The sequence below is a fragment of the Aeromicrobium senzhongii genome (assembly GCF_014334735.1).
GTDB classification, from domain to species: Bacteria; Actinomycetota; Actinomycetes; order Propionibacteriales; family Nocardioidaceae; genus Aeromicrobium; species Aeromicrobium senzhongii.
Map to the genome: position 1 here is coordinate 1,808,135 of NZ_CP060587.1, position 225,774 is coordinate 2,033,908.

Sequence of the window (225,774 nt, forward strand, 5' to 3'; positions counted from 1 at the left end):
GCTTCCCAGCGCTCGTGCGCCTCGGCGTACTGACGCTCCCACGTGGCGCGGGCCTCTTCGAAGCCCTCCTGCCATTCGCCCGTCTCGGGATCGAACCCGTCCGGGTAGATGTAGTTGCCCTGCTCGTCGTAGGACGAGGCCATGCCGTACAGCGTCGGATCGAAGCTGTCGTCGGTGGCGACCTCGGTCTCGTTGGCCTGCTTCAGCGACAGCGAGATGCGACGACGCTCGAGGTCGATGTCGATGATCTTGACCATGACCTGGTCGCCGATCTGGACGACCTGCTCGGGGATCTCGACGTGACGCTCGGCGAGCTCGGAGATGTGCACCAGGCCCTCGATGCCCTCCTCGACGCGAACGAACGCACCGAACGGGACGAGCTTGGTGACCTTGCCCGGGACGATCTGACCGATCTGGTGGGTCCGGGCGAAGTGCTGCCACGGATCCTCCTGGGTCGCCTTGAGCGACAGCGACACGCGCTCGCGCTCCAGGTCGACCTCGAGCACCTCGACGGTGACCTCGTCGCCGACCTGAACGACCTCGTTCGGGTGGTCGATGTGCTTCCAGGACAGCTCCGAGACGTGCACCAGGCCGTCGACGCCGCCGAGATCGACGAAGGCGCCGAAGTTGACGATCGAGCTGATGACGCCCTTGCGGACCTGGCCCTTCTTGAGCTCGTTGAGGAAGTTCTGGCGCACGGCGGACTGCGTCTGCTCGAGCCAGGCACGGCGCGACAGGACCACGTTGTTGCGGTTCTTGTCGAGCTCGATGATCTTCGCCTCGAGCTTCTGGCCGATGTACGGGTCCAGGTCGCGCACGCGGCGCATCTCGACCAGCGACGCGGGCAGGAAGCCACGCAGGCCGATGTCCATGATCAGGCCGCCCTTGACGACCTCGATGACGGTGCCCTCGACGACGCCGTCCTCTTCCTTGATCTTCTCGATGTCGCCCCAGGCGCGCTCGTACTGAGCACGCTTCTTGCTCAGGATCAGACGGCCTTCCTTGTCCTCCTTCTGGAGGACGAGGGCCTCGACCAAGTCGCCCACCTGGACGACCTCGTTCGGATCGACGTCGTGCTTGATGGACAGCTCACGCGAGGGGATGACGCCCTCGGTCTTGTAGCCGATGTCGAGCAGGACCTCGTCGCGGTCCACCTTGACGATGGTGCCGTCGACGATGTCGCCGTCGTTGAAGTACTTGATGGTCTTGTCGATCGCGGCGAGGAAGTCTTCTTCGCTGCCGATGTCGTTGACCGCAACCTGCGGGGCCGCAGAAGGAGTTGCGAGGCCAGAAGTCATGTAGAGGGGCTCCGATGGATGGATGGAATTGAAGTGCGGACAGGATTCGCGCCCGAGACCGGACACACCGGTCCCACAGCGCATCTCTCAGTCTAGGGCACATAGCCCACGGCGTAAAACCCGAGGCTCAACCTCCGGAGGCCCGAGCCGGGAGCGTTGGCGAACCGGATCAGGGCGGTCCACACGTCGTACTCCTGGTCCTGAGGGTGCGCCACTTCGCACCGGTGCGGTACTGCAGCAGCACCAAGGTGCGCGACGCGCTGACGGTCGCCTTCGTGCGGGCCTGTGCCTCAGTCCGAGGTCAGGAACGCGCGCAGGGCGGCGCCGTACGCATCGACGTCGGCGGCCGCCATCACCTCGCGGGCCGAGTGCATCGCCAACTGCGGGGCACCCACGTCGACTGTCAAGATGCCGGTCCGAGCGGCGCTGATGGGGCCGATCGTCGAACCACACGGGAGGTCCGCCCGGTGCACGTAGCGCTGCAGCGGCACCCCGGCGGACTCGCACGCCGAGGCGAACAGCGCGGCACCCACGCCATCGGTGGCGTAGCGCAGGTTCTGGTTGACCTTGAGCACCGGACCGCCGCCCAGGGCGATGCGGTGCAGGGGCTCGTGCTTGTCCGGCTGGTTCGGGTGCGTCGCGTGGGCCATGTCGCCCGAGACGCAGACCGAGGCCGCAACCGCCCGGAAGACGTCGTCGCGCGAGCCGCCGGCCGCCAGCACGATCCGCTCGAGCACGGACGAGAGCAGCGGGGAGTCCGCCCCACGCTCGGACGTGCTGCCGACCTCCTCGTGGTCGAACAGCACCATGACCTGCCGGGCCGCCGGGTCGGCCGCCTCGACCGCGCCGAGCAAGGCGTCGACCGCCGCGGAGCAGGTCGCCTGGTTGTCGAGCCGCGGCGCCGCGACGAGCTCGCCGGCGGCCCCGGTGCGCGCGGCGGGCCGCAGGTCGAAGGTCATGAGGTCGAACCCGGTGACGTCCGACGCGGCGAATCCCGCGCGCTCCCCCACCACCTCGAGGAAGGGCTGCGGCGTCAACCCGCTGATGGCGTCGAGGTGCCGCTGCCGGTCGACCTTGGAGCCGTCGCGGTCCAGGTGGATGGCCAGGCGCGGCACGCGCAGCAACGGCTCGTCGATCCGGACCAGGCGGGTGGTGCCGTCGCGCAGGACGACCCGGCCCGCGATCCCCAGGTCGAGGTCGAGCCACGACTCCAGCAACGGGCCGCCGTACGGCTCCAGCGCGACCGTCGCCTGCTCGCTGCGCCAACCGTCGTGATGCTGCTTCAGCCGCAGGTTCGGACTGTCGGTGTGGGCCCCGACGATGCGGAACCCCGCCGCGGCCGGCGCGTCGGGGCCGACCGACCAGGCGACGAGCGTGCCCCCGGTGACGATGAAGTGACGCCCGGCCTCGGTCGGCCAGGGGTCCCGCGGGTCCACCTCGCTGAAGCCCGCCGACCGCAGCCGTTCGGCTGCCGTCGCGCAGGCATGGAAGGGCGTCGGTGACGCGTCGACGAAGGAGATCAGGCGGTCCGCAGCGTCCATGGCGTCACCCTAACGACGATTGCGGAAGTCCTCGATGGTGGCCTTCAGACCGATCTCGGCGGTGGTCGACGGGGACCAGCCGAGCAGCTCGGCGGCGAGGGTGATGTCGGGACGGCGGATCTGGGGGTCGTCGATCGGGCGCGGTACGTGGACGATCTGCGAGTCGGACTCGGCCAGGTCGCGGATCCACGTGGCCAGGTCGAGCATCGAGATCTCTTCGGGGTTGCCGAGGTTGACCGGGCCGCTGGCGCCGGACTCCATCATCGCGACGAGTCCGGACACGAGGTCGTCGACGTAACAGATGGAGCGGGTCTGGTGGCCGTCGCCGGCGACCGTGATCTCGCGTCCCATCAGGGCCTGGTGCACGAAGTTCGGGATGGCGCGGCCGTCCTCGACCCGCATCCGCGGGCCGAAGGTGTTGAAGATGCGCACGATCTTGGTGTCGACGCCGAACTCGCGGCGGTACGCCGCGGTCATCGCCTCACCGAAGCGCTTGGCCTCGTCGTAGACCGACCGCGGACCGACCGGGTTGACGTGCCCCAGGTAGGTCTCGGGCTGCGGGTGCACCTGCGGGTCGCCGTAGACCTCCGAGGTGGAGGCCAGCAGGTAGCGCGCGCCGTGGGCGTGGGCCAGGTCGAGGGTGTGCTTGACGCCCGTCGAGCCCGTCATCAGGGTGTGGATCGGCAACCGGTGGTAGTCGACCGGGGAGGCGGGAGAGGCGAGGTTGAAGACCTGGTCGAAGGGACCTTCGATCGCTTCCATCGCGGAGGCGTCGGTGATGTTCACCTCGAGGATCGTGACCTCGTGCGCCACGGCGGCGAGGTTCTCGCGCCGTCCCGTGCTGAAGTCGTCGACCACGACCACGTCGTGTCCCATCGCGACGAGCCGCTCCACCAGGTGCGATCCGACGAAACCGGCGCCGCCGGCCACCAACGCGCGCATCAGTGCATCCCTTCGTCTGAGTCCGCCAATGTCTACTGGCGAGTAGGACTCACGTCACACCCTACCTCGGTGTTCGCGCCGATCGGGAGGACTTGGCGTCTTCGCGGCGCAACAGCAGCAGCAGGTTCCACGAGAGCACCTCGCGCACGACGGGCACCCGCACGAGCGGAGCGGCCCAGCGCGGCAGGTAGCGCGGGCGGGCGGCGAGGACGCGCACGTCGTCGCGGCGGCCGGACCACCGCATCCCCCACGCGACCGAGATCTTGAACAGGGTCTCGCCGACGCGGTTCTTGGGCGGGTGGCCCTCGCGACGGGTGTACCGCTCGATGGCCCGCCGGCCACCCAGCCAGTGCCACGGCGACGTCTCGTGACCGCCCCAGGGCGACCACCAGTTCGTGTACGACAAGAAGACCAGTCCCCCGGGCCGGGCGACCCGGACCAGCTCGGCGGCGACGACCTCGGGATCGCGGACGTGCTCGAGCAGGTTGGACGAGAACACCAGGTCGGCCGAGCCGGTCGCGAAGGGCAGCAGCGCGGCATCGGCGGCGACACCACCGTCGGCCAGCGCGGAGACCTCCGGGTCGAGGTCGACCGCGACGTACCGGGCGCCCCGGCCGCGGAACTCCTGCGCGAATTGCACCGGGCCGGCGCCGACGTCGATCACGAGCTTGCCGTCGAGCGGCATCTGCTGCTCGACCAGGTCGGCCGAGTCGCGCGCGAGCGTGCCGTAGAAGTGGTCGGGGTCGGTCTGCTCGACCAGGAAGGAACGGAACAGCCGGACCGAGCGCGCGAGTCCGTCAGGGTTCACGACGCGCCCCTGGTCGCGGTCACGACGAGCGTGGGCCGCCAGCGCGGACGGAGCAGTCGCAGCAGCGCGGCGGCCGGCGCCAGCGCCATCGCCAGCCAGCGGACCCGGCGCGAGGCCAGCACGCCGGCGGGGCGATCCTGCGGGCGCAGCCGGCGGACGAGGCTGGCCCCCTCCATCGTCAGGTTGTCGGTGAGCGAACGCGTGACGCGCACGTCGACGAAGCCGGCATCGCGCAACAGCCGCGTGATGGACTCTGCCGAGAAGAACCGCACGTGGGTGGGGTCCTCCAGCAGCCACCAGGCGTCCGAGAACGACCGCAGCGACGAGCTGTCGGCCGCCGGCGTGAGGAACAGGACCCGGCCGCCGGGTCGGAGCAACCGGTGCGCGGCGGCCGACAGGGCGTGGACGTCCTGGACGTGCTCGACGACGTGGACCCCGTAGACCAGGTCGGCGGGCTCGGTGGACGCCGGGACCTCCTCGATGCCGCAGGCGTGCAGCTCGGCGCGCGCGAGCACCTGCGGGTCGACCTCGACGTGGAGCTGGTCGGGGTCGCAGCCGGCGACGCGATGGCCGCGGTCGAGGAAGCCGCGCAGCATGGCTCCGGCGCCGAAACCGATCTCGAACACCCGCGATCCGGGCGCCAACGGCGCCGCACGGCCGAGCGTGCGGGTGGTCAGGGCCAGCCGCACACGGTCGAGCCCCGGATCGCCGCCGTAGGCGACGTCGCGATGATGTGCCGGAGCCGCCTTGGGATCCCGCTCGATGTGAGAGCATTTCGGACAGGTCCCGAGCACCGAACGCCCGTCCCGCAAGGTCACGGACGTCGTCGGTGTGGAACACACCTCACAGGACATCGGGACCCCCTCGGACGGACAGGAGAGAACGCTATCAGCGGATTGCGCATCGCCATCCTCAGTTGGCGTGACCTGGAGCATCCCGAGGCCGGCGGCGCGGAGGTGTTCGCCGAGCGGACGGCCGCGACCATGGCCCAGCGGGGCCACGACGTGGTTCTGTTCGCCTCCTCGTTCCCGGGTGGAGCCGCCCACGCGCGGCGGCACGGATTCGCGATCGCCCGCGCCGGAGGGCGCTTCACCGTCTACCCGCGCGGCCTGTGGCACGTGTGGCGACGCCGCCGGGACTACGACATCGTCCTCGACGTCCAGAACGGCGTGCCGTTCTGGACTCCCCTGATCTTCCCCCGGCCCGTGCTGGCCGTCGTCCACCACGTGCACCGCGAGCAGTGGTTCACCTTCTTCCCCCGGCCCATCTCCTCGATCGGCTGGTTCCTCGAGTCGCGGGTCGCGCCGTTCGTGTACCGCCGCCAGCGCTACGTCACCGTCTCCGAGGCCTCGCGACGCGAGCTCGCTGCCGTCGGCGTCGACCCCACGAGGGTCTCGGTCGTCTACAGCGGCAACGAGGCGCCGCAGCACGTGCTCGACGGCGAGCCCGATCCGGTCCGCGGCACACGGCTCGCGTGCCTGGGCCGCTTGGTCCCCCACAAGCGGGTCGAGCTGGCGATCGACGCCGTCGCGGCCCTACGCGACACGTTCGAGGACATCGGCCTCGACGTCATCGGCGGAGGCGACTGGATGGACCCCCTCGTCGAGCACGCACGCGCGCGCGGCGTCAGCGACCGGGTGGTGTTCCACGGCCACGTCTCCGACGAGCAGAAGCACGCGCTGCTGAGCCGGGCCGCCGTCCTGGCCATGCCCTCGATCAAGGAGGGATGGGGCCTGACCATCCTCGAGGCCGGCTACCACGCCGTGCCGACCGTGGCGTTCCGTTACGCCGGCGGCACGCAGGAGTCGGTGCAGGACGGTCACACCGGGCTTTTGGTGGACACCGACGAGGAGTTCATCGACGGGCTCCGCCACCTGCTGCTCAAGACGGACGAGCGGGCCAAGCTCGGAGCCGCCGCGCGCGAGTTCGCGCTCCGCTTCGACTGGCAGCGCACCGGCAACGAGCTGACCGACCTGGTCGAGCAGGTCGCCCGCCCCTGACCCGGTCGAACCGGACACGAGAGAGCCGCCGCCCCCCGAAGGGGACGGCGGCTCTTGTTCTCGGTGCGGTGGTCCGTCAGGCGTTCGCGTACGCGTCGTCGTCGGCGTCGGCGCCGTGACGACTCTTGAACCGGATGGCCAGAGCAGCACCGGCCAGCAGCGACAGGATCCCCAGGCCGCCGATGGCGAACGGGAGCCAGGTGCGCACGGCCTTGAGGGTCGTGGACTTGGAGCCGTACTCGTCGATGTTGGCCTGGATCGTCTCGGGCGAGGACGCGCTGACCGTGTCCATCGCGACGACGTCGTCGGCGCCGGGCTCATCGAGCTTCAGCCACTGCTTCTGGGCCTCTTCGATCTTGACCATGACGCCGGTCTCGGGCTCGACCCAGATGGTGCGGTCGTTCGCGTAGGTGCGGGTGGCCTCGACCGAGCCGGTGTCGGCCAGGCCGAACACGCCACGGGGAACCTCGCGGATGCCGAACTCGGTCTCGTCGATCGAGCCGCTGAAGCGGTAGGTGTTGATCGAGCCGTCGGTGCCCTCGACCTCTTCGGTGCCCTCGAACTCCATCTTCATCGGAGCCTTGACCGTCGCGTCCCAGTAGTCGTAGCTCTTCTTCTGGGTGTTGAACGGGAACTTGATCAGCTGACCCTCGAACTCGATCGGCTCGCCGTTCTGCGAGGCGCCGGACCACGGCACGGCCGCACCGGTGTACCGGTCGATCGCGAAGGTCTGCTCGAGGAAGTCGACCGGCGGGGCCTGGTCGTTGTTGTCGGTGCTCTGACCCTTGGTGAACACGGCGATGTCGCCGCCGTCGTTCTCGTCGGCGGCCTCCTTGGCCAGGTCGGGATCGCCGATGACGGTCGCGATGGTGGTGATCGGACCCGAACCCGGCGCCACGTTGTCGGCGTCGAAGAAGTTCGCGTTGTCGTCACTGAGGATCTGCTGGGTGTTCTGGTCCTTGGGGACCACAGCCAGGCGGTCGTACGCGTATACCTTCATCGCGACGCCCAGGGTGAGCAGGAACGCTCCGAGCGTCAGGAACGCCACGGCGCCACGAGAGAACTTCCGCACAAGTGCCTCCGAACTAGGGTCTTGCCATCGTATTTGTGAGTTACCTCTCGCGAGAGCGTAGCACCACGGATCATGTCAGGTGCGAAACCCTACCGATGAGTACGTCGGCGATCCGCGAGGGCTCCAGACCGGTCCGGCCGACATCCAACCAGGCGACTCCGGCGGCCCGCGCCGCCGCCTCGTCGCTGGGCTGGTCGCCGACCATCACGACCCGTTCAGGGCGGGCCCACGGCGCCCGCGTCATCGCGTGCAGCAGCATCCCGGGCAGCGGCTTGCGACAGTCGCACGTGCCGGTCTCGTGCGGGCAGACCTCGATGCCGTCCAGCCGCCCACCGGCGCGGCCCAGCCGCGACACGAGCGCGCGGTGCACCTGCACCAGCTGCTCGCGCGTGAGCCGGCCCGTGGCCAGACCTCGCTGGTTCGTCACCAGGACCGTCCGGATCCCGGCACCCGTCAGGTCCGCCACCGCGCGGGCCACACCGGGCCGCAACCGCAGCTCGGCCGCGGACGCGATGTACCCGGGGCGATGGACGTTGAGCGTCCCGTCACGGTCGAGCAGGACGAGGTCCCACGGGACGGGGCCCGAGGGAGGCGGGATCGGCGTGTCGTCGAGTCCCAGCAGCGCCTCGTCGGTCCACATCGTCAGGCGGAGCCGTTGGGCTGCGACAGGACGTCGACCGCCTCGCACCACGCGTGGGCCCACAGCATGTGGACCTCCTGGATCCGCGGCGTGAAGTCCGACGGCACGTGCAGCACGTGGTCCGCCCGGCCCGGCAGGTCGCCACCGGCCGCACCGGTGAGCGCGACGGTGCCGAGGCCGCGCTCGCGCGCGGCGTCGAGTGCGCGCAGGATGCTCTCGCTGCGGCCGCTGGTGGACATCGCGATCAGCAGGTCGCCGGGACGCCCGAGCGACTGGACGCCCCGGACGAACACGTCGTCGAACCCGTAGTCGTTGCCCACGGCGGTGATCGAGGTCAGCGAGTCCGCGAGGCAGACCGCCGGCAGCGGCGAGCGGTCGAGGATGCACTTGCCGACGAACTCGGCGGCGATGTGGCTGGCGATCGCGGCACTGCCGCCGTTGCCGGCGACCAGGATGGTGCCGCCCGCGCGCAGGGTGTCGACGACCGCACGACCGGCCGCGTCGACGGCCGCGACGAGCGCCGGCTCCTCGAGCGCACGGACCAGCGACGCCCAGGCCTCGATGCCGAGCGTCTGGCGTTGGGCGACGACCTGCTCGATCGCGTCATCGGACACGGCGTGCACCGGGTGCTCGAACGTCAACTCTGTCCCCTCCACGTGACCAGCCCTTCCCTCGAGAACGTGAACTCCGAGACACCCAACCCCATCCGGGTCAGCTCCTCGGCCACGACGTGACGACGCTCGAACTCGCAGATGAAGACCAGGTGGCCGCCACCACCGGCGCCGGTGACCTTGCCGCCGAGCGCGCCCAGCGACAGGGCCTTGGTGATGGCCTCGTCGATGAGCGGCGTCGCGATGCGGTCCGACATCTTGCGCTTCTCGTCCCAGGCCTGGCCCAGCAGGCGCCCGAGCGTGTCGACCTCGCCGCGGACGAGCGCCAGTTTCATCTCGGCGGCGAGCTCCTTTTGGGCGCGTAGGCCCTCGAGTGCCGTTTCCTCACCGCGCTCGTACCGCGAGACCTGGTCGTCGATGATGTGGTCGCTGACCCGGGTGTTGCCCGTGTAGGCCAGCAGCATGTTGTGCTCGAGCTCGTGGATCGTCGCATCGCGGATGCGCAGCGGGTTGACGACGACCTGGTCGGCGAACTCGATGTAGTTGAAGCCGCCGAACGACGCGGCGTACTGGTCCTGGGCGCCACCGGGGATCTGCAGGTCCTCGCGCTCGAGCCGGTACGCCAGCTCGGCGACCTCGTACTCGGTGAGGTCCAGTCCCAGGTGCTGGGCCACGACCCCGATGACGGCCACCATGACCGCGCTCGACGAACCGAGGCCGGAACCGGGCGGGGCGTTGGTGTGGATGAACAGGTCGAAGCCCGTGGCCGCCTGGGCGCCGGGGTACTGCCGCAGCCGCGCGATCGTGGCCTTCGGCAGGTCGAGCTGTCCGTCGAGCTCGAGGTCGTCCTCGACGTTGAAGCCGACCGAGTAGCCGTAGTCGAGGGACTTGATCGTGACCTGGCCGTCCGAGCGCGGGCGCAGGGTGCAGTAGGAGTAGGCCGAGATGGTGGCCGACAGGACGGCGCCGCCCTCGCGCTCGGGGAACGGCGCGACGTCCGTGCCGCCTCCGGCGAACGAGATGCGCAACGGCGCGCGGGCCCTCAACACGGGCCGGCGGACGTCGGCCGTGACCGGTTCGGGTGACACCAGATGGGACTGCTGTGTCATCCGTACTAGCCTCCAGACGTGATGCGGCGCCCGAACGGGCGCAATGCGACGACAACCTACCCGATTCTCACTGAACCCGGAGGCTTCATGGGTCACCTGCGCCTCGTGGACGGACTGCGTGCCGTCGCGGCCGGACTCGTGCTGGCCTCGCACGTCGGGTTCTGGAGCGGCGCCTCCCAGATCGACCTCGTCGGAGGACTCGTGGCGCGCGGCGACGCCGGGGTCGCGGTGTTCTTCGCGATCTCGGCGTTCCTGCTGCTCCGGCCCGCGATCAGCCGAGGTCTCGACGGCGCGCAGACCCCCCGCAGCTCGACCGGTGTGTACGCCGCCCACCGGGCCGCACGCATCCTGCCCGCCTACTGGCTCGCCCTCGTCGGCGTGCTCGCTGCGGCGGCACTGATCCCCTCGGCGGGCGGTCTCGGCGGTGGCGAGCGGGTGCTGGCCCACGTCCTGCTGCTGCAGGGCTACACCGGCGAGTACTACCAGTCGTTCACCCAGACCTGGAGCCTGACGACCGAGGTCACCTTCTACGTGCTGGTCCCGGTCCTGGGTGCGGTCCTGGCGCGCGTCCTGTCGCGCCGGGGTGGCGCGCGGGGGATCCGGTCGCTGCTCACCGCGACGATCGCCATCGGCCTGCTCGGGTTGGTCGTCCAGGCGGCCGCCACCGCATGGACCCGCGCCGGCTCCGACGGTGGCGCCGGGATCCTGGCCACGAGCGTCCTGGGCCACCTCGCCTGGTTCGGCGTCGGCGTGGTCGTCGCCCTGTTGACCGAGGCCCGCCGCCGTGGCCTCGGTCCGCTGGTCACCCGGCCCGCCCTCGTGGCCGTCTGGTCCTCGCGGCCCACGCTCGTCCTGTTGGCGGTCGTGACGTTCGTCGTGGCCTCCTCCCCCGTGGCCGGCCCGCGAGACCTGGCCGCGCCGACGGTCGCCCAGGCCGTCGCGAAGGAGGGGCTGTACGCCCTGTTCGCCCTGTTCCTGCTGGCGGCGGCCGTCCAGGAGCCGGCCGCGGACACGCCCGCCGGAGCGATCGCGCGCGCGGGCGTCACCCGGTGGCTCGGCGACATCTCCTACGGCGTCTTCCTGTGGCACGTGCTGGTGCTGCAGGTGCTGTTCGCCCTCACCGGCGCCACGCTCTTCGCCGCGGACTTCTGGTGGGTGCTCTACGCCACCGTCGGGTTCAGCGTGGCGCTGGCGTCGGCATCGTGGTGGCTGGTCGAGCGTCCGATCCTGACGGCAGTGCGCGCTCGAACGGCGCGCGACACACCAGCGCGAGCGTGAACAGCCCCGCCGCCTGACCCAGGATCGCCCCGGCCGAGGTGCGCTCGACGACCCCGAGGGCCGCCATCGCGACGCCACCGAACGTCATCGCGATGAGAGCCGCAGGCACGAGGAACCGGCGCGGCACACACCAGGCGACGACGGCCGCCGCCAGCCCGGCCGGACCGCCGCACAGGATCCCGACGACACCTGACAGTGCCCATCCGAGCCGCCGGTCCGGGCGCGACGCGGGGGCGGGCCACCGGTCCCACGGCAGCCGCGAGCGGCGCGTGACGAGTAGGACGGCGAGCAGCAGCAGGAGCGCGACCGGGCCGATTGCGAGTCCCCAGCGGTGCGCGTTCGTGGGCGCGAAGTCGATGACGACCTCGCCCGAGACCGCGGCGGGAAGCCGGAATCCCTGACGCCAGCCGTCGACGACGACGGGGTCGAGCTCGCGACCATCGGCTGTCGCTCTCCATCCGTCGTTGGCGCCCTGGGTGGTCAGGAGGACGGCGTCCTCCCCCGGGCCGACCTCGGCGACGATGCGGCCGGGCGCCGTCTCGCGCGACTCGACGGTCCGGCCCGACGCGGGCGTCGGGCCGAACGTGCCCAGGACGATGCGCTCGACCTCGAACGGGGCCGGCAGGTCGGCGCGCACATCCACGACACCGGCGTCGACCCGGGCCCGGGACGGGCCGCACGGCGACAGCTCCACTGGAGCGCCGGCGGCGACGTCCGCGCGATCGACGGTGCCGCCGAATCTCAGGACGGAGTCCCCCACCGAGATCGGTGAGCAGGGCACCTCGAGGGACTCCGACGGCTCGATCGCCGAGAAGTCCACCTCCGGAACCGCCCACTCCCCCTCGCCCGGCGCGCGGACGAAGGTGAGGGTGATCCGGTCCCCCGAGCGCTCGATCGACCCTCCGGTGGCCGGGAGCGTCGACACGCGGCCGCCGGCTGACGCCCGGATGGCCGCGAGTCCGGTGCCGGTCGACTCGAGGCGTCCGAACGACGTCCCTTCCGGCAACTGGACCTCCACCTCGGCGGCGTCACGGTCGGCCGGCACGCGCCAGGAGGTCGCGGGGTCGCCGTCGAACGCGGCTCCGGGGCGGTGAGCGGGATCGTCCCCCGTGCGGTCTTCCGAGGTGAACACGGTGGGCGCGTCCAGCAGGGTCTCCAGCGCGGACCCTCGCCGCGCGCGGGCAGTCACCGAGACCGGGACCGAAGCGGCGCCGGTGGATCGGATCGCCCAGCGTGGAGCGGCCGCGTCCTCGTCCAGCGGGCTGAGCACCACGCTGGTGTCGGCCAGGTCCACCGTGCCCGGCACGGCGATGCGCGAACCCCACGCGTGCGCGTCGCTGCTGACCTCGGCGATGCCGCGGACGACCGGTCGCGGCGACGTCGGCAGGACCACGTCGAGCCGGTCGAACCGCTCGGCGCCCAGATCCGCTGAGCCACTCCCCCCGTCGAGCGTGACGCGAACGCGGCGCGACGTGCCGTCCGGCCGGTGGGCGACCAGCGTGACGGCGTCGACAGCCGGGGTGGTCTCCGCGGCCCGCACCGTGACCGTGCCCAGCCGGGTCGGGCCCGGGAGCGTCAGGGTGAGAAGCCCGGCCGTCTCCTCGTCGGTGAGCCAAGCGGTGCCGGAGTCGCCGTCGAGCGCAGCGGCAGGACCGGTTCGGGTGCCCGACCACGATGACGCGAACGGGTCCGCCCCGCTGCTGCTGGCATGGACGTCCCGCAGGCCGACCCACTCTCGGACCGGCTGCGTGGCGGGGTCGCCCGCCGGTGGCAGGTCGCGAGCCCCGATGACGGTCGGCGCGTCGTCCTCGGCCGTGAGGGTCGGGCCGTGGGCCAGCTGTGCCGGCCGGCCGCTGTTGAACTGACGCCACCGCACGGAGTCGGTGACGACGTCGGGGTCCGCGGCACCGGGCTCGATCGTGGTCCACGTGCCCGGTGGCAGGCCGTGGGCGGTGAGGTCGACGAGAGCCTCAGGACCACCGGCGACGCGCACCCCGGCGTCGGCGTGGACCGCCTCGACGAGGTCACCGGACGCGCCGTCGACCGTCCAGACGGACAGGTCGCCGAAGCGACCCTGCTGCGTGAAGCCGGGCGAGGCGGCGAGCGTCTGCTCGACCCGGTCGGCCGATACCGCCTGGACGAGCGGCAGGACGCCGTGCCGGACGACGACGCGCGTGACACCCATGCGGGCCAGCACCTGGGCCAGACCCGGCCGGGCGGTGCCCGAGGACACCGCTTCGTCGATCCGGTCCAACAGCCGGGTCGCTCCGGGATGTCCCAGCGGCGCCGAGGCGCGGACGATGATCGGCGAATCCGCCAAGGCCACGAGCGGCTCGTCCGACGTCTTGCCCCAGGTGAACTCGGCCGTGCGTGCCGCCGGGAGGACGAGGGTGGATCCGCCGTCCTGCTCGGCGAGCGCGTCGATCTCCTCGGCGGCCTGCGACCAGGCGGCCGGGATCTCGGCGTAGGAGTTGGCGTCCCCACCGCGCCCCGACCACAGGGCCGTCGGCGAGACCATCGCGGCGACCACCACGGCCACGGTGACCGCCCGCGGGAGGCGACGCGACCGTCCGAGACCGCGTGCCACCAGCACGCCGACACCGAGAGCGAGAGGCAGGCGCACCAGCGGATCGGCCTTGTGGACGTTGCGCAGGGCGGCGCCGACTCCGTCGAGGAAGTCGCGCACGGGCCCGGCGACCGGCGAACCCAGCGCACCGGCATGACCGATCGCCATCGCCACGACGCCGACGAGGGCGGAGCCCACGAGGAAGCGCACGGCATGGCTGCGCTCACGATCGCGACCGAGCAACAGGAGCCCGGCCACGCCGGCACCCGCCACGACCATGCCGCTGACGATCGCCACCAGACCCTGCGCCTGGACCCAGCCGGACTGCCAGACGGGGTGCGACTCGGCATCCAGGATGTAGGCGATCCAGTGGTCGGCCCCGCGCAGGATGTTCGGGACCGACGTGACGGCCGTGGTGATCCGGGCGGTCTCGATGAAGTCCAGGAAGGGATAGCCGTACCGGCCCAGCACCAGCAGCGGCACGAGCCACCAGGCCGCGCCCACCACCACGCCGGTCCCCCACGCCAGCAGGGCCCGGCCGCGCCGCGCGGCCCGCGGCGCGGTGAGGATCACCAGGAGGGGCATCGCCAGGACGACGGCCGACGCCGTGGCGTTGACGCCGCCGAGGGCGAACGTGAGCAGTCCGGTCCAGGCCGCGGCGCGCACCAGCTGGCGGGTGGTCGTCCCCGGTCGGACCATCGTCCACGCCACGAGGACGAGCCACGGGGCCACGGCACCGGGCCAGGCCTCGATCGAGATCTCGGGAAGGACCGTGACGACCCGCGGGGCCAGCGTGTAGAGCGCCGCCGCGACCAGCGCCAGATCGGTGCTGAGCCCGACGATGCGGCGGGCGACCAGATGCGTGCCGAGGAACCCCACGACCAGCAGCAGGCTCCACCAGATCCGCTGCGCGGCCCAGTCGGGGAGCCCGGCCGCCTCGGACAGGCCCATGACGGGGCCGAGGGGGAAGAGATAGCCGTAGGCCTGGTTCTGCAGCTCACCGAGGCCGGCGTGCGAGTTCCACGCGTACAGGGCGCGGGAGAGGTAGTCCCACGGGGCGACCGTGAGATCGAGCTTGGTGTCGGGCTGGATCCGCCCGGGCGCGACGACCCACGGAAGAATCGCCACCAGCAAAGTGCTGGCGGCGATTCTGACCCGCTGGGCGACGTCTGGCGTCGCGCCGGGTTCGTCGGTGGTGGGGTGTCTCACCCCGGTTCGATCAGGACTCGTCGTACGCGATGACGGAGGAGTGCGTCTGATCCTGCTTGACGGCGGTCTGGCTCGCGACGAGACCGGTGACCGCGAGAACGCCGAGGACGCTGCCCGCGATGGTTCCGCCGATGATCATAACCAAGCTCTCGCTCATGTGCCCCAATTTTCCGTAGTCGTGGCGATACTGCTCAGCAGCCTAGCAGGGCTTCAGTGCCCTGTCCCGCACTCATCTCGGTTGCCAATACGGTGTCTGCTAGGCGCGGCGACGGCGCACGGCACCCGCCAGCGCGCCCCCGACAGCCAGGACCAGCCCGACCCCCGCGAGCACGAGCCCGGCGTGGTCCGCCGGTGCGGCGCTCGGCACGTCGGCCAGTCCTTCGTCGCCCAGATCCCACCACTGCAGGTTCTCGGTGCGCACGCGCAGCTCCGCACCCGCCAGCTGCAGCTCGTTGAGGGTCGGGCCGGGCTGGTCCGTCTGGATCAGGACGTGGCGGACCCCGGCCGCTCGCAGCGCCGCGAGCACGTCGCCGTCCGGCGCGCCCAGCGCACGGGTGACCTCGGCGGCCCGAGGATCCTCGCCGGCCACCCACGTGTCCTTGAGCGGCAACGCGTCGTTCACGCGCACGTCGCGGCTGAGCAGGCGTTGCCAGGGATCCAGCACGACGCGGTCGTCGTTCCAGTCGTAGCGCCGGTACTGCGTCCACGGCAGCACGGCGACGGCACCGGGCTCGGCCTCCTCGAGACGCTCGGCCACGAAGGTGAAGTCGACCGGGTAGTCGACCGAGCCCCACCGGCCGTTCGCGCCGAAGGCCAACCCCGGAAGCGTCACGACGGTCACCAGCCCGCAGGCCACGGCCACGGCTCCGGTGAACAGGCGGCCCGCGTGGCGGCGCGCGACAGCGGCACCCAGCCGCGCCACGGACAGCCCGACCGCGAGGGAGACCGCGACCATCCACAGCGCCGCGAACTTCTGCCCATCGCGCACCAGGCCCCCACCGGGCACCTGGAGCACGAGGAACGACACGAGCTCACGGCCCCCGGGCAACCCGGCGAGGATCGCGCCGACGAGACCGAGGACGCCGGCGACCGCGGCTCCCAGGTACTCGGGACGCGAGCGCACCCGGGCATCGGACCACGCGGCGACGACAGCAGCCAGCACACCGACCAGCGCCACCCCGGACAACACGAGGTTCTGCCGCTCGGCGAACCAACTGGCCTGGTTCCAGATGCCACCGCCGGTCAGCACCGAGCCGACCATCCCCCACGGCGTGTCGGCCCGGGCGGCGAAGGCGTCCACGCCGGCGGAGTCCGCCGCGGACGAGGCCTCGGAGCGCAGGTACGGGAACCACCACGACGCCGCCACCAGCACGGACACGAGCATCGCCCAACCCCACACACGCCAGGCGCGCGGCCACGCCGAACCGGCCAGCAGCACCGCCGTCGCGGTGACCACGGCCAGCACCGCGCCCGTCGAGCCCGACAGGCCGGCCAGCGCCATCACGATGCCCAGGGCCCCGGCCCCACCCTCGCCGCGACGGGCGCGACCCGCGGTGCGGATCACCCAGAACAGTGCCGCGTACCCGAGCAGATAGCCCCAGTGCCCGATCGCCAGCCGTTCGGCCACCCACGGGTTCCAGCACGCGACGAGGGCGCCGGCCACGGCGGCCCCGCGCCCGGGCAGCAGCGCGCCGGCCCCGGCACCCGCGGCGACGAACACCGTGAGCAGCAGGATCTTCTGCACCAGCCAGCCCGGGAGAACCGTCGACAGGGCGGCGACCACGAGGTCGTTGGGCACCGCGCGCGGCACCGCGCCGTCGACGCCGAGCGTGCGCTCGCCGAACCCGAGGTCGGGGACGAACACGAGGTCGTAGTTCAGCTGGAGCCCTGGCAACAGCGCCGGACCCAGGATCACGACGCCGGCCAGCAGGCCGACGAGTCCACCGACAGCGGTCGGCGTCGCGAACCGCCTCACCGGCGCACCCCGTGCAGCCGTTCCATCTCGGTGAACGCGTCGCCCATCCGCAGGCACTGCGTCCGCAGGTCGTGGTGCTCGGTGACCCAGGCGCGGTTCACGGCTCCCTGCCGGGCCCGACGCTGCGGGTCGGTCAGCCATGCGACGAGGTGCGCCGCGAGCGCCTCGACCTGGTCGGCTCCCTCGACGTCGAGCAGGTCGTTGCCCGGCGCCAGGGCCTCGTGGTTGCTGCCGCAGCGCGTCGTGACGACGGGCAGCCCGCACGCCTGCGCCTCGACGTAGGCGAGCCCGAACTGCTCCTCCCACTTCCAGGTGGGGCGCGGCGCGGTCGTGAACACCGCGGCACCCCGCAGCAGATCGGCGACGCCGGCGGCATCGAGCCCTCCGACCAGCGTCACGCCGCTCGTCGGGTCGTCGGCCGCCGCGCGCACGAGCGGCTCGAGCGGGCCACGCCCCGCGACGACCAGCTCGGCCTCGGGAACCTGCCGGCGCACCAGCGTCATCGCCTCGAGGAGCCGGTCGATGCCCTTGTTCTCGGCCAGCGGGCTGACGAAGGCGACGACGGGCCGCTCGACGGGCGCCGGCGCGGGCGTGAAGATCGCCGTGTCGACCCCGGGCTTGACGACCCGGATGACCGCGTCGTCGAAGCGGTTCGCGAGCAGGTGGTCGCGCGCCGCGTCGACCATGCAGAGCAGCAGCTCGGCGTCACGACACGACTCCAGCGCCTGGCGGTACGGCGGCACCTTGTAGATGGGCTGACGCGCGAGGTTCTCCCACGTGACGACGGCCTGCAGCGGCCGACGGCCGGTGGCGCGGCGCCGCCACCGGGACGCCTGACCCGTCACGAGCGAGCACAGCTCGAGCGAGGCCACCCAGTCGAACTCGGCCGGGTCCTGGTCGCGCAGCTCGTTGACCCAGGCCAGCGCGCCGGCCTCGATGAAGCGCTTGATCGGGCGCCGGTAGGTGCTGGGCACCCAGGTCAGATCGCCGACCGGCTCGTCGCGGGCGAGCGCCGTGACCTGCGTGTCACCCATGAGCGACATGTAGAAGAGCTCGCGGCGCGGCCGCTGGTCGGGCAGGGACACCCACAGCAGTTCTCGCGTCACTCCACGATCCTCACACCTGCACCTGACGGCGCCCCGCGCGAGCCCCCCACAGATAGCCCGCGGCCTCCATCGCGCGCATGCCGGCCATGCCGAGCGCGTGCCCGGGCCGCCCGAGCAGCCGGCGCCAGTTCCGGGCGTACGCCCGCAGCACCCCCGCGCCCTGGTCGGCCATCGCGCCGTCGTGCTGCTCGACGAGGGTGGGCAGGCTCAGGCCGTAGTAATAGCGCTTCTGCCAGATGTCGCGCAGGGTCAGCCGGCCCTCGTCGTGGTCGACGATGACGGGCGCCAGCTCGACCGTGCCGCCGGCCTGGCGGATCCGGAAGCGCAGGTCGGCGTCCTCGGGCCCGGACATCGACTCGTGGAAGCCGTCGGCCACCATGTCGGACCGGCGCAGCAGCCGCGGGTTGTGCAGCCACGGCGCGTCGAGGTAGCACTCGCGCTCGAGCGCACGGCACGCCGTCCAGAACCCCTGTCCGATCGTGCGCTCGGGCAGAGCGACACCCGTGGCACCGGTCGTCGCCGCCGTGCGCACGGCGGCGCTGACCGCGTCGGGCGGCAGGTACATGTCGCTGTCGAGCCACAGGATCCACACGCCCTCGGCGGCGCGGATGCCGCGATTGCGCTGGGCGCTGCGCTCGGGACCACCCGTGATCACCACGTCGGCGAGAGCGCGGGCGATCTCGTCGGTGCCGTCGGTGCTGTGGTTGTCGACCACGATCAACTCGACGTGCGGGTGGTCCTGGGCCTTGACCGAGCGCAGGCACGCCTCGATCGTGCGGCGGTTGTTGCGGGTCGGCACGATCACCGACACCAGGGGCTCAGTCATCGTCGTTCCTCCGGGCGAGCAGGATCAGGCTCCCGGCGACAGCCACCACGAGCCCGGCGGCCGCGACATGGTGGGGCACCAGGCTGGCCGAGATGATGTCGGCGGACAGCTCGCCGAGGGCGCCGCGTCGCCACTGGACGACCAGCAGCGCCAGGACGGAGACGAAGGTGAGCGCAGCACCCGTGTACACGAGGCGACGCGGGTCCACGGGACGCAGCCACATCAGGAGGGCCACCGCGACGGCACCGGCCAGACCGCCCCAGCCGAGCAGCAGCCCGGCTCCGGCCACGCCCACGACCGCCAACACCGGTCCTCGGGCCCAGGCCGGACGCAGGCCGGTGGGACCGGCCGGTCCCTCGGGCAGCGCGAACAACCGTCGGCGCACCAGGGCGCCGATCACCAGGGCGAACGCGGCGAGCAGCCCGAGGCCGCTGGCACCCAGGGCGACGTTGGACCAGCGCTGCGGGGCGTAACGGATGTCGATCGTGGCGGCGGCGCCGTCCTCGATGATCCATCCGGAGGAGAACCCGTCGAGAGTCACGGGCGCTCCGAGGTCCTCGCCGTCGGCCGTCGCCCGCCAGTCGGGGTTGTGGCTCTGGCCCGTGACGACGGCGTAGGGGCCGTCGGCGACCTCGACGTCGAGGGTCATGCGGGTGTCACCGTCGCGGGTGACCTCCGAGATGATCGGCGATCCGAAGCGTTCGAGCGACGCACGGGTGTCGGTCAGGCGCAGGGAGTCCAGGATGAACGCCGGATTGGCGTCGATCGTGTGCTCGCCCGAGCCCAGCCGGGTGCGCTCGCAGCCGACCCACCGCGTGCCCTGCTGGTCGGCGCGCGCCAGCAGTCCCGTGGCCGGACGCATCTCCAGCCCGGTCCCGTCCGCGAGAGCGACCGGCAGGCAGTGGTCGTCGTCGTCCGCCTCGTCCATGGCGACGCCGGTGTCGATCTCGGTGAAGGTCGAGGGAACACCCGTCGGGTCCCCGGTGATCCCGTCGATCGTGACGCGGACCGCGGAGCCGCGGACCGGCTCGTCGAGGTCGATGGTCGTCTCGCCCAGTCCGATCTCGGACTCGCCGACGTCCTCACCGTCGACGCTGATCGTCACGCGCGTCGCGCGGTGGCGCGACTGGCCCTCCTCGATGTCGGCGGCCCGCTGGACGATCCGCACCTGGTCGATCTCGCGCTCGTCGCCGCGGATCTCCCACCAGGCGCCGCGCGTCGTGCCTCCGGGCACCCACCCGGTGTCCTCGTCCCCGTCGGCGGCGCGCGAGGCGCGGTTGGCGGGGTTGTCGAAGTAGAAGCCGCTGGACTCGGACTCGACGTCCGTGCCGCGTCCCTCGACCCGGTCGTACATGACCTCGACCGGGCCGGCGACGCGCACGTTCGCGCTGGTCTCGAAGGTGCGTCGGTCCGGGAGGGTGACGATCCGGTTCAGGGCCCGCTCGGAGTCGTCGCTGGTGGACGTCGTGTTCTGGACCCGCGTCAGCAGGACGTCCAGAGGCGTGCGCGAGAAGCGCTCGCGGTTGGCCTCGTCCAGCTCCTCGTACACCTTCGAGAAGGTCAGCGGGGTGCGGGCGGCGACATGCGCCTGGCGTCCCAGGCCGATCTCGGCGATCCCGACGAAGTTGTAGCCCTCGCCGCGCGTGGAGTCGATCGAGACGGTCACCTTGTCGGCCCGCACTCCCCCGAGTCGCGCCGTCGCCAACCCGGACTCGGGAAGGGTGATCGTGTCGCTGCGTCCGCCGGCCGACACCGTCACCTCGTCGATCTCGACGTCACCGATGGGCAGCTGGGCGATCGGCACCTCGTCGAGCTCGACCGGCTCGTCGAAGGTGGCGACGAGACGCTGGCCCACGGCGGTGCCGAAGTCACCGAAGCGCCAGCCGGTGGTCAGGTCGCCGTCGACGGCGAAGTCGCCCGTGCCGAACGGCAGGTCGAAGAACGTGCCGCCCGACCGCGAGGTCGAGACCTTCACGACCGAGTCGACCCGCACGGTCTGGTCCGTCGGGTCGGTGCCGAGCGTACGGGTGGCACCGGGATCCTGGTCCTCGCGCAGCAGCGGCCCCTGCCCGACGGTCAGCCGGTTGGAGATGACACTGCGGCGAGCGTTCGTGTCGGTCAGCACCAGCCGCCCGGCGGTGTCCAGGGTCCGGGTGAATTCGTCCGTCGAGAGGTTCTGGGCGTACCGCACGAGCGGGGACGTGTCGAGCAGGCCGGCATCGGTCAGCGCCGGGAAGGCGAAGCCGTCGCCGGCCACGACGACCTGTCCGTCCAGGGGTACGGCCCGCAGCGGCTCGCGGGCGTTGCCGACGTCGTACACCTGGACCGGCGGCAGCAGGTGCTCGCCGTGGAAGAAGGGGTCCTCCATCGCCGGGGACAACGTGTTCTGGCCGGGCACGCCGAAGTTCTGACGGCCGAACAGGCCCGGGTCGGTCGAGATCCGCTGGTTCATCTCCGCCGGGCGGGCTCCACCGGTGTTCTCCCACACGACGTCGTTGCGCAGCAGCACCTGACCGGCGCCCAGGTAGCGCGCCATGGTGGAGACGACGGCGCCCGGCGCCGTGCCCGACTGCACCGAGCCGTCCAGCGCGGCGAGGAAGTTCACGCCCGCCGGCGAGGCGTTGGGGGTGGTCTCGGGCAGCACGGCCCGCCGGTCGAACAGGGCGTTGATGACGTCGTCGGGTCGTTCCTCGGTCCACCGGTAGAACGGCCGGACCTGGCCCGGGAGCACGAGCACGGAACCCGGCTGGGTGCTCTCGTCGACAGCAGTCGCGGCCTGGCTCCAGTAGTCGGGGATGTCGATGGGCGAGATGTAGAGGCGACCGGAGAGCGCCGGCAGCGACCACGCCGCGAAGACACTGGCGACCACCACGACGACGACGGCCCGGGCGGGCGCCCAGCGCCAGACCCGGGGCAGGAGATGCATCAGGGTCACGACCAACGCGATGGTCATCGCCACGACCAGCACGGCGCCGATCTTGTTCGTCGTGCGGAACGCCGACAGGGCGGGCACCTGGAGCACCTCGGCCAGCAGTCGGCCGAAGGGTGACGCCGGGCCCTTCTCGGTCGGGAACACACCGACCATCACGATGGCGGCACCGAACACGGCCGTCGTGATGAACACGCGGGCCCGCGTGCGCGCCCACGCCAGCGCCGTCAGCCCCAGCGCCGGCCACAGGGCCGTCAGGACGACGATCAGCGGACTGACGACGTACACGGCGTGCTCGGGCACCCACGGTCCGGCCGAGCTGGAGCCGTAGAGAGGCCACAGGCCCAGGCCGCGCAGCACCTCGGTGAGCGACGAGACCTTGGCGATGCCGGTCAGTGTCTCGGAGCCCTCGACGATCTGCGAACCGGTGGTCAGGGCGGCGAAGGCCGGGACGAGCCAGTACAGCGAGAGCACGACGACGAACAGCGCCGACTTCGCCAGGACCTTGACCGCGTCGAGCCAGCGCAGACCGTCGCTCGCGCGGATGGCCAGGACGACCGGGATGACGGCCAGCAGCTGCAGCAACGGGACGACCGCGACGTTCATGCCACTCATCGCGAAGAAGGTCAGGCCGAACAGGGCGGGCCACGCCCAGCTGCGAGGGCGGCGCAGCGCGTGGATCAGGCACAGCAGCTGCCACGGCAGCAGGGCCATCGGCAGGGCGATCGCCAGGGTCGCACCGGCGCTGATCGTGTACGGGTTGGCCAGGAACAGGACCGCGGCCAGCAGGCCGCCCCAGCGGCCGACGCGCGGGGCGACCACGCGGGTCAGACGCGCGGCGCCCCAGGCGGCGATCAGCCACAGGACGAGGTGGAAGACCTTGAACGTGATCTCCGGCGACAGGCCGATCCCCCGCAGCGCCGAGAGCACCAGAAGGACGGGCGCCAGACCGACGTTGAAGTTCGGCGACCCGAGGTAGGGCGAGGCCGTCCACGACGACATGTACTGGGCGAGCATCTCCCAGGGCCGGACGTACACCTCGGGCTTGATGTCGGTGTAGAAGGTGCCCCACCCGTTCAACCCGATGACCAGGGCGAGAGCGAGGATCGCCAAGCCCACCACGACGCGGTAGTGGGTGAACAGACGCACAGGGGACTCCCTCGGGGGTTCGGCCGGGTGGCCGTGGGCACAGCGCCGTCCAATATAGCGTCGGTCACACGTTCGGTTACCCGAGAGTCACCAAGCCGATACCCTGAGGTCGCCATGCCCCTCCCGTCACGCCTCAGCCGGTCCCGTCCGGGTTCGGGAGCCGCGCTCGGCGTCACGATGGCCGTGGCCAACGTCCTGAGCTACGTCTTCGTCCTGATCCTGTCGCGGGCCCTCGGTCCCTCGGACTTCGGCGGCTTCTCGGCGCTGTCGGCCTACGGCATCGTCCTGTCGGTCCCGGCCGGCGCCCTGCAGGTCATCGTGGCGCGTCACGTGGCGGGCGCCCCTCCCCACTCGCGGGGCCTGCGCACGGCACTGGTCGTCGGCGTCGCCCTGGCGGCCGCGACGATCATCGCCGCTCCCCTGCTCGCCGACGCCTTCCGGCTCGACACGACCTGGTCGGCGGTCTGGCTGGGTCTGACGCTCGTGCCGATGACCCTCACCGGCGCCTTCCAGGGCATCCTGCTGGGGCGCAACCGTCTGGCCGCACTGTCGGCCGTCTACGTCGCCACCGCCGCGGGCCGCCTGGCCGCCGGCGCCGGCGGGGCCGCGCTCGGACTGACGGTGGCGCAGGTCTTCCTGCTGCTGCTGCTCGTGGCGGTCGGTGTCGCCGCGCTCGGCGCGGCGCTGTGCCGCAGCGACCTGACCCTGGACGACGATCGGCGACTGGGCACCGAACTGGTCCGCGCGACGATGTCGCTGGGTGCCTTCATCGCCCTGACCAACGTCGACGTGACCCTGGCGCGTGCCTACCTCGACGACCACGACTCGGGCGGGTACGCGCTGGCGGCCACCTTCGGCCGCGCCATGGGATGGGGCACCCAGTTCGTCGCGCTGCTGCTCGTCCCCCGCATGCAGGGGGCCGGAGCCGCCCGGTCGTTCCGCCGCTCCCTGGGCCTGATCCTGGGGTTGGGAGTGGCAGGTGTCGCCGTCATCGCCGTCGCCCCGTCCTTCTGGATCCGCCTGGCCGGCGGCGCCGAGTACGCCGAGTTCGGGCCGCTGGCCATCGCGTGCGTCGCGCTGGGCGTCCTGTGGGCGCTCGTCCAGGTCTCGCTGTTCGCCGAGATGGGCCTGGACAGCCCCTGGCTCGGTCGCTTCACGTGGATCGTGCTGGCGCTGCAGTCCGCCGTGATCGTGCTGTGGTTCCACGACACCCCGTACGAGCTGGTCACGGTGTGTGCGATCGGCGCCGCCGTCATCGTCGCGGCGGCGCTGGTCCGGTCCCGGAACCTCGGCCGGGCCTGACCGGCCTCAGTCCTGCTTCTGCTCGATCGCGCGCGAGCGGCCCATGATGATGCGGGCGCCGAACTTCATGACACCGGGGAACTTGGTGGCGGCCTTCCAGGCGATCCGGTTGAGCCGGTTCTGCAGGTGCACCTGATAGCGGCGCAGCCACTCGTCGCGGCCCTTGAGCACGGTCGGGGCCGTGCGGCGGAACGTCAGGGCGTGCAGCCCGTTCGCCCAGCGCGGATCGTCGTCGGACTTCGCGTCCCACGTCGCGTCGATCGTCCACCCCGGGTGACGCTCGAGGAACAGACGGTGCGCGCGCTGCACGACGGGCCACGTGGCGTCGTCGACCAGCACGAGCGCCTCGTCGGCCAGCAGCGGCTCGACCACGGCGAGTGCGAGGTAGTGCGCCAGCAACGTGTGCTCGCCGTCGTAGAAGTACACGCCGACCGGGCGGTCGATGACGTTCGGACGCGCCATCAGGTCGAAGCAGTCACCCTCGAGCAGCCGCACGTCGGCACCGTGCCCGTACTTGGCGAGGTTCTCCATCAGCTCCGCGCGGGCCTCCTGGCCGGCCATGCCGAACTCCAGGAAGTTCTCCATCGCGTAGAACACCTTGTCGGCGTTGTCGCGGACCGTGCCGCACATCGAGCGGCCCTTGAACGTGCCGACCTCGAGGTAGGCCTCGTCCGCCGGCATGATCGCCGCGGCGAGGTTGAGCATCGCCAGCTCGTTGGAGGACGTGAAGCCCGCGACGTCGGCCTTGACCTGGTCCCAGTAGGGATCGATCGGGTCGGTGTCCTGCGGGTCCCCGGGGAAGAGCGTGGGGGCGCGGTCGAAGAATGCGGAGGTGTCCATGAGTGCCTTTCGTGCGGCGATCAGCCTAGCTGTCGGTTCGGGTTCCGGGGGCGGGTCACGCGAGTTGGTCCCACGCGTCCCGGATGGCAGGGGCGAGCCACGTCCAGAGCATCGGATTGGCCTCCTCCGAGAAGTGCAGCGCGTCCCGGAACAAGGTGATGCCGTTGATCTGCTTGCGGAAGCCATCGTCGCACCCGAGTGCGCCGTGCAGGTCCAACAGAGGCGTGTCGGTCCGGTCGGCCCACGAGGCGAACCAACGGTTCGCCCGGTCGGGCTCGGCCAGGTTGCGCGTGACCTCGGTGTGCTCGCGCATCCAGTCGCGGTCGAAGGGCGGCGACGGGAGCCGCTCGACCGACACGTCGCGGCACGGCAGGGTGACGAGCTGGACCTGCCGGACCCCGGCGGCATCGGCCGCCGCGCGCAGGTCGTCGAGCTGCTCGCGCACCAGCGGGCCCAGTCGTCGATCGTCCGGACCGATGAGGGAGCCGTCGGCCTGCTCGTGCAAGGTCCCCAGGTCCGTGCCGACCATGAGGACCAGGACGTCGATCTCGTTCTTCCTCAGCTCGTCGGCCATCTGCTCGCGACTGTCCCGGCACTGGGGCTTGACCGGCTCGCGATAGCCCGGCGACCAGAAGGTGGTGAGGGGCAGCAGTCCGCAGCCCTCGACGGCGAGATTCGTCAGGTGCAGGTCGGGGTAGCTCTGCGCCGGGAAGCCCTGCGCCAGGTAGTACGGGACGGAGTCGCCGTAGATCGCCACGCGCAGCGGCGTCTCGCGGGCCTCGTACGGCGCGGTCCCGGGGGTGAGCTCGGGGACGCGACCGGCAGCGATGTCCTCCTGGACCGTGGGCACGGCGCCGACCCGGAACGCCGTCACCAGGACCAGGACCGTGGCGCCGACGGCGAGGGCTCGGCCGGCGTTGACGCCGCGGGCCAGCTCGGCCAGTCCGCCGCGCATCACCGGGACCTCGATCAGGTGGAAGCTGAGCGCGGCGATCGCCAGTGTCGCCGTCGAGCCGATGAGCAGCTCGGCGACCACCGGCAGATCGGCCGCGTACCGGTCGAGCCACAGCTTCACGGGCCAGTGCCACAGGTACAGCCCGTACGTCAGGATCCCGAGGTAGACCAGCGGGCCCCACGTGAAGATCCGGCGGTACGGTCCCCGCCCGACCTGGACGATGCCGGCGATGCCGAGCGCCGTGAGCAGCGACAGGGCCAGCATGCCGCCGCGCTCGAACATCACCGGCGCCATCGGCCGCACCAGGAAGAACCCTGCGGTGGTGACGAGCGTGGCGGTCCACGCCAGGAGCCCGGCGGTCCGGGCGCTCATCGCGCGCGGCCGACGTCCCACGCGGTCGGGACCGACCGCGAACGCCATCGCCATGCCCGCGAGCAGCGCCTGGATGCGCGTGTCCGTGCCGTAGTAGGCGTGCGCCTGCGCCTCGGACGTGGCCAGGCCTATCTGGGCCGTCCAGACCGCCGAGGCGACCGCCACGGCCAGGACGATGGACACCCGCAGGGCCCGCGAGGCGACCAGGCGCACGAGCAGGACCGCGGCGATCGGCGCCACGATGTAGAACTGCTCCTCGACCGACAGCGTCCACACGTGCCGGAAGAACGAGGGGTTGCCGAACTCGGCGAAGTACTGGTCGCCCTGCGACACCAGGCGCCAGTTCATGACGAATCCGACGGTCGCCAGGATGTCGTCCTTCATCGGCCGACGAGTGGCGTTGTCGGCCTCCACGACGGCCCACGTGCCGACCACCACGATCAGCACGGCGAGCGCGGGAAGCAGACGCCGGGCGCGGCGCCGGTAGAAGTCCAGGATGCTCACCCGGCCGAACCGGGCGTGCTCCTTCAGCAAGATCATCACGATCACGTAGCCGGAGAAGACGAAGAACAGGTTGAGACCGACCCACGCACCCTGCAGGGACTCGACCCCGAAGTGATACGCCATGAGCACCAGCACGGCGTAGCCGCGGGCGCCGTCGAGCGCGGCGCTGCGCGCACCCTGGGTGGGTGTCAGCTGCTCGGCGAACCTCATCGCGTCCCCGCCCTCGAGGCGTGGTCGCGCACACGGGGCGCGAGCCACGTCCAGACCATCGCGGCGCCCTCGTCGGAGAAGTGCAGCTGATCGCCGTACAGGTTCACCCCGTTGACCTCGGGACGGAAGCCCTCCGAGCACTCGAGCACCTCGTAGAGGTCCAGGACCGCGACGTCCCGATCGCGCGCCCAGGCCCGGATCCAGGAGTTGACGACCTTCGGGTCGGAGGTCGCCTCGGCGACGTCCGGATGGGCCTCGAAGTAGGTGCGCAACGCCGGCGCCTGGCCCTGGCGGCCGTCGATCCGGCACGGCACGGTGGCGATCTGCGGCGTGACACCGGCACTCTCGGCCTGGGCGACCAGTCCGTCCAGGGCCTCCTCGACGGCTCGGCGGTAGGGCCGGTCCTGAAGCCACCACACCTCACCCTCGGGCGAGTAGTGCGGGATCGAGATCAAGGTGCCCAGCACCATCACCACGGTGTCGGCGTCCAGGTCGCGCAGCCGCTCCCCCAGGTTCGTCCAGCTGCGACGGCACTCGGCGTCCGGCGCACCGCCGAGCTCCTCGTTCCAGGCCGGCTTGAGGTCGACCACGTCGCACCCGGGCACCGCCAGGCCGCTCACGAGCAGATCGGGATAGTCCGCCGACGGGAAGTACGTGACGAGGTTGTCGGCGACGGAGTCGCCGTAGAACGCGATCCGCGTGGGCTTCTCGCGCGGGTCGTAGGCCGCGCTGCCCGCGACCAGCGGCGGCACGTCCACCGAGCGGCCACCGACCTGCGAAGCCGTGGCGCCCACCTGGCCCACGGCCAACGCGACCAGGACGACGCCGAGCGGCGCGGCGACGGCGACCCGCCCGGGTCGGCGCAGGCGCGGCAGCAGGCCACGGACACCGCGGCGCATGACCGGCTCCTCGATCCACCGGTAGCTGGCGGCGGCAGCGGCGATCGAGATCGCCAGGACGACCGGTGCCGCGACCCAGACCGGGGCGGTCGGGAAGGCCTGGCCGAACCACACGGTGAGCGGCCAGTGGAAGAGGTAGAGGCCGTAGCTGCGCACGCCGAGGTAGGCCAAGGGCGCCCAGGAGAGGACCCGACCGGCCGAGCCTCCGACGCCGTGCGCGAGAGGCAGGATGAGCAGACCGACCACGATCGCCTGCAGCAGCAACCCGCCGCTGAGGAACATGAACGGCTCCATCGGCTCCACGACGACCAACAGGGCCAGCGCCGTGGCGAGCATCGTCCAGGCCAGCACCGGACCGCAACGGCGCAGCACCGCCGGCGTGCGGTCCCGCCACCCGTCGTCGATGAACGCCACCAGCATGCCGATGAGCAGCGACTGCGCTCGCGTGTCGGTGCCGTAGTACGCATGGGCGATGGCCGACGCGTCTCCGAGGCCCACTTGGGCGGTCCACCAGGCCGACCCGACGGCGGCCAGGGCCAGGACGACCATCGCGACGCGGCGACGCATCAGCGCGAGGATCGCCAGCAACAGCGGGACGCACAGGTAGAACTGCTCCTCGACCGAGAGCGTCCAGGCGTGCCGCAACAGTGACGGGGAGCCGAATGTCGAGAAGTACTGATCGGCGTCGAGCACCAGTCGCCAGTTCATGACGAACCCCAGGCTGGCCAGCATGTCGCCGCGCAGCTGGCGGCGCGCGAACTCGTCCGCGACGAGGAGCCCACACACGCCCAGGGCCAGCAACAACAGGATCAGCGCGGGCATCAGTCGCCGGGCGCGCCGCCGGTAGAAGCCCGGGACGTCGACACCGCCGAACCGGCGCCGCTCGCGCAGGAGCAGCCGGGTGATGAGGTAGGCCGACAGGACGAAGAACAGGCTCAGCCCCGTCCACGCTCCGTCCAGCCCCGGCACCCCGAGGTGGTAGAGCATGAACAGCAGCATGAAACCGCCGCGGATCCCGTCCAGGGCGGTGACCCGGCCGCGCTGCGGCGGGGCGCTGGTCATCGCCACGCCTGACGGGCCCGCTCGAGGGCGTCGGGGGTGCCGACGTCGAGGAAGGGCGCGTCATCGCGGTGGGCGCGCACGTCCGAGTCGGCGGCCAGACCGGGGAAGACGTCGACCTCGAGGGAGAGCGGCACCGTGTCGGGCAGGTCCAGCAGGACCGAGCCGCGCATCACGTACGTGCCGGCGTTCACCAGACCCGGCGCGGCGATCCGCGGCTTCTCGCGGAACCCGCGGATCCGGGTCCCGGAGTCGTCGAGAGAGACCACGCCGTAGGGGCGGGCGTCGTCGACCTCGCGGACGTGGATCGAGACATCGGCGCCCGAGCGCTCGAAGGCGTCGATCTGGGCCGCGAGGTCGTGGGCCGACAGCAGGTCGCCGTTGACGACCACGACCGTGTCGCCGGGGGCGACGGCAGCGCGGGCCGCGAGGGCCAACGCACCGCCCGTGCCGAGCGGCTGCTGCTCGCGGCTGTAGGTCAGCCGCACGTCCCAGCGCGAGCCGTCGCCGAGCTCGTCCTGCACCTGCTGCGCGCCGAAGCCGGCGGCGATCACGATGTCGGGCACACCGGCAGCGGCCAGCCGTCGGAGTTGATGGGCCACGAGCGGCTCTCCCCCGACGTCGACCAGAGGCTTGGGCAGGTCGCCGACAGCGGGCCTCAGCCGGGTCCCCAGACCCCCCGCCAGGACGATCGCTCGTCGCACAGATCCCTGCCTTAACTCTTGGTTACCCGCGCGTACGCACGGCGCTGGTCATAGTAGTATGCGTCACATGCTCGACGACTCCGATGTGCGTTCTCGACCCCTGCCCAACCTGGGGACGAAGGTCGCGATCCTCGCCGCCATCCCCTTCCTGGCGTACGGGATCTACCTGCTGCTGACGCCGATCACGGACATCCAGACCAGCTCCGGAGCCATCTTCGAGTGCGGGTCCGCCCTGCAGCCGCCCTCGGACGACTTCCAGGCAGGCGTCTGCGGCCCGATCAACACGCAGTACCTGTACCGGAGCATCGCGGCGATCGCCGCGGCCGTGGGCATCGCCGGCGTCGGCGCCATGCTGTTCGGCTTCAGCCACCAGGTCGAGCGTGCCGTCAGCCGTTCCGAGACCGGCGCAGCCGGCACCGGTGACGAGGCGCAGCGTCTGTCCCGCGAGGACGACCAGCGCTTCTCCCGCGAGGACGACTACTACGCCGACGGCGGCGCCCGCCGGCGACTCCTCGACGACGGTCGCTGAGGACGGCGGTAGCCGCCCGCCCGTTCGATGACGCACCCCATCGCACCGCCGCGCGCGCGGCTGCCCTACCGCCCGGCCCTCGACGGCCTGCGAGCGGTGGCGATCGCCGGTGTCCTGGTGTTCCACCTGGACGAGAGCCTGCTGCCCGGCGGCTGGCTCGGGGTCGATCTGTTCTTCGTCCTGTCGGGCTTCCTGATCACCCACCTGCTCATGGCCGAGCAGGACCGCTGGGGCCGCATCAGCGTCGTGCGGTTCTGGGGCGCCCGCATGCGCCGGCTGCTTCCCTCGCTGCTGACCGTGCTGCTCGCGGTGGCGGCCGCGGCGTGGATCTGGACCGTGCCGGGTCGCCGATCCGCGGTCGCGTGGGACATCGTCTCCTCCTTGTTCTATGTGTCGAACTGGCGGTTCATGCTCGGCGACGAGCAGTACTTCGACCAGCTCTCGCTGCCCTCCCCGGTGCGGCACACGTGGTCCCTGTCCATCGAGGAGCAGTTCTACATCGTCTTCCCGCTGCTGCTGATCGCCGTGGGCGTCATCGCCCGGACGCGGTACCGACAGGCCGCGGTGTTCGTCGCCCTGGCCGTCGCCTCGGCCGGTGCCATGGCGTACGGCTACCTCCATGGCGCTGAGATCACGGACCTGTACTACAGCACCTTCACCCGCGCCTTCGAGCTGTTGATCGGGGTGTGCGCCGCGCTCGTCCTGGGCCGGTCCGCCTTCGCCGAGCGTCGGGCCTCCCCCGCACGCGACGTCCTGGCGTGGGGCGCGCTCGCGGCGGTCGTCGCTGCAATGCTCCTGCTCGATTCGAACTCCGGCGTGGTCTTCACCGGGGGTCTCGTCGTGGTGTGCCTGGCGGCCCTCGTCACGATCCTGGCGGCTGCGGGCGGGCGGCCCGGCACGTTCACGACGGTCCTGGGCAGCCCGGTCCCCCGCTTCATCGGACTCATCAGCTACCCGTTGTACCTGTGGCACTGGCCGATCATCGTGTTCCTGCGTCCCGGCACGACCGCCCTGGACGGTGTCGCGCTGGACCTCGTCCGGGTCGGCCTCGCGGTCCTGCTGGCCTGGCTCACCTACCGCTTCATCGAGGCGCCGATCCGCGGCCGCCGTCCGATGATCACGTCGCTGCGCGGTGTGTCCCGGGTCGTCACGGTCCTCGCCGCGCCGTTGGTGGTGGCCGGTGCGGTCGTCGTCGCCCACTCCGAGCCGCTCGACCGCGGCCTCGTCGCCCAGCACAGCGACTCCGATGCGCCACCGCTCGTGCTCACGCCCGAGCCCTACACCGCCGAGGCGCGGCGTTCGGCCATGTTGCTGGGCAACTCGATCCCGTTCAGCCTGTACCGGAACGTCGCGACGCACGAGTTCCGCCAGCTCTCCCTGAGCCAGAGCACGCATCTGGGGTGCGATCCGTTCGAGTTGCAGAAGGTCGTCGACGGCAAGCCCACCGAGCCGACCCGCAGCTGCCTGCAGTGGCGTGAGGAATGGCCCGAGACGGTCAAGGCGAACCGACCCGACGTACTGTTGTTCTTCGTGCCCCAGACCTTCGTTTCGGACCTCGTGCGCGACGGCGATGTCGCCGAGTTCGGCACCGTTGAGCACACCGAGCTGATCCGGGACGGGCTCGACCAGGTGGCCGCACGCGCGACGGGCGCCCGCAGCCTCGCGTTGTCGACGCTGGCGTGCCATGACATCCCCGCGTTCGACATCGTCGAGATGCAGCAGTTGAACGACGTCGACCGGGTCAAGCAGGTCAACGCGGTCGTGACGGACTGGGCACGCGAGAACGACGTGCCCGTCGTGGACTCCTTCGGCGCCCTGTGCTCCGACGGCTACCGCCCGATGCTGGGCGACGATCCCCTGTACGAGGACGGGCTGCACTTCACCACCGAGTCCGCTCCGCTCGTGTGGGCCTGGATGATGCCCCAGGTCCTGCGCTTCGCCGACGCGGCCCACGGGGAGGCGCCATGAACCGCTCGACCCGCGCCACCGTCTCCAGCGGCTCGATCGTCGCCGTCGCGATGATGGTGATGAACGTCGCCACCTACGGCTTCAACCTGCTCGCCGCCCGCCAGCTGGTTCCCGCCGAGTTCGGCGCCCTCACCGCCTTGTTGAGCCTCACCCTCATCGCCAACGTCGTCGCGCTGGGACTGCAGGCCTCCATCGCCCGCCGGATCTCGGTCCGTCCCGGGCAGACCATCCAGATCGTGCACACCGCGTCGCGGGTCGCCCTGGCGCTGTCCCTGCTGGTGGGCCTGGCCACCGCCCTGTCCAGCCCGATCCTGACCCCCGCATTCTCGTTCGACTCGGTGTGGGCCGTCATCTGGTGTGGGGCGATGCTCGTGCCGCTGACCCTGGCTGGCGCCCAACTGGGCGTCGCGCAGGGCACGGGACGCTGGGGGAAACTGGCCGCGCTCTACCTCGGCAACGGGTTCGGCCGCCTCTTCGGCGGCTTGGCCGGCCTGGCGATCGAACCGACCGCGACGAACGCGATGATGGGGCTGGCGATCGGATCGTGGCTGCCGGTCATCTTGGGCATGGGACTGCTCAAGGCCACCGGCGGCGGCGATGCCCACAGCCGCCGGCCGCTCGTCTTCGAGACCGTGACATCGGCGTCGACACTGCTGGCCTACTTCGCCTTCAGCAACGTCGACGCCCTGATCGCCCGCGGCGGCTTCGACGCCCACGACAGTGGCCTCTACGCGTCGGGCCTGATCCTGACCAAGTCCACGCTCTTCCTGCCGCAGTTCGTCAGCGTCGTGTTCTTCCCGAGCCTCGCGCGCGACTCCAGCCACCGCACACGCCTGCGCGCCGTGGGTCTCGTGGCCCTGCTGGGCGTGGCGGTCGTCGCGGGCGCCGCCGTTCTGCCGAAGCTGGCGCTCATCCTGGTCGGCGGCGACCAGTACGCGGAGATCACCGGCGACCTGTGGCTCTTCGCCGTCTCGGGCACCTTCCTGGCGATCGTCTACCTGCTGGTGTTCGACGCGCTGGCACGGCGCGAGGGCGGCGTGGCCGTGCTGGTGTGGATCGCAACGGCCACGGTCTTCTGCGTCGCGTACTTCAACCGGATCGGCATCGTCGGCCTGGTGACGACGATGGCCATCACTGCCGCCGCCCTCTCGGCCGTCCTGCTGGTGTGGCCGCTGATCCGCCGCACTCCCGAGCCGAAGCAGACCGAGGTGACCGAGCCACCCGTCCCCTGAGGACTAGTGGCCGGCCTCGTGCCAGGTCCGCCCCACGCCGACCGAGACGTCGAGCGGGACCGACAGGTCGGCCGCCGCAGCCATCTCGCGACGGACGAGAGCCGTGAGCTGCTCGAGCTCGCTGTCGGTCGTCTCGAGCACCAGTTCGTCGTGGACCTGCAGGAGCATCCGCGACGACAGCCCGGCTTCGTCGATGGCCCGCTCGACGTTGAGCATCGCGACCTTGATGATGTCGGCCGCCGATCCCTGGATCGGGGCGTTCAGGGCCATCCGCTCGGCCATCTCGCGGCGCTGGCGGTTGTCGCTCTGCAGATCCGGCAGGTAGCGGCGCCGGCCCATGATCGTCTCGGTGAAGCCCGTCTGCCGCGCCTCGTCGACCAGCCCGCGCAGGTAGTCGCGGACGCCGCCGAAACGCTGGAAGTAGTCGTCCATCAGGCCCTGCGCCTCGCCGGTCGAGATCGACAGCTGCTGGCTGAGCCCGTACGCCGACAAGCCGTAGGCCAGACCGTAGTTCATCGCCTTGATCCGGGCGCGCAGCTCGGTGTCGATGTCCTCGGGATCGCGTTCGAACACCTTGGCCGCCATCACGGTGTGGAAGTCCTCACCGGAGTTGAACGCCTCGATCAGGTCCGCGTCCTCGGACAGGTCGGCCATGATCCGCATCTCGATCTGGCTGTAGTCGGCCGTGAGCAGCGTGTCGTACCCCGCGCCGACGACGAACGCCTCGCGGATGCGCCGGCCCGAGGCCGTGCGGATCGGGATGTTCTGCAGGTTCGGATCGTTCGAGCTGAGCCGTCCGGTGGCCGCGATGGTCTGGGCGTAGGTCGTGTGGATCCGGCCGTCGTCGGAGATCGAACGGCGCAGGGTCTCGACCGTCTGACGCAGCTTCGTGACGTCCCGGTGCGCCAGCAGGTGCTCGAGGAACGGGTGCCCCGTCTTGGCGTACAGCTGCTGCAGCGAGTCGGCGTCGGTCGTGTAACCGGTCTTGGTGCGCTTGGTCTTGGGCATGCCGAGCTCGTCGAACAGCACGACCTGCAACTGCTTGGGCGAACCGAGGTTGATCTCCTTGCCGCCGATCGACGCGTAGGCCGCATCGGCGGCCTGCTGGGCGCGGGACGCGAACTCCGACTCGAGGGTGAGCAGTGCATCGTCGTCGACGGCGATCCCCGCCCGCTCCATCCGGGCCAACGTCGAGACCAGGGGCAGCTCGACGTCGGCCAGCAGCTTGGTGCCGCCGGACTGCTCGACCTCGGTGGCCAGGGCCACGGACAGGTCGAGTGTGGCGCGCGCCCGCAGCATCGCGATCTCGGCGTCGTCGTCGGTGTCGAGGGAGAGCTGGCCGCTGTCGGCGGCGTCGTCGCGCAGCTCGCGCTTGAGGTACCGGACCGACAGGTCGGCCAGGTCGTACGACCGCTGGTCGGGACGCACGAGATACGCCGAGAGCGCGGTGTCGGCGGCCAGGCCGCGCAGGGTCCACCCGCGATCGGCCAGCGCCAGCATCGGGCCCTTGGCGTCGTGCAGGACCTTGCCGCGGGTGGGATCGGCGAGCCACTCGCCCAGGGCGGACTCGTCCTGCGGCGTCAGCTCGGCCAGGTCGAGCCAGGCCGCCTCGTCCTGCGTGGCCAGTGCCATCGCGATCACGTCGCCCCCGCCGCGGCCCCACGATCCCTGGACGTGCAGGCCGATGTCGCCGACGGCGTGCTGCTCGAGCCACGCGGCGACCTCGCCCTGACCGAGCACCCGGCCCGCGAGGTCGAAGCCCGCCTCGGGCTCGACCTCGTCGGTGGTGCCCGGGAACGTGGTGAAGAGGCGATCGCGCAGTGCGGTGAACTCCAGCGAGTCGAAGACCGTGTGCACCTTCTCGCGGTCGAACGCGGTGTCGAGCGTGAGGTCGGCCGGCCCGAGCGGCAGGTCGAGGTCGCGCACGAGGGCGTTGAGCCGGCGGTTGCGCAGGACCGAGTCGAGGTGGTCGCGCAGCGACTGCCCCGCCTTGCCCGGGACCTCGTCGACGTGGCCGATCAGCGCGTCGAGGCTGCCGTAGCCGTTGATCCACTTGGCGGCGGTCTTGGGACCGACGCCGGGCACGCCCGGCAGGTTGTCGCTGGTCTCGCCCACGAGCGCGGCGATGTCGGGGTAGAACTCCGGCAGGACGCCGTACTTCTCCTGCACGGCCGTCGGCGTCATCCGGGCCAGGTCCGACACGCCCTTGCGCGGGTACAGCAGCGTCACCTGGTCGGTGACGAGCTGGATCGCGTCACGGTCGCCGGAGCAGACCAGGACCTCCATGCCGGCGGCCTCGGCGCGGGTCGCGAGGGTCGCGATGATGTCGTCCGCCTCGTAGCCGGCCTTGTCGACGTGGCGGATGTCCATCGCGTCGAGCACCTCCTTGACCAGGGCGACCTGGCCGGAGAACTCCTCGGGCGACTTCGACCGGTTGGCCTTGTACTCGGCGTACTCCTCGGTGCGGAACGACTGACGCGACAGATCGAAGGCGACGCAGACGTGGGTGGGTGCCTCGTCGCGCAGGACGTTGATGAGCATCGAGGTGAAGCCGAAGACGGCGTTCGTGCTCTGTCCCGTGGAGGTCGCGAAGTTCTCGACCGGGAGTGCGAAGAAGGCGCGATAGGCCACCGAATGGCCGTCGATCAGCAGGAGTCGGTCCACCCCACGACCCTAGTCGGCCGGTCCGACAGCGTCAGCCTCGGACGGCGGCACGCCGCCGCAGCGAGCGACGGACGGCGAGCAGACGCCCGGTCTCGCGCGAGCCGGAGGACTTGGTCGCCAGGCGGGCGTTGAGCTTGCCCAGGGGGATCGCCCGCAGCACGGCGATCTGGTTGAAGCCGAGCTTCGTCAGGTACCGGTTGGGCTCGCGGGCGTGGGCCGCGGAGTTGGCCAGGACCAGCTCGCAGTCCTGCTCCTCCGCGTACGCGGCGACCACCGAGAGCAGGCTCGACGCGATGGAGCGCCGGCGATGGCTCGGCTTGACCTGCAGATCGGTGACGATCATGACCTTGCACATCGTGATCGGGTTCAGTGTCGCGAGGTCGGCCGCCACGGCTCCGACCAGCTCGCCGCCCACGAGGGCCACGATCAGCCGGCGGCGGTGCTCGCGGGCGTTGAACTCGATCGCGGCACGGGCCTCGGCCTCGTCGGGGCAGCGCCACAGGGTCTGCTGGGTGTAGGCCTCGGATCCCTCGTCGCTGACCGCCTCGGCGCACGCGACCCAGAGCTCGATCAGCGAGGCGGCGTCGTCGAGCTCGACATCGCGGATCTCGATGGGCTGGCGCAATGCCATCGACGTGAACCTCCGGGCGGGGGGACGGGGACGTCGACAGCCTACGCCCCCACGCCGGTGCCTGGGAATGACCCGGCGCGACCCGAATCGAAACCGAACTGTTACCAAAGGGATCCTCGAGAGCCCGCCGCCGGGACGTTCACATGGCTATGCTCTTCGGGATCGACTCTGGCGTGCCCGACCGGTGCGCAGACACCGACAGGAGAATGTGTGCGACTGCGAACAGCGGCGCTGTTCTGGGTGATGACGGCCGGGCTCGTGCTTCTTGCGAACCCCGCGTCCGCCGAGACCACGTCCCCCTCCCCCCAGCCCAGTGCCTCGGCACCGGCCTCGGACGCTCCCGTGTCGGGAGCAGCGATCCGGGTACGGCTGCTCGACCAGAAGGGTGGCAAGGCCGGCGACAACCCGCCCCCGGTACCGAACGTCACGGTCACCGTGTCGGACGAATCCGACACCGAGATCGGACGGGGCGTCACCAACGACATGGGTGTGGCGGCCATCGCCATCCCCGGCAAGGGCAAGTACGCGGTCTCCATCGACGAGTCCACCCTGCCCGCCGAGGTGAAGCTCACCGGCAAGAAGACGCTCGACGTCACGGTCAACCTGGCTTCGGGACAGAACGTCGCGTTCCCGTTGAACGGTGAGGTCGTCGAGACCACCCCGTTCGCCGAGCGACTCGTCGACAGTCTCATCTCGGGCGTGAAGTACGGCCTCATCATCGCCCTGGCGGCTCTGGGCCTCTCGCTGATCTTCGGCACGACGGGCTTGACGAACTTCTCCCACGGTGAGCTGATCACCTTCGGCGGAGTCGCGGCGTACCTCTTCAATGTCACCCTCGGCCTACCGCTGCTCCTCGCCGGCGTCCTCGCGATACTCGCGGGCGGCGTGTTCGGCTGGGTCCAGGATCGCGGCCTGTGGCGTCCGCTGCGGAACCGCGGCACCGGCCTGATCGCCATGATGATCGTGTCGATCGGCCTGGGTCTGCTGCTGCGTAACCTCTACCAGTACTTCTTCGGCGCCGGAACGCGCTCCTACACCGAGTACACGTCGCAGCGGGCCCACGACTTCGGGCTGTTCGACCTGTCGGACAAGGAGATCGCGATCATGGTCATCGCGGCCGTGGCGATCGGCATCGTCACGACGATCATGGCGCGCACGCGCCTGGGCAAGGCGATGCGTGCGGTCTCGGACAACCCGGCGCTGTCGGCCTCGTCCGGCATGCGCGTCGACGGCGTCATCTCGAACGTCTGGATCCTGGGCACGGCCCTCACGGCCCTGGCCGGAGTCCTGCTCGGCGTCAACAGCCAGGTCAACTTCATGATGGGCTACCAGTTGCTGCTCATGGTCTTCGCAGCGAGCGTCCTGGGCGGGCTCGGCACCGTGTGGGGTGCCATCCTCGGCTCCCTGATCATCGGCATCATCACCGAGGTCGGGCCGTTGTTCGGCGTCCCCAGCTCGATCAAGGAGGTGGGCGCGCTCATCGTGCTCATCCTCATCCTGCTCATCAGGCCGCAGGGCATCTTGGGCCGCGCGGAGAGGATCGGCTGACCCATGGACATCGGCAACATCATCGACGCGGCGTTCTCGAACGCCTTCGGCCCGCAGGCGATCGTGTTCGCACTCGCCGCGATCGGCCTGAACATCCACTTCGGCTACACCGGCCTGCTGAACTTCGGCCAGGCGGGCTTCATGGCCGTCGGCGCCTACGGCCTGGCCGTGACCATGGTCCAGCTGGACCTGCCGCTGCCGGTCGGCATCGCGGCGGGCCTGTTCGCGGCACTGTTGCTCGCCCTCGTGCTCGGCGTTCCCACGCTGCGACTGCGAGCGGACTATCTCGCGATCGTCACGATCGCAGCGGCCGAGATCCTGCGCCTGGTCTTCGGCGCCGTCGAGACCAAGAAGGTCTTCGGTGGCTCCAACGGTCTCAACGGATTCACGCAGACCTGGAACGACCTCAACCCCTACAGCTCGGGCGTCGATCTGGGCTTCGCCTCCTGGGGACGCAACGACCTGTGGGCGATGACCGCCGGCTGGGTCGCCGTCGCGCTGTGCTGCCTGCTGACCTGGGCGCTCATGCGCAGCCCCTGGGGACGCGTCCTGCGCTCGATCCGTGAGGACGAGGACGCCGTGCGCTCGCTGGGCAAGAACGTGTTCCTGTACAAGATGCAGGCGCTCATGCTCGGTGGCGTCATCGGCGGCCTGGGCGGCATCTTCTTCGCCCTGAAGCAGGGCTCGGTCGTCCCGTCGGACTACAGCACCAACCTGACCTTCTTCGCCTACACGGCGTTGCTGATCGGTGGTGCGGCCCGCGTCCTGGGCCCCGTCGTGGGCTCCATGATCTTCTGGTTCCTCATCAGCGGCCTCGGCGAGTTCTTCAGCCAGGCCACGCGCGGCATCGACCCGTTGATCCCGGCCTCGGTCATGACCGACACGCAGGCCAGCCTCATCCGCTACATCCTCATGGGCCTCGGCCTCATGCTGCTGATGATCTACCGACCTCAGGGGATCTTCGGCGATCGAAGGGAGATCGCGCTCGATGACCGTTGACCTCAACAGTGCCCGCGCGGCACTGGCCGCCCTGCCCAACGATCCGGGAGTGCGCAAGCCCGACCCGATCGTCGTGGGCGACGACATCACCCGCACGTTCGGTGGCCTCAAGGCCGTCGACGTCCAGCACGTCGAGATCCAGCGTGGCGTCATCACGGCGCTCATCGGACCCAACGGCGCGGGCAAGACGACCCTGTTCAACCTGCTCACGGGATTCGACGTCCCCGACAGCGGGTCGTGGGCCTTCAACGATCAGCCCCTCGCCAAGGTGCCGGCCTACAAGGTCGCCCGACTGGGCATGGTGCGCACGTTCCAGCTGACCAAGGTGCTGTCCAAGCTCACGGTCATCGAGAACATGCGCCTGGGGGCCACCGGCCAACGCGGCGAGAAGTTCTTCCCGTCGATCTTCAAGTCGTTCTGGCGCAGCCAGGAGGACGAGATCACCGCTCGCGCGGACGATCTGCTCGCCCGGTTCAAGCTCGACGCCAAGCGCGAGGACTTCGCCGGATCGCTGTCCGGCGGTCAGCGCAAGCTGCTCGAGATGGCACGCGCCCTCATGGTCGACCCCGAGCTGATCATGCTCGACGAGCCCATGGCCGGCGTGAACCCGGCCCTCAAGCAGTCGCTGCTGGGGCACGTGAAGTCGTTGCGCGACGAGGGCCGCTCGGTCCTGTTCGTCGAGCACGACATGGACATGGTGCGCGACATCTCCGACTGGGTCATCGTCATGGCCCAGGGCCAGATCGTCGCCGAGGGCACACCCGAGGCCGTGATGGCCGACCAGCGTGTCATCGACGCCTACCTGGGCGCCCACCACGACACCGACCTCAGCGAGGTGGACGAGTCCGTCCTCGAGGCCGAGGTCGAGGCCGAGATCAAGGCCGAGGAGGCCGATTCATGAGCGACGCGATCCCCACCCCTCAGACGCCCGAGTCCGAGCGTCGCAAGCACCTCGACGGTGCCGACGGCGCCGTTGTCCGCGCCGACAACCTCATCGCGGGTTACCTGCCGGGCGTGAACATCCTCAACGGCGCCGACCTGTACTGCCAGCCCGGCGAACTGGTCGGCATCATCGGCCCCAACGGCGCCGGCAAGTCGACGCTGCTCAAGGCCCTGTTCGGCCTGGTCAAGATCCACTCGGGCACCGTGCTGCTGAAGGGTGATGAGATCACCAATCAGCGTGCCGACGTGCTGGTCAGCAAGGGCATCGGCTTCGTCCCCCAGACGAACAACGTGTTCCCGAGCCTGACGATCGAGGAGAACCTCGAGATGGGCTGTTACCAGGCCCCCTCGAAGTTCAAGGACCGCTTCGCCTTCGTGACCGACCTGTTCCCGACGCTGGGCCAGCGCGCCAAGCAGCGGGCCGGCTCGCTGTCAGGTGGCGAGCGCCAGATGGTCGCGATGGGCCGCGCCCTGATGATGGACCCGTCGGTGCTGCTGCTCGACGAGCCCTCGGCGGGCCTCTCCCCCGTCATGCAGGACGAGGTCTTCGTCCAGACCCGCAAGATCAACCAGGCCGGCGTCTCGATCATCATGGTCGAGCAGAACGCCAGTCGCTGCCTGCAGATCTGCGACCGCGCCTACGTCCTCGACCAGGGCACCACCGCCTACAGCGGCACGGGCCGTGAGCTGGCGAACGATCCCAAGGTCATCGAGCTCTACCTCGGCACCCTGGGCAAGAAGGCCGGCTGACTCCCCCAGCACCACCGAACGCCCCGTCTCCGTCAGGAGGCGGGGCGTTCGTCATGGGTGTCCGTCACGTGGCGGGCAAGACGAAGGGCCCGGGGCTGATGCCCCGGGCCCTTCTGCCTACCTCAACAGTGAGTCATCGACTCAGATGTCACCGGCGATGTACTTGACGGAGTCGTACGTGCCCTTGCCGTTGTACTGGTAGATGCCGATGGAGGCGGACGTCGGGCTGCCCGTCTCGCCCATCTCGATCGGGCCGGAGACACCGTCGTAGTCGATGTCCTTGCCGTCGGCCAGCAGATCAGCGCACTGCTTGAACGTCGTGCACTTCTCGCCACCCTTGGTGACCTCGACCAGCTCCGAGGCAACGGCCTCGCCCGAGTCGTTCTTGGCCGCGATGGCAGCCAGGGCGGACGTGACGACCGCGTCGTAGGACTCGGCCGCGTAGGAGTAGTCCTTCAGCTTCGGGTCGATGCTCAGCAGGCGCTTCTTGAAGTCGCCGGCCGCCTCGGCGCCGGGGACCGTGCCCTTGACGCCCTTGAGCTGCGCAGCGAAACCGTCACCCGAGTAGTCGGCCACGTTGCCGTCGACGAAGTACGTCGCGACGTCCTGCGGGCCGACACCCTTGCCGACGAGCTGCGGGATGATCTTCTTGGTCTCGTCGAACGCGATCAGCACGACGGCGTCGGGCTTGGCCGCGGCGACATCGTCGACCTGCGCGTCGTACGAGGGGGCCTTCTCGCCGTAGAACGACGTGACGGCGACCTTGGAGCCGGCGGCCTCGAGGCCCTTCTTGACCTCCTGGGCCAGCGTCTCGCCGTACGAGTCCTGGCGGGCCAGGATCGCGACGTTCTGGCGGTTGTCCTCGACCAGCAGGTTCGCCATGACGGCGCCCTGCAGGATGTCGGACGGAGCCGTACGGAAGTACAGGTCGGGCTTGTCGTACTTGCCGGTGTCGAAGTCGGTCGACGTGTTGGCGGGCGAGTACTGCACGACGCCGGCGCCGAGGATCTTGTCGATGACGGTCATGGAGACGCCGGACGAGGCGGCACCGACGATGACGTCGGAACCGGCCTTGATCAGCTTGTCGGTCTCGGTGGGCGCGATGCCCGAGTCGGTGTCACCGGAGTCGCCCTTGACGTGGCGGGCGGGCTTGCCCAGCACACCGCCGGCCTCGTTGATCTCCTTGACGGCGAGGTCGACGCCGGCGAACTCCGGCGGGCCGAGGAAGGCGAGGCTGCCGGTCTGCGGGAGCAGCGAGCCGACGACGAACTCGCCGTCACCCTTCGCAACTTCCTTGTCTTTGTCGTCAGAGCTGTCGTCGCCGCCGCCGCAGGCGGCGAGGACGAGCGCGCTGGCGCTGGCCAGGGCGGCCAGACGGAGCGTCGTGGTGGAGCGCTTCATCAATCCTCCGTGTTAGTCAATCCGAGCACGGGTCGGTTCGCCCGGCACGATGTGACATGAAACCTAGTGTGCGGAGGTTTCAAAAACTCTCATGTTGAGTAATTGGAACGTTTCGTAGCCAACTTGTAACCGTTGTCACACTGGGTCGTCAACCCTGCAACGACGGCCCATTCTCCATGACGGCCTCGGCCACCTGGCGCATCGAGAGGCGCACGTCCATGGCGGTCTTCTGGATCCAGCGGAACGCCTGCGCCTCGGTCAGTCCGAGCGTCTCCTGCAGGACCGACTTGGCCTGCTCCACGACCTTGCGCGTGGCCAGTTGCTCGTGCAGGTCGCCCACCTCGGCCTCGAGCGCCCGCAGCTCGGCGTAGCGGCTGCGCGCCATCTCGATCGCCGGGACCAGGTCCGAGGCCGTGAACGGCTTGACCAGGTAGGCCATCGCCCCGGCGTCACTGGCGCGCTCGACCAGCTCGCGCTGGCTGAAGGCGGTCAGCATCACGACGGGGGCGATGCGCTCGGCGGCGATCTGGGACGCGGCGGTGATGCCGTCCACGCCGGGCATCTGGATGTCCATCATCACCAACTCGGGGCGGTGCTCACGCGCGAGGTCGACGGCGGCCTGCCCGTCGGCGGCCTCGCCCACGACCTCGTAGCCCTGCTCGGCCAGCATCTCGGCGAGGTCCATCCGAATGAGGGCCTCGTCCTCCGCGATGACGACACGCGGCGTGGGGGGCGTCGACTGCACTGATTCGGTCACACCGTAAGGTTATCGGGCACGGCGGTGCGCCGAGATGGCGGAATGGTAGACGCGATGGTCTCAAAAACCATTGTCCGAAAGGGCGTGCGGGTTCGAGTCCCGCTCTCGGCACCGATGGCTCCCCGAGGGAGCCGATTCTCCGAGTTCGCCCCCGCCACCGCGCCTGTCCTGACACGGCGGCGTCCCCCGGATCGCCGAGCGTCAGCTGACCGGCGGGGGCAGCTCGTCGGGATCGTAGGCCGCAACGACGCGGTTGATCGCGTCACCCATCTTGTGCACGCGCAGCGCGTTGGTCGAGCCGGGGATTCCCGGAGGCGCCCCGGCCACGATCACCACGCGACGACCCTGCTCGCACCGCTGCTGGCCGAGCAGCTCGCGGTCGACCTGCAGCGCGATCTGGTCGGTGTGGCTGATCTCGGGGGTCAGGAACGTCTCGACGCCCCACGTGAGCGCCAGCTGGTTGCGCACGAGGACGTGCGGCGTGAACGCCAGGACGGGGATCGACGAGCGGTAGCGCGCCATGCGACGCGCGGAGTCGCCCGTCGTGGTGAAGGCGATCATCAGCTCGGCCTGGACCGACTCGGCGACCTGCGAGGCCGCCCGGCAGATGATGCCCGTCGTGGTGCGGGGCTCCCACGTGAACGAGGCCATGCGCGGCAGGCCGTGGTCCTCGGTGGACGCGACGATCCGCGACATGATCCGCACGGTCTGGATCGGGAAGCGCCCCACACTCGTCTCGCCCGAGAGCATGACCGCGTCGGCGCCGTCGAGCACGGCGTTGGCGACGTCGCTGGCCTCGGCGCGGGTGGGCCGCGGCGCCGAGATCATCGACTCGAGCATCTGCGTGGCCACGATCACCGGCTTGGCGTTGCGGCGGGCCTTCTCGATGATGAGCTTCTGGACGATCGGCACGTCCTCGAGCGGGAGCTCGACGCCCAGATCGCCGCGGGCGACCATGAAGCCGTCGAACGCGTCGACGATCTCGTCGAGGTTCTCGACCGCCTGGGGCTTCTCGATCTTGGCGATGATCGGGCGGTGGATGCCCTCCTCGTCCATGATCGCGCGAACCTCGGCCGCGTCCTCGGCGTTGCGCACGAACGACAGCGCGATGAAGTCGACGTCGGCACGCAGGGCCCAGCGCAGGTCGTCGATGTCCTTCTCGCTCATGGCGGGGACGCTGACGTTGACGCCGGGCAGGTTGATGCCCTTGTTGTTGCTCACCTCGCCGGGGACCTCGACGGTCGTCACGACGTCGGTGTCGGTCACCCCGACGGCGCGCAGACGCACCTTGCCGTCGTCGATGAGGATCTCGTCGCCGGCCCGGACGTCACCGGGCAGGCCCGAGTAGGTCGTGGAGCAGACTTCGCGGTCACCGGGGACATCACGCGTGGTGATGGTGAACTCGTCGCCGAAATTGAGCTCATGGGGTCCATCGGAGAACCGGCCGAGCCGGATCTTGGGGCCTTGCAGGTCGGCCAGCACCGCGATGGCCTTGCCGGTCGCCTCAGCGGCCTGGCGAACCCGGGTGAGCCGCTTGAGCTGCTCACTCTGCTCGCCATGGCTCATGTTGAGTCGGGCGACATCCATGCCGGCAATCGCCAGCTCGAGGATGCGTTCGGCGGTGTCGGTCGCAGGACCGAGGGTGCAGACGATCTTGGCTCTACGCACCTTCTCACCCTATCCCTGCCTCGAACCGAACCGCGAGTCACAGGACCCGCGGTTCGGTCCGGTCACACCGTCAGAGGACGTGCGGTCGGCGGAATCGGCGTGGGAAGCGTGGTCGAACCGGTCAGCCACGCGTCGACGCCGGCGGCGGCTCCACGGCCCTCGGCGATCGCCCACACGATGAGAGACTGGCCGCGACCGGCGTCACCGGCGACGAACACCCCCTCGACACTGGACATGTAGTTCAGGTCGCGCTTGATGTTGCCCCGCTCGTCGAGGTCGACGCCGAGCTGCTCGACGACGCCCTCGCGCTGCGGGCCGGTGAAGCCCATCGCGAACAGCACCAACTGCGCCGGGATCACCCGCTCGGTGCCGGCGACCTCCTCGAAGCGACCGTCCACCAGCTCGACCTCGGTGATCCGCAGACCGCTCACGTGGCCGTCGTCGCCCACGAACTCCTTCGTGTTGACGGCGTAGACCCGCTCGCCGCCCTCCTCGTGGGCCGAGGCGACGCGGTAGACCATCGGGTACGTCGGCCAGGGGTGGGCGTCCGCCCGCTCCTCGCTCGGACGCGGCATGATCTCCAGGCTGGTGACCGAGCGGGCACCCTGACGGATGGCCGTGCCCAGGCAGTCCGCGCCGGTGTCGCCGCCGCCGATGATGACGACGTCCTTGCCGGTCGCGAGGATCTGGTCCTCGACCGTCTCGCCGACCGCGACGCGGTTGGCCTGGGGCAGGTAGTCCATCGCCTGGTGGATGCCCTCGAACTCGCGCCCGGGCGCCGGCAGGTCACGACGCACGGTCGAGCCGATCGCCAGGACGACCGCGTCGTACCGCTCACGCAGCTGCTGACCGGTGATGGCCTCGCCGACGGCGACGCCGGTGCGGAAGACGGTGCCCTCGCGCTGCATCTGGTTGATGCGACGGTCGACGTGCGACTTCTCCATCTTGAACTCGGGGATGCCGTACCGCAGCAGTCCCCCGGCCTTGTCGTCACGCTCGTACACCGCGACCGTGTGGCCGGCGCGCGTGAGCTGCTGCGCGACCGCCAGTCCGGCCGGGCCGGAGCCGACGACCGCGATCGTCTTGCCGGTCAGCCACTCGGGCGTCTCGGGCTTGACGGCGTGCATGTCCCACGCCTTGTCGGCGATCGAGACCTCGACGTTCTTGATCGTCACCGGGTCGCGGTTGATGCCCACGACGCAGGCGGTCTCGCACGGCGCGGGGCACAGCCGCCCGGTGAACTCCGGGAAGTTGTTCGTCGCGTGCAGGCGATCGATCGCGTCCTCCCAGTCGTCGCGCCAGACCAGGTCGTTCCACTCGGGGATCAGGTTGCCCAACGGGCAGCCCTGGTGGCAGAACGGGATGCCGCAGTCCATGCAGCGCCCGGCCTGCTCCGAGATGATCGGCAGCAGGGCTCGCCCGGCACCGCCGGGATAGACCTCGTTCCAGTCCTTCACCCGCTCCTCGACGGGGCGGCGCTCGGCCACCTTGCGGGGCGTGGTCATGAAACCTCGGGGATCAGCCACGTGCGGCCACCTCCATCATCCGTGCAGTCGTCTCGTCCTCGGAGAGTCCCTCGGACTCCGCGGACGCCTTGGCTTCGAGAACGCGCCGGTAGTTGACCGGCATGATCTCGGTGATGCGGGCCAGGCTGGCCGGCCAGTCCCGGAGGAGCTGCTCGGCGACCGCCGAGCCCGTCTCCTCCAGGTGGCGGCGCACGATGGCCTCCAACTCGACTCCCGTGGTCTCCGGGACCGGTCGCAGCTCGACCATCTCGGGGTTGACCACGTCGGGGTCGAGATCCAGCACGTACGCCGAGCCACCGCTCATGCCGGCGGCGACGTTGCGCCCCGTCGGCCCGAGGATGACCACGCGGCCGCCGGTCATGTACTCGAGCGCGTGGTCGCCCACGCCTTCGACGACCGCGGTGGCACCCGAGTTGCGCACGCAGAACCGCTCGCCGACCTTGCCGCGCAGGAAGATCTCACCGCCGGTGGCACCGAAGCCGATGACGTTGCCGGCGACGATCTGCGCCTCGGCGGCGAACTGCGACTCGCGTGGCGGCCGCACGATGATGCGGCCCCCCGAGAGTCCCTTGCCGACGTAGTCGTTGCCGTCGCCCTCGAGGCGCAGCGTGATGCCGCGCGGGACGAACGCACCGAACGACTGGCCGGCCGACCCCAGGAACGTGATGTCGATGGTGTCGTCCGGCAGCCCTTCACCGCGGTATCGCTTGGTCACCTCGTGACCGAGCATCGTGCCGACGGTGCGGTTGACGTTGCGGATCTCGAGCTGCGCGCGGACCGGCTCGGCCTTCTCCAGCGCGTCGCCGGCCAGGGCGATCAGCTCGACGTCGAGGGCGCGGTCCAGGCCGTGCTCCTGCTTCGTCGTGCAGCGCAACGAGGCGCCCTCGGGCAGCTCGGGCACGTACAGGACGCGGGTCAGGTCCAGCGAGCTGGCCTTCCAGTGGTCGACGGCCTCGCGGACGTCGAGCACCTCGGCGTGGCCGACCGCCTCGTCGATGCTGCGGAAGCCCAGCTCGGCCAGGATCTCGCGCACCTCCTGGGCGATGAACTCGAAGAAGTTCACGACGTACTCGGCCTTGCCCGAGTACTTCTCGCGCAGCGACCGGTTCTGGGTCGCGACGCCGACAGGGCACGTGTCGAGGTGGCAGACGCGCATCATGATGCAGCCCGACACGACCAGCGGCGCGGTCGCGAAGCCGAACTCCTCGCCGCCGAGCAGCGCGGCGATGACGACGTCGCGGCCCGTCTTGAGCTGACCGTCGACCTGAACCACGATGCGGTCACGCAGGCCGTTCAGCAACAGCGTCTGCTGGGTCTCGGCCAGGCCGAGCTCCCAGGGACCGCCCGCGTGCTTGAGGCTCGTGAGCGGCGACGCGCCGGTTCCACCGTCGTGGCCGGAGATCAGCACGACGTCGGCCTTGGCCTTCGAGACGCCGGCCGCGACCGTGCCCACGCCGACCTCGGAGACGAGCTTGACGTGGACGCGGGCCGAGGGGTTCGCGTTCTTCAGGTCGTGGATCAGCTGCTTGAGATCCTCGATCGAGTAGATGTCGTGGTGCGGCGGCGGGCTGATCAGACCGACACCCGGCGTCGAGTGCCGCGTCTTGGCCACCCACGGGTAGACCTTCGGTCCGGGCAGCTGGCCGCCCTCGCCGGGCTTGGCACCCTGGGCCATCTTGATCTGGATGTCGTCCGCGTTCGTCAGGTACTCGCTGGTGACGCCGAAGCGACCGGAGGCGACCTGCTTGATCGCCGAGCGGCGCTCGGGATCGTAGAGGCGCTCGGGATCCTCGCCGCCCTCACCGGTGTTCGACTTGCCGCCGAGGCGGTTCATCGCGATCGCGAGGGTCTCGTGGGCCTCCTGGCTGATGGACCCGTAGGACATCGCGCCGGTCGAGAACCGCTTGACGATCTCGCTGACCGGCTCGACCTCGTCGATCGAGATCGGCTGGCGGTCGGAGTTGAACTTCATCAGTCCGCGCAGGGTCATGAGACGGCTGGACTGGTCGTCGATCCGCTGCGTGTACTGCTTGAAGACGTCGTACCGGCCCGTGCGCGTGGAGTGCTGCAGACGGAAGACGGTCTCCGGGTCGAACAGGTGCTCCGGGCCGAAGCGGCGCCACTGGTACTCGCCGCCGACCTCGAGGCGGCGACGCGGGCTGGCGATGCCCTTGGTCGGGTACGCCTTCAGGTGCCGCGCGTGGACCTCCTGGGCGATGACGTCCAGGCCGACGCCGCCGAGCTTGCTGGAGGTGCCCGTGAAGTACCGGTCGACGACCTCGTGGGACAGGCCGATGCACTCGAAGATCTGCGCGCCGGTGTACGACGAGACCGTCGAGACGCCGATCTTGCTCATGACCTTGAGAACGCCCTTGCCCAGGCCGTAGGCCACGTTGCGCGCAGCCTTCGTGGGGTCGACGCCCTCGACGTAGACGCCCTCGCGAGCGAGGTCCTCCGCCGTCTCGAGCGCCAGGTACGGGTTGACCGCGGTCGCGCCGAAGCCGATCAGCAGCGCGACGTGGTGCACCTCGCGCACGTCGCCGGCCTCGACCAGCAGGCCGGCCTGCGTGCGCAGCTTCTCGCGGACCATGTGGTGGTGGACCGCACCGGTCAGCAGCAGCGACGGGATCGGGGCCAGGTCGACGTTGGAGTGACGGTCCGACAGCACGATGATGCGCGCGCCGCGGTTGACGATCGCGTCCGACACCTCGGCGCAGATCTCGTCGAGGCGCTGGGCCAGGGCCTCTCCCCCACCCAGGACGTCGTACAGGCCGCGGACGACGTGCACGCTGAAGCCGGGCATGTCGCCGTCACGGTTCATGTGGCGGATCTTGGCCAGCTCGTCGCTGTCGATCACCGGGAACGGCAGCTGCAGCATCCGGCACGAGGCCGGCGTGGGGTCGAGCAGGTTGCGCTCGGGGCCGATCGTGCCGGCCAGCGACGTCACGACCTCCTCGCGGATGGCGTCCAGCGGCGGGTTCGTCACCTGGGCGAACAGCTGGCTGAAGTAGTCGAACAACAGGCGCGGACGGTCCGAGAGGGCCGCGATCGGGGTGTCGGTGCCCATCGAGCCGATCGTCTCGGCGCCGGTGCGCGCGATCGGCGCGACCAGCTTGCGCACCTCCTCGTCGGTGTAGCCGAAGACCTGCTGGCGACGCGCGACCGAGGCGTGGTTGTGCACGATGTGCTCGAGGTCGGGCAGGTCCTCGAAGCGCACGAGGCCCGAGTAGAGCCACTCCTCGTAGGGGTGCTCGTTCGCGAGCGACGCCTTGATCTCGTGGTCCTCGACGACGCGGTGCTCCTCGAGGTCGAGCAGGAACATCTTGCCCGGCTCGACCCGGCCCTTGCGGACGATCGTCTTCGGGTCGATGTCCAGGACGCCGGCCTCGGACGCGAGCACGACGAAGCCGTCCTCGGTGATGACGAAACGGCCCGGGCGCAGTCCGTTGCGGTCCAGGACCGCGCCGATCTGGGTGCCGTCGGTGAAGCACACCGCGGCCGGGCCGTCCCAGGCCTCCATGACCGTGGAGTGGAACTCGTAGAAGGCGCGGCGGGCCGGATCCATCTCGGCGTTGTTCTCCCACGCCTCGGGGATCATCATCATCACCGCGTGCGGCAGCGAGCGACCACCCAGGTGCAGCAGCTCGAGCACCTCGTCCAAGGACGCGGTGTCGGAGCCGTCGGGGCTGCAGATCGGGAACAGTCGCGAGAGGTCGCCGGGGATCAGGTCGCTCTCGAGCAGCGCCTCACGGGCGCGCATCCAGTTGCGGTTGCCGCGGGCGGTGTTGATCTCGCCGTTGTGCGCGACGTAGCGGAACGGGTGCGCCAGCGGCCAGCTCGGGAACGTGTTGGTCGAGAAGCGGCTGTGCACGATCGCCAGCGCCGACTCCATGCGCTCGTCGAGCAGGTCGGGGAAGAACACGTCGAGCTGCTCGGTGGTGAGCATGCCCTTGTAGACGAGCGTGCGCGACGACAGCGACGGGAAGTACACGCCGGCCTCGTGGTGCGAGCGCTTGTTGACGGCGTAGGTCAGCCGGTCCAGGCCGATCCCGGACACCTCGCGGTCGGCGGTGGTCACGAAGAACAGCTCGAAGGCCGGCATCGCGGCGTACGCCATCGAGCCGAGGATGTGCGGGACGACGGGCACCTCACGCCAGCCGAGGACCTCGAGGCCCTCCTCGACGGCGATGGCCTCGACCTGGGCCTTGGCCTCGTCGGCACGGTCGCGCGGCAGGAACGCCATGCCGGCGGCGTAGTGGCCGGACTCGGGCAGCTCGGTCGGGGCGACGCCGCGCAGGAAGCGGTCGGGCACCTGCATGAGGATGCCGGCACCGTCACCGGTGTTCGGCTCGCCGCCGACGGCGCCGCGGTGGTCGAGGTTGCGCAGCGCGGTCAGACCGTGCTGGACGATCTCGTTGCTGGGCACACCCGTGAGCGTCGCCACGAAGGCGACACCGCAGTTGTCGTGCTCGTTGGCGGGGTCGTAGAGGCCTTGCGCCTGGGGCGCGGCGGAGAAGAGCGGACGGTCCATGAAACAACCTGTCGTCGATGCCAAGGGGAAAGTCACTGGGCGAGGACGACATTGGCCTCATCAGCAGATTCAGATTACCTCAAGGTTTCGCGCGGAGCGGGTGAGGCACCCCTCATACGCGCGCTTCTCGCCGCTTCCGCCTCGTCGACGCGAGGTTCTCGGTGGGACGACGGGGTCAGGCGGGGGCGCAGGCCGGCGCGGGCGGCAGCGGCGCGGGCACGCCGATCGACGGCATGCCCAGTCCGACGGAGCCGGGCGTCACGGAGGTGCGTCCCTGGCGGGACTCCCATGCGTCGCCCGCGCGGGTGCGGCGCACCTCGAGGGGCTCGTCGTCGGCGACCAGGTGGTGCGGGGACGCCTTCGTGACGCGCGTGACGACGAGGTCGCCCGGGCGGACCTCGTGGTCGCCGGGGACGAAGTGCACGAGCCGGTTGTCGCGCGCGCGCCCGCTCATCCGGTGGGTCTCGGCGTCCTTGCGGCCGCCGGCGTGGGCCTGGTCGGCGACGAGCAGCTCGACGACCTGGCCCTCCAGTCGCTGGTTCTCGGACCACGAGATCTCGGACACGAGGGCCGAGAGTCGCTCGTAGCGCTCCTGCACGACGGCCTTCGGCAACTGGTCGGGCAGTTCCGCGGCCGGCGTGCCGGGGCGCTGGGAGTACTGGAACGTGAAGGCGCTGGAGAACCGCGCCTGGCGCACGACGTCCATCGTCTCGAGGAAGTCCTCCTCGGTCTCGCCGGGGAAGCCCACGATGATGTCGGTCGTGATCGACGCCTCGGGCATCGCCGCACGCACCCGGTCGAGGATCCCCAGGAAGCGATCACGGCGGTAGGAGCGGCGCATCGCCTTGAGGATGCGGTCCGAGCCCGACTGCAGCGGCATGTGCAGCTGGGGCATGACGTTGGGCGTCTCGGCCATCGCGGCGATGACGTCGTCGGAGAAGGCGGCCGGGTGCGGCGAGGTGAACCGCACGCGCTCGAGGCCCTCGATCTGCCCGCAGGCGCGCAGCAGCTTGGAGAACGCCTCGCGGTCGCCGAACTCGACGCCGTAGCTGTTGACGTTCTGGCCCAGCAGGGTCACCTCGACGACGCCCTCGGCCACGAGTGCCTCGATCTCGGCGAGGATGTCGCCGGGCCGGCGGTCGCGCTCCTTGCCGCGCAGGGCGGGCACGATGCAGAACGTGCAGGTGTTGTTGCAGCCGACGCTGATCGAGACCCACGCGGCGAAGACCGAGTCGCGCTTCGCGGGCAGGGTCGACGGGAAGACCTCGAGCGACTCGAGGATCTCGACCTGGGACTCCTCCGCGATCCTCGCGCGCTCCAGCAGGACCGGCAGCGAGCCGATGTTGTGGGTGCCGAAGACGACGTCCACCCACGGCGCCTTCCGGGTGATCGTGTCCTTGTCCTTCTGCGCGAGGCAGCCGCCCACGGCGACCTGCATGCCGGGGTTCTTGGCCTTGATGCTCGCGACGTGCCCGAGGTTGCCGTACAGCTTGTTGTCGGCGTTCTCGCGCACGGCGCAGGTGTTGAAGACGACGAGGTCCGGCGTCTGCCCCTGCTCGGCCGCCGCATAGCCCGCGGTCTCGAGCAGTCCCGACAGTCGTTCGCTGTCGTGCACGTTCATCTGGCAGCCGTAGGTACGGACTTCATAGGTCTTCGTCATGACCGTCCCATCGTACGTGGGCACCGACGCCGGCCCGGACCGAACCGGCGGGCCGCTGAGCGGCCGGGTCCGCCACCGCGATGGCGGACCCGGGCCGTCAGAGGGTCTTCTGGATCTGGCGCAGTCGCTCGATCTCGGCGGTCTGGGTCGCCGACACGTCGGCGGCGAAGGCACGGTTGATCGCCTCGGTGCCGTCGCTGAGCGCCCGGTCGGCCATCGCCACGGCTCCCTGGTGGTGGGCGATCATGCGCTCGACGAAGAGCTTGTCGAACGCCGTGCCCTTCACCGCGGCCAGCTCGTCGAGCTGTTCGGGCGTGAGCATGCCGTCCATGTGCGTGGCGTGCTCGCCGCTTGGCGTGAGCGGTGCCGTCGGCAGATCGCGGGCCTCGAGCCATGCCTGGAGCACGTCGATCTCGGCCTTCTGCGTGTCGCCGATCCGCTGCGCGAACCCGGCGACCTGCTCGTCCTTCGCCCGCGTCTTCGCCAGCTCGGCCATGAGGACCGCCTGGTGGTGGTGCGGGACCATCATCTCGACGAACTCACGGTCGATGTCGTTGAACTCGTCGGCGGGCGTCTCGACCTCGTCGGGGTCGACGCGCTTGTTGCCCTCCCCCGCCTCACCGGGCTGCAGGACGACCGGGCCGTCCTGACGGGGGGTGTCTTCCGAGCAGCCCGCCGCCGCGGTGAGCGCCAGAACGACGCTCACCGCGGCAGCAGCTCGACGAACCAAGGTCACTTGGTGACCCGGATCGTCGTCTTGGTGCTCTTGCCCGCCACCTTCGCGCTGCCCGCGTAGGTGACCTTGACCGTGTGCTTGCCGGCCTTGAGCTTCGGCAGGGTCACGGTGACCTTGCCCTTCTTCAGCGTGCCCTTGACGGACGTGCCGTTGACCTTCACGGTCACCTTGCCGGTCGGCGTGGTGCCCTTGGCGCTGACGGTCACCGTGACCTTGGCGCGAGCCGAGGCCTTGACCTTCTTGGCGGAGACCTTCACCTTCGCGGTCGCCTTGACGACCTTGAGGGTGACCGCCGAGGACGTCGAGCCCGTCGTCGCGGTGGACGACGGCACGAACTCGGCACGGATCGCGTACGTCTTGACCGCGAGGGTCTTCGGCAGCGTCAGCGTGGCCTTGCCGCCCTTGACCGGCACGCCGGCCTTCAGGACGGTGCTGCCCGCACGGAACGTCACGGTGCCCTGGGCGCCGGCGCCCGAGACCGTCGCGGTGACGGTCGCCGGGGTGGAGCCGAAGACCTGCGACGTACGGCTCAGCTTCACCGAGGTGGTGGTGCTGACGGCCGTCAGCTCGACCGACGCCGAGTACAGCGCGTCGTCGAGCTTGCTGTCGCCACGGACGACGAGCGACTTCGTGCCCGCCTTCTCGGTGGCGGCGACCGGGACGGTCAGCTCGACCGAGCCGTTCGCGGCGGCCTGGCCGCTGGCGACGACCTTGCTCCCACTCCACACGTCGACGTACTCACCGGAGGTGAACGTGTCGGCGGGCAGCGAGACGGTGACGTCCGTGGCGACCCCGGCGGGGACACTGGCGGGCGAGACCGACGCGGCGGGCAGCGTGCCCGAAGCCTTCGGCGCCTTCTTCCACGGCCAGGAGATGGTCTGCTGCGTCGCGGGGTTGCGGACGTCCTGGCGGTGCCGGACCGCGTCGGCGAACTCGTCACCCTGGAGCTTCATGACGTCGAAGCCACGGGCGATCTCGCTGCCGTAGAGGTAGCCGTTGTGCGAGTAGACGGCCCAGTAGCCGCCGGTCACCAAGCGCGTCGCGTCGATCGGCCCGCGATCGAAGTAGCCGATCTCCTTGGCTTTGGACGGGTTGGTGAAGTCGATCAGCGAGGCGCCGCCCTGGTACCAGGCCTGGACGAGGACGTCCCGGTCGGCGACCTGGACGATGTTGCCCTCGTGACCCACGCAGTTCTCGAACGTCGACTGACGACGCGGGATCTTGTAGTAGCTCTTCAGCTCCAGCTCCTGGCCCTTGATCGCGTAGACCGCGTTCGCACCGCGGTACTGCGGCGTGTTCGGGATGCAGGTCGCGCTGCTGCCGCCACCGAGTTCGTCCTGGAAGATCACCTTGCTGGCGTCGTCGCTGAACTGGGCGGTGTGCCAGAAGGCGTAGTTCTCGTCGCGGACACGCTCCGTCACGACCGGGTTCAGCGGGTCGGAGATGTCGAACATCACGCCGTCGCCCATGCACGCGCCGGCCATGATGCCCTTCTCCGGGTACGCGGTCAGGTCGTGGCAGCCGTTCGTCGCCGAGGTGGTGGCGCCGCCGTTGGGGCGGTCGTCAGCGGTGAACGCCGGGTTCTCGTCGTCCCAGGGCTTGTACTCCTTGACGATCGCCGCGCCGGCCGGGTTGTCGAGATCCACCTTGATGATCTCGAGCTGCTGGTGCGGGCGCTTGCAGTAGAACGCGGTGTCCGAGACGTCGTAGGCGGCGTTGTACAGGTACACCGAGCCCTCGTCCTCGGGGTTCGGCACCAGCGTGTGCGTGTGCGAGCCACAGCGCGCCTTCACGTTGCCGACGTACTGCGGCGCGGTCGGCTCGCTGATGTCGAAGATGCGAATGCCCTCCCACGCGTCGGCGCTCGAGGAGGCGATCGAGCCGGCGTCGCACGCCGACCCGTTGCGAGGCTGGTCGACGGAGAAGAACAGCAGGTCTCCGGCGATCGACATGTCGCCCTGGCCGCCGGCGCAGTTGACGTTCGCCGCGACCGTGGCGTCCTCCGGGTTGCTGATGTCGTAGACCACGAATCCGCCGTAGCTGCCCTGGAAGGCGTAGTCGCCCTTGAACGCCATGTTGGACATCGTCGTCTGCCCCGGCTGCAACCCGATGTTCTTCACCAGGTCGATCTTGACGGACTCCTGCTCGCCGGCGGCGAGCATCTTGGCCTTGGGATCCATTCCCAGGTACGGCACGCCGGTGCCGGGAGCGAGGTTCCCGACGCTCTCGTCCTCGGCGGTGACGTCGGCCGTGCGGCTGGCGTCACCGAGGATGCGCGACTGCTCGGGCGTCTCGGGGATGTTGGGGTCGGCGTTGGCGGGTACGGCCAGCAGGCCGACCCCCAACGCGACGAGGGCCGCCGCACTCAAGGTGCGGCGAAGGGCAACTGTTTTCAAGGGAAGTCCTCACGACGAAGGGAACTGACGTGACACACGTCTCATGCGTCACGCCCATGAGCGTAGAAGTCACGCGTTACGCATTCGCTACGGCGGCTGGACCAAGACGCGATAATCACACGTTTCACTGGTGAAAGTGGACCTTGAACGGCCGCCCAAAATATGGACACCTCGGCGCCGTCGCCAGTTCGGCCACCGCGCGCACATCAGGGTGCGAGCTTCGGTATTCCAGTCGAAAGTGTCCACTTACTTCCCCAGTGGAAGCCACCGCGCGGCGTTGACGCCGGGGCGGGTGCCCGGATTCGCCGGGACGACCGCCATCGCCGTGGGTTTCGATCTGATTGCGGTCGGCGACGCGCCGGTGCGAATTGTTGCGTCCGCCCGGACCCTACGGTTGGGTAAGTCGGCATGGGAGCAAGCACGACGCCGATGGTCCGCATGAGCGGCGTCCAGAAGTGGTTCGGTGACCTTCACGTCCTGCAGGACATCGACTTCGAGGTCGCCACCGGCGAGGTCGTCGTCGTGATCGGGCCGTCCGGATCAGGCAAGTCGACACTGTGCCGGGCGATCAACCGCCTCGAGCCGATCAACGAGGGCACCATCGAGATCGACGGTGTTCCGCTGCCCGAGGAGGGCAAGGCGCTGGCGAAGCTGCGCGCCGAGGTCGGCATGGTGTTCCAGTCGTTCAACCTCTTCAGCCACAAGACCGTCCTGGAGAACGTGACCCTCGGTCCGACCAAGGTCCTGGGGAAGCCCAAGGCCGAGGCCGAGCAGCGCGCACACGAGCTGCTCGAGCGCGTCGGGGTGGCCAACCAGGCCGGCAAGCTGCCGGCTCAGCTGTCGGGCGGCCAGCAGCAGCGCGTCGCGATCGCCCGCGCCCTGGCCATGGACCCGAAGGTCATGCTGTTCGACGAGCCGACGTCCGCGCTCGACCCCGAGATGATCTCGGAGGTCCTCGAGACCATGGTCGATCTCGCCCGACGCGGCATGACGATGGTCGTCGTCACCCACGAGATGGGCTTCGCGCGCACCGCCGCCGACCGCGTCGTCTTCATGGCCGACGGCAGGATCGTCGAGCAGAACACCCCCGACGAGTTCTTCACGAACCCCCAGAGCGATCGCGCCCAGGACTTCCTCGGCAAGATCCTCAAGCACTGACAGCCCGCACCCTCCTGATTTCCGCAACATCATGATCCCGAAGGGGAAGGACGACAGATGAGAGCACGAAGGACACAGTTCGCGGCCGTGATCGCCGCCGGGCTGCTGGCGCTGAGCGCCTGTGGCGACGCCGGCAACAGCGACGACGCCGGCGACGCACCCGAGGTCGAGGTCGAGGAGCAGGACTTCGAGGCCGGCACGCGCATGGCCGAGCTCCAGAAGGACGGCAAGGTCAAGATCGGCGTCAAGTTCGACCAGCCCGGCGTCGGCTTCAAGACCGCCACGGCGGACACCCCCTCCGGCTTCGACCCCGAGATCGGCAAGATCCTCGCGGCGAAGCTCGGCATCGAGACCGGCGACATCGAGTGGGTCGAGGCCGTCTCGGCGAACCGTGAGCCCTTCCTGCAGAACGGCACGGTCGACTTCGTCATCGCCTCCTACTCGATCACCGACGACCGCCGCAAGGTCGTCGGCCAGGCCGGTCCGTACTACGTCACGGGTCAGAGCCTGCTCGTGGCCAAGGACGACGACTCGATCAACGGCCCCGACGACCTGAAGGGCAAGAAGGTCTGCTCGGTCACCGGGTCCACCTCGATCAAGACCGTCGAGGAGCAGTTCGGCGCCACGCCGGCCGGCTTCGACACCTACTCCGAGTGCGTCCGTCAGCTCGAGAACGGCTCGGTCGACGCGGTCACCACCGACGCGGCCATCCTGCTGGGCTACGCCGCCGAGAACCCGGACAAGCTCAAGGTCGTGGGCGAGCCCTTCTCCGAGGAGCGCTACGGCATCGGCTACGGCAAGGACCACCCCGAGCTGTGCGAGTTCGTCAACGAGACGCTGACCAGCGCCTTCGAGGACGGCTCGTGGGAGAAGGCGTTCGACGCCACGCTCGGCAAGGGTGGCGCCGAGGCGGGCGACGCGCCGGCGCTGGACGAGTGCGCGTGACGCTGAACTGATGATCAACCGACGACGAGGGTGGTGAGACGTGGACTTCACGTTCTTGCAGGACAGCTGGGAACTGCTCCTCAAGGGCTTCTGGGTCACGCTGCGGGTCTTCTTGGCCAGCGGCCTCATCGCCCTCGTCGTCGGCACGTTCATCGCCGTGAGCCGGGTCAGCCCGGTCCCGGCGATGCGTGCCGTCGGCACCGCCTACGTCACGCTCTTTCGCAACACTCCCCTGCTGCTGCTGCTGTTCATCACCTACTACGGACTGCCGGCGATGGACATCGACTTCGGCTTCTTCTGGAACATCTCGCTGGCCGCGGGCCTCTACACCGCGGCGTTCGTGTGCGAGGCGCTGCGCTCGGGCATCAACGGCGTGCCCGTCGGGCAGGCTGAGGCGGCCCGCGCCGTGGGCATGCCCTTCAGCCTGACGATGACGCAGGTGATCCTGCCCCAGGCGTTCCGCCTCGTGGTGCCGCCGATGGCCAGCGTCTTCATCGCACTGGCGAAGAACACGTCCCTCGTCGCCGCGCTCGGCCTGGCCGACATCGCGTTCCGCCTCCAGGGCCTGATGCGCGACTACCCCAGCTCGCGTACGGCGGTATTCCTCACCATCGCGGCGATGTACATCGTCATCGTCGCGGCGATCTCGCTGCTGGCCTCGTGGGCCGAGCGTCGCTGGAAGGTGGTCGCCCGATGAGCACCCTGCTGTTCGACGTCCCCGGGCCGCGCGCCCGCCGCCGTCACCGGATCCTCTCGATCGTCACGGTCCTCGGCGTCATCGCGTTGCTCGGCGCGGCGCTCTGGCGCTTGGCCTCCACGGGCCAGTTCGACTACGGCCTGTGGGAGGTCTTCGTCACTCCCGCCTACGTCGAGATCATCCTGGAAGGGCTCTACTACACGCTGCTCGCGGCCGTCATGGCGATCGCCGGTGCGCTCGTTTTCGGCATGCTGTTCGGCATCGGCAAGCTGTCCGACCACGCCTGGGTGCGCTGGCCGTGCTGGGCCGTCGTCGAGTTCTTCCGGGCCGTTCCGCTCTTCATCCTGATCACGTACCTGTGGGCGCTGTACAAGTTCCCGATCGGGCTGCTCGCGCCACTGGTGATCGGCCTGATCCTCTACAACGGCTCGGTCCTGGCCGAGACGTTCCGCGCCGGCATCAACGCCGTTCCCAAGGGCCAGGTCGAGGCGGCGTACGCGCTCGGCATGCGCAAGAGCGCGGTGATGCGCATCGTGCAGCTGCCGCAGGCGATCAAGATCATGACCCCCGCGATCATCAGTCAGTGCATCGTCGCGCTGAAGGACACGTCGCTGGGCTACATCATCGTGGCCCCCGGTCTGACCTACGCCGGCCGCCAGATCTGGCGCGAGTTCGACAACCAGCTGCAGGTCGCGCTGGTCCTCGGGGCGATCTACATCATCCTCAACCTGATCCTCGAGCAGGTGGGTCGCTTCGCGCAGCGCCGGCTGACCGAATCGCGGTCCACCGACGCCCGGCCGCAGGCCGAGGTGCCGGTCCTCGTGGCACCCTGACCCGCAGGCGGAGCGGGCCGGCCCCCGGGCCACAATGTCTGCGTGAGCTCCCTGCTGCTGCGCCACGTCCGGCTCGTGCCGGTGCGTTCGGCGGCGCCGACCGAACCGGTGTCGCTGCGGATCCGTGACGGCGCGATCGTCGATCTCGCGCCCGAGCTGCGTGCCGAACGGGGCGACCGCGTGGTCGACGCCGACGGACGCTGGACCATCCCGGGCCTGTGGGACCAGCACGTCCATCTGACCCAGTGGGCCCAGACCCGCAGCCGCCTGGACGTCTCGGGTACGCGCGATCCCGCCGAGGTCATCCGGCTCGTCCGCGAGGAGCTGGCCGCCACGCCCGACGGCGACTGGGTGTTCGGCTACGGCTTCCGCCTCACCGACTGGGACCGGGTTCCCACGGTCGCCGAGCTCGACGCCGTCTCGGGCGTCCGCCCTGTCGTGCTGACCAGCGGGGATGCCCACACGGGCTGGCTGAACACGGCCGCCCTCTCCGCCCTCGGCGCTGATCCGACCGACGAGCCCGTCACCGAGGCACCCTGGTTCACGCTCATGACGCAGGTGGTCGAGCTCACCGCACAGCAGGACGGCGGCTCGGGCATCGCCGAGACCGTTCACGAGGCCGCCGCCCGCGGCGTGGTGGGCATCGTCGACTTCGAGTTCGCCGAGCCGCTGCTGACGTGGCCTGAGCGCGTCGCCCGCGGTGTCGACGCCCTGACGGTGCGGCGCGCGGTCTACCCCGAGTACCTGGAGTCCGTGATCTCCGCCGGGCTGAGGACCGGCTCGCCGCTGACGCCCGGCGGCGTCGTCACGATCGGCCCGCTCAAGATCATCTCCGACGGGTCGCTGAACACCCGCACGGCGTTCTGCCACGAGTCGTACCCCGGTGGGGGCGACCGCGGGGTCCAGAACCACGACCGGGCCGAGCTGGTCGCGCTGCTGCGACGTGCCGCGACCAACGGCCTCGAGGCAGCGGTCCACGCCATCGGCGACGCGGCCGCCCACGAGGCTCTGGCAGCCTTCTCCGCGTCCGGCGCGGTCGGCAGCATCGAGCACGCGCAACTGATGACCCCGGACGACATCGTCGCCATGGCGGCACTCGGCGTCCGGGCCAGCGTCCAGCCCGCGCACCTGCTCGACGATCGCGACGCCGCGGTGCAGCTGTGGCCGGGGCGCGAGCAGCACTGCTTCGCGCTGCGTTCCCTGCTCGACGCCGGCGTCGGCGTCGTTTTCGGCTCCGACGCGCCGGTCTCGCCGCTCGACCCGTGGGCCGCCATGGCTGCCGCCGTCCACCGCTCAGCTGATGACCGGGCGCCGTGGACTCCAGAGGAGGCGGTCACGGTGCGCGAGGCGCTCGCCGCCAGCGTCGACGGTCAGGACACGCCCCGGGTCGGGCAACGCGGCGATCTGGTCCTGCTCGACCGGGATCCGCTCGCGCACACCGACGACTCGGGGGCCGCGGCCACCCTGCTGCGCTCGGTCGGCGTCGAGGCCACGGTGCGCGCCGGACAGTTCACCCACACCGCGGCCGGCTTCGTACGCTGAGTCACTCGAAGCGTTCGCGCCTCGCCGTGCACACGATGTCGGCCCACGGTGCCCCCTCGGGCTGGATCCACAGTCCTGCCGTGAACCCGCACTTGGCCAACACCCGCAGCGAGCGATGGTTGCGCGCGTCGGGCGCCGCGAGGAACCGCGGAGCCCTCGGATACTGCGGCACGAGCACGTCGCGGCAGAACCGATCGATCATCTCGCTGCCGAGCCCGCGGTCGATCAACTCCGGCTCGCCGATGAGGTAGTCGAACGCCACCGCGTCCGGGTCCTGGCAGCGCACCGTCAGGTCGTCGTCGGCGGCCACCTCGAAGCTCTGGAGGTATCCGATCGGGGCTCCCCCGAGCTCGGCGATCCACAGCCGCACCGGGTCGCGACCCGCCAACCGCCCACCGAAGCGATCGCGCGCCGCGGCCAGGTCGGGCACCGGATCGGGAAACCACGTCAGGACGTGAGGACGGCTCCGCCACCGCACGAACAACGGCAGGTCCGCCTCGGTGGCGGCGCGGAAGGCGAACACGGCTCGATGCTAGGTCGACTCGAGCGGTTCGGTCTCGGCATCGAGCTCGGCCCGGACGACGTCGAACGCCACCTGCGGGGCGTAGCCCTTGCGCGCGAGCATCGCGGTCAGCCGCCGCACCTGGACCGACTGGTCGAGCCCCTGCACGGAGCGCAGCTTGCGCTGGACCAGCCGGTGCGCGGCCTGGCGCTCGGCGTCGGGATCGACGTCCTCCAGGACCGTGCCGATGATCTCAGCGGCGACGCCCTTGCGCTGCAACTCCATGCGCAGCACCGATCGGGCGAGCCCTTTGGCTCGGCCCCGCTGCTCGACCCACGTCCGGGCGAACCGCTCGTCGTCGACCAGCCCTTCGGACTGCAACTGGTCGACGACGACGATGGCGACGTCCTCGGGGAACCGCCGACGAGCGAGAGCATCGAGCAGCTCACCGCGACTGCGATCGCGCGCGGCCAGACGATCCATCGCGATCGTCCGGCCGGCGACGATGACCGCCCTCGGATCAGCGTCCGGGTCGGTGGGGTCCAGCATCAGAAATCGGCGGCCGAGAGGTCGCCCGCGGGGTCGTCGGCCACCGCGGCATCGGCGGGCTCGTCGAGCTTCGCCCCGATACCGAGGTGCTCCTTGATCCGCTTGTCGAGCTCGTCGGCCAGGTCCGGGTTGTCACGCAGGAAGGCGCGCGCGTTCTCCTTGCCCTGGCCCAGCTGGTCGCCCTCGTACGTGTACCAAGCACCGGCCTTGCGGACGAAGCCCGCCTCGACGCCCATGTCGATCAGGCTGCCCTCACGGCTGATCCCCTGGCCGTACATGATGTCGAACTCGGCCTGCTTGAACGGCGGGGCCATCTTGTTCTTGACGACCTTGACCCGGGTGCGGTTGCCGACCATGTCGGTGCCGTCCTTGAGGGTCTCGATGCGACGCACGTCGAGGCGCACCGAGGCGTAGAACTTCAGTGCCTTGCCGCCCGTGGTGGTCTCGGGGCTGCCGAACATCACGCCGATCTTCTCGCGCAGCTGGTTGATGAAGATCGCCGTCGTGCCCGAGCCGTTGATGGCACCGGTCATCTTGCGCAGCGCCTGGCTCATGAGGCGGGCCTGCAGGCCGACGTGGCTGTCGCCCATCTCGCCGTCGATCTCGGCGCGGGGCACCAGGGCCGCCACGGAGTCGATGACGATGATGTCGAGGGCGCCGGAGCGGATCAGCATGTCGGCGATCTCGAGCGCCTGCTCGCCGGAGTCGGGCTGCGACACCAGCAACGCGTCGGTGTCGACACCCAGCTTGCGGGCGTACTCGGGGTCGAGCGCGTGCTCGGCGTCGATGAACGCCGCGACGCCGCCGGCCTTCTGGGCGTTGGCCACCGCGTGCAGGGCGACCGTGGTCTTGCCCGAGGACTCCGGGCCGTAGATCTCAACGACACGACCGCGGGGCAGTCCGCCGATGCCCAGCGCGACGTCCAAGGAGATGGCACCGGTCGGGATGATCTCGATCGGCGCGCGGGCCTGGTCACCCAGCCGCATCACGGCACCCTTGCCGTAGGACCGGTCGATCTGGGCGAGGGCGTTCTCGATCGCCTTGTCCTTGTTGGCGCGGTCCTTGGGGATGTCGCGGTTCGAACCAGTGGTGCTGGTGTTCTTAGCCATGCTGCGTCCTTCGTTCGTCGACCGTCACGGTCGTGGTGGCGGGCCATCTTCGACGGTAGGCGGACCCACTGACATTACGTGAGCCTCGTCGACTCGTCTGTGGATGACGCCCGACCTGACCGTCGGCCTGTGGAACGAGCCTAGGCCGAACAGATGTTCGATGGAAGGTCGACACGCCGAACACGCGCACCTCCCCGAGATTTGCTCCGCATTCTCCCTTTCAAACCCTCTGAAAGGTCAGATGCGGAGCAAATCTCGGGGCGGGGCGGGACGGACGTGATTCAGGACACGAGGGCGTCGGCGATGGCGCCGACGAACGCGGGCAGGTCGTCGGGGTTGCGGCTCGTGATCAGGTTGCCGTCGACGACGACGGTCTCGTCGACCCAGTCGCCGCCGGCGTTCCTCACGTCCACCGCGAGGCTCGGGAAGCTGGTCAGGCGCTTGCCCTTGACCAGGTCGGCCGAGACCAGCAGCCAGGGCGCGTGGCAGATCGCCGCCACGGGCGCACCCGACTCGAGGGCGTTCGTGATGATCCGCTGGGCCTGCTCGTCGATGCGCAGGTGGTCGGCGTTCACGGTGCCGCCGGGGAAGACGAAGGCGTCGGGCCAGCCCTGGTCGAACTCGTCCAGGGTGCCGTCCACCCGCACCGAGATCGTCTTGTCGGTGTCGCCCTGCATCGCCTGCAGGGTGCCGGGGTGAGGGGCGAAGATGCGCACGTCCGCTCCCGCGTCCTCGAGACTGTCACGAGGGGTCGTGAGTTCGGATTCCTCGAAGTGGTCGGTCGCGATGATGGCGACACGCTTGCCGGTCAGGTCGGGGAGATCGCTCATGACCCGACGCTAACTCAACGTTCGCGCGCGGGCAGGTCGAGCGTCGCGTGCACCGCGCGCCACACCTGTTGGGGGTCGACACCGGCTTCGAGGGCCTCGACCGGGGTGCGACCGCCCAAGGCGCCGATCGCCTGCTGGCGGGCCCAGGAACTGGCATACGCCGCCCCGAGGGCAGCTTCCATGCGCTGCCAGAACTCGCTGTGCCTCACGCTGCGGAGGCCCGGGCCTCTTCGCGCGCGATCGACGACACGGTCGCCAGGTCGGCGGCTTCCTCGAGTTCGAGCAGCGAGCTGACGTCGAGCAGCACCTTGCTCAGCGGGACGTCGAGCGCCTGGGCCAGGGCGGCGAGCAGCTCGGAGCTGGCCTCCTTCTGGCCGCGCTCGACCTCGGAGATGTATCCCAAGCTGATCCGAGCCCGCTCGGAGACGTCGCGCAGGGTCAGGCCTTCGGCGAGCCGACGTGCCCGGAGCACGTCGCCGATGAGTTCACGCATCGCGGTCATCGCCACCACCTTCCCTGTCAGGCTCAACGTCCGCCGAGCCGTTGTTCTTCCCCAGCCTATAGTGCAGGTCCGCCAGGACGGCGCGGACCGCTGCTCGCCGCACCTCGTCGCGGTCCCCGTCCAGTTGCAGCCGGCGTGAGCGCACGCCATCGGGGCCCGCCACGGCGACGTGGACGGTGCCGGCGCGATGACCCTCGGCCGGGCCCGGACCGGCGACACCGGTCGTGCCCAGGCCCCAGGTGGCGCCCAGCCGTGCGCACGCACCGAGTGCCAGCTGCTCGGCCACCGCAGCGTCGACGGTGCCCTCACGGGCGATCAGGTCGGCGTCCACGCCCAGCAGGGCGGTCTTGAGATCGGGCTGGTAGGCGATGACTCCCCCGCGCACCACGACCGAGGCTCCCGGCACGTCGACGAGCGTCGCGCAGACCAGGCCGCCGGTGAGCGACTCAGCGGTCGCGACGGTCTGTCCCGCGGCGCGCAGGGCCGCCACCACGTCGGAGGCGGACGCCACGGTCACCGCGCGAGGTCGTCGGCCGGTGCCTCCGCGGCCAGTCGCCGGGCGTCGATGACGTACTGGACGCCGGTCACCAGCGCCAGCGCGAGCGCCGCGGCCATCACGACGTGGGTGATCCACAGCAGCACCGCCGGGACGAGACCGTCCCACAACTCGAGCGGCAGGCAGTACCCCGCGACGGCCACGGACTGCAGCACGGTCTTGAGCTTGCCCCCGCGACCGGCCGGCATGACGAAGCCGCGGCGGACCATCACCATCCGCATGACGGTGATCCCCCATTCACGCACCAGCATCGCGATGACCGCAGCCCAGAAGACCGGTCCCCACGTCTGGTCGTTGAAGATGATCGCCAGTCCGATGAAGGCCATGCCGGTGAGGGCCTTGTCGGCGATCGGGTCGGCCATCTTGCCGAAGTCGGTGATGAGGTTGTGCTTGCGGGCGATGTCGCCGTCGATCTTGTCGGTGGCCATCAGGACCACGAACGCTGCCCACGCGGCGATCCGGTACCCGACCGACTCGCCACCGTCGTGCAGCAACAGCCAACCGAAGACCGGAACACCGAGGATCCGGATGACCGTCAGGGCGTTCGGGACGTTCCAGTTGCTCGGCGTGGTTGCCGGGGGCGAGGAATCCATGATGTTCAGTATGGCTCAGGCCGGTGAGAGCCACGTCCAGCCGGGCACATTGCGCGCCACCCAGTACGTCAGGACGACCACCAGCAGCGCCCAGATCCACCCTGCCGGAATCCGGCTGGGATGCCACGCGCGCCGGCCGAGCAGGCGCAGGCCCCAGGCCGCCCAGGCCACCAGGACGGCGGGCAACAGCAGCACGGCGAGCGGGTTGCGATCCCACGCGGTCGCGAGATCGCCGTGAGCCAGCGCGTGCAGGGCACGCAGGCTGCCGCACCCCGGGCAGAACAGGCCCGTGACGGCGAGGAAGGGGCAGGTCGGGTAGTGCCCGGACTCCTCCGGGGAGCGGGCGGCGACGACAGCGATGGCGGCCAGGCCGGCGAGGGTGACCGCTGAGAACGCGAACGCCCCGCGCCGCCGGGAGATCCCGGCGGCCACGGGGCGCGCGCTGACGTCGCTCAGATCAGAGGCTCGTCGACGTGGAGTCGCCATTGCTGGCCACGATCACGATGAAGATGACGTACAGGACGATCGCCACGAGACCGACGACGGCGGACCAGATGGCCCACGTCTTGGCCTTGCGCGAGGAGTCCTGGGCCCCGGCGAGATCGCCGGCGGCGAACTTGCCGTTCACCTGCGCCGCGTAGACGATCGAGACCACGCCGAGCGGCAGGCAGCAGAACAGCGTCGTGAGGATGGCCCACACGAGGTTGTTCGGCGGCGGCGTCTGTCCGACCGGTCCCGAGGGGGGCGGCGGCGGAGCGTTGTAAGACATGCATTCCCTTTCGTGTCACCGGTACCCCCGAGAGGGCGACCACGGTGGTTTACATGAGGTGGTTGGTTCGCTGATCCTAGTGGTCAACCGACCTGGATGCTGGCCAACACGTCAGCGAGGTCATCAGGCTTCACGAGCACGTCGCGCGCCTTCGAGCCCTCACTGGGGCCCACGACGCCGCGGCTCTCGAGGATGTCCATCAGGCGGCCGGCCTTGGCGAATCCGACACGCAGCTTGCGCTGCAGCATCGACGTCGAGCCGAACTGCGTGTTGACCACGAGCTCGATCGCCTGGAGCACCAGGTCCATGTCGTCGCCGATGTCGTCGTCGAGCTCGCGCTTGGCCTGCTGCGGAGTCGTGACGTCCTCGCGGTACGACGGCTGCAGCTGCTCCTTGCAGTGGTTGACGATCGTCTGGATCTCGGCCTCGGTGATCCAGGCCCCCTGCATGCGCATGGTCTTGTTCGCGCCCATCGGCAGGAACAGACCGTCGCCCTGACCGACGAGCTTCTCGGCGCCGGGCTGGTCCAAGATGACGCGGCTGTCGGCCAGCGAGCTGGTCGCGAAGGCCAGGCGGCTGGGCACGTTGGCCTTGATCAGACCCGTGACGACGTCGACGCTGGGTCGCTGCGTCGCGAGCACGAGGTGGATGCCCGCCGCACGGGCCAGCTGGGTGATGCGGACGATCGAGTCCTCGACGTCGCGCGGGGCGACCATCATCAGGTCGGCGAGCTCGTCGACCACCACCAGCAGGTACGGGTAGGGCGTCAGGACACGCTCGCTGCCCGGAGGCGCCTGCACCTTGCCGGAGGCGACGGCCTTGTTGAAGTCGTCGATGTGACGGAAGCCGAAGTTCGCCAGGTCGTCGTAGCGCAGGTCCATCTCGCGCACGACCCAGGCCAGCGCCTCGGCGGCCTTCTTCGGGTTGGTGATGATCGGCGTGATGAGGTGCGGGATGCCCTCGTACGCGTTCAGCTCGACGCGCTTGGGGTCGACCAGGATCATCCGCACCTCGTCGGGCGTGGACCGCATGAGGATCGACGAGATCATCGAGTTCACGAAGCTGGACTTGCCCGATCCGGTCGCGCCGGCGACCAGCAGGTGCGGCATCTTGGCCAGGTTCGCCACGACGTAGCCGCCCTCGACGTCCTTGCCCAGGCCGATGACCATCGGATGGTGGTCGCTGCGCGCCTTGTTCGAGCGCAGGACGTCACCGAGGGACACCATCTCCTTGTCGACGTTCGGGATCTCGACGCCGATGGCGCTCTTGCCCGGGATCGGCGACAGGATGCGGACCTCGTTGGAGGCCACGGCGTAGGCGATGTTCTTGCTGAGTGCGGTGACCTTCTCGACCTTGACGGCGGGGCCGAGCTCGACCTCGTACCGGGTGACGGTCGGGCCGCGGGTGTAACCCGTGACGGTCGCGTCGATCTGGAACTGCTCGAGCACCTCGGTGAGCCGGCCGACGACTTCGTCGGAGGCTGCCGAGCGGGCCTTGGGCGGCGTGCCCTCCTTGAGGGCGCTCGGCTCGGGGAGCGTGTAGACGACGTCGCCGGACAGGGCCAGCTGCTCGGCGCGGACCGGCAGCGGCTCGAGCGGCTTGAGGTCGGGCTGCGGCTCGGGCTCGGACACCGCGGGCACGGGCGGCACGAAGCTGACCGGGACCTGGCGATCGTCGTCGGGGCCGTCGACGAGCGGGTTCTCGAACGGCTCGTCCACGATGGGGACCGTGCGCGGATGGCGCTTCTTGACCGGCTCGGGCTTGGGCTCGGCCTCGGCGGAGGGCGCCTTCTCACGGCCGAGCATCTTGTCGGCGGTCGTGCGCAGTCGGTCGGGAACGGCGTACAAGGGGGTGCCCGTGACGACCAGGACGCCGAAGATCACGACGATCACCAGGATCGGGGCGACGACCCAGCCGGTCTTGAGCAGGTCGACCAGGATCGCGGAGAACAGGAAGCCCACCGCTCCCCCGGCGTCGGCCATGTCCGGATCGCTGGGGCGCGGCGTGTCGTGGGCCAGGTGGACCAGGCCCAGGACGCCGCCGACGATGGCGCTCCAGCCGATCGCCTGACGGCCGGCGGGGCCGTTGCGGTCGGGATGGCGCAGCGTCCGCCACGCCAGGACGGCAAGCAGGATGGGGACCGCCCAGGCCAGGACGCCGACCGAGCCGGTGGTGACGCGGCGCACGGCGGCACCGACGCCGCCGGGGATGTCCCACCACACCGAGGCGGCGGTCACGAGCGACAGCGAGACCAGCGCGAGGCCGACCCCGTCGCGTCGCTGCTCGGCGTCGAGCTCACGGGCACTGTGGCCGATGCTGCGCGCGATGGCACCGACGACGCCTGCCAGTCCGAGCCAGAAGACCGTGGAGGCGCGCATCACCCCGCGAAGGGCAGCAGCGAGCGGACCAGGTCCCGTCCTCGGTGCCGGCGCCTTGCGTGCGGGTTGCTTGCGCGGCGCGGGCTTCTTGCGGGCCTGGCTGCCGGACGGCCGCTTGCGCGGCGGGGAAGACGTTCGGGTCGCCATGATGCCAAGGCTAAACCAGAACCTGAGAGTTCTCACGGTCCCACGCCGCCAGCAGCGCGGCGGTCATCGGGTGGCGGAGCCCACCTCTCCCGGGAACGACAGCACCTCGGCGCGCTCGAGGGCCAGCGTCACGAGGCGCGCGTCAGGCGCCCCGGCGCCCAGCAACGGCGCGGTCACGACGTCGGCGCCCAGCCGCCCGATCGCCGAGGCGCCCTGGCCCGAGGCGAGCGCGTACATCGAGACGACGACCCGCTGGTTGTGGGCCCGGGCCACGTCGAGGGCGTCCTCGACCGGCGTGCCGACGCCGTCGACCACACCGACGTGGACCGGGCCTCCCCACACCGCACTGAGCAATCGCGCGGCCTTGGAGATGTCGGCCAACGCCCGGGGGCCGTCGGCCTCCGGGGCGACCATCACGATCGTGTCGGACGGACGGGCGCCCGCCTCGATCAGCCGTCGCACACCGATCTCGGCCAGGACCCAGTCCGGTCCCATCGCCGGGGCGACGCGGACCAGCGGATCGTCGGCGGCCACCGCCGCCAGCCGCCCGGCGGTCGACACGTCGTGGTGCAACAGCAACGGGACGATGACCCGCGGCCCCGAGGTCTCCGCCACGACGTCCGCCAGCGAGGGCTGCTGGACGTCGAAGAAGGCATCGACGACCTCGGGTCCCCCGGCGTGGCGCCGAACGGCGTTGACCAGTGAGGCGATCGCGGACCGACCCGTGTGCGAGGTCGTCCCATGGCCGCACACGATGATCCGAGTTCTCACCCCTCCACACTGGGCAGACTCTGTTTCCCCCGGGTTACAACCCTTGCGAGGTTGGGTAACGAGTGACCCGAGGGATCAGGCCTCCAGCACGATCGGGATGATCAGCGGCCGGCGGCGCAGGCGACGACCCGCGAACGATCCGACGACGCGGCGCATGACCTGCTGCAGGGCCTCGGTGTCGCGCGCCCCGTCTGCGAGGGCCTCCTCGAGGGCGGACACGACCTTGGGCTGGATCGCGTCGAAGACCGAGTCGTCCTCGGCCAGGCCGCGGGCGTGGATCTCGGGTCCGCTGACGATCTTGCCGGTGGCCGAGTCGATGACGGCGATGACCGAGATGAAGCCCTCGGCCGCCAGCGTGCGCCGGTCCTTGAGGTCGGAGTCCGTGACGTCGCCGATCGACGAGCCGTCGACGTAGACGAAGCCCACGTCGTACGCGCCGACGATGCTGGCGTGGCCGTCGACCAGGTCGACCGCGTAGCCGTCCTCGGCGATGATCGTGTTCGGCACGCCGGTCTGGCGGGCCAGCTCCGCGTTGGAGTGCAGGTGGCGGATCTCGCCGTGCACCGGCATGACGTTCGAGGGCTGGACGATGTTGTAGCAGTACAGCAACTCACCGGCCGAGGCGTGACCGGACACGTGCACCAGCGCGTTGCCCTTGTGGACGACGTTCGCTCCCAGCTTGGTCAGGCCGTCGATGACGCGGTAGATCGCGTTCTCGTTGCCCGGGATCAGCGACGACGCGAGCAGCACGGTGTCGCCGGGCTCGAGGTGCACCTGGGGGTGCGTGCGGTTCGCGATGCGCGACAGGGCCGCCATCGGCTCGCCCTGCGAGCCGGTGGACATGAGGACCATCTGCTCCGGCGGCGCGGCGTCGATCTTGTCGACCACGACGCCGTCGGGCACGTTGAGGTAGCCCAGCTCGCGGGCGATCTGCATGTTGCGGACCATCGACCGGCCGACGTACGCGACCTTGCGGTTGTGCTTGACCGCGGCGTCCAGCACCTGCTGGACGCGGTGGATGTGCGAGGCGAAGGACGCGACGATGATGCGCTTCTTGCTGCGCGCGAACACCGCGTCGATCGCCGGGGTGATCGACTTCTCGGCCGTCGTGAAGCCGGGCACCTCGGCGTTCGTGGAGTCGGTCAGGAACAGGTCGACGCCGGCCTCGCCGAGGCGGGCGAACGCGCGCAGGTCGGTGATGCGGCCGTCGAGCGGCAGCTGGTCCATCTTGAAGTCGCCCGTGTGCAGGGCGACGCCGGCGGCGGTCTTGATGGCCACGGCCAGGGCGTCGGGGATGGAGTGGTTGACGGCCACGAACTCGCACTCGAACGGCCCGAAGGACTCGACGTCGTTCTCGCTGACGACGTGCATCGGCACGTCCTTCAGGCGGTGCTCCTTGAGCTTCGGCGCGAGGAGCGCCAGTGTCAGCTTGGAGCCGATGACGGGGATGTTGCCCCGTTCGCGCAGCAGGTACGGGACGCCGCCGATGTGGTCCTCGTGGCCGTGCGTCAGGACCAGGCCGACGACGTCGTCGAGGCGGTCCCGGATCGGGCCGAAGTCCGGCAGGATCAGGTCGACGCCGGGCTGGTGCTCCTCGGGGAAGAGCACGCCGCAGTCGACGATCAGCAGCTTCCCGTCGAACTCGAAGACGGTCATGTTGCGGCCGATCTCGCCCAGTCCTCCCAGGGGGACGACGCGCATGGCGCCCGGCGCGAGAGGTGCGGGGGTCGGAAGTTCTGTGTGCATATGGCTCATGCCAGTAGATCAGCGTCCTTGAGTGCCGCTCGAATGACCTGGACTTGTTCGTCCGTCGCGGGAGTGAGCGGCAGTCGCACGCCCGCGTGAGGGATGACGCCGAGCTCGACGAGCGCCGCCTTGGCGGCGATCGCACCCTGCGTCTGGCCCATGATCGCTGCGATCAGGGGCAGAAGTTCGTTGTCGATCTGGCGCGCACGCACCAGATCGCCGGCGTCGACCGCCGCGATGAGGTCCTTGATGGGGCTGGCGGCGACGTGGCTGACCACGCTGACGACACCGACCGCGCCGAGCGCGAGCCACGGCAGGGCCAGCGCGTCGTCGCCGGCGTACAGCGCCAGGCTCGAGTTGGCGCGCAGGCGGGCGCCGCGCGCCAGGTCGCCGGAGGCGTCCTTGACGGCGACGACGGTCGGGCGCGACTCCAGCTCGGCGTACGTCGCCTCGCTGATCTCGACCGCGGTCCGGCCGAGGATGTCGTAGAGCATGATCGGCGTGTCACCCGCCGCGGCCACGACCGCGTCGATGTTGGCGAGGATGCCGGCCTGCGGGGGCTTGCTGTAGTACGGCGAGACCAGCAGGAGGCCGTGGGCGCCCACGCGGACGGCCTGCTCGGCCAGCTCGACGGTGTGGCGCGTGTCGTTCGTGCCGACGCCGGCCACGATCGTGGCGCGGTCGCCGACGGCCTCGAGCACGGCGGCCAGCAGCCGGCCGTCCTCCTCGCCGGTCGTGGTGGGCGACTCGCCGGTGGTGCCGCTGACGACGATGCCGTCGCTGCCGCTCTCGACCAGGTGCTGCGCCAACGCCGCGGCGGCGTCGAGGTCGAGCTCACCGTCGGGGGTGAACGGAGTGGCCATCGCGGTGAGGAGACGGCCGAACGGCGCGGCCTCGGTGGCGAGCGGAGACGTCATGTACCGAGGTTACCGTCACCGCGGCGAGGCCTTCGGGCAGGATGAGCCGGTGACCGACCACTATCCACAGGACATCACCGCGACCCGCGCCGACGACGGCACGTTGAGCCTGGCGGTGACCGATCGCTGGAACACTCCCCTGGGCAAGCCGAACGGCGGTTGGGTGCTGGCGTCGATGCTCCGCACCGCGATGGACACCACCGACGTGGGCCGTCCCGTCGTCGCCTCGATCACCTACTTCGCGTCTCCCGAGCCCGGGACGACCGCCACGCTGACTGTGACGCCGGTGAAGATGGGGCGCCGGGTCCAGACCGTCGAGGTCGACCTCGCGCACGGTGACAAGCCGCTGGCCCGCATGACCGCGAGCTTCGCCGCCGACCATCACGGGCACAGCCAGGAGCTCGGGACGCCGCCGCAGCTGCCCGCCCCGGACGGACTGCCCGATCCCCGCGACCTGGGCCTGCCCACCGACGGCCTCTTCGGGCGGGTCGAGTTCCGCATGCCCGTCACCCCCGGCTGGGCCGACGGCAAGCCGTCCGGCGACCCCACCGCCGAGCTGTGGCAGCGACTCGACGGCGGGACTGCCATCGACTGGCCCGCCGTGGCGCTGCTGACCGACACCTCTCCCCCGCCGGTCCTGGAGCTGGGCCAGCTCGTCTCCATGACGGTGCAGCTGACGGTCCACTTCCACCGGCTGCCCGAGCCCGGCACGTGGGTCGCGTCCCGCTTCACCACCCGCCACATCGCCGACGGCTTCCACGAGGAGGACGGCGAGCTGTGGGACGAGCAGGGGCGACTGGTGGCCCAGTCGCGCCAGCTCGCGATCCTGCTCTGAGCGTCAGTCCGAGACGTCGGTGACGCCCTCGTAGAGCCCGACCACGTTGCCGTCGGGGTCCTCGATCACGGCCCACCAGCTGGTGTCGGAGATGGGCTGACGCTCCATCACGACCCGCGCGCCGCGGTCGCGTGCCGCGGCCAGGGTGTCGTCGATGGAGTCCACCTCGACGTACGAGCGCGGCTGCGTGAACCCGGGTGACCGGGGCGCGAAGCCGCCGCCGCTGATCTCGTTCGGGGCCTGCCACATGGGGTAGCCCTCGAAGCCGGGATGCTCCACGAACTTCCAGCCGAAGAGGGCGCCGTAGAAGTCCTGGGCCCGTCGGTGGTCGGAGGTCGGGATGTCGATGTGGGTGATGTCGCCGTGTGCCATGGGTCACTCCTGTCCTGTCCCGTCAGTGTCAGCCCGGGACAGCGGGCAGGACAAGGGTCAGCGACGCACGTACGTGGCGATCTCGTAGTCGGGCGTGCCGGCGTGGGCCTCGCGCTCCGTCTCGCGCCAGACCTCGGGGTCGACCGGACCGAAGAAGGCGTCGCCCTCGGGGCTGAGGGGGACGTGGGTGACCACCAGCTCGTCGACGAGGCCGCGCTCGAGCGCCTCGTCGTAGACCGTCGCGCCGCCGACGAGGAAGACCTGGTCGTCGATCTCGGCGGCCCGCGTCAGCGCCGTGTCGAGGTCGGCCGCCACGATCACCGAGGGATCGCCGGGATCCCAGTCGCCGCGCCGCGTCAGCACGATGGAGGTGCGTCCGGGCAGCGGACGGCCGATGGCCTCGTACGTCGCCCGGCCCATCACCATGGGGTGTCCCCAGGTGATCTCCTTGAACTGGCGCATGTCGCCCGTCCGGGGCCAGGGCATGCCGCCGTCGCGGCCGATGACCCCGTTCTCGCCGACGGCCACCACGATCGTGACGCCCATCAGACGGCGATCGGCGCCTTGATGGCGGGATGGGACCGGTAGCCCTCGACCGAGATCGAGTCGAGCGTGAACCCGTCAATGTCGGTGACCGCCGGGTCGAGCCGCAGCGTCGGCAGCGGCAGCGGGTCGCGCGTCAGCTGCTCGCGCGCCTGGTCGAGGTGGTTGACGTACAGGTGGCAGTCGCCGCCGGTCCAGATGAACTCCCCCGGCTCGAGCCCGGTGACCTGCGCGACCATGTGCGTCAGCAAGGCGTAGGAGGCGATGTTGAACGGCACGCCCAGGAACACGTCGGCGGAGCGCTGGTAGAGCTGGCAGCTGAGCTTGCCGTCGGCCACGTAGAACTGGAAGAACGCGTGGCACGGCGCCAGGGCCATCGCGTCGAGGTCGGCCACGTTCCAGGCGCTGACGATGTGACGACGCGAGTTCGGGTCGGCCTTGATCGCCTCGATGACGCCGCGGAGCTGGTCGATGTGCCCGCCGCCGGGCGTCGGCCAGGACCGCCACTGGTAGCCGTAGATGGGGCCGAGGTCGCCGTTGTCGTCGGCCCACTCGTCCCAGATCGTGACACCGTTGTCGCGCAGGTACTGCGTGTTCGTGTCGCCGGCGATGAACCACAGCAGCTCGGCCACGACGCTCTTGAGGTGGACCTTCTTGGTCGTGACGACCGGGAAGCCCTCGGCCAGGTCGAACCGCATCTGGTGCCCGAAGACGCTGCGCGTGCCGGTTCCCGTGCGGTCGCCCTTGGCGACCCCCTCGTCGAGGATGCGGCGGACGAGATCGAGGTAGGCCTGCATGTCCGCAGACTAGCAACGCGGGCGAACGACGACGGGCAGTGACGTGAGATACTGACCGGCGTGACGGAACCCACGGCGCCCACCCCTGCGGACGTGAAGCGATTCGTCGCCCTCCAGCTCGCGGTCACCCTCGTCTTCGCGCTCTTCGCCGTCCTGGCGTTCGGCCGCGGCGGCGAGCCCGGGGCACGCTGGTGGGCAGCGCTCGCGCTGGTCGCGCTGGTGTTCGTCGCCGGTGCCGTCGTCTCGCGCTGGTGGGCCCAGCCGCAGAGCCTACCCCTCGACGACCCTGCACCGGAGCAGACCGCGATGCGCCGACTGGCCGCGCACATCGCCCGGGCCTTCGTGGTGCTCGAGATCCCGCTCGTGGTGTGCGCGGTGCTCGGCGTGACCGGCCTCATCGGCGGCCTCGTCATGGCCGTGGCCGTCGTGCCCGCCCTCGCCGCCCTGGCCTTCGGGACGTGGCCCACCCGGCGCAACATCGACCGCTTCGCCGGTGCCCTGGAGCGCCAGGGCGCCGACTCCGGCCTGCGTCAGGCGTTCGGCCGATGAACGCCGACGTCTCCGTGCGTCTGGCCTGGCCCGACGACGGCGCCCGGATCGCCGCGGTGCAGCGCGCGCACTGGCTGCGCAGCTACGGCGACCTCGTGGACCCGGCCGAGCTCGAGGCCCTCGACGAGTCCGTGATGACGGCCCGCTGGACCCAGTTGATCAGCGCACCCCGCGATGCCCGGATGCGGACCCTGGTGGCCCTCGAGCGCGCCACCCTGCGCGGCTTCGCGCTGGTCCACCCGTGCCACGACCCGGACGCCGACCAGGTGCGTGACGCCGAGATCGGCGAGTTCGTCGTCGACGCCGACCACCGGAGCCTCGGTCACGGGTCGCGCCTGCTGCACGCCTGTGTCGACACCGTTCGCGCCGACAGCTTCGAGCGGGCCGTGTGGTGGGTCTCCCCCACCGACGACGAGCTGCGTGCCTGGTTGAAGGAGTCCGGCTGGGAGCCCGACGGTGCGCACCGCGAGTTCGCGGGAGCGAACGGGCCGGTCAAGCAGATCCGCCTCCACACGACACTGACGTGAGCGAGCCCACCAGCGACCGGACCGTCATCGCGGACTCCCTCGGGGTGGGTGTGGGAGTCGGGTTGTACGGCGTGAGCTTCGGCGCCCTGGCCACCACCAGCGGCCTCACGGTCCTGCAGGCGTGTGCGCTCTCGCTGCTCGCGTTCACGGGCGCCTCGCAGTTCGCGTTCCTCGGCGTCGTGGCCTCCGGCGGAGCCCCCGTGACCGGCGCGCTCACCGCGGTCCTGCTCGGGGTCCGCAACACGTTCTACGGCATCACCCTGGCGCCGGTCCTCCAGGTCAAGGGCCTGCGCCGCTGGGCGACGGCGCACGTCGTGATCGACGAGTCGACGGCGATGTCGGTCGTGCGGACCGACCCCCGCCAGGCGCGGCTCGGGTTCTACTGGACCGGGCTGACCATCTTCGCGATCTGGAACCTCATGACCCTCCTGGGGGCGCTCGCCGGCGAGCGGATCGGCGATCCCCGCACGATCGGCCTGGACGCCGCCGTGGCGGCGGCCTTCCTCGGCCTGCTGTGGCCGCGACTGGACTCGACGGCGTCGCGACTCCTGGCACTGCTGGCGGCCGCGGTGGCCCTGGGCCTGGTGCCGTTCACGCCGGCCGGCGCGCCCATCATCATCGGCGGCATCGTCGCGGTGCTCGTGGGCCTGCGATTCGTGCGACCCACGGCCGGGAGCGCCGATGAGTGAGCTCTGGTGGGGCGTGCTGATGGTCGCCGTCGGCTGCTACGGCCTCAAGCTGCTCGGCCTGTCCGTCCCGGAGCGGGTGCTGGAGCATCCGCTGACCGTCCGGGCCGCCGCCTTCATCCCGGTGGGCCTGCTGGCTGCGCTGGTGGCCGTCCAGGGGTTCACGGACGGATCGCGCGTCGTGGTCGACGCCCGGTTGGCGGGGCTGGCCGTCGCGGCCTTCCTGCTGTGGCGCAAGGTCCCGTTCCTGGTGATGCTGATCGCCGCGGCCGCGACCGCGGCGCTGGTACGGGCCATCACCAGCTGATCGTGGGTCGCTCCTCGGTCGCAGCTCGCGGCTGGATGGTTCACGAACCCTCGTACCGGGTGGCGAGGAGCGCCGCGCGGTCGCGGAGTGCGGAGCGCAAGGATTCGGGGGCGAGGACCTCCGCGCCGGTGTCGAGTCGCCAGATCGCCCACACTGCGTGCCGCAGGTCCTCGAACGTCACCTCCAGCCGGACCCAGCCGCCGGCCTCTCGTTCCTCGGCACGCACGGCGCGCACGATGTTCAGCAGCTCCTCCTGCCGCCACGGCGCCACCCTCACCACGACGGGAAGGTGGTCCTCCGAGAGGAACCGGGCGCTGCGTTCGACCCAGAGGCGTCCCAAATCAATGTGGACGGGACGTTCCGCCGGCTCGGGGAGCTCCTCGGCAGTCACCATCCGCGAGACCCGATAGGTACGGTCGTCGCCGGACCTGGTCGCCAGGAGATACGTGCGGTCGCGGACCGTCACCAGGCCGAGAGGATCGACGGTGTGAGTCCGCGGCGGCTGGTCCGGCGCGGCGTACTCGAAGCGGAGCTTGCGCCCCGCGAGCACCGCATGGCGGACCTGGCTCATCACCTCACTCACGATGTCCTCGGTGCCGGACCGTCGCGCGAGCAGGTCGGCAGGGGGCTCGACCAGGAAGCGCTGGGCCGCATCGTCCACCGTGGCTCGATGACCCTCAGGCAGCGCGTCAACCACCTTGCGCATGGCGGAAGCCAGCGCGGCACTGAGGCCGAAGACCCGCGCGCCTCGTCCTGATCCGGCCGTGAGCAGCGCCAGGGCCTCATCGTGGTTCAGGCCGGTCAACTCCGTACGAAAGCCGGGCAGCAGGGTGAAGCCGCCGTGCCGGCCCCGGTCGGCGTACACCGGCACGCCCGCCGTCGACAGGGCGTCGATGTCACGCAGCACCGTGCGCACCGACACCTCCAGCTCGCCGGCCAGCTCGGACGCGGTCATCCGACCTCGCTGGCGCAGCAACAGCACGAGCGACACCAGCCGATCCGCACGCATGACTCCATGGTGACCGAAACATGACACCAGGTGTCGTGATTCGCTGCGAGGCTGCTGCTGAGAGTGTTCACCACGGCGGCTGTCGAGCTGCCGGGTGCTCTCGGTCGAACGATGGGAGTCGTGATGGAGCGAACAGCAGTCAACCCGGTGTCGTGGTCGCAGGCGATGGGGTTCAACAGGGAGAGGTCGTCTCCGGACAGGCGCGGACCCTCTACATCTCGGGGCAGACCGCGATGAGCACGGCCGGCCGGCCCGAGCATGACGGCGACGTCGCCGCGCAGCTCGCGCTCGCCGTGGACAATCTGGAGGCCGTCCTCACCGAGGCCGGCATGACGCTGGCGAACCTGGTGCGCCTCAACGTCTATGCCACCGACGTCGACGCGCTGCTCCCGCACTACGGCGTGCTGGCCGGACGCCTGGGTGCAGCCGGCGTCGCTCCGACGACGACGATGCTCGAGGTGTCCCGTCTCGTGATACCCGGCCAGGTCGTCGAGCTCGAGGGAACCGCCGTCGCGTGACCGGCTGACGCGCGTCGCCGACCGGTCGACGGCACACCGTGACACTGTCGACCCTGTGAACAAGACTCTCGGATCCCTGCTGGTGGCCCTCCTCCTACTCGCGACGACCGCGGGTTGCGGGGAGGAGCCCCGACCGACCGGCGGGGCGGCCGACGGGACCGAGAGGATCACCTCGAGCGATGAGCGTCTGTCGGTCGCGAAGGGCTCGTGGACCGAGCACGAGTCCTCCGGAACCGTGGTGCTCACCCTGCAGGACGCAGAGGACACGTCTCGCCAGCTCATCGTCTCGCCGTTCGACACGGCGGCCGAGGCCGAGAACCAGGCGATCTACCTCGCCACGGGCCTCGCCGGCCAGGACATCGTGTGCGAGCGCACCGAGCTCGGCGGCCGCATCGCGATGGACTGCCCCTTCAGCGCGGACGGCACCGACTACCGCAAGGTTCTGGTCGTGCTGGAGCACGACACGGCGGCGGTGGCCCTGTTCCAGACCGCCGCGTCCTCGAGGCGGGAGGCGTTCGCCGCCCTGGAAGCGATCCTCGACGGCGGTCGGTGGAAGGACGGCGCGCCGCTCTGAGCCGCCGCCCGGGCTCAGTCCAGGCCCAGGACCTCGTCGAGGCCGACGGTCACCCCGGGGTGACCCGGGATCCACCGCAAGGCGGCGACGACTCCCGGCATGAACGACTCACGGCTGGAGGAGTCGTGGCGGATGCTGAAGATCTCGCCCGGGTCGCCCAGGAGGACCTCCTGGGAGGCGATGAACCCGCGGGCGCGGACCGCGTGCACCGGGATGCCCGCGACCTTCGCCCCGCGCGCCCCGTCGGGGTCGGTCGTGGTGGCGTCGGGCAGCCCAGGCGAACCGGCCTCGCGACGCGCCTCGGCGATGACCTCGGCGGTGCGGACGGCGGTGCCCGAGGGCGCGTCGACCTTGTCCGGGTGGTGCATCTCGATGACCTCGACGGACTCGAAGAACGGCGCCGCCACGGCGGCGAACCGCATCATCAGCACGGCACCGATCGAGAAGTTCGGCACGACGATCGCACCGACGCCGTCGTGGTCGGCCACGATCTCGCGCAGCTGCCCGACCTTGTCGTCGCCGAAGCCCGAGGTGCCGATCACGACGTGGATGCCGCGCTCGAGGCACCAACGGGCCTGGTCGAACGCGACGTCCGGCGTGGTGAACACCAGGGCGGCCTCGGCACCCGCCTCCTCGATCGTCGCCAGGTCGTCGTCGACATCGATCCGCGCGACGAGTTCGAGCCCGTCCGCCGCCTCGATCGCCTCCGCCGAGGTCGAACCCATCCGGCCCTTCGCACCCAGTACCGCCACGCGTGTCATGCGTCCGATGCTATCGAGCCAGTCGCTCGCCGCTGACGGGGTCGAAGTGGTGGACCGCCTCGGGGTCGATCACTTCCAGGTGCGTGGACGTGCCCTTGACCGGGGGCCGGCGCCAGTCGGCACGCGACACGACCGGAGTCGCCACGCCGTCGGCCCGTCCGTAGAGGTACGCGTCCGAGCCCAGCTCCTCGACGACGTCGACCACGATGGGCAGCCCCTCGTCCGACGGCGCCAGGTTCTCGGGACGCACGCCCACGACCACGGTGGAGCCGCTCGCCTCGATCAGCGCCGAGCGGGGCACGGGCAGCACGGTCGTGCCGAAGGCGACACCGCCGTCGATCACCGGCAGCTCGAGCAGGTTCATCGCGGGCGATCCCATGAAGCCGGCGACGAAGAGGTTCACCGGCCGGTCGTAGAGCTCGCGCGGCGCGGCGACCTGTTGCAGGACGCCGTCCTTGAGCACCGCGACGCGGTCGCCCATGGTCATGGCCTCGACCTGGTCGTGCGTGACGTAGACCGTCGTGGTCCCCAGCCGCCGCTGCAGCGCCGCGACCTGGGTGCGGGTCTGGACACGCAGCTTGGCGTCGAGGTTCGACAGTGGCTCGTCCATGCAGAACACCCGCGGCGACCGGACGATGGCCCGGCCCATCGCGACGCGCTGGCGCTGGCCGCCCGACAGCGCCTTCGGCTTGCGGCCGAGGAACTCCGTCAGGCCCAGCAGGTCGGCGGCCTCGGCCACCCGACGATTGATGTCGCCCTTGGACACCTTCGCGATCCGCAGGGCGAACCCCATGTTCTCGGCGACGGTCATGTGCGGGTAGAGCGCGTAGTTCTGGAAGACCATCGCGATGTCGCGATCCTTCGGCGGCATCCGCGTGACGTCGCGCTCGCCGATGTGGATGCTTCCGTCGTCGACGTCCTCCAGCCCGGCCAGCATCCGCAGCGTCGTGGACTTCCCGCATCCCGACGGCCCGACGAGGACGAGGAACTCCCCGTCCTCGACCTCGAGATCGATGTGATCGACCGCCGGTCGCTCCTGGCCGGGGTAGACCCGGGTCGCTCCCTCGAACACCACAGCACTCATGCCGCCACCTCCGTGAAGAAGAAACCGTACGCCGGCGGCGGCACGAGGTGTGCCGTTGTCGCTCGCTGTCGCTCACTCATGACGACTCTCCCATTCGCAGTTCGGTGGACAAGATGACCGAGGTCGGCTCGGCGTCGGGGTCCTCGATCCGGCGCGCGAGCACGTCGACGAGCGTCGCGCCCAGTTCGGCCAGTGGCTGGTGGACCGTGGTCAGCGCGGGTGTCGACGCCGCCGCGGCCGCCGATCCGTCGAAGCCGACCAGGGCGACGTCCTGCGGGACGTCGACACCGCGTCGCGTGAGCTCGCGCAGGGCGCCGAGGGCCATCACGTCGTTCGCGGCGAAGATCGCGTCCAGGTCGGGGCACCGGTCCAGCAGGACCGCGGCGCCCCGAGCACCGCTCGTCTCACTGAAGTCCCCCGCCTCGACCAGGTCGGCGTCGAACGGCAGGCCGGCGGCGTCGAGGGCCTCGCGGTAGCCCGCCAGGCGGTCGCGACCGGACGCCATGTCCTGCGGACCCGTGATGCAGGCGACCCGGCGGCGCCCGCGCTCGATGATGTGGTCGACGGCGCGTCGCGCGCCACCGAGGTTGTCGACGTCGACGAAGCACGCTCGCGGGTCGTTGGGGCGGCCGACGTAGACGACCGGCAGGTCCGGCCCCTGCGGCAGGCTGAGCGCGTCGTGCAGCGAGACGACCATGACGCCGTCGACGTGCTGCGGCGTCAGGAACTGGCCGAGCCGGGACAGGTGCGACTCGTCCGGGACCATCGACAGCACCAGGCGGCGCGACGTCTCGTCGACGGCCCGCGAGATGCCGCGGACCAGGCCGGCGAAGAAGGGCTCGGCGAAGACGCGCTCCTCGTCCTCGGCGATGACCAGGGCGACGGTGTCGGTGCGGCGGGTCTTGAGCGAGCGCGCCGCCTGGTTGGGCACGTAGCCCAGCTCACGCACCGCCTGCTCGACCGCCTCGCGGGTCCGCTGCGACACGTGGTCCGAGCCGTTGACGACCCGGGACGCCGTGCCGCGGCCGACTCCGGCGAGTCGGGCCACCTCCTCCAGCGTCGGCTGGCGAATGTCCGTCATGAGCTCCCCTTCGTGCTGCTCGATCGCGCCAGCTCGGCGAACCACAGTGCGCTGGCCTTGGGCGTGCGCACCAGTGTCTCGAAGTCGACGTGCACGATGCCGAAACGCTTGTCGTACCCCTCGGCCCACTCGAAGTTGTCGAGCAGGGACCAGGCGAAGTAGCCCCGCACGTCGACCCCGTCGTCCCGCGCGTCGGCCAGGGCCCGCAGGTGGCCGTCGATGAACTCGATGCGGTCCTGGTCGTCCACCGTGCCGTCCGGGGTGAGGACGTCGTCGAAGGCCGCCCCGTTCTCGGTGACGTAGATCGGGACCGGCGGGTAGTCGCGGTGGACCTGGTCCAGGACCTCGCGCAGTCCGCTCGGGTCGATGTCCCAGCCCGAGGCCGTCTTGGGCCAGTCGCGCGACACGAAGTCGACCTCGGAGGCACCGGGCCACGGGCTCGCCGCGACGACGTGGCGCGAGTAGTAGTTGACGCCGAGGAAGTCCAGGGGCGCCGTGATGGTCTCGAGGTCCTCGGCCATGATGACCTCGGTGCCACCGACACCGGCGATGTCGTCGAGGACGTCCTGCGGATAGCGCCCCAGCAGCAACGGGTCGAGGAACCAGCGGTTCATCAGGCCGTCGATGCGACGCGCCGCGTCGTCGTGGCGACCGGTCTCGTCGGCCGGTGAGACCGCATAGAGGTTCACGGTCACGCCGACCTGGGCCTCGGGCCGGCCGTCGCGCAGCCGGGGCACGGCCAGGCCGTGGGCGAGGTTGAGGTGGTGGGACGCCGCCAGCGCCGCCGCCGGCTCCGTGCGACCCGGTGCGTGGATTCCTGCGCCGTAGCCCAGGAACGCGGCGCACCACGGCTCGTTGAGCGTCGTCCAGTGACGGACGCGGTCGCCCAGCGCTTCAGCGACGATCTGCGCGTAGTCGGCGAACCGCTCGGCGGTGTCGCGCACCGGCCAGCCGCCCGCGTCCTCGAGCGCCTGCGGCAGGTCCCAGTGGAACAGCGTGGGCCACGGCTCGATCCCGGCCTCCAGCAGCCCGTCGACGAGCCGGTCGTAGAAGGCCAGGCCACGTGCCTCCACCTTCCCTCGCCCCTCCGGTTGGATCCGGGGCCACGCGATGGAGAACCGGTACGCGTCCAGGCCGAGATCCTTGACCAGTGCGACGTCCTCGGGCCAGCGGTGGTAGTGGTCGACCGCCACCTCGCCGTTCTCTCCGCGGCGGGTCATCCCGGGACGTGCCGCGAAGGTGTCCCAGATCGACGGGCCGCGTCCGTCCTGCGTCGTCGCTCCCTCGATCTGGTAGGCCGACGTGGCCACGCCCCACAGGAACCCCGGATCGAACCGCTCGTTGAGACCGTTCATGACTTGAGGCCACCTTCCATGATTCCGCCCACGATCTGGCGGCCGAACACGATGAACACCACGACGAGCGGCAGGGTGCCCATGAGCGTCCCGGCCATGACCAGCGCCTGGTCGGTGTAATAGCCGCCGGCCAGCCGCGAGAGCGCGACCTGCACCGTCGGATGGTTGAAGTCCAGGGCGATGTACGGCCACAGGAAGTCGTTCCAGCGCTCCATGAACGTCAGCAGTCCGAGCACCGCCGCCGCAGGTCTCAGCGCCGGGAACACGATCGACCAGAAGATCCGCAGCGTCGACGCCCCGTCCACCCGGGCAGCCTCGATCAGCTCGTCCGGGATGGCCTGCAGCGCGTACTGGCGCATGAAGAAGACACCGAAGCCGCTGACCAGGAACGGCAGCGTCACCGAGGCGAGGCCGCCGGCCAGTCCGATCTTCGTCATCAGCATGTACAGCGGGATCAGTCCCAGCTGGACCGGCACCATCATCGTCGCGACCACGATGATCAGCAGCACGTTGCTGCCGCGGAACTTCAGCTTGGCGAACGCGAAGCCGGCCAGGGCCGAGCTGACGACCACCGCGAGGGTGGCGGTCGACGCGACGATGAGTGAGTTCAACAGCGCCTTGCCGAACTGCACGTCGGGGTTCGCGAAGACGCGGTCGATGTTCGACGCGAGCCGATCGCCGGGCAACAACGGCGGCGGGATCCCCAGGATGTCGCTGTTGGCGCGCGAGGCCATCACCAGCATGAAGTACAGCGGCGCGGCCGCGAGCAGGACGACGAACGTCAGCGCGACGTACATCAGCGGGGAGGCTCCGGTGACCTTCGATCGCCGGTGGGCGCCGGTCCCCCGGTCCGACCCGCCGAGCTGGTCGACGGCACGCGGTACCGTGCCGGCGCGCCGGTCGGCTGCGCCACCGGTGTGGGTGCGAAGGCTCATGTCAGTCCGCCGATCGGATGCGCCGCAGCAGCAGCAGGTTGATGGCCGCCACGAGGGCGATGATGAGGAAGAGGACCCAGGCGATCGTCGAGGCGTACCCGAACCGCTGGCCGGTGAAGGCCTCCTGGACCAGGTACATCGCGACGGTCTGGAACTGTCCGCGGTTGCCGCCGGAGATCGCGTTCGCGCCGGGGTTGAAGAGCAACGGCTCGGTGAAGAGCTGGATGCCGCCGATCGTCGCGACGATCGTCACGAAGATCAACGTGGGGCGCAGCATGGGCACCGTGATGGACCAGAACTGCCGCCACGCCGAGGCGCCGTCGATCTTCGCCGCCTCGTAGAGCTCCTTGGGCACCGATTGCAGGGCCGCCAGCAGGATCAGCGCGTTGTAGCCGGTCCACCGCCAGTCGACCATCGTCGCGATCGCGAGCCAGGACGACCAGCGGTGGGCCCGCCAGTCGATGGCGTCGATGCCGATCTGCCCCAGCAGCCAGTTCGCGATGCCGTAGTCGCGGGCGAAGATCATCCCGAAGATGATGCCGACGGCCGCGACCGACGCGACGTTCGGCAGCAGGACGCCCATCCGCCAGAAGGTCCGCGACCGCAGGCGCGTGTTGAGCATCTGGGCCAGCACGGTGGCCAGCACCAGCTGCGGCACGGTGGCCAGGACGAAGATGCCGAAGGTGTTGACCAGGGCGCGCCAGAAGGAGCTGTCGACCATCAGCTCGCGGTAGTTCTCCAACCCGATGAACTCGACCTTGCCCGCGAGCAACGTCCACTCGTGCATCGAGACCCATGCGGTGTAGACGAGCGGGAACAGGCCGAACACCGCGAAGACGAGGAAGTACGGCGAGACGAACGCGAGGCCGGCGCCCTGTTGGCGAGCCAGTCGTGTGCGTGCCATGACGAGATCCTCTCCGATCTGGGGGGTCCGAACGTGGGCGGCCGGTGTCCGCGTCTTGGAGGAACGCGCGGACACCGGCCGCGTCAGGGGTGCGTCAGCGCCCGGCCTTCGTGGCGGCTGCGCTCGCATCGTCCCAGCCCTGCGCGGGCGGGACCTCACCGTTCTCGACACTGCGGAGCGCGTTCTCGACCGCGTCGCGGACGGGAACGTTCTTCGTGCCGAGGTAGACCGGCTCCAGTGCCGCTGCACCAGCGGCGAACAGCTGGCCGATCGGGGCCTCGTTGAAGTAGGGGTTCGTGGCCTCCTTCAACTCGGTCTTCTCGTACAGCGCGGGCAGGGACGGCAGGCGACCCTCGGCCTCGAAGGCGAGCATCTGGCCCTCCTCGTCGCTGAGGTAGTCGATCAGCTCGAGCGCCATCTCCTGGTGCTTGCTGGTCTGCGGCACGGCGAGCCACGAACCGCCCCAGTTGCCGCCGCCACCGGGCACCGTGGCGATGTCCCACTTGCCGGCATTGGCCTCACCGGACTGGTCCTTGATGTAACCGGTCATCCAGGCGGGGCAGGCGACCGTGGCGAAGGAGCCGTTCTTGAAGCCGGCGTTCCACTCGTCGCTGAAGGCCTTGAGCTGGGCCGACAGGTCGGCCTCGGTCATCTCGACCGAGTAGTCCCAAGCGGTCTTGATCGCGGGGTTCTCGTCGAAGACGAGCTTGTCGTCACGATCGAAGTAGGTGTGGTCCCCCTCCTGCATGAGGATGGAGTTGTAGGTGTTCGTCGACGAGTCGACGAACGCGACCTTCTGGTTCCCGATGCCCTTCTGGAACTTCTTGCCGGTGGCGATGTACGCGTCCCAGGTCGGCCACAGCTGGGCCACCTCGGCGCGGTCGGTCGGCAGTCCGGCCTTCTCGAACAGGTCGCGGCGGTAGCACATGGCCAGGCCGCCCACGTCCGTCCCGTAGCCGATCGTCGTCTTGCCGTCGGCGCTCGTGGCCTTGTCCCAGACCCACGGGAGCCAGCGGTCCTTGACGTCGTTGCCACCCTCGTCCTGGAGGTTGACGAACTTGTTCGCGGCGGCCAGGAAGGCCACGGTCTGGCCCTCCTCGATGGCGACCACGTCGCCGGCGTCGCCACCGGCGGCGATCTGCTGCGTCAGCTTCGTGTTGTACTTGCCGAGGTCGCCCTCGGCCGTCTCGACGATCTTGACGCCGGGGTGGTCTGCCTCGAACTTCTTGTACGCCTCGGTGTAGCCGAACTTGCCGAAGAGATTCACCCGCAGGGTGATGTCGTCCCCGTCGTCGCTCGACCCGCTACCGCCACAGGCGGCGAGGCCGCCCAGGGCGATCGCCGTGGCGAGCGTGGCGGCGAACTGTCGTGTGCGATTCACGTCATGCCTTCCGTCGGTCCCCCACCCGACATGGGAGCGCTCCCATGAGTGTGGCTCACGTCACATGCCACGTCAAGAGATTTTTGGGAGCGCTCCCAAATTGATGGTTCCGGGAACGACGCAGCCCCGCACCGAACCGGTGCGGGGCTGCGTCGTGGAGCGGGAGGATCAGGCCTCGGAGGGCTCCTCGGCCGTCTCGACGGCCGCGTCCTCGGTCGCCTCGACGACCGGGATCAGCGACAGCTTGCCGCGATCGCCGACCTCGGCGATCTGGACCTGGATCTTGTCACCGACCTTGACGACGTCGTCGACGTTGTTGACCCGCTGGCCGCCGTTGAGCTCGCGCAGCTTGCTGATGTGCAGCAGGCCGTCCTTGCCCGGCAGCAGCGAGATGAACGCGCCGAAGTCGACCGTCTTGACGACGGTGCCCAGGTAGCGCTCGCCGACCTCGGGCATCGTCGGGTTGGCGATCGCGTTGATGGCGGAGCGAGCCGCCTCGGCCGCGTCGCCACCCTCGGCGCCGATGTAGACGGTGCCGTCGTCGTCGATCGAGATCTTCGCGCCGGTGTCGTCCTGGATCTGGTTGATCATCTTGCCCTTCGGGCCGATGACCTCGCCGATCTTGTCGACCGGGATCTTCACCGTGATGATCCGCGGAGCGTAAGGGCTCATCTCGTCGGGCTCGCTGATGGCCTCGGCCATCACGTCCAGGATCGTCTGACGCGCGTCGTGCGCCTGCTGCAGGGCACCGGCCAGCACGTCGGCGGGGATGCCGTCGAGCTTGGTGTCCAGCTGCAGGGCGGTGACGAACTCACGCGTGCCGGCGACCTTGAAGTCCATGTCGCCGTAGGCGTCCTCGGCTCCGAGGATGTCGGTCAGCGTGACGAACTTCTGCTCGCCGTCGACCACACCGGAGATGAGGCCCATCGCGATGCCGGCGACCGGGGCGCGCAGCGGCACACCGGCGTTCAGCAGACCCAGGGTCGAGGCGCACACCGAGCCCATGGACGTCGAGCCGTTCGAGCTCAGCGCCTCGGAGACCTGGCGGATCGCGTACGGGAACTCCGCACGCGACGGCAGCACGGGCAGCAGGGCCCGGCCGGCCAGGGCGCCGTGACCGATCTCGCGACGCTTGGGCGAGCCCACGCGACCGGTCTCACCGGTGGAGAACGGCGGGAAGTTGTAGTTGTGCATGTACCGACGCGTGGTCTCGGGCGAGAGCGTGTCGAGCTTCTGCTCCAGGTCGAGCATGTTCAGCGTCGTGACACCCAGGATCTGGGTCTCGCCACGCTGGAACAGCGCCGAGCCGTGCACGCGAGGAATGATGCCGACCTCGGCGGACAGGGCGCGGATGTCGGCCAGGCCACGACCGTCGATGCGGACGTTGTCGCGCAGGACGCGCTCGCGCACGAGCTCCTTGGTCAGCGAGCGCAGCGCGGCGCCGAGCTCCTTCTCGCGGCCCTCGAAGCGCTCACCGAGCTGGTCGATGACGTTGGCCTTGATCTCGGACTCGCGCTCCTCGCGGTCGGCCTTGCGGACGATCGTGAGCGCACCGGCCAGGTCGGCCGACGCGATCTCGCGGACGGCCTCGTAGACGTCGTCCTCGTAGTCGAGGAAGACCGGGAAGTCCTGGACGGGCTTGGCGGCCGTCGCGGCCAGCTCGGCCTGGGCATCGCACAGCTGGCGGATGAAGCCCTTGGCGGCCTCGAGGCCACCGGCGACGATCTCCTCGGTGGGCGCCTGGACGCCGCTCTGGACGAGCTCCCACGTGTTCTCGGTGGACTCGGCCTCGACCATCATGATGGCGACGTCGTCGCCCGCGACACGGCCCGCGACGACCATGTCGAACACGGCCTCCTCGAGCTGGCTGTGCGTCGGGAAGGCGACCCACTGGCCGTCGATGAGCGCGACGCGCGTGGCGCCGATCGGGCCGCTGAAGGGCAGGCCCGAGATCTGCGTGGACGCCGAGGCGGCGTTGATCGCCAGCACGTCGTACGGGGTGTCGGGGTTGAGCGACAGGACCGTGATGACGACCTGGACCTCGTTGCGCAGGCCCTTCTTGAAGGTCGGGCGCAGCGGGCGGTCGATCAGGCGGCAGGTGAGGATCGCGTCCTCGCTGGGACGGCCCTCACGACGGAAGAACGACCCCGGGATGCGACCCGCGGCGTACATGCGCTCCTCGACGTCGACCGTCAGCGGGAAGAAGTCGAAGTGGTCCTTGGGGTGCTTGCCGGCCGTGGTGGCCGAGAGCAGCATGGTGTCGTCGTCGAGGTAGGCGGCGACGGCGCCGGCGGCCTGCTGGGCCAGCAGGCCGGTCTCGAAACGCACCGTGCGGGTGCCGAAACGGCCGTTGTCGAGGACGGTCTCTACGGTGGTGATGTCGGACATGGAAGTCCCTTCTGCAGGGTTTCGCCCTGCGGTTTCGGGACGAGGCGGCTGCGCCGGCGCGGTCCGCATTCGGACCCGGGCCGGGCCGGTCTTCGATCGAGGCCCGCGGCCGCCCATGGGGGCTCCGAGGGCCACTACCGAGGACCGAGCAATCGCCGACCTCGTCGTGGGTGATTCTTGTTCAGTTGTGATGGTGTCGCATTGAGGAACGGGCGGCCACCCCCGAGGGGATGACCGCCCGTCGCATCAGCGGCGCAGGCCCAGTCGCTCGATGAGCGAGCGGTAGCGCTCGATGTCGTTGTTCTGCAGGTAGTTCAGCAGGCGGCGACGCTGGCCGACCAGGAGCAGCAGGCCACGACGGCTGTGGTGGTCGTGCTTGTGCTCCTTCAGGTGCTCGGTCAGGTGAGCGATGCGGCCCGTCAGCAGCGCGATCTGGACCTCCGGGGAACCGGTGTCGCCCTCGCCCGTGGCGTACTGCTCGATGATTTCCTGCTTCGAAAGGTTTGCCACCGTGGGGGCAGCGGTCTTCTTCGACACGTTTCTCCTTGGGATGTCCGTTGCACGGCGCGCCCGGGCCTGTTCACCGGGGCACTCTGGGTCCGTGGCCGTTCTACGGCAACTCTCAGGGTATCAGCGCCGCGGTGAACGTTCCTAATCGCCACGCAGGCTCAGAGGTGCAGCACGGACCGCGCGTCCGCGACGTCGCGGTGCATCTGCTCGACGAGCGCATCGAGCGACTCGTAGGCCACCATCTCGCGCAGCCGGGCGACGAACTCGACGCGGACCGACTGCCCGTAGAGGTCGAGGTCGTCACGGTCCAGGACGTACGACTCGACCCGTCGGCCGGTGACTCCGTCGAAGGTCGGATTGGTGCCGATCGACGTGGCGGCCGGCAGCCGCGTGTCGTCGGGAAGGACGAGCCACGCGGCGTACACGCCGTCCGGCGGCACGGCGTAGGAGTCGTCCACCGGGACGTTCGCGGTCGGGAAGCCGAGCTCGCGTCCCCGCCGGTCCCCCGTGACGACGGTCCCCTCCACCTCGTGCGGCCGGCCCAGGATCTCGGCGGCCCGCCCCATGTCGCCGGAGGCGACCGCATCGCGGGCGCGGGTCGACGAGAAGGCCACACCGTCGCCGGCCAGCGCGGCCTCCGCGGCGGTGAACCCGTGTCGGCGGCCGGACTCCTGCAGCGTCTCGATCGACCCGGAGGCGCGGCTGCCGTACCGGAAGCCCTCCCCCACCACGACCGCGCGCGCATGGCACTGGTCCAGGACGACCGCGCCCACGAACTCGTCCGGCGACCACGAGGCCATCTCGGCGGTGAAGTCCAGGACGCGCACGTGGTCGGCGCCGTGCTGGTGCAACAGCTCGATGCGGCGCTCGAGGGTGGTCAGGCGCTTCGGCGCGCGCTCGGGGGCGAAGATCGCGACCGGGTGCGGATCGAAGGTGATCGCGACGGTCTGCGCGTCGCCCGCGGCCGCGCGCGTGGCCGCGAGGAGCGACTGGTGTCCGAGGTGCACACCGTCGAAGTTGCCGATCGTGACGGCGCTCGGTCCGGGCACAGCCGTGGCGGGAGCACCCTCGACCGCCTTCCAGATCACCACGGCGACACTGTGCCACACCCGTCGCCGGCGGCTTCAGGCAGCGAGCCTCATCGCCTCGATCGAGTCGTCGGTGCAGGTGTCCCAGAAGCCTCCGACGACGTCCTGGAGCTGGCCGAAGGACCCGGCCGCGAACAGCACCTCCTGGTAGTGCGTGATGTCGTAGTCGGTCGTCCCCATCTCGACCAGGTCGAGCGGCCGGATGGTCATCTGGCGGAACTCCTCGATCTCGCCGGGGCTGGACAAGATGCCGGCGCCGTACGCCTTGAGCCCGTCGGGCTCGTGGACCACACCGAACTCGAGGGTGAACCAGAAGACCTTGCTGACGAACTGCAGCGCCTCGTCGGACTCGACGCGTCGCACCGCCGCCCCGGCCGCCTCGTACAGCTGGGTGAACCGGGTGTCGGCCAGGGTGTTGCCGTGGCCGACCACCTCGTGGAGGACGTCGGGCTCGGGCGTGTAGAGCGGAACCGAGTGGTGCCGGACGTACTGCGTCGCCCAGAACCGGTGGTCCGCCAGGGCGCCGTAGAACTCACGCAGCGGCACCAGGCCCGCGGCGGGCTGGTAGGCGAACCCGGTCAACGGCGCCAGAGCCGCCGAGAGCTCGGCCAGCTGGGGGACGTGGTCCTCGGGCAGCCCGAACGCCTCCTTGCCGTCGAGGTACTCCCGGCACGCGTAGTGCCGGTGCTTGTCGCGCAGGTCCTCGCAGACCACCCGCCACACCTCGTGCTCGGCGTCGGTGTAGTCGATGAGCGGCGGCGGGTCCCCCGAGGTCCACCGGGCCGCGGCCGTGGCGATCCGGTCGCGGCGCTCGCGGTACGTGGGGTCCTCCAATCCCGGGTGCCCCGCACTCAGCTCGACCGAGACGCTGCCGTCGCCCTTCTTCGTGAGGGGCGCGAAGTACTGGCCTTCCTCGAACATGTCACTCCTTCCCGCGGTCCTCAGACCACGCGTCCTTCGACCTCGCCCAGGGGCAGCAACCGGCCGTCGTGCGTCCTGGCCGCGGCGGAGATGGTCACGGTGTCGCCGTCCTGCAGGAACCCCCGGGTGCTCCCGTCGTCCAACGTCACCGGCTCGGTGCCGTTCCAGGTCAGCTCCAGCAAGGAGCCTCGTTGTCCGGGCTCCGGACCGCTGACGGTGCCCGACGCGAAGAGGTCGCCCGGGCGCAGGGACGCCCCGTTCACCGTCAGGTGCGCGAGCATCTGAGCCGGCGTCCACGACATCGTGGCGAACGGCGGCCGCGACACCACCGTGCCGTTGACCGCGACCGTCAGCTCCAGGTCGAGACCCTGGCCCGGTGGGCTCAGATAGTCCTGCAGCTCGACGTGCGGGGGCGGTGGATCGGTCCGTGCGTCGGTGAGCGCGGCCCACGGCACGACCCACGGCGAGACCGACGTCGCGAAGGACTTGCCCAGGAACGGACCGAGCGGCACGTACTCCCACGCCTGGATGTCGCGTGCCGACCAGTCGTTGACGACGCAGATCCCGAAGACGTGCTGCTCGAACTCCCCGACGCCGACCTGTTGCCCGAGGTCCGAGCCGGCCCCGACCACGAAGCCGATCTCGGCCTCGACGTCGAGCCTGGCACTCGGGCCGAAGCCGATGGTGCCGTCGGCCGAGCGCAGTTGCCCGGAGGGTCGTCGCACGGGCGTGCCCGAGACCACGACCGTCCCCGCCCGGCCGTGGTAGCCGATCGGCAGGTGGTCCCAGTTCGGCGTGAGCGGCTCCCCGTCAGGACGGAAGATCCGGCCGACGTTCGTCGCGTGGTGCCGCGACGCGTAGAAGTCGACGTAGTCCGCGACGGCGAACGGCAGGTGCAGCCGCACCTCGCCGACCGGCCGGGTGGGCGACGCCTCGAGGGCGGCCTCCTGCAGCGCCGCCCGCACGCGAGCCCACACCTGCGGGCCCGCGGCGAGGAAGCGATCGAGCGTTCCGGCGGCGAACACGGGCGCCTGGTCCGGGACCAGCGTCTGCGCCAGGGTGGTCAGGTCGAGGACGCGGTCACCGAGGCCCACACCCACTCGCGGTCCGTCGAGATCCGCGGCGGTGAAGCTGCAGTACGGCAGCGTCGCCAGGTCGAAGCCGGTCATGCGATCAGCCCCAGTCCCCGCAGGCCTGCGAGCGGCTCGTCGAGGTCGCACGTGCCGATCGACCGGAACAGCCGTCTCGAGTCGGACAGTGTCGTCAGGTCGAGGTCGGCGGAGGCCGCCGTCAGGACCGGCTCCGGATCGTCGCCGCGCATCGCCGCGACGACCGCCGCCATCACGTTGACGAAGCCGTGGGCGCCGTCGTGGGCGACGGCCGCGTGCAACCCCGCCGTCAGCTTGAACGGCTGGTCGTGGGCGACGCAGTGCGCGATCGCCGCGGCCAGCTCGGCGGCCGTCGGCACGTACGCTCCCCCGCAGCGGAGCTTGAGCACCGCGCCCGCGGGGACCTCGAAGCCCGATCCCCACGGCATCTCGACCGCGGGCGTCCGCACGGCCACGTCCGGCAGCGCCGCGACCGGCCCGAGCACCTCGATGGCCACCGGCTCGACCGGCGTGCCGCCCGTGGCCGCGAGAGCCGGGCCCACCTCGTGGACGGCACCCACGAGGGACAGCCGCACGGGCGCCGTGGCCGCCGCGAGCAACGCGGGCAGACGGGCCGTGTCGCACACGAGCGGCCCGAGCAGGACGCCGACCGGGCCCTCGCTCCGGGCCCGGTGCTGCTTGACGGCCACGTCCACCGGGGCGTTCCCCGGCGGGAAGATCGCGGCGTCGTCGAAGAACCCGTCGAACGTCGCCGTCATGAGCGGCCCCACGAGAGGTGGTAGACGCCGTCGTCGGCCGCGCGGCCGCCCTCACCCAGCTCGAGCGGGCGGAACGTGTCGACCATGACCGCGAGCTCGTCGAAGGACTCCGCGCCCAGGCTCGCCTCGATCGACGACGGCTGGGGCCCGTGGGAGTGGCCCCCCGGGTGCACCGAGACCGAGCCCTTGGCGATGCCGGAGCCCTTGCGCGCCTCGTAGTCGCCGTCGACGTAGAACATGATCTCGTCGGAGTCGACGTTCGAGTGGTAGTACGGCACGGGGATCGCGCGCGGGTGGTAGTCCACCTTGCGCGGCACGAAGTTGCAGACGACGAAGTTGTTCGCCTCGAACACCTGGTGCACCGGCGGCGGCTGGTGGACCCGCCCGGTGATCGGCTCGAAGTCGACCACGTTGAACGCGTACGGGTAGAGGCAGCCGTCCCAGCCCACGACGTCGAACGGATGCCGCGGGACCACGTGGACCGTCCCCGACAGGCCGCCGGGGCCGGAGCCTCGGTGCTTCACGAAGACCTCGACGTCCGTCCCCTCGCGGACCTCCGGCTCGCCGGGCCCACGCAGGTCGCGCTCGCAGTACGGGGCGTGCTCCAACAGTTGCCCGAACCTCGACAGGTACCGCTTGGGAGGGCCGATGTGGCTGTTCGCCTCGATGCAGTACGCCCGCACCGGACCGTCCGGGACCCACCGGTGCGTCGTCGCACGCGGGACGATCAGGTAGTCCCCCGACCCGAACGGCAGGTGCCCGAAGACGGTCTCGAGCGTGCCGCGCCCCGACTCGATGAAGACGCACTCGTCGCCCGTGGCGTTGCGGTACAGCGGGGACGTCTGCTCCCCGACCACGTACGAGAGCCTCACGTCGGCGTTGCCCAGCACGAGGCGCCGGCCCCGGACCAGATCTCGCTCGGCATCGCTGAACAGGTCGTGCAGGCGCAGGTGGCGCGGCAGCAACGGCTCGTTGGGAGCCGTGGCCTGGTCGGGCAGGTCCCACGTCCGGGCCTCGACGATCGCTGACGGCACGCCCACGTGGTAGAGCAGGGACGAGTCCGAGCTGAAGCCCTCCTCCCCCATCAGCTCCTCGCGGTACAGCGACCCGTCGGCCGCCCGGTGCTGGGTGTGACGCTTGGGCGGAACGAGCCCCGCGCTGCGGTAGTGGGCCATGTCAGGGCCTCCCGGGCCTAGAAGTTGCCACGCCGCGCCTGCTCGCGCTCGATCGCCTCGAACAAGGCCTGGAAGTTGCCCTTGCCGAAGCCCAGCGAGCCGTGGCGCTCGATCAGCTCGAAGAACACCGTCGGCCGGTCGCCGATCGGCTTGGTGAAGATCTGCAGCAGGTAGCCGTCCTCGTCCCGGTCGACCAGGATCCCGCGACGCTGCAGTTCCTCGATGGGCACGCGCACCTCGCCGATCCGCTCCCGCAGCGCCGGGTCCGTGTAGTACGAGTCGGGCGTGGCGAGGAACTCGATCCCCGCGTCGCGCAGCCGGTCGACGGTCTGCACGATGTCGGGCGTCGCCAGGGCCAGGTGCTGCACGCCGGGACCGCGGTAGAACTCCAGGTACTCGTCGATCTGGGACTTCTTCTTGGCGATCGCGGGCTCGTTCAGCGGGAACTTCACCCGGTGGTTGCCGCTGGCGACCACCTTGCTCATCAGGGCGCTGTACTCGGTGGCGATGTCGTCGCCCACGAACTCGGCCATGTTGGTGAAGCCCATGACACGGCGGTAGAAGTCGACCCACTCGTCCATCCGGCCCAGCTCGACGTTGCCCACCACGTGGTCGAGCGCCTGGAAGATGGGAGGCGCTCCCGGGTCGCGCCGCAGGGTCGACGACCGTGCCACGAAGCCCGGCAGGTAAGGGCCGGAGTACCGGCTGCGGTCGACCAGCGAGTGTCGCGTGTCGCCGTACGCGGCGATCGCCGCCATCCGCACGGTGCCGTGCTCGTCGGTGACGTCGTGCGGCTCCTGCAGGATCGTCGCGCCCTGCTCGCGGGCGTGGCGCACGCACACGTCCACGTCGGGGACCTCGAGCGCGACGTCGACGACCCCGTCGCCGTGGAGGCGGTGGTGATCCATCACAGGGCTGTCGGGCGCGACGCCACCGCGGAGCACGAAACGGACGGCGCCACTCGCGACGACGTACGCGTGATGGTCGCGGTTGCCGGTCTCGGGGCCGGAGTAGGCCACGAGGTCCATGCCGTAGGCGGACATGAAGAAGTGGGCCGACTGGGTGGCGTTGCCGACGTCCCACACCAGCGCGTCCCAGCCGGTGACCGGGAACGGGTCCGTCGTGGCATCGTGCTCGACCAGGCCGACGAGCTGGCGCAGCTGATCGAGGTCGAGGTGGGCGAGCCGCTCGGCGTCCGTGAGATCGAGAGTCATGTGACTCAGGACACACCTGAGGTCGGCGCTGGGCAACCTCCACCCCCGGAACTGTCCACGCTAGACATTCAGCGCACAACAACCGGGTCGGAACTGTCCAGATTGCTAGGCTCGATCCATGGTGGACCGTTTGGATGTCGCGCTCATCGAGGCCATGCACGACCACCCCCGGGTCGGTGACCTGGAGTTGTCACGACTCCTGGGCGTCGCCCGAGCGACGGTCCAGTCGCGCCTGCGCAAGCTGGAGGAGTCGGGCGTGATCACCGGGTACGCCCCCGACATCGACCTCGCGGCCGCCGGCCACCCGGTGCAGGCGTTCGTGACGCTGCAGATCGTCCAGGGCTCCATCGACGCCGTCACCGAGGAGCTCATGTCGCTGCCGAGCGTCCTCGAGGCCTTCATCACCAGCGGTGAGGCGGACATCGTCTGCAAGATCGCCGCGACGTCCCACGAGGACCTCAAGGACACGCTGCTGCACATCAGCGGATCCGGGTCCGTGGCCCGCACCAGCAGCGTGATCGTGCTGTCCGAGCTCGTCCCCCCTCGGGTCCTTCCCGTGCTGCGCCGGGGAGCGTCCGATCCTCCGCCGCGCGCGCCCGCTTTCCGCTGAGGCCCCTTCAGCTGCGACCAGCCAGGGTGGACCATCGAAGGTATGCGGCAGATCGTGGTGGTGGCGCAGGGCGCACGTGCGTCCTCGATCGCCGACGCGCTGCGCGCCGCTGGATTCGAGGTCCACGTGACCTCGGGGGGCAGTGGGCTCGCCGACGCGCGCCACGACGAGGCCGACCTCGTCGTGCTCGATCCGGACAGTGCGGGGACGCACGGGGTCGCCATGGTCGAGCGTCAGGGCGAGGAACGACCGGCGCTCCCGGTCGTCGTCCTGGCTGCCGGGACCGACGACCACGAGGTGGTCTCCCGCGTCCGGGAGCACCTCCGGCGCACGGACCCGTCCCCGGGCGGCGGCGAAGACCTGTCCACCGGCGCACTGCGGCTCGACGCCCGGGCCCGGCGCGCCTGGGTGGGCGAACGCGAGGTCGCGCTCTCACCGCGGGAGTTCGCCCTGGCCAAGACCCTGCTGCGCCATCGCGGGCAGGTCCTCACGCGCGAGCAACTGCTCGAGCACGTCTGGGGACACGAGAACGGACTGCGCTCGAACGTCGTCGACGTGTACGTCGGCTACCTGCGCAGGAAGCTCGGCAGCGACGCGGTCGTCACGGTGCGCGGCATCGGCTACCGCGCGGGCTGACTCAGACCAGCGGACGCCACGGGCGCAGCAGCCGCTCGTACAGCCGCGCGATGGTGGGACGCGACCGCCACGTGGCGACGTCGAGCACCTCGGCCTTCTGGGCGTCGCGCTCGAAGATGCGGCTCATGCCCCGGGCCAGCTTCTCGTCGAGGATCTCGAGGTTGATCTCGTAGTTGCCGGTCAGGCTCAGCCGGTCGATGTTGGCCGTGCCGATGGTCGACCACTCGCCGTCGATCGTCATGGTCTTGGCGTGCACCATGTGGTCGCGGTAGCGCAGGATCTCGATCCCGGCCTCCAGCATCGGACCGAAGTAGCTGCGGGCGATGAAATCGGCCACGACATGGTTCGACACCTTCGGCACCAGGATCCGCACGTGCACGCCGCGCCGGCTGGCGTCGATCAGCGCCTGCAGGATGTCCTGGTCGGGGATGAAGTACGCCTGCGTGATCTCGATGGTCGACACGGCACGGTCGATGGCCTCGAGGTACATCCCGCGGATCGGGAAGATCAGCTGGCGCGGGACGTTGCGGTGGGCCCGCACGTGCGGATCCCACGTGGCCTCGGTCAGGGCCCGGATCTTCGTGCGGAACAGGCTGTCGTTCCAGAAGTCGATGACCGCGTTCTCGAGGTCCCACACCGCCGGACCCGTGAGGGCCACGTGGGTGTCGCGCCACTCGTTCGCGTAGAGGCTGCCGATGTTGTACCCACCCACGAACCCGATGGCGTCGTCGACGACGAGGATCTTGCGGTGGTCACGGCCCCACGAGCGCGGGCTGAACACGTTCAGGCGCCGCGGCAGGATCGGGTAGCGCATCATCTTGATCCCGTGACCGAACCGGAAGAAGCGCGGCGGCACGACGAGGTTCGCGAACCCGTCGTAGATCACGCACACCTCGACGCCGCGGTCGGCCGCGTCGCGCAACGCCTGGCGGAACCGGCGGCCCATCGCGTCGGCCTTGATGATGTAGGACTCCAGCAGGATGCGGCGACGGGCCCCGGCGATCGCCGCGAGCATGTCGTCGTACAGCACCTCGCCCGAGACGTAGACCTGCACCTCGTTGCCGCCGCCGATCGGGAAGTGCTCGGCGGGGACGCGCGGCAGCGGAGGCGTGCCCTTGGCACGCAGGCGCTTGCGGATCGAGGTCGTCGCCATCAGCGAGACGATGGCGCCCACCTGGACCAGCAGGCCGCCGAGGAGGACACGTCGGACCCACCCGCGAGAAGACGAAGATCCGAACGGCATGGCGTTCAGCCTAGGCCGTCTCAGACGAAGACTGCGACCGGGCGCGCCCCGGCGCCCGCGGACTCGTACAACGCCAGGAAGGAGCCGTCGGGCGCGAACATCGCGACCGGGGCGCCGGGCGGCAGCTGCAGGTCCGGAAGGGCCCGGCCGAACCGGACGGCCTGGGCCTGCTGCTCGGAGAGCTCGGCCCCCGGGAAGGAGGCGCGAGCGGCGTCGTCGAGGCCGACGATCTCGAAGGACTGCGCCAGCTCGTCGAGCGTGCGGGCGCGGTCGAGGCCGAAGCGGCCCACGCGAGTGCGCCGCAGGCTGGTGAGGTGTCCCCCGACGCCCAGCGAGGCGCCGAGATCGCGTGCCAGCGCACGCACGTACGTGCCGCTGGAGCACTCGACCCGGACCTGGGCGTACGCCCTCGTTCCGGGCGTGAAGTCGAGCAGCTCGAAGGTCGAGACCTCGACCGCGCGGGCGGCCAGCTCGACCTGCTCGCCCGAACGGACCCGGGCGTAGGAGCGCTTGCCGTCGACCTTGATCGCCGACACCGCGGACGGCACCTGCTCGATCTTGCCGGTCAGCGGGAGCATCGCCTCGCGCACCGCCTCCGCGCCGAGGGACGAGGCGTCGGCGGTGCCGGTCTCGTCCCCCTGCGCGTCGTCGGTGACGGTCGTGGCGCCCAGGGCGATCGTCGCGAGGTACTCCTTGTCGGAGCCCGCGACATAGCCCAGCAGCCGCGTCGCACGGTTGACCCCGACCACCAGGACTCCGGTGGCCATCGGGTCGAGCGTGCCGGCGTGGCCGACCTTGCGCGTGCCGGCCAGCCGGCGGATGCGCGCGACGACGTCGTGCGAGGTCCAGTCAGCGGGCTTGTCGACGACGACGAGCCCGCTGGCCGGACCACCCGGTGACTCAGTCGTCACCGGGCTCCTCGTCGTCCTCGCGCACCTTGTACGGATCCGGCTCGCCGGCGTACGCCGCGCCCTGGGCCCGCTCGGCGACGCGGGCGTCGGACTCGCGGGCCTTGGCCAGCAGCTCCTCGATCTCGCGCGCCGTCTCGGGCACCGAGTCCAGGAAGAACTCGAGCGACGGCGTGTGCCGCACCCCGAGCTGACTGCCGACCTCCTTGCGGATCAGGCCGGTGGCGCTGATCAGCGCCGCCGCCGTGTCCGCCCGAGCGCGCTCGTCGCCCATGACCGTGTAGAAGATCGAGGCGTGCTGACCGTCACCGGTCAGCCGCACATCGGTGATGGTGACGAAGCCGAGCCGCGGGTCCTTGACCCGCCGCTCGAGCATCGTCGCCACGATCTCCTTGATGCGGTCGGAGAGCTTGGCCTGACGTGGACCTGCCATGTCAGTCGCGCTTCTTCTCGACCAGCTCGAAGGCCTCGATCACGTCGCCGACCTTGATGTCGGAGTACGAGACCACGACACCGCACTCGAAGCCCTCGCGGACCTCGGACGCGTCGTCCTTCTCACGGCGCAGGGACAGGACGTCGAGGTTGTCGGCCACGACCGAGCCGTCGCGCACGATGCGAACCTTCGCATTGCGGCGGATGGACCCGCTGGTGACCATGCAGCCCGCGATGTTGCCGCCCTTGACCTTCGACGACTTGAAGATGTCGCGGATCTCGGCGGTACCGAGCTGCTGCTCCTCGTAGATCGGCTTGAGCATGCCCTTGAGGGCCGCCTCGATCTCGTCGATGGCCTGGTAGATGACCGAGTAGTACTTGATCTCGACACCCTCGCGGTCGGCCAGCTCCGTCGCCTTGCCCTGCGGGCGGACGTTGTAGCCGACGATGACCGCGTTGGACGCAGCCGCCAGGTTGACGTCGGTCTCGGTGATCGCGCCGACACCGCGGTCGATGACCCGCAGTGCGACCTCGTCGCCGATCTCGATGTTGGCCAGCGAGTCCTCGAGCGCCTCGACCGAGCCGGCGCCGTCACCCTTGAGGATGAGCAGCAGCTCGTCGGTCTCGCCCTTCTCCAGCGAGGACATGAAGTCCTCGAGGGTCCGGCGACCCGAACGCTTGGCCAGCAGCGCGTTGCGCTCACGGGCCTCACGCTTCTCGGCGATCTGACGGGCCAGGCGGTCGTCCTCGACCACCATGAAGTTGTCACCTGCGCCGGGCACGGCCGTCAGGCCGAGCACGAGCGCCGGACGCGACGGGGTCGCCTCCTCGATGTTGGCACCGAACTCGTCGAGCATGGCGCGCACACGACCGAAGGCCGGTCCGGCCACGAGCGAGTCGCCGACCCGCAGCGTGCCGCGCTGGACCAGCACGGTGGCGACGGGGCCACGACCGCGGTCGAGGTGAGCCTCGATCGCGAGACCCTCGGCCCGCTGGTTCGGGTTGGCACGCAGGTCCAGCTCGGCGTCCGCCGTCAGCACGATGGCCTCCAGCAGCGCGTCGAGACCGATCTCGGACTTGGCCGAGACGTCGATGAACATCGTGTCTCCGCCGTACTCCTCGGGCACGAGACCGTACTCGGTCAGCTGGCCGCGGACCTTGGTCGGATCGGCGCCTTCCTTGTCGATCTTGTTGACCGCGACGACGACCGGGACACCGGCGGCCTTGGCGTGGTTGAGCGCCTCGACCGTCTGCGGCATGACGCCGTCGTCGGCCGCGACCACGAGGATCGCGATGTCGGTCGCCTGGGCACCACGGGCTCGCATGGCGGTGAACGCCTCGTGACCCGGGGTGTCGATGAAGGTGATCGCGCGCTCGTTGCCGTCGACCTCGGTGGTGACCTGGTAGGCACCGATCGACTGCGTGATGCCGCCGGCCTCCTTGGCCGCGACGTTCGCCTGACGCAGGGCGTCGAGCAGCTTCGTCTTGCCGTGGTCGACGTGACCCATGACGGTGACGACCGGCGGGCGCGCCGTCAGATCGGAGTCGTCGCCGACGTCCTCGCCGAACTCCAGCGAGAAGGACTCGAGCAGCTCGCGGTCCTCGTCCTCGGGCGAGACGACCTGGACGTCGTAGTTCAGCTCCTCACCGAGCAGCTGCAGCGTCTCGTCGTTGACCGACTGGGTCGCGGTGACCATCTCGCCGAGGTGGAACAGCACCTGGACGAGCGATGCCGCGTCGACGCCGATCTTGTCGGCGAAGTCGGTCAGCGAGGCGCCACGTGCGAGGCGCACTGCCTCGCCGTCGCCCTTGCGGACGCGCACGCCGCCGATCGACGGCGCCTGCATCTGGTCGAATTCCTGACGCTTCGCGCGCTTGCTCTTGCGACCACGACGCACGGGGCCACCGGCGCGGCCGAAGGCACCCTGGGTGCCGCCGCGCTGGTTGCGACCGGGTCCACCGGGACGACCGCCGCCCGCGGGGGGACCACTGAAGCCGCCGGGACGAGCGCCGCCACCGGCACCGCCGCCGGGACGGCCTGCGCCGCCACCGCCACCGGGACGACCACCGGGACCACCGGCGCGACCGCCGGGGCCGGGACGGCCACCGGGACGTGCCGGGGTGACCGACGACTGCTTGGGCATCATGGCCGGGTTCGGGCGGGGCATGCCCGGACGTGCCGGAGCGGCGCCGGCGCCACCCTCACGTGCGGCAGGCGGCCGCGGGGCGCGGTCCTGCTGCATGCCCTGCTTGGACGAGAACGGGTTGTTGCCCGGACGCGCCGCAGGGGTGCGAGGACCAGGACGGGGGCCGCCGGTGGGCAGGCCGCCGGCCTGACCCGGACGCGGCGTGGAAGCCGGACCCGGACGCGGGCCCGGGGTACGGGTCGGAGCGGGGCCGGGACGGGCACTCGTGGACTCGGCAGCCGGGGCCGGAGCCTCAGGAGCCGGAACCTCGGCCGCAGGAGCCTCCGGGGCCGGAGCCTCGGGAGCTGCGGGCGCGGGTGCCTTGGGACCGGGGGTGGGAGCCGGGCCGGGCTTCGGCGCGGCGGGAGCCGACGGGGTGGCCGGCGGTGCGGCGACCTCGGCGGCGGCGGACTCGGCGGGAGCCGGCGCGGGGGCCTTCTCCTTCGCCTGGGGGGCCTCGGCCGGCTGGGCGGCGGGGGCCTTCTTGGGGGACTTCTTGGCGCCCTGCTCGCGCAGGCGGTCGCCGTGCTCCTCCTTGAGGCGGCGCACGACAGGCGCCTCGACGGTCGAGGACGCGGACTTCACGTACTCGCCCATCTCCTTGAGGGTGGACAGGACGACCTTGCTCTCAACACCTAGCTCGCGGGCGAGCTCGTGGACTCTTACAGCCACTCTTCTCCTTCAGGGATCCGGCCCCGAAGGAGGCACGGATCAGTAGTTGACGTACAGGCTCATTGGGAAGTACTCATCGAGTGCTCATGAGCGTGTGCTCCGATTTCCGTTTCGAGTGGCACCGGTCGGTACCACGGGTGGTCAGGCTCTCCGGGCGACTTCGGCTCGCACCCAATCAGCGACGGCGTTCGTACTGACGGGCCCTTCGAGACGAAGCGCCCTGACGAACGCCCGCCGGTCGAGGGCGAGCTTCAGGCACCGTTCCGCGGGGTGCAAGTGCGCTCCGCGGCCCGGTCGAGATCCGCCGGGATCGGGCTCCACGGTCCATCCCGTGTCATCCCGGTCGGCGACGACTCTCACCAGAGTGGTCTTGTCCGCACGCTGCCGACATCCGACGCACGTACGAATCACCATCGTCAAGTCTAGCGGCTCTACCGGGAGGACGACGAATCGCCATCGGGCACGGGCGCGGTGTCGGGCCGGATGTCGATCCGCCAACCGGTCAACTTCGCTGCGAGGCGGGCGTTCTGGCCCTCCTTGCCGATCGCCAGGGAAAGTTGGAAGTCCGGCACGACGACCCGCGCTGAGCGCATCGTCTCGTCCACGATCGTCACGCCCTTGACCTGGGCCGGCGACAACGCGTAGGCGATGAACTCGGCCGGGTTCTCGCTGAAGTCGACGATGTCGATCTTCTCGCCGTGCAGCTCGCTCATCACCGAGCGCACCCGCTGGCCCATCGGACCGATGCAGGCGCCCTTGGGGTTGACGCCTGGAGCGTTCGCCTTGACCGCGATCTTCGTACGGTGACCGGCCTCGCGGGCGATCGCGGCGATCTCGACGGTGCCGTCGGCGATCTCGGGCGACTCCAGCGCGAACAGCAGCTTCACCAGGTTCGGGTGGGTGCGCGACACCTTGACGCGGGGCCCGCGCATGCCGCGCTCGACCTCGTAGACGTACGCCTTGATCCGCTCGCCGTGGGCGTAGCGCTCCTCGGGGACCCGCTCGTTCACCGGCAGGATCGCCTCGATGTTGCCCAGGTCGATCAGCACGTCGCCGGGCGACCGGCCCTGCTGGATGACACCGGAGACGATGTCGCCGACCCGGCCGGAGAACTCGCCGAACTTGCGCTCGTCCTCGACGTCGCGGATGCGCTGCATGATCAGCTGGCGGGCGACCGACGCGGCGAAGCGACCGAAGTCCTCCGGGGTGTCGTCGAACTCCTCGGTGAAGGTCGCCGGCTGGGGCTCGCCGTCCTCGGTGGGCGGCGGGGTGACCCGCTCGCGGGCCCACACGGTGACGTGGCCGGTCTTGCGGTCCAGCTCGACGCGCGCGTGCTGCTGCGCGCCGCCGGTCTTGTGATACGCGGACAGCAGCGCGGTCTCGATCGCGTCGACGACGAGGTCGAAGCTGATCCCCTTCTCGCGCTCCAGCATCCGCAGCGCGGACATGTCGATGTCCATCAGACGTCCTTCCGGTTCAACTCGATCTGGACGACGGCCTTGACGATCTCGTCGTACGGGAAGCGGGTGGTGTCACCCGAGATGCTCAGCTCGACGCCGCTGTCGTCGCTCGAGCCGATACGGGCCTCGAAGCGCTCGCCGTCGGTGAGCTCGACCGCGACGAGGCGGCCGGCGTTGCGGCGCCAGTGGCGCGGCTCGACGAGGGGGCGGTCGACGCCACGCGAGGCGACCTCGAGGGTGTAGCGGCCCTCCCCCATCACGTCGGACTCGTCGAGGACGGCGGAGATGGCACGGGTGGCCTCGGCGACCTGGTCGATGCCGACGCCGCCATCGCGATCGACGGCGACGAGCAGACGGCGGCGCTCGTCCTTGCCCAGCAGCTCGACCTCTTCGAGGTCAAGTCCCAGCGAGGCGGTCACGGGCTCGAGGAGACTCGATATCCGGTCGATGATCGGGGTCGTCATCTCTGGTCCTCTTCAGTTGTGGTGCGTGAACACCCCATCTTATCGAAGTGCGCTCGCTCGGTAGTCTGCGGTCGTGAGCAGCCGTCGTGTCGTCCTGGCAGCCGCCGGTGGCGTGGCCGTCGCGCTGGCCGGCCTCTTCGTCACCGACACCTTCGACGACGCCCTGCGTGCCGTGGGCGCGAAGCCCAAGCCGCTCCCCCGTCCCGAGGACACCTCCTTGATGAAGGCCGTGGTGGACGACCAGCAGCGGGTGCTGGCCATCGCACGCGGAGCCGACAACACCGCCGTCGCGACCCTGCTGGCCGCCCAACTGGAGCAACTCGGCGCCACCCCCGGGACCACGACGACCGCGGGTGACCTCGCGGGAGCGCTGCGCACCGCCTCCCGCCATCGCGCGACCGACGCCCGGACCGCGATCTCGCCGGAGTTCGCCCAGGTTCTGGCCTCCCTGTCGGCCGGCCTCGCCCAAGCGGTGACGCTGGCATGAGCGCCGAGACGCAGCTGCGCCTCACCGAGCGCTGGCTGGCCCTCGAGCACGAGGCGATCTGGGTCCTGGGACTCGTGGGCGCACGCTTCCCCGACCTGGCCGGCGCCGCACGCAAGGACCTGGCGGCGCACCGGACCACCCGGGATCGGCTCGGCGGCGTCGTCGAGTCGCTCGGCGGCCGCCCGGCGGGCCCGCGACCCTCCTACGCGGTGACCGATCCGCGGGACGCCGCCGCCGCACGGGCCCTGGTGCAGGACGTCGAGTCGCGCATCGCCGCCACCTGCGTCCGGTTGGTGGCCGTCACCGAGGACAAGGCACGTGACCGCGCGGTCCGCGGCCTGCGCACCGCAGCGCTGGGCCAGGTGCGCTGGGGCGCGGAGCCCGAGCCGTTCCCCGGGCTGGACTGATCAGTCCGCCGGCACCAACTCGAGGACGTCGAACGTCTTCGGCGTGATCTCGTACTGGGGCCGCGCGATGTACGTCTCCGGGGTCGCGGGCCGACCGTGCCACACGAATTGGACATCCTTGATGCGACGGAGCTCACCACGGGCCATGTCGAGCAGGAACGCCTGGGTGCCACCCTCGAGCAGGATCGAGAAGGCCGCCCACCGGTCGGAGGCCGTCAGATACACCGAGCCCGCGTTGCCCACGGTGATCTGGAAGCGGCCGTACTTCGGCGATTCGATGAGGATCGGCTTGCCGTCCTCGCTGTGGCTCATCCGCACGCCCGACTCGTTCGCGTAGAGCTCGGGCCCCGGCAGATTCGATCCGTCCACCTCGCCGTCCGGGCCCTTCGCCGGATCCCAGCGGACCAGGCGGTTGGCCAGGACCACCTCGAGCAGGCCGTCGGGCCCTGCGAAGAGATCGGTCGCACCCGGAACGATCTCGGTGGGCTCACCGCTGCCGTCGATCGGCACCGCGAACACGGACGTCCGGCCTCGGGCACCGCGCACCTCGTTCACCGTCGCCTCCGTGTACCCGACGAAGTACACGGTGTCACCGCGCACCACGGGATCGACCAACCCGGTGGGCCACGGCGGGTTGGACTTGCCCGCGCCCTTCGCGCTGACCAGCAGGGTCTCGCGGCCGGTCTCGAGGTCGTGGACGTAGAGGTCGCCGAGGCTGATGTCGTAGGTCTCGACCCACAGCACACGGTTACCGTCGATCGTCGTGGCGCTGTAGCCCAGATCGTGCACCAACGGCGGCGCGGGCCGAGCCGTCCGGGGCCGGTCGGACAGCACGCGGGTCTTGCCCGTTGCGGGGTCCCGGGCCATGAGGGCCGCCTGGCGCGGGTCGCTGTCACCCGGCCGCTTCGAGATGTCGAACCGACCGGGGAATCGCTGGTAGATCTCGGTGCCGTCCTCGGTCCAGCCGGCGAAGGCGGCCGAGCGGTCGCCGAGGCGACCCAGCACCTTGCCGCTCACCGTGTAGTCCTGCCCCTCCTGCGCGAAGGGCGTGCTGGCGTCGGCGACGAGTCGCGTGGGCTCGGCGTATCCCTCGGGGTCGCCGGACCCCTCACCCGAGCAGGCACCGAGGCCTGCTGCGAGGACGAGAGCCGAGACTCCCGTGATCACACGTGAACGGACGGTGCTGCGCATCGTGGACTCCCCCATCCATTCGCTGTAACTGGCGTTGACGGATTCTGGCAGATCAGCGCACGAACTCGATCACGGGTTCGGTGGGATAGGGGTCCCAGCTGGCGAGGACCCCGAGGAAGTACGAGGTGGTCTGTAGTCCTCTCAGGTTCCGGGACGCGGGCACCCGCAGCAGCTTCTCGCCGATGACGTCGAACACGTACTGCGTCTGGTCGCCGTCGTCATCAATCGTGAACCGCACCCACCGCCCGTTCGCCTCCAGCCACGCGAACCTGCCCGATGCACCCGTGACCACGAAGCGTCGGTCACCGGTGTCGATGGTCAGCTCCTGGGGCTCGCCGGCACACGCGACCGTGACGCCCTCGCCGGCGGAGACGCCGCAGTCGGCCGGCAACTCGGTGCCGTCGACCTCGCCCTCGGCACCCCGCTCGGGGTCCCAGTCCACGACGCGATCCTCCAAGGCCACCTGCAGCATCCCCTCGGCCGGCGCCAGCACCGACTGGTCGCCGAAGACGTCGGTCGCGCCCGCGGCCACGAGCTCGGGCTCCCTCGAGCCGTCGACCGGCACGCGATACACGGACGTCCGCGCGGGCAGCCGCTGCGGGTCGTCTCCGTCGATCCCGACGAAGTACACGTGCTCGCCGTGGATCACGGGCCCGGTCTCCGAGGCGTGGGCCACCGATCGGACGAGGCGCCGCTCGGTACCGGCGCCCATGTCATGGACGTACAGATCGCCGCTCGGGCCGTTGCCTCGGATCTCGAACCAGGCGACGAGATCGCCCGCGACCACGGTGGACACGATCTGCAGCGCATTCCCGGGAATCCGGTCGCGCGCCACCTGTCCCTGCCGCCGGGCGCGGTCCGACACCACCGTGGTGCGCCCCGTCTTCGGGTCGCGTGCCACCAACGCCACGGCGTACGGGTCGTCGCCCTTCGGGTCGCCGTCGGCGCTGTGGGCGTGGCGCTCGAGGATCTCGGTGCCGTCCGCCGTCCACCCCGCCAGCGAGGCGGCACGGCCGTCGATCCGGGTCGGGACGAGCGTGACGACGTCGTAGTCCTCGCCGACCGTCAATTCCGGCACGGAGTCCAGCGACAGCACGGTGGGGCCCGACGGCTCCGGTGACGACTCACTCGTGCACGCCGTCAGGCCGAGAACCAGCAGGACGAGGATTGCGGTACGTCTCACCGGCTCATCCTCACGGCGGTGTCAATGCCGACGGCCCGTTTCATCGCTCGGGGTTGTCGAGGCAGTCGGTCTGGGCGCGCACCTCGAGGGCGCCGTCCTCGTGCACGAAGACCCCGCCGTTGAAGCCCTCGGCGTAGAACGACACGCCAGGCCCCGAGGGCCACTGCTGAACCCCGTCGTGGCGGATCCCCAGGTCCTCGATCGCCGCGATGGCCCGCGCGAGACTCGCGTCGGCGTCCTCGACGACACCGGCAGCAGCCTCGTACGAATACGAGATCTTGTTCCACTCGTTGCCGCCCAGCCCGCCGCACGGGACGTCGCGGGCCGGAGCCTCGACGGAGGCCTCACCCTCGGATGCGGACTCCAGGATCGCCATGCCGGCCTTGCGCAGGTCCGCGAGCGACCCCTGGGCGGACAGCCCGTCGGGATCGCCAGAACAGGCGGACAGCGCGAGCACCAGCACCACCGCGATGACAGGGCGTCGCGCCCCGAGCAGTCCCCCGACCACGAGCTCAGGCCGTCAAGGCGGCGACCAACTCCGCCACAGGCACGTCACGGCGCTCGCCGGTGGCGCGGTCCTTGACCTCGACGACACCGTCGGCCAGGCCCTTGCCCACCACGACGATCGTCGGGACACCGATCAGCTCGGCATCCTTGAACTTCACGCCGGGCGACATCTTGGGTCGGTCGTCGTACAGGACCTCCAGGCCGGCGGCCTCGAGGTCGGCGACGATCGCGTCGGCACCCTCGAACAGCTCGGGCGCCTTGCCCGCCACGACGAGGTGGATGTCGAACGGTGCGACCTCCCGGGGCCAGACGATGCCGGCCTCGTCGTAGGAGCCCTCGACGACCGCGGCGACCGCACGCGAGACGCCGATACCGTACGAGCCCATCGTGACCGTGACGAGCTTGCCGTTCTCGTCCAGCACCTGCAGGCCGAGTCGCTCGGCGTACTTGCGGCCGAGCTGGAAGATGTGGCCCATCTCCATGCCGCGCGCCAGCTCCAGCGGACCGGAGCCGTCCGGCGCCGGATCGCCGGCGCGCACCTCGGCGGCCTCGATCGTGCCGTCGGAGGTGAAGTCGCGACCGGCGATCAGGTCGAAGACGTGCTTGCCGGGCTGGTCGGCGCCGGTGATCCAGCTCGTCCCGTCGACGACCCGCGGGTCGGTCAGGTAGCGGATGCCGGTGGCCTTCTCGGTGCCCAGCACGCCGGGGCCGATGTAGCCCTTGGCCAGGTCCGGGTACTTGGCGAAGGCGGTCTCGTCGAACGCCTCGACCTCCGCCGGGGACACCTGCGCCTCGAGGCGCTTGGCGTCGACCTCGCGGTCGCCGGGCAGGCCGATCGCCAGCGGCTCGGTGGAGCCGTCGGGGTGACGCAGCATGACGAGCACGTTCTTGAGCGTGTCGGCCGCGGTCCACGGACGGTCGTCGCGCGGGAACGCCTCGTTGGCGTGGGCGACGAGCGTCTCGATCGTCGGGGTGTCGGGGGTGTCCTCGACGTGCGACGCCGGCAGCCCGTCGAACGGGATCGGGTCGGGCACGACCGTGGTGACGGCCTCGACGTTGGCCGCGTAGCCGCCGGGCGAACGCACGAAGGTGTCCTCGCCGTTCTCGGAGACGACCAGGAACTCCTCGCTGGCCGAGCCGCCCATCGCGCCGGAGTCTGCCTGGACGATCGCGTACTCGAAGCCGAGACGGTCGAACACGCGGATGTAGGCCGCGCGGTGCGCCTGGTAGGCCGCCTCGAGGCCCTCGTCGGTCACGTCGAAGGAGTACGAGTCCTTCATGATGAACTCACGGCCGCGCAGGATGCCGGCGCGCGGACGCGCCTCGTCGCGGTACTTGGTCTGGATCTGGTAGAGGATCGCGGGCAGGTCCTTGTACGAGCCGTACAGGTCCTTCACCAGCAGCGTGAACATCTCCTCGTGGGTGGGCCCGAGCAGCATGTCGTTGCCGCGACGGTCCTTGAGCCGGAAGAGGTTGTCGCCGTACTCGGTCCAGCGCTCGGTCGCCTCGTAGGGATCGCGCGGCAGCAGCGCGGGGAACCGCACCTCCTGGCCGCCGATCGCACCCATCTCCTCACGGACGATCGCCTCGACCTTGGCCAGCACGCGCAGGCCGAGCGGCAACCACGAGTAGATGCCGGGGGCGACGCGACGGACGTAGCCGGCGCGGACGAGCAGCTTGTGGCTCGGCACCTCGGCATCGGCGGGATCGTCGCGCAGGGTACGGAGGAACAGCTGGCTCATGCGCATACGACGAGGTTATCCGTCCGGGCCGGCAACCCGGCGGGCACCCGACCCGTTCAGGTGGCGCTGGAGCGCGCCAGGTTGAGCGCCGCGCGGATCAAGGGCCACTGCAACGGCAGGCGGGCGAGGACCCCCGCCTTGAAGGCCGGCGAGGCACGGCGGCTGCCGACGACGTCGACCGCCATCTGCACGTTGGCGGGGAACACCGCGGCCAGCAGGCCGGCGGACGCGAGCGCCCCGACCCGCCGGGTCCGGGGCGCGAGCACGGCCGCGGCACACACGAGCTCGGCGACACCGGACACCAGCACGAGGTCACGGCGCCGCGGCAGGAACCGGGGCACGATCCGCTCGAAGGTCTGGGGCCGGACGAGGTGGACGACCCCCGAGACGGCGAACGGGACGGCGACGAGCGCCAGATCGGTACGACGAGGCATCGTGGCCTGCTTTCGGGAGGGGCGGTGCGAACCGTGGAGTGTCACAGCAGGATCGAGGCGAAGGTCTCGACCTCGCGGAAGCCGACCCGCTCGTAGGCGCGTCGCGCCGGAGTGTTGTGCTCGTTGACGTAGAGCGTGACCGCCGGGGCGACCGAGCGGCGCACCTGCCGGACCACCGACGCCAACGCCGGGGCGGCGACGCCGGTCCCCCGCAGCTCCGGGTGCACCCACACGCCCTGCAGTTGGCAGCCGGTGTCGGTCGCGGCGCCGACCTCGGTCTTGAACAGCACCGTGCCGTCCTCGATGATCGCGTAGGACCAGCCCATCGACACCAACTGCGTCACCCGCGCGCGGTACCCGTGCGGGGAGCCGACGGACTCCGGGTGCACGCCGACCTCCTCGGTGAACATCGCCACGCAGGCGGGATAGAGGTCGTCGACCTGGTCCAGCCGCACGGGCTTCACCCGAGGGTCCAGCTGGACGTCACTGTCGTGCTTGAGCACCATGAACGGCTGAGCGGGACGGGGCGACCGCGCGGGTCCCCATTCGTCCTTGACGAGGTCCCACAGCGGCAGCACCGCGGTCGCCGGCCCGACCAGCGAGCTGGGCTTGTGTCCGTGGGACAGCAGGCGCGCCCCGAAGGCCTCGATCGCTGCGGGCGTGGCCTGCGCCGGGACGACGTTCGCGCCCACGTGCAACAGCGAGATCGCCACGCCGTCCTCGAAGTAGCCCCACAGCTCGGCACCGAACCACCGGCGGTCCAACCGAGTGGAGTCGACGCGGTGACGCACGAACATGTCGATCAACGGCTCGCGGTCGAGCACGTCGTGGACGATCTCCAGGTCCGCACGTCCCAACGGCCTCACATAGGAGGACGTCGCCGCTGACTGGTCACAGACCTCGGTCATGGCACGAGAGTACCCGCGGAGGCATCGGATCAGCGTCCGTCAGGACACCGAAACCGACGCGCCGCCGCCCTCGACCGGCTCCATCGTCTCGGCGATCCGCATCGCCTCTTCGATGAGGGTCTCGACGATCTGGCTCTCGGGCACGGTCTTGATGACCTCGCCCTTGACGAAGATCTGTCCCTTGCCGTTGCCGGACGCCACGCCGAGATCGGCCTCGCGGGCCTCGCCCGGTCCGTTGACGACGCAGCCCATGACGGCCACACGCAGCGGCACCTCGAGCCCGTCGAGTCCTGCGGTGACCTGCTCGGCGAGCGTGTAGACGTCGACCTGGGCGCGGCCGCACGACGGGCAGGAGACGATCTCGAGCTTGCGCGGGCGCAGGTTCAGCGACTGCAGGATCTGGATGCCGACCTTGACCTCCTCGACCGGAGGCGCCGACAGGGAGACGCGGATCGTGTCGCCGATGCCCTTGCTGAGCAGGGCGCCGAACGCCGTGGCGCTCTTGATGGTGCCCTGGAAGGCCGGGCCGGCCTCGGTGACGCCAAGGTGCAGCGGCCAGTCGCCCCGCTCCGAGAGCAGCTCGTAGGCGCGCACCATGACCACCGGGTCGTTGTGCTTGACCGAGATCTTGAAGTCGTGGAAGTCGTGCTCCTCGAACAGCGAGGCCTCCCAGACGGCCGACTCGACCAGCGCCTCGGGCGTGGCCTTGCCGTACTTCTCGAGCAGACGCTTGTCGAGCGAGCCCGCGTTGACGCCGATCCGCAGCGAGACGCCGGCGTCCTTGGCCGCCTTCGCGATCGCACCGACCTGATCGTCGAACTTGCGGATGTTGCCCGGGTTGACGCGCACGGCCGCGCAGCCGGCGTCGATCGCGGCGAAGACGTACTTGGGCTGGAAGTGGATGTCGGCGATCACCGGGATCTGCGACTTGCGAGCGATCGCCGGCAACGCCTCGGCGTCGTCCTGGCTGGGGCACGCCACGCGCACGATGTCACAGCCGGCGGCGGTCAGCTCGGCGATCTGCTGCAGCGTCGAGTTGATGTCGGAGGTCAGCGTCGTGGTCATCGACTGGACCGAGATCGGGGCGTCTCCACCGACGTCGACCGAGCCCACCTTGATCTTGCGCGTGGGGCGCCGGGGAGCCAGGACCGGCGGCGGCGCCTCGGGCATGCCGAGGTCGACCCCGCTCACGAGAGTCTCACCGGATTGACGATGTCCGCATAGATCAGAACCACACCCATGACTATAAGGACGAGCCCAACCACGTAGGCGACCGGCAGCATCTTGGCGACGTCCACGAACCCCGGATCCGGCTTCCCGCGCAGACGGGCGAAGGTACGCCGGAGCTGCTCCCACAGGGCCCCCGCGATGTGCCCACCGTCCAGCGGCAGCAACGGGATGAGGTTGAACAGCCACAGGAACAGGTTGAGGCTCGCCAGCAGGCTGATGATGCGCTGCGCGCGCTCGCCCCAGCTGGGGTCGTTGTACGTCACGAGCTCGCCGGCGACCCGGCTCGCGCCCACCACGCTGACGGGCCCGTCGGACTCGCGCTCGCCGCCCAGGGCGGCCTTCACGACGCCCACCATGCGCGCGGGGAGGTGCACCAGGGCGTTCGCGGTGGCGCCGATCATCTCGCCCATCTGGTCGACGACGTAGACCGGTCCCTGGCGCTCGGTCGCGAACTCGGGCGCCACGCCCAGGAAGCCCACGTTCTCGACCCGCTGCGGATCGTCGACGGAGGCACGCGCCAGCACCGAGGTGTTGACCGTGACCTCGTTGGCCGCTCCGTCGCGCTCGTAGCCGATCGTGGCCTCGCGGTCGCCGTTGCGGCGGATCAGCGTGGTCAGCTCGTCCCAGTCGTCGAGCGGCTCGCCGTTGAAGGTGGTCAGGACGTCGCCGGGCTCCAGCCCGGCCTGACGCGCCGGAGTGATCGGATCCTCGTCCGTGCACGCCCGGCCCGCCTCGGCGTCGGTGATGGCGCAATCGGAGACCTGGGCCACGGTCGTCGTGGGCGTCGGCACGCCGAACGCCATGAACGAGATCGCGAACAGGACCGTGGCGATGAGCAGGTTCACGGTCGGGCCGCCGGCCATCACGATGACCTTCTGCCACCAGGGCTTGCGGTAGAACAGGCGGTCCTCGTCGGCCGGGTCGACGTCGACGTACTCGGCGGCCCGCGCGTCCGTGGCCATCTGGGTGAACAGGCCCGTGTCCGACGAGCGGAGGACCAGGTGGCCGTCGTGATCGCGCTCCTCACGCTCGGGCGGGAGCATCCCGACGAGCTTGACGTAGCCGCCCAGCGGGATGGCCTTGAGGCCGTACTCGGTCTCGCCGCGCTTGACGGACCAGACGGTGCGGCCGAAGCCGACGAAGAACTGGGTGACCTTGACACCGAACTTCTTGGCCGGCCACATGTGCCCGACCTCGTGCAGGGCGATCGACAACGCGACACCGACGAGGAAGACGATGACTCCGAGGGCGTACATCATCGGCCCATCACCTCGGCCCGGGACGCGACGACGGTGCGGGCCCGCTCACGCGCGGCCGCGTCCGCCTCGAGGACTCGCCCGACCGTGAGGTCGCCGCTCGCCCAGTCGGGGTCGGCCAGGTGCTCGTCGACGATCTCGGCGACCGTGTCGACGATCCCGAGGAAGTCCAGGTCGCCGGCCACGAACGCATCGACACAGACCTCGTTCGCGGCATTGAACACCGCCGGTGCGGTGCGTCCGAAGGCACCGGCACGGCGGGCGACGCCGATCGCCGGGAACGCGTCCTCGTCGAGCGGGAAGAACTCCCAGGCGGTCGCGGAGGTCCAGTCGCAGGGGGCGACGGCGCCGGGGAGCCGGCGCGGCCAGGACAGGCCGAGCGCGATCGGCAGCTTCATGTCGGGCGGGGACGCCTGCGCCATCGTGGAGCCGTCCACGAACTCGACCATCGAGTGCACGACGGACGTGGGGTGCACCACCACGTCGATCCGCTCGTACTCGATGCCGAACAGCAGGTGGGCCTCGATGACCTCGAGCCCTTTGTTCACGAGCGTGGCCGAGTTGATGGTGATGACCGGGCCCATGTCCCACGTCGGGTGCGCCGCGGCCTGCTCGGGCGTGACGTCGCGCAGGTCCTCGCGGGCGAGGCCGCGGAACGGACCGCCGCTGGCGGTCAGGACGAGGCGGCGCACGTCGTCGATCTCCTCGCCCCGCAGGGCCTGGGCCAGGGCGGAGTGCTCGGAGTCGACCGGGACCAGCTGCCCGGGCTTCGCGGCGTCCAGGACCAGGGAGCCGCCCATGATGAGCGACTCCTTGTTGGCCAGGGCCAGCGTGGCGCCGGACTCCAGTGCCGCGAGGGTGGGCAGCAGGCCGACGGCGCCGGTCATGCCGTTCAGGACGGTGTCGGCGGGGATCCGGGCGGCCTCGACGGCGGCGTCGGGCCCGGCCAGCAGGCGGGGCAGGCGGTACTCCCCCGCGGACCAGCCGCGGCGTTGCGCCTCGGCGTAGAGGGCCAACTGCACGTCCTGGGCGGCGGTGGCGTTGGCCACGGCGACGACCTCGACCCCGAACTCGAGCGCCTGGGACGCCAAGGTGGAGGGATCGGCGCCACCGGCGGCGATCGCCACGACGTCGAATCGATCGCGATGGGCGCGCACGACGTCGAGCGCCTGCGTGCCGATCGAGCCGGTGGAGCCCAGGACGACCACGCGAGAACTCATGGGATCCATTGTGGCACCGGGCCCCGAAGCGCGGACCCGGCCCGATGAAGTGCTCAGGTCAGCGTGCCGCCGTGCAGCAGCGTGGCCAGGACGTCGCCGAACCGGCGCTCCATCCGCTCGCCGTAGTCGCCGGAATCGTGGACCTCCGCGGCGGCCGGATCGACGCGCCCGGCGCGCAGGACGAGATCGAGCTCGTACTCCTCGCCGCCGACGTTGATGACCGCCGGATCACCGGTGATGGTGAAGGAGGCCTGCTCATCGGGCTCGGCGCCCAGCCGGACGATCGCCAGCACGCTGACCACCCAGACGTGCCGGTCGGGCACGTCGAGGTGGACCGGTACCCCGGCACGCAGTCCCAGCTCGCGCAGCCCTCCGGCCAGCGATGCCGACTCGTGCAGCAGCTGGGCGTACGAGAGCGTTCCGGTGGGGGTCACCAGCGCCGAGTCGTCGGCGCGACCCCGGATGACGTTGAGGTCCAGCGCCCGGAAGGCCACGCTGTGGGGTCGTGCCATCAGTGTCCCCTGAAGATCGGCTCGCGCTTCTCGGCGCGGGCGGTGGCGGCTTCCTTGACGTCCTCACTGGCCCAGACGTCGGCGAAGCTCTGGGCGATGCGCTCGTCGTCCTGCGTCGAGCCGTTGAGCACGAGCTTGTTGTGCGCCAGGGTCAGCGGGGCCAGGCGGGCGATCTCCTGGGCCCACGCGATCGCGTCGTCGAGGGTGCCCGCCCGGTCGGCGAGCCCGCACGACAGTGCCTCGTCGTGACCGATGGTGTCGGCCGCCAGCATGACGCGGCGGGCGCGGCCGGTACCGGCGAGCTGCGCCAGGGTGCGGATCGTCCACGCGTCGACGGCCATGCCGTTGCGCGCGGTGGGGACCGCGAACCGGGCTCGCTCGTCGACCACCCGCAGGTCGCAGGCGATCGCGAGCTGCGTGCCGGCCCCGATCGCCGGCCCGTTGACCGCGGCGATGACGGGGACCGGCACCAGGGTCAGACCGTGGAGCATCTCGTAGAGCGCGGAGATGAACGCGTCGCCGTAGACCCCGTCCAGGTCGGCGCCGGCGCAGAACGCGGTGCCCTCCCCCGTCACCACGATCACGCGGGCGCCGGACTGCACGGCATCGGCCGCGGCCGCGTGCAGCGCCTGGCACAGCTCGAGGTTGAGGGCGTTGCGTCGATCGGGACGCCGCAACGTCAGGACGACGACGTCGCCGTCGCGCGCGGTGGTCAGCAGGTCGGACATGCGATCCAACCTAGCGACCGACCACCGCGCGGACGGCGCTGCCTCACTTGACCTCGGTGCTCCGCACCCGCAGGAAGCCGAGCGTGCCGGGGATGACGATCCACAGCACGAGGGTGACCACCAGTCGCAGGTAGTCGACCGGGCCGACGTCGATCGGATCGCCGAGGAACGTCGTCCCGTCGCGCAGCATCATCAAGGCATAGTCGATGTTGATCCACGGCAGCAGGTCCTGCGCCCAGCCGAACAGTGCCATCAGGATCGGGTAGACCATGACCGGCAGGATCAGCGCCACGATGTAGAACACCGCGATCGCGGCAGGGGTGTTGAGCAGCAGCATCGCCAGCGCGAAGGCCATCCAGAAGAACAGCAGCTGCGACGCGACAGTCCAGGCCAGGTCCCCGATCGGGACGTTCCAGACCACGTCGTGCGGCGTGATGATTCCGTAGATGACGTTGCCGAGGGCACCGAACGCCACGGCGATGACGATCGTGGCCAGCGCGAGCACGCTCACGGCGACGAACTTCGCCAAGATGACCCGCCCGCGGTTGGGCTGGAGCGTGAACGTCGTGAGGTGGGTGCGCTGGCTCCACTCGCTGCTGACGATCAGGATCGCGAACACCGGCAACAGGAGCGAGACCGGCAGCGCCATGATCTCGGCGAATCCGCCCGCGGTGATCGTGACGTCGTCGTTGAGTCCGATCACCAGCAGGGTCAGGGCCATGGCCAGCAGGATGAACACCCCGGTCAGGCCGAACAGCCAGATGCCGCCGCGGGTGTCGATCATCTTGCGGACCTCGACCTTGACCTCGCGGCCGAACGGGACGCCCGGACGCGAGAGGTCGATCGTGGGGTTGGTCGTGGTGGTGCTCATGCGAGGGCTCCTTCTGCGGCGATGACGTCGCGCTGGTCGTCGGCGGTCAGCTGCAGGAACTTGGCCTCCAGGCCGGCCCCGTCGGCCTCGCGCAGTTCGAGCAGGGGGACGCCGGCGGCGGCTGCCGCGAGACCGACCTCTTCGGGTGTCGCCGGCGAGGTGACGGCGTCGGATGTCTGGACCGCCTCGAGGCCCGCGGCCTGCATCGCGCGGATCAACGCGGCGTTGTCGCGCGCACGGACCCGTGAACCGGTGGTCCTCAGCAGGTCGTCCTTCGTCCCCATCGAGACGATGCGCCCGTGACCGATGAGGATCAGGTCGTCGGCGATGATCTGGATCTCGTGCAGCAGGTGCGACGAGAGCATGACGGTGCCGCCGCGGTTGGCGTACTCGCGCAGCAGTTGGCGCATCCAGTGGATCCCCGCCGGGTCGAGCCCGTTGGCGGGCTCGTCGAGGATCAGTACGCGCGGATCGCCCAGCAGCGCATGGGCGATGCCCAGGCGCTGACGCATGCCCAGCGAGTAGTTGCGCACGCGGCGCTTGGCCTCCTTGGGCGTGAGGCCGACCAGGGCGAGCATCTCGTCGACGCGGGCGCTCGGCAGGCCCATGGTCTGCGCGCCGATCGTCAGGACCTCGCGGCCCGTGCGACCGCCGTGCTGCGCGGAGGCGTCGAGCAGGACGCCCACCTGGCTCGCGGGGTTGGGGATGTCGGCGTAGTTGACGCCGCCGATCGTGGCGGTGCCGGACGACGGGCGGGTCAGCCCGGTGATCATCCGCATCGCGGTGGACTTGCCGGCCCCGTTCGGGCCGAGGAAGCCGGTGACACGACCGGGCTGGCAGACGAACGAGACGTCGTCCACGGCCCGGAAGTCGCCGTACGACTTCGAGAGGTTCTTGACTTCGATCATGGCTCCACCCTGCCCGATCAGGTGGCCGTCCGGCAGCCTCCGACACGCTCGGACTGTTAGCCGAAGGTAGGGGGTCGGGTCGCCGAACGCTCGACGCGTCCGACCGGTCGGCGCGCCTATCCTGAGGCGGTGACGATGCCCGCGCCCCCGATCTCGCGGTGGGGCCACGCCTGGCGGATCGCCTTGGTCCTGTCCATCTCGCTCGTCGCGTGGGTGCCCCTGGCGGAGTACCAGTGGGACCGCGTGCGCTGGTGGTTCTGGCTGGACCTGGCCGTCGGCGTCCTCTCCTTCGTCGCGGTCTTCTGGCGGCGGCGGTTCCCCGTCGCGGTCGCCCTCACCACCAATGTCGCGGCGGGCTTCTGTCTGAGCGCGGGCGGCCCCGCGACGCTCGCCCTCTTCTCGCTGTCCACGCGCCGGCGGTGGCGCGAGATCCTCCCGGTCAGCGCGGTCAGCTTCGTCTCCGGCGCTTGCTTCATCCTGTTCGCCGACCCGAACGCCGATCGACGCGAGCTGATCCTGGTCGATCTGGCGTTGATCACCACGATCATCGCGATCACGGTCGGCTGGGGCATGTACGTGGGCTCGCGGCGTGAGCTGCTGGCCACGCTGCGCGACCGGGCCGAGACCGCCGAGTCCGAGCAGGCGGCCCGCGTCGCGCAGGCGCGGATCGCCGAACGGGCACGCATCGCGCGCGAGATGCACGACGTCCTCGCCCACCGGATCTCCATCGTCACGATGCACGCCGGGGCCCTGTCCTACCGCGACGACCTCTCGGCCGAGGAGGTCAGGACGACGGCGGCCACGATCGAGCAGAGCTCGCGACTGGCGCTGGTCGAGCTGCGCGAGGTGCTGGGCGTCCTGCGCGAGGGAGCCGGCGATGCCGAGCCGGAGCCCCCGCAACCGACCGCCGCGGCGATCCCCGACCTGATCCAGCGATTCCGCGACGCGGGGATGAACCTCGCCGTGACGGGGTCGGTCCACCCCGTGGACATTCCGGCGCCCACCGGTCGCACCGCCTACCGCGTCGTGCAGGAAGGGCTCACCAACGCGGCCCGGCACGCACCGCGCACGCGGGTCGAGCTGACGATGTCCGGCGGGCCCGAGACCGGGCTCGCGATCGAGGTGACGAACCGGATTCCGGCAGGGACCCGGGCCTCGGACCCGCCGCCCGCGTCGGGTCTGGGTCTCATCGGCCTGACCGAGCGAGCGGCGCTGGCCGGCGGATCGCTGGAACGCACGACGACCGCGGACCGTCACGTCCTGAGAGTGTGGCTACCGTGGGCACCGTGATCCGCGTCCTCATCACCGACGACGATCCGCTCGTGCGGGCGGGCCTGAGCCTCATGCTCGGCGGAGCCGCGTCGCTCGAGGTCGTCGCCGAGGCAGCCGACGGGCGCGAGGCCGTGGCGGCCGTCCGCGAGCACGCGGTGGACGTCGTTCTCATGGACCTGCGGATGCCGGTCATGGACGGCATCGAGGCCACGCGCGCCATCGTGGCCTCGCCCGAACCACCCAAGGTGCTCGTCCTGACCACCTTCGACGCCGACGACTACGTCGTCCGCGCGCTGTCCGCGGGCGCCGCCGGCTTCCTGCTGAAGGACACTCCCCCGCCGCAGATCGTCGATGCGATCCAGAAGGTCGCGGACGGCGAGCCGATGCTCTCACCGACCGTCACCGAGAACCTCATCCGGCGCGTCACGGCCGACTCCACGGACACCCGGCGCAGCGGTGCGGCCCGACTCGTGGACACCCTCAGCGAGCGCGAACTGGAGGTCGCCCGGGCCATCGGTCAGGGCAGCTCCAACGCCGAGATCGCCGCCGAGCTGTTCATGAGCGTCGCCACCGTCAAGGCCCACATCTCGCGCATCTTCACCAAGCTCGACGCCGGCAACCGCGTGCAGGTCGCGATCACCATGCACGAGGCTGGCCGGCTGTAGTCGCCCGACTTTCGGCCTCGCGCCGTCCCCCTGCCCGACTTTTGGAAAGCGTTTCACCCTTCCCGCCGGGAAAAGGGTGAAACGCGTTCCAAAAGTTCCGCGGGATGTCGCCGGTCCTACTCGGACGCCGCCAACTGGCCGCAGGCCGCGTCGATCTCGTCGCCGCGGGTGTCGCGGATCGTGGTGCTGATGCCCTTGGCCACGAGACGGCGGACGAACTCGTCCATGTCCTCGTCGCGCGACCGGGTGAACTTCGAGTCAGGGATCTCGTTCAGCGGGATCAGGTTGACGTGGACCCAGCCCCAGTCGCCGTACGAGTTGAGCACGTCGGCGAGCAGGTCCGCGCGCCAGGCCTGGTCGTTGATGTCGCGCATCATCGCGTACTCGATCGAGACGCGGCGCTTGGTGGTCTTGGCGTAGTTCCACGCGGCCTCGACGGTCTCGGCGACGCTGGAGCGGTTGTTGATCGGGACCAGCTCGTTGCGCAGCTCGTCGTCGGGCGCGTGCAGGCTGAGCGCGAGGGTGACGGGGATGCCCTCCTCGGCCAGCTGGCGCATGCGCGGCACGAGGCCGACGGTCGAGACCGTGATGTTGCGGGCGCTCATGCCCAGGCCGTCGGGCGCGGGGGCGACCATGCGGCGGACGGCGCCGATGACGGCCTTGTAGTTGGCCATCGGCTCACCCATCCCCATGAACACGACGTTCGAGAGGCGGCCCGGGCCGCCGGGCACGGCGCCGGACTCCATCTGGTGCGCGGCGTCGACGACCTGGTCGATGATCTCGGCCGTGCTCATGTTGCGCTGCAGACCGCCCTGGCCGGTGGCGCAGAACGGGCAGGCCATGCCACAACCGGCCTGGCTGGAGACGCAGATCGTCGCACGGTCGGGGTAGCGCATGAGCACCGACTCGACGAGGGCGTTGTCGAACAGCCGCCACAGGGTCTTGCGGGTCGCGCCCTTGTCGGCCTCGAGCACGCGCACCTGGTCGAGAAGCTGCGGCAGCAGCGCGCCGACGATCGCGTCGCGCTCCTTCGCCGGCAGGTCCGTCATCAACTCGGGGTCGCGCTCGTGGCGCGCGAAGTAGTGGTGCGCGACCTGCTTGACCCGGAACGGCTTGAGACCGAGCTCCTCGGCGGCGGCCTTGCGTTCGTCGCCCGAGAGGTCCGCCAGGTGTCGCGGCGGCTTGCCGCGCCCCCGGGCCGGAGCCATCACGAGAGGCAGCGGCTTGGGGTTGACTTCCGCCACATCGACCTCGTTCGCCATGACTCCAGTCTCCCAGACCGTCCCCACTGAGGACGAATCCGCGAGATCAGGCGACCTGGTACCGCGGCGACAGGGACGCGACGAACTCGAGCTTCTCGAGCACCGGCGCCGCGATCACGAAGGGGTACAGCGGCTCCTTGCCCATCGAGCGGTTGATCTGGTTCAGCGCGACCGACAGCGGGATCCAGACCCCGGCGACGAGATCACGGAACGAGCGGAACGCGCTCGGGTCGACCGTCGTGAGGCCCAGCGACTGCGCCGTGTCGATCGTGTCGGCGATGTGCAGGAAGTGGGCGAAGGTCTCGGCGAAGTCCTCCCACGGGTGCATCGTCGCGTAGGCGCTGATGTACCGGGCCCGCCACCCCGCGGGCGGACCCTCGGCGTAGTGCCGGTCGAGTGCCTCGCCGTAGTCCTGCCGCTCGTCGCCGAACAGCTCGCGCGCCCGCTCCAGCAGCTCGTCGCGGACCAACAGCGCCTCGTAGTAGTGGCCGGTCTCGTGGCGGAAGTGGCCCAGCAGCGTGCGGTACGGCTCGTCGAGATCACGCCGCAGGCGCTCACGGTGCACGCTGTCACCCTCGGCCAGGTCGATCGTGACGACCCCGTTCTGGTGTCCCGTCGTGACCGGCACGTTGGCGCTCGAGAGCAGGTCGAACGCCAGGCCGTTCTCGGGATCCTGGGCTCGCGTGACGATCGGCAGCTCGAGCGCGTCGAGCTCGACGATGAGGCGGCGCTTCGCGGACTCCGCCGCCGGAAAGGCCTTCATGCCTGCAGCGTCCGAGTCGGCGGGGCGGGTGCGGGTCAACGCGCAGTTGAAGCACAGGCTGCCCTTGACCTGGGTGAGCCAGGTGCACGCCGACAGCTCGCGATTGCGGCACAGCCACCAGGTGTCGCCCTCGGCGTCCATGTAGCGGCCGTCGTCGTCGACCGGGACGATCGCCTTCTCCTCCCGGGAGAACCCGAGTGCCGATCCGCAGGAGACACACGTGGTGTTCTCGAAGTACAGGACATTGCCACACTGACGACACTCGAATGCACGCACGCCACCACCTTGGCGTCCCCGGACGGTGTCTGCCAGTCCGGGGACGGAGATCACACGAGGGGCGCGACGTCGACCTGGACGTCGAGCGTGGAGGACTTCGCGTCGGTGTAGATGATGCCCTTGACCGGCGGGACGTCCTTGTAGTCCCGACCCCACGCGACCGTGACGTACCGGTCGTTGACCCACTGGTCGTTCGTCGGGTCGAGGGCCAGCCACGTGCCGTCCGGCAGCCACACGGCCGCCCAGGCGTGGGAGGCGTCGGCCCCGACGATCCGCTCGCGACCGGGCGGCGGCGTGGTGGCGAGGTAACCGCTGACGTACCCCACCGCCAGACCGTGGGAGCGCAGGCAGGCCAGCGTCAGGTGCGCGAAGTCCTGACAGACCCCGGCCCGCTGGGCGAACACGTCGTCAATCCGGCTGGTGACGGTGGTCGCGCCCTTGTCGTACGTGAAGTCGGCGTGGATCCGGTGCATCAGATCCGTGACCGCCTCGCCGACGGGCCGACCCGGGACGAGCGACGCGGCGGCGTAGTCGTGGGCCTGCCGTGTCTGGTCGACGAGGGTCGACGGCAGCGCGAGGTCGACGGCGCGCCAGGCCCCCTCGACGCCGGGCCGTTCGGCGGGCCGGGCCTGCTCCCACGGCGTGGCGAGGGCGGCCGGACTGTGCACCGGCAGGCTGACCTCGACCTCGCTCGTGGCGTCGACCACGAGCGTCCGGTGCGGCGAGGTCACCTGGAAGTAGGTGACGGTGTTGCCGTAGTAGTCGGCACTGCGACTCGTGTCGGCGGGGGTGGGCTCGATCCGCACGTCCACCGACTCGACCTGCTGGAACGCCGAGGTGCGGGGCACCACGTGCGCGATGCCGTAGCTGTTCGAGACGTCCTCGTCGTAGGTGTACGTGGTCCGGTGCCACACGCGGTACCTCATGCGTCCGTCCCGCCCGTCGAGAAGCCGAGGGACCGCGGCGTCGGGCCGGTGGCGAAGTGCACCTCGGCGACGGCGTCGGAGAGCCGCATCAGGTGCTGCGCCGTGGCCTGGGCGAACCGCACGAAGTTGGGCCGGGTCTCACCGTCGAGATCCAGCAACGCCCCGACGTCGAGCCGGTCCAGCTCCGCCAGGAGATCGTCGACCAAACGCTCCGGGCGGGTCGACCCGCTCGACCCGGGCAGGGTGGCGAGGGACGCGTCGACGGCCAGCAGGTTGAACCGCAGCGAGCGCGGGTTGGTCTCGTCCAGCAGCAGCAGGTCCAGCACCGACGCGGCGCGCACGACGCCACGGTGGCGGCGTCGATGCGTGACTGCACTCTCGGCCGCCTGGAGCACCGCCTGGTGGACGTCCCGGTCGACGTCGAGGCCGCGACGCACCGACAAGGTCGGGCCGATGAGCTGGCACAGCTGCAGGCTGCGCTCGATGCCCCGGCCGATCTCCATGAGGTGCCAGCCCTCGTCACGGACCATGTTCCCGGTCACGCCGTGCAGGGACAGGATCGCCGTCAGCATGCGCCCCGCGCTCTCGCCGATCTGCCACCCGTGCGGGTTGGCGGCGAGCAGACCTCGCGCCCGGTCCATCGCGCCGAACACCCGGAAGAGGTCGGGCGAGACCTGGTCACGCACGCTCTGGGCGATCTCCTTGAGACGCATGACCGTCTGGCCGACCGAGCCCGACCGGTGGGCGTCCAGCAGCAGGGACCGCAGATCCCCCTCGAAGTTCGCGGGGTCGTACGAGGACGGGCTCAGCGACCGCATCACCCCGGCCACCACCGCCAGCGTGCGTCCGCCGCTGGAGTGCGGTCGGCCCTGGAAGTCCTCGGCCAACTCGTGCGTGGCGATCGCGAGGCGCAGCAGGTCCTCGACCCGCTCGGCATAGCGGCCGAGCCAGAACAGGTCGTCGAGCACGCGCGGCACCGGCGTGACCGGAGCGCGGGCGTGGGTGACCGGAAGGACGTCCGGCAGGCCCTGGTCGGGCTCGTCGGGCGAGCCCTTCAGCACCCACACGTCCTTGCTGACCTCGATCTGGTCCGCGGACGAGCCGACCGGCGCCGCGGTGGCGAGCCCGCCGATCATCGGTCGGTAGCTGGAGCCGTGGCGCAGCGTGAACGCGCGCAGGGTCAGCGCGTGGGGCTCGAGACGCCCCTGGTCGAGCGTCGGCGAGACGGACACGCCCACCGGCTCCTGCCCGACGTAACGGTAGGGCTCGGCCACGATCGCCTCCACCAGCCGCTCGCGCGACGACGTGTCGACGTCGAACGGCGGATCGATCCGCCGGACCGTCAACTCGTCCAGCCGGTCCAGCAGCTGGTCGCGACCCTCGGGAGTGCCGGCCCACACGGTCGGTACACCGGGCAGGCGCAGCGGCTCGTCGAGGAGCTGCTCGCACATCTCGGACATGAAGGGTATGAGGGCCGCGTTCTCGACGACGCCCGAGCCGAGTCCGTTGATGACGGTCACCGTCCCGCGGCGCACCGCCTCGGTGAGGCCGGTGACGCCCAGCTGGGACTCGCCGCGCAACTCGAGCGGATCGCTCCACTCCGCATCCACGCGACGCAGGATCACGTCGACGCGCTCCAGGCGGCCGAGCACGCGCATCCACACCGCGCCGTCCCGGGCCACGAGGTCCGTGCCCTCGACCAACGGGAAGCCGAGGGTCGACGCGATGAAGGCCTGGTCGTAGGCCGTCTCGGAAGTCGGCCCGGGCGACAGGACGACGACGCGCGGATTCTCGACCGTGGGCGGGGCGGCCTGCATGAGCGACACCCGCAGCACCTGGAAGAACGGGGCCAGGCGGTGCAGGCCCGCCTCGCGGTACGCGACCGGCAGCACGCGCGAGAGCACCCGGCGGTTCTCCATCGCGAAGCCGATGCCCGACGGGGCCTGCGCGCGGTCGGCGAGGACCTGCCACTCCCCCGTCGGAGTACGGCCCAGATCGGTTCCGGTGATCACGAGCTGGCGCTGGTGCGCCGCCGTCGCCCGCGCGACGGCGCGCAGGAAGCCACTGTGGCCGAACACGATGCCCGGCGGCAGCGTCCCGCGCGCGAGCAGCTCCTGCGGGCCGTAGAGGTCGACGAGGATCGCGTTGAGCAGCTCGGCGCGCTGCGCCAGGCCCTTCTCGAGCGTCGCCCATTCGTCGGCCGAGATGACCAGCGGGACGGGATCGAGCCGCCAGGACCGCTGTTGACCACCCGGCGGCGTGTAGACGACGCCCTCGTCGGCCAGCAGCCGCGCGATCTCGTCGCTTGCCCGGGTGAGCTCCGGCAGGGTCACGTCGACCGCCTCGGCCGCCAACCGCTTCCAGGCCGCGCGCAGAGTCCCGTCGGGACTGGCGACCTCGTCGTAGGGGGCGGCCGACTGGCCCAGCGTCGGCTGGATCACCGAGGCGGCGTAGTCGCGCAGGACGGTCATGGCCTCAGACCAGGAGGTACATCACCAGGTACGCGACGGGCGCGACGGCGATGAGCGAGTCGAGCCGGTCCATGAGTCCGCCGTGGCCGGGGAGCAGGTCGCCCATGTCCTTGATCCCGACGTCGCGCTTGATGAGCGACTCGCACAGGTCGCCCAGCGTCGCGAAGCAGACGCCTGCGATGCCCAGCACCAGACCGGCCCACCACGGGCCCTCGAGCGCGAAGACCACGATCAGGATGCCCGCGGCGACGCTGGCCACCATGGAGCCCGCGAAGCCCTCCCACGACTTCTTCGGCGAGATGGTCGGAGCCATCGGGTGCTTGCCGAAGAGCACGCCGGCCGCGTAGCCGCCGATGTCGGAGGCGATCGTGACCAGGATGAACGCCACGACCCGCCAGGGGCCGTCGTCGGCGGTGAGCATCCGCAGGACGAACGTGCCCATGAGGAACAGGTACGACAGCAGGAAGATGCCCGCGGTCGCGTCGCGCACGAACCCGGCGCTGCCCGACCGCAGCCGCCAGGCCATCGTCGCGATGACCGTCAGGGCCATCACGGCCGTGGCGGTCTCCATGTCGTCGTAGTAGCCGACGACGAGCATCGTGACGCCGCCGGCCAGCACGGGCGGCAACGGCACGCGGATGCCCGCGGTGGCGAGCGCCCGGGAGAGCTCGAACGCCGCGACGACGAGCGCCACGACGACGACGATGCCGAACAGGTCCTTGAACCAGATCAGCGACAGCAGGACGACGGCGACGAGGGTGACGCCGACGGCGATCGCGGCCGGCAGGTCCCGACCGGCACGGCCGGTCTTCTTCTGCGCAGCCGGATCGGGTGTCGGGACGTCAGACGTCAAGGAGCTCTGCTTCCTTGGACTTCAGGGCCTCGTCGATGATGTCGACGTGCTTCTTGGTCAGCGCGTCGAGGCGCTTCTCGGCGCCGGTGACGTCGTCCTTGCTGATCTCGGAGTCCTTCTCGGCCTTGTCCATCGCCTGCTTGGCGCTGCGGCGCACGCCGCGGACCGCGATGCGGCCGTCCTCGGCCTTGGACTTGGCGAGCTTGATGTACTCCTTGCGGCGCTCCTCGGTCAGCTCGGGCAGCGTCACCCGCAGCACCTTGCCGTCGTCGGAGGGGTTGACGCCGAGGTCGGAGTCGCGGATGGCCTTCTCGATGGCGGACTTCGCCCCGAGGTCGTAGGGCGCGATGATCACGGTGCGCGCCTCGGGGACCTGGAAGCTGGCCAGCTGCTGCAGCGGCGTGGGCGTCCCGTAGTAGTCCGCCGTGATCTGCGCGAACATCGCGGGGTGCGCGCGGCCGGTCCGGATTCCCTCGAATTCGTCGCGAGTGTGCTCGACCGCCTTCTTCATCCGGGTCTCGGCATCGCGCAGTGTCTCGTCGATCACGTCATGCTCCGTTGCATCGTCGGGTGCCCACGCTCACGCGTGGACGAGTGTTCCGATCATCTCACCACGCAGGGCACGGGTCACCGCACCCTCGTCGTTCATGTTGAACACCATCATGGGCAGTTCGTTCTCCATGCACAGCGCGAAGGCGGCCGCGTCGACCACCTGCAGGTTGCGCTGGAGGGCTTCGTTGAAGGTGATGCTGTCGAAGCGCTGGGCCTCGGGGTTGCTGCGGGGGTCGGAGTCGTAGACCCCGTCGACGCCGTTCTTGCTCATCAGCACGACGTCGGCCTTGATCTCCAGGGCGCGCTGGGCCGAAACCGTGTCGGTCGAGAAGTACGGCATGCCGGCGCCGGCGCCGAAGATCACGACGCGGCCCTTCTCCATGTGCCGGATGGCGCGGCGCGGGATGTACGGCTCGGCGACCTGCGCCATGGCGATCGCGGACTGGACGCGCGTCTCGACGCCCTGCTTCTCGATGAAGTCCTGCAGCGCGAGCGCGTTCATGACGGTGCCCAGCATGCCGATGTAGTCGGCGCGGGCACGTTCCATGCCCCGCTGGCTGAGCTCGGCCCCGCGGAAGAAGTTGCCGCCACCGACGACGATCGCGACCTGCACGCCCTCGCGGACCGCCTGGGCGACCTGCTCGGCCGCGTCGTTGACGACGTCCGGGTCGATGCCCGTGGCTCCTCCACCGAAGACCTCACCGGAAAGTTTGAGAAGAACACGGCGAGCCATGGGTACGAGATTATCCGATGGCGTCCCCGCTGGTGCACGCAGCGTCGACTTCGGTGCCCGCGCACTGGAGTGACTGCCGAGAAGCCCGGGAAATGCACGAGGGCCCCGTGGATCGCTCCACGGGGCCCTCGTCGATCAGGTGCGGCTCAGGCGCCGACCTCGATGTGGCTGAAGCCCTTGATGGTGATGCCGGCTTCCTCCGCGACGGCCTTGACCGTCTTCTTGTTGTCGGTGACGCTCGCCTGGTCCAGCAGCACGTTCTCCTTGAAGAACCCGTTGACGCGACCCTCGACGATCTTGGGCAGAGCCTGCTCGGGCTTGCCCTCCTCCTTGGCCGTGGCCTCGGCGATCTCGCGCTCCTTGGCGACGGTCTCGGCGGGCACGTCCTCGCGGGTCAGCCAACGCGGGCGCATGGCCGCGATCTGCATCGCGATGCCGCGGGCGGCGTCCTCGTTGTCACCCTCGTACTCGACCAGCACGCCGACGGCCGGCGGCAGGTCGCTGGCACGACGGTGCATGTAGGTGGCGACCTGACCCGACCGGGCGCTGACGCGACCGAGCTCGAGCTTCTCGCCGATGACGGCGGCCAGGGCGCTGATCGTCTCGGCGACCGTCTTGCCGTCGTCGAGGGTGAGGTTCGCGAACTCCGCGGCGTCGGCCGGCTTGGCGGCATCGGCCGCGGCAGCCAGGCGCTCGGCCAGGGCGATGAACTGGTCGTTCTTGGCGACGAAGTCCGTCTCGGAGTTCAGCTCGACGAGCGCCGAGCCCGAGTTCGCGACGAGACCCGACGAGGCCTCACGCTCGGCGCCGCGCTTGGCGGCCTTGGCGGCACCCGAGATCCGCAGGATCTCGACGGCCTTGTCGAAGTCGCCCTCGGCCTCGGTGAGGGCCTTCTTGGCGTCCATCATCCCGGCGCCCGTGGCGTCGCGGAGCTTCTTCACATCGGCAGCGGTGATTGCCATGTTTCGTCCTCGGTTCTGGTGACGCCGGCCCGACGGGTCACGTCGGGCCGGCAGATGGTCAGGGATGGCTCAGGACTGGGCGGGCGTCTCGACCGCGGGGGCCTCGGCGGCCGGAGCCTCAGCAGCGTCGGCCGCGGGGGCCTCGGCAGCGGGGGCCTCGGCGGCAGGCGCCTCAGCGGCGTCGGCAGCAGGCGCCTCAGCAGCGTCGGCCGTGGGGGCCTCAGCGGCGGGAGCGGCGGCCTTCGAGGCGAGCAGCTCCTTCTCCCAGTCGGCCAGCGGCTCCTCGGCGCCGAGCTCCTGGCCCGGGGTCTCCTCGCCGGTCTTGGCGCCACCACGCGACATGAGGCCATCGGCCACGGCGTCGGCGATGACCCGCGTCAGCAGGCCGACCGAGCGGATCGCGTCGTCGTTGCCCGGGATCGGGTAGTCGACGTCATCGGGATCGCAGTTGGTGTCGAGGATCGCGACGATCGGGATGTTCAGCTTCTTGGCCTCGTCGACCGCGAGGTGCTCCTTCTTGGTGTCGACGATCCACACGGCGTTGGGCACGCGGCCCATGTCGCGGATGCCGCCCAGGGTGCGGTTGAGCTTGATGTACTCGCGACGCATCTGAAGGAGTTCCTTCTTCGTGCGGTTGGAGCCCGCGACGTCGTCGAAGTCGACCTCCTCGAGCTCCTTCATGCGCTGCAGACGCTGCGACATCGTCTGGTAGTTGGTCAGCATGCCGCCGAGCCAGCGCTGGTTGACGTAGGGCATGCCCACGCGCTTGGCCTGCTCCTCGACGGGCTCCTGCGCCTGGCGCTTGGTGCCGACGAACAGGATCGTGCCGCCGCGGGCGACGGTGCTCTTGACGAACTCGTACGCCGAGTCGATGTAGGACAGCGACTGCTGCAGATCGATGATGTAGATGCCGTTGCGCTCGGTCATGATGAATCGCTTCATCTTGGGGTTCCAACGACGGGTCTGGTGCCCGAAGTGAACGCCGCTCTCGAGCAGCTGACGCATGGTGACGACGGCCATGGCCGTACTTCCTTTCAAACCAAGTTGACGCACCGCCGGTCGACGATGCCCTGGTGTCCGACGCGGGCCACCCGACGAAAATCAGGACCCGGGCCGCGCCCCGTTCGGTTCTCACGTCACGGGAGAGGACACGCGAATTTCCGCCCCGGAAGGCAGATGGGTCAAGTCTAGTGCACGGCCCACGTCCCGAGGAAATCGGCACCACCGGAGGGCGAAGCGCGGGCCGTCCACACCGGCCGGGGCCGTCGATCGGCCCGTCCACAGGGGTCGGCGGCCGGGTTCCGCCGGGGACTCCCGGGCGCTTGGCTCGTCCTCATGGCCCGACTCCGCCTGCTCCTGCTGACCGTCCTCGTGATGGCGATCGCGTCGCCCGCTCACGCCTCGCCATGGCAGTGGCCCCTGGGCGACCACCGGATCGACCGCCCCTTCGACCCACCCGCGTCGGACTACGGAGCCGGACACCGCGGCGTCGACATCCCCGGCCGTGCCGGCCAGACCGTCCGGGCCGTGGCCGCCGGGCGCGTCACCTTCGCCGGTCGGGTGGCCGGGATCTGGACGATCACCGTCACCCACGGCGACGAGCGGTCCACCTACCAGCCGGTCTCCCCCGCCGTTCGCGTCGGCGACGCCGTGACCGCCGGTCAGCCGTTGGGCCGGTTGCTGGGCGGCCACCCGTCGTGCCGACGGACCTGTCTGAACCTCGGCCGGCTGCGTGGCGAGCGGTACCTCGATCCGGCCGACCTGCTGGCGACGTCCGGCTCCTACCGGTTGATCGATCCGGAGGGGACGCCGCCCGACCCACCGGACCTCGTCGGCGGCGACCTGCCCCTCGACGGCCCTGTGACCTCCGCCTACGGGATGCGCGTCCATCCGCTCACCGGCGTGCGCAAGCTCCACGACGGCGTCGACATCGGCGCGCCGTGCGGCACCTCCGTCCCGGCGGCGGGCGCCGGACAGGTCGGTCGTGCCGGCGCGAACGGCGCCTACGGCCTGCAGGTCGAGATCCGCCACGCGGCCGGCGCCGTCACCTCCTACTCGCACCTGTCGTCCCTCGCGGTGCGCGTCGGGGAGCGGATCGGGGCCGGCACCGTCGTCGGGCGGGTCGGCTCGACGGGCGCCTCGACCGGGTGCCATCTGCACTTCATGCGGCTCGTCGACGGACGGCCCGTCGACCCGCTGGGCCGTCCGGGTGCGGGTCAGGCGCGGGGGTGAGCCTGGGTGAAGGCCGCGCGCAGCCGGTCGGCGCTCACGTGGGTGTAGATCTGCGTCGTCCCCATCGAGGCGTGCCCCAGCAGCTCCTGCACGGACCGCAGGTCGGCTCCGCCCTCGAGCAGATGGGTGGCGGCCGTGTGGCGCAGGCCGTGCGGACCGACGTCGGGCGCGTCGGGCACCGCCGCGACCCGCTCATGCACGATGCGGCGCACGACCCGCGCGTCGATCCGTCCGCCCCGCGCACCGAGGAAGAGCGCCGGTCCGCTCCCGGCCACGGCCAGCGCGGGTCGTCCCCGCTCCAGCCAGGCGGACAGGGCGTCGGCAGCGGGCACGCCGTACGGGACCATCCGCTCCTTGGCGCCCTTGCCCAGGACGCGCAGCACCCGGCGCGACGTGTCGAGGTCGTCGACGTCGGCTCCCACCAGCTCGCCCACCCGGACACCGGTCGCCCAGAGCATCTCGATGATCGCGAGGTCCCGCAGACCGGTGGGACCGTCGTCCTCGACGGAGTCCACGATCGCGTCGACGACGGCGCGCATGTCGATCTGGTTCAGCGCGGGGGGCAGCGTGCGGTGGGCCTTCGGAGCGGCCAGGAGGGCCCCGGCATCACTCGTCGCGCGACCGGTGCGCTCGAGCCAGGCCGTGAAGACCCGGGCGGCCGTCGAGCGCCGGGCCATCGTGGTGCGCGCGCGACCCCGCGTCTGCAGGTTCGCCAGCCAGCTGCGCAACGTCCGGATCGTGAGCTCGGCCGGGTCGGCCACGTGCAGCAAGGTCGCGTGCTCCGCCAGGCTCGCGAGGTCGGTCAGGTAGGCCCGCACCGTGTGCTCCGACAGGTCGCGCTCCTCGCACAGGTGCCGCTCGTAGTCGGCCAGCGTGCGCGCCCAGGCCTCGGAGAAGTCACCCACGGACCCACTCTCGCATCGCCTCGGCCCGGATCCACGGACGTGGGTCGCGGCGGGCGGCGCCGCGCCGGTGCCGGCTCGGTCCGGTGCAACAGCATCCGCATCGTCTCCGCGTCGGCTGTCGACGATCACACCGGGTCCAGGCGGACCTCCGTGGCCTTGATGCTCAGCCAGACGTCGTCACCGGGGACGAGCTGCAACTCGGCCGCCGCAGCCGGGGTGACGTCCGCGATCCAGCCGGAGACCTCGATCCGGCACGTCGCACCTCGGGACTCGATCGCGCCGACCGTCCCCGGCAGGACGTTCCGCGGGCTGCCCGCCGGCCGCTCCCGGTGCACGGCCACGGCCGTCGGGGCGAAGGTCGCGGTGGCCCTCGCCCCGACGGCCAGCGGTGTCACGGCGATGCCCGTCAACTCCCGACCGTCTGCCGCGCGCAATCGGTCCGCGCTCGTCGCCACTCCCTCGACGAGGTTCACACCGGCCAGTGCCGCCCCGAACGCGCTGCGCGGGTGGAGCAGCACCTCGCGCGTCGGCCCCTCGTGGACGATCCGGCCGGACTCGACCACGACCGCCCGATCGGCGAGCGACAGCGCATCCAGGGGATCGTGCGTCACCAGCACGGTGGTGGTGTCCTCCAGGACCATCCGCAACAGCCGCCGCAACGCGGGCACCGCCTCGACGTCGAGCGCGGCCAGCGGCTCGTCCAGCAGGACGACGTCCGGCTCGACCGCCAGGGCCCGGGCGATCGCCACGCGCTGGGCCTGTCCACCCGAGAGCTCGCGCGGGCGCCGATCGGCGAGCGCCGAACCGCCCACCCGGTCGAGCCAGGCGTCCCCGCGCACCGTCGCGTCCGCCAGCCCTCGGCTCCGCGGGCCGAACGCGACGTTCTCGCGCACGGTCAGATGAGGGAACAGCCGAGGCGCCTGACCCAGCAGCGCCACCGAGCGTCGGTGCGGAGGCACCCACACGCCCGTCGCGGCCAGCACCTGCTCCCCTGCCATCACGTGGCCGTCGGCCGGTCGCCACAGCCCGGCGACCGTCGCGAGCAACGTCGACTTCCCCGCTCCGTTCGGGCCGAGGACCGCCAGCGTCTCGCCGTCGGCCACGTCGATCTCCAGCGCCATCGCCCGTCCCGGGTCATCCACCCGGGCGGTGAGGCTCACCACGGGGACCGCCCCGGACGGTGCACCAGAGCGATCACCACGAGGGCCACCGCCACCAGCAGGAAGGACAGCGCGATCGCGGCATCGGGGTTCACCTCACGCTGCAGGTAGATCTCGGTGGGCAGCGCGCGGGTGACCCCCTGGAGGCTGCCGGCGAAGGTCACGGTCGCGCCGAACTCGCCCAGCGCACGGGCGAACGACAGCACGGTGCCGGCGATCAGTCCCGGCGCCACGAGCGGGAGCGAGACCCGCGACAGCACCCGCGACGGCGCGGCTCCGAGGGTCGCGGCCACGTCGGCATAGCCGGGATCGACGGCACGCAGGGCGCCTTCGAGTGTCACCACCAGGAAGGGCAGGGAGACGAACGTCTGCGCCAGGACGACGGCGACGGTCGTGAAGGCGATCTCGATCCCGAAGGCCTCCAGGTGCTGACCCAGCCAGCCCCGGCGGCCGAACGTCGCCAGCAGCGCGATGCCCCCGACGACGGGCGGCAGCACCAGCGGCAGCAGCACGAGCGCCCGCACCACCGACGCCCAGCGCGCCGACGAGCGGGCCAGCGCCAGGGCGAGCGGCACACCGAGGACGACGCACAGCGCGGTGCTGGCCGCCGCGGTGCGCAGGCTCAGCCCGAGGGCCGCGCGTGACTCCTCGGTCGTCACCAGCGAGAGGAAGTCGCGCCACTCGACGCGCAGCACCAGCCCCGCCACCGGAAGGACCAGCAGGGCGAGGCCGACCAGGGCCGGCACCATGACCCACGCGGGAACGTCGGTGCGCTTCACGGTGTCCCGAAACCTGCGGTGGTGAGCACCGTCCGGGCCTCGTCGCCGGACACGAAGTCGACGAACTTCGCAGCCAGCGCGGATCGGTCAGGCCCGCCCAGCGCGGCGACCGGATAGCGGTTCACCACCGCCGCGGCACCGGGGACCTCGACGCTGCGCACCCGCTCACCCGCCGCCAGCGCATCGGTGCGGTAGACGAGGCCCGCGTCGGCCTGGCCGGCGGTGACCTTCCCCAGGACGTCGGAGACGGACTGCTCCTCGCTGACCGGGTCGACGCGCGTCCCGGTGGCCTCGAGCAGCCGCCGCGACGCCGCTCCGCACGGCACCTGCTCCGCGCACAGGACGAGCCTCACCCCCTCGTCGGAGAGGTCCTCGACCGACGTGATGCGGGCGGGGTCGCCCGCCGGCACCACGAGCACGAGGGTGTTGGTGGCGAAGACGACCGGGGACAGCTCGGCCACGCTGTCCTGCTGGACCCGCGCCATCGTGGGCTCGTCCGCCGGCGCGAACACGTCCGCCGGCGCGCCGTCGAGGATCTGGGCGGCCAGGGCGGACGAGCCCGCGAAGGAGAGCCGCACGTCCACGCCCTCGTGCCGGTCCTCGAAGTCCCGGGCGATCTCGGTGAACGCCGGAGCCAGTGAGGCGGCGGCGAACACGGTGACCGTGCGGCTGTTCGTCTCGGCACTCCCCGCCCCACACGCGGCGGTCCCCCACAGCACGAGCGCCGCCGCGGCAGCCGCGAGTGCTCGCCTCACGGGGCCCCGCCGGGGGTCTCCAGCGCCACGTTCGTCGCCTTGACCACCGCGACCGCCACGACGCCGGGCTCGAGCCCCAGCTCGCGCACCGACTCGGTACTGACCAGCGAGACGACCCGGTGGGGACCACACTGCAGCTCGACCTGGGACATGACGCGGTCGCTGATCACCTCGGTGACGATCCCGACGAACCGGTTGCGTGCCGACCTGCGCACGGCGGTCGGGTCCGTGACGGACCGGCCCTCGGCCCGCACGTACTCCGCCAGGGCACGCCCGTCCACCACCGTGCGGCCCGAGGCGTCCTTGTCCGCGGGCAGTCGGCCGGCGGTGACCAGTCGGCGTACGGTGTCGGTGCTGACACCGAGGAAGTCCGCGGCGTCTAAAATCCGCACCTGAGCCATGAAATCGATGTTATCGGCTCAGATGCGACATCGACAGGAGTCGAGATGAGCAGATCGGTCGACGAGCACGCCCGTGAGGTCGCTGCGATGATCTCGCGTGCCGCGCACCGGCGAGCGCAGGACCGACCCGTCGAGCAGCCCGTGACCGCCGCCCTCTCCGGCCGACTCGCGGCGCCGGCCGTCTCCCGTCTCGACGTCCCCGGGTTCGACAACAGCCAGATGGACGGGTTCGCCGTGCATGCGGCCGACCTGGCGCGCGCGGGAGAGGCTCCGGTGGCTCTGCCGACCGTCGCGCACGTCGTCGCGGGCGATGCCGCTCCCCCGCGACTCGCTCCCGGCACCGTCGCACCGATCATGACCGGCGCGCCGCTGCCCCCGGGCGCGGACGCCGTCGTCCCGGTGGAGAGGACGCGGTCCGGTGAGTTCGGACCCGTCGACGGAGGCGCCCTCGTCGAGTTCACCGAGCCCGTCGCGTCCGGCACGTTCGTCCGAGGACGCGGCACCGACGTCCGGGAAGGCGAGGCCGTCCTGGAGGCCGGCGCTCCCCTGCACCCCGCGGCTGTCGGCGCCCTGGTCGTGGCCGGCATCGACACTGTCGAGGTCGCCCCTGCCCTGAGACTGGCGATCGTCGCCACCGGCGCGGAACTGGTCAGCGGCGCGGTCCCGGACTCGAATTCGCGCGTCCTGCTCGCCCACGCCCACGAGCTCGGGCTGGAGGCGAGCGCACACCTCGTGCCGGACGACCCGGGAGAGCTCGAGGCGCTCCTGGACCGGTTGGCGCCGCAGACCGACCTCATCGTCACGACCGGCGGTGTCAGCGCCGGGACCCGCGAGGTGGTGCGTCAGGTGCTCGAGCCCCGTCCGGGCGCATGGTTCGACCACGTCGCGGTGCAGCCCGGCGGACCCCAGGGCCTGGCGGCGTGGCACCACGACGACCGGGTGGTGCCGGTCGTGTGCCTGCCGGGCAACCCGGTCAGCGTCCTGGTCTCGTTCGAGCTGTTCCTGCGCCCCCCTCTGGCCCGGGCGGCCGGGCGCATCGCCCAGCGCCCGTCCGGGACCGGGCCCCTGGCAGAGCCGCTCACCTCGCCGCCGGGCCGCCTGCAGGTCCGGCGCGGCCGGCTGCAGCCCGACGGCAGCGTGAGTCTCGTCGGTGCGGCAGGATCGCACCTGCCCGTCTCCTACGCGCGGGCCGAGCTGCTGGTCCTCGTGCCCGAGAACGTCACGGCATGCGACGCCGGGGATACCGTGGAGTGGTGGAGGATCGCATGAGTGAGGGAGCCGGCGACGCGGGACTGTCGCACTACCGCGCCGATGGCAGCGCGCACATGGTCGACGTGTCCGGCAAGGCCACGACGCGGCGCGAGGCCAGGGCCTCGGGACGGCTGCGTACGCGTGCCGACGTGGTCGCCCGGATCATGGCCGGCGACCTCCCGAAGGGCGAGGCACTCGCGACGGCCCGGATCGCGGGAATCCTCGCCGCCAAGCAGACGCCGTTCCTCGTGCCGATGTGCCATCCGCTGCCGCTCTCGGCGATCACGATCGACTTCCGCGCCCTGGCGGACGCCGTCCACATCGAGGCGACCGTCGCCACCACCGCGCCCACGGGCGTTGAGATGGAGGCGCTCACCGCGGTCAGCGTCGCCGCGCTGACCTTGTTCGACATGGTCAAGGCCGTCGACGCGACCGCCGTGATCGAGTCGGTCCGGGTCGAGTCCAAGTCGGGCGGCACGCACGACTGGGAACGCGATGACTGAGTCGGCCCGGCGTCGGCTCGGGGTCGTGGTCTCCTCGACGCGTGCCGCGGACGGCCGGCGCGAGGACCTCACGGGACCCCGGATCGCCGACTGGGGACGGGCCCACGGCTTCGACGTCACCGGGCCGCACGTGGTGCCGGACGGTCCCGAGGTCGAGGCCGTGCTGCGCCGACTCGTCGACGAGCGATGCGCTCTGGTGCTGACCACCGGCGGCACCGGCCTCACGGCGGACGACCACGCTCCGGAGGCGACCGCCGCGATCATCGACCGCCCCGCGCCGGGGATCGCCGAGGCGATCCGGGCCCGTGGCCTGCTCACGACGCCGCACGCCGCCCTCTCACGAGGCACGGCTGGCATCAGTGGAACGACCCTGGTGGTCAACCTCGCCGGGTCGACGGGGGCCGTGCGCGAGGGTCTCGAGGTGCTCGAGGGGTTCATCGACCACGCGCTGGAGCAACTCGGTCACGGCCGCGCGTCGGACCGACCGCTGCACACCTGAGGCGGTCGCCGTCGCTCAGGTGCGCTGCAGCAGCAGGACGCTGTCCCGGAGCACGACCTCGTCACCGTTCGGCGCGAACGCGCGCCGGTCACGGACCTCGGCGATCACCGTGCGCCAGGAGTCGGCCGGCAGGTCCAGCATCTGCAGATCGTCCGCCGGCGACGGGAAGTCCGCGGCGTCGACGGGTGCGTGCTCATGCTCGTGGTCATGGGCCCACGGCGGCGCCTCGGCATGGGCGATGACCAACAGGTGCCCGCCCTCGGCGACGCGACCCGCGGCGGACCGCAGGATCCGGGCCCGGTCCAGCCGGACCGGCGACTGCAGGAACGAGGCGGTCACGAGATCGAATCGTCGCGGCGAGGACCAGGTGTCGAGGTCCGCGGCGACCCACGTGACTCGCTCGCTCAGGCCGGCACGCTCGGCGGCCACCTCGGCCCGGGCCAGGGCCGTCGGCGAGATGTCGATGCCGGTGACGTCCCACCCCCGCTCGGCCAGCCACAGGGCGTCCCCGCCCTCTCCCGCACCGAGGTCCAGAGCCGTGCCCGGCGTCAGGTCGGCAGCGACCCGTGCCAGCGCGACGTTCACGTGACCGGACCAGACTCCGTCGCGGGAACTGTACGTCCGCTCCCAGTGGGCGAAGACCTCATCCGCCTCAGCGGGATCCATCGCCGACCATTCGTTCACGGGTATCAACCTACCCGCCCGGGTTCGGTGGGACCCGTGATGTCGCGAGACCATCCGGCCTCCGTGACCGACACCACGCCGTGCCCGCGCAACTCGCGCAGGGCCCGATGGACCGCGACAGGACTGAGACGCAGTGCCGAGGCGATCTGCTCGGCCGGCTGCGGTTCCGCCTCGAGCCGCACCCAGACCCGCCGCGCGGCCGGGCCCACGTGCGGCAGCCCGTCGTCGACCAGGCCGAACGTGTCGGCCACGACGTCGCGGCCCGAGGTGACGAGCAGCGCCTTGCCCTCGCGGATTGCCCGATGCGTTCCACAGGACGCCTGCGCCGTGATCGGTCCAGGGACCGCCATGGTCGTGCGTCCCAGCTGGTCGGCCCAGTGCAGCGTGTTGAGCGATCCGCTGCGCCCGGCCGCCTCCACGACCACCACCCCGACGCTCAGGGCCGCGATGATCCGGTTGCGTACGAGGAAGCGGTGCCGCTGCGGTTGCGCGCCGGGTGGGAACTCACTGATCACGAGGCCCTCCTCCGCGATGCGTCGCAGCAGTGCGGCGTGGGCGCGCGGGTAGTCGACGTCGACGCCGCAGGCCATCACCGCGACGGTGGGACCACCGCCGAGCAGGGCGCCGCGGTGGGCGCACGCATCGATCCCGAAGGCAGCGCCGCTGATGACGGCGTGACCCTGGTCGGCGCAGTCGGCGGCGATGTCGCTGGCGGCCTCGGCCCCGTACGTCGTGCACCCACGTGCCCCGACGACCGCGATCGGCGCCGAGGCGATCGACGTGAGGTCACCGCCGCCGCGAACCCACAGCCCCAGCGGGGCCCCGGTGACCTGTCCGATGCCCTCGAGCTGGTCGAGGTCATCCAGGGCCACGGGCCATCCCGGCGAGCCCGGGACGACCCACCGCGCCCCGACCACGTCGGCCCGGCGCAAGGCGGCGTCCGCCTGCCGCGGCGCGGCCGCCGCGCCGTCATGCCACCGGTCCGGGATCTCGGCGCCACCGCGCACGACGGACTGCCACAGCTCGAGGGGGTCGCAGCGCTCGCGCCACGTCACGAGCCGGGGATCGCCCGCCTCGGCCACGAGCGAGAGCATCATCGCGGCGCGGGTGGGACTCCTGGTCACGCGGCCTCCAGGAGTCGCGCGACGTCTCCGCCGATCGGGCTGCCCCGGCGCAGGTCCAGCGCCGTCTGCACGTCGTCGATCGTCGGCCGGTCGTGGCCGCACAGGTCGGCGATGCTCCAGGCGAGCCGCAGGACCCGATCGGCTGAGCGCGGGGTGACCTTGTGCCCGCGCACCTGGTGCTCGAGCAACCGGGTTCCCTCCTCCTCGGCCGGCCACCCCTTGCGCAGGTCCACTCCGGGGACGGCCGCGTTGACGCGCCACGGGGTGCCCGCCAGACGCCGCCGCTGACGAGCGCGGGCCTCGGCGACCCGAGCCGCCAGGTCGGCCATCGCGGGACGGGCGCCGAGTCCGTGGACGAGCTCGCGCCGGGACGGCTCGACCAGGGTGCGGTGGATGTCGATCCGGTCGCGGATCGGCCCGGACAGACGATCGGCGTACCGACGGCGGGTGGCCGCCGAGCACTCACACCGCTGCATGACCGATCCGGCGTGTCCGCACGGACACGGGTTGGTGGCCAGGACGAGTTGGAAGCGAGCCGGGAACACCGCCGTCTGAGCCGAGCGCGAGACCACGACCTGTCCGCTCTCGAGCGGCTGGCGCAGCGCCTCGAGCACGTTGATGGCGAACTCGGGAGCCTCGTCGAGGAACAGCACCCCGTGATGGGCCAACGACATGGCACCGGGGCGGACCACGCGACTCCCGCCGCCCACCACCGCTGCGGCGCTGGCCGTGTGGTGGGGCTCGAGGAACGGGGGCCGGATGAGCATGGGCACGTCCGACGGCAGCACGCCGGCGAGCGAGTGCAGCGCACTGACCTCGAGGGAGTCCTCCGGCTCGAGATCGGGCAGCAGCGCGGGCAAGCGCTGCGCCAGCATCGTCTTGCCGACACCCGGCGGGCCCGTGAGGAGCAGGTGGTGGCCACCGCTGGCGGCGATGACCGTGGCCAGGCAGGCGTCGTCCTGACCGACCACATCGGTCAGGTCGAGCCGACCGGACGGGATCACCCGGCTCCAGGCGGCATCGGCGGACTCGTCCAAGGGCGGCACCGGCGGATCGTCCGGCTCCTCCTCGCCGCGCAGCATCGCGACGACCTGGCGCAGTGAGCGCACCCCGACCACCTCGATGGTGGGCACGAGACGTGCCTCGGCGAGGTTGGACTCGGGGACGAAGACCCGCTCGAAACCGGCCTCGGCCGCGGCGAGCGTGGCCGGCAGGACACCGCGGACCGCCCGCAGTCGTCCGTCGAGCGCCAACTCACCGAGGAACACGGTGCGCGCCAACCCCTCGGTCGGTACGACCGACTTGGCGACGAAGACCCCCAGCCCCATCGCGAGGTCGTAGTGCGGACCACTCTTGGGCAGGTTCGACGGCGCGAGGTTGATCGTGACGCGCGTGTCGGGCCACGCCGTCCCGGAGTTCACGACGGCGGAGCGCACCCGGTTGCGGGCCTCGCTGACGGTCGTGTCGGCCAGGCCCACCACGACGGTGGCGGAGAGGCCCGAGGCGATGTCCACCTCGACCTCGACGGGTCGACCCGCGAGGCCGTCGAGCGCGATCGATGCGATGGCCGCCATCAGGCCACCCCGGCGATGCGCTCGACCTGCGGTCCCCCGCTGCGCGGCACCCACACCGTCACGACGTCGATGCGGACGCCGTCCGGGTGGACCTGGTGCAGGTCCAGCCACCGCGAGAGGGAGCGCCGCAACTGGGTGAGCTTGCGATCGGTCACCGACTCGAGTGCCGTGCCGTGACTCGTGCTGGTCCGGGTCTTGACCTCGCACACCACGAGCGTGTCCCCGTCGCGGGCGACGATGTCGATCTCGCCGTGGTGGCAGGTCCAGTTGCGGGCCAGGATCACCATGCCGAGACCCCGGAGGTGGTCCGCGGCGATGCGTTCGCCGTAGGCACCGAGGGCTTGGTTGCGCGCGTAGGTCATGGGGCGAGCCTTCCGGCTCGGCGCGACCCCGAGAAGGCTCTGCGGAGGGCCTGTGGACACGCTGGCCCCGGGCCACGGGACTGTGGACGGACCTCAGGGGTCGGAGGATTCCGCGACGACCTCACCGTCGCGGTAGCGCTCGGACAGGATCCGGTACGCCCGGGTCCCGAAGGCCGCCAGCGCCAGGAACACCATGACCAGGCCCGCGAACCAGAAGATCAGCGCGATCCCCCGTGCGTCGCCGTGGCCCACGAGCCACGCCCACTGCTGCGCTCCGGCCTCGGAGTCGAGGTGCGGGATGACCCAGAACTCCGCGATCGGCGCGACGAGAAACGCCGTCACCGGAGCAGCGGCCGACTCGAAGGCCTGCGCGAATCCGAAGACACGTCCCTGACTGCGGAACGGGACGACCCGCTGGATGATCGTCTGCTCGGCGGCCTCGACCGCCGGCACCAGCAGCAGGAACAGCCAGATGCCGCCGATGCACAGCCACGGCCACTCCCGCAGGGTGAACGTCGCGTTGATGACCCCCATCGCGACCAGCACCCACAGCATCGTGCGCAGCGGGTTGGCGCCCAGTCCCCACCGGGCGATCATCAGACCGCCGAGGATGAACCCGGTCGAGGCCAGTCCGAAGATGAGCCCCCACTGCTCGACGGTGAAGAGCGTGAGCCCGTACGGGTCCATGAGTGCCATGAAGACGCCCGAGACCAGGTTGTTGAAGGTGGTCAGGACGATGAGCGCGAACAGCCCCGGCACGAGCGCGATGGCCGCGAGCGCACCCCGCACGTCCACCGTCGGGACCGCGTCCGCCGCGAACTCGGGACGGTCCTCCGCGATCTGCACGAAGAACAGGTGCACCAGCGTCGCGATCGTCAGGACGTTGGCGATCAGCAGCGTCCACCCCATGCCCAGCTGGCCGATCGCCAGCCCGCTGAAGACGCTGGTGACGATGAAGGCGATGCCCTGCACCGTGCCCACCAGCCCGTTGGCCCGGTCCCGGCGGTTCTGCGGGACCAGCAGGGTCACGAGGGTCGACAGCGCGATGTTGCGCATGCTCTCGACGACCGAGCCGAACAGCACGATGCCGGCGAACAGCCAGAACCACGGACCGGACATGTCGACGATGGCTCCGGGCCCGACCACCGCGTAGAGCGCCCCGGCCGCGGCGAAGGACGCCATCGTCACGAGGCTCGAGCCGACCAGCACGGCGCGCTTGCGATGGCGGTCGACCAACGTGCCGAAGAGCATCGCGAAGAGCGCCAGCATCAGCATGTAGGCGCCCCCGACGATGCCGGTGGCCAGGACCGACCGCGTCTCGAGGTAGACCCAGAAGGTCAGGGCGAACCACAGGAAGCTCGTCGTGACGTTGGCGACGAGGGTGTTCACCAGGACGTGGGCGAACGTCCGCGCGCCGTCGGGGGCCGCGGTGGGTGCTGACGACATGGCCGTCAGGAGGGAGGGAGCTTGACGTCGGAGTCCTGGAGCTCCTCGACGTTGACGTCCTTGAACGTCAGCACCTTGACGTTCTTGGCGAAGCGGGCCGGACGGTAGATGTCCCACACCCAGGCGTCGGCCATGGTCACCTCGAAGTAGGCGTCACCGGACTCCGACCGCACCTTCACGTCGACCGCGTTGCACAGGTAGAGGCGCCGGTCGGTCTCGACCACGTACTTGAAGATCGACACGACGTCGCGGTACTCGCGGTACAGCGAGAGCTCCATCTCGTTCTCGTACCGTTCCAGGTCCTCGGCGCTCATCCGGCCACCGCCTCTCGCGTCGTGTCGGTCATCGTGACGACCGCTTCGGGTCGTGGCTCGCATCCGGGCAACGACCAGGAGCGGCGATGGTGGACCGTCGGTCCGTGCTGCGCGAGCGCAGCGATGTGCTCGGGCGCCGAGTACCCCTTGTTCAGGTGCCAGCCGTACTCGGGGTGCTGGGCCGACAGCTCGACCATCATCGCGTCGCGCGTCGTCTTGGCCAGAATGCTGGCTGCCGCGACGGCGGCGCACCGCATGTCGGCCTTGATCATGGTGATGACCGGCGGCAGGTCGTCGATCAGGTCGGGCGGCCCGAAGAGGGCGGACTGATCGGGAACTCTGAGGTAGTCGTGGTTGCCGTCCAGGAGCACCGCGTCGGGGCGCACGGTCAGCTGGGCCAGGGCACGGTGGCCGGCCAGTCGCATCGCGGCGATGATGCCGTACTCGTCGATCTCGGCGGGGCTGGCGTGACCGACGCCGTGGACCGGTGCCCAGCGGCGGATCTTGGGGACCAGCGCCTCGCGGGCCTGCGGAGTGAGCAGCTTGCTGTCGCGGACGCCCTGCGGTGCGGTGCGGGTCTGCTCGGTCACGACGACCATGCCGATCGTGACCGGGCCGCAGAGTGCTCCGCGCCCGACCTCGTCGCTGCACGCCAGGGCCGTGCGGCCCTCGCGCAGCAGCCGGCGCTCGACGCGCAGGGTCGGCGCCGAGGTCACGGAACCTCGTCGAACGCGTTCGAGTCCTTGATCAGTCCGAAGCGATTGAGCGGCCACACCCTCAACCATGCCTTGCCGACCACGTCGTCGTCAGGAATGAACCCTCCCCCGGGCTCACCGAGATGAGCACGGGAGTCGGCCGAGTTCCCGCGGTTGTCGCCCTGGACCCACAGGTAGCCCTTCGGCACCTTGACGTCGAAGGTCTGGTCGGCGTTCATCTCCTGGTCGGCCAGGTAGGGCTCGTCGACCGGCTCGCCGTTGACCGTGGTGCGTCCCTGCTCGTCGCAGCACACGACGCGATCGCCGCCGACGCCGATGACCCGCTTGATCAGGTGTCCACCGGACGGGAAGAGCCCCACGACCTCGAGGGCACGCTGCACGCCGTTGGACGACTCGTCGACATCGGGGCCCAGCCAGTTGCCCGGGTCGCGGAAGACGACGATGTCGCCCCGCTCGGGACCGCCGGACCAGTAGGACCACTTCTCGACCAGGAGCTTGTCGTCCTGGACCATCGTCGGGACCATCGAGTCCGACGGGATGTAGAACGCCTGGAAGAAGAAGGTCTTGACGATCAGCGCCAGGACCAGGGCCGTGGCGACCAGGAGGAGGGATTCCTGCCACAACGGCAGTTGACGTTTCTCCTCGGGCACCAGATGAGCCTACCGGCTGGGCGGAAGCGAACCGGGCAACGGGGGCCGCGTCACGGACGCGGTACGCGCTCGAACGCGTCGGTGCCCCCGACCCCTCCGAAGCGGTCCAGCGGCCAGACCCGCCACCACAGTCGGCCGACCACCAGATCGACAGGCACGAAGCCCTCGCCGGCGTCGTCGACGTGCAGGCGCGAGTCCTTGGAGTTCCCCCGGTTGTCCCCCTGGACCCAGAGCCGCCCGCGCGGAACAGTCACCTGGAACGTCCGCTCGGCGTTGTCCTGCGCATCGGCCAGGTAGGGCTCGTCGATGGGCTCCCCGTTGACCAGGGTGCGGCCCTCGGCGTCGCAGCACCGCACCTCGTCACCGGCGACGCCGATGACGCGCTTGACCAGGTGTCCCCCGGCCGGCGACAGGCCCACCGCCTGCAGCGCTCGTTGCCACGGCGAGGGCGGATCGACGTCGGAGAGCCACTGCCCCGGGTCCTTGAACACGACGACGTCGCCGCGCTGGGGCTCCCCCGCCCAGTACGACCACTTCTGGACGACGATCTTGTCCTGCTCGGCCAGCGTCGGGACCATCGAGCTCGACGGAATGACGAACGCCTGGAAGAGCAACGCCTTCACGACCAGCGCGAGCACCAGGGTGGCCACGACGAAGAGCGGGACCTCGAGCCACCACGGCACACGCCGCCCGCGGGAGGTCTCGTCGGTCACGCCGAGATCCTAGCCAGCGAACGGCAACGACCCCGCTCCTGGACAGGAACGGGGTCGTCGCGGAGACGGGAGATCAGATCTCGCGCTTCTCCTTGATCTTGGCGGCCTTGCCGCGCAGGTTGCGCAGGTAGTACAGCTTGGCGCGACGGACGTCGCCGCGGCTGAAGATCTCGATCTTCTCGATCACGGGCGAGTGGAGCGGGAACGTACGCTCGACGCCGACGCCGAAGCTGACCTTGCGGACGGTGAAGGTACGGCCGATGCCCGAGCCCTGCACCTTGATGCAGACGCCCTGGAACATCTGGACGCGCGAGCGGTTGCCCTCGACGATGTTGACGTGCACCTTGAGGGTGTCGCCCGCCCGGAACTCGGGGATGTCGTCACGCTTGCTCTGCGCTGCGATCTGGTCGATGACGTTCGTCATGTTCTCTCCTCGCCGGTGCCACAAGTCACCTGGCGGATGTCGGTGTTGCTCGAAGAATTCGGGTGGTGCGCTGAGGAGACTCCCTCGTGGCAGAGTCGACCGGCACCAGCAGTCAATGATGCCACAGCGCCCCGCCCCCGAGGAAATCGGGGACGGGGCGCCGGTGACACGTGATCAGTCGAACTTGTAGGCGGCGCCGCCGTGCAGGATGTTGTCCAGACCGGCGACCTCCTCCTCCTCCGTGACGCGGAAGCCGACCGTGGCGTCGATCGCCTTGCCGAGGCCGAAGGCCACCGCGAAGGAGAACACCGCGACGAAGACGGCCGGGATGATCTGCGCGATCAGCTGGTCGAGGTCGCCGCCGGTGAACAGGCCCGTGTCCGTGGCGAAGAAGCCCAGGTACAGGCAGCCGATGAAGCCGGCCACCAGGTGCAGGCCGACCACGTCGAGCGAGTCGTCGTAGCCGAGCTTGTACTTGAGGTCGATCGCGAAGCAGCAGACCGCACCGGCGAACAGGCCCAGGACGATGGCCCAGAACGGCGTCAGGTTGGCGGCGGACGGCGTGATCGCGACCAGGCCGGCGACGATGCCCGAGGCGGCGCCGACGGCGGTCGGCTTCCCGTCCTTGAAGTGCTCGACGACGATGTAGCCCAAGATGCCCGCTGCCGGAGCGGCGATCGTGTTGAGGAAGATGATCGCGGCGGTGTTGACGTCGACGGCGGCACCGGTGTTGAAGCCGAACCAGCCGAACCACAAGATCGCGGCGCCGATGAGGACCAGCGGAACGTTGTGCGGCTCGGCGTCCGCCTTGCTGAAGCCGACCGTGCGCTTGCCGAGCACGAGCGCCAGGGCGAAGGCCGCGGCGCCGGCGCTGATGTGGACGACCGTGCCACCGGCCCAGTCGATCGGGACCGCGTCACCGATCTCGAGCGTGCCGATCCAACCGGTGAGTCCGTCGTCGTCGAAGCCCCACACCCAGCCCTGGGACGGGAAGTAGACGATCGTGGCCCACAGACCGGAGAAGAGCATCCACGGGAAGAACCGCGCGCGGTCGGCGACGGCACCCGAGATCAGTGCGGTCGTGATCACGGCGAAGGTCGAACCGAAGGCCACACCGGCCAGACCGGACGCGCCGTCACTGGTCGCGAGGTCCTGCAGGGCGAAGTCCGAGAACGGGTTCGCCAGCCAGCCGTCGATGAGGTCGGACTCGCCGGCCGAGCCCATGTTGAAGCCGTAGAGGATCCACAGCACGAAGACCAAGCCCATGGCGCCGAAGCTCAGCATCATCATCGAGATGACGCTCTGGGCCTTGACGAGGCCGCCGTAGAAGAACGCCAGACCCGGCGTCATGAAGAGAACAAGGGCTGCGCAGATCAGCAGCCAAATCGTCCCGGGTTCCATATCAACCTCTTCGCAGTAGGTAACACGTGGAAAGCGCCGGGGCTCCCTTGCCGTGGCGCGTCACCGATACTGCTCACCTGCGATTACGTGACGGCACCTCAGCCGTTACGAGCGTGTTACCCGAGGTCGTCGCGTGTTAAATCGGGGCGACGTTGCTGCGTCCTGAGTTGCGACTGCTCACGCCGCCACGCCGCGATGCGGCCGTGATCGCCCGACAGGAGGATCTCGGGCACGTCCAGGCCGCGCCAGTGGGAGGGCTTGGTGTACACCGGGTACTCGAGCAGGCCGTCGGCGTGCGACTCCTCGGCCAGCGACTCGGGGTTGCCCATGAACCCCGGCAGCAGGCGCACGACGGCCTCGATGATGGCCAGTGCGGCCACCTCTCCCCCGTTGACGACGAAGTCGCCCAGGGAGATCTCACGGACCTGCCACCGCGTGGCGGCGTGGTCGATGACCCGCTGGTCGATGCCCTCGTACCGGCCACACGCGAACACGAGGTGCTCGGCGCCGGACAGCTGCACGGCATCGGCGTGGGTGAACGGGGCGCCCGACGGCGTGGGGACGATCAGCACGGCCTCGTCGGTGCACACGGCGTCGAGGGCTTCGCCCCACGGCTCGGGGCGCATGACCATGCCGGCGCCCCCGCCGTACGGGGTGTCGTCGACGGTGCGGTGACGGTCGTGAGTCCAGTCGCGCAGGTCGTGGGCGCGGAAGTCGACCAGTCCGGAACGCCGCGCCTTGCCCGGCAGGGACAGGTCCAGCGGCGAGAAGTAGTCGGGGAAGATCGAGAGCGCGTCGATGCGCACTAGCGGACCTCGTCCGCTTCCTCGGGGTTCAACAATCCGGGACGGTCCTCGACCGTCACGGTGCCGGCCTCGAGATCGACCTCGGGCACGAGGGCCTCGACGAAGGGCACCTGGACGGTGCGTCCGTCCAGATCGAGCACCAGGGTGTCGTGGGCCGGCAGGTGCAGGACCTCGACGACCGTGCCAATCGTCTCGCCCGCGACGACGACCGACAGCCCCAGGAGCTGACGGTCGTAGTAGGCGTCCTCGTCCTCGGGGATCTCATCGGGGTCGACCTCGACCTCGAGGATCGCCCCGTGCAGGCCCTCGGCCGCGGTGCGGTCGGGGACCTCGGCGAACGTGACCAGCAGGCGGCCGGAGTGCTCGCGGCTGGCGGTGATCGTCAGCTCGCCACCACGACACAGGACCGACGAGCCCGGGGCGAAACGCCGGTCGGGCTCGTCGGTCCTGGGATCGACGGTGACGTCGCCACGGATCCCGTGGGCACGGCCGATACGGCCGACGACGACTCTCATCTCGGGTTCAGCTGCGCCGGTCGACGTCCACGAAGTCGATCCGCGCGCCGTCGGCACCGGCGATGGCCGATGCGACGGTGCGGATCGCCGTGGCCGTGCGGCCCTGGCGACCGATGACCTTGCCGAGGTCGTTCGGGTTGACCCGAACCTCGAACAGCTCGCCGCGTCGCGTCTGCTTGGGGCGGACGCTGACCTCGTCGGGGTTGTCGACGATGCCGGCGACGAGGTGCTCGACGACCTCCTGCATGGGTGCGGCCATGATCAGGCCTCGTCGGCCTTCGTGTCCGCGGCGGGGGTCTCCTCGGCCGGGGTCTCCTCGGCCTTGGTCTCCTCGGCGGGGGCGTCGTCAGCCTTGGCCTCGGACTTCTTGGCCTTGGTGGTGGCCGACTTCTTCGGCTCGGCGTGCAGGTCCTTCAGAGCAGCGTTGAAGAGCTCGGCCTTGTCGGCCTTCGGCTCGGGCTGCTTGAGGGTCGACTCGCCACCGATGTCACCGGTGAGCTTGAGGATCGCCGCGACGGCCTCGGTCGGCTGGGCGCCGACGCCGAGCCAGTACTGGGCGCGCTCGGTGTCGACGTTGATCGTCGACGGATCGGTCTTGGGGTTGTACGTGCCGATCTCCTCGATGACGCGACCGTCACGCTTGGTGCGGCTGTCGGCGACGACGATGCGGTAGAACGGCGTGCGGATCTTGCCCATCCGCTTGAGGCGAATCTTGACTGCCACGAGTGTGGTGTCTCCTTGGTGTGTTGAGCTGTGGTGACGGCGACCCGACATGTGGGGCATGCCCGGTCTTCATCGAGGGCCGGGGTCGGCGGGTGAGAGGGCCACACCGATTCCGGACGCAATCACTCATTCTGCCAGACAGGGCAGCCGTGATCCAATCCGGCTCACGCGCAGGCGGCCGGTGCCACCCGCGCGCCCCTCCTCACTGCTGCGCGAGGGCGACGATGTGGTCGATGACCTGGTCGAGCGTGAGGTCCGTGCCGTCCACGACGACGGCGTCGTCGGCTTGCGCCAGGGGCGAGGCGGCGCGGTTGGAGTCGATCGCGTCACGGCGGGCCAGGGCCTCGCGCATCGCATCGGCGTCCTCGACTCCGAGCTCGGCGGCACGCCGCTTCGCCCGGGCGACAGGGTCGGCCACGAGGTAGATCTTCAGGCCGGCGTCCGGCGCCACGACGGTGCCGATGTCGCGACCCTCGACGACGATGCCCCCGGTCGCCCGGGCGATCGCCTCGCGCTGCAGCGACACGAGGAGCTCGCGCACCTCGGGAACCGTCGCGACGGGGCTCACCGCCGAGGTGACCTCGTCCCCGCGGATGGGGCCGGACACGTCGACACCGTCGGCGGCGATCGTCGGGCCGGCGGGGTCCGTGCCCGAGGTCAGGACGACCTCGTGGGCCGCCGCAGCGACGGCATCGGCGTCGTGGACGTCCACCCCGCGCTGGAGCAGCGCCCAGGTCATGGCGCGGTACATCGCACCGGTGTCCAGATACGCGTAGCCCAGCCGCGAGGCGACCCCGCGGGAGGTGCTGGACTTGCCGGACCCGGAGGGGCCGTCGATGGCGATGACGTCGGTCATGGATCTCCTCAGCGGAACGCGGCCCAGCCGCGTTCGATCAGTGCGGTGTGAAGTACGTCGGCGGCGGCGGCCTGCACCACGACCTCGACGACGCCGACGAGGCGCCCGAGCTCGTGATCGATGCGCATGTCCTCGATGTTGACGCCCGCGGCGCCGATGTCGGAGAACAGGCGCGACAGCTCGCCGGGGGTGTCGTCGATGGACACGAAGACGACCCCGAGGGCGGTCGGCTGCTCGCCGTGCTTGCCCGGGACGCGGCTCACGCCGTCACGGCCACGATCGAGGTGCTCGGCGACGGATCCGTCCCCGGCACGCACGGCGGCCCGGAGGTCGTCCAGTCGAGCCGCGAGGTCGTCGAGGATGTCGCCGACCTGACCGGCGTTGCTGCCGATGATGTCGACCCACAGGCCACGGTCGCTGCCCGCGATGCGGATGACGTCACGCAGTCCTTGGCCCGCGAGGGCGAGGTCGTCGGTGGGCGCCTCGGTCAGCAGACCGGCCGTCAGCGACGACACCAGGTGCGGCACGTGCGAGACGAGGGCGACGGCCCGGTCGTGCGACGCCGCGTCCATCCGGCGGACCACGGCACCGACCGACGTGGCGACGCGCTCGACGAGAGCCACGGCGTCGGGGTCGGTGCCCTCGGTGGGCACGACGGCCCAGGCGCGTCCCTCGAAGAGCAGGCCCGACGCGGCCATCGGCCCGGAGCGCTCCTTGCCGGCCATGGGGTGGCCGCCGACGAAGCGCGGGTCGGTGACCTCGGCGCAGATCGAGCCCTTCACGCTCGCGACGTCCGTGACGACGGCCTGCGGGAACTCGGCGAGCGCCGACCGGACCGTCTCGACGACCGCGGCCGGCGGAACGGCGACGACGACCAGCGCCGGGGACTCGACGGGATCGGGCGATCCGGCACCGACGGACGCCGCGATCTCGAGGTGGGACGCACTGGCGTCACGCAGGTGGACCGGCACGTCGAGGTCACGCAGCGCCAGGGCGACGGACGTGCCGATCAGGCCACAGCCGATGACGAGTACCGGGCCCGGGACGACGGCATCGGGCAAGGGGGCACTCATGCCTCCACGCTATCGAAGAGCGCTCCGAGCTCTTCGCGCGACAGGTCGCGCATGGCACCCGACCGAAGGTCGCCCAGTCGCAGCGGCCCGAACGCGGTGCGCGTCAGCTCGATCACCGGATGGCCGACGGCATCGAGCAGGCGCCGCACGATCCGGTTCTTGCCACTGTGCAGGTCGAGCTCGACCAGGCTCTTGCCGCGGCTGCGGTCACGGACCACGAACCGGTCGACGACGGTGACGCCGTCCTCGAGCTCGACGCCCGCGCGCAGCGTGCGCCCGATCGAGTTCGCGACCGTGCCGTCGACGAGCGCCACGTACGTCTTCGTGACCTCGAAGGACGGATGGGCCAGTCGGTGCGCCAGGTCGCCGTCGTTCGTCAGCAGCAGCAGGCCCGAGGTGTCCGTGTCGAGCCGACCGACGTGGAACAGCCGGTCGTCGCGGTCACCGAGCAGTCCGGTCAGGTCGGGCCGGCCCTGCTCGTCGGCCATCGAGCTGACGATCCCTCGCGGCTTGTTGAGCAGCACGTAGGCATGGTCCGACGGCGGCGGGATGCGCTTGCCGTCGACGCGCACGATGTCGGAGGTCGGGTCGACGCGCGCGCCGAGCTGGGTCACGACCTCGCCGTTGACCTCGACGCGCCCGGCCACCATGAGCTCCTCGCAACGGCGCCGGCTGGCGACCCCGGCGGCCGCCAGGACCTTCTGCAGACGGATCGGCTCAGCCACGGTCGCCGCCTTCGGTCGCGGCCGGCGCATCGGCGACGGCCGGCACCTGGTCCTCCGGCACGGCCTCGCGCTCGGCGGTCTCCTGCGCGACCCGCTCGAGCTCGCTGTCGAGGTCGGCCAGGTCGGGGAGCATCGGCGCCAGCTCGGGCAGCTCGTCCAGGCTGCTGAGCCCCATGCGCTCGAGGAAATAGTTCGTCGTGCCGTACAAGATCGCGCCCGACTCGCCGTCGTGGCCGAGCTCCGTGATGAGCCCTCGCGTCACGAGCGTGCGCACGACGCCGTCGACGTTCACGCCACGGATCGCGGAGATCCGCGAGCGGCTGATCGGCTGGCGGTAGGCCACGACCGCGAGCGTCTCGAGCGCCGCCTGGCTGAGCTTGGCCTGCTGGCCCTCGAGCACGAACGCGGCGACGACGTCGGCGTACTCCTCGCGGCTGTAGAACCGCCACCCGCCGGCCAGCTCGCGCAGCTCGAAGCCCCGGCCCTGCTCGGTGTACTCGGCGGCGAGGTCGCGTAGCGCCTGCTCCACCTCGGCGGGCGGGCGCCCGACGGCCTGCGCCAGCACGAGGTGCTCCAGCGGCTCGTCGGCGATCATCAGCACGGCCTCGAGGGCGGGGCGCAGCTCGACCGGCGCTCGTTCGGGCTCGACCGGGTTCTGCACCGGCTCGTCCGGCTCGGTGAACCCCTGCTGGTCAGTCTCGGTCATCGTCACTTCCGGTCGTCTCATCCACGGTCACTGTCTGCGTAGCCTGCTCGGTTTCCTCGTCCGCAGGCCCCGGCTCGTCGAACTCGTCCCCCACGTCGATGTCGCCGTCGTCCGAACCCGTCCACCGGACGGTCAACTCCCCCAGCGGGACGGCCTGCTCGAACGACAGCATGCCCTCGCGGAACAACTCCAGCAGCGCCAGGAACCGCGCCACCTTGGTCTGGCCGTCGGGCGCGTCCTGGGTGATCGCCCGGAAGGTCAGCGAGCGTTCGCGACGCAACCGGTCGACCACGAGGTGGGCCTGTTCCCGGACGCTGACCGACGGAGCGTGGAGGTGGGCCAGGTTGACCAGCGGCACCTGCTTGGGCGCCAGGGCGGCGGCGGCGAGGTCGGCGAGGTCCTGCGCCGTGGCGCGGATCTCGACCTCGGGCAGCAGCGTCGCGAAGCGCGGCTCGAGCGTGACGGCACGCGGGTGACGCAGTTGCTGGTTCTCGAAGCGCTCGGCGAGGATCGCCGCCACCGTCTTGAACGCGCGGTACTGCATGAGCCGGGCGAAGAGCAGGTCGCGCGCCTCCAGCAAGGCGAGGTCCTCCTCGTCCTCGACCTCGGCCTGCGGCAGCAGCCGCGCGGTCTTCAGGTCCAGCAGGGTCGCGGCGATCAGCAGGAAGTTCGTCGTCTGCTCGAGGTCGTCCTCGAGCTCGCGGGTGTAGGCGATGAAGTCCGACGTCACGACCGACAGCGCGACCTCGGTGATGTCGAGCTGGTGCTTGGAGATCAACTGCAGGAGCAGGTCGAAGGGACCCTCGAAGTTGCCCAGGGTCACCGAGAAGCCGGCGTCGGGGGCGTCGGTGGACGCCGACTCTGCGACGGACACCGAGGAGCTCATTCCTCGCCGAGGCGACGGGCGAGCTCGCTGTCCGCCCCGCGGGTCTCGAGGTCGGCGAGCGCACCGGCGATCGCCGCACGCACCAGCCGGCCGCGGTCCACCTTGCGGCCCAGCACGGACCGCAGCTCCAGACGCGCCTGCTCGATCGCCAGGAGCTCGTCGCTGGTGAGGTAGACGGTCATCTTCTCGTCGTGCTTGACCCGGCCGCTGCCGGCCGGAGGCACGGCGGGCGGGTCCTGGTCGCGACGGCCACTGGGCACGGTGGGCCGGAACAGCTCGTCCGCCCCGGGCAGGTTCACGCGCCGGGACACCGCTGCAGCACCTCCTTGGCCAGCTGCCGGTAGGCCTCGGCACCGGGCGAGGTGGGGGCGTACTCGGTGATCGGCTCGCCGGCGACGGTGGAGTCGGAGAACTTCACCGTGCGGCGGATGACGGTGTGGAACACGGCGTCGCCCCAGCCGTCGACGAGCGTCTGCAGGACCTCGCGGCCGTGCAGGGTGCGGCTGTCGAACATCGTGCCGAGCAGGCCGATGACCTTGAGGTCGAAGTTCGTGCGGTCACGGACCTTCTCGATCGTCTCGTTGAGCAGCGCCACGCCGCGCAGGGCGAAGTACTCGCACTCCAGCGGCACGATCACGCCGTCGGACGCGGTGAGGGCGTTGACCGTCAACAGGCCGAGCGAGGGCTGGCAGTCGATCAGGATCACGTCGTAGTCGCCGCGGACGTCGCGCAGGGCACGCGCCAGGACCTGCTCGCGGCCGACCTCGGTGACCAGGCGCATCTCGGCCGCCGAGAGGTCGATGTTGGCCGGCACGAGGTCCAGGTTCTTGACGGACGTCTCCATGATGATCTCCTTCATGGAGAGCTCACGGTCCATCAGCACGTGGTAGATGCTCTGCTCGATCTCGTGGGCGTTGTAGCCCAGTCCGACCGTCAGGGAGCCCTGCGGATCGAAGTCGACGAGCAGGACGCGGCGGCCGGTCTCGGCCAGTGCGGCACCGAGGTTGATGGTCGTCGTGGTCTTGCCGACGCCACCTTTCTGGTTGCACATCGAGATGACGACGGCGGGGGCCTGAGTCGCTCGGGGGCCGGGCTCCGGGAGGTCGGGCATCGGGCGACCGGTGGGGCCGAGGGACGTGCTGGGCATAGCGGCCACTGTACCGCTCACCCCAGCGCCCGGGGATGGGACGCCGCGTACGTCTCGCGCAACTTGTCGATCGTCACCAGGGTGTAGATCTGCGTCGTCGTGACGGAGGCGTGACCGAGCAGTTCCTGCACGACCCGGACGTCGGCCCCGCCGTCGAGCAGGTGGGTGGCGAAGGAGTGACGCAAGGTGTGCGGCGACACGTCGACCGTCAGGCCGGCACGGCGCGCGGCCTTCGTCAGCACGGTCCAGGCGCTCTGTCGCGAGAGCCGTCCGCCGCGCGCGTTGAGGAACATCGCCGGACCGCTGCCCGTCGCCGCGGTGAGGTGCGGACGCGCCTTCGTCAGGTACGCCTCGAGGGCGTCGCGCGCGAAGGACCCGAGCGGAACGATGCGCTGCTTCGAACCCTTGCCCGTCAGAAGGACGGAGGACTGGTCGAGGTCGACGTCGTCCACGTCCAGGCCGACGGCCTCGGAGATCCGCGCTCCCGTCCCGTAGAGCACCTCCAGCAGGGCACGGTCGCGCAGCGCCAACGCGGTCCCGGGCTCCCCCGCCGCGACCAGGAGCGCCTCGACGTCCTCGAGCGGCAGGGCCTTCGGCAGCCGGGAGGCCGGTCGCGGCGGCCGGACGGCCGAGCTCACGTCGTTGGCGACGATCTGCTCGCGCAGGCAGAACTTGTGGAAGCCCCGGACCGCGACGATGGTGCGGGCGACGCTCGACGTGCCCAGCGGCGGGTGGTCCTCGTCGCCGGTGCGGAGCGCGGCGGCGAAGGCCGTGACGTCCGCCTCGGTGATCGCGGCGGGATCGGTCAGTCCGCGGTCCACCAGGAACGCGGCGTAGCGACGCAGGTCGCGGCGGTACGAGGCGAGCGTGTTCTCGGCCAGTCCCCGCTCCACCCCGAGGTGGGACAGGTACTCGGCCACGACGCGCTCGACCGCCGCCTCGCTCACGTCCGGGCCACCGCCAAGATGGCGACGATCGTCTTGGCGTCGATGATCCGGCCGTCGAAGCAGGCTGCCACGGCCTCCTCGACGTCGACCCACCACTGCGCCATGTCGGCCTCCTCGGCCTCCCGCACGGTGCGATCCGCGTCGGGCACGGGCCGCAGGTCCGTGGCCCGGAAGACGGTGATGCGCTCGGTCGAGTACCCGACGGTGGGCGCGAGGGTCAGCAGCTCGTGCCACGTGTCGGCCAGCAGGTCGGTCTCCTCGGCCAACTCCCGCGCGGCCGCCACCTGGGCCGACTCGCCCTCGACGTCCATGATCCCGGCCGGGATCTCGAGCAGCCGACCACCTTGCGCATGCCGGTACTGCTCGACCAGCAGGATGCGGCGCTGCTCATCGACCGCCGCGACGGCCACCGCGCTCTTGGGCCGGACCACGACGCGACCGTGACGCCCCTGATCGGGCGCCACGATCGTGTCGACCGTGAGTGTCAGGTAGTCGTTGTGGAACCCGACCTCGGACGCGGCGACGGGCCAGTGCGTCTCCGGCGGGCGCAACGACGTCGCGAGACGACCGGGCAGCCGCGGGTGAACCATCGACTCACTCACCGGCTGCGTCCCTCATACGTTCTCGACCGGCAGCCGCATCTCGAGCTTGCGCTTCAGCGCCGCCGCGATCAGGCCCGAGAACAGCGGGTGCGAGCGCGTCGGACGCGAGCGCAGCTCCGGGTGGGCCTGCGTGGCCACGTAGAACGGGTGCACCTCACGCGGCAGCTCGACGAACTCGACCAGGGTCGAGTCCGGCGACGTGCCCGAGAAGACCATGCCGGCCTCCTCGAGGGGCTTGCGGTACGCGTTGTTGACCTCGTAGCGGTGACGGTGCCGCTCCTCGACCTTGTCCGAGCCGTACAGCTCGCTGACGATGCTGCCGGCCTTGAGGCTGGCCGGGTACAGGCCCAGTCGCATGGTGCCGCCGAGATCGCCGGCGCCCTCGACGAACTCCTGCTGCTCGGCCATCGTGGCGATGACCGGGTGCTCGGTCGCGGGATCGAACTCCGACGAGCTCGCATCCTCGATGCCGAGCTCGGTCCGTGCGTACTCGATGACCATGCACTGCAGGCCCAGGCAGAGCCCGAGCGTCGGGATCTGGTGGGTGCGGGCGTACGTCAGCGCGCCCAGCTTGCCCTCGATGCCGCGGATGCCGAAGCCGCCCGGCACACAGATGCCGTCGACGTCGCCGAGCTGCTCGGCGGCGCCGGCCTCGGTCGCGCACTCGTCCGACGGCACCCAGCGCAGGCGGACCTTCACGTCGTTGGCGAAGCCGCCGGCGCGCAGCGCCTCGGCCACCGACAGGTACGCGTCGGGCAGGTCGATGTACTTGCCGACCAGCGCGATCGTGATCTCCTCGGACGGGTCGTGGACCCGGCGCAGGAGGGAGTCCCACTCGGTCCAGTCGACGTCGCGGAAGGGCAGGTCGAGGCGGCGCACGACGTAGGCGTCGAGGCCTTCGGCGTGCAGCACCTTCGGGATGTCGTAGATCGACGGGGCGTCGATGGCCGTGACCACCGCGTCCTCGTCGACGTCGCACATCAGCGAGATCTTGCGCTTGACGCCGGCCGGCACGGGACGGTCCGAGCGGCACACGATGGCATCGGGCTGGATGCCGATCGAGCGCAGCGCTGCGACCGAGTGCTGGGTGGGCTTGGTCTTGAGCTCGCCCGCGGGGCCGATGTACGGGATCAACGAGACGTGCAGGAAGAAGACGTTGTTGCGGCCCACCTCCTGGCGGACCTGACGGGCCGACTCCAGGAACGGCTGGCTCTCGATGTCGCCGACCGTGCCGCCGATCTCGTGGATCACGACGTCGACGTCCGGGCCGCCCATCGAGAGCATCCGGTCCTTGATCTCGTTCGTGATGTGCGGGATGACCTGCACGGTGTCGCCGAGGTAGTCGCCGCGACGCTCACGGGCGATGACGTCGGAGTAGACCTGACCGGTCGTGACGTTCGCGCGGCCGACGAGGTCCTCGTCGAGGAAGCGCTCGTAGTGGCCGATGTCGAGGTCGGTCTCGGCACCGTCGTCGGTGACGAAGACCTCGCCGTGCTGGAACGGGTTCATCGTTCCGGGATCGACGTTGAGGTAGGGGTCGAGCTTCTGCATCGTGACGCGCAGGCCGCGCGACTTGAGCAACCGGCCGAGGCTCGACGCGGTCAAGCCCTTGCCGAGCGACGAGACGACACCGCCCGTGACGAAGACGTGCTTGGTGACGGTGTTAACTGCCAACGTGACTCCCGTGGTTCCGATTCGAGTGAGGAACCGGGCGGTGCCTGCGGCCGCACCCGTGGTCTGAGGAACCGTCCGTGAGGATCGATTCGACTCTGGGTTCCACGGAACTCCAGCCTACCATCGAGCGAGCACCGCGCGGACCGCGCACGCGGGACGCGCCGAGAGTGCTCAGTTCGGCACCGGGCCGTCCGCGGCCCGCGACGTGCCCCAGGCGCCCGATTGACCGGCCGCCTCACGCACCAGCGCCAAGATGGCGGACACGCGTCCCGTGCCGGTGTCGGTGACGTCGACGGTCGAGACGTTCGCGGCGGCGTCGCTGCCGCGGACCGCGTTGACCACACCGTTCTCGCCGGACGAGACGGGGCCGACCACGGCGACGCCCTGGCTGCCGGCGTCCAGGCTCGTGACGAGGCTGGAGACGACGGTGCCCTCTCCCCCGGCCGACGCGCCGGACGGACCGGACACGACCAGCGCCAGCTGCGCGGAGCGGTCGGGATCCTGGTCGGGGTCGAGCAGTCCGCCCTCGACGAAGGCCGAGCGGATCGTGCGCGACGTCTCATCGAGCGCGCCGTCGCCCTTGGCGGCCAGATAGCCCCGGGCGATCGCGGTGCCGATCTTGTCGTACGCGCTCGAGGCGGTGGCCGCCTGCGGGTCCGACTGCGTCGCGACGCCCTCGGCGAACTGGCGGTTGGAGGGCGAGAGCAGCTTGGCGGTCAGCTCGACCTGCCCGGTGACCTGCGCCCCGGAGGTCGTGAGGTTCTCGATCAACGAGTCGACCTCGTTGTCGCGCGCGCCGGGCGTGGTCAGCAGCAGCACGGTCCGGCCCTTGAGCTTGTCGCGCAGCAGACCCGGCGACGTCAGCGTGGCGTACCCCGCGTCGAAACCCGCCAGGGCGGGACTCACCTCGGCCCGGTTCGAGTCGGAGGCGGTCGTCACGGCGTCGCTCTCGTCGAGCAGGCCCGCCCCCAGCGCGATGCCGGCGGCGAGTGCCAGCAGCACGGCGGCCAGGGAGATGACGTGGTAACGCAGAGTGATCACGAGAAGAGTCCTTCGATCCAGGAGGAGAAACGGTCGGTCACGGGCGCGAGCCACTCATGACCGAGAGGGGTAGTGGCGACGGCGACCGCGACCGCGAGGACACCCGCCAGCAGCAGCAGGAACGGCGTCAGCCAGCTCAACCGCTGGCGCGCGAACCAGGCGACGGCGTGGGCGTCGACCACCCGCGAGCCGGCGCGCAGACGCGCGATGAAGGTCCCGGCGGCGTCGGCGGTGTCGCCGTCGACGATGTCGACGAGTCGGGACGGGCGCCCGACCTGCACGATGACCGCAGCCTCGTGGTGGTCCGCCAGCAGGACGGCGAGATTCTCGGGTGCGCCCGCAGCCGTGAACACGACCGGCTGGCGGCCGTGCGCCTCGAACAGCTCGGGACGGTCGAGGTGACCGGTGGCCGACACGATCACGACCTCCCCGGATCGCTCGATCATGCGTCCGGAGATGTCGTCCGCCCGGCCCACGACCAGATGGGGCCGCAGACCGGCGGCGATCAGGTGCTCGGCACCGGCGCCGACGCCGACCAGCACCGGATCGTGGTCATGGATGAAGGCGCGGATCGACTTGAGGTCCCGGGCCGCGTCCGGCGCATCCGCCACGATGACCACCGGACGGTCCTTGATGGTGGTGGCCACGGCCGGAATGCCAGCGCCCTCCAGCAGCATTGCGCGGTCGCGACGCAACGTGTCGGCCGCGTTCGTCACGATCGAGTCGAGCTGGTGGGACAGGCCGGAGGACGCGGACTCCACCTGGTCGCGGACCCGGGACGGCGTCATCTCGATGCCGGTGGCGACGGTGTCCTCTCCCCGGAGCACCACCCCCTCGTCGATCCGCACGACGTCACCGCTGCGCAGCGTCTGCCACAGGCCCTCGCCCACCCGGTCCACCAGCAGGACGCCGGCGTCGACCAGCACCTGGGGCCCGAGGTTCGGGTACCGGCCGGACGACGACGGCGAGACGTTGAGGACCGCGGCGACGCCCCGGTCGACGAGCGACTGGGCGGTGTCGGCCTCGAGGTCGAGCTGGTCCAGCACCACGACGTCCCCCGAACGAACGGACGAGAGGTCCGCGGGTCCGCGACACAGTCGCGCCGGTCCGACGACGCCGGGCCCGTCGGGCACGGCAGGATTCCTGCGCTTCAAGATGGGCATGATGCCTTCCATGCAACCGGCGAACGATGAGAGTTCAACCTCGACACGCCGAGGGGTCGGGGAAAAGGTCGGGCTCAGGGAGTGCGGGCCAGGTCGAGCAGCTCGCGGGCGTGCTGCTGCGCGGCGGAGGAATCGTCCAGACCCGCCAGCATCCGAGCGAGCTCGTCGACCCGGCCCGACTGGTCGAGCCGGATCACGCTGCTGCTGGTGACCGTGCCGTCGTCGGACTTGCTGACGATGAAGTGCGCGTCGGCGAACGCCGCGACCTGCGGCAGGTGCGTGACGGCGATGACCTGCGCGTGTTGCGCCAGCCGCGCCAGCCGCCGGCCGACCTCCACGGCGGTGCGCCCGCCGATCCCGGCATCGACCTCGTCGAAGACCAGGGTGGGCACCGGGTCGCGACCGGCCAGGACGACCTCGATCGCGAGCATGAGCCGGGACAGCTCTCCACCACTGGCGGCCCGCGCCAGCGGCCGGGGCTCGGCCCCGCTGTTGGCGGCGAACCAGATGTCGACGTCGTCGGCCCCGTGGGGACCGGGCTCGCCGCGCACCACCCGCACCTCGAGTTGGGCCGAGGGCAGGGCCAGGTCGGCCAGCTCGGCGCCGACCTCGCGGGACAGCTGCTCAGCCGCGCTCGTCCTGGCCTCCGTCAACTGCCGGGCGAGGTCCACGACGGTCTCCCGCGTGGTCCGGACGTCCTCCTCCAGGCGCTCGATCGCGGTGTCGTCCAGATCCAGCTCGAGGACCTCGGCACGGGCGCGCTCGGCCCACGCGATGACCTCGTCCAGACTCGGGCCGTACCGGCGCTGCAGGGCGGTCAACGCGGCGCGACGGTCCTGGACCGCGGCCAGGCCGCTGGGGTCCAGCTCGATGTCGGCGGCGTACGCGGCGAACTCCGAGGCGATGTCGGTCAGGTCGATGGAGGCGCGCTTGAGTCGCTCGGCCAGTGCCTCGATCCGCGGGTCGTTGCCGGTCACGGGATCGACCACCGACTGGGCCGCGGCGATCGCGGCGGCAGCGGAGTGCTCGTCCTCCGACAACACGGTCGACGCACCCGCCGCGGCAGCGGCGAGCGACTCGGCGTGGGCGAGACGGTTCTCGCGCTGGACGAGCTCCTCGTCCTCCCCCGACTGGGGGTCGACGGCGTCGATCTCGTCCAGGGCGTGCCGCAGGAGGTCCAGCCGCTGCAGGCGCTCGCCGGCGTGGGTGCGCAGGTCGGTCAACCGCGCCTGCAGCTCGCGCAGACGCTCGTACGCCGGGCGGTACCGCTCGAGCAGGTCGGCGACCGCGCTGCCGGCGAACCGGTCGAGGGCTCCGCGCTGCTCCTGGGGCCGGACCAGGCGCTGCTGGTCGGACTGGCCGTGCACGGCCACCAACGAGTCGGCCAGGCGCGACAGCAACGCCGCCGGGACGGTCGAACCACCGGCCAGCGCGCGGCTGCGGCCCTGACTGGTCAGGACGCGGGCGAGCACGAGCTCGTCGTCGTCGACGTGGCCGCCCGCCTCCTCGACGAGGGCCGCCACCTCGGGCGTCGCCAGGACCGACGCCTCGATGCGGGCGCGCTCCGCGCCCCGGCGGACGAGGGCCAGGTCGGCCCGCTCACCACGCAGCAGACCCAGCGCCGTCACGACCATGGTCTTGCCGGCACCGGTCTCGCCGGTGATGACCGTGAAGCCGGGACCGAGGTCGAGCTCGGCCTCCTCGATGACGCCGAGCGACTCGAGTCGGAGATAACGCCACATCAGCGGTCCTCCGCGGCCCGGCGAGCCGCACCGGACGATCCGCGCCAGCCGGCGACGGGAAGCTCGAACTTGCGCACGAGCCGGTCGGCGAAGGAGGCGGGATGGACACGAGCGAGCCGCACGGGCTCGACACCGCGACGCACCTCGACCCGGGCGCCGATCGGCAGCTCGGCGGCGCGACGCCCGTCGCACCACAGGATCCCCGACGCCGCGTGTCCGACGACCTCGACCGCCAGCGTGGACTCGGGCGAGACCACCATCGGGCGGGCGAACAGGGCGTGGGCGCTGATCGGCACCATCAGCAGGGCCGACACCTCGGGCCACACGACCGGTCCCCCGGCACTGAAGTTGTAGGCGGTGGAGCCCGTCGGCGTGGCGCACACGACACCGTCGCATCCCATGCGCGAGACGGGCCGGCCGTCGATCTCGACGACGACCTCGAGCATCCGCTCACGGGAGGCCTTCTCGACGGAGGCCTCGTTCAGGGCCCAGTTCGTGGCGACCATCTCGCCGTTGTGGAAGACCTGGACGTCGACGGTGAGTCGCTCCTCGACGGTCAGACCGCCGGCGATGACGTGGCGGGCGACGTCGGCCAGGTCCTCCTCGTCGGCCTCGGCCAGGAAGCCGACGTGGCCGAGGTTCACGCCCAGGAGCGGCGTTCCCGTGCCGCGGCACAGCTCGGCGGCGCGCAGGATCGTGCCGTCCCCACCGAAGACGACCGCGAGCTCGCAGTCGGTGGCGGCACCCGGTGTCGCGGCCACGGCCACCAGGTCGACCGCCCCGGCCGCCTCGAGGTACCCGACCTCGTCGGTGAGCGCCCGCACCTCGATCCCGGCGGCCTGCAACGACCTCGCGAAGTCGGCGGCGAGCTTGGGAGCCCCGTCCCGCAGGACGTGGACCGCGAGCAGCACGCTCCTCATGATCCGCTTCCTTCCTTCTGGTTCCCGACCGACAACGGGCCCGCAGCGACCGCGGCGCGCGCCGCTGCCTCGTCCGGGGCCGGCGCGTCGGTCCTGAGCCAACAAAAGTACTCGACATTGCCGGCAGGTCCGGGCAACGGACTGGGCGCGAGACCCCGGGTTCCCCAGCCGCCTGCCCAGGCGGCGGTGGTGACCCCGTGGACCGCGGACGCGTGCAGCTCCGGGTCGCGAACGACGCCGTTCTTGCCGAGGTTCTCGCGGCCGACCTCGAACTGGGGCTTGACCATCAGCACCATGTCGCCCTCGGGTCGGCACACCCGCATGAGGGCGGGCAGCACCAACGTGAGTGAGATGAAGGACAGGTCCGAGACGACCAGGTCGACCGGCCCGCCGATGAGCTCGGTGTCGATGGCACGGACGTTCGTCCGGTCGAAGACGTGGACCCGCGGATCGGACTGCAGCGCCCAGACCAGCTGGCCGTAGCCGACGTCGACGGCGACGACCTCGCTGACCCCGCGGCGCAGCAGCACGTCGGTGAATCCACCGGTGGACGCCCCGGCATCGAGCGCGCGCCGTCCTTCGACGCGCAGGCCCTGCGGCTCGAAGACCTCCAACGCCCCGAGGAGCTTGTGCGCTCCGCGCGAGGCCCAGCCGGGATCGTCGCCGTCACGGACGACGATCGCCTGGTCGGTGGTGACCTGGGTGGCCGGCTTGCTCGCGGCATTTCCGCCGACGAGCACCCGTCCCTGTTCGATGAGTCCCGCGGCCTGGTCGCGTGAGCGTGCCAGTCCGCGGCGCACCAGCTCGGCATCGAGCCGCACCCGGCGGCTCATCGACTCACCCTCGGTCCCCGGGGGTTCCGGCGAGGTGGTCGCGCAGCACCCGGTGGACGGCTTCGAACACCTGCGGGTGCTCGGCCACGTCGAGGTCGTCGAGCGCAGCCAGCAGTGCGACGGCCTCGTCGGTCGTGGCAGCGTCCGGACGGTCGTCGCCGGCCGGCGTGGGTTCGCTCATCATGCCCCGATTGTCGCATCGACGGTCACGGTGATCCCTGATTCGGCGCGCGCGGCCCAGCCGAGCGCCACCACCGCGCGGAGGGTCTCGGTCGGACCCCCGCTCGTCGCGACCCGGAGCACGCCGTCGGCGATCTCGGCCGATGCCGATCCGCAGGTGGCTCGGTCACCTTCGACGACGACCTCGGGATGCGCGTCGTGCAGGGCGGACAGGTCAAGCCCCACGTAGTCGGGAAGCTCGTCCTCGGCCGCGTTGACGACGTCGGCCAGCGAGCTGACGCCGGTGAGGACGAACAGGGAGGGAATCGATGCCCGGCGCGCACCACTGATGTCGGTGTCGAGCCGGTCCCCCACCATGAGCGGGGCCCCCGGCGAGATGCGTGCGATCGTCTCCTCGAACAGTGGCGCATACGGCTTGCCCGCGACGACGGGCTCGCGCCCCACGGCCAGTCCCACGGCATGGACGAGCGCGCCGTTGCCCGGCGCGATGCCCTCTGCGGTGGGGATGGTCAGGTCGGTGTTGCTGGCGTACCAGGGCAGTCCGGTCTCGATCGCGTAGGCGGCCTCGGCCAGATCACGCCACCCGAGCTGCGGCGCATATCCCTGGACGACCGCAGCCACCTCGGGGGCGTGACGATCATCGACCGGGACGAGACCGCGCTCCTTCAGCGCGGTGCGCAGTCCTTCTCCGCCGATCGCGAACACGGTCGCGCCTGCGGGCAGGTCGTGCGCCATGACGCCCGCGATCGCCTGGGCCGAGGTCACGATGTCGTCGACGGTGACCGTGAGCCCGAGGTCTCGCAGGTGGTCCGCCACCGCGGAGGGCGGGCGGTTGGCGTTGTTGGTGAGGTAGGCCAACCGCGCTCCCTCGACCGACGTCAGTGCCTCGACGGCACCGGGAACGGCGTCACCACCGCGGTAGACCACCCCGTCGAGGTCGAGCAGGACCGCGTCATGGGACGCGATCAGAGGGCTGTCGGTCGCGGCCAAGGTCATGCGTTCGAGGCTACCGGGGACTCAGGCAGCCGGGTCAGCGACCCGAGGTCGACGTAGACGCGACTGGATACCCCAGAACCGTTGCGGGAGAAGAGCCGTCGGAGCTCGCCGCTGACCTCGACCCGGTCCCCCGGACCGAGCCGGCCGGCCTTGGCACGGAGCCGCGCCGTCCAGGCAGAACAGTCGAAGGTGTCGACGCTCTGGGACGAACGACGGCGTGCCGCCGCACTGCGATCGACGATCAGGCGGAAGGAGACGATCTCGTCCCCACTGGGCAGCGTCCGTCGTTCCGCCACGTCGGCGACACGGCCGCGCAGGAGGACGTGGTTGTCGGCATCGGTCATACAGCCAGACTGACCGCGCCACGGCGCCACCGACAGGGGCGGTGAGCAGGCTGTGGACGCCGCGCTCCTCGCGCGCCGGACCTGTGGACCGCGTCAGTTTTCGAGTTGGTTGATGCGGTCTTGGGCGTCGGTGAGTCCGTGGGTGTCGGTGCCGGCGACGCGGTGGAACCAGGTGATGGCTTCTTGGGTGCGTCCGGCTGCGGCGAGGGTGTCGGCGTAGGCGTAGCGCAGGCGGGTGATCCAGTCGTGGCGGCTTTTGGTGTTGAGGGGTTCGGATTCGAGGAGTTGCAGGGCGGCGTCGGTTTGGCCCAGGTCGCGGCGGGCGCCGGCGATGACGATGGTGAGTTCGGTGTTGCCGGCTTCGTCGAGGGCGGCGCGGGTGGCGGGGGTGTCGTATTCGAGGGCTTTTTCGGGGCGGCCGAGGGCGCGTTCGGCGTCGGCCATCATGGGGGCGTAGATGCCGCGGCCGGTCATGCGTTTGGCGGCGCGGAACTCGGCGAGGGCTTCGGCCCAGTTGCCCAGGGCGTAGGCGGTTTCGCCGGTGGCTTCGCGGACCAGGCCGACGCGCATGGCGCGGGCGCGGGCGGCGAGGGCGTGTTTGTGGGCCAGTTCGGGGTCTTCGTGGAGCAGGATGCCGGCCATGACGAGGTGTCGGGCGACTTTGTCGGCGAGTTTGTCGGGCAGGCCTTGGAGCTCTTGGCGGGCGAACTTGTCGAGGTCTTTGGCTGAGACGTCGTCGGGGATCGGGGGGCCGTCGTAGGTCTTCTGGGCGTCGGAGCGGTCCGGTCCGGAGGCGCGGCGGTCGCGGTTGGGGCCGCCGGTGGTGGGGCGGTTGCCGGTGGTCGAGCGCGGGCCGGCGGGGCGGTTGGTGCCGGGTCGGTCGGAGTTGCGGCGGGCGCCAGAGCCGGGGGTGCGGGGGCCGCCGGTGGCCGGGCGGGAGTTGCTGCCGCCGCTGCGCGATCCGCTGCCGCTGCTGGTGGGGCGCGATCCGGAGCCAGTGGGCTTGCCGCCGCTGCTGGAGGGCCGGCTGCTGCCGCTGCTGCTGGGACGCGAGGTGCCGCCGCTGCGGGATCCGCTGCTGGTGTTGGGGCGGCCGCCGCCGCTGCGGGAGCCGCCGCTGTTGTTGTTGCGGCCTCGGCCGGCGGGGTTGCGTGATTCAGCCATGTTCTCGGGTCCTTCCGCGAGGTGTGCCCTCACGATAGGGGCACAAATGCAGCAAGGCCGCTCCCAAAGGGAGCGGCCTCGCGCTAATGATTGTCCGGCGACGTCCTACTCTCCCACACCGTCTCCAGTGCAGTACCATCGGCGCTGAAGGGCTTGACTTCCGGGTTCGGAATGTTACCGGGTATTTCCCCTTCGCCATGGTCGCCGAAACTCTATAGAGATATCAACAAGCCTTGGTGACTCTTTCGAGTCTGGCTCCCGATCATATCTCGGGAACCTCACAGTGGACGCGGTCAAACTTTGTAAGAAACAAGCCCTCGGCCTATTAGTACCGGTCAGCTCCATGCATTGCTGCACTTCTACTTCCGGCCTATCAACCCAGTGGTCTGCTGGGGGCCTTACCTGGTTAACCAGTGGGAAACCTCATCTTGAAACATGCTTCCCGCTTAGATGCTTTCAGCGGTTATCACTTCCGAACGTAGCCAACCAGCCGTGCTCTTGGCAGAACAACTGGCACACCAGAGGTTCGTCCACCCCGGTCCTCTCGTACTAGGGGCAGCCTTTCTCAAGTTTCCTACGCGCGCGGCGGATAGGGACCGAACTGTCTCACGACGTTCTAAACCCAGCTCGCGTGCCGCTTTAATGGGCGAACAGCCCAACCCTTGGGACCTGCTACGGCCCCAGGATGCGACGAGCCGACATCGAGGTGCCAAACCATCCCGTCGATATGGACTCTTGGGGAAGATCAGCCTGTTATCCCCGGGGTACCTTTTATCCGTTGAGCGACGCCGCTTCCACATGCCAGCGCCGGATCACTAGTTCCGACTTTCGTCCCTGCTCGAGCTGTCACTCTCACAGTCAAGCTCCCTTGTGCACTTACACTCGAAACCTGATTGCCAACCAGGCTGAGGGAACCTTTGAGCGCCTCCGTTACATTTTAGGAGGCAACCGCCCCAGTTAAACTACCCATCAGGCACTGTCCCTGATCCGGATAACGGACCTAGGTTAGATATCTAGTACGACCAGAGTGGTATTTCAACGTTGACTCCACCTGAACTGGCGTCCAAGCTTCACAGTCTCCCACCTATCCTACACAAGTCGAACCAAACACCAATACCAAACTATAGTAAAGGTCCCGGGGTCTTTCCGTCCTGCCGCGCGTAACGAGCATCTTTACTCGTAGTGCAATTTCGCCGAGTTCATGGTTGAGACAGCGCCCAAGTCGTTACTCCATTCGTGCAGGTCGGAACTTACCCGACAAGGAATTTCGCTACCTTAGGATGGTTATAGTTACCACCGCCGTTTACTGGGGCTTAAGTTCTGTGCTTCGCTTGCGCTAACACGTCCCCTTAACCTTCCAGCACCGGGCAGGAGTCAGTCCATATACGGCGTCTTTCGACTTAGCATGGACCTGTGTTTTTAGTAAACAGTCGCTTGGGCCTGGTCTCTGCGGCCTTCAACGCTTCTCAGAGCAAGTCTGATAACGCATCCGGCCCCCCTTCTCCCGAAGTTACGGGGGCATTTTGCCGAGTTCCTTAACCATGATTCTCTCGATCACCTTAGTATTCTCTACTTGACCACCTGAGTCGGTTTGGGGTACGGGCGGCTTTGAATCTCGCTAGATGCTTTTCTCGGCAGCATAGGATCACTCACACTCCGCTAAGCGGGTGGCATCGGCTCTCAGACATATGAGTGACGGATTTGCCTATCACTCGTCCTACGACCTTACCCGTGGACTACCATCGCCACGGATGAGCTACCTTCCTGCGTCACACCATTGCTTGCCTACTACCAGATCGGGTCATGCGCTCTGCCGCACCATTGTCTCCGAAGAGACGGAAGGTGCGGTTTCGGGCACTTAGCATCACTGGATTCAGCATGGGCGATTCAACGCCGGTACGGGAATATCAACCCGTTGTCCATCGACTACGCCTGTCGGCCTCGCCTTAGGTCCCGACTTACCCAGGGAAGATTAGCTTGACCCTGGAACCCTTGGTCATTCGGTGGAAGAGTTTCTCACTCTTCATTCGCTACTCATGCCTGCATTCTCACTCGTGTCGCATCCACGGCTGGGTTACCCCGCCGCTTCGCTCGCGACACGACGCTCCCCTACCGATCCACACGGCTGGACCACGAAGGCCTACCTCATGTGTGAATCCCATAGCTTCGGTGGATTGCTTGAGCCCCGCTAAATTGTCGGCGCGGAATTACTTGACCAGTGAGCTATTACGCACTCTTTCAAGGGTGGCTGCTTCTAAGCCAACCTCCTGGTTGTCTCTGCGACTCCACATCCTTTTCCACTTAGCAATCGCTTTGGGACCTTAGCTGATGGTCTGGGCTGTTTCCCTCTCGACAATGGAGCTTATCCCCCACTGTCTCACTGCCACGCTCTCACTTACCGGCATTCGGAGTTTGGTTGAGTTCAGTAAGCTTGTAGGCCCCCTAGCCCATCCAGTGCTCTACCTCCGGTAAGAAACGCGTGACGCTGCACCTAAATGCATTTCGGGGAGAACCAGCTATCACGGAGTTTGATTGGCCTTTCACCCCTATCCACAGCTCATCCCCCAGTTTTTAACCTAGGTGGGTTCGGTCCTCCACGCGGTCTTACCCGCGCTTCAACCTGGCCATGGATAGATCACTCCGCTTCGGGTCTAGATCGTGCAACTCAAGCGCCCTATTCGGACTCGCTTTCGCTACGGCTACGGCACTCGCCTTAACCTTGCTACACAACGCTAACTCGCAGGCTCATTCTTCAAAAGGCACGCTGTCACAATTCCCTAAGGAACAGCTCCAACGGATTGTATGCACACGGTTTCAGGTACTATTTCACTCCCCTCCCGGGGTACTTTTCACCTTTCCCTCACGGTACTAGTCCGCTATCGGTCATCGAGGAGTATTTAGGCTTAGCGGGTGGTCCCGCCAGATTCACACCGAATTTCAGGGGTTCGGTGTTACTCGGGATGACGCACAAGAGCCATGAGCTTACGGTTACGGGGATCTCACCCTCTATGTCACGACTTTCCAGTCGGTTTCACCTTCACTCATGGTTTATGACTCTTTGACTGCTCGGCAGAACAATCTGTGCGGTCCCACAACCCCTGGATGCAACGCCTGCCGGCTATCACACACCCAAGGTTTAGCCTAGGTCCGGTTTCGCTCGCCACTACTACCGGAATCACTATTGTTTTCTCTTCCTGTGGGTACTGAGATGTTTCACTTCCCCACGTTCCCTCCAAACGCCCTATGTGTTCAGGCGCAGGTACTCAGACTTTCCTCTGAGTGGGTTTCCCCATTCGGACACCCCCGGATCACAGCTCGGTTGTCAACTCCCCGGGGCTTTTCGCAGACTCCAACGTCCTTCATCGGCTCTCGATGCCAAGGCATCCACCATGTGCACTTAGTAGCTTGTTATTACTACAAAGATGCTCGCGTCCACTGTGAAGTTCTCAAAATACGATCGGTCCCGTACAAATTTCCACGCCTACATCATTCCGAAGAATCATGTGGTTCGTGGGGTGTACGGTCCGAGGAATCCAACATTAGATGCTGATCCCTCAGGACCCAACAGTGTGCCTGAGTTGACGCCGTGTCCCACCGAGTTTCCACGCTCCCCCGAAGAGGAGCAGTACTGACGATGTTCCGCCGGCGACAAGCCAAATAGTCGACGTCCACTAGTGAGCTGGACCGCGTCAGACATTTGCTGACGAACGAGTCCGCCTGGACTCCACGAGGGAGCCAGATGCTCCTTAGAAAGGAGGTGATCCAGCCGCACCTTCCGGTACGGCTACCTTGTTACGACTTCGTCCCAATCGCCAGCCCCACCTTCGACAGCTCCCTCCGTAAACGGTTGGGCCACTGGCTTCGGGTGTTGCCGACTTTCATGACGTGACGGGCGGTGTGTACAAGGCCCGGGAACGTATTCACCGCAGCGTTGCTGATCTGCGATTACTAGCGACTCCGACTTCATGGGGTCGAGTTGCAGACCCCAATCCGAACTGAGACCGGCTTTTTGGGATTCGCTCCACCTCGCGGTTTCGCAGCCCATTGTACCGGCCATTGTAGCATGCTTGAAGCCCTGGACATAAGGGGCATGAAGACTTGACGTCATCCCCACCTTCCTCCGAGTTGACCCCGGCAGTCTCCTATGAGTCCCCACCATTACGTGCTGGCAACATAGGACGAGGGTTGCGCTCGTTGCGGGACTTAACCCAACATCTCACGACACGAGCTGACGACAGCCATGCACCACCTGTATACCGACCACAAGGGGGCGCCTATCTCTAGGCGTTTCCGGCATATGTCAAACCCAGGTAAGGTTCTTCGCGTTGCATCGAATTAATCAGCATGCTCCGCCGCTTGTGCGGGCCCCCGTCAATTCCTTTGAGTTTTAGCCTTGCGGCCGTACTCCCCAGGCGGGGCGCTTAATGCGTTAGCTGCGGCACGGAGACCGTGGAAGGTCCCCACACCTAGCGCCCAACGTTTACGGCATGGACTACCAGGGTATCTAATCCTGTTCGCTCCCCATGCTTTCGCTCCTCAGCGTCAGGTAATGCCCAGAGAACCGCCTTCGCCACCGGTGTTCCTCCTGATATCTGCGCATTCCACCGCTACACCAGGAATTCCGTTCTCCCCTGCATACCTCTAGTTTGCCCGTATCGTAAGCACGCTCAGGGTTGAGCCCTGAGTTTTCACTTCCGACGTGACAAACCGCCTACGAGCCCTTTACGCCCAATAATTCCGGACAACGCTCGGACCCTACGTATTACCGCGGCTGCTGGCACGTAGTTGGCCGGTCCTTCTTCTGCAGGTACCGTCACTTTCGCTTCGTCCCTGCTGAAAGAGGTTTACAACCCGAAGGCCGTCATCCCTCACGCGGCGTTGCTGGATCAGGCTTTCGCCCATTGTCCAATATTCCCCACTGCTGCCTCCCGTAGGAGTCTGGGCCGTGTCTCAGTCCCAGTGTGGCCGGTCACCCTCTCAGGCCGGCTACCCGTCGTCGCCTTGGTGAGCCATTACCTCACCAACAAGCTGATAGGCCGCGAGTCCATCCCATTCCGCCGGAGCTTTCCACCACCAGAAGATGCCTTCGGTGGTCGTATTCGGCATTAGCCAGCGTTTCCACTGGTTATTCCGATGAATGGGGCAGGTTACTCACGTGTTACTCACCCGTTCGCCGCTCGTGTACTCCCGAAGGAGCCTTACCGCTCGACTTGCATGTGTTAAGCACGCCGCCAGCGTTCGTCCTGAGCCAGGATCAAACTCTCCGTTGAAAATCTCCCACACCCGAAAGCATGGTCAACATCTAGAAAATTTGATTCCTGACAAGTTATGACTGCTGACAGTCATTAGTTGTCGGAATTGTCCCTGCGGCTCCGCGCGAAAACCAAACCACTTAAGGCCCAGAATTCCTTCGTTTGCCGCCGGGGTACTGATAATAATTCGTCGACTTTTGGCACACTGTTGAGTTCTCAAGGATCAGACGCACACCACCAACCCACCATCACTGGCAAGCCCGCAGGGCAACTCGTCTAATTTACATCGCCGTTTTCACCAGGTCAAACCCGGGTCGGTCACGATGTAGCGCTACGTTTTCCGCGGCCAGTCTCCGGCCCTCTCACGAGTGCCTGGCGTTAACCGCTTCGGTCTGCGCTTCGCTGCGCCGTTCGGTGCAACAAGAAGAACATTACACAGACGTTTCCGGCGATGGCAAATCGCATCCGCGGTGTGCTGCGTCACACCTGGAATCGCAGTCGTTTTCGTGCCCGTTGGGGCCTCTGAGGCCCCTGTGACCGGCCGAGCAACGACGAACGGCGGCCGACCACCGGACTCCGAGGAGACCGGCGATCGACCGCCGTCGAGCGCGATCGTGGGGTCAGACGACGCGGACGCCCGACACCGAGCGCTTGCCCTTGCGCAGGACCACCCAGCCGCCGTGCAGCAACTGGTCGCCGGAGAACGTCTGGTCGGGGTCGTCCACCCGCTCGTTGTTGACGTACGCTCCCCCGTCCGCGACGGCACGACGCGCGGCCGACTTGGACTCCGCCAGTCCCGAGGCGATGAGGGCGTCGACCAGCGTGGTCTCCGGGGAGACCTCCACGGCACCGGCCTCACGCAGCGCGGCCGCGAGGGTCGACTCGGGCAGGTCACGGAGCTCCCCCCGGCCGAAGAGCGCACCGGAGGCCAACTCGGCCGCCTGGGTCTCGCTCTCGCCGTGCACGAGCGTGGTCAGCTCCGCCGCCAGCCGGCGCTGGGCGGCTCGCGCCCCCGGCCGCTGCTCGTGCTCGGCCATCAGGGCGTCCACCTCCTCGACGGACAGGAACGTGAACTGCTTGAGGTACTCCCCCACCTTCGAGTCCTCGGCCTGGATCCAGGACTGGTAGAACGCGTACGGGCTCATCAGGTCCGGGTCGAGCCAGATCGTGCCGGACTCGGTCTTGCCGAACTTGGTCCCGTCGGCCTTCGTGATCAGCGGCGTGGCCAGCGCGTGGACCTTGCCGCCGTCAGCCCGCCGGATCAGCTCGACGCCGCCGGTCAGGTTGCCCCACTGGTCGCTGCCGCCGGTCTGGAGCACCGCCCCGTGCCGTCGGTAGAGCTCGAGGTAGTCCATCGACTGCAACAGGATGTAGCTGAACTCGGTGTAGCTGATCCCCGACTCGAGCCGGCTGGCCACGACGTCGCGCGCCAGCATCCGGTTGACGGGGAAGTGCTTGCCGATGTCGCGCAGGAAGTCGACCACGGACATCGGCTGGGTCCAGTCCAGGTTGTTGACGACGGTCGCGCCGTTGTCGCCCCCGAACTCGACGAAGCGCGAGACCTGGGCCTGGATCCGGTCGACCCACTCGGCGACGGTCTCCTTGGAGTTCATGACGCGCTCACCGGACTGCTTCGGATCGCCGATGAGGCCCGTCGATCCGCCCACGAGCAGCAGCGGCCGGTGGCCGGCCAGCTGCAGGCGCCGGGCGGTCAGGATCTGGAGCAAGTTGCCCACGTGCAGGCTCGGGGCCGTCGGGTCGAAACCGACGTAATACGTGATCGGCCCCGCATCCATCTCGGCGCGTAGAGCGTCGAGGTCGGTCGAGTGCGCGATCAGTCCGCGCGCCTGCAGGTCGTCGATCACATGGTTCGTCACACGGCCAAGGTTATCGGCGCTGGAATCGCAGCCCTCACGAGGCTGCGGGCGTGGGCAGCCCCGCCGAGGCGATCGACGGGCTCACGAGCCTGGGGATCGGCGCGACGACGCTGCGTCGACGCGTCAGGGCTTGACGGCGATGACGGGCATCGGCGCGTCGAGCAGGATCATCTGCGTGACGCGGCCCATGAGCATCTTGCCCACGGGGGTGCGCTTGCGGATGCCGATGACCAGACGATCGGCACCCGAGTCCACGGCCTGGTCGATGACCACGTCGGACACCGACAACGACGCAGCACGGCGGACCTCGTACTCGATGCCCTCGAGGTCGAAGCGCTCGGTGAACTCGGAGAGGTCGATCTCCTCCGGCTCGTCGAACTCCGGATCGATCTCGCTGACCGTGATCAGCACGAGCTTCTCCTTGTTCGCCTCGGCCTTGGCGGCGGCCCACAGGACCGCAGCGCGGCCGTAGTCGTCCGGGCGGTACGCGACGGCGATGGTCATGGAGCGAGACTATCGCCGTCGTCGCGGGAATGGCGGGGTGGCACCCCGGTGTTGTCACGTGCGTGAACAACTCCTCCCCCCGTGCGGTCAAGGTCGACATCTGGTCCGACATCGCCTGCCCCTGGTGCTTCGTCGGAAAACGCCGCTTCGAGCGGGCCGTCGCCGACTGGGACGGCGACGTCGAGGTCGAGTTCCACAGCTTCGAGCTCGCGCCCGACACGCCCGTCGACTTCGAGGGCAGCGAGGTGGACTTCCTGGCCCACCACAAGGGCATGGACCCCGCGCAGGTCGCGCAGATGCTGCAGCAGATGACAGTTCTGGCCGCCGAGGAGGGCCTGTCGTACGACTTCGACGCGCTGCGTCACACGAAGACGCTTCTCGCCCACCAGGCGTTGCACTTCGCCAAGGCGCACGGCCGCCAGAGCGAGCTGAAGGAGCGCCTGCTCTCGGCCTACTTCGAGCAGGGCCGCCACGTGGGACGGATCGACGAGCTCGTCGAGCTGGCCACGGAGGTCGGCCTGGACGGCGAGGACCTGCGCCGCGACCTCGAGTCGGGCCGGTACGCGGCCGATGTCGACGCCGACATCGCCCAGGCGCGCGCCTACGGGATCACCGGGGTGCCGTTCTTCGTGTTCGACGGTCGCCTCGGCGTCTCGGGCGCGCAGGCTCCCGAGACGTTCCGTGAGGTGCTCGAGCGCGTGGTCGCGGAGGCCTCGGCATGAGCGGTCCGTTCGAGATAGTGGGCGACGACGACGCGCCCACGTGCGTCGACGGCGTCTGCGAGATCCCGTCGGCCGCGAAGCCGTCGGAGACCGACGATCACGCCCGAGGGTGGCGCCGGTAGGCCGACACGGTCGGGTCGTCCTCGGCCCAGAACCGCCACGGCGCGTCGGCGTTGAGCCGCACACCCACCCGGGGACCGGCCACGAGCGTGGGCCGATCGACCCGCTCGCCGAGGTACACCGGCACCGGCTCGAGCAGGTCCGTTCCCAGGTCCAGACTCGTGATCCCCAGCGCCTTGGTGAAGTTGCCCGGACCGCGGGCGAGGGCGTGATCGGCCACGGGGCCGCGGCGCTGTCGCGCCACCTCGATGCCCTCGACGATCTCCCCCGCGCGGATCAGGACGGCGGCGGCCTGCTCGGTCGGACCCGTCACGACGTTCGCGGCGTGGTGCCCGTGGATCCGGTAGACGTACAGCCGCCACGGCGGGCCGTACATGATCTCGGAGCGCGGTGTCCGCACGAAGGCGTGCGAGGCCGGGTCCTCGATCCCGCCGTACGCCTCGACCTCGGTGATGCGCGCGACCACGCCGTGACCGTGCAGCAGTCGGCCGACCAGGTCGCGCGCGCGTTCGGTGACCTCGGGCATGGGCCCTGACTATCACGCTCGCCAGGTGGCCTGCCTCGCGGGAGCGTAGCGTGATCTACATCACACTTGCATCCCACGAGGAGCCATCGTGTCCACTTCCCGCCGTCGTTCCCTGACCGCCGTCGCGACCCTCGCCCTCGCCGCCGCACTGGTGGCCCCGACCCCCGCCACCGCCGCCGAGCGGCCCTCCCCCGGACACCGGAAGGCGCCTGTCCCGACCGAGCGTTACGTCGCCATGGGCGACTCGTTCGTCTCCGGCCCCGGCATCGAGCGCCAGCTGGACGGGTGCGGGCGCAGTGACAAGAACTTCGTCCGTCTCGTCGCCGCCGGCCTGCGCGTGGCGTCGTTCAAGGACGCCAGCTGCGGGGCGGCGCAGACGAAGAACTACTGGGAGCCGCAGGTCGTCAACGGCTACACGAACCCGGCACAGCTCGACGCCCTGGATCGCAGCACCACGCTGGTCACCCTGGGGACCATGGGCGGCAACGACGTCGGCCTGGTGCAACTGGCCACGCAGTGCATCGCCGTCGGGTGCAGCACCCTTCCGCCGGAGCAGTACACCGCCGCCATCGACGCCCTCGTCCCCGTGTACCGACGGGTGATCCGCGAGGTCCGCGCGAGGTCCCCGCGCGCCCAGATCGTCGCGGTCGGCTACGGCACGTACGTGCCCCGCGAGCGGTGCGCGGCGCTCGGCAACGCGACGGAGGCCGACCTGGCCTACCTCCAGGGCATGATCGACCGACTGAGCGACATGATCGGCAAGGTCGCCCGGGAGCAGCGCATCGCCTTCGTGGACATGCGCGCGATCAAGGGCTGGCGGGAGCACACGGCCTGCGCCGAACCCGCCGACCAGTGGATCCGCGGTCTGAACCCCTACGGCGACGGCATACCGCTGCATCCCTCGACCACCGGCATGGAGCAGATGGGCGCCCAGGCCCTCAAGGTCATCAGCCCGCTGGTCGCGCGCCGCGCGGCGGAGCGACGGGTCAAGGCGGCTGCCGCGAGCGTTCGGGTGCGCGCCGTCTGCTCGGGTCCGCGCCGGAGCAGGAAGGTCACGATCCGCACCACCGGCGGGAAGGGACTCGTCGCGGTCGCCTCCTTCCGCGTCGGCCGCCAGTGGGTCGGCACCGACCGCCGAGCCCCGTTCTCGGTCAAGCGCACCGCGCGGTGGGTGAAGCGACAGACGGCGCGTGGCCCCGTGCGGGCCACCGTCGTGCTGCGCGCCGGGGACGTCCGACTGCGGACCACGGTGGCGACCCCGCGTCCGCCCTGCCTGCGCTGAGCCGAGCAGGACGGGGTCGAGCGATTCGGTGATTTCACTCAAATCACACCAGGCCCAGGGGTAATGTGGTGTCTCCGGCGTGTTGAGGAGAGAGAGGCACCATGCCCGTCTCCGTCAGCCCGTGGCGCTCCGCGATCGCGGCGCTCGCCCTGGCCGCGCCGCTGCTGACCGTGGCGCCTGCCTCGGCCACCGAGGGCGGGGTCGCCCCCGTCTGGGACCGCACCGCGAACGGTGAGCGCTACGTGGCCCTGGGCGACTCCTTCGTCGCAGGTCCCGGCCTGCCGGGGACACGCGATGCCGGGTGCGGTCGCAGCGAGGTCAACCTGCCCAGCCTCCTGGCCGCGCAGCTCGACGTGGCGTCCTTCACCGACGCCAGCTGCAGTGCCGCCCGAACCACGCACCTCTGGACGCACCAGCAGGCCAACGACACGCGGAACCCTCCGCAGCTCGCGGCGCTGGGGCCGGACACGACCCTGGTCACCCTGGGCCCGATGGGCGGCAACGACGTGGACGTGCCCGGCCTGGCCTGGACCTGCGTCTCCGTCGGCTGCAGCCAACTGCCGGTCGAGCCCCTGTACGCGGCGATCGACGAGCTGGCCCCGGTCTACCGCTCGGCGATCGCGGAGGTGCGCCGGCGGGCGCCGCGGGCCCAGATCCTCGCGATCGGCTACGGCGTCTTCGTGCCGGACCGGTCCTGCGACCGACTCGGGCAGGCCACCCCCGCCGACCTGAGCCACCTGCAGGGCGTCGTGGATCGCTTGAGCGACACGATCCGCACCGTCGCCGCCGACGAGGACGTCACGTTCGTCGACCTGCGGGCGATGGCGGGTTGGGACGAGCACTCGGCCTGCGCCGATCCCGCCGACCAGTGGATCCGCGGGCTCGAGGCGTTGGAGGACGGTGGCGCCCCGTTGCACCCCTCGGCCCTGGGCATGTCCGCGATGGCGACGCACGTCCTGAAGACGATCCGGCCCTCCGAGACCGCCTCACCGACCGAGGCCGAGCCGGCCCCGCCGACCGAGGCCGAGTCCGCACCGGCGACCGCAGGTCCCTCCGCCCCGCCCGTGGTCACGCCCGCGCCGGCGACACCGGGACCGACGACGCCGACCCCCGCTCCCACCACCCGTCCGCGCACGGCGACACCTCCGCCGCCCTCGTCGGCGCAGCGTGTCACCGCGGCCGCGAAGTCGCTGCGGGTCCGTGCCCAGTGCGTCGGGCCGCGCCAGCAACGACGCGTCCGGCTGAGCGTCTCGGGCGGGCACGGACTGGTCACTCGGGCGACGTTCCGCATCGGCAAGCGGCCCATCGCGACCGATCGGCGGGCGCCCTTCGCGACCACCCGTCGCGAGTCGGCGTTGCGGCGCGCGAAGGTCCGAGGTCGAGTGCTGGCGGCGGTCACGCTGCGGCACGGCGCGGTGGTCCGCACCACCACCGTCTCGACGCGACTGCCGGGCTGCCTGCGCTGACCGCCGGCGACGCCGGAGGCACTGCGACCCGCCGTAGGCTTCGGGACATGTCGGAGATCGCCCAGCCCGTCGACCTCGCGGTCGGTCGCCGTTTGAACCCGGACGCCGTCGGCTGGACCCGCCGCCCCCTCCACCGCACCAGCCTGCCGCGGACCGGGCGGGTCAAGCGTTGGGAGTACTGGGGCGTCGTGACGCGCCGCTTCGTGCTCGGACTGACGATCGCCGACCTGGACTACGCGAACCTCACGCAGATCTACGCCTACGACCGGCTGCGGCACCGCGAGGTCAGCCTCGACACCACCGATCTCGGTCCCCTGCGCCCCGGTCTGCCCGACACGCTCCCCCCGTTCACCGCGTCGAGCGGGCCGCTGACCTTCTCGGACCACGGTCGCGGCACGCGCATCAGCGTGGAGCACGAGCGCGTCAAGGTCGCGCTCGAGGCGGTCGGCGGGGACGACGCGCTCGGCGTCGTCGTCCCGTGGAGCTCGCGCCGCTTCCAGTACACGCTCAAGGAGGTCGCCCGTCCCGTCAGCGGCACCATCGAGGTCGACGGTGAGCGCGAGGCCGTCCTGGCCGGCTGGGGAGTCCTCGACCGTGGGCGCGGCGTGTGGCCCTACCGCATGACTTGGAACTGGGGAGCCGGCATCGGTGACGTCTCGGGGCGCCGGATCGGGCTGCAGGTGGGTGGCCGCTGGACCGACGGCACGGGCCAGACCGAGAACGGCCTCTTCGTCGACGGCCGCCTGCACCACTGGACGGACGACCTCACCTGGGAGTACGACCTCGAGGACCCGGAATCGACCTGGACGGTCACCGGACCGGACCTCGAGGCCGTCCTGACCCCGTTCCACCGACGGGTCGCGTCGACCCAGCTCGGCGTGATCGCCTCCCGCACGCACCAGGCGTACGGCCGGTGGTCCGGCTGGGCGCGGGGCAGCCGCGGCGTCAGCTACCGCCTGGACGGCCTCGTGGGCTGGGCCGAGGAGGCACGCAACCGCTGGTGAGGCTCAGATGCGGCTGCGCAACTCCGCCAGCTGCTCGGTGACCCGGGCCTGCGCGGTGCCGCCGCGGCCGTCGCGCGAGGCGATGGAGCCGGCGACCGTCAGGACCTCCCGCACTCCCCCGGGCTCGGACGCGCCCGCCAGGTGCGGCGAGATCGCCGCGAAGTCCTCGTCGGAGAGGTCCCACAGCTCGATGCCGCGCTCCTCGCACACGCGCACGCACGCGCCGGAGAGCTCGTGGGCGACGCGGAACGGCACGCCCTCACGGACGAGCCACTCGGCGATGTCGGTCGCGAGCGCGAAGCCCTGCGGCGCGAGCTCGGCCATCCGGGTGGTGTTGAACTCCAGGGTCGCGACCATGCCGGTGAAGGCCGGCAGCAGGACCTCGAGCGTGTCGATCGAGTCGAAGACCGGCTCCTTGTCCTCCTGCAGGTCGCGGTTGTAGGCCAACGGCAGCGCCTTGAGCGTGGCCAGCAGACCGGAGACGTTGCCGATGAGGCGACCGGCCTTGCCCCGCGCCAACTCGGCGATGTCGGGGTTCTTCTTCTGCGGCATGATGCTGGACCCGGTCGAGTACCCGTCGTGCAGCGTGACGAAGTCGAACTCCTTGGTGTTCCAGATGATGATCTCCTCGGCCAGGCGGGAGACGTCGACGCCGATCTGGGCCGTGACGAAGGCGAACTCCGAGACGAAGTCGCGCGACGACGTGCCGTCGATCGAGTTGGCCGCCGACCCCGTGAAGCCCAGGTCCGCTGCGACGGCCTCGGGATCCAGTCCCAGGGACGAGCCGGCCAGGGCCCCCGAGCCGTACGGGGACTCGGCGCCGACGCGCGCGTCCCACTCGCGCAAGCGGTCCAGGTCGCGCACGAGCGGCCAGGCGTGCGCCAGCAGGTGGTGCGACAGCAGGACCGGCTGGGCGTGCTGCAGGTGGGTGCGGCCCGGCATGGGAGCGCCGAGGTGCCGCTCGGCCTGACCGGCGATGGCCTCGACGAGCTCACGGACCAGCGAGGCCACCTGCCGCGCGTGGTCGCGCAGGTAGGCACGGAAGAGCGTCGCGACCTGGTCGTTGCGCGAGCGTCCGGCCCGCAGGCGGCCACCCAGATCGGCGCCGAGACGCTCCATCAGGCCGCGCTCGAGCGCGGAGTGCACGTCCTCGTCACCGGGCTCGGGACGGAACGCCCCGGACCGGACGTCGCCGTCGAGCGCGGCGATGCCCTCGGTCATGGCGGCGTAGTCCTCGTCCGACAGCAGGCCCGCGGCGTGCAGGACCCGAGCGTGGGCGCGCGAGCCGGCCAGGTCGTAGGGCGCCAGGCGCCAGTCGAAGTGGGTCGAGCGCGAGAGCTCGGTCAGCTCGGGCGACGGGCCCGAGGCGAACCGGCCGCCCCAGAGCCGCGAATCGGCGGGCTCGACGTCGGCGGAACCGGGAACGGCGGGGGTCAGATCAGGCGAGTCAGTCATCGAGGGGCACCTTACGGGCGAGGGAAGTGAGATGGGCGGCGAGGGCCTCGCCGCCGGAGGGGTCGCGCGCGATGAGCATGACCGTGTCGTCGCCGGCGATCGTGCCGAGCGTCTCGGTCATCTGCACGTGGTCGATCGCGGAGGCCAGGAACTGCGCGGCCCCGGGCGGGGTGCGCAAGATGACGAGGTTCGCCGACGACTGCGCCGAGACCAGCAGCTCGCGCAAAAGCCGCTGCAGGCGGGTCTGTGCCGCCGAGGAGTCGGAGGCCGCGCGGACACTGCGGTCGCCGCCCTCACCGGGGACGGCGTAGACGAGCGTGCCGTCGCCCTGGCGTACGCGGACCGCGTCGAGCTCGTCGAGGTCGCGCGAGACGGTGGAGGCCGTGGCGTTGACGCCCCGCTCGCGCAGGAGCTCGACGAGCTCACCTTGGGAGTGGACGTCGCACGAGCCCAGCAGATCGACGATCAGCTGCTGACGCGCCGCCTTCGTCGCGGGAATCATCGCCGGGCCCCCGGGCGCCGTCATGACCGCTCCAACAACCAGGTCAGGATCGCCTTCTGGGCATGGACGCGGTTCTCGGCCTCGTCCCACACGACCGACTGCGGTCCGTCGATGACGTCGGCGGCGATCTCCAGCCCTCGGTACGCGGGCAGGCAGTGCAGCACGATCGCGTCGGGGTCCGCCTGCGCCATGAGGTCGGCGGTGACGGAGTAGTCGCCGAACAGGGCGACCCGCTCGGCCTTCTCGTCCTCCTGGCCCATCGAGACCCACGTGTCGGTGATGACGACGTCGGCGCCGGCGACCGCAGCGACGGGGTCGGCCGTGATCGTCACGGAACCACCGGTCCGGGCCGCGATCCGCTCGGCGTCGGCCACGATCGCGGGATCGGGCTGGAAGCCCTCGGGAGCGCCCACGCGGACGTGCATGCCCGCCGTCGCGCCACCCAGGACGTACGAGTGACCCATGTTGTTCGCGCCGTCGCCGACGTAGGCCACCTGCAGTCCGGCCAACGCGCCCTTGTGCTCGATCACGGTGAGCCAGTCGGCCAGGATCTGGCACGGGTGGAAGTCGTCGGAGAGGGCGTTGACGACCGGCACGCCGGCGTACTGCGCCATCTGCTCCAGACCCTCCTGGGCGTAGGTGCGCCACACGACGGCGCTGGCCATGCGGCCGAACACGCGCGCGGTGTCGGCGATCGGCTCGCCGCGACCGACCTGCGTGACGCCGGTGTCCATCACCACGGGGTTGCCGCCGAGATCGGCGACGCCGACGGCGAAGGACACCCGGGTGCGGGTCGAGGACTTGTCGAACAGCACCACGACGGACTGCGGGCCGGCCAGCGGCTTGCGCGAGTACGGCTCGGCCTTGAGCTCGGTGGCGAGCGCCAGCACCTCGGCCTGCTCGGCCGGGCTCAGGTCGTCGTCGCGCAGGAAGTGCCGCGTCATGCCAGCACCTCGTCGATCACGGCCGACAGCGTCCGGACCGCATCGGCGGCCTCGTCCTCGGTGAGGATGAGCGGCGGCGCGAGCCGGAGCCGGTCGGGAGTCGGGGCATTGACGATCAGCCCGGCGTCGAGGGCCGCCCGCTGGACGTCGGCAGCCCGCGGCTCGGTCAGCACGACACCGCGCAGGAGTCCCCGGCCCGTCACGGCCGCGACCCGCGCATGGCGGCCCAGGCCGTCGGTGAGCTGGTCGCCCCGGCTGCGCGTCGCGCTGAGGAGGTCCTCGGACTCGATCGTGGACAGCACCGCCAGAGCGGCCGCCGTGGCGACGGGGTTGCCGCCGAACGTCGTGCCGTGGTTGCCCGGCCCGAGCAGCGAGCCGGCGTCGCCGAGCGCGACGAGCGCACCGATCGGCAGCCCTCCGCCCAGGCCCTTGGCCAGCGTGACCAGGTCGGGCCGCACCCCGGAGGGCGAGTGACCGAACCAGTCGCCGGTGCGGCCGATGCCGGTCTGGACCTCGTCGAGCCACAGCAGCGCACCGTGCTCGGTGGTGATCCGGCGGGCGGCCGCCAGGTAGTCGTCGGGCGGCACGATGACGCCGGCCTCACCCTGGATCGGCTCGAGGAGCACGGCGGCCACGGTCTCGTCGACGGCGGCGGCGAGCGCTTCGGCATCGCCGTACGGCACCCACCGGACGTCGCCGGGCAGCGGCTCGAACGGCTCGCGGTACGCGGCCTTGGACGTCAGCGCCAGCGCGCCCATCGTCCGGCCGTGGAACGAGCCCTCGGCGGCGACGATCGTGGTGCGCCCGGTGCGCCGGGTGGCCTTGAACGCGGCCTCGTTCGCCTCGGTGCCGGAGTTCGTGAAGAACACCCGGCCGCCGGCCTCGCCGGCGTCGAGCAGCTCGAGCAGCTTCTCGGCCAGCTCGATCTGCGGGGCCGAGGCGAAGAAGTTGCTGATGTGGCCCAGCGTCTGCAGCTGGCTCGTGACGGCTTCGAGGATCGCGGGGTGACCGTGCCCCAGCGCGTTCACGGCGATGCCGCCGAGCAGGTCGAGGTAGCGATTGCCGTCGGCGTCCCACACGTGGGAGCCCTCGCCGCGGACGAGCACCCGCAGTGGATCGCCGAACGTGTTCATGAGGGACGAGCGGTACCGCTCCATCCACTCCGGGCCGCCGGGACGCGGCTCGCGGCCGTGGATGACGACCCCTTCGGGGAGGTTCACGCCTGCTCCTTCGCACTCGTCGTGTAGAGGGCCGACCGGATCTTGGTCTGCGCTCCGTCCAGCACCTGCGTGCCGACGCCCTCGTCGGTGAAGATCTCGAGCAGCACGGCGTGCTCCTCGCGACCGTCGACGACCGTCGCGCGCTTGACCCCACCACGGACCGCCTTGAGGCAGGCGGTCATCTTGGGGATCATGCCGCTCGCGAGGTCCGGCAGGATCGCCTCGAGCGACTCAGGGCTGATCTCGCCGATGACGTCGCTGCTGGTCGGCCAGTCGGCGTACAGGCCCTCGACGTCCGTCAGCACGAGGAGCTTCTCGGCGCCCAGTGCGACGGCCAGCGCGGACGCGGCGGTGTCGGCGTTGACGTTGAGGACCTGACCGTCGGCGTCGGGAGCGATCGTCGAGACGACCGGGATGCGGCCGGCCTCGATGAGGTCGATCACGGCCTCGGGCCGCACGCCCACGACCTCGCCGACCAGGCCGACGTCGACGGGCTCGCCGTCGACGAGGGGCATCGTGCGCTCGGCGCGGAAGAGGCCGCCGTCCTCACCCGACAGACCGACGGCGAGATCGCCGTGCGTGTTGAGCAGGCCGACGAGCTCCGGGCCCACCTGGCCCTTGAGCACCATCCGGACGACCTCCATCGCCTCGGGGGTGGTGACGCGCAGGCCGCCGCGGAACTCCGAGTCGATCTGCAACCGCTCGAGCATCGCGCTGATCTGGGGGCCGCCACCGTGCACCACGACCGGCTTGAACCCGGCCAGGCGCAGGAAGACGATGTCCTCGGCGAAGGCGCGCTTGAGCTTCTCGTCGGTCATGGCGTTGCCGCCGTACTTCACCACGACGATCTTGCCGTGGTAGGCCTTCAGCCACGGCAGGGCGTGCGCCAGCGTGGCGGCCTTGGTCGTGGCTTCAGCCCACGCCTCGGGTGCCCATTCGGTCAGTCGGTTGTCGCTCATGTGCTTCCTCAGGTCGAGTAGGCGGAGTTCTCGTGCACGTAGGCGTGCGTCAGGTCGTTGGTCCAGATGGTGGCGCTGTGGTCGCCGGCCTTGAGGTCGATCGTCACGGTGACCGATCGCGGCTCCAGGTCGACCAGGTCGATCGACTCGCCGACACCGGAGTTGCGGCACACCCACACGTCGTTGACGGCCACGTCGAGGTCGATCGGGTCGAACTGCGCGGTGGTCGTCCCGACCGAGGCCAGGATGCGGCCCCAGTTGGGGTCCTTGCCGTAGATCGCGGTCTTGAACAGGTTGCTGCGGGCCACGGAGCGCCCCACCTCGAGCGCATCGGCCTCGCTGGCGGCGTTGATCGTGGTGATCGCGATCTCGTGGTCGGCGCCCTCGGCGTCGGCCAGCAGCTGCAGCGCGAGGTCGCGGCACACGGTGGTCAGCGCCTCGGTGAACTCGTCCGGATCGGGCGACACCCCGGAGGCGCCCGAGGCCATCACCAGCACCGTGTCGTTCGTGGACTGGCAGCCGTCGGAGTCGAGGCGGTCGAAGGACACCGCGGTCGCCGATCGCAGCGCGGTGTCCAGCGTCGTGGCGTCGACGTCGGCGTCCGTGGTGATGACGACGAGCATCGTGGCCAGCGCCGGGGCGAGCATGCCCGCACCCTTGGCCATGCCGCCGATGACCCATCCGTCGCCGCCGGCCGTGGCCTGCTTGTCGACGGTGTCGGTCGTCATGATCGCGGTCGCCGCGTCGTGGCCGCCCTCGGGCGACAGCGCGGCGAAGGCGGCGTCCACCCCGGCGAGCACCTTCTGCTCGTCGAGGAGGCGGCCGATGAGGCCCGTCGAGCAGACCTGCACGTCGATCGCGCCGATGCCCAGGTGCTCGGCGACCCGCTCGGCCGTGCGGTGCGTCGCGGCGAATCCCTCGGGGCCGGTGTAGCAGTTGGCGCCACCGGAGTTCAGGATGATCGCCCGGGCGCTGCCGCCCTTGATCGCCTGCTCGCTCCAGATGACGGGGTGTGCCTTGCAGCGGTTCGAGGTGAAGACGGCGGCGGCGGCCGACGACGGGCCCTCGTTGACGACGAGGGAGATGTCGGGCTTGCCCGAGTCCTTGAGCCCGGCGGTGACGCCCGCGGCCCGGAACCCCTGTGCAGCAGTAACGCTCATGGCGCGACTCCGATCGTGGTCAGGCCGGTGGTCTCGGGCAGGCCGAGGGCGAGGTTCATCGACTGGATCGCGCCGCCCGCCGTGCCCTTGACCAGGTTGTCGATGGCGGTGACGGTGACGAGGCGGCCGACCCGCTCGTCCACCGCGATCTGCACGTGGGCGACGTTCGCGCCGAGCGTGGCAGCCGTGGTGGGCCACTGCCCCTCGGGCAGCAGCGCGATGAACGGCTCGTCGCCGTAGGCCTTCTCGTAGACGGCCCGCGCCGCGTCTGCGTCGACGCCCGGAGCCAGCCGCGCGGTGGCGGTGGCCAGGATGCCGCGCGCCATCGGCACCAGGGTCGGCGTGAACGAGATCGTCACGTCCTCGGCGCCCGCCCGGGTGAGGTTCTGGGCGATCTCGGGGATGTGCCGGTGCGTGCCACCGACGCCGTAGGGCGAGGCCGAGCCGAGCCCCTCGGACGCGAGCAGATGCGGCTTGAGCGCCTTGCCCGCGCCGGAGAAGCCGTTGGCCAGCACGGCCACCAGGTCGGTCGACTCGACGATCCCGGCGGCGACGGCCGGCTGCAGTCCCAGCGTGACCGCGGTGACGTTGCAGCCGGGGACGGCGACCCGGCGGACTCCGGAGAGGGCGTCGCGCTGACGTCCCTCACCGGTGATCAGCTCGGGCAGTCCGTACGGCCACGTGCCGGCGTGCTCGCCGCCGTAGTACTGCACCCACGCATCCGGGCTCTCGAGCCGGTGGTCGGCACCGCAGTCGATGACGAGGACGTCATCGGGCAGCTGGGCGGCGACCTCGGCGGACGCCCCGTGGGGCAGCGCCAGGAAGACGACGTCGTGACCGGCCAGGTTCTCGGCCGTGGTCTCGCCGACGATGCGGTCGGCCAGCGGCAGCAGGTGCGGCTGGTGCTGGCCGAACCGCGTGCCCGCGGTCGACGCGGCCGTCAACGCCCCGATCTCGACCTGCGGGTGCTGCAGCAACAGCCGGAGCACCTCTCCCCCGGCGTAGCCGGTGGCCCCCGTGACAGCAGCTCTGATCATCGCGCTCAGTCCGTCCCGAACTCCATGGCGGCTGCCTCGAGCGCGGCCTCCTCGTCACCCTCGACGGAGGGGTTGGCCTCGATCCGCATGGCGCCGCCGGCGGGCAGCTCACCGAAGAGCGTGCCGTTCTCGACGAGCACCTGACCCTGGTCGAGCGGCTGCGAGGCGTACATCTCCAGCTTGGCGCGCGAGTCGGCGATGTCGAGGTTGCGCATCGTCAGCTGGCCGATCCGGTCGACCGGGCCGAACGCGGCGTTCTCGGTGCGCTCCATCGACAGCTTGTCGGGGTGGTACGAGAAGTTCGATCCCTGCGTGTCGGTGATCGTGTAGTCCTCGCCCCGCCGCAGCCGCATCGTGACCGAGCCGCTGACCAGCGAGGCGATCCACCGCTGGATCGACTCACGCAGCATCATCGCCTGCGGGTCGAGCCACCGGCCCTCGTACATCAGCCGGCCCAGCCGACGGCCGTGCTGGTGGTAGTTCGCGATGGTGTCCTCGTTGTGGACGGCGTTGACCAGCCGCTCGTAGGCGATCCACAGCAGTGCCATGCCCGGCGCCTCGTAGATGCCCCGGCTCTTGGCCTCGATGATCCGGTTCTCGATCTGGTCGGACATGCCCAGGCCGTGACGGCCACCGATCGTGTTGGCCTCGTGGACCAGGGCGACGGGGTCGTCGAAGCGGACACCGTTGATCGCGACCGGCCGGCCCTCCTCGAACGTGACGGTCACGTCCTCGGCGTCGATGTCGACGGCCGGGTCCCAGAACTTCACGCCCATGATCGGGTCGACGGTCTCGAGGGAGACGTCGAGGTGCTCGAGGGTCTTGGCCTCGTGGGTCGCGCCCCAGATGTTGGCGTCGGTCGAGTAGGCCTTCTCCTGGCTGTCCCGGTACGGCAGGTCGTGGTCGGTGAGCCACTGGCTCATCTCCGCGCGCCCGCCCAGCTCGTGGACGAAGTCGGCGTCGAGCCAGGGCTTGTAGATCCGCAGCTCGGGGTTGGCCAGCAGGCCGTAGCGGTAGAACCGCTCGATGTCGTTGCCCTTGAAGGTCGAGCCGTCGCCCCAGATGTTGACGCCGTCCTCCTGCATCGCGCGCACGAGCAGCGTGCCCGTGACGGCGCGGCCGAGCGGCGTCGTGTTGAAGTACGTGCGGCCCGCCGACTTGATGTGGAAGGCGCCGCAGGCCAGCGCGGCCAGACCCTCGTCGACGAGGGGGCGCTTGCAGTCGATCGCGCGGGCGAGCTCGGCGCCGTACTCCATGGCGCGGCCGGGAACGCCGGAGATGTCCGGCTCGTCGTACTGGCCGAGATCGGCCGTGTAGGTGCAGGGGACGGCGCCCTTGTCGCGCATCCATGCGACGGCGACGGAGGTGTCGAGACCGCCGGAGAAGGCGATGCCGACGCGCTCGCCGGCTGGCAGACTGGTGAGGACCTTGGACATGTGGAACATTCTTGCACACCACTGCAAGTAATTGCACCGCGGGTCGCGCCAGGTTGCCCTAGGCTCCGGGCCATGGCTCGCGTCCTGCTCCGCCTCGTGACCGCGGTCGTCATGATCGGCCTGCTGCTCGTTCCCGCCCTCGCGACGATGAGCGACCCGACCGACAGCGCCGTCGCCGACCCGGTGACGATCACCGAGTATCGCGCTGACTACGACGTCGCCGAGGACGGCACCCTCACCGCCACCGAGAAGATCACGGCCGACTTCCCGACCGGGCGCCACGGCATCTTCCGGTACTGGGACCTGGCCGACCTGGCCGACACCGGCGTGCGGTACCGCCCCCGCGACGTCAGGATCCGGCTCGACGGCGAGCCCGTCCCCGTCTCGGCCTACTGGGAGCAGGGCCGGCGGTTCCGCGTCGCGCAGATCGGCGACCCCGACGCCTACCTGACGCCCGGGTCGCACACCTACACGCTCCAGTACCGCATCGACGGCGTCCTCGGTCCCAACCCCGACCGCCTCGCCGGATCGAGCGCCAGCTGGACCGGTGGCGACTCCGATCGCTCGGAGTTCGTGTGGCAGGTCGTCGCGGCCGGCTGGAGCATGCCGATCCGCCAGGCGGACCTGCGCATCACGCTCCCCCACCCCACGGACCGGCTCGAGTGCTCGATCGGCGACGGCCGCACCTGCACCGTCGCTGGCGACGGAACCCGGACGCTGCGCATCACGGCCTCGGACCTCGAGCCCAACACCCCGGTGGTCCTGCGGGCCGCGATGGACGCGCCGGCCCCCGATCGACCCCACCTCCCGTGGTCGATCGACTGGGACCGCCTGTTCGGCAGCTCGCTCAACCCGTTCCTGCTGGTGATGCTCCTCGCGGCCGTCGCCCTCGGGGCCGGTTACCTGCTCGATCGTCTGTCCCGCGAGCGGCGGCCCGGACTCCCCGTGCTCTTCGAGCCTCCCGCCGGACTCGGACCCGTGCAGGCGGCGTACATCGTGGATGAACGCGTCCCGCGGCGCGCTCTCACGGCCACCTTGATGCACCTGGCCGAGCAGGGGCACGTCGAGCTGCACGAGAACAGTGGCAGCTGGACCGTCAAGGGCACCCTCGCCAAGGACGCGTGGGACACCCTCGATCCCGTCGCGCAACACGTGGTGTCCGGGCTGGGCCTGCGCGGCCAGAACGGCCCCACCTTCACGGCCGACGGAACGCCGCGCTCGGGCAAACGGCTCTCCGCCGTGAAGTCGGCCATCCCCGGGGTGGCCGAGGCGTGGGCCACCACGAGCGGTGCGACCGTTCGCACGCGCAGCGTCTGGACGTGGCGCGTGCTGTTCATCGTCGCGGTGGCCGTCGTCGCCGTCGCGACGTTCTTCGGTCTGACCGGCCTGTACCTCATACCGTTCGCGGCCTTCGCCGTCGGCTCGGTCGGCGTCCTGATGCCCGGGGCCGGCTCGCGCCGGACCGCGAAAGGTCGCGAGCTGTGGTCGCGCGCCGGCGGGTTCGAGCGCTTCCTGGGCACCGACGCCTCGCAGGACCGCTTCGACTTCAGTGGCCGCGAGCAGCTCTACACCGCGTACATCCCCTATGCCGTCGCGTTCGGGGTGGCCGACCGGTGGGCCCGCAAGTACGAGGTCGCCACGGGACAGTCCGCTCCGATGCCCCACTGGTACCCCGTCGCGGTCGGGGCCCACGTCGGTGGTGGCTCCGTGCTACTCGGCGGTGGCGATGCGTACAGCGGCTTCGAGCGCGCGGTCTCGAGCTCCATCAATGCCTACAGCGCCACCCAGTCGTCGTCCTCCTCGGGCGGCGGGGGTGGCGGTGGAGGCGGGGGTGGCGGGTTCAGCGGCGGTGGCGGAGGCGGCGGAGGTGGCGGGTCGTGGTGAGTCCGCACGGCGGCACCCTGCCGCGCACTAGAGTCACCATCAATCCAAGACCCCGGAGGTACCTGTCTTGATCTGGATCATCGTCGCGATCGTCGTCGTCCTGGCCCTCGTGCTGTTCAGTGTGGTGGCGTTCAACAGGCTGCGTACCGCCGACATCGGCGCCCAGGAGGCGCTGGGCGGCATCGACGTCCAGCTCACCCGCCGGGCCGACCTCATCCCCAACCTGGTGAACACCGTGAAGGGCTACGCCGCGCACGAGCGCGGCGTCTTCGAGGAGGTCACCGCTGCGCGTGCCGGCGTCACGGAGGCGGCGCGCTCGGGCTCCGTCGAGCAGCGGGCCGTCGCCGAGGGCCGACTGGACCGCGCCCTGGTCGACGTGATGGCGGTGGCCGAGGCGTACCCCGACCTCAAGGCCTCGGCGAACTTCCAGCAGCTGCAGTCCGACCTGCGCGACACCGAGGACAAGCTCTCGTTCGCGCGTCAGTACTACAACGACGCCGTGCGCCGGCTCAACGAGCTCGTGCGCACGATCCCGTGGCTGTTCTTCACCGGCCTGGCCGGGGTCAAGGAGCGCACGTTCTACGACGCGCCCGACGGCCAGGACACCGCCCCGTCCGTCCAGTTCTGAGCGCGCCTCGACTCACCCCAGTCCCGAGATTTGCTCCGAGACTGACCTTTCAGAGCCTCTGAAAGGTCGGAAGGGGAGCAAATCTCGGGCTGCGGGAGAGGTCAGAGGACCTGCGTCATCCAGCCGTGGGTGTCCTTGGCGCGGCCGTACTGGACGTCGAGCAGAGCCGAGCGGATGTCGGCGGTGACCTTGCCGGACTCGCCCTCGGCGCTGACGACCTCGCCGCCGTCCCACTTGAGCTTGCCCACCGGGGTGACGACCGCGGCGGTGCCGCAGGCGAAGACCTCGGTGATCGTGCCGTCGGCGACACCGTCGCGCCAGTCGTCGATCGAGATCCGGCGCTCGACGACCTCGTGGCCGAGATCCTTGGCGATGGCCAGGATCGAGTCACGGGTGACGCCCTCGAGGATCGAGCCGCTGAGCTCGGGCGTGACCAGGGTGCCGTCGGCGTGGACGAAGTACAGGTTCATGCCGCCGAGCTCCTCGATCCACCGGTTCTCGACGGAGTCCAGGAACGCCACCTGCGCGCATCCGTTGGCGGCGGCCTCCTGCTGGGGCAGCAGGCTGGCGGCGTAGTTGCCGCCGCACTTGGCCGCACCCGTGCCACCGAAGCCCGCCCGGCTGTACTGGCTGGACAGCCAGATGTCGACCGGCTTGACCCCTTCGGCGAAGTACGCGCCGGCGGGCGAGGCGATCACCGAGTAGGTCACGTGCTGGCTGGGCCGCACCCCGAGGAAGACCTCCGAGGCGAACATGAACGGCCGCAGGTAGAGGCTGCGCTCCTCACCCGTCGGCACCCACTCGCGGTCGGTCTCGATGAGCGCCTTGACCGATCCGATGAACCAGTCCACGGGCAGTTCGGGCAGCGCCAGCCGGTGGGCCGAGCGCTGCATCCGCAGCGCGTTGGCCTCGGGCCGGAACAGCCACACCGAGCCGTCGGCATGGGTGTAGGCCTTGAGGCCCTCGAAGATCTCCTGGGCGTAGTGCAGGACCGCGGTCGCCGGGTCGAGGGACAGCGGGCCGTACGGCACGACGCGGGCGTCGTGCCAGTCGCGGTCCGGCGTCCACTCCGCCAGGAACATGTGATCGGTGAAGTAGTTGCCGAAGCCGGGATCAGCGAGGATCTCGGCGCGATCGGCGGCGCTGCGCGCGTTCGGATTCGTTTCGATCCTGGGAGAGAACGCGGGGGTGGTCATGCCGGACACGATAGTCCTTTCGCGGGGGTGGGAGGTCAGGTCGTCAGGCGACCGGTACCTCCGTGGCCACGCGCTCGGCGATGGCCTCCCCCACCTCCTGCGTCGAGCGGGGCTGACCGTCGCGCGCGGCGATGTCGGCCTCGACCGCGGCGGTGATGCGCTGAGCCTCGGCGGCGTGCCCCAGGTGCTCGAGCAGCAGACCGGCCGACAGGATCGCGGCGGTCGGGTCGGCCTTGGACTGACCCGCGATGTCGGGAGCCGAGCCGTGGACCGGCTCGAACATGCTCGGCGACGTGCGGTCGGGGTTGACGTTGCCGCTGGCGGCCAGGCCGATGCCACCGGTGATCGCGGCGGCGAGGTCGGTCAGGATGTCGCCGAACAGGTTGTCCGTGACGATGACGTCGAACCGGCCCGGATCGGTCGCCAGGAAGATCGTGGCGGCGTCGACGTGCAGGTAGTCGACCGTGACGTCGGGGAACTCGGCGCCGACGGCCTCGACCGTGCGGCTCCAGAGGTGACCGGCGTGCACGAGCACGTTGTTCTTGTGCACGAGCGTCAACTTGCGACGCGGGCGGGCCTGCGCGCGGGCGAAGGCGTCGCGGACGACGCGCTCGACTCCGAACGCCGTGTTGAGGCTGACCTCGGTGGCGACCTCGTGGGGCGTGCCCACGCGGATGGCGCCGCCGTTGCCCACGTACGGACCCTCGGTGCCCTCACGCACGACGACGAAGTCGATCTCGCCGGGGTCGGCGAGCGGCGTCGGGACACCGGGGAACAACTTCGACGGACGCAGGTTCACGTAGTGGTCCAGCTCGAACCGCAGCCGCAGCAGCAGTCCGCGCTCGAGCACGCCCGACGGGACCGACGGGTCGCCGACGGCGCCCAGCAGGATCGCGTCGTGCCCACGGATCTCCTCGAGCACCGTGTCGGGCAACGTCTCGCCCGTGGCGTGCCAGCGGCGCGCCCCCAGGTCGTAGGCCGTCCGGTCGAACGTGAGGCCGGAGCCCTGCGCGACGACGTCGAGAACCTTCAGGGCCTGGTCGGTGACCTCGGGTCCGATGCCGTCTCCGGCAACGACCGCGAGCGAGTAGGTGCTGGTCATGTGTCCCATCCTATGACTGGCGATCTCAGATGCTGAAACTCGGGTCTCGGCATCCGGTCGTCAGTTGTCCTCGGGGACGATGTCGAATTCGCCGGCCTCGTCGCGCAGATGGGCCGGGCCCCATTCGATGATGGCGGTGGGTGCGTACATGGGTGCTCCTCTGAAGGAAAGTGGCGGGGTGTCGTGCGGGATCCGACGGGACCGACGACCCTGCGGGGCCACGAGCTGAGACGGGTGACGTCGATCAGCGATTTCAGAGGAGGAGAACCAGGTCCTGGTCCAGAACATCTGCTGCAGAGTCGTCGAGCCAACGCCGAAACTCCGCGGCAGGTGTGGCCCTAGGAGGTCCTGCCGCGGCAAGCGATGAGTACGAGCTGCTTCCGCATGGCCGCGAGCATACACGCCGAGAGGGTCAGCGGAACCCACCTTCTGGGGAGCGTCTCAGACCGTGACTGCCACTGCCGTCCCGCGAGCCACGTGGAACACTGGTCTGATGAGCGCACCGGCCGAAGTCCCCGAACTGGTCGCCCGCGCGCTGGACCTGTCCCGGCGCCGCGGGTTCATCACCTCGACCCGCAGCGAGACCGGCCGACTGCTGGCCGCCCTCGCCGCGTCGCGGACCGGCACCCTCGCCGAGTTGGGCACCGGGTGCGGCGTCGGATCGGCGTGGCTGTCCAGCGGCGCCCCCAAGGGCGCCCACATCGTCACCGCCGAGCTCGATCCGGGCCTCTCGAAGGACGTGCAGGGCATCTTCCACGACGCCGAGAACGTCGAGGTGACGTGTGGCGACTGGACGGTCCTGGAGCAGTACGCCCCGTTCTCGCTGCTGTTCGTCGACGTGCGCGAGGTCATGGCCAGCATCGACCTGCTGGCGGATCTGCTCGAGCCCGGAGGCATCGCGGTGCTGGACGACTTCGTCCCGTCGCCGTTCTGGCCGCCGATCGTCGACGGCCAGGTCGACACGGTCCGCGAGCAGTGGCTGACCGACGAGCGCTTCGCCGCCGTCGAGATGCTGATCGATCCCGACGCCAGCCTCATCATCGCCACGCGTCGCTGATCTGGGCAGAAACGCGAATCGCGCCTAGGGTCAGCCCCACAGGGTTCCCGACGGAAGGCGCACGTCATGTCCGATTCGCACACCGCCCATCACACCCGCAACACCGGCGGCGTCCGCGTCGTCGGACTGCTCTCGATCCTGGCCGGGATCGTGCTGATCATCGCCGGCGCGGCCACCTGGTACGTCGTCACCGACCAGCTCAAGGCCCAGGACATCACCGTCGCCGAGGACGCCGAGTGGTTCGGCGGCAAGCAGGTCAACGGCCCACTCGACGCCTACTCCGAGGCCCAGGTCATCGAGAAGCACGCCCTGGAGGCGACGGGCGGCAAGACCTACGCCCAGCTGGAGCAGGACGATCCGGTGCGTGAGGTCGCGATGAACGCGTCGTTCCTGCGCGCCTCGCTCTTCACCTCGGTCGTGGCCTACGGTGTCGCGGCGTTCGCCATGGGCATGGGCGTCCTGTGGCTCCTGCTGGGCTGGTCGTTGCGCAAACTCGCCTGAGCCCTCCGTTCACGCGGCGGCCGGCTCCGGCTCCGGCCCCGCGGGACGGATCTCGAACCACGGCAGGAAGACCTGCACGATGGGACCGATGCCCAGCGCGTAGAGGACCGTGCCGAGGCCCACCGTTCCCCCGAGCGCGAAACCGCTGACCAGCACGAGGACCTCCAGACCGGTGCGCACCCGCCGCACGCTGGCCCCGGTCCGACGCACGACGCCCGTCCACAGCCCGTCCCGCGGACCGGTGCCCAGACCCGCGCCCACGTACATCGCACCGGCCAGGCCGTTGCCCACCACGCCGAGCAGCAGGAGCAGCGATCCGAGCAGCACGCCGTCGGCCGGCGGCAGGACCGCGAGGGTGGCGTCGGCGGCGACCCCGATCACGAGCACGTTCAGCACGGTGCCGATCCCGGGACGCTGGCGCAGCGGGATCCACAGCAGGAGCAGCAGCGCGCCCACGGCGATCACGACCTGCCCGAAGGTCAACGGCACGTGATGCGTGACGCCCTCGTGGAACACGTCCCACGGGTTGAGCCCGAGCCCCGCTCGCACCATGAACGCCATCGTGGCGCCGTACAGCCACAGGCCGATCAGCAACTGCACCATCCGCCGCGTCATCGACGCGGCTCCGGCCGCCGAGCGATCCGCGCCGTCGGCACCCGCCGCAGGCCGTCGCGCCGGACGGCTCGCACCGTCGCCGCCATCGCCCACACTGCGAGGGCCAGCATCATCCACCAGAACATTCCCCCAGCATGCGCGCGATTGGACTTGGTTTCCATGGCCAATCGCGCCAAGGTGGCCACATGAACAGAGCAGCGCCCCTCACCGCCCGCCGATTGGCCACTGTCGTGGGGTCCTGGGACGCCGGAGCCGGACCCACGTACCGGCGGCTGGCGGCGGCGATCCGCACCGCCGTGATGGACGGCCGCATCACCACCGGCACCCGCCTGCCCAGCGAGCGCAGCCTCGCGGAGGCCACCGGACTGAGCCGGACCACGACGACGCGCGCCTACGAGGTGCTGCGCGAGGACGGCCTGGTGCGCACGCGCCAGGGTTCGGGCACCGTGGTGGAACTGCCGTTCGGCGTGTCGGGCTCGATGAGCATGCTCGCTCGCCCGGACCGCCCGGACGGTATCGCGATGACGGCCGCCGCCTCCGAGGCCCCCGACGGATTCTCCGCACTGGTCGAGCGTGCGATGTCCGCCCTCCCCTCGGTCCTGGCGACGGACGGCTATCTGCCCGACGGGCTGCCGGTCCTGCGTGAGCGGATCGCCGCACGGTACTCCCGCCACGGAATGCCGACCGACCCTGACCAGATCATCGTCACCACGGGCGCCCAGAGCGCACTGTCGCTGTTGGTCTCGGCCCTGGTCCGGCCGGGAGACCGCGTCCTGGTGGAGGGCTGCGGCTATCCGCACGCCTTCGACATGCTCCAGCGCGCCGGGGCTCGCCTCCTCCCCCTGCCCATCGCCGACTCCCCCTGGCCCGTCGACGAGGTCGCGAGGCTCGCGCCCGCGGCCCGGTTGGCGCTCCTCGTGCCCGACTTCCACAATCCGACCGGGGCCTCGATGTCGTCCGAGGCGCGTGCCGAGATCGCCCGGTCGCTGGCGCACGGGTCCGTCACCACGATCATCGACGAGACGCTGCGGGACGTGAACGTCAGCGGACTCCCCCAGCCCGAGCACTACGGCGTGCACGCGCCGGACGCGATCGTCGTCGGATCCGTGGCCAAGTCGCTCTGGGGCGGGCTGAGGATCGGCTGGATCCGGGCACCCCGCACGCTCGTGCCGCGCCTCGTGCAGGCCCGCATGGTGCGTGACCTCGGCACCGCGGCGCTGGACCAGCTGATCGTGGCCACGGCGCTCGAGGACGGGGAGATCGACCTGCGCACGCGGACCGCCGATCTGCGCGAGCGACGTGACGTCCTGCTGGACGCCGTCGGCCGCCGCCTGCCGGACTGGCAGGTGAGCCGGCCCGACGGAGGACTCTCGGCCTGGGCGACCCTGCCGGCACCGTTGAGCTCGGCACTGACGTCCGTGGCGCTCGACGAAGGGCTCACCCTGACACCCGGCCCGCGGTTCTTCCCCACCGTGCCCATCCTCGGTGAGCACCATCTGCGGTTGCCGTTCGCCCTGCGTCCCGAGATTCTCGAGGAGGCGGTCGTCCGGCTGGCCCGCGCGTGGGCCCTCGTGACCACCGGGCAGACCGGCGGCACGGCCGACCCGGACGCCGTCGACCTCATCGCCTGAATGACGTCGGTCACGGCGTCCTCGCTCGTGTTGCGAGTCACCCGCCGGGCCCGCAGAGTTCCATAAGGCCGCCCGTTCGGGGCCGGCCTCGAACGGGCGAGGAGCGGCATGGACCTGTTGCGAAAGAAGAGTGTCGACGACGTCATCCACCAGAACGACGACGTCGGCCCCGACGGCGACTCGCCCGACGGCGCCGGTCACCTCCAGAAACACCTCTCGGCCAAGGACCTGGTCGGGTTCGGCATCGGCATCGTGATCGGCACCGGCATCTTCACGCTGACCGGCCTGCAGGCCAAGGTCAACGCCGGTCCGGCCGTGACCATCTCGTTCCTCATCGCCGGTGCGGTGGCCCTGCTGGCGGCCCTCTGCTACGCCGAGCTGGCGTCCGCCGTGCCGACCGCCGGCAGCTCGTACACCTACAGCTACACCACGATCGGCGAGATCTTCGCCTGGATCATCGCGTGGGACCTGATCCTGGAGTTCGCGCTCGGGTCGGCCGTCGTGGCTCGTGGCTGGTCCGGATACCTGGCCGGTGTCTTCGACCTCCCGGACAAGTGGTTCGCAGAGGAGGGCTCCGTCGTCAACGTCGGGGCGATCTTCATCGTGGTGCTGCTGGGCTGGGTCGCGATGCGCGGCATCCGCGAGTCGGCGTGGGTGACCAACGGCCTGGTCGTCATCAAGGTCTCGGTCTGCATCTTCGTGATCGCGGTGGGCGCCTTCTTCGTCAAGACCGGCAACCTCGTCCCCTTCATCCCCCAGTCCGCACCTCCCGAGGGCGGCGAGGAGGCCAGTGGATTGCACGCCCCGCTGTGGCAGTTCGTGTCAGGCGTCGAACCGGCCACCTTCGGCATCACGGGCATCTTCGTCGCGGCCGCGGTCGTGTTCTTCGCCTACTCGGGCTTCGAGGCCGTCGCCAACCTCGGAGAGGAGACCAAGAACCCCAAGCGCGACATGCCGCTCGGCCTGCTGGGAACCCTGGGCATCTGCACCCTGCTCTACGTCGGCGTCTGCTTGGTGCTGACCGGCATGGTCCACTACTCCAAGTTGTCCGAGGGTGACGCCGTGGCCGATGTCTTCGACCAGGTGGGCCTGGAGTGGGCCGGCATCCTGATCGGCGTCGCCGCCGTGGCCGGCTTGACCTCGGTCATCCTGGTCGACCTGGTCGCGATGCCGCGCATCGGCTTCGCCCTGGCGCGCGACGGGCTGCTGCCCGAGGCGTTCCGCCGCATCCACCCCACGTGGGGCACTCCCGTGCTGATGACGGGCATCACGATCGTGGCCGTCGCGTTGCTGGCCGGCTTCGTGCCGATCTCGATCCTCGCCGAGATGGTCAGCATCGGCACCCTGTTCGCCTTCGTCGTCGTGGCGATCGCCGTGATCGTCCTGCGCCGCACGCAGCCCGACATGAACCGGCCCTTCCGCACGCCGTGGGTGCCGCTGGTGCCGATCGTCACCGTGGCTTCGTGCTTCGGCCTGATGGCCAGCCTCAAGGTGGACACGTGGCTGCGCTTCGTGGTCTGGCTGGCGCTGGGCTTCGTCGTGTACTTCCTCTACGGCTACAAGCACTCGAAGCTCCACCAACAGGCCGCGGGGAAGGAGTCGGCGTGAGCATCGTCGTCGGGTTCGGGTCGGACACCCGCAACGCCGCTCCGCTGGAGCTGGCGGCCGAGCTCTCGCGCACCACCGGCGACGAGCTCGTGCTGGTCAGCGTCATGCAGGACAGCTGGGGGTCGCTGCGCGACTTCGCGGGGGTCGAGGACGAGTGGCGTGCGGACCTCCGTGAGCAGGCCGAGGAGGCGATCGCCACCGCGCGCGAGCATCTCGGCCCCGACGTCCAGCCGACCGCGGTCACCAGGACGGCGACGTCGGTCCCCCAAGCACTCCTGGACGAGTGCATCGCCCGCCGGGCCCGGATGCTCGTCGCCGGGTCGGCCTCGCACGGCGCGCTGGGCCGGATCGCGTTCGGCAGCACGAACGACCGCCTCGCACACAGCTCGGTCGTCCCCATCGCGCTGGCCCCCCGGGGCTACCGCTCCCACGACGACGGCATCCAGCGCCTCGTGGTGGCCGTCGACCCCACCGCGTCGGACGTCGCGCTGCACCAGCCCATCGCCGATCTCGCGTCGTGGCTGAAGGTGCCGGTCGAGATCGTCACGTTCGCGGTGCGCAGCGGCTCACGCACGGCGTACTCGGCCTTCGCCGACCAAGGTGTCCAGCAGGCGTGGAGCACCTTGGTCCGCAACCATCAGCAGGAGCTGGCGGACAAGATCCGCGAGCTGGCGCCCGACACCGAGGTGACGACCGACCAGGTCACCACGGCCGAGCGCTGGTCCCTGGCACTGGAGTCCTACCAGTGGCGCGCCGGCGACCTTCTCGCCGTGGGATCGAGCCGGCACGGCCCCGTGGCGCGCGTCTTCGTCGGCTCGACGGCGACGCGCATCGTCAACCACAGCCCCGTGCCGGTCGTGCTGCTTCCCCGGCCCCGGCCCCGGACACACTGAACGCGGCGCCCCACACCGACCCGAGGGTCGGCGGGGACGCCGCGTCCGGAGACTTCAGCCGCTCAGCGAGCCGCGCTGCCCTCGGTGTAGTCGTCGTCCGACTGCTTCCAGGAGAAGTGCGAGCGCAGCGTCTTGCCGGTGGCCTCGATCGGGTGACCGGCCTCCTTCTCACGCAGCTCGAGGAACTCCTTGCCGCCGTTGTCCTGATCGGCGATGAACCGCTCGGCGAACGCGCCGGACTGGATGTCCTTCAGCACCTCGACCATGCGCGCCTTGACGCCTTCGTCGATGACGCGCGGGCCCGAGACGTAGTCGCCGTACTCAGCGGTGTCGGAGATGCTCCAACGCTGCTTGGCGATGCCGCCCTCCCACATCAGGTCGACGATGAGCTTGAGCTCGTGCAGGACCTCGAAGTAGGCGATCTCGGGCTGGTAGCCCGCCTCGGTCAGCGTCTCGAAGCCGGCCTGGACCAGGTGGGACACGCCACCGCACAGGACGGCCTGCTCACCGAACAGGTCGGTCTCGGTCTCCTCGGTGAAGGTCGTCTTGATGACGCCGGCGCGCGTGCCGCCGATGGCCTTCGCGTACGAGAGCGCGAGGTCCCAGGCGGTGCCGGAGGCGTCCTGCTCGACCGCGATGATGTCGGGGATGCCACGGCCCGCGACGTACTCACGACGCACCGTGTGGCCGGGGGCCTTGGGCGCGACCATGATGACGTCGATACCTTCGGCGGGCTTGATGTAGCCGAACCGGATGTTGAAGCCGTGGCCGAACACGAGGGCGTCGCCCGTGGTGAGGTTCGGGGCGATGAACTCGGTGTACACGTGACGCTGGACCTGGTCGGGCGTCAGGATGACGATGACGTCCGACTCCTCGACGGCCTCAGCGACGGACAGGACGCGCAGGCCCTCGGCCTCGGCCTTCGCCTTGCTCTTGCTGCCTTCGAGCAGGCCGATGCGCACGTCGACGCCCGAGTCACGCAGGTTGAGCGCGTGGGCGTGACCCTGGCTGCCGTAGCCGATCACGGCCACGTTCTTGCCCTGGATCAGGGACAGGTCGGCGTCGTCGTCATAGAACAGTTCAGCCACGATGGGGTTCTCCTTGTTGAGGGGTCTGGGACGCAGGCACGTGCGCCCGCGTGATGGAAGCGAAGAGGCTCAGCCGGCGGCCGTGCCGGGGACGGTGCGCAGCGTGCGGTCGGTGATCGACCGCGAGCCGCGGCCGATCGCAACGCGACCGGACTGGACGATCTCGCGGATGCCGAACGGCTCGAGCACGTTGAGCATCGCGGTGAGCTTGCCGGAGTCGCCGGTGGCCTCGACGGTGACCGAGTCCACGGCCACGTCGACGATCTTGGCGCGGAACAGCTGCACCGTCTCGAGGACCTGCCCGCGGGTCTGCTGGTCGGTCTTGACCTTGATCAGCATGAGCTCGCGCTCGACGGCGCCGCCGGAGTCGAGCTCGACGATCTTGAGCACGTTGACCAGCTTGTTGAGCTGCTTGGTGACCTGCTCCAGAGGCAGCTCGTCGACGTTGACGACGATCGTCATGCGCGAGACCTCGGGGATCTCGGTCTGGCCGACGGCCAGCGAGTCGATGTTGAAGCCGCGGCGCATGAACAGGCTCGACACGCGAGCCAGGACGCCGGGGGTGTTCTCGACCAGCACGCTCAGAGTGTGTTGGGGCATCAGAGGTCTTCCTCATCCCATTCGGGGGCCAGATCGCGGGCGATCTTGATGTCGTCGTTGCTCGTGCCGGCCGCGACCATCGGCCAGACCATGGCGTCGCGCTCGACCACGAAGTCGATCACGACGGGCACGTCGTTGATGCTCATCGCCTTGGCGATGACCTCGTCGAGCTCGTCCTCGCTCTCGCAGCGCAGGCCCACGCAGCCGTAGGCCTCGGCCAGCTTGACGAAGTCGGGGATCCGGCGCGCCCCGATGGACTCGGGACCGGAGTGCAGGTCGGTGTTGGAGTAGCGGCCCTCGTAGAACAGGGTCTGCCACTGGCGCACCATGCCGAGCGAGGAGTTGTTGATGACCGCGACCTTGATCGGGATGCCCTCCAGCGCGCACGTGGCGAGCTCCTGGTTGGTCATCTGGAAGCAGCCGTCGCCGTCGATGGCCCACACGACGCGATCGGGGGCGCCGACCTTGGCGCCCATCGCGGCGGGCACGCCGTAGCCCATCGTGCCGGCGCCACCGGAGTTGAGCCACTGGCGCGGGCGCTCGTACTGCACGAACTGGGCGGCCCACATCTGGTGCTGTCCGACGCCCGAGGTGTAGATCGCCTCGGGACCGGCGGCGGCGTTGATGCGCTCGATGACCGTCTGGGGCGCGAGGCCGCCGTCGGTCTTGTCGTACGCGACCGGGAACTTCTCCTTGACGCCGACGATGTACTTCCGCCAAGCGGTGTACTCGCCCGTCAGCTCGTCCTCGTCGGTCTGCTTCTGCAGCGCGCGGATGAGGTCGGCGATGACCTCGCGGGCGTCGCCCACGATCGGGACGTCCGCCACGCGGTTCTTGCTGATCTCGGCCGGGTCGATGTCGGCGTGGATGACCTTGGCGCCGGGGGCGAACGTGTCGAGGTTGCCGGTCACCCGGTCGTCGAAGCGCGCGCCGAGGGTGATCAGCAGGTCGGACTTCTGCAGGCCCAGGACCGCCGCGACCGAGCCGTGCATGCCGGGCATGCCCAGGTGCAGCTCGTGCGAGTCGGGGAACGCGCCGCGCGCCATGAGCGTCGTGACGACGGGGATCTGCGTGAGCTCGGCGAGGATCTTCAGCTCGGCTGCGGCCTCGGCCTTGATGACGCCACCGCCGACGTACAGCACGGGACGCTCGGCCTCGGCGATGAGCCGGGCGGCCTCGCGCACCTGCTTGTTGTGCGGGCGGGTCGTGGGTCGGTACCCGGGCAGCGCCAGCTCGTGGGGCCACTCGTGGGTGGTCATCGCCTGCAGCGCGTCCTTCGCGACGTCGACCAGGACCGGGCCGGGACGGCCGGTGGAGGCGATGTGGAAGGCCTCGGCGACGACGCGCGGGATCTCGGCCGGGTCGGTCACGAGGAAGCTGTGCTTGGTGATCGGCATCGTGATGCCGCGGATGTCGGCCTCCTGGAAGGCGTCCGAGCCGATGACCGTGCTGGCGACCTGGCCCGTGACGGCAACGATCGGCACCGAGTCCAGGTAGGCGTCGGCGATCGCGGTGACCAGGTTCGTCGCGCCCGGGCCCGAGGTCGCCATGCAGACACCGACCTTGCCGGTGGCCATGGCGTAGCCCTGGGCCGCGTGGCCCGCGCCCTGCTCGTGTCGAACCAGGATGTGTCGGATCGAGGAGTCGTACAGCGGGTCGTACGCCGGCAGAATCGCGCCGCCGGGGATCCCGAAGATGACCTCGACTCCGGCCTTCTCCAGCGATCGGACGAGGCTTTGCGCCCCGGTCATCGTCTCCGGTGCCGTCTCGGTCATTGCCTTACCCGTCTCGTCTGCCGGCCACCCCGTGATCGCAGCCGGTGCTCGGTTCCCCATCGTATTGCCTGCCTCTCCTGGTCCATTCATCGCATGAAAAAACCCTCGGCCGTGAGGCGACGAGGGCGGGACGCGCGCGGTGTGGGCCGGCGCGTCAGCGAAGTACGAGAAGCAGGGAGTGCATGGGAACAGTGTGCTCCGACCTCCTCACGTGGTCAAGTTGTGAGACCGGAAGTCCACGATGTGGACTGGAGCGTCCTCAGTGCAGCGCTGCGAGGGTCGCCGTAGGCAGGTCGCGGTCGGCGTAGACGAGGCGGACGCCGCCGGGCACGTCCCGGTCCGGCCCCCTCCAGACCTGCGTCAGCCCCGCCCGTTCGGCGGTGCGCCGCGACGCCTCGTTGTGCTCCAGCAGGTAGGCGACCACCGGGGCATCGGGAGCCACCGTGGCGGCCGCCTGCATCGCGGCCTCGACGAGCTCGCCCGCGTAGCCCTGACCGTGGTGGTCGGCCGAGACCCGGTAGTACAGGTTCCAGGTTGCGGTCGGCTTCAGCCGCACTCCCCCGATGCCCACCAGGTCGCCGCCGTCGCGCCGACGCGCGGTCCAGTAGCCGAGCGCGTCGCGCTCCCAGTCCGCGGCGTACATCGTGATCTCGTCACTGGTCTGCTGCGCGCTGGTGTGCACGCCCGACGGCAGGTGGCGCCAGACCCGCGGGTCGGCATGCAGCGCGTGCAGGTCGGCGAGGTCGTCCTGCGACACCGCCGTCAGCACCAACCGCTCGGTGGTCAGACTCGCGAGATCCATCGGCTCACCACGGGAAGGGCTCGAAGTCCTTGAGGAAGACGCCGTGCAGGTCGACGCCGGCCTCGCCCCGGACGATCGGGTCGTACACCCGCGCGGCACCGTCGACGAGATCGAGCGGGGCCTTGAAGCCCTCCTCGGCGAGGCGCTTCTTGGTGACGTGCGGACGCTCGTCGGTGATCCAGCCGGTGTCGACGGCCGTCATGAGGATGCCGTCGGTCTCGAACATCTCGCGGGCGCTGGTGCGGGTGAGCATGTTGAGCGCGGCCTTGGCCATGTTCGTGTGCGGGTGACCCGGGCCCTTGTAGCCGCGCGAGAACTGGCCCTCCATGGCCGAGACGTTGACGACGTACTTGCGTCGCGCCGGCGACGCGGCCATCGCGGGGCGCAGCCGACTGACGAGGATGAACGGCGCGACGCTGTTGCACAGCTGGACCTCGAGCAGCTCGAGCGCGTCGACCTGGCCCACGTGCTGGACCCAGCTGTTGGTGTCGACGATGTCGGGCAGCAGACCTCCGGCGTCGATGCGCGCGAGGTCGGCCGAGCCCGCCTCGAGGGCGATCGACGTGAGCTCCTCGGCGGTCACGGCATCGCGGGCCAACTCCTGGTGCGTGGTGACAGAGCCGACGAGCGAGGCGGGGTGGGCGTCGCTCGTGTGGCCGAACGTGACCAACTCGGGCGTGTAGCCCTCGGGCAGCGGCTGGGACTCGGCCTCGGCGAGCGCCGAGTAGGAGCCGGGCTGGCGCTTCACCGTCTGCGCGGCGTTGTTGATGAGGATGTCGAGCGGGCCGGCCGCGGCGACCTCGTCGGCCAGGCCGATCACCTGGGCCGGGTCGCGCAGGTCGATGCCGACGATCTTGAGCCGGTCGATCCAGTCGGCGCTGTCGGGCTGGGCGCTGAAGCGGCGGACGGCGTCGCGCGGGAAGCGCGTCGTGATCGTGAGGTGGGCGCCGTCGCGCAGCAGCCGCAGCGCGATGTACATGCCGATCTTGGCGCGGCCTCCGGTCAGCAGGGCGCGCTTGCCGGTCAGGTCGGTGCGGGCGTCGCGCTTGGCGTGGCCCAGGGCGGCGCACTCGGGGCACAGCTGGTGGTAGAACGCGTCGACGACCGTGTACTTCTGCTTGCAGATGTAGCAGCCACGGGCGACGGTCAGCACGCCCGCGGTGGCGCCCTTGACGTTCGAGACCAGCGGGATGCCGGCGGTCTCGTCGTCGATCCGGCGTGGCGAGCCGGTGGCCGTCAGCTCGATGACCTCGCGGTCGGCCTCGTTGACGGCGTCGCGCTTGGCGCGGCGGCGCTGCTTCTTGACGTCCTTGTAGAACTTGCCACAGGCGCGACGCAGAGCGATGTACGCCTCATCCTCGTCACCGAGATACTGCGCCTCACCCAGGACCTTGAGGGCGGTCTCGAGTTCGTCGTCGGTGAAGTTCGGCACCCCGGAATTCTAACGACTGCAACCGAGACGCCGTGGGTCAGCATGGGAGTATCGGCCAGTGACCACGCGCCTCGCCACTTCCCCACCCGGCGCCGTCACCCCTTCCCGCGATCATCGACTCGAGATCCAGGGCCTGCGCGCACTCGCTGCCCTGCTCGTCGTGATCTACCACCTGTGGCCGGGTCGCCTGCCCGGCGGCTACGTGGGCGTCGACATCTTCTTCGTCATCTCGGGCTTCCTGATCACCAGCCATCTGCTGCGCGAGATCGACCGCGACGGTCGCATCTCGTTCGCGCAGTTCTGGGCCCGGCGGGCGCGGCGCCTGCTGCCGGCCGCACTGTCGGTCATCGCAGTCTCCGGCGTCGCCACGTGGCTGTGGGTGCCGCAGCAGTACTGGTCGCAGTTCTTCCGCGAGATGATCGCGTCGGCCGTGTACGTCGAGAACTGGCTGCTGGCCGACGACTCGGTGGACTACCTCGCGCAGGAGAACATCGCCTCGCCCGTCCAGCACTACTGGACCCTGTCGGTCGAGGAGCAGTTCTACCTGGTGTGGCCGCTGCTGGTGACCCTCGGCCTGTGGCTCGCGGTGCGGTTCGGGCGCGACCGGCGACCGATGATCGCGGCCGTGCTCGCGGTCGTCGTGGCGGCCAGCCTGGCTCACAGCCTGTACCTCGTCGCGCAGGGCGTCCCGCAGGCGTACTTCGCGGCGACGACGCGTGCGTGGGAGTTCGGCGCGGGGGCGCTGCTGGCCTTCTCCCCCGGCCTGCTGAAGCGACTGCCCGATGTCGCCCGCTCGCTGGTCTCCTGGGGTGCGTTGGCGTTCATGGTCGCCGCGGGCCTGCTCTTCGACGAGGCGACGCCCGTGCCAGGGCTGCCGATCGTGGCACTCGTGGCCGCGGTCGTGCTTCTCATCGCGGCCGGCTCGCCGGGGTCGGCCCTGTCCCCCATGCCGCTGCTGCGCCGCCGCTCGGTGCAGTGGACGGGTGACGTCTCGTACGCGCTGTACCTGTGGCACTGGCCGCTCATCGTGCTGCTGCCGTTCGTGCGCGGCCGCGAGAACGGCCCGTTCGCCCTGGTGGGGATCCTCGTCCTGACATTCGTCCTGGCGGGCCTGTCCACGCGGCTCATCGAGGACCCCGTGCGGACGTCGACGTTCCTGAAGCACGCGCGGCCGCGGCTGACGTACGGCCTCACGGCGCTCGCCATGGCTGCCGTGATCGTGCCGTCGCTGATGGCGATCAAGTCCAGCGATCGGGCCCTGCAGCGCGATCAGGAGATCGCCGAGTCCATCGCCGAGCAGGCGCCCGCATGCTTCGGCGCCGCCTCGCACGATCCCGAGAAGCCGTGCGACAACCCCGAACTGGATCGGCTGCAGATCCCCGACCCTCGCTCGGCCAACGGTGACCGTCCGCCCGAGGGCTGGTGCTCGCAGCGCCCGGTCGGCGAGGCGATCAAGCCCTGCAGCGGTGGCGACTGGGCCGACCCCGACACGCTCAAGGTCGCGATCGTGGGCGACTCGCACGCGCGCATGATGAGCTCGGTGCTGCGCGAGTGGGCCGACGACGGCAAGGTCGCGTGGGACGGCTACTTCCAGAGCGGCTGCGTGTGGACCACCGCGGACCCGTGGCGGATCAAGTACGTCGACGAGTGCGTGGACTTCAAGCAGCAGATGTCGGCGATCATGGCCGAGAAGGCCGACCAGTACGACCTGGTCATCACGACGGCGCGCGCGGACCGGGTTCCCGGCAGCGAGGACGAGCGCACGGCCGGGCTGCTCGAGGCGTGGTCGGCGGCGACGGACCGTGGCGTGCCGGTCGTCGCGCTCTCGGACATCCCGCTGCAGGCGCGCAACGAGGTCAACGCATGCCTGGAGCAGACGCCCCAGGACCGCCAGGCCGACTGTGCTTTGGACCGGTCGAAGACCTTGGTCGAGCCGGACCCGTTCGTCACTGCGGCCAAGGCCGGTGACCGCACGCACGCGATGGACCTGCGCGACGTGCTGTGCGACGAGCGGAAGTGCCCCGCCGTGATCGGCGGCGTCACCGTCTACGCCGACTCGAACCACCTCACCGACACGTTCGTGCGCACGATGGCGCCGATCGTGTGGCGCGAGCTGGCGCGCGCCGGCCTCACCGGCTGATCACAGCACCCGGACACACGAACGCCGCCCCGGTGGATCACCGGGGCGGCGTTCTTTCGTGCTGGGGTCAGCCGGTGACGGCGCCGTGCGCGGCCGAGCTGACCAGCTTGCGGTACTTGGCCAGCACGCCGGAGGTGTACTTCGGCGGGTTCGGCTCCCAGCCGACCTTGCGCTGCTCGAGCTCGGCCTCGTCGATCTCGACGTCGAGCGTCTTGTTCGCCACGTCGAGCGTGATTGGGTCGCCGTCGCGGACGAACGCGATCGGGCCGCCGTCGACGGCCTCGGGGGCGACGTGACCGACACACAGGCCTGTCGTGCCGCCGGAGAAGCGGCCGTCGGTGAGCAGCAGGACGTCCTTGCCGAGGCCCGCGCCCTTGATGGCGCCGGTGATGGCGAGCATCTCGCGCATGCCGGGGCCGCCCTTGGGGCCCTCGTAGCGGATGACGACGACGTCGCCGGCGACGACGGTGCCGTCCTCCAGCGCGTCCATCGCCGCACGCTCACCGTCGAACACGCGGGCGGTGCCGCGGAAGACCGACTCGTCGAAGCCGGCGCTCTTGACGACCGCACCCTCGGGAGCCAGCGAGCCGTGCAGGATCGTCAGGCCGCCGGTCTTGTGGATCGGCTTGTCGAGCGGGCGGATGACGTCGCCGTCCAGGCCCAGGTCGATGTGCGCGAGGTTCTCGGCCATCGTCTTGCCGGTGACGGTCATGACGTCGCCGTGCATGAGGCCCGCGTCGAGCAGCGCCTTCATGATCACCGGGATGCCGCCGACCTTGTCGACGTCGTTCATGACGTAGCGGCCGAACGGCTTGAGGTCGCCCAGGTGCGGGACCTTGTCGCCGACGCGGCTGAAGTCGTCGAGCGTCAGCGGGACGCCGGCCTCGCGGGCGATGGCCAGCAGGTGCAGGACGGCGTTGGTCGAGCCGCCGAGCGCCATGACGACGGTGATGGCGTTCTCGAACGCCTCGAGCGTCATGATGTCGCGGGCCGTGATGCCCTTGCGCAGCAATTCGACGACGGCCTCGCCGGACTTCTTGGCGTAGTCGTCGCGGCGACGGTCGGGGGCCGGCGGCGCGGCCGAGCCGGGAAGGCTCATGCCGAGCGCCTCGGCGGCCGAGGCCATCGTGTTGGCGGTGTACATGCCGCCACAGGCACCCTCGCCGGGGCAGATCGCGCGCTCGATCTTGTCGACCTGCTCGCGGGAGATGAGGCCCTTCATGCAGGCGCCGACGGCCTCGAAGGCGTCGATGATCGTGACGTCCTTGCCGTCGACGCTGCCCGGCAGGGTCGAGCCGGCGTAGAGGAAGACGCTGGACAGGTCGAGGCGCGCGGCAGCCATGAGCATGCCGGGCAGGGACTTGTCGCAGCCGGCCAGCAGGACCGAGCCGTCGAGGCGCTCGGCCGACATGACGACCTCGACCGAGTCGGCGATGACCTCACGGCTGACGAGGGAGAAGTGCATGCCCTCGTGGCCCATGGAGATGCCGTCGGAGACGCTGATCGTGCCGAACTCCAGCGGGTAGCCGCCACCGGCGTGCACGCCCTCCTTGACGGCCTTCGCGAGGCGGTCGAGGGACAGGTTGCAGGGGGTGATCTCGTTCCAGCTGGAGGCCACGCCGATCTGGGGCTTCACCCAGTCGTCGTCCCCCATGCCGACCGCGCGGAGCATGCCGCGCGCGGCGGTCTTCTCCAAACCGTCGGTGACGTCGCGGCTCCGCGGCTTGATGTCGATCTCGGGGGTGTCAGGGGTCTCGGCCATAGGGGAATCGTACGACCGTCTGGCGCGGGACCGTCGCGAGGTCAGAACAGCGGCACGAGCGCCAGCGCGAGGAACCAGCTGACGAAGCTGCCGACCAGGACGTACTCGGCTCGCGAGCCGTCGCCCTCGTCCCTGGAGATCTCGGGGAATCGCAGGATGCCCTTGGCCGCGAGGATCGCCGCCACTCCCCCGTAGTTGCCGCCGACCGCGAAGGCGAACACCATGACGCGCTCGAGCGGGCCGATGACGCGACCGCCCTTGAGCCGGCGCTCCTCGCCCAGCAGGCCGCGTCCGACGCGATCGAGGACCTCGCGCACGACGGCGTTGGCCGGACCGATCAGCGCCACCGCGATGACGACGGCCAGCACGAACTCGTCGAGGCCGACGTTCATCAGGCCGGGAACGCCGAGGTCCTCGAACCAGTCGAGCAGCGGGGGCGTGTCGCGATCGATGAGCGGCGAGGCCACCAGCGCCAGCAGGCCGGCGACGCCGGAGGCGATCATCCCCGGCAGCCGCCACGACGGCAGGGCGCGGGCACTGGCCCACCAGAAGCCGACGATGACCGGCAGCCAGCCCGCGCCGGGGCCGTAGCCGAGCCCGTGGGCGGTCAACACGACGATCGCGATCATCAGGACACCCTGGACGGCGATCACCCAGGCGGGACCGATCTGACGCAGGTACTGGGCCAGGCAGATGGCCAGCAGGACAAGGGCGAGCAGGGCCATCAGCGCACCAGCTCGAGACCGTCGACGACCGCCAGGGCTCCGCTGCGGCGCAGGGACTGGGAGACGGCAGAGGGCGAGATGCCCTCGCTCTCGGCGAGTTGACGCTGCGTGCGTCCCTGGATGAGCCCGAGCGCCAGCCGGCGCTGGCGTCCGTCGAAGCCGCTGACCACGTGGTCGCGAACCATCAGATAGGCGTTCACCGTTCCCCCTTCATGCACCCAGGTCCGCAGTCCGGACTGTCGGCCGGCGCGCTGCTCGACCTGGCCGATCGCGTCGCGCGCGTTCCACCAAGCCGGACCATCTTGGGTGAGACCGTACTCGGAGCGACCGACGACTTCGACGGTCCCGGCGCCGATGCCGACCCGCGCGTCCATCCCCTCAGGCAGCGCAAGCCGCACGACCAAGGCCGCCAGCAGCGCCTGCTCCAGGGTCTCGTGGGTCGACTGGAACTCGTCGCCGATGGTGGGCGCGGGGGCCTGGATCGAGGGGACGAGCTCATGCGCGGCAGCCAGCGCCTGGATCAGCGCCTCCTGGGCCGCACGCCGCGAGGGCGCGCTGCGCGAGGCCACCAGGTCGCCGATGAGGGCGACGCACTCTGAAGGTCCTGCCTTCATTTCCATGAAATGAAGCATATACCTTTACTTCGAGGAAATGAAGATGATGCCTTCACAGAGATTCGAGCGGCTGCGACGCCGGAGGGCCGGCGGGGTGCTTGGCCACCCAGTTCGTCGCCGCCTTGTGCCCCGCCTCGAACAGGCTCGTGCGCTGCTCGGGCGTCAGGTCGAAGTCGGTGAACCGCACACCCTTCGGCTTGGCGAAGATGCTGCGGTCAATGGACGCCGGATCGCTCACGTGACGGACTTGGGTCGAGTCCACGGTGGTCTTGATGAGGTTCTCCAGCAGCGCGACGGGCGAGGTGACCGGCTTGGCCTTCGCCCGCTCCCCCGCGGGCGAGCTGAGCCGGACGCCGAGCGTGGGCCAGCGGCTGGGCTTGCCGTCGGTGCGGTCGAAGACGTCGATGGGATAGGTGCGGAGCAGGGATCCGTCGACGAGGGTCAGCTTGCCGAACTGCGAGTTCACCTTCACCGGCTCGAAGAAGAACGGGATCGCGGACGAGGCGCGCACCGCCCGGGCGACGGGATAGTCGAACGGATCGCGGTCGTGAGCCTCGAGGTCCCACGGCAGGAACATCGCCCGCTGGCGCGACAGGTCACTGGCGGTGACGACGAGGCGGAACGACTGGTTCTGCGGCAGGGAGCTGCCGGGGTCGTCGAAGTACAGGTCGCCGAAGGTCCGCACGCCGAGGTCGGCCAGGACGCCGCGCAACCACTGGTCCAGGTGCCGCCCGGGATGCGCACCGAGGTGGAACAGCATCCCCCACAGGTCTGCCACGCGCGGCGCCCACTTCAGGTACTTCGCCGCGGGCCGCCGGTCGACGAACGCCATGTAGTCGATCGTGCGCATGATCTCGTCGACCCGGCTGAATGGCTCGTTCGCGTGCTGCATCGCCGCCATGATCGAGCCGACCATCGCGCCGGCGGACGACCCACCGATCCGGGCGAACGAGTACCCGTTCTCCACGAGGGCTGTAGCGGCTCCGACCAGGGCGATGCCCTTGACTCCCCCGCCCTCCAGGACGAGGTCGACCGTGCGCTCGTTGTCCACGGTTCGACTCTAGGGCGTGGGGACGGGCATGGCTGACGGGTAGCAGTTCGCCCCCATTCAGACCGCGTCCTATCGCCCAGAATGCAGCAGAATCTGTCGCAAGGAGATCCTCAATCCACCGATCTAGGCGCCCGCCTGATGAAACACTCGAGCATGCGCACACTCCTCGTGACGATTGCGTGTGCAATCTCGCTCGCGGGATGCACCGCCTCGAGCGACGGGAGCTCGAGTGATGAAACGGACAAGTACACCCAGACGTGGACGAAGTCTTATTCGGAGACGACGTGCGAAGACTGGAACAGCGCGATGACCGACGCGCAACAGTTCGCCGCGGCGGCTGACATGCTCACCGGGGCTCGAAACAACGGCGATGGCGGAACCGGGCTCCCCGCTGACTCTCTCATCGAGCAATTCCAGGCCGGAATGACGACAGCTTGCGTTGTGCCAACCGTGAACCTCGCCGAGATGAGCGCGATGTTATATCTCACCGAGCGGCAGACGTTCAGTCCCTAATTGACAGAGCCCTCAACCCTCCTATCGAGCGACACCGCCGACCCGGACCACTCGCGAAGATGATGGGTGGACTCATACCCACGAGCTCGGAAATGAGTCATTCCAACGCGTAGCGTTCCGCAAGCGGCCGTGCATTCCGGCGCGATTTCGACGACGCGGCTACGAAGCTGGACGATGCTGGCGTAGCAGATGGTCGAACTCGCGGATGACGTCGTGGACGGCTGCTGCGATTTCGGCGTTCCAGTGATCGGCGGTGGGAGTGAACTGGGACCAGTGGCCGTCGCGGAGGTGGCTGAGGGTCAGTTCGCACGTTCCCAGGCTGCTGTCGACGTTGATCCAGAGCTCGACACTGAGCACACCTTCGTAGGAACGGCTCGGAAGTCGGAGGTCCGCGGGCACGTGCTCGTAGAGGTCGCTGGTCTCGGCCTCGTACAGGACCGAGGTGGTCGTTGAAGGGCTCCAACCCTGTGTGCCGAACCAGAATCCGTAGCGATGCAGCACCGGGCCCGCAATGTCGTGGACGGCCCGCTGAACCTCGTCTTGCGCACGCTCGGAGGCTTCGGCACGTTCACGACGGGCTCGGCGCCTGAATGAGTCCATGCCTCATGGTGCCGGAGAAGATGGCCGCCATGCCATCGCACACGGCTGTCGCGTCTATCCGCCGCTTGATGGGCGACACGTGCGCTCGGGGGCCGTGCCGGGCTCGCGCCGATGTCAGGTTGTCGATAGGGAACCGCCTGGTCCGCTTAACCCGCGAACGTTGCGAAGGTCCAATGGTTGCCGTCAGGGTCGGCCACCGTGAAGTCACGCGATTGATAGTCGGTCTGGTCGACGATCTCGCGCACAACCCTCGCCTCCAACTCGAGCGCCCGGGCCAGCACCACGTCCGGATCTGCGGTCACCACGTGCAATGACGCCGTCCCGGGCAGGCACGGCGTGGGCCGCTCTCCCGTGCTCGAGAGCAGGATCCGGCCGCCCTCCGGCCAGTCAAGTTGTGCGTCATTCCGCCGCTATTAGGGGCCGGAAGTTGCGCGAGCCCTCAGGTGCCGCAGTAAGTGGTGTAGCGACCAAAGTCATCTGGTGCTGGTTTGGCGTATCGCTCCAGCCCCGGACGCTCCTCGAACGGGCGCTGAATGACCTGCAACAGCTGCTGAACCGGACCGAGATCACCGCCCGTGGCGGCGTCGAGCGCCTCCTCCACCAGATGGTTGCGTGGGATGTAGATGGGATTGGCGCGGTCCATCGCGACCGGGTCGGGTCCGACCGCCTGCCAGCGCAGCAGCCACTCGTCGATCGCTGCCAAGTCGACGAACAGTCCCCGGAAGGGCTCGGCATCACCGCGGGCTGCCGAGGCCAGCGCGCGGAAGCCGCTGGTCCAGTCGACGTGGTTGCTGTGCAGGAGATCGAGCAGCTCCTCCCCCAGCTTCACCGCGACTGCGTCCTCCAGGCCCACGGGAAGACCGAGCTTCGCCTGCAGACCCGCCGCATACGTGGCCGTGTACCTCGTGGCGAACCTGCCGAGCGACTCCATCGCGAGCTCGACGGCGGTGTCCTGGTCCTGCGCGATCAGGGGCAGGAGCGTCTCCGCGAACCGCGCGAGGTTCCACTGGGCGATCGCGGCCTGGTTGCCGTAGGCGTAGCGGCCGCCGACGTCGATCGAGCTGTAGACCGCGCCGGGGTCGTACGCCTCGATGAACGCGCACGGCCCGTAATCGATCGTCTCGCCGGAGATCGTCATGTTGTCGGTGTTCATGACGCCGTGGACGAACCCGATGAGCATCCACCGGGCCACGAGGTCGGCCTGCGCCTCGACCACGGCCTCGAACAGCGCCCGGTACGGATTGTCGGCAGACGCGGCTGTCGGGTGATGGCGCTCGATCGCGTGGTCGGCGAGACGTCGCAGCAGCCCCACGTCGCCGGTCGAAGCGGCGAACTGGAACGTGCCCACGCGGAGGTGACTGCCCGCCACCCGCGCCAACACGGCTCCGGGCAGCATCGTCTCGCGACGCACGTCGCGTCCGGTGGCGACGACCGCCAGCGAGCGCGTCGTGGGCACACCGAGGGCATGCATCGCTTCACTGATCACGTACTCCCGCAGCATGGGCCCGACGGCGGCCAGCCCGTCGCCGCCGCGCGAGAACGGCGTACGCCCGGAACCCTTCAGGTGAAGATCGCGGAGCCGTCCCTCGCGGTCGGTCAGCTCGCCCATCAGCAGTGCCCGGCCATCGCCCAGCCGCGGCGAGTAGCCGCCGAACTGGTGACCGGCGTATGCCTGGGCGACCGGCGTGGCATCCGGCGGCACCGACGTGCCGGTGAGGAGTCCGACACCGTCGGGCGCCCGGAGTGCGGCCGCGTCCAGGCCGAGATCGGCGGCCAACAGATCGTTGAGCACCAGCACGTTCGGGTCCGGTGTCTCCTCGCCCCGCCACGGCACAGCCAACTCCGGGAACTCAGCGGCAAAGCGGTTCGAGAGTGGTGCCGTCACGGGAGTTGTCGTCACCCCGTCCAGCGTACGGACGTCACGAGGCACGCTCAAAGCTGAACAGTGCCGCTGTCCCCCAGGTCGGGCTGCTTGTCGGTGACGAGGCCCTTCGCCAGCTGGACGGCCGCGGTGACCTTGCCCGGGGACTCCCAGTACTCGGCGGTGGTGCCGTCGATGCGCAGGGCGATGTTGCCGGGGTCCTCGGGGCTGCCGGACATGAACGCGCCGGACGAGGCGTCCCACAGGTCCTCGACTTTGCCGCGGTTCTGCTCGACGTGCGCGGTGCCGCTGAGCGAGACCCAGCCCGCGTCGCTGGAGTAGGCCACGTTCACCCGCGGGTCCGCCTCGAGTGCCTGCACCTTCTCGCTGCTCTGCTCGGTGAGGAACCACGTCGTGCCGGGATGCTCGAAGCCCTGCGCGCCCATGGGCGTGGACACGAGCGCGCCCTCGCGGGACACGTAGGTCAGGACGGCGATCCGAGCGTCGCGCATGATCTTGGTGACGGTCTCGAGCTGGTCGTCGTGAGTGGTCATTCATCGACCCTCACATGCGCGTCGGACTCGCGCCTCCCGGAGGGCTCAGGCGACTTGGTACGTCAGGCAGTCCGCCACGTCGGCGCCGGGGCCGACGCGGATCGAGTCGGCGTGGCACTCCAGCGCGTCGTTGTGGGTGCAGTCCGAGCGGTGGCACGCGCCGACCGACGCGGTCGCGGTGGGCAGGCCACCGGAGACGCTGATGTCGATGAACGTCCCGCAGCCGGCGTCGGAGCCGGTGATGTTGATCGCCCCGGCGTGACACTCCTGGTCGGCGTTGTACGAGCACCCTGCGACAGCGCAGTCGTGGACGAGTGGCAGTTCTTTGATCGACATGGTCGCCTCCAGCGATGGTCCTGTTTCGACGGTACGACTGCACCCCCTGACTGAGGGAAGACTCAGAACACGGCCAATTCGGCAGTTCGTCGACGTCGAGGAGTTCTGTCGGTGGGGCCCACTACGTTGGACCCATGAGCCCGAACCGCATCGCCGTCGCGTGTGACGCCGCGCGCCGTCGACGCGCGATCGCGGACTTCGAGGAGTGGTCGCTCATCGTCGGTCACCACGACCGACAGACGGCCGAGATCGACCGCACCGACGACCTCGTGCTGTCCAAGGAGCTCGCCAGGCGCGAGGTCGTGCTCGAGCTGGCTCAGGCCCTGCATGTCACCGAGCGCACGATCTGGGCGATCGTCTTCGAGAGCCGGACGCTCCGCGAGCGCACGCCAGCGGTGTGGGAGGCGTTCCGTGCGGGCGACCTCGATGCGGCGCGCGTCTCCGCGATCGCCGACTGTGCCGAGCGACTCCAGACCCGTGCGGCGTGGACGATGCTCGAGCATTCTGCTCCCGAGTACGCCGCCACCCACACCGTCAGCGAACTCCGGTCCTGGCTGCGACGCCTGCGTGCCCGCCTCGAGCCTGAGGAGACGAAAACCGAGACGGTCAAGGCGGTCGAGGACCGGCGCGTGTCCATCACCCACAACGACGACGGCACCAGCTGGCTCAACGCTTTGCTGCCCACCGGGGTGGCCATCGCCGTCGGCGCCCGCCTGCGCAAGGCCGCCAAGGCACTCCCCTCGATCGATCCCGAGACCGACGAGAAGGACCGCCGCACCCGCGACCAGAAGATGGCCGATCTGCTCGCGCACTGGCTCACGTGCTCCGAGGGCACGGCCACCGACATCCGCGCCGAGATCGCCATCAGCATCGCCGCCACCGACCTCATCGGGCTCACCGACGGGCCTGGCCTCACCCTCGACGGCGAGCCGGTCGGCAGCGAGTGGGTCCGCGAGCTGGCACAGTCCGAGCACGCCGTCCTGCGTCGGCTCGTCCTCGACCCGATCGGTCAGGTGCTCGACACCACGGTCCTCAGCTACCGGCCACCGCAGTCACTCAGGCAGGCGCTGCGATGGCGGGACGGCACCTGCCGCGTCGCCGGGTGCCGGGCACCCGTCCACGAGACCGATCAGGACCACGCGATCGACTACGACTCCGGTGGCGACACGTCGGCATCGAATCTCCGATGCCTGTGCCGCAAGCACCACAACATGAAGTCACACGGTCACCTCGACGACCGCTACCTCGACCCGCCCCGGCGCTACGTCGAGCGCTACCTGCCGTGCCCGCCGATCGTGACGGTGATCGACATGATCGACCCCCGCCGCATCACCGCCTGAGCGTGCTCAGGACAGCTTCTCGATGATGAGCTCGCGCACCCGGCCGGCGTCGGCCTGCCCGCGCATCTCCTTCATCACGAAACCGATCAGCGCACCGGCCGCAGCCTGCTTGCCGTCGCGGATCTTCTGCGCGGCGTCGGGGTCGTTGGCGATGGCGCGGTCGACGGCATCGCCGAGCGCCCCGTCGTCCGACACGACCTCGAGGCCACGGGCGACGACGACCGCCTCGGGATCGCCCTCGCCGGCCAGCACCCCCTCGAAGACCTGACGGGCCAGCTTGTCGTTGATCCGCTTGGCATCGATGAGGCCCTGGATCTGCGCCACCTGGGCCGGCGTGATCGCCAGCGCCTGCAGATCCGTGCCCCGCTCGTTGGCCGTGCGGGCCAACTCGCCGAGCCACCACTTCTTGGCGGACTGAGGCGTGGCGCCGGCGGCGATCGTCTCGACGACGAGGTCGAGCGCACCCGCGCCGACCGTGTCGCGCATGTCCAGATCACTGAAGCCCCACTCGGCCTGCAGGCGCTTGCGGCGCTCGGCCGGCGGCTCGGGCAGCGTGCCGCGCAGCTCCTCCACCCAGGCGCGGTCCGGCGCGACGGGCGCCAGGTCCGGCTCGGGGAAGTAGCGGTAGTCGTCGGCGTCGGACTTCGGACGACCGGCGGACGTGGTGCCGTCGGACTCGTGGAAGTGACGCGTCTCCTGCAGGATCGAGCCGCCGGCGTCGAGGATCGCCGCGTGACGGCCGATCTCGTACCGCACGGCCCGCTCGACCGAGCGGAACGAGTTGACGTTCTTGGTCTCGGTGCGCGTGCCCAGCTGGTCGGAGCCGAGCGGCTTGAGCGAGAGGTTCACGTCGGCACGCATCGAGCCCTGGTCCATGCGGGCATCGGAGACGCCCAGCGCCACCATGAGGTCGCGGATCTGGTTGACGAACGCACGCGCGACCGCGGGCGCCTTGTCGCCGGGGACCTCGATCGTGCGGGTGACGATCTCGATCAGCGGGATGCCGGCGCGGTTGTAGTCCAGCAGCGAGTGATCGGCACCGTGGATGCGACCCGTGCTGCCGCCGACGTGCAGCGACTTGCCGGTGTCCTCCTCCATGTGCGCGCGCTCGATCTGGATCCGGTACGTCTCGCCGTCGACGTCCACGTCGATGAAGCCGTCGAACGCGATCGGCTCGTCGTACTGCGACGTCTGGAAGTTCTTCGGCATGTCCGGGTAGAAGTAGTTCTTCCGCGCGAAGCGGCACCACTCGGCGATCTCGCAGTTGAGCGCCAGACCCATGCGGATCGCGGACTCGACAGCCTTCGCGTTGACCACCGGCAGCGCACCCGGGAGGCCCAGGCACACCGGGCAGATCTGCGTGTTCGGCTCGGCACCGAACTCGGTCGGGCAGCCGCAGAACATCTTCGTGTTCGTGTTGAGCTCGACGTGGATCTCCAGACCCATCACCGGCTGGTAGCGGGTCAGCGCTTCCTCGAACGGGACGAGCTTCGTGGCAGTGGCGCTCATCGGGCGACCTCCAACTCGGGAGCCTGCGCGGCGAACGGACGGCCGTCGCGCTCGGCGACGAACCGCTCGAGGGCGGCGGCGGCGTTGTACAGGCGGTCGTCGGCCATGGCGGGGGCCAGGAACTGCATCCCCACCGGCAGACCCTCGGACAGGCCGATCGGCAGCGAGATGCCGGGGACGCCTGCGAGGTTGGCCGGGATCGTCGCGATGTCCTGGGCGTACATCGCCAGCGGGTCGTCGAGCTTCTCGCCCAGCGGCCAGGCCACGGCCGGGGACGTGGGCGAGGCGAGCACGTCGACCTGCTCGAACGCGGCCTCGAAGTCGCGCGCGATGAGCGTGCGGACCTTCTGGGCCGAGCCGTAGTAGGCGTCGTAGTAGCCGCTGGACAGCGCGTAGGTGCCCAGGATGATGCGGCGCTTGACCTCGTCACCGAAGCCCGCGTCGCGGGACGCGGCCATGACCTGCTCCGCGCTGGGGTCGGCGATGCCCTCGGGCATCACCCGCAGGCCGTAACGCATGGCGTCGAACTTGGCCAGGTTGCTGCTGACCTCACTCGGCATGACCAGGTAGTAGGCGGCCAGGGCGTGCACGAAGCTGGGGCACGAGACCTCGACGATCTCGGCGCCGGCCTTCGCCAGCAGCTCGATCGACTCCTCGAAGCGCTGACGGACGCCCGGCTGGAAGCCCTCGCCACCGAGTTCGCTGACGACGCCGACGCGCAGTCCGGCCACGTCCGCACGGCGGGCGGCCGCGACGACGGGCGGGACGGGGAGGTTCAGGCTGGTGGAGTCGCGGGGGTCGTGACCGCCGATGACCTCGTGCAGCAGTGCCGCGTCGAGGACCGTGCGGGTGACGGGGCCGGCCTGGTCGAGGCTGCTGGCCATCGCCACGAGGCCGTAGCGCGAGACTCCGCCGTAGGTGGGCTTGACGCCCACCGTGCCGGTGACGGCGCCGGGCTGACGGATCGAGCCGCCGGTGTCGGTGCCGATCGCCAGCGGGGCCTCGAACGCGGCCACCGCGGCAGCCGAGCCGCCGCCGGAGCCGCCGGGGATCCGGTTGGTGTCCCACGGGTTGCGGGTGGGGCCGTACGCGGAGTGCTCGGTGGACGAGCCCATCGCGAACTCGTCCATGTTCGTCTTGCCCAGGATCGGCAGACCCGCGGCCTTCAGCTTGGCCACGACGGTGGAGTCGTAGGGCGGGATCCAGCCCTCGAGCATCTTCGAGCCGCACGTCGTGGGCAGGCCCGTGGTGGTCAGGACGTCCTTGACGGCGATCGGCACACCGGCGAGGCCGTGCAGCGACTCACCCTCCCCACGGCGACGGTCGATGTCGGCGGCCGTCGCGAGGGCGCCCTCGGCGTCGACGTGCAGGTAGGCGTGGATCTCGCCGTCGACCGCACCGATGCGGTCGAGGTGCTGCTGGGTGACCTCGACGGAGGTCACGGAGCCGTCGGCGAGCGCCGCGGCGATGTCAGCCGCGGTGGAGCGGAGCATGTCGGTCATTCTTCTCCCAGGATCTTGGGCACGAGGAAGCGCTGCTCCTCGCTGGCGGGAGCGCCGGCGAGCGCCGCTTCGGGCGTCAGGCTCGGTGTCACCTCGTCGGGCCGGAACACGTTGGTGACCGGCACGGGGTGGCTCATGGCAGGGACATCGTCGCCGGCGGCCTGCTGGACGACCTGGACGTAATCGAGGATCGCGGGCAGCTCGGCACCGAGGCGATCGAGCTCGGACTCGGACAAATCGATCCGCGCAAGACTCGCCAGATGGGCGACGTCATCGCGGGAGATCTCGGGTGACGACATGGTTTTCATCCTAGTCGGGCCCGCATTCTCGCTCCGCGCCGGTCGCAATGGGTGAGGATGAGCCGCATGCTCCGCCAGGTCACTGCTCTCGCGTTGGCGTGTATCGCGCTCGCGAGCTGCTCAGGCGGAGCATCCGACCCCTCCCCCGGGGCGCAGCCGTCGGACTGTCCCACGGTCCAGATCATCGGCCTGCTTGGTCAGGGGCAGTCGCTGGATGCGAACGGCGGGCTGGGCACCGAGGTCCGGCTCGTCTCGGAGGAGCTCGCGGACGACGTCGCCGACCTGGGCACCGTCCGGACGACGGCGATCCGGCACCAGAGCCGACTCGGCGGCTGGGACGACTACCTCGAGGACGTCGCCGACGGGCGGGCCCGATTGGGCAGCGAGATCCGCTCGATCGTCGCCGCGTGCCCGGACGCTCTCATCACCGTCCTCGGATTCAGCCAGGGGTCGCAGATCGCACAAGAGGAGCTGGCCGATACGGAGCTCGCTCGGCACGTGGACGCGCTCGTGCTCGTCGGCAGTCCGCTGCGCGATTCCCGAGAACCCTTCATGCCCGTGATGTTTCCCGGCGGGATCCCCTCGGGCGAGGGCCGACTCGCTCCAGGACCCGACCTGGGTCACTTGGGCACCCGGACCGTGGCGGCCTGCATCACGGGTGACGCCGTGTGCGCGGGAGGATCGGACGACACGATCCATCGCGAGGCCTACGAGGACCCCAAGGTCGCCCGCGCCATCGCGGACTCCGCGGCGTCCTTGCTGCGGCGCTGACTACAGCGCGTCGGGGCCGCCCTCCAGCAGCTTCTTGAACTGTGCCTCGTTGAGGATGGTCAGTCCGAGGTCTTCGGCCTTCGCCGCCTTGGAGCCGGCGTTCTCGCCCACGACGACGTAGTCGGTCTTCTTGCTGACCGATCCCGAGGCCTTGCCTCCGGCGGCGATGATCGCCTCCTTGACGGAGTCGCGGGTGAAGTCCTCGAGGCCGCCGGTGACGACGACGGTGAGGCCGTCGAGCACTCCCCCGGCGGTCGACGCCGCACCCGGGCCGGGATGGTCGGGGATCGCGAAGCGCACCCCGGCGGCCTGCCACTGGTCGACGATCTCGCGGTGCCAGTCGACCTCGAACCACTCGATGACCGAGTCGGCGATGATCCCGCCGACGCCCTCGACCGCCGCCAACTCCTCGCGCGACGCAGCGCGGATCGCCTCGATCGAGCCGAAGTACTGCGCCAGCGCTCGCGCGGCGACCGGGCCGACGTGGCGGATGTTGAGCGACACCAGCTGACGCCAGAAGTCCTTGGTCTTGGCCTTCTCGAGCTCGTCGAGCAGCACCTGGGCCTGCTTGGACGGGTCGCCGGTCTTCACCCGGAACGGGGTGCGGACGACGGGCTCGCCGGTCTTGTCGTCGAGCTTCGGCTCGCCGGTCTCGGCGTCGCGCACCTCGACCTCGATCGGCACGAGCTGATCGAGCGTGAGGGAGAACAGTCCGGCCTCGGAATCGAGCGGAGCGCCCTTGCCCTGGGTGAGCGCGGCCGCGGTGACCTCGCCGAGCGCCTCGATGTCGAGCGCGCCGCGCGAGCCGACGTGCTCGACCCGGCCGCGCACCTGGGCGGGACACGTGCGCGCGTTCGGGCAGCGCAGGTCCTTGTCGCCCTCCTTCATCGGGCGCAGCGGCGTGCCGCACTCGGGGCACTTCTCGGGCATGACGAAGGCGTGCTCGCTGCCGTCGCGACGCTCGACGACCGGACCGAGCACCTCGGGGATGACGTCGCCGGCCTTGCGCAGCACGACGGTGTCGCCGATCAGCACGCCCTTGGCCTTGACCACGTCCTGGTTGTGCAAAGTGGCCTGGCGCACGACGCTGCCCGCGACGCGGACCGGCTCCATCCGGGCGTAGGGCGTGGCGCGGCCAGTGCGGCCGACCGAGACGACGATGTCCAGCAGCTTCGTCTGGACCTCCTCGGGCGGGTACTTGTAGGCGATCGCCCAGCGCGGGGCGCGGCTGGTCTCGCCGAGCTCGGGGTGCAGGGCGAGCTCGTCGACCTTGACCACGAGTCCGTCGATCTCGTGCTGGAGGGAATGGCGCTGCCCGCCGAGCTCCTCGACCCGCGCCAGGACGTCGTCGACGCTGTCGAGGACGCGCGTGTTCGGGCTGGTGGGCAGGCCCCACTGGTGGAGCAGGTCGTAGACCTCGCTCTGGGCCGACACCGGCGGGCGCTCCCATGCGCCGATGCCGTGCACGTAGAGGGCCAGCACGGCGATGCGCTCCTGCCCCGCCTCCAACTCGAGCCCGGACTTCTTGTCGAGCTGCTGGCGCAGTCCGCCGCTGGCGGCGTTGCGCGGGTTGGCGAAGGCCGGGAACTTGCGCGCGGCGCTGGCGGTGGCGCGCTCCTCGCTGACGCCGCGGGCCATCGCCTCGGCGGTGGCCCGCTCGCGCAGCGCGGCCTGGAAGGCGTTGAGTCGCTCGAACTCCTCGATGCCGATGAAGACCTCGCCCCGGACCTCGACCAGGGGCGGATGACCCTCGCCCGCGAGCTTCTCGGGGATGCCCGCGACCCGGACCGCGTTGACGGTGACGTCCTCGCCCACGCGACCGTCACCGCGGGTGGCAGCCGACGTGAGGACGCCGTTCTCGTAGCGCAGGTTGATGGCGAGACCGTCGATCTTGGCCTCGGTGAGCCAGCGCACCGACCGGCCGGCCGCGCGCTGCGTCTTGGCGCACCACTCGCGCAGCTCGTCGGGCGAGAAGACGTTGTCGAGGCTGAGCATCCGCTCGGCGTGCTCGATCGGCGGCAGCGCCGAGGCACCGGCGGCCGCACCCACGTTGATGGTCGGCGAGTCCTGGCCCTGCAACTCGGGATGGAGGCGCTCGAGCTCCTCGAGACGGTGCATCCAGCCGTCGTACGTGGCGTCGTCGACCAGGGACGTGTCCTGGCCGTAGTAGGCGTCGCGCGCGCGCTCGATCTGCTCGGTCAGCTCGGCGGCCTCGGCACGGGACGCCTCGACTCCGGGATCCTCCACGGGCACTGCCTCATCACGCGATTCCGCCATGGCGACGAGCCTAGTGCGCCCCTCGGACACCGACACCGGCGAAGGTCGGTGCGGTCGAGTTGCCCCCGCCGCCGACGGACCTAAGGTGCGGAACATGAGACTGCGCCGCGTGACGACCCGTACGCGGGGGTGGACCCGCCGCCGGGCCGGACGCGGCTGGACCTACCTCGACGAGGACGGCACGGTCATCACCGGTGAGGACCGCGAGCGCATCGAGGCGCTCGTCATCCCGCCGGCGTGGCAGGACGTGTGGATCAGCCCGTGGCCGAACGGTCACCTGCAGGCGACCGGCGTCGACCAGGCCGGGCGGACGCAGTACCTCTACCACCCGGACTGGGTGCACCGGCGCAACCTCGAGAAGTTCGACCGGATCAGCCAGATCGCCGCCGAGCTGCCCAAGTTGCGCGCCCTGGTCGGTGACCACATCACCGCGCACGACGGCTCGCGTGAGCACGCCGCGGCCGTCGCCGTCCGCATGCTCGACTCCGGCTCGTTCCGCGTCGGCAACGACGTGTACGCCCGCCAGGGCAGCTTCGGCCTGACCACCCTGGAGCGGCGGCACGTCCGCGCCAAGGGGAGCACCCTGGTGTTCACGTTCGTCGGCAAGTCCGGGGTCGAGCACAACGTCGTCCTGGAGGACGAGCCCGTCGTCGACGCGATCAACCGCATGCGCCGCCGACGTGGCGGCGGACCGCGGCTTCTGGAGTACCTCGCCAACCGGTCCCGCTATTCCCTGGACTCCTCCGACGTCAACACCTACCTGCGTGAGCAGACCGGCCTGGAGATCAGCGCCAAGGACCTGCGCACGTGGGCCGGGACGGTGCTGGCCGCCGAGGTGCTCGCGCTGTCCGATGAGCCCGGGGAGACGAACGCGTCCCGAGCCCGCGCCGTGCGGTCGGCCATGACCGAGGTCTCCCTCGCACTGGGCAACACCCCGACCGTCGTGCGCAGCTCGTACGTCGATCCGCGTCTCATCAGCCTGTACGAGTCGGGCACGGTCATCCCCCGCCAGTCGTTCGAGGACGCCGTCGACCCGCTGGAGCGGCGCCACGCCATCGAGCGCGAGACGCTGCGGCTGCTGCGCCAGGCGGACTGACTCCCCACCCACTCGAGATTTGCTCCGGAGTCAGCCGAAGGAGGCGGCGGCGGAGAGCGCGGCCTCGAGGGCTCGTCGCGACTCCGGCGGGGTGTGACCGGCGAGGCCGCAGGCGGGAGTCACGGCGCCGCGGCCCGCGAACGACTCGACGGCGAAGCCGAGCCGTCCCATGAAGTCCTCGACCCGCGGGGCGTCGGCGCCGCCGAACCACAGGTCGGTGCCCGCCTCGAACGCCTCGGACCAGTCGTCGGACGGGCTGGCGAGGGACACGTCGAAGGCGATCGCCTCGAAGCCCACGCCGGCCAGCAGGCCGATCGGCACGTCAGGAGCGCAGGTGTGCACGACCGGCTGTGCGCCGGCGGCCCGGATCGCCTCGACGACCGGCTTCAGCAGAGCGTCGGCGCCCGGAGCGTCGATCGAACGGTGCCGACCGAAGCCACTGGCCGTCGGGATGGACCCGGACAGGACGGCGCTGATCGCAGGCTCGTCGACCTGCACGATCAGCTCTCCGGTGAAGCGACGACGCAGCTCGGCGACGTGGTCGCCGACGGCCTGGGCCAAGGCCTCGGAGAGCTCGCGGCGGGCGCCGTGGTCGGCCACGACCTTGTCGCCCCGAGGACGCTCGACGGTGGCGGCGAGGCTCAACGGCCCGACGATCTGCTGCTTGACCCGGACGTCCTGGCCGGCCAGCAGCTCCTCCATGACGTCGAGGTCCTGACGCAGGGCCGAGCGGGCCCGGCGCTGGTCCATACCCTCGCCCGGAGCGAGGCGCCAGCCCGCGGGCTGGAGGTCGATCGGCAGCGGCACCAGGCCGAGCGTGCGACCGAGCATCCCCGACGGCGCACCGCGGCCGGGCAGCTCGGGCACGAACACGATCCCGTCGGCTCCGAAGGTGTCGGCGACGTACCGGGCGACCGGTGCGAACTCCTCGCCCGGCATCGACCCGATCCCTGTGGCACGCATGCCTCGATTGTCCCCCACGACGCTGCTGGGAGGATCGTCGCGTGACCGTCCGACCCGCCAAGACCGCCGACCTGCCCGACCTGGCCGATCTCGCGGCCCGCACGTTCCCCCTGGCCTGCCCGCCGGACATGCCGCAGGAGAGCATGGACGCCTTCATCGCCGAACACCTCACGGTCGCGCGCTTCGAGGAGTATCTCGCCGACCCGGTGGCCCAGGTCCTGGTGGCCGACGACGACGGCGCGCTGGCGGGTTACACACTCACGTTCTCGCGCGAGCCGTACGACGAGCACCTGGCCTCCCTCGTGCGGCACCGTCCCACCGTCGAGCTCAGCAAGTGCTACGCCGACCCGGACGCCCACGGCACGGGCGTCTCGTCACGACTCATGGAGGCCGTCCTCGAGGCCGCGCGCACGGCCGGCGCGGCCAGCGTGTGGCTGGGCGTCAACGGCCGGAACGCCCGCGCCCAGAGGTTCTACGCCAAGCACGGCTTCGAGGTGGTCGGCGAACGGCGCTTCGTCGTGGGCGGTCGCACCGAGGACGATCTCGTGCTGGAGCGTCAGCTGGCCTGAGCCGGTGCGGGCTGCAGCTGCCGGGCCACCGCCCGCGCGGCGACGCGGCCGGCCCGGTTCGCCCCGATCGTCGAGGCGGACGGCCCGTACCCGACCAGCTGGACCCGAGGGTCCGCCACCGCGGTCGTGGAGGTCGCGACGGTGTCCCCGAGCTGGATCCCGCCGAGCGGCGAGCGCAGCCGCAGCGGCGCGAGGTGCTCGACATCGGGTCGGAACCCGGTCGCCCACAAGATCACGTCGACGCGCTCGAACGTCCCGTCGGCCCAACGCACGCCGTCGGGCTCGATCCGCTCGAACATCGGCCGCCGCTCGTAGGCGCCGAGCCGCGCGGCCTCCTCCTCCTGGGGCCGCCGCAGCAACCCGGTGACGCTGACGACACTGCGCGGCGGCAGACCCCGACGGACCCGCTCCTCGACCTGGGCGACGGCCTCGCGACCGGCCTGCTCGTTGAATTCACCCGTGCGCCACACCGGCTCACGGCGCGTCACCCACACCGTGTCGGTGATCGGCCGCAGCATCCCGAGGAACTGCACCGCGGACAGTCCGCCGCCCACGACCAGCACCCGCTTGCCTCGGAAGTGCTCGGGGTCGGGGAACCCGGCCGTGTGCAACTGCTCGCCCCGGAAGGAGTCGCGCCCCGGGTAGGACGGCAGGAACGGACGCCGCCATGTTCCGGTCGCGTTCACGAGGGTGCGGCTGTGCCACGTCCTGCCGTCCTGCGCCTCGACGCGCAGGGCGCCGTCCTCGTCGCGGACCGACTGCACCACGACGGGGCGCTCGACGGGCAACTCATACCGGCGCTCGTAGTCGCTGAAGTAGCCGGGCACGAAGTCGTTGGCTCGCTCGGGCCCTCTCGCCGGGGGCACCGGCGCGTCCGGCAGATCGGAGACGCCGTGCACGTCGGACATCGTCAGGGAGTCCCAGCGGTGCTGCCAGGCGCCACCGGGACGCGGGTTCGCGTCGAGCACCAGGTGCGACACCCCGAGTCGCCTGAGGTGGAACGACGTCGACAGGCCTGCCTGGCCGGCTCCGATGACGATGCTGTCCCACACGTCAGCCTCAACGACCGGGACGCGGCGCCGATTCCCGTCAGGCGGCGACGGAGCGACTGGTGCGCGCGATCGTGGCCGAGCCGACCACCCGGGTGCCGTCGTAGATCACGCAGGCCTGACCGGGAGCGATGCCCGTCGCCGGGTCGAGCAGCTGGACCCGCACCGTGTCACCGTCCACCGTGACCGTGGCGCGATGCTCGTCGCCGTGCGCGCGCAACTGGACGGTGCACTCGAGCGTCTCGGTCGGCGGCTCGGCGCACCACAGCGGCTTGATGCCCTCGATGGAGTCGATCGCCAGGTGCTCGCGCGGGCCCACCGTGACGGTGCCC

General features: G+C 70.3%; 214 protein-coding genes, 1 tRNA gene, 3 rRNA genes and 1 pseudogene (2 of these 219 only partly in view). 50 read left to right on the top strand and 169 right to left on the bottom strand.

Going from position 1 to position 225,774, the window contains the following annotated elements; translation table 11 throughout:
* The 5 genes from rpsA to H9L21_RS09030 all read right to left on the bottom strand — a co-directional run.
* A protein-coding gene (gene rpsA, locus H9L21_RS09010) for a 30S ribosomal protein S1 (protein WP_154594809.1) crosses the window boundary here: on the bottom strand, nt 1-1,298 show its 5' portion. It extends 160 nt beyond the left edge of the window; the window shows 1,298 of its 1,458 coding nt (coding positions 1-1,298); its start codon is at nt 1,296-1,298; its stop codon lies beyond the left edge, outside the window.
* Between the two features lie 290 nt (nt 1,299-1,588).
* Complete coding sequence (locus H9L21_RS09015; protein WP_154594808.1) at nt 1,589-2,839, bottom strand: M18 family aminopeptidase; 1,251 nt, start codon at nt 2,837-2,839, stop codon at nt 1,589-1,591.
* Between the two features lie 9 nt (nt 2,840-2,848).
* The gene (locus tag H9L21_RS09020; protein WP_154594807.1) at nt 2,849-3,781 is read right to left on the bottom strand and encodes an NAD-dependent epimerase/dehydratase family protein; all 933 of its coding nucleotides are present in this window, start codon (nt 3,779-3,781) and stop codon (nt 2,849-2,851) included.
* 61 nt (nt 3,782-3,842) lie between these two features.
* Nucleotides 3,843-4,589, bottom strand: coding sequence for a class I SAM-dependent methyltransferase (locus H9L21_RS09025; RefSeq protein WP_187411396.1), 747 nt, complete (start codon nt 4,587-4,589; stop codon nt 3,843-3,845).
* Nucleotides 4,586-5,278, bottom strand: coding sequence for a class I SAM-dependent methyltransferase (locus tag H9L21_RS09030; RefSeq protein ID WP_222865750.1), 693 nt, complete (start codon nt 5,276-5,278; stop codon nt 4,586-4,588). The genes H9L21_RS09025 and H9L21_RS09030 overlap by 4 nt, the downstream gene beginning before the upstream one ends.
* 207 nt (nt 5,279-5,485) lie before the next feature.
* Between H9L21_RS09030 and H9L21_RS09035 the strand changes: the two genes are divergently transcribed.
* Entirely contained in the window at nt 5,486-6,589 is a 1,104-nt protein-coding gene (locus H9L21_RS09035) for a glycosyltransferase family 4 protein (RefSeq protein ID WP_154594805.1), read from the top strand.
* Between the two features lie 76 nt (nt 6,590-6,665).
* Here H9L21_RS09035 and pgfA read toward each other — a convergent pair whose 3' ends face one another.
* From pgfA to H9L21_RS09055, 4 genes are all read right to left on the bottom strand, one after another.
* On the bottom strand, nt 6,666-7,637 hold the full coding sequence (gene pgfA, locus H9L21_RS09040) for a cell envelope lipid trafficking protein PgfA (protein ID WP_154594804.1): 972 nt from the start codon (nt 7,635-7,637) through the stop codon (nt 6,666-6,668).
* Nucleotides 7,638-7,731: 94 nt separating this feature from the next.
* The gene (locus tag H9L21_RS09045) at nt 7,732-8,301 is read right to left on the bottom strand and encodes a D-glycero-alpha-D-manno-heptose-1,7-bisphosphate 7-phosphatase (RefSeq protein ID WP_154594803.1); all 570 of its coding nucleotides are present in this window, start codon (nt 8,299-8,301) and stop codon (nt 7,732-7,734) included.
* A 2-nt stretch (nt 8,302-8,303) separates the two neighbouring features.
* A complete protein-coding gene (locus tag H9L21_RS09050) occupies nt 8,304-8,957 on the bottom strand; it encodes a D-sedoheptulose-7-phosphate isomerase (protein WP_187411397.1) in 654 nt (217 codons plus the stop codon).
* Nucleotides 8,939-10,021, bottom strand: coding sequence for a GHMP family kinase ATP-binding protein (locus H9L21_RS09055; protein WP_154594802.1), 1,083 nt, complete (start codon nt 10,019-10,021; stop codon nt 8,939-8,941). The genes H9L21_RS09050 and H9L21_RS09055 overlap by 19 nt, the downstream gene beginning before the upstream one ends.
* A gap of 87 nt (nt 10,022-10,108) precedes the next feature.
* Here H9L21_RS09055 and H9L21_RS09060 point away from each other — a divergent pair, with 87 nt between their 5' ends.
* Nucleotides 10,109-11,299, top strand: coding sequence for an acyltransferase family protein (locus H9L21_RS09060; protein WP_187411398.1), 1,191 nt, complete (start codon nt 10,109-10,111; stop codon nt 11,297-11,299).
* Here the strand turns inward: H9L21_RS09060 and H9L21_RS09065 are convergent.
* The 6 genes from H9L21_RS09065 to H9L21_RS09090 all read right to left on the bottom strand — a co-directional run bounded on the left by H9L21_RS09065 (nt 11,199) and on the right by H9L21_RS09090 (nt 23,059).
* Nucleotides 11,199-14,993: an alpha-(1->3)-arabinofuranosyltransferase domain-containing protein gene (locus tag H9L21_RS09065; RefSeq protein ID WP_187411399.1), complete on the bottom strand. Its 3,795-nt coding sequence runs from the start codon at nt 14,991-14,993 to the stop codon at nt 11,199-11,201. The genes H9L21_RS09060 and H9L21_RS09065 overlap by 101 nt on opposite strands.
* Nucleotides 14,994-15,084: 91 nt before the next feature.
* On the bottom strand, nt 15,085-15,231 hold the full coding sequence (locus tag H9L21_RS09070; protein WP_154594799.1) for a hypothetical protein: 147 nt from the start codon (nt 15,229-15,231) through the stop codon (nt 15,085-15,087).
* Between the two features lie 99 nt (nt 15,232-15,330).
* Complete coding sequence (locus H9L21_RS09075; RefSeq protein ID WP_154594798.1) at nt 15,331-17,049, bottom strand: MmpA family trehalose lipid delivery protein; 1,719 nt, start codon at nt 17,047-17,049, stop codon at nt 15,331-15,333.
* Nucleotides 17,046-18,155 carry a glycosyltransferase gene (locus tag H9L21_RS09080; RefSeq protein ID WP_222865751.1) on the bottom strand — a complete coding sequence of 370 codons (1,110 nt, stop codon included), beginning with the start codon at nt 18,153-18,155 and terminating at the stop codon, nt 17,046-17,048. Before H9L21_RS09080 ends, H9L21_RS09075 begins: the two co-directional genes overlap by 4 nt.
* A gap of 10 nt (nt 18,156-18,165) precedes the next feature.
* Nucleotides 18,166-18,981, bottom strand: a complete 816-nt coding sequence (locus tag H9L21_RS09085) for a glycosyltransferase family 2 protein (protein WP_154594797.1) — start codon at nt 18,979-18,981, stop codon at nt 18,166-18,168.
* The gene (locus H9L21_RS09090; RefSeq protein WP_154594796.1) at nt 18,974-23,059 is read right to left on the bottom strand and encodes an alpha-(1->3)-arabinofuranosyltransferase domain-containing protein; all 4,086 of its coding nucleotides are present in this window, start codon (nt 23,057-23,059) and stop codon (nt 18,974-18,976) included. Before H9L21_RS09090 ends, H9L21_RS09085 begins: the two co-directional genes overlap by 8 nt.
* Nucleotides 23,060-23,173: 114 nt before the next feature.
* Here H9L21_RS09090 and H9L21_RS09095 point away from each other — a divergent pair, with 114 nt between their 5' ends.
* Nucleotides 23,174-24,361 (top strand): lipopolysaccharide biosynthesis protein, encoded by a 1,188-nt coding sequence (locus tag H9L21_RS09095; protein WP_154594795.1) that lies wholly within the window; start codon nt 23,174-23,176, stop codon nt 24,359-24,361.
* Nucleotides 24,362-24,367: 6 nt separating this feature from the next.
* On the opposite strand, the gene H9L21_RS09100 is transcribed toward H9L21_RS09095, so the two are convergent.
* Genes H9L21_RS09100 through H9L21_RS09115 form a run of 4 tightly spaced genes read right to left on the bottom strand, consistent with a single transcriptional unit; the run spans nt 24,368 to nt 29,904 of the window.
* The gene (locus tag H9L21_RS09100) at nt 24,368-25,201 is read right to left on the bottom strand and encodes a class I SAM-dependent methyltransferase (RefSeq protein ID WP_154594794.1); all 834 of its coding nucleotides are present in this window, start codon (nt 25,199-25,201) and stop codon (nt 24,368-24,370) included.
* Between the two features lie 55 nt (nt 25,202-25,256).
* Nucleotides 25,257-27,242, bottom strand: a complete 1,986-nt coding sequence (locus tag H9L21_RS09105; RefSeq protein ID WP_154594793.1) for an acyltransferase family protein — start codon at nt 27,240-27,242, stop codon at nt 25,257-25,259.
* Complete coding sequence (locus H9L21_RS09110; protein ID WP_154594792.1) at nt 27,239-29,203, bottom strand: SGNH/GDSL hydrolase family protein; 1,965 nt, start codon at nt 29,201-29,203, stop codon at nt 27,239-27,241. The genes H9L21_RS09105 and H9L21_RS09110 overlap by 4 nt, the downstream gene beginning before the upstream one ends.
* Nucleotides 29,200-29,904 (bottom strand): nucleotidyltransferase family protein, encoded by a 705-nt coding sequence (locus H9L21_RS09115; RefSeq protein WP_154594791.1) that lies wholly within the window; start codon nt 29,902-29,904, stop codon nt 29,200-29,202. The genes H9L21_RS09110 and H9L21_RS09115 overlap by 4 nt, the downstream gene beginning before the upstream one ends.
* A 67-nt stretch (nt 29,905-29,971) precedes the next feature.
* Here H9L21_RS09115 and H9L21_RS09120 point away from each other — a divergent pair, with 67 nt between their 5' ends.
* The 3 genes from H9L21_RS09120 to H9L21_RS09130 are packed head-to-tail and all read left to right on the top strand — an operon-like array spanning nt 29,972 to nt 33,633.
* The gene (locus tag H9L21_RS09120; RefSeq protein WP_154594790.1) at nt 29,972-30,433 is read left to right on the top strand and encodes a hypothetical protein; all 462 of its coding nucleotides are present in this window, start codon (nt 29,972-29,974) and stop codon (nt 30,431-30,433) included.
* A 27-nt stretch (nt 30,434-30,460) separates the two neighbouring features.
* Nucleotides 30,461-32,401, top strand: coding sequence for an acyltransferase family protein (locus tag H9L21_RS09125; RefSeq protein ID WP_154594789.1), 1,941 nt, complete (start codon nt 30,461-30,463; stop codon nt 32,399-32,401).
* Nucleotides 32,398-33,633, top strand: coding sequence for a lipopolysaccharide biosynthesis protein (locus tag H9L21_RS09130; RefSeq protein ID WP_154594788.1), 1,236 nt, complete (start codon nt 32,398-32,400; stop codon nt 33,631-33,633). The genes H9L21_RS09125 and H9L21_RS09130 overlap by 4 nt, the downstream gene beginning before the upstream one ends.
* Nucleotides 33,634-33,636: 3 nt before the next feature.
* On the opposite strand, the gene polA is transcribed toward H9L21_RS09130, so the two are convergent.
* Both polA and H9L21_RS09140 read right to left on the bottom strand, forming a co-directional pair.
* Nucleotides 33,637-36,297, bottom strand: coding sequence for a DNA polymerase I (polA, locus tag H9L21_RS09135; RefSeq protein ID WP_187411400.1), 2,661 nt, complete (start codon nt 36,295-36,297; stop codon nt 33,637-33,639).
* A gap of 31 nt (nt 36,298-36,328) precedes the next feature.
* A complete protein-coding gene (locus H9L21_RS09140) occupies nt 36,329-36,928 on the bottom strand; it encodes a GNAT family N-acetyltransferase (protein ID WP_154594787.1) in 600 nt (199 codons plus the stop codon).
* Nucleotides 36,929-37,138: 210 nt separating this feature from the next.
* Here H9L21_RS09140 and H9L21_RS09145 point away from each other — a divergent pair, with 210 nt between their 5' ends.
* From H9L21_RS09145 to H9L21_RS09160, 4 genes are read left to right on the top strand one after another with little or no spacing between them, the layout of a single operon-like run.
* Nucleotides 37,139-38,476 carry a branched-chain amino acid ABC transporter permease gene (locus H9L21_RS09145; protein WP_154594786.1) on the top strand — a complete coding sequence of 446 codons (1,338 nt, stop codon included), beginning with the start codon at nt 37,139-37,141 and terminating at the stop codon, nt 38,474-38,476.
* Between the two features lie 3 nt (nt 38,477-38,479).
* Nucleotides 38,480-39,475: a branched-chain amino acid ABC transporter permease gene (locus H9L21_RS09150; protein ID WP_154594785.1), complete on the top strand. Its 996-nt coding sequence runs from the start codon at nt 38,480-38,482 to the stop codon at nt 39,473-39,475.
* Nucleotides 39,465-40,376: an ABC transporter ATP-binding protein gene (locus tag H9L21_RS09155; RefSeq protein ID WP_154594784.1), complete on the top strand. Its 912-nt coding sequence runs from the start codon at nt 39,465-39,467 to the stop codon at nt 40,374-40,376. The genes H9L21_RS09150 and H9L21_RS09155 overlap by 11 nt, the downstream gene beginning before the upstream one ends.
* Entirely contained in the window at nt 40,373-41,167 is a 795-nt protein-coding gene (locus tag H9L21_RS09160; protein ID WP_154594783.1) for an ABC transporter ATP-binding protein, read from the top strand. The genes H9L21_RS09155 and H9L21_RS09160 overlap by 4 nt, the downstream gene beginning before the upstream one ends.
* A gap of 141 nt (nt 41,168-41,308) precedes the next feature.
* On the opposite strand, the gene H9L21_RS09165 is transcribed toward H9L21_RS09160, so the two are convergent.
* Nucleotides 41,309-42,568, bottom strand: a complete 1,260-nt coding sequence (locus tag H9L21_RS09165) for an ABC transporter substrate-binding protein (protein ID WP_154594782.1) — start codon at nt 42,566-42,568, stop codon at nt 41,309-41,311.
* 148 nt (nt 42,569-42,716) lie between these two features.
* On the bottom strand, nt 42,717-43,325 hold the full coding sequence (locus H9L21_RS09170; protein WP_255467021.1) for an ANTAR domain-containing response regulator: 609 nt from the start codon (nt 43,323-43,325) through the stop codon (nt 42,717-42,719).
* Between the two features lie 28 nt (nt 43,326-43,353).
* Between H9L21_RS09170 and H9L21_RS09175 the strand changes: the two genes are divergently transcribed.
* Nucleotides 43,354-43,436 (top strand) — tRNA-Leu (locus H9L21_RS09175).
* Nucleotides 43,437-43,526: 90 nt separating this feature from the next.
* Here the strand turns inward: H9L21_RS09175 and pyk are convergent.
* The 6 genes from pyk to H9L21_RS09205 all read right to left on the bottom strand — a co-directional run bounded on the left by pyk (nt 43,527) and on the right by H9L21_RS09205 (nt 55,842).
* Entirely contained in the window at nt 43,527-44,993 is a 1,467-nt protein-coding gene (gene pyk, locus H9L21_RS09180) for a pyruvate kinase (RefSeq protein ID WP_187411401.1), read from the bottom strand.
* Nucleotides 44,994-45,055: 62 nt separating this feature from the next.
* The gene (locus tag H9L21_RS09185) at nt 45,056-46,519 is read right to left on the bottom strand and encodes a glutamate synthase subunit beta (RefSeq protein WP_187411402.1); all 1,464 of its coding nucleotides are present in this window, start codon (nt 46,517-46,519) and stop codon (nt 45,056-45,058) included.
* Entirely contained in the window at nt 46,512-51,050 is a 4,539-nt protein-coding gene (gene gltB / locus H9L21_RS09190) for a glutamate synthase large subunit (RefSeq protein WP_154594781.1), read from the bottom strand. The genes H9L21_RS09185 and gltB overlap by 8 nt, the downstream gene beginning before the upstream one ends.
* A gap of 175 nt (nt 51,051-51,225) precedes the next feature.
* A complete protein-coding gene (gene miaB / locus H9L21_RS09195; protein WP_154594780.1) occupies nt 51,226-52,710 on the bottom strand; it encodes a tRNA (N6-isopentenyl adenosine(37)-C2)-methylthiotransferase MiaB in 1,485 nt (494 codons plus the stop codon).
* A 97-nt stretch (nt 52,711-52,807) separates the two neighbouring features.
* A complete protein-coding gene (locus tag H9L21_RS09200; RefSeq protein WP_154594779.1) occupies nt 52,808-53,416 on the bottom strand; it encodes a DUF305 domain-containing protein in 609 nt (202 codons plus the stop codon).
* Nucleotides 53,417-53,442: 26 nt separating this feature from the next.
* The gene (locus tag H9L21_RS09205) at nt 53,443-55,842 is read right to left on the bottom strand and encodes an Ig-like domain repeat protein (protein ID WP_154594778.1); all 2,400 of its coding nucleotides are present in this window, start codon (nt 55,840-55,842) and stop codon (nt 53,443-53,445) included.
* Nucleotides 55,843-56,271: 429 nt separating this feature from the next.
* Between H9L21_RS09205 and H9L21_RS09210 the strand changes: the two genes are divergently transcribed.
* The 5 genes from H9L21_RS09210 to H9L21_RS09230 are packed head-to-tail and all read left to right on the top strand — an operon-like array spanning nt 56,272 to nt 61,017.
* The gene (locus H9L21_RS09210; RefSeq protein WP_154596121.1) at nt 56,272-57,000 is read left to right on the top strand and encodes an amino acid ABC transporter ATP-binding protein; all 729 of its coding nucleotides are present in this window, start codon (nt 56,272-56,274) and stop codon (nt 56,998-57,000) included.
* Nucleotides 57,001-57,057: 57 nt separating this feature from the next.
* Complete coding sequence (locus tag H9L21_RS09215) at nt 57,058-57,945, top strand: glutamate ABC transporter substrate-binding protein (RefSeq protein ID WP_154594777.1); 888 nt, start codon at nt 57,058-57,060, stop codon at nt 57,943-57,945.
* A gap of 40 nt (nt 57,946-57,985) precedes the next feature.
* Nucleotides 57,986-58,642 carry an amino acid ABC transporter permease gene (locus tag H9L21_RS09220; protein ID WP_255467022.1) on the top strand — a complete coding sequence of 219 codons (657 nt, stop codon included), beginning with the start codon at nt 57,986-57,988 and terminating at the stop codon, nt 58,640-58,642.
* Entirely contained in the window at nt 58,639-59,475 is an 837-nt protein-coding gene (locus H9L21_RS09225; protein ID WP_154594776.1) for an amino acid ABC transporter permease, read from the top strand. The genes H9L21_RS09220 and H9L21_RS09225 overlap by 4 nt, the downstream gene beginning before the upstream one ends.
* A gap of 42 nt (nt 59,476-59,517) precedes the next feature.
* The gene (locus tag H9L21_RS09230) at nt 59,518-61,017 is read left to right on the top strand and encodes an amidohydrolase (protein WP_187411403.1); all 1,500 of its coding nucleotides are present in this window, start codon (nt 59,518-59,520) and stop codon (nt 61,015-61,017) included.
* 1 nt (nt 61,018) lies between these two features.
* Here the strand turns inward: H9L21_RS09230 and H9L21_RS09235 are convergent, their stop codons facing one another.
* The 14 genes from H9L21_RS09235 to dapA form a co-directional block, all read right to left on the bottom strand.
* Nucleotides 61,019-61,540 carry a GNAT family N-acetyltransferase gene (locus H9L21_RS09235; protein WP_154594775.1) on the bottom strand — a complete coding sequence of 174 codons (522 nt, stop codon included), beginning with the start codon at nt 61,538-61,540 and terminating at the stop codon, nt 61,019-61,021.
* A gap of 9 nt (nt 61,541-61,549) precedes the next feature.
* Nucleotides 61,550-62,068: a regulatory protein RecX gene (locus H9L21_RS09240; RefSeq protein ID WP_154594774.1), complete on the bottom strand. Its 519-nt coding sequence runs from the start codon at nt 62,066-62,068 to the stop codon at nt 61,550-61,552.
* Nucleotides 62,068-63,177 carry a recombinase RecA gene (recA, locus tag H9L21_RS09245; RefSeq protein WP_154594773.1) on the bottom strand — a complete coding sequence of 370 codons (1,110 nt, stop codon included), beginning with the start codon at nt 63,175-63,177 and terminating at the stop codon, nt 62,068-62,070. Before recA ends, H9L21_RS09240 begins: the two co-directional genes overlap by 1 nt.
* Nucleotides 63,178-63,458: 281 nt before the next feature.
* Nucleotides 63,459-64,007 carry a type 1 glutamine amidotransferase domain-containing protein gene (locus H9L21_RS09250; RefSeq protein ID WP_154594772.1) on the bottom strand — a complete coding sequence of 183 codons (549 nt, stop codon included), beginning with the start codon at nt 64,005-64,007 and terminating at the stop codon, nt 63,459-63,461.
* A 14-nt stretch (nt 64,008-64,021) separates the two neighbouring features.
* The gene (locus tag H9L21_RS09255) at nt 64,022-64,189 is read right to left on the bottom strand and encodes a DUF3046 domain-containing protein (protein WP_154594771.1); all 168 of its coding nucleotides are present in this window, start codon (nt 64,187-64,189) and stop codon (nt 64,022-64,024) included.
* Nucleotides 64,190-64,212: 23 nt separating this feature from the next.
* Entirely contained in the window at nt 64,213-64,509 is a 297-nt protein-coding gene (locus tag H9L21_RS09260; protein WP_154594770.1) for a helix-turn-helix domain-containing protein, read from the bottom strand.
* Nucleotides 64,493-65,026: a CinA family protein gene (locus H9L21_RS09265; RefSeq protein ID WP_222865752.1), complete on the bottom strand. Its 534-nt coding sequence runs from the start codon at nt 65,024-65,026 to the stop codon at nt 64,493-64,495. The genes H9L21_RS09260 and H9L21_RS09265 overlap by 17 nt, the downstream gene beginning before the upstream one ends.
* On the bottom strand, nt 65,023-65,658 hold the full coding sequence (locus tag H9L21_RS15355; protein WP_154594768.1) for a CDP-alcohol phosphatidyltransferase family protein: 636 nt from the start codon (nt 65,656-65,658) through the stop codon (nt 65,023-65,025). The genes H9L21_RS09265 and H9L21_RS15355 overlap by 4 nt, the downstream gene beginning before the upstream one ends.
* 15 nt (nt 65,659-65,673) lie before the next feature.
* Nucleotides 65,674-66,090 carry a DUF2752 domain-containing protein gene (locus H9L21_RS09270; protein WP_222865753.1) on the bottom strand — a complete coding sequence of 139 codons (417 nt, stop codon included), beginning with the start codon at nt 66,088-66,090 and terminating at the stop codon, nt 65,674-65,676.
* Nucleotides 66,091-66,115: 25 nt separating this feature from the next.
* Nucleotides 66,116-66,427: a CD225/dispanin family protein gene (locus H9L21_RS09275; RefSeq protein ID WP_154594766.1), complete on the bottom strand. Its 312-nt coding sequence runs from the start codon at nt 66,425-66,427 to the stop codon at nt 66,116-66,118.
* An 83-nt stretch (nt 66,428-66,510) separates the two neighbouring features.
* Nucleotides 66,511-68,952, bottom strand: a complete 2,442-nt coding sequence (locus tag H9L21_RS09280) for an FtsK/SpoIIIE family DNA translocase (protein WP_154594765.1) — start codon at nt 68,950-68,952, stop codon at nt 66,511-66,513.
* Nucleotides 68,953-69,015: 63 nt separating this feature from the next.
* Nucleotides 69,016-69,723, bottom strand: a complete 708-nt coding sequence (locus H9L21_RS09285; RefSeq protein WP_154594764.1) for a sirohydrochlorin chelatase — start codon at nt 69,721-69,723, stop codon at nt 69,016-69,018.
* Nucleotides 69,724-69,798: 75 nt separating this feature from the next.
* A complete protein-coding gene (locus H9L21_RS09290) occupies nt 69,799-71,478 on the bottom strand; it encodes a ribonuclease J (RefSeq protein WP_154594763.1) in 1,680 nt (559 codons plus the stop codon).
* Nucleotides 71,475-72,386: a 4-hydroxy-tetrahydrodipicolinate synthase gene (gene dapA / locus H9L21_RS09295; protein WP_154594762.1), complete on the bottom strand. Its 912-nt coding sequence runs from the start codon at nt 72,384-72,386 to the stop codon at nt 71,475-71,477. The genes H9L21_RS09290 and dapA overlap by 4 nt, the downstream gene beginning before the upstream one ends.
* Between dapA and H9L21_RS09300 the strand changes: the two genes are divergently transcribed.
* Nucleotides 72,385-73,221 carry a thioesterase family protein gene (locus tag H9L21_RS09300; protein ID WP_154594761.1) on the top strand — a complete coding sequence of 279 codons (837 nt, stop codon included), beginning with the start codon at nt 72,385-72,387 and terminating at the stop codon, nt 73,219-73,221. The two genes, dapA and H9L21_RS09300, sit on opposite strands and share 2 nt — an antisense overlap.
* Before the next feature lie 3 nt (nt 73,222-73,224).
* On the opposite strand, the gene H9L21_RS09305 is transcribed toward H9L21_RS09300, so the two are convergent.
* Genes H9L21_RS09305 through H9L21_RS09315 form a run of 3 tightly spaced genes read right to left on the bottom strand, consistent with a single transcriptional unit; the run spans nt 73,225 to nt 74,933 of the window.
* Entirely contained in the window at nt 73,225-73,593 is a 369-nt protein-coding gene (locus H9L21_RS09305) for a VOC family protein (RefSeq protein ID WP_154594760.1), read from the bottom strand.
* A 57-nt stretch (nt 73,594-73,650) separates the two neighbouring features.
* Nucleotides 73,651-74,139 carry a dihydrofolate reductase gene (locus tag H9L21_RS09310; RefSeq protein ID WP_154594759.1) on the bottom strand — a complete coding sequence of 163 codons (489 nt, stop codon included), beginning with the start codon at nt 74,137-74,139 and terminating at the stop codon, nt 73,651-73,653.
* Complete coding sequence (locus tag H9L21_RS09315) at nt 74,139-74,933, bottom strand: thymidylate synthase (RefSeq protein WP_154594758.1); 795 nt, start codon at nt 74,931-74,933, stop codon at nt 74,139-74,141. The genes H9L21_RS09310 and H9L21_RS09315 overlap by 1 nt, the downstream gene beginning before the upstream one ends.
* Nucleotides 74,934-74,993: 60 nt before the next feature.
* Between H9L21_RS09315 and H9L21_RS09320 the strand changes: the two genes are divergently transcribed.
* From H9L21_RS09320 to H9L21_RS09335, 4 genes are read left to right on the top strand one after another with little or no spacing between them, the layout of a single operon-like run.
* Nucleotides 74,994-75,482 carry a hypothetical protein gene (locus H9L21_RS09320; RefSeq protein ID WP_154594757.1) on the top strand — a complete coding sequence of 163 codons (489 nt, stop codon included), beginning with the start codon at nt 74,994-74,996 and terminating at the stop codon, nt 75,480-75,482.
* Entirely contained in the window at nt 75,479-76,009 is a 531-nt protein-coding gene (locus H9L21_RS09325; protein ID WP_154594756.1) for a GNAT family N-acetyltransferase, read from the top strand. The genes H9L21_RS09320 and H9L21_RS09325 overlap by 4 nt, the downstream gene beginning before the upstream one ends.
* On the top strand, nt 76,006-76,698 hold the full coding sequence (locus H9L21_RS09330; protein WP_187411406.1) for an AzlC family ABC transporter permease: 693 nt from the start codon (nt 76,006-76,008) through the stop codon (nt 76,696-76,698). Before H9L21_RS09325 ends, H9L21_RS09330 begins: the two co-directional genes overlap by 4 nt.
* Nucleotides 76,691-77,002 (top strand): AzlD domain-containing protein, encoded by a 312-nt coding sequence (locus tag H9L21_RS09335; protein ID WP_154594755.1) that lies wholly within the window; start codon nt 76,691-76,693, stop codon nt 77,000-77,002. The genes H9L21_RS09330 and H9L21_RS09335 overlap by 8 nt, the downstream gene beginning before the upstream one ends.
* 40 nt (nt 77,003-77,042) lie before the next feature.
* Here the strand turns inward: H9L21_RS09335 and H9L21_RS09340 are convergent, their stop codons facing one another.
* On the bottom strand, nt 77,043-78,011 hold the full coding sequence (locus H9L21_RS09340) for a helix-turn-helix transcriptional regulator (protein ID WP_154594754.1): 969 nt from the start codon (nt 78,009-78,011) through the stop codon (nt 77,043-77,045).
* 123 nt (nt 78,012-78,134) lie between these two features.
* Between H9L21_RS09340 and H9L21_RS09345 the strand changes: the two are divergent.
* Together H9L21_RS09345 and H9L21_RS09350 are read left to right on the top strand one after the other, a co-directional pair.
* A pseudogene (locus tag H9L21_RS09345) lies at nt 78,135-78,529 on the top strand (RidA family protein).
* 55 nt (nt 78,530-78,584) lie between these two features.
* Entirely contained in the window at nt 78,585-79,103 is a 519-nt protein-coding gene (locus tag H9L21_RS09350) for a hypothetical protein (protein WP_154594753.1), read from the top strand.
* A gap of 14 nt (nt 79,104-79,117) precedes the next feature.
* Here H9L21_RS09350 and dapB read toward each other — a convergent pair whose 3' ends face one another.
* From dapB to hppD, 15 genes are all read right to left on the bottom strand, one after another.
* Entirely contained in the window at nt 79,118-79,864 is a 747-nt protein-coding gene (gene dapB / locus H9L21_RS09355; RefSeq protein WP_154594752.1) for a 4-hydroxy-tetrahydrodipicolinate reductase, read from the bottom strand.
* Between the two features lie 10 nt (nt 79,865-79,874).
* Nucleotides 79,875-80,948, bottom strand: coding sequence for an ABC transporter ATP-binding protein (locus tag H9L21_RS09360; protein ID WP_154594751.1), 1,074 nt, complete (start codon nt 80,946-80,948; stop codon nt 79,875-79,877).
* 76 nt (nt 80,949-81,024) lie between these two features.
* Nucleotides 81,025-82,029 carry a LacI family DNA-binding transcriptional regulator gene (locus H9L21_RS09365; RefSeq protein WP_154594750.1) on the bottom strand — a complete coding sequence of 335 codons (1,005 nt, stop codon included), beginning with the start codon at nt 82,027-82,029 and terminating at the stop codon, nt 81,025-81,027.
* Nucleotides 82,026-83,384 carry a GH1 family beta-glucosidase gene (locus H9L21_RS09370; protein WP_154594749.1) on the bottom strand — a complete coding sequence of 453 codons (1,359 nt, stop codon included), beginning with the start codon at nt 83,382-83,384 and terminating at the stop codon, nt 82,026-82,028. The genes H9L21_RS09365 and H9L21_RS09370 overlap by 4 nt, the downstream gene beginning before the upstream one ends.
* On the bottom strand, nt 83,381-84,319 hold the full coding sequence (locus H9L21_RS09375) for a carbohydrate ABC transporter permease (protein ID WP_154594748.1): 939 nt from the start codon (nt 84,317-84,319) through the stop codon (nt 83,381-83,383). Before H9L21_RS09375 ends, H9L21_RS09370 begins: the two co-directional genes overlap by 4 nt.
* Nucleotide 84,320: 1 nt before the next feature.
* Complete coding sequence (locus tag H9L21_RS09380; protein ID WP_154594747.1) at nt 84,321-85,223, bottom strand: carbohydrate ABC transporter permease; 903 nt, start codon at nt 85,221-85,223, stop codon at nt 84,321-84,323.
* A 94-nt stretch (nt 85,224-85,317) separates the two neighbouring features.
* Nucleotides 85,318-86,604, bottom strand: coding sequence for an extracellular solute-binding protein (locus H9L21_RS09385; RefSeq protein WP_187411407.1), 1,287 nt, complete (start codon nt 86,602-86,604; stop codon nt 85,318-85,320).
* Nucleotides 86,605-86,772: 168 nt separating this feature from the next.
* Complete coding sequence (locus H9L21_RS09390; RefSeq protein WP_154594746.1) at nt 86,773-88,992, bottom strand: polyribonucleotide nucleotidyltransferase; 2,220 nt, start codon at nt 88,990-88,992, stop codon at nt 86,773-86,775.
* Between the two features lie 246 nt (nt 88,993-89,238).
* The gene (gene rpsO, locus H9L21_RS09395; protein WP_187411971.1) at nt 89,239-89,502 is read right to left on the bottom strand and encodes a 30S ribosomal protein S15; all 264 of its coding nucleotides are present in this window, start codon (nt 89,500-89,502) and stop codon (nt 89,239-89,241) included.
* 158 nt (nt 89,503-89,660) lie between these two features.
* Nucleotides 89,661-90,593: a bifunctional riboflavin kinase/FAD synthetase gene (locus tag H9L21_RS09400; RefSeq protein ID WP_187411408.1), complete on the bottom strand. Its 933-nt coding sequence runs from the start codon at nt 90,591-90,593 to the stop codon at nt 89,661-89,663.
* 33 nt (nt 90,594-90,626) lie between these two features.
* Entirely contained in the window at nt 90,627-91,511 is an 885-nt protein-coding gene (locus tag H9L21_RS09405; protein WP_154594745.1) for a phenylalanine 4-monooxygenase, read from the bottom strand.
* Between the two features lie 20 nt (nt 91,512-91,531).
* Nucleotides 91,532-92,680 carry a fumarylacetoacetase gene (fahA, locus tag H9L21_RS09410; protein ID WP_154594744.1) on the bottom strand — a complete coding sequence of 383 codons (1,149 nt, stop codon included), beginning with the start codon at nt 92,678-92,680 and terminating at the stop codon, nt 91,532-91,534.
* The gene (locus H9L21_RS09415; protein WP_154594743.1) at nt 92,677-93,378 is read right to left on the bottom strand and encodes a hypothetical protein; all 702 of its coding nucleotides are present in this window, start codon (nt 93,376-93,378) and stop codon (nt 92,677-92,679) included. The genes fahA and H9L21_RS09415 overlap by 4 nt, the downstream gene beginning before the upstream one ends.
* Nucleotides 93,375-94,553: a homogentisate 1,2-dioxygenase gene (locus tag H9L21_RS09420; protein ID WP_154594742.1), complete on the bottom strand. Its 1,179-nt coding sequence runs from the start codon at nt 94,551-94,553 to the stop codon at nt 93,375-93,377. Before H9L21_RS09420 ends, H9L21_RS09415 begins: the two co-directional genes overlap by 4 nt.
* A gap of 17 nt (nt 94,554-94,570) precedes the next feature.
* Nucleotides 94,571-95,767 carry a 4-hydroxyphenylpyruvate dioxygenase gene (hppD, locus tag H9L21_RS09425; RefSeq protein WP_154594741.1) on the bottom strand — a complete coding sequence of 399 codons (1,197 nt, stop codon included), beginning with the start codon at nt 95,765-95,767 and terminating at the stop codon, nt 94,571-94,573.
* Nucleotides 95,768-95,885: 118 nt separating this feature from the next.
* Between hppD and H9L21_RS09430 the strand changes: the two genes are divergently transcribed.
* Nucleotides 95,886-96,377 (top strand): Lrp/AsnC family transcriptional regulator, encoded by a 492-nt coding sequence (locus tag H9L21_RS09430; RefSeq protein ID WP_154594740.1) that lies wholly within the window; start codon nt 95,886-95,888, stop codon nt 96,375-96,377.
* A 42-nt stretch (nt 96,378-96,419) separates the two neighbouring features.
* Entirely contained in the window at nt 96,420-97,013 is a 594-nt protein-coding gene (locus tag H9L21_RS09435; protein WP_154594739.1) for a response regulator transcription factor, read from the top strand.
* A 1-nt stretch (nt 97,014) separates the two neighbouring features.
* Here H9L21_RS09435 and H9L21_RS09440 read toward each other — a convergent pair whose 3' ends face one another.
* From H9L21_RS09440 to rimP, 7 genes are all read right to left on the bottom strand, one after another.
* A complete protein-coding gene (locus H9L21_RS09440; RefSeq protein ID WP_154594738.1) occupies nt 97,015-98,256 on the bottom strand; it encodes a phospholipase D-like domain-containing protein in 1,242 nt (413 codons plus the stop codon).
* 20 nt (nt 98,257-98,276) lie between these two features.
* Complete coding sequence (truB, locus tag H9L21_RS09445; RefSeq protein ID WP_222865754.1) at nt 98,277-99,167, bottom strand: tRNA pseudouridine(55) synthase TruB; 891 nt, start codon at nt 99,165-99,167, stop codon at nt 98,277-98,279.
* The gene (gene rbfA, locus H9L21_RS09450; protein WP_154594737.1) at nt 99,157-99,597 is read right to left on the bottom strand and encodes a 30S ribosome-binding factor RbfA; all 441 of its coding nucleotides are present in this window, start codon (nt 99,595-99,597) and stop codon (nt 99,157-99,159) included. Before rbfA ends, truB begins: the two co-directional genes overlap by 11 nt.
* A gap of 1 nt (nt 99,598) precedes the next feature.
* Entirely contained in the window at nt 99,599-102,454 is a 2,856-nt protein-coding gene (infB, locus tag H9L21_RS09455; RefSeq protein ID WP_187411409.1) for a translation initiation factor IF-2, read from the bottom strand.
* Nucleotides 102,455-102,595: 141 nt separating this feature from the next.
* Nucleotides 102,596-102,868 carry a YlxR family protein gene (locus tag H9L21_RS09460; protein WP_154594736.1) on the bottom strand — a complete coding sequence of 91 codons (273 nt, stop codon included), beginning with the start codon at nt 102,866-102,868 and terminating at the stop codon, nt 102,596-102,598.
* A gap of 17 nt (nt 102,869-102,885) precedes the next feature.
* The gene (gene nusA, locus H9L21_RS09465; RefSeq protein ID WP_154594735.1) at nt 102,886-103,914 is read right to left on the bottom strand and encodes a transcription termination factor NusA; all 1,029 of its coding nucleotides are present in this window, start codon (nt 103,912-103,914) and stop codon (nt 102,886-102,888) included.
* On the bottom strand, nt 103,914-104,378 hold the full coding sequence (rimP, locus tag H9L21_RS09470) for a ribosome maturation factor RimP (RefSeq protein ID WP_154594734.1): 465 nt from the start codon (nt 104,376-104,378) through the stop codon (nt 103,914-103,916). Before rimP ends, nusA begins: the two co-directional genes overlap by 1 nt.
* 73 nt (nt 104,379-104,451) lie before the next feature.
* On the opposite strand from rimP, the gene H9L21_RS09475 reads away from it, so the two are divergent.
* Complete coding sequence (locus tag H9L21_RS09475; protein WP_154594733.1) at nt 104,452-104,865, top strand: hypothetical protein; 414 nt, start codon at nt 104,452-104,454, stop codon at nt 104,863-104,865.
* The gene (locus H9L21_RS09480; RefSeq protein ID WP_154594732.1) at nt 104,862-105,272 is read left to right on the top strand and encodes a DUF4439 domain-containing protein; all 411 of its coding nucleotides are present in this window, start codon (nt 104,862-104,864) and stop codon (nt 105,270-105,272) included. The genes H9L21_RS09475 and H9L21_RS09480 overlap by 4 nt, the downstream gene beginning before the upstream one ends.
* On the opposite strand, the gene H9L21_RS09485 is transcribed toward H9L21_RS09480, so the two are convergent.
* The 13 genes from H9L21_RS09485 to H9L21_RS09545 are packed head-to-tail and all read right to left on the bottom strand — an operon-like array spanning nt 105,273 to nt 117,962.
* Nucleotides 105,273-106,463 (bottom strand): hypothetical protein, encoded by a 1,191-nt coding sequence (locus H9L21_RS09485; protein WP_154594731.1) that lies wholly within the window; start codon nt 106,461-106,463, stop codon nt 105,273-105,275.
* A 52-nt stretch (nt 106,464-106,515) separates the two neighbouring features.
* Nucleotides 106,516-107,646 carry a hypothetical protein gene (locus H9L21_RS09490; RefSeq protein WP_154594730.1) on the bottom strand — a complete coding sequence of 377 codons (1,131 nt, stop codon included), beginning with the start codon at nt 107,644-107,646 and terminating at the stop codon, nt 106,516-106,518.
* 40 nt (nt 107,647-107,686) lie between these two features.
* Nucleotides 107,687-108,154 (bottom strand): hypothetical protein, encoded by a 468-nt coding sequence (locus tag H9L21_RS09495; protein ID WP_154594729.1) that lies wholly within the window; start codon nt 108,152-108,154, stop codon nt 107,687-107,689.
* 4 nt (nt 108,155-108,158) lie between these two features.
* Nucleotides 108,159-109,901 (bottom strand): proline--tRNA ligase, encoded by a 1,743-nt coding sequence (locus H9L21_RS09500; RefSeq protein WP_154594728.1) that lies wholly within the window; start codon nt 109,899-109,901, stop codon nt 108,159-108,161.
* 50 nt (nt 109,902-109,951) lie between these two features.
* Nucleotides 109,952-110,329 (bottom strand): DoxX family protein, encoded by a 378-nt coding sequence (locus H9L21_RS09505; RefSeq protein ID WP_154594727.1) that lies wholly within the window; start codon nt 110,327-110,329, stop codon nt 109,952-109,954.
* Between the two features lie 41 nt (nt 110,330-110,370).
* The gene (locus H9L21_RS09510) at nt 110,371-111,237 is read right to left on the bottom strand and encodes a GNAT family N-acetyltransferase (RefSeq protein WP_154594726.1); all 867 of its coding nucleotides are present in this window, start codon (nt 111,235-111,237) and stop codon (nt 110,371-110,373) included.
* A gap of 39 nt (nt 111,238-111,276) precedes the next feature.
* The gene (gene ispG, locus H9L21_RS09515; protein WP_154596115.1) at nt 111,277-112,407 is read right to left on the bottom strand and encodes a flavodoxin-dependent (E)-4-hydroxy-3-methylbut-2-enyl-diphosphate synthase; all 1,131 of its coding nucleotides are present in this window, start codon (nt 112,405-112,407) and stop codon (nt 111,277-111,279) included.
* 17 nt (nt 112,408-112,424) lie between these two features.
* On the bottom strand, nt 112,425-113,726 hold the full coding sequence (locus H9L21_RS09520; RefSeq protein WP_222865756.1) for a M50 family metallopeptidase: 1,302 nt from the start codon (nt 113,724-113,726) through the stop codon (nt 112,425-112,427).
* Nucleotides 113,723-114,943 carry a 1-deoxy-D-xylulose-5-phosphate reductoisomerase gene (gene dxr / locus H9L21_RS09525; protein ID WP_222865757.1) on the bottom strand — a complete coding sequence of 407 codons (1,221 nt, stop codon included), beginning with the start codon at nt 114,941-114,943 and terminating at the stop codon, nt 113,723-113,725. The genes H9L21_RS09520 and dxr overlap by 4 nt, the downstream gene beginning before the upstream one ends.
* 53 nt (nt 114,944-114,996) lie before the next feature.
* On the bottom strand, nt 114,997-115,455 hold the full coding sequence (locus H9L21_RS09530) for an AMP-binding protein (protein ID WP_154594724.1): 459 nt from the start codon (nt 115,453-115,455) through the stop codon (nt 114,997-114,999).
* On the bottom strand, nt 115,455-116,183 hold the full coding sequence (locus H9L21_RS09535; protein WP_154594723.1) for an enoyl-CoA hydratase: 729 nt from the start codon (nt 116,181-116,183) through the stop codon (nt 115,455-115,457). Before H9L21_RS09535 ends, H9L21_RS09530 begins: the two co-directional genes overlap by 1 nt.
* A gap of 43 nt (nt 116,184-116,226) precedes the next feature.
* The gene (locus H9L21_RS09540) at nt 116,227-117,054 is read right to left on the bottom strand and encodes an ABC transporter permease (protein WP_154594722.1); all 828 of its coding nucleotides are present in this window, start codon (nt 117,052-117,054) and stop codon (nt 116,227-116,229) included.
* Complete coding sequence (locus tag H9L21_RS09545) at nt 117,051-117,962, bottom strand: ABC transporter ATP-binding protein (RefSeq protein WP_154594721.1); 912 nt, start codon at nt 117,960-117,962, stop codon at nt 117,051-117,053. Before H9L21_RS09545 ends, H9L21_RS09540 begins: the two co-directional genes overlap by 4 nt.
* Before the next feature lie 135 nt (nt 117,963-118,097).
* On the opposite strand from H9L21_RS09545, the gene H9L21_RS09550 reads away from it, so the two are divergent.
* A complete protein-coding gene (locus H9L21_RS09550) occupies nt 118,098-119,252 on the top strand; it encodes a sensor histidine kinase (RefSeq protein ID WP_154596114.1) in 1,155 nt (384 codons plus the stop codon).
* Nucleotides 119,249-119,899 (top strand): response regulator, encoded by a 651-nt coding sequence (locus tag H9L21_RS09555; protein WP_222865758.1) that lies wholly within the window; start codon nt 119,249-119,251, stop codon nt 119,897-119,899. Before H9L21_RS09550 ends, H9L21_RS09555 begins: the two co-directional genes overlap by 4 nt.
* A gap of 116 nt (nt 119,900-120,015) precedes the next feature.
* Here the strand turns inward: H9L21_RS09555 and rlmN are convergent, their stop codons facing one another.
* The 9 genes from rlmN to rpsB form a co-directional block, all read right to left on the bottom strand.
* Nucleotides 120,016-121,161: a dual-specificity RNA methyltransferase RlmN gene (gene rlmN, locus H9L21_RS09560; protein WP_154594720.1), complete on the bottom strand. Its 1,146-nt coding sequence runs from the start codon at nt 121,159-121,161 to the stop codon at nt 120,016-120,018.
* 46 nt (nt 121,162-121,207) lie between these two features.
* Nucleotides 121,208-122,200 carry a zinc-binding metallopeptidase family protein gene (locus tag H9L21_RS09565; protein ID WP_187411411.1) on the bottom strand — a complete coding sequence of 331 codons (993 nt, stop codon included), beginning with the start codon at nt 122,198-122,200 and terminating at the stop codon, nt 121,208-121,210.
* A 50-nt stretch (nt 122,201-122,250) separates the two neighbouring features.
* Complete coding sequence (locus H9L21_RS09570) at nt 122,251-123,126, bottom strand: transglutaminase family protein (RefSeq protein WP_154594719.1); 876 nt, start codon at nt 123,124-123,126, stop codon at nt 122,251-122,253.
* Nucleotides 123,123-125,597, bottom strand: a complete 2,475-nt coding sequence (locus H9L21_RS09575) for a circularly permuted type 2 ATP-grasp protein (protein ID WP_154594718.1) — start codon at nt 125,595-125,597, stop codon at nt 123,123-123,125. The genes H9L21_RS09570 and H9L21_RS09575 overlap by 4 nt, the downstream gene beginning before the upstream one ends.
* 4 nt (nt 125,598-125,601) lie before the next feature.
* Nucleotides 125,602-126,450: a phosphatidate cytidylyltransferase gene (locus H9L21_RS09580; RefSeq protein WP_154594717.1), complete on the bottom strand. Its 849-nt coding sequence runs from the start codon at nt 126,448-126,450 to the stop codon at nt 125,602-125,604.
* On the bottom strand, nt 126,440-126,961 hold the full coding sequence (gene frr / locus H9L21_RS09585) for a ribosome recycling factor (RefSeq protein ID WP_154596112.1): 522 nt from the start codon (nt 126,959-126,961) through the stop codon (nt 126,440-126,442). Before frr ends, H9L21_RS09580 begins: the two co-directional genes overlap by 11 nt.
* A 69-nt stretch (nt 126,962-127,030) precedes the next feature.
* On the bottom strand, nt 127,031-127,735 hold the full coding sequence (gene pyrH / locus H9L21_RS09590; protein ID WP_154594716.1) for a UMP kinase: 705 nt from the start codon (nt 127,733-127,735) through the stop codon (nt 127,031-127,033).
* 146 nt (nt 127,736-127,881) lie between these two features.
* Complete coding sequence (gene tsf / locus H9L21_RS09595; protein ID WP_154594715.1) at nt 127,882-128,697, bottom strand: translation elongation factor Ts; 816 nt, start codon at nt 128,695-128,697, stop codon at nt 127,882-127,884.
* 69 nt (nt 128,698-128,766) lie between these two features.
* Complete coding sequence (gene rpsB / locus H9L21_RS09600; RefSeq protein WP_154594714.1) at nt 128,767-129,717, bottom strand: 30S ribosomal protein S2; 951 nt, start codon at nt 129,715-129,717, stop codon at nt 128,767-128,769.
* A gap of 315 nt (nt 129,718-130,032) precedes the next feature.
* Between rpsB and H9L21_RS09605 the strand changes: the two genes are divergently transcribed.
* On the top strand, nt 130,033-130,929 hold the full coding sequence (locus tag H9L21_RS09605) for a peptidoglycan DD-metalloendopeptidase family protein (protein ID WP_154594713.1): 897 nt from the start codon (nt 130,033-130,035) through the stop codon (nt 130,927-130,929).
* Here H9L21_RS09605 and H9L21_RS09610 read toward each other — a convergent pair.
* The 5 genes from H9L21_RS09610 to H9L21_RS09630 all read right to left on the bottom strand — a co-directional run bounded on the left by H9L21_RS09610 (nt 130,914) and on the right by H9L21_RS09630 (nt 134,929).
* Nucleotides 130,914-131,834: a tyrosine recombinase XerC gene (locus H9L21_RS09610; RefSeq protein WP_187411412.1), complete on the bottom strand. Its 921-nt coding sequence runs from the start codon at nt 131,832-131,834 to the stop codon at nt 130,914-130,916. The genes H9L21_RS09605 and H9L21_RS09610 overlap by 16 nt on opposite strands.
* A gap of 125 nt (nt 131,835-131,959) precedes the next feature.
* Nucleotides 131,960-132,994, bottom strand: coding sequence for a sulfate/molybdate ABC transporter ATP-binding protein (locus H9L21_RS09615; RefSeq protein ID WP_255467023.1), 1,035 nt, complete (start codon nt 132,992-132,994; stop codon nt 131,960-131,962).
* Nucleotides 132,991-133,773 carry an ABC transporter permease gene (locus tag H9L21_RS09620; protein WP_255467024.1) on the bottom strand — a complete coding sequence of 261 codons (783 nt, stop codon included), beginning with the start codon at nt 133,771-133,773 and terminating at the stop codon, nt 132,991-132,993. Before H9L21_RS09620 ends, H9L21_RS09615 begins: the two co-directional genes overlap by 4 nt.
* Nucleotides 133,770-134,528 carry a molybdate ABC transporter substrate-binding protein gene (gene modA / locus H9L21_RS09625; RefSeq protein ID WP_187411413.1) on the bottom strand — a complete coding sequence of 253 codons (759 nt, stop codon included), beginning with the start codon at nt 134,526-134,528 and terminating at the stop codon, nt 133,770-133,772. The genes H9L21_RS09620 and modA overlap by 4 nt, the downstream gene beginning before the upstream one ends.
* Nucleotides 134,525-134,929 (bottom strand): TOBE domain-containing protein, encoded by a 405-nt coding sequence (locus H9L21_RS09630; protein WP_154594712.1) that lies wholly within the window; start codon nt 134,927-134,929, stop codon nt 134,525-134,527. Before H9L21_RS09630 ends, modA begins: the two co-directional genes overlap by 4 nt.
* A 45-nt stretch (nt 134,930-134,974) precedes the next feature.
* On the opposite strand from H9L21_RS09630, the gene H9L21_RS09635 reads away from it, so the two are divergent.
* Genes H9L21_RS09635 through H9L21_RS09645 form a run of 3 tightly spaced genes read left to right on the top strand, consistent with a single transcriptional unit; the run spans nt 134,975 to nt 137,182 of the window.
* The gene (locus tag H9L21_RS09635; protein WP_154594711.1) at nt 134,975-136,198 is read left to right on the top strand and encodes a molybdopterin molybdotransferase MoeA; all 1,224 of its coding nucleotides are present in this window, start codon (nt 134,975-134,977) and stop codon (nt 136,196-136,198) included.
* Nucleotides 136,195-136,683, top strand: coding sequence for a cyclic pyranopterin monophosphate synthase MoaC (gene moaC / locus H9L21_RS09640; protein ID WP_154594710.1), 489 nt, complete (start codon nt 136,195-136,197; stop codon nt 136,681-136,683). The genes H9L21_RS09635 and moaC overlap by 4 nt, the downstream gene beginning before the upstream one ends.
* On the top strand, nt 136,676-137,182 hold the full coding sequence (locus H9L21_RS09645) for a MogA/MoaB family molybdenum cofactor biosynthesis protein (RefSeq protein ID WP_154594709.1): 507 nt from the start codon (nt 136,676-136,678) through the stop codon (nt 137,180-137,182). Before moaC ends, H9L21_RS09645 begins: the two co-directional genes overlap by 8 nt.
* A gap of 15 nt (nt 137,183-137,197) precedes the next feature.
* Here H9L21_RS09645 and H9L21_RS09650 read toward each other — a convergent pair whose 3' ends face one another.
* The 39 genes from H9L21_RS09650 to H9L21_RS09840 all read right to left on the bottom strand — a co-directional run bounded on the left by H9L21_RS09650 (nt 137,198) and on the right by H9L21_RS09840 (nt 173,266).
* Nucleotides 137,198-137,866 carry a class I SAM-dependent methyltransferase gene (locus H9L21_RS09650; RefSeq protein WP_222865759.1) on the bottom strand — a complete coding sequence of 223 codons (669 nt, stop codon included), beginning with the start codon at nt 137,864-137,866 and terminating at the stop codon, nt 137,198-137,200.
* A 5-nt stretch (nt 137,867-137,871) separates the two neighbouring features.
* Nucleotides 137,872-138,990: a DNA-processing protein DprA gene (dprA, locus tag H9L21_RS09655; RefSeq protein WP_154594708.1), complete on the bottom strand. Its 1,119-nt coding sequence runs from the start codon at nt 138,988-138,990 to the stop codon at nt 137,872-137,874.
* Complete coding sequence (locus tag H9L21_RS09660; protein WP_187411414.1) at nt 138,987-140,564, bottom strand: YifB family Mg chelatase-like AAA ATPase; 1,578 nt, start codon at nt 140,562-140,564, stop codon at nt 138,987-138,989. Before H9L21_RS09660 ends, dprA begins: the two co-directional genes overlap by 4 nt.
* Nucleotides 140,564-140,926 (bottom strand): YraN family protein, encoded by a 363-nt coding sequence (locus H9L21_RS09665; RefSeq protein ID WP_154594707.1) that lies wholly within the window; start codon nt 140,924-140,926, stop codon nt 140,564-140,566. The genes H9L21_RS09660 and H9L21_RS09665 overlap by 1 nt, the downstream gene beginning before the upstream one ends.
* A 93-nt stretch (nt 140,927-141,019) precedes the next feature.
* The gene (locus tag H9L21_RS09670; RefSeq protein WP_154594706.1) at nt 141,020-142,372 is read right to left on the bottom strand and encodes an MFS transporter; all 1,353 of its coding nucleotides are present in this window, start codon (nt 142,370-142,372) and stop codon (nt 141,020-141,022) included.
* 5 nt (nt 142,373-142,377) lie between these two features.
* Nucleotides 142,378-142,686 (bottom strand): DUF2469 domain-containing protein, encoded by a 309-nt coding sequence (locus H9L21_RS09675; protein WP_154594705.1) that lies wholly within the window; start codon nt 142,684-142,686, stop codon nt 142,378-142,380.
* Nucleotides 142,683-143,402, bottom strand: a complete 720-nt coding sequence (gene rnhB / locus H9L21_RS09680; protein WP_222865760.1) for a ribonuclease HII — start codon at nt 143,400-143,402, stop codon at nt 142,683-142,685. The genes H9L21_RS09675 and rnhB overlap by 4 nt, the downstream gene beginning before the upstream one ends.
* Nucleotides 143,399-144,052, bottom strand: coding sequence for a signal peptidase I (lepB, locus tag H9L21_RS09685; RefSeq protein WP_255467025.1), 654 nt, complete (start codon nt 144,050-144,052; stop codon nt 143,399-143,401). Before lepB (H9L21_RS09685) ends, rnhB begins: the two co-directional genes overlap by 4 nt.
* Nucleotides 144,053-144,102: 50 nt before the next feature.
* On the bottom strand, nt 144,103-144,765 hold the full coding sequence (gene lepB, locus H9L21_RS09690) for a signal peptidase I (protein WP_154594703.1): 663 nt from the start codon (nt 144,763-144,765) through the stop codon (nt 144,103-144,105).
* A gap of 73 nt (nt 144,766-144,838) precedes the next feature.
* A complete protein-coding gene (gene rplS / locus H9L21_RS09695; protein WP_154594702.1) occupies nt 144,839-145,189 on the bottom strand; it encodes a 50S ribosomal protein L19 in 351 nt (116 codons plus the stop codon).
* A gap of 174 nt (nt 145,190-145,363) precedes the next feature.
* Nucleotides 145,364-146,590 (bottom strand): ammonium transporter, encoded by a 1,227-nt coding sequence (locus tag H9L21_RS09700; protein WP_154594701.1) that lies wholly within the window; start codon nt 146,588-146,590, stop codon nt 145,364-145,366.
* A 116-nt stretch (nt 146,591-146,706) separates the two neighbouring features.
* Nucleotides 146,707-147,396, bottom strand: coding sequence for a tRNA (guanosine(37)-N1)-methyltransferase TrmD (gene trmD / locus H9L21_RS09705; protein ID WP_187411415.1), 690 nt, complete (start codon nt 147,394-147,396; stop codon nt 146,707-146,709).
* On the bottom strand, nt 147,396-147,911 hold the full coding sequence (rimM, locus tag H9L21_RS09710) for a ribosome maturation factor RimM (protein ID WP_154594700.1): 516 nt from the start codon (nt 147,909-147,911) through the stop codon (nt 147,396-147,398). The genes trmD and rimM overlap by 1 nt, the downstream gene beginning before the upstream one ends.
* 7 nt (nt 147,912-147,918) lie before the next feature.
* Nucleotides 147,919-148,170 (bottom strand): RNA-binding protein, encoded by a 252-nt coding sequence (locus tag H9L21_RS09715; RefSeq protein ID WP_154594699.1) that lies wholly within the window; start codon nt 148,168-148,170, stop codon nt 147,919-147,921.
* A gap of 2 nt (nt 148,171-148,172) precedes the next feature.
* The gene (gene rpsP, locus H9L21_RS09720) at nt 148,173-148,634 is read right to left on the bottom strand and encodes a 30S ribosomal protein S16 (RefSeq protein WP_187411416.1); all 462 of its coding nucleotides are present in this window, start codon (nt 148,632-148,634) and stop codon (nt 148,173-148,175) included.
* Between the two features lie 202 nt (nt 148,635-148,836).
* Nucleotides 148,837-149,490, bottom strand: a complete 654-nt coding sequence (gene cmk, locus H9L21_RS09725; protein ID WP_154594698.1) for a (d)CMP kinase — start codon at nt 149,488-149,490, stop codon at nt 148,837-148,839.
* Nucleotides 149,491-149,498: 8 nt separating this feature from the next.
* The gene (locus H9L21_RS09730) at nt 149,499-150,563 is read right to left on the bottom strand and encodes a prephenate dehydrogenase (RefSeq protein ID WP_154594697.1); all 1,065 of its coding nucleotides are present in this window, start codon (nt 150,561-150,563) and stop codon (nt 149,499-149,501) included.
* Nucleotides 150,560-151,288, bottom strand: a complete 729-nt coding sequence (locus tag H9L21_RS09735) for a pseudouridine synthase (protein WP_255467026.1) — start codon at nt 151,286-151,288, stop codon at nt 150,560-150,562. The genes H9L21_RS09730 and H9L21_RS09735 overlap by 4 nt, the downstream gene beginning before the upstream one ends.
* A complete protein-coding gene (gene scpB, locus H9L21_RS09740; RefSeq protein ID WP_154594695.1) occupies nt 151,281-151,994 on the bottom strand; it encodes an SMC-Scp complex subunit ScpB in 714 nt (237 codons plus the stop codon). Before scpB ends, H9L21_RS09735 begins: the two co-directional genes overlap by 8 nt.
* Nucleotides 151,981-152,868 carry a segregation and condensation protein A gene (locus H9L21_RS09745; RefSeq protein ID WP_373681466.1) on the bottom strand — a complete coding sequence of 296 codons (888 nt, stop codon included), beginning with the start codon at nt 152,866-152,868 and terminating at the stop codon, nt 151,981-151,983. The genes scpB and H9L21_RS09745 overlap by 14 nt, the downstream gene beginning before the upstream one ends.
* A gap of 8 nt (nt 152,869-152,876) precedes the next feature.
* Entirely contained in the window at nt 152,877-153,140 is a 264-nt protein-coding gene (locus H9L21_RS09750) for a hypothetical protein (protein ID WP_373681473.1), read from the bottom strand.
* Between the two features lie 35 nt (nt 153,141-153,175).
* Nucleotides 153,176-154,027, bottom strand: a complete 852-nt coding sequence (locus H9L21_RS09755) for a ParA family protein (protein WP_154594693.1) — start codon at nt 154,025-154,027, stop codon at nt 153,176-153,178.
* A gap of 17 nt (nt 154,028-154,044) precedes the next feature.
* Nucleotides 154,045-154,974, bottom strand: coding sequence for a site-specific tyrosine recombinase XerD (gene xerD / locus H9L21_RS09760; RefSeq protein WP_255467027.1), 930 nt, complete (start codon nt 154,972-154,974; stop codon nt 154,045-154,047).
* Nucleotides 154,971-155,576, bottom strand: coding sequence for an NUDIX domain-containing protein (locus H9L21_RS09765; protein WP_154594692.1), 606 nt, complete (start codon nt 155,574-155,576; stop codon nt 154,971-154,973). The genes xerD and H9L21_RS09765 overlap by 4 nt, the downstream gene beginning before the upstream one ends.
* 12 nt (nt 155,577-155,588) lie before the next feature.
* Nucleotides 155,589-157,250: a CTP synthase gene (gene pyrG, locus H9L21_RS09770; protein WP_154594691.1), complete on the bottom strand. Its 1,662-nt coding sequence runs from the start codon at nt 157,248-157,250 to the stop codon at nt 155,589-155,591.
* 171 nt (nt 157,251-157,421) lie between these two features.
* Complete coding sequence (locus H9L21_RS09775; protein ID WP_187411418.1) at nt 157,422-158,291, bottom strand: copper transporter; 870 nt, start codon at nt 158,289-158,291, stop codon at nt 157,422-157,424.
* Entirely contained in the window at nt 158,288-159,454 is a 1,167-nt protein-coding gene (steA, locus tag H9L21_RS09780; protein WP_154594689.1) for a putative cytokinetic ring protein SteA, read from the bottom strand. The genes H9L21_RS09775 and steA overlap by 4 nt, the downstream gene beginning before the upstream one ends.
* A 74-nt stretch (nt 159,455-159,528) precedes the next feature.
* Nucleotides 159,529-161,196 carry a DNA repair protein RecN gene (gene recN, locus H9L21_RS09785; RefSeq protein ID WP_154594688.1) on the bottom strand — a complete coding sequence of 556 codons (1,668 nt, stop codon included), beginning with the start codon at nt 161,194-161,196 and terminating at the stop codon, nt 159,529-159,531.
* Nucleotides 161,196-162,116: an NAD kinase gene (locus H9L21_RS09790; RefSeq protein WP_154594687.1), complete on the bottom strand. Its 921-nt coding sequence runs from the start codon at nt 162,114-162,116 to the stop codon at nt 161,196-161,198. The genes recN and H9L21_RS09790 overlap by 1 nt, the downstream gene beginning before the upstream one ends.
* On the bottom strand, nt 162,113-162,949 hold the full coding sequence (locus H9L21_RS09795; protein ID WP_154594686.1) for a TlyA family RNA methyltransferase: 837 nt from the start codon (nt 162,947-162,949) through the stop codon (nt 162,113-162,115). The genes H9L21_RS09790 and H9L21_RS09795 overlap by 4 nt, the downstream gene beginning before the upstream one ends.
* Before the next feature lie 4 nt (nt 162,950-162,953).
* Nucleotides 162,954-163,133 (bottom strand): hypothetical protein, encoded by a 180-nt coding sequence (locus H9L21_RS09800; RefSeq protein ID WP_154594685.1) that lies wholly within the window; start codon nt 163,131-163,133, stop codon nt 162,954-162,956.
* Entirely contained in the window at nt 163,130-164,125 is a 996-nt protein-coding gene (locus H9L21_RS09805; RefSeq protein WP_154594684.1) for an HAD-IIA family hydrolase, read from the bottom strand. The genes H9L21_RS09800 and H9L21_RS09805 overlap by 4 nt, the downstream gene beginning before the upstream one ends.
* Entirely contained in the window at nt 164,122-164,469 is a 348-nt protein-coding gene (locus H9L21_RS09810) for a single-stranded DNA-binding protein (RefSeq protein ID WP_154594683.1), read from the bottom strand. Before H9L21_RS09810 ends, H9L21_RS09805 begins: the two co-directional genes overlap by 4 nt.
* A gap of 93 nt (nt 164,470-164,562) precedes the next feature.
* The gene (locus tag H9L21_RS09815; protein ID WP_154594682.1) at nt 164,563-165,633 is read right to left on the bottom strand and encodes a tetratricopeptide repeat protein; all 1,071 of its coding nucleotides are present in this window, start codon (nt 165,631-165,633) and stop codon (nt 164,563-164,565) included.
* 92 nt (nt 165,634-165,725) lie between these two features.
* Nucleotides 165,726-165,842, bottom strand: a 5S ribosomal RNA gene (gene rrf, locus H9L21_RS09820).
* Nucleotides 165,843-165,938: 96 nt separating this feature from the next.
* A 23S ribosomal RNA gene (locus H9L21_RS09825) occupies nt 165,939-169,044 on the bottom strand.
* A 339-nt stretch (nt 169,045-169,383) separates the two neighbouring features.
* Nucleotides 169,384-170,903, bottom strand: a 16S ribosomal RNA gene (locus tag H9L21_RS09830).
* The 16S, 23S and 5S rRNA genes sit together here, the layout of an rRNA operon.
* Nucleotides 170,904-171,505: 602 nt before the next feature.
* The gene (gene tyrS / locus H9L21_RS09835; RefSeq protein WP_187411419.1) at nt 171,506-172,762 is read right to left on the bottom strand and encodes a tyrosine--tRNA ligase; all 1,257 of its coding nucleotides are present in this window, start codon (nt 172,760-172,762) and stop codon (nt 171,506-171,508) included.
* Nucleotides 172,763-172,885: 123 nt separating this feature from the next.
* The gene (locus H9L21_RS09840; protein ID WP_154597052.1) at nt 172,886-173,266 is read right to left on the bottom strand and encodes a universal stress protein; all 381 of its coding nucleotides are present in this window, start codon (nt 173,264-173,266) and stop codon (nt 172,886-172,888) included.
* A gap of 62 nt (nt 173,267-173,328) precedes the next feature.
* Here H9L21_RS09840 and H9L21_RS09845 point away from each other — a divergent pair, with 62 nt between their 5' ends.
* Nucleotides 173,329-173,988 (top strand): DsbA family oxidoreductase, encoded by a 660-nt coding sequence (locus H9L21_RS09845; RefSeq protein ID WP_255467028.1) that lies wholly within the window; start codon nt 173,329-173,331, stop codon nt 173,986-173,988.
* A gap of 97 nt (nt 173,989-174,085) precedes the next feature.
* Here the strand turns inward: H9L21_RS09845 and H9L21_RS09850 are convergent, their stop codons facing one another.
* Nucleotides 174,086-174,634 (bottom strand): DNA-3-methyladenine glycosylase, encoded by a 549-nt coding sequence (locus H9L21_RS09850; protein WP_154597050.1) that lies wholly within the window; start codon nt 174,632-174,634, stop codon nt 174,086-174,088.
* 88 nt (nt 174,635-174,722) lie between these two features.
* Here H9L21_RS09850 and H9L21_RS09855 point away from each other — a divergent pair, with 88 nt between their 5' ends.
* The 3 genes from H9L21_RS09855 (at nt 174,723) to H9L21_RS09865 (ending at nt 178,386) form a co-directional block, all read left to right on the top strand.
* Nucleotides 174,723-175,916, top strand: coding sequence for an SGNH/GDSL hydrolase family protein (locus H9L21_RS09855; protein WP_154597049.1), 1,194 nt, complete (start codon nt 174,723-174,725; stop codon nt 175,914-175,916).
* A gap of 101 nt (nt 175,917-176,017) precedes the next feature.
* Nucleotides 176,018-177,382: an SGNH/GDSL hydrolase family protein gene (locus tag H9L21_RS09860; protein WP_154597048.1), complete on the top strand. Its 1,365-nt coding sequence runs from the start codon at nt 176,018-176,020 to the stop codon at nt 177,380-177,382.
* 47 nt (nt 177,383-177,429) lie between these two features.
* Nucleotides 177,430-178,386 (top strand): DUF2804 domain-containing protein, encoded by a 957-nt coding sequence (locus tag H9L21_RS09865; RefSeq protein WP_154597047.1) that lies wholly within the window; start codon nt 177,430-177,432, stop codon nt 178,384-178,386.
* Nucleotides 178,387-178,389: 3 nt separating this feature from the next.
* Here H9L21_RS09865 and argH read toward each other — a convergent pair whose 3' ends face one another.
* The 8 genes from argH to argG are packed head-to-tail and all read right to left on the bottom strand — an operon-like array spanning nt 178,390 to nt 187,099.
* Nucleotides 178,390-179,841 (bottom strand): argininosuccinate lyase, encoded by a 1,452-nt coding sequence (gene argH, locus H9L21_RS09870; RefSeq protein ID WP_154597046.1) that lies wholly within the window; start codon nt 179,839-179,841, stop codon nt 178,390-178,392.
* Entirely contained in the window at nt 179,834-180,367 is a 534-nt protein-coding gene (locus H9L21_RS09875; protein ID WP_154597045.1) for an arginine repressor, read from the bottom strand. Before H9L21_RS09875 ends, argH begins: the two co-directional genes overlap by 8 nt.
* A complete protein-coding gene (gene argF / locus H9L21_RS09880; protein WP_154597044.1) occupies nt 180,364-181,287 on the bottom strand; it encodes an ornithine carbamoyltransferase in 924 nt (307 codons plus the stop codon). The genes H9L21_RS09875 and argF overlap by 4 nt, the downstream gene beginning before the upstream one ends.
* The gene (locus H9L21_RS09885) at nt 181,284-182,444 is read right to left on the bottom strand and encodes an acetylornithine transaminase (protein ID WP_154597187.1); all 1,161 of its coding nucleotides are present in this window, start codon (nt 182,442-182,444) and stop codon (nt 181,284-181,286) included. The genes argF and H9L21_RS09885 overlap by 4 nt, the downstream gene beginning before the upstream one ends.
* Nucleotides 182,445-182,503: 59 nt before the next feature.
* A complete protein-coding gene (gene argB, locus H9L21_RS09890) occupies nt 182,504-183,466 on the bottom strand; it encodes an acetylglutamate kinase (RefSeq protein WP_154597043.1) in 963 nt (320 codons plus the stop codon).
* A gap of 8 nt (nt 183,467-183,474) precedes the next feature.
* The gene (gene argJ, locus H9L21_RS09895; RefSeq protein ID WP_154597042.1) at nt 183,475-184,626 is read right to left on the bottom strand and encodes a bifunctional glutamate N-acetyltransferase/amino-acid acetyltransferase ArgJ; all 1,152 of its coding nucleotides are present in this window, start codon (nt 184,624-184,626) and stop codon (nt 183,475-183,477) included.
* Complete coding sequence (argC, locus tag H9L21_RS09900; protein WP_154597041.1) at nt 184,623-185,663, bottom strand: N-acetyl-gamma-glutamyl-phosphate reductase; 1,041 nt, start codon at nt 185,661-185,663, stop codon at nt 184,623-184,625. Before argC ends, argJ begins: the two co-directional genes overlap by 4 nt.
* 5 nt (nt 185,664-185,668) lie before the next feature.
* Entirely contained in the window at nt 185,669-187,099 is a 1,431-nt protein-coding gene (argG, locus tag H9L21_RS09905) for an argininosuccinate synthase (protein WP_154597040.1), read from the bottom strand.
* 72 nt (nt 187,100-187,171) lie between these two features.
* Between argG and H9L21_RS09910 the strand changes: the two genes are divergently transcribed.
* The gene (locus H9L21_RS09910; RefSeq protein ID WP_187411420.1) at nt 187,172-188,983 is read left to right on the top strand and encodes a DUF2207 domain-containing protein; all 1,812 of its coding nucleotides are present in this window, start codon (nt 187,172-187,174) and stop codon (nt 188,981-188,983) included.
* A gap of 67 nt (nt 188,984-189,050) precedes the next feature.
* Nucleotides 189,051-189,611: a LemA family protein gene (locus H9L21_RS09915; protein ID WP_154597039.1), complete on the top strand. Its 561-nt coding sequence runs from the start codon at nt 189,051-189,053 to the stop codon at nt 189,609-189,611.
* Nucleotides 189,612-189,712: 101 nt separating this feature from the next.
* Here H9L21_RS09915 and H9L21_RS09920 read toward each other — a convergent pair whose 3' ends face one another.
* Together H9L21_RS09920 and H9L21_RS09925 are read right to left on the bottom strand one after the other, a co-directional pair.
* Complete coding sequence (locus H9L21_RS09920; RefSeq protein ID WP_154597038.1) at nt 189,713-190,807, bottom strand: branched-chain amino acid aminotransferase; 1,095 nt, start codon at nt 190,805-190,807, stop codon at nt 189,713-189,715.
* Between the two features lie 43 nt (nt 190,808-190,850).
* Nucleotides 190,851-191,909 (bottom strand): 3-isopropylmalate dehydrogenase, encoded by a 1,059-nt coding sequence (locus H9L21_RS09925; protein ID WP_154597037.1) that lies wholly within the window; start codon nt 191,907-191,909, stop codon nt 190,851-190,853.
* Between the two features lie 493 nt (nt 191,910-192,402).
* Between H9L21_RS09925 and H9L21_RS09930 the strand changes: the two genes are divergently transcribed.
* Together H9L21_RS09930 and H9L21_RS09935 are read left to right on the top strand one after the other, a co-directional pair.
* Nucleotides 192,403-192,966 (top strand): O-methyltransferase, encoded by a 564-nt coding sequence (locus H9L21_RS09930; RefSeq protein ID WP_154597036.1) that lies wholly within the window; start codon nt 192,403-192,405, stop codon nt 192,964-192,966.
* A gap of 66 nt (nt 192,967-193,032) precedes the next feature.
* Nucleotides 193,033-193,467 (top strand): aromatic ring-opening dioxygenase LigA, encoded by a 435-nt coding sequence (locus tag H9L21_RS09935; RefSeq protein WP_154597035.1) that lies wholly within the window; start codon nt 193,033-193,035, stop codon nt 193,465-193,467.
* A gap of 9 nt (nt 193,468-193,476) precedes the next feature.
* Here H9L21_RS09935 and yczE read toward each other — a convergent pair whose 3' ends face one another.
* Together yczE and H9L21_RS15485 are read right to left on the bottom strand one after the other, a co-directional pair.
* Nucleotides 193,477-194,082, bottom strand: a complete 606-nt coding sequence (gene yczE / locus H9L21_RS09940) for a membrane protein YczE (protein WP_154597034.1) — start codon at nt 194,080-194,082, stop codon at nt 193,477-193,479.
* Nucleotides 194,079-194,207: a hypothetical protein gene (locus H9L21_RS15485; RefSeq protein ID WP_255467029.1), complete on the bottom strand. Its 129-nt coding sequence runs from the start codon at nt 194,205-194,207 to the stop codon at nt 194,079-194,081. The genes yczE and H9L21_RS15485 overlap by 4 nt, the downstream gene beginning before the upstream one ends.
* A gap of 60 nt (nt 194,208-194,267) precedes the next feature.
* Here H9L21_RS15485 and yczR point away from each other — a divergent pair, with 60 nt between their 5' ends.
* The 3 genes from yczR (at nt 194,268) to H9L21_RS09955 (ending at nt 198,214) form a co-directional block, all read left to right on the top strand.
* Nucleotides 194,268-195,713, top strand: coding sequence for a MocR-like transcription factor YczR (gene yczR, locus H9L21_RS09945; protein WP_187411421.1), 1,446 nt, complete (start codon nt 194,268-194,270; stop codon nt 195,711-195,713).
* A gap of 108 nt (nt 195,714-195,821) precedes the next feature.
* A complete protein-coding gene (locus H9L21_RS09950; RefSeq protein WP_154597032.1) occupies nt 195,822-197,321 on the top strand; it encodes an APC family permease in 1,500 nt (499 codons plus the stop codon).
* Nucleotides 197,318-198,214, top strand: coding sequence for a universal stress protein (locus tag H9L21_RS09955; protein ID WP_187411422.1), 897 nt, complete (start codon nt 197,318-197,320; stop codon nt 198,212-198,214). Before H9L21_RS09950 ends, H9L21_RS09955 begins: the two co-directional genes overlap by 4 nt.
* A gap of 62 nt (nt 198,215-198,276) precedes the next feature.
* Here the strand turns inward: H9L21_RS09955 and ilvC are convergent, their stop codons facing one another.
* From ilvC to H9L21_RS09980, 5 genes are all read right to left on the bottom strand, one after another.
* Nucleotides 198,277-199,302 carry a ketol-acid reductoisomerase gene (gene ilvC, locus H9L21_RS09960; protein ID WP_187411423.1) on the bottom strand — a complete coding sequence of 342 codons (1,026 nt, stop codon included), beginning with the start codon at nt 199,300-199,302 and terminating at the stop codon, nt 198,277-198,279.
* Between the two features lie 69 nt (nt 199,303-199,371).
* A complete protein-coding gene (gene ilvN / locus H9L21_RS09965) occupies nt 199,372-199,902 on the bottom strand; it encodes an acetolactate synthase small subunit (protein ID WP_154597029.1) in 531 nt (176 codons plus the stop codon).
* Nucleotides 199,902-201,677 (bottom strand): acetolactate synthase large subunit, encoded by a 1,776-nt coding sequence (locus H9L21_RS09970; protein WP_154597028.1) that lies wholly within the window; start codon nt 201,675-201,677, stop codon nt 199,902-199,904. The genes ilvN and H9L21_RS09970 overlap by 1 nt, the downstream gene beginning before the upstream one ends.
* A gap of 259 nt (nt 201,678-201,936) precedes the next feature.
* On the bottom strand, nt 201,937-202,479 hold the full coding sequence (locus tag H9L21_RS09975; RefSeq protein ID WP_154597027.1) for a GNAT family N-acetyltransferase: 543 nt from the start codon (nt 202,477-202,479) through the stop codon (nt 201,937-201,939).
* 4 nt (nt 202,480-202,483) lie between these two features.
* Complete coding sequence (locus H9L21_RS09980; RefSeq protein ID WP_187411424.1) at nt 202,484-203,911, bottom strand: SDR family NAD(P)-dependent oxidoreductase; 1,428 nt, start codon at nt 203,909-203,911, stop codon at nt 202,484-202,486.
* Between the two features lie 58 nt (nt 203,912-203,969).
* On the opposite strand from H9L21_RS09980, the gene H9L21_RS09985 reads away from it, so the two are divergent.
* On the top strand, nt 203,970-206,051 hold the full coding sequence (locus H9L21_RS09985; RefSeq protein ID WP_154597026.1) for an acyltransferase family protein: 2,082 nt from the start codon (nt 203,970-203,972) through the stop codon (nt 206,049-206,051).
* 67 nt (nt 206,052-206,118) lie between these two features.
* Here H9L21_RS09985 and ilvD read toward each other — a convergent pair whose 3' ends face one another.
* The 4 genes from ilvD to H9L21_RS10005 are packed head-to-tail and all read right to left on the bottom strand — an operon-like array spanning nt 206,119 to nt 210,203.
* Entirely contained in the window at nt 206,119-207,813 is a 1,695-nt protein-coding gene (gene ilvD / locus H9L21_RS09990) for a dihydroxy-acid dehydratase (protein ID WP_154597025.1), read from the bottom strand.
* Between the two features lie 41 nt (nt 207,814-207,854).
* Complete coding sequence (locus H9L21_RS09995; RefSeq protein ID WP_154597024.1) at nt 207,855-208,538, bottom strand: hypothetical protein; 684 nt, start codon at nt 208,536-208,538, stop codon at nt 207,855-207,857.
* Nucleotides 208,538-209,158, bottom strand: coding sequence for a SatD family protein (locus H9L21_RS10000; RefSeq protein ID WP_187411425.1), 621 nt, complete (start codon nt 209,156-209,158; stop codon nt 208,538-208,540). The genes H9L21_RS09995 and H9L21_RS10000 overlap by 1 nt, the downstream gene beginning before the upstream one ends.
* A gap of 46 nt (nt 209,159-209,204) precedes the next feature.
* Nucleotides 209,205-210,203 carry a patatin-like phospholipase family protein gene (locus H9L21_RS10005; protein WP_154597022.1) on the bottom strand — a complete coding sequence of 333 codons (999 nt, stop codon included), beginning with the start codon at nt 210,201-210,203 and terminating at the stop codon, nt 209,205-209,207.
* Between the two features lie 153 nt (nt 210,204-210,356).
* Here H9L21_RS10005 and H9L21_RS10010 point away from each other — a divergent pair, with 153 nt between their 5' ends.
* A complete protein-coding gene (locus H9L21_RS10010) occupies nt 210,357-210,716 on the top strand; it encodes a hypothetical protein (protein ID WP_154597021.1) in 360 nt (119 codons plus the stop codon).
* Between the two features lie 159 nt (nt 210,717-210,875).
* On the opposite strand, the gene H9L21_RS10015 is transcribed toward H9L21_RS10010, so the two are convergent.
* The 5 genes from H9L21_RS10015 to H9L21_RS10030 all read right to left on the bottom strand — a co-directional run bounded on the left by H9L21_RS10015 (nt 210,876) and on the right by H9L21_RS10030 (nt 214,067).
* Nucleotides 210,876-211,316 (bottom strand): hypothetical protein, encoded by a 441-nt coding sequence (locus H9L21_RS10015; protein WP_154597020.1) that lies wholly within the window; start codon nt 211,314-211,316, stop codon nt 210,876-210,878.
* Between the two features lie 146 nt (nt 211,317-211,462).
* The gene (locus H9L21_RS10020) at nt 211,463-211,621 is read right to left on the bottom strand and encodes a VOC family protein (RefSeq protein WP_154597019.1); all 159 of its coding nucleotides are present in this window, start codon (nt 211,619-211,621) and stop codon (nt 211,463-211,465) included.
* A 134-nt stretch (nt 211,622-211,755) separates the two neighbouring features.
* Nucleotides 211,756-213,216, bottom strand: coding sequence for a protein adenylyltransferase SelO (locus H9L21_RS10025; protein ID WP_222865761.1), 1,461 nt, complete (start codon nt 213,214-213,216; stop codon nt 211,756-211,758).
* A gap of 32 nt (nt 213,217-213,248) precedes the next feature.
* Nucleotides 213,249-213,731, bottom strand: a complete 483-nt coding sequence (locus tag H9L21_RS15360; RefSeq protein WP_222865762.1) for a pyridoxamine 5'-phosphate oxidase family protein — start codon at nt 213,729-213,731, stop codon at nt 213,249-213,251.
* 45 nt (nt 213,732-213,776) lie between these two features.
* Nucleotides 213,777-214,067: a DUF1540 domain-containing protein gene (locus H9L21_RS10030; protein ID WP_154597017.1), complete on the bottom strand. Its 291-nt coding sequence runs from the start codon at nt 214,065-214,067 to the stop codon at nt 213,777-213,779.
* Nucleotides 214,068-214,201: 134 nt separating this feature from the next.
* Between H9L21_RS10030 and H9L21_RS10035 the strand changes: the two genes are divergently transcribed.
* On the top strand, nt 214,202-215,407 hold the full coding sequence (locus tag H9L21_RS10035; RefSeq protein ID WP_154597016.1) for an HNH endonuclease signature motif containing protein: 1,206 nt from the start codon (nt 214,202-214,204) through the stop codon (nt 215,405-215,407).
* Nucleotides 215,408-215,413: 6 nt separating this feature from the next.
* Here the strand turns inward: H9L21_RS10035 and gatB are convergent, their stop codons facing one another.
* The 3 genes from gatB to gatC are packed head-to-tail and all read right to left on the bottom strand — an operon-like array spanning nt 215,414 to nt 218,717.
* Nucleotides 215,414-216,916: an Asp-tRNA(Asn)/Glu-tRNA(Gln) amidotransferase subunit GatB gene (gene gatB / locus H9L21_RS10040; protein WP_154597015.1), complete on the bottom strand. Its 1,503-nt coding sequence runs from the start codon at nt 216,914-216,916 to the stop codon at nt 215,414-215,416.
* On the bottom strand, nt 216,913-218,418 hold the full coding sequence (gatA, locus tag H9L21_RS10045; RefSeq protein WP_154597014.1) for an Asp-tRNA(Asn)/Glu-tRNA(Gln) amidotransferase subunit GatA: 1,506 nt from the start codon (nt 218,416-218,418) through the stop codon (nt 216,913-216,915). The genes gatB and gatA overlap by 4 nt, the downstream gene beginning before the upstream one ends.
* Entirely contained in the window at nt 218,415-218,717 is a 303-nt protein-coding gene (gatC, locus tag H9L21_RS10050; RefSeq protein ID WP_146828496.1) for an Asp-tRNA(Asn)/Glu-tRNA(Gln) amidotransferase subunit GatC, read from the bottom strand. The genes gatA and gatC overlap by 4 nt, the downstream gene beginning before the upstream one ends.
* A 66-nt stretch (nt 218,718-218,783) precedes the next feature.
* On the opposite strand from gatC, the gene H9L21_RS10055 reads away from it, so the two are divergent.
* Nucleotides 218,784-219,488 carry a cutinase family protein gene (locus H9L21_RS10055; protein WP_187411427.1) on the top strand — a complete coding sequence of 235 codons (705 nt, stop codon included), beginning with the start codon at nt 218,784-218,786 and terminating at the stop codon, nt 219,486-219,488.
* Here the strand turns inward: H9L21_RS10055 and ligA are convergent, their stop codons facing one another.
* Entirely contained in the window at nt 219,489-221,765 is a 2,277-nt protein-coding gene (gene ligA / locus H9L21_RS10060; protein ID WP_154597012.1) for an NAD-dependent DNA ligase LigA, read from the bottom strand. It lies immediately after the preceding gene.
* A gap of 94 nt (nt 221,766-221,859) precedes the next feature.
* On the opposite strand from ligA, the gene H9L21_RS10065 reads away from it, so the two are divergent.
* Nucleotides 221,860-222,861, top strand: coding sequence for a DNA topoisomerase IB (locus H9L21_RS10065; RefSeq protein WP_154597011.1), 1,002 nt, complete (start codon nt 221,860-221,862; stop codon nt 222,859-222,861).
* A gap of 30 nt (nt 222,862-222,891) precedes the next feature.
* On the opposite strand, the gene H9L21_RS10070 is transcribed toward H9L21_RS10065, so the two are convergent.
* On the bottom strand, nt 222,892-223,824 hold the full coding sequence (locus tag H9L21_RS10070) for a uroporphyrinogen decarboxylase/cobalamine-independent methonine synthase family protein (RefSeq protein ID WP_154597010.1): 933 nt from the start codon (nt 223,822-223,824) through the stop codon (nt 222,892-222,894).
* Between the two features lie 41 nt (nt 223,825-223,865).
* Between H9L21_RS10070 and H9L21_RS10075 the strand changes: the two genes are divergently transcribed.
* A complete protein-coding gene (locus tag H9L21_RS10075; protein WP_187411428.1) occupies nt 223,866-224,393 on the top strand; it encodes a GNAT family N-acetyltransferase in 528 nt (175 codons plus the stop codon).
* Here the strand turns inward: H9L21_RS10075 and H9L21_RS10080 are convergent.
* Together H9L21_RS10080 and mnmA are read right to left on the bottom strand one after the other, a co-directional pair.
* A complete protein-coding gene (locus H9L21_RS10080; RefSeq protein WP_255467032.1) occupies nt 224,381-225,445 on the bottom strand; it encodes an NAD(P)-binding domain-containing protein in 1,065 nt (354 codons plus the stop codon). The two genes, H9L21_RS10075 and H9L21_RS10080, sit on opposite strands and share 13 nt — an antisense overlap.
* Before the next feature lie 37 nt (nt 225,446-225,482).
* Nucleotides 225,483-225,774, bottom strand: the 3' portion of a protein-coding gene (gene mnmA / locus H9L21_RS10085) for a tRNA 2-thiouridine(34) synthase MnmA (RefSeq protein WP_154597009.1). It continues 806 nt past the right edge of the window; only the last 292 of its 1,098 coding nucleotides appear in the window; its start codon lies off the right edge, out of view — the gene reads right to left on this strand; it ends in the stop codon at nt 225,483-225,485.

What these genes read in the sequence shown, in the direction of transcription:
- H9L21_RS09930 (WP_154597036.1), top strand. Translation starts at nt 192,403, where the DNA reads ATGAGCGCACCGGCCGAAGTCCCCGAACTGGTCGCCCGCGCGCTGGAC.
- H9L21_RS09405 (WP_154594745.1), bottom strand. Translation starts at nt 91,511, where the DNA reads ATGTTCGAGGAAGGCCAGTACTTCGCGCCCCTCACGAAGAAGGGCGAC.
- H9L21_RS09795 (WP_154594686.1), bottom strand. Translation starts at nt 162,949, where the DNA reads ATGAGCCGCCGGGTGCGGCTCGATGCCGAGCTGGTGCGCCGCGGACTG.
- H9L21_RS09875 (WP_154597045.1), bottom strand. Translation starts at nt 180,367, where the DNA reads ATGACGGCGCCCGGGGGCCCGGCGATGATTCCCGCGACGAAGGCGGCG.
- H9L21_RS09095 (WP_154594795.1), top strand. Translation starts at nt 23,174, where the DNA reads ATGCCCCTCCCGTCACGCCTCAGCCGGTCCCGTCCGGGTTCGGGAGCC.
- H9L21_RS09500 (WP_154594728.1), bottom strand. Translation starts at nt 109,901, where the DNA reads ATGCGCATGAGCCAGCTGTTCCTCCGTACCCTGCGCGACGATCCCGCC.
- gltB (WP_154594781.1), bottom strand. Translation starts at nt 51,050, where the DNA reads ATGGACCGTCCGCTCTTCTCCGCCGCGCCCCAGGCGCAAGGCCTCTAC.
- H9L21_RS09480 (WP_154594732.1), top strand. Translation starts at nt 104,862, where the DNA reads ATGAGCGCCGAGACGCAGCTGCGCCTCACCGAGCGCTGGCTGGCCCTC.
- H9L21_RS09670 (WP_154594706.1), bottom strand. Translation starts at nt 142,372, where the DNA reads ATGTCGTCAGCACCCACCGCGGCCCCCGACGGCGCGCGGACGTTCGCC.
- rplS (WP_154594702.1), bottom strand. Translation starts at nt 145,189, where the DNA reads ATGACGAACGTCATCGACCAGATCGCAGCGCAGAGCAAGCGTGACGAC.
- H9L21_RS09645 (WP_154594709.1), top strand. Translation starts at nt 136,676, where the DNA reads ATGACTGAGTCGGCCCGGCGTCGGCTCGGGGTCGTGGTCTCCTCGACG.
- H9L21_RS09240 (WP_154594774.1), bottom strand. Translation starts at nt 62,068, where the DNA reads ATGCTGGACCCCACCGACCCGGACGCTGATCCGAGGGCGGTCATCGTC.
- H9L21_RS09280 (WP_154594765.1), bottom strand. Translation starts at nt 68,952, where the DNA reads ATGGCGACCCGAACGTCTTCCCCGCCGCGCAAGCGGCCGTCCGGCAGC.
- argG (WP_154597040.1), bottom strand. Translation starts at nt 187,099, where the DNA reads ATGTCCAAGGTCCTCACCAGTCTGCCAGCCGGCGAGCGCGTCGGCATC.
- H9L21_RS09995 (WP_154597024.1), bottom strand. Translation starts at nt 208,538, where the DNA reads ATGGCCCTGCTCGCCCTTGTCCTGCTGGCCATCTGCCTGGCCCAGTAC.
- scpB (WP_154594695.1), bottom strand. Translation starts at nt 151,994, where the DNA reads ATGACCGAGACTGACCAGCAGGGGTTCACCGAGCCGGACGAGCCGGTG.
- H9L21_RS09150 (WP_154594785.1), top strand. Translation starts at nt 38,480, where the DNA reads ATGGACATCGGCAACATCATCGACGCGGCGTTCTCGAACGCCTTCGGC.
- nusA (WP_154594735.1), bottom strand. Translation starts at nt 103,914, where the DNA reads ATGGACATCGACATGTCCGCGCTGCGGATGCTGGAGCGCGAGAAGGGG.
- H9L21_RS09530 (WP_154594724.1), bottom strand. Translation starts at nt 115,455, where the DNA reads ATGGCACGACCCCACAGCGTGGCCTTCCGGGCGCTGGACCTCAACGTC.
- H9L21_RS09700 (WP_154594701.1), bottom strand. Translation starts at nt 146,590, where the DNA reads ATGGAACCCGGGACGATTTGGCTGCTGATCTGCGCAGCCCTTGTTCTC.
- H9L21_RS09365 (WP_154594750.1), bottom strand. Translation starts at nt 82,029, where the DNA reads ATGACGGACATTCGCCAGCCGACGCTGGAGGAGGTGGCCCGACTCGCC.
- H9L21_RS09570 (WP_154594719.1), bottom strand. Translation starts at nt 123,126, where the DNA reads ATGAGGTACCGCGTGTGGCACCGGACCACGTACACCTACGACGAGGAC.
- H9L21_RS09380 (WP_154594747.1), bottom strand. Translation starts at nt 85,223, where the DNA reads ATGGCACGCACACGACTGGCTCGCCAACAGGGCGCCGGCCTCGCGTTC.
- H9L21_RS09730 (WP_154594697.1), bottom strand. Translation starts at nt 150,563, where the DNA reads ATGAGTGCCCCCTTGCCCGATGCCGTCGTCCCGGGCCCGGTACTCGTC.
- H9L21_RS10065 (WP_154597011.1), top strand. Translation starts at nt 221,860, where the DNA reads ATGAGACTGCGCCGCGTGACGACCCGTACGCGGGGGTGGACCCGCCGC.
- H9L21_RS09120 (WP_154594790.1), top strand. Translation starts at nt 29,972, where the DNA reads ATGCTCGACGACTCCGATGTGCGTTCTCGACCCCTGCCCAACCTGGGG.
- H9L21_RS09435 (WP_154594739.1), top strand. Translation starts at nt 96,420, where the DNA reads ATGCGGCAGATCGTGGTGGTGGCGCAGGGCGCACGTGCGTCCTCGATC.
- H9L21_RS09550 (WP_154596114.1), top strand. Translation starts at nt 118,098, where the DNA reads ATGCCCGCGCCCCCGATCTCGCGGTGGGGCCACGCCTGGCGGATCGCC.
- argB (WP_154597043.1), bottom strand. Translation starts at nt 183,466, where the DNA reads ATGAGCGACAACCGACTGACCGAATGGGCACCCGAGGCGTGGGCTGAA.
- H9L21_RS09210 (WP_154596121.1), top strand. Translation starts at nt 56,272, where the DNA reads ATGGTCCGCATGAGCGGCGTCCAGAAGTGGTTCGGTGACCTTCACGTC.
- H9L21_RS09430 (WP_154594740.1), top strand. Translation starts at nt 95,886, where the DNA reads ATGGTGGACCGTTTGGATGTCGCGCTCATCGAGGCCATGCACGACCAC.
- cmk (WP_154594698.1), bottom strand. Translation starts at nt 149,490, where the DNA reads ATGACCGACGTCATCGCCATCGACGGCCCCTCCGGGTCCGGCAAGTCC.
- H9L21_RS09305 (WP_154594760.1), bottom strand. Translation starts at nt 73,593, where the DNA reads ATGGCACACGGCGACATCACCCACATCGACATCCCGACCTCCGACCAC.
- H9L21_RS09755 (WP_154594693.1), bottom strand. Translation starts at nt 154,027, where the DNA reads ATGCCCAGCACGTCCCTCGGCCCCACCGGTCGCCCGATGCCCGACCTC.
- H9L21_RS09850 (WP_154597050.1), bottom strand. Translation starts at nt 174,634, where the DNA reads ATGCCCGAGGTCACCGAACGCGCGCGCGACCTGGTCGGCCGACTGCTG.
- H9L21_RS09925 (WP_154597037.1), bottom strand. Translation starts at nt 191,909, where the DNA reads ATGACCAGCACCTACTCGCTCGCGGTCGTTGCCGGAGACGGCATCGGA.
- H9L21_RS15485 (WP_255467029.1), bottom strand. Translation starts at nt 194,207, where the DNA reads ATGTTCTGGTGGATGATGCTGGCCCTCGCAGTGTGGGCGATGGCGGCG.
- H9L21_RS09675 (WP_154594705.1), bottom strand. Translation starts at nt 142,686, where the DNA reads ATGAGCGCCGAGGACCTGGAACGGTACGAGAACGAGATGGAGCTCTCG.
- ispG (WP_154596115.1), bottom strand. Translation starts at nt 112,407, where the DNA reads ATGCCCGAGGCGCCGCCGCCGGTCCTGGCTCCCCGGCGCCCCACGCGC.
- fahA (WP_154594744.1), bottom strand. Translation starts at nt 92,680, where the DNA reads ATGACCGGCTTCGACCTGGCGACGCTGCCGTACTGCAGCTTCACCGCC.
- recA (WP_154594773.1), bottom strand. Translation starts at nt 63,177, where the DNA reads ATGGCTAAGAACACCAGCACCACTGGTTCGAACCGCGACATCCCCAAG.
- H9L21_RS09125 (WP_154594789.1), top strand. Translation starts at nt 30,461, where the DNA reads ATGACGCACCCCATCGCACCGCCGCGCGCGCGGCTGCCCTACCGCCCG.
- H9L21_RS09810 (WP_154594683.1), bottom strand. Translation starts at nt 164,469, where the DNA reads ATGACCGATGCCGACAACCACGTCCTCCTGCGCGGCCGTGTCGCCGAC.
- H9L21_RS09015 (WP_154594808.1), bottom strand. Translation starts at nt 2,839, where the DNA reads ATGGACGCTGCGGACCGCCTGATCTCCTTCGTCGACGCGTCACCGACG.
- H9L21_RS10015 (WP_154597020.1), bottom strand. Translation starts at nt 211,316, where the DNA reads ATGGACTCATTCAGGCGCCGAGCCCGTCGTGAACGTGCCGAAGCCTCC.
- H9L21_RS09660 (WP_187411414.1), bottom strand. Translation starts at nt 140,564, where the DNA reads ATGGCGGCCATCGCATCGATCGCGCTCGACGGCCTCGCGGGTCGACCC.
- dapB (WP_154594752.1), bottom strand. Translation starts at nt 79,864, where the DNA reads ATGACACGCGTGGCGGTACTGGGTGCGAAGGGCCGGATGGGTTCGACC.
- H9L21_RS09840 (WP_154597052.1), bottom strand. Translation starts at nt 173,266, where the DNA reads ATGACCATCGCCGTCGCGTACCGCCCGGACGACTACGGCCGCGCTGCG.
- H9L21_RS09815 (WP_154594682.1), bottom strand. Translation starts at nt 165,633, where the DNA reads ATGGCTGAATCACGCAACCCCGCCGGCCGAGGCCGCAACAACAACAGC.
- H9L21_RS09665 (WP_154594707.1), bottom strand. Translation starts at nt 140,926, where the DNA reads ATGACCTACGCGCGCAACCAAGCCCTCGGTGCCTACGGCGAACGCATC.
- H9L21_RS09865 (WP_154597047.1), top strand. Translation starts at nt 177,430, where the DNA reads ATGTCGGAGATCGCCCAGCCCGTCGACCTCGCGGTCGGTCGCCGTTTG.
- dapA (WP_154594762.1), bottom strand. Translation starts at nt 72,386, where the DNA reads ATGACGTCTCCGCTCGCCACCGAGGCCGCGCCGTTCGGCCGTCTCCTC.
- H9L21_RS09540 (WP_154594722.1), bottom strand. Translation starts at nt 117,054, where the DNA reads ATGAGCACCACCACGACCAACCCCACGATCGACCTCTCGCGTCCGGGC.
- H9L21_RS10000 (WP_187411425.1), bottom strand. Translation starts at nt 209,158, where the DNA reads ATGGAAATGAAGGCAGGACCTTCAGAGTGCGTCGCCCTCATCGGCGAC.
- H9L21_RS09970 (WP_154597028.1), bottom strand. Translation starts at nt 201,677, where the DNA reads ATGACCGAGACGGCACCGGAGACGATGACCGGGGCGCAAAGCCTCGTC.
- H9L21_RS09070 (WP_154594799.1), bottom strand. Translation starts at nt 15,231, where the DNA reads ATGAGCGAGAGCTTGGTTATGATCATCGGCGGAACCATCGCGGGCAGC.
- argH (WP_154597046.1), bottom strand. Translation starts at nt 179,841, where the DNA reads ATGACTGACTCGCCTGATCTGACCCCCGCCGTTCCCGGTTCCGCCGAC.
- gatB (WP_154597015.1), bottom strand. Translation starts at nt 216,916, where the DNA reads ATGAGCGCCACTGCCACGAAGCTCGTCCCGTTCGAGGAAGCGCTGACC.
- H9L21_RS09250 (WP_154594772.1), bottom strand. Translation starts at nt 64,007, where the DNA reads ATGAGCGATCTCCCCGACCTGACCGGCAAGCGTGTCGCCATCATCGCG.
- H9L21_RS09340 (WP_154594754.1), bottom strand. Translation starts at nt 78,011, where the DNA reads ATGCGTGCGGATCGGCTGGTGTCGCTCGTGCTGTTGCTGCGCCAGCGA.
- H9L21_RS09325 (WP_154594756.1), top strand. Translation starts at nt 75,479, where the DNA reads ATGAACGCCGACGTCTCCGTGCGTCTGGCCTGGCCCGACGACGGCGCC.
- H9L21_RS09155 (WP_154594784.1), top strand. Translation starts at nt 39,465, where the DNA reads ATGACCGTTGACCTCAACAGTGCCCGCGCGGCACTGGCCGCCCTGCCC.
- H9L21_RS09800 (WP_154594685.1), bottom strand. Translation starts at nt 163,133, where the DNA reads ATGATGAGCGAACCCACGCCGGCCGGCGACGACCGTCCGGACGCTGCC.
- H9L21_RS09130 (WP_154594788.1), top strand. Translation starts at nt 32,398, where the DNA reads ATGAACCGCTCGACCCGCGCCACCGTCTCCAGCGGCTCGATCGTCGCC.
- miaB (WP_154594780.1), bottom strand. Translation starts at nt 52,710, where the DNA reads ATGACGAAGACCTATGAAGTCCGTACCTACGGCTGCCAGATGAACGTG.
- H9L21_RS09300 (WP_154594761.1), top strand. Translation starts at nt 72,385, where the DNA reads ATGTACCGAGGTTACCGTCACCGCGGCGAGGCCTTCGGGCAGGATGAG.
- H9L21_RS09860 (WP_154597048.1), top strand. Translation starts at nt 176,018, where the DNA reads ATGCCCGTCTCCGTCAGCCCGTGGCGCTCCGCGATCGCGGCGCTCGCC.
- H9L21_RS09160 (WP_154594783.1), top strand. Translation starts at nt 40,373, where the DNA reads ATGAGCGACGCGATCCCCACCCCTCAGACGCCCGAGTCCGAGCGTCGC.
- rimM (WP_154594700.1), bottom strand. Translation starts at nt 147,911, where the DNA reads ATGAGAGTCGTCGTCGGCCGTATCGGCCGTGCCCACGGGATCCGTGGC.
- H9L21_RS10055 (WP_187411427.1), top strand. Translation starts at nt 218,784, where the DNA reads ATGCTCCGCCAGGTCACTGCTCTCGCGTTGGCGTGTATCGCGCTCGCG.
- dxr (WP_222865757.1), bottom strand. Translation starts at nt 114,943, where the DNA reads ATGAGTTCTCGCGTGGTCGTCCTGGGCTCCACCGGCTCGATCGGCACG.
- H9L21_RS09275 (WP_154594766.1), bottom strand. Translation starts at nt 66,427, where the DNA reads ATGTCTTACAACGCTCCGCCGCCGCCCCCCTCGGGACCGGTCGGACAG.
- H9L21_RS09950 (WP_154597032.1), top strand. Translation starts at nt 195,822, where the DNA reads ATGGACCTGTTGCGAAAGAAGAGTGTCGACGACGTCATCCACCAGAAC.
- H9L21_RS09215 (WP_154594777.1), top strand. Translation starts at nt 57,058, where the DNA reads ATGAGAGCACGAAGGACACAGTTCGCGGCCGTGATCGCCGCCGGGCTG.
- rlmN (WP_154594720.1), bottom strand. Translation starts at nt 121,161, where the DNA reads ATGGCGAACGAGGTCGATGTGGCGGAAGTCAACCCCAAGCCGCTGCCT.
- H9L21_RS09605 (WP_154594713.1), top strand. Translation starts at nt 130,033, where the DNA reads ATGGCCCGACTCCGCCTGCTCCTGCTGACCGTCCTCGTGATGGCGATC.
- steA (WP_154594689.1), bottom strand. Translation starts at nt 159,454, where the DNA reads ATGCCCATCTTGAAGCGCAGGAATCCTGCCGTGCCCGACGGGCCCGGC.
- gatC (WP_146828496.1), bottom strand. Translation starts at nt 218,717, where the DNA reads ATGTCGTCACCCGAGATCTCCCGCGATGACGTCGCCCATCTGGCGAGT.
- H9L21_RS15355 (WP_154594768.1), bottom strand. Translation starts at nt 65,658, where the DNA reads ATGGATTCCTCGCCCCCGGCAACCACGCCGAGCAACTGGAACGTCCCG.
- yczR (WP_187411421.1), top strand. Translation starts at nt 194,268, where the DNA reads ATGAACAGAGCAGCGCCCCTCACCGCCCGCCGATTGGCCACTGTCGTG.
- gatA (WP_154597014.1), bottom strand. Translation starts at nt 218,418, where the DNA reads ATGACCGACATGCTCCGCTCCACCGCGGCTGACATCGCCGCGGCGCTC.
- H9L21_RS09255 (WP_154594771.1), bottom strand. Translation starts at nt 64,189, where the DNA reads ATGGAAGCTGCCCTCGGGGCGGCGTATGCCAGTTCCTGGGCCCGCCAG.
- yczE (WP_154597034.1), bottom strand. Translation starts at nt 194,082, where the DNA reads ATGACGCGGCGGATGGTGCAGTTGCTGATCGGCCTGTGGCTGTACGGC.
- H9L21_RS09935 (WP_154597035.1), top strand. Translation starts at nt 193,033, where the DNA reads ATGTCCGATTCGCACACCGCCCATCACACCCGCAACACCGGCGGCGTC.
- H9L21_RS09635 (WP_154594711.1), top strand. Translation starts at nt 134,975, where the DNA reads ATGAGCAGATCGGTCGACGAGCACGCCCGTGAGGTCGCTGCGATGATC.
- H9L21_RS09020 (WP_154594807.1), bottom strand. Translation starts at nt 3,781, where the DNA reads ATGCGCGCGTTGGTGGCCGGCGGCGCCGGTTTCGTCGGATCGCACCTG.
- H9L21_RS09920 (WP_154597038.1), bottom strand. Translation starts at nt 190,807, where the DNA reads ATGACCACCCCCGCGTTCTCTCCCAGGATCGAAACGAATCCGAACGCG.
- H9L21_RS09790 (WP_154594687.1), bottom strand. Translation starts at nt 162,116, where the DNA reads ATGAGGAGCGTGCTGCTCGCGGTCCACGTCCTGCGGGACGGGGCTCCC.
- H9L21_RS09310 (WP_154594759.1), bottom strand. Translation starts at nt 74,139, where the DNA reads ATGGGCGTCACGATCGTGGTGGCCGTCGGCGAGAACGGGGTCATCGGC.
- H9L21_RS10035 (WP_154597016.1), top strand. Translation starts at nt 214,202, where the DNA reads ATGAGCCCGAACCGCATCGCCGTCGCGTGTGACGCCGCGCGCCGTCGA.
- H9L21_RS09165 (WP_154594782.1), bottom strand. Translation starts at nt 42,568, where the DNA reads ATGAAGCGCTCCACCACGACGCTCCGTCTGGCCGCCCTGGCCAGCGCC.
- H9L21_RS09975 (WP_154597027.1), bottom strand. Translation starts at nt 202,479, where the DNA reads ATGGATCTCGCGAGTCTGACCACCGAGCGGTTGGTGCTGACGGCGGTG.
- H9L21_RS09805 (WP_154594684.1), bottom strand. Translation starts at nt 164,125, where the DNA reads ATGACCTTGGCCGCGACCGACAGCCCTCTGATCGCGTCCCATGACGCG.
- H9L21_RS10030 (WP_154597017.1), bottom strand. Translation starts at nt 214,067, where the DNA reads ATGTCGATCAAAGAACTGCCACTCGTCCACGACTGCGCTGTCGCAGGG.
- H9L21_RS09545 (WP_154594721.1), bottom strand. Translation starts at nt 117,962, where the DNA reads ATGATCGAAGTCAAGAACCTCTCGAAGTCGTACGGCGACTTCCGGGCC.
- H9L21_RS09520 (WP_222865756.1), bottom strand. Translation starts at nt 113,726, where the DNA reads ATGATGTACGCCCTCGGAGTCATCGTCTTCCTCGTCGGTGTCGCGTTG.
- H9L21_RS09390 (WP_154594746.1), bottom strand. Translation starts at nt 88,992, where the DNA reads ATGTCCGACATCACCACCGTAGAGACCGTCCTCGACAACGGCCGTTTC.
- hppD (WP_154594741.1), bottom strand. Translation starts at nt 95,767, where the DNA reads ATGACTCTCGATCTCACGGACGCCGAGCGGCTCGCCCACCTCGACCTC.
- H9L21_RS10070 (WP_154597010.1), bottom strand. Translation starts at nt 223,824, where the DNA reads ATGCGTGCCACAGGGATCGGGTCGATGCCGGGCGAGGAGTTCGCACCG.
- tsf (WP_154594715.1), bottom strand. Translation starts at nt 128,697, where the DNA reads ATGGCAATCACCGCTGCCGATGTGAAGAAGCTCCGCGACGCCACGGGC.
- H9L21_RS09290 (WP_154594763.1), bottom strand. Translation starts at nt 71,478, where the DNA reads ATGAGCCATATGCACACAGAACTTCCGACCCCCGCACCTCTCGCGCCG.
- argJ (WP_154597042.1), bottom strand. Translation starts at nt 184,626, where the DNA reads ATGAGCGTTACTGCTGCACAGGGGTTCCGGGCCGCGGGCGTCACCGCC.
- H9L21_RS09055 (WP_154594802.1), bottom strand. Translation starts at nt 10,021, where the DNA reads ATGACACAGCAGTCCCATCTGGTGTCACCCGAACCGGTCACGGCCGAC.
- H9L21_RS09485 (WP_154594731.1), bottom strand. Translation starts at nt 106,463, where the DNA reads ATGCGCAGCACCGTCCGTTCACGTGTGATCACGGGAGTCTCGGCTCTC.
- H9L21_RS09460 (WP_154594736.1), bottom strand. Translation starts at nt 102,868, where the DNA reads ATGGTGATTCGTACGTGCGTCGGATGTCGGCAGCGTGCGGACAAGACC.
- rimP (WP_154594734.1), bottom strand. Translation starts at nt 104,378, where the DNA reads ATGACGACCCCGATCATCGACCGGATATCGAGTCTCCTCGAGCCCGTG.
- argC (WP_154597041.1), bottom strand. Translation starts at nt 185,663, where the DNA reads ATGATCAGAGCTGCTGTCACGGGGGCCACCGGCTACGCCGGGGGAGAG.
- H9L21_RS09110 (WP_154594792.1), bottom strand. Translation starts at nt 29,203, where the DNA reads ATGACCAGCGCCCCGCCGCAGCGCGGCCGGGTCACCGCCCTGGACGGG.
- H9L21_RS09630 (WP_154594712.1), bottom strand. Translation starts at nt 134,929, where the DNA reads ATGGCTCAGGTGCGGATTTTAGACGCCGCGGACTTCCTCGGTGTCAGC.
- H9L21_RS09140 (WP_154594787.1), bottom strand. Translation starts at nt 36,928, where the DNA reads ATGGCATTGCGCCAGCCCATCGAGATCCGCGATGTCGAGCTCGACGAC.
- H9L21_RS09335 (WP_154594755.1), top strand. Translation starts at nt 76,691, where the DNA reads ATGAGTGAGCTCTGGTGGGGCGTGCTGATGGTCGCCGTCGGCTGCTAC.
- H9L21_RS09420 (WP_154594742.1), bottom strand. Translation starts at nt 94,553, where the DNA reads ATGGCCCACTACCGCAGCGCGGGGCTCGTTCCGCCCAAGCGTCACACC.
- moaC (WP_154594710.1), top strand. Translation starts at nt 136,195, where the DNA reads ATGAGTGAGGGAGCCGGCGACGCGGGACTGTCGCACTACCGCGCCGAT.
- ilvN (WP_154597029.1), bottom strand. Translation starts at nt 199,902, where the DNA reads ATGCCCCAACACACTCTGAGCGTGCTGGTCGAGAACACCCCCGGCGTC.
- H9L21_RS10010 (WP_154597021.1), top strand. Translation starts at nt 210,357, where the DNA reads ATGCGCACACTCCTCGTGACGATTGCGTGTGCAATCTCGCTCGCGGGA.
- H9L21_RS09505 (WP_154594727.1), bottom strand. Translation starts at nt 110,329, where the DNA reads ATGCCTCGTCGTACCGATCTGGCGCTCGTCGCCGTCCCGTTCGCCGTC.
- H9L21_RS09910 (WP_187411420.1), top strand. Translation starts at nt 187,172, where the DNA reads ATGGCTCGCGTCCTGCTCCGCCTCGTGACCGCGGTCGTCATGATCGGC.
- rbfA (WP_154594737.1), bottom strand. Translation starts at nt 99,597, where the DNA reads ATGGCAGGTCCACGTCAGGCCAAGCTCTCCGACCGCATCAAGGAGATC.
- H9L21_RS09415 (WP_154594743.1), bottom strand. Translation starts at nt 93,378, where the DNA reads ATGACGGCGACGTTCGACGGGTTCTTCGACGACGCCGCGATCTTCCCG.
- H9L21_RS09225 (WP_154594776.1), top strand. Translation starts at nt 58,639, where the DNA reads ATGAGCACCCTGCTGTTCGACGTCCCCGGGCCGCGCGCCCGCCGCCGT.
- ilvD (WP_154597025.1), bottom strand. Translation starts at nt 207,813, where the DNA reads ATGGCCGAGACCCCTGACACCCCCGAGATCGACATCAAGCCGCGGAGC.
- H9L21_RS09060 (WP_187411398.1), top strand. Translation starts at nt 10,109, where the DNA reads ATGGGTCACCTGCGCCTCGTGGACGGACTGCGTGCCGTCGCGGCCGGA.
- H9L21_RS09105 (WP_154594793.1), bottom strand. Translation starts at nt 27,242, where the DNA reads ATGAGGTTCGCCGAGCAGCTGACACCCACCCAGGGTGCGCGCAGCGCC.
- H9L21_RS09100 (WP_154594794.1), bottom strand. Translation starts at nt 25,201, where the DNA reads ATGGACACCTCCGCATTCTTCGACCGCGCCCCCACGCTCTTCCCCGGG.
- H9L21_RS09360 (WP_154594751.1), bottom strand. Translation starts at nt 80,948, where the DNA reads ATGAGTGCTGTGGTGTTCGAGGGAGCGACCCGGGTCTACCCCGGCCAG.
- argF (WP_154597044.1), bottom strand. Translation starts at nt 181,287, where the DNA reads ATGACGCGGCACTTCCTGCGCGACGACGACCTGAGCCCGGCCGAGCAG.
- H9L21_RS09315 (WP_154594758.1), bottom strand. Translation starts at nt 74,933, where the DNA reads ATGCAGGCCTACCTCGATCTCGTCCGCCGCATCCTCGACGAGGGGGTC.
- H9L21_RS15360 (WP_222865762.1), bottom strand. Translation starts at nt 213,731, where the DNA reads ATGACCACTCACGACGACCAGCTCGAGACCGTCACCAAGATCATGCGC.
- H9L21_RS09885 (WP_154597187.1), bottom strand. Translation starts at nt 182,444, where the DNA reads ATGGAGCGGTACCGCTCGTCCCTCATGAACACGTTCGGCGATCCACTG.
- recN (WP_154594688.1), bottom strand. Translation starts at nt 161,196, where the DNA reads ATGTGGCGTTATCTCCGACTCGAGTCGCTCGGCGTCATCGAGGAGGCC.
- H9L21_RS09370 (WP_154594749.1), bottom strand. Translation starts at nt 83,384, where the DNA reads ATGAACGGTCTCAACGAGCGGTTCGATCCGGGGTTCCTGTGGGGCGTG.
- H9L21_RS09045 (WP_154594803.1), bottom strand. Translation starts at nt 8,301, where the DNA reads ATGTGGACCGACGAGGCGCTGCTGGGACTCGACGACACGCCGATCCCG.
- frr (WP_154596112.1), bottom strand. Translation starts at nt 126,961, where the DNA reads ATGAAGAAGGCGGTCGAGCACACTCGCGACGAATTCGAGGGAATCCGG.
- H9L21_RS09375 (WP_154594748.1), bottom strand. Translation starts at nt 84,319, where the DNA reads ATGAGCCTTCGCACCCACACCGGTGGCGCAGCCGACCGGCGCGCCGGC.
- H9L21_RS09535 (WP_154594723.1), bottom strand. Translation starts at nt 116,183, where the DNA reads ATGTCCGACCTGCTGACCACCGCGCGCGACGGCGACGTCGTCGTCCTG.
- H9L21_RS09715 (WP_154594699.1), bottom strand. Translation starts at nt 148,170, where the DNA reads ATGGCCGCACCCATGCAGGAGGTCGTCGAGCACCTCGTCGCCGGCATC.
- ligA (WP_154597012.1), bottom strand. Translation starts at nt 221,765, where the DNA reads ATGGCGGAATCGCGTGATGAGGCAGTGCCCGTGGAGGATCCCGGAGTC.
- pyrH (WP_154594716.1), bottom strand. Translation starts at nt 127,735, where the DNA reads ATGGCTCGCCGTGTTCTTCTCAAACTTTCCGGTGAGGTCTTCGGTGGA.
- H9L21_RS09575 (WP_154594718.1), bottom strand. Translation starts at nt 125,597, where the DNA reads ATGACCGTCCTGCGCGACTACGCCGCCTCGGTGATCCAGCCGACGCTG.
- H9L21_RS09260 (WP_154594770.1), bottom strand. Translation starts at nt 64,509, where the DNA reads ATGACCGCGATGCGTGAACTCATCGGCGACGTGCTCCGGGCACGTCGG.
- H9L21_RS09510 (WP_154594726.1), bottom strand. Translation starts at nt 111,237, where the DNA reads ATGACCGAGGTCTGTGACCAGTCAGCGGCGACGTCCTCCTATGTGAGG.
- H9L21_RS09440 (WP_154594738.1), bottom strand. Translation starts at nt 98,256, where the DNA reads ATGCCGTTCGGATCTTCGTCTTCTCGCGGGTGGGTCCGACGTGTCCTC.
- rpsB (WP_154594714.1), bottom strand. Translation starts at nt 129,717, where the DNA reads ATGGCCGTCGTCACCATGCGTCAGCTGCTCGAGAGCGGCGTTCACTTC.
- H9L21_RS09085 (WP_154594797.1), bottom strand. Translation starts at nt 18,981, where the DNA reads ATGACTGAGCCCCTGGTGTCGGTGATCGTGCCGACCCGCAACAACCGC.